The following is a 225,279-nucleotide window of genomic DNA, read 5'->3' as shown; positions in this document are numbered from 1 at the left end:
AAACGGTCGGGCACTTCTTTGCCCATCACGTTGCCTTCCTGGCCGCCATTCCCGTCGTCGCCTCGCTGGTGGGTACCACCACCTTCGGCTGGCGCTTCGGCGGCGGCGAAGCCCATGTACTGGATCTACCTACCGCCGTGGTGTTGGCGGTCATCAGTTATGCACTGATCATGGCCGCGGTGGTGGCCATGGGGCACGTGATCCATTGGCTGGCGCGGCGCTATCCGGATCGGCCCAGTGCCAATCGCTGCATTCTCTTCGCAGGCTATGTAGCCACGCCCATGTTGCTGAGCGGGCTGGTGGGCTTCTATCCACTGGTGTGGTTGTGCGCCATCGCCGGGATCGTCGGCCTGGCCTATTCGGCCTACCTGCTCTACACCGGCATCCCCTCCTTCCTCAACATCGACCAGCGGGAAGGCTTCATCATGTCCGGCTCCACCCTGGCCATCGGGGTGCTGGTGCTGGAAGTGCTGATGGCTACCACGGTGCTGATGTGGGGCTACGGTCCGGAGCTGTTCGGCTGAGGAGCGATGCCTGCAGCGAACAGTTTCGTCCGAAAGACAAGGGCCCGGGTCAGCGATTGACCCGGGCCTTCTTTTTGATCGGCTAGTGGCGGGAAAAGCCGTAGAGATCCATGGCCAGGATGCGATGGGCGATGCCGTCGTGATGGACCTGGAAGCTGCCTTGCGGATCCGCTGCACCGAGGGCGACGAAGAGCGGCAACAGGTGCTCGTCGGTAGGATGCGCCTGGCGGGCACCCGGTGCCTGGCGCCGGTAATCGAGCAAGGCCTCCAGGTCCCGCTCGCGCAGACGGCCCTGGATCCACTGCTGGAAGTCCCGCACATAGCCAGGTGACTCGTCACCGCCACGGCGGAAATCACCCAGGTTGTGGGTCAGGCTGCCGGAGCCGATCAGCAGGGTATCGGCGGGTAGCACCCGGGTCAGCGCCTGACCCAGGGCGAAATGGTACTCCGGTCCGCGCGCGGCGCTCATCGACAGGGGTACCACGGGGATCCGAGCATCGGGATAGAGATAGCGCAAAGGCACCCAGGCGCCATGGTCCAGTCCCTGCTCACCGGTTTCGGCCTCCCAGCCCTGGTCACGTAGCCCCTGAGCCAGCTGGTCGGCCAGTGCCGGAGCGCCAGGCGCAGGATAATCCAGCCGGTAGAGGGCCTCGGGAAAGCCATGGAAGTCATGGACGGTGGCCGGCCGCTTGGCGTTGCCGAATACCGGTATCCGGGTATCGAAGTGCGCCGACACCATGACGATGGCCGCCGGGGTCGGCAGGGCGTGCCCCAAGGCGCGCCAGGCCTCGCCCGCCGCGCCGGCATCGAGCGCCTCCATGGGCGAGCCGTGGGAAACGAACAAGGTGGGAAGCGACATGGTGGCGACCTCGTAGGGTGATCAGGCGTGCTTGCGGGCATCCCAGGAGAGCCGACCTGCGCCCAGCAGGGCCAGGGCAGCGGCGGTCACGGCAAGGAAGAGCGGATATTCCCAGCCGCCGTTGGGATTGGAGAAGGACCAGCCGTTGCCGAAATGGACCGTCGCGGCCGCGAACAGTTGGACGGCGGCCACTGCCGCGACCGGACGCACCCAGGCGCCCAGGATCAAGAGCACGCCCGCGCCCAGTTCGAAGAAGGTGACCGGATACGCCATCCAGCCAGGAAAGCCCACCGAGGCGAAGAAGCCCGCCGTGCCCGGCAGGGTAAACACCAGCAACTTGGTCAGGCCATGGGCAAGGAACATGGCGCCCAGGGCGAGGCGCAGCAACAGGGCGGCATAGGACGAGGTGCGGTCGGTCATGATGATTCTCAGACAGGAAGATGAGCCTATTGTCCTGTTTCCAAGCAGCGAATAAAGGCGCACCCTGGGAATGAACTGTGCACGTATTGGAAACAATCTTTGGATACGTTGAGATCCCTGCAGGCCTTCATCAAGATCGTCGAACTGGGCAGCCTGACAGCCGCGGCCGAGCGTCTGGAGCTGTCTCGCTCGGCGCTCACCAAGCACCTGGCCGCCCTGGAACGGCACTACGGCACCCGCCTGTTGCAACGTACCACCCGTACCCTGAGCCTGACCGAGGCCGGTCGTACACTCTATGAAGGGCTCGTACCGCTGCTGGGCGATCTGGACGTGCTGGAGCAGCGCCTGCAGGAGGGCCACGAGCGCCCTCGCGGACGGCTCAGGGTCAGTGCCCCCCTCACCTTTGGCGTGCGTCACCTGGCGCCCCTGGTGAGCAGCTTTCTGCATGAGTATCCGGACGTCTCCATCGACCTGGAACTGAGTGATCGGCAGGTGCGCTTGGTCGAGGAGGGTTTTGATCTGGCCGTGCGCATCGGCGAGCTGAGTGACTCCAGCCTGGTGGCACAGCCGCTGGGGGCGGTGGAACTGTTCATCTGCGCCGCGCCCACCTATCTGCAGCGCCATGGTCGCCCTGAGCATCCCGCCGAATTGCGCCAGCATCGCTGCCTGCTCTACAGCTACGCCAGCGATGGCGACGACTGGGAATTCCAGCGGGAGGGAGAGCGTTTGCAGGTCAAGGTCAGCGGGCATCTGCGTGCCAACAATGGCAGTGTCCTGCACCAGGCGGCGCTGGACGGCCACGGCATCATTCGCCAGCCGGATTTCCTGGTGAGTGCCGATTTGGCGACGGGTCGGCTGGAGCGCTTGTTCACCCCCTGGCATACCCAGGCCATCGCCATCCACGCCCTCTATCCCCATCGGCGGCTGGTACCGGCCAAGGTACGGCTGTTCATCGCCTGGCTGCAGCGACATCTGGTCACACCCGGACACCTGAAAAGAGTGCCGTAGGTCGCCGCCGAACGGTCATTGCGGGGGGCTTCGCAGCTTGCTGGGGCTTGCCTAGAATCCACGTCTGTCCCGCCGGCGCTGCCGGTTTCTGCGATGGCGTTCGTCCATGTCGACCGAGAATCCCTGCCTCAACTGTGGCGCCTGCTGCGCCCATTTCCGCGTGTCTTTCTATTGGGGCGAATGCCAGTCGGCAGGCGGCCTGGTACCCGACTACCTGACCGTCGCGGTCAGCCCCCATCTGGCGGCCATGCAGGGCACCGAGCAGAAGCCGGTACGCTGCGTGGCGCTGCTGGGCGAGGTGGGCTGCGGTACCCGCTGTACCGTCTACGAGAACCGCTCTAGCACCTGCCGCGAGTTCACCGCCGCCTGGGAGAACGGCGAAGCCAATCCCCACTGCGATGCCGCCCGCGCCGCCTATGGTCTACCACCTCTTACGCCACCGCTGCAGCCCCAGCTTTCTCCTGACCGGGTAGCCTAGGCGCTGTACCAAAACCAGCAGCGCTGGGTGATGCTTCGCTGCAAAACCCCTGGGCACCAGTGCGGTCAGGGTGGCGCCGTCGCCGTGCTCATTCACTACGCGTGAACTACGCTTGCGTAGCGTTTTCACCTCGCCTCACCCTCGCTCGCGACTTTTCGTTCAGCGCCTGGAGGAAACCAAACGGCCATCGGCGCTGCCCAAAAAGGCGACGGCTGGGCTGTGAAGCGTGGAAAATGCAGTGCGGATCAGGTTTTCACGCCCCTGGCAGATCGAATACCCTATCGTTCTTTCGCCCGCTATGCGTATCCTGTAGCGCCGAACAACAAGGCTGCTTCAACCGGCCACGTAGAGGCTCACAAAGGCTCTACGCAAGGCAAAGCTGCCGCTATACTGCCTGGCCAATACTCACACATGGAGTTTTTACATGAATAAAGCTGAGCTGATCGACGCCATTGCCGCGTCTGCCGACCTGCCCAAGGCCACCGCTGCCAAAGCCCTGGACGCCTTCACCACTGCGGTGACCGACGCCCTGAAGCAAGGCGACAGCGTCAGCCTGGTCGGTTTCGGAACTTTCGCAGTAAAAGAGCGCGCTGCTCGCGAAGGCCGCAACCCGCAGACCGGTGCCACCATCAAGATCGCCGCTGCCAAGCTGCCTGGCTTCAAGCCCGGCAAAGGCCTGAAAGACGCCGTCAGCTAAGACTGCGTTGGTCGATTCTTGTCTTCCGGGCGCTCAAGAGCGCTTCGGAAGACAGTCCTCCGCTTCACCCTCTCCCGCTCTACCCTCTCCTCGCCCTAGTGAAAGTCCCGACTCGACACCATGAGTTCGTCGAGCAGTGGACTCAGGTCGGTCAAGCGACCAGCGATCAGGTGCTGTACCCCCGCCTCGCGCTCCAGATGCCCCTCGACCTGTAGCAGCCGAGCCTGCAACAGCGGTCGTCGCTGCTGCTCGCCCACCGCGCGCCAGACCACCACATTGAGCATGCCGTGCTCGTCTTCCAGGGTCACGAAGATAACCCCGCTGGCCGTGCCGGGTCGCTGCCGTCCGCGCACCAGACCTGCTACCCGCACCAGGGCACCTGGCTCGATCTCGGCCAGTTGGCGAAAATCCCGGCAACGCCGCGCCTGGAGTTCGCCCCTGAGCAGGGACAGCGGATGCGGACCCAGGGTGGTACCCAGCATGCGATAGTCGGCGTGGAGGTCTTCGGCGACACTGGGCGCGGGCAAGACCGGGCGCTCCTCGGCGGCGCTGCCGGTTGCCTCGAACAGCGGCAGCTGGCGCTCCACACCTGCCATGGCCCAGCGCGCCTGATGGCGATCGCCGGCGAGCTTCGCCAGGGCGCCAGCCTCGGCCAGTTGCCCGCGCGCCCGGGCATCCAGCTCTGCCCGCCGGCAGAGATCCTCGACATCGCGGAAAGGCTGCGTGCCTCGCGCGGCCACCAGACGCCGGCCGACCGCTTCCGCCAGCCCCTGCACCAGTCGCAAGCCCAGACGGATCGCCGGCTGATGGCCCGCGCCCGCCTCCAGCCGGCAGTCCCAGTCGCTGGCCTGCACGGTCACGGCACGCACCTCGATGCCGTGGCGCCGGGCGTCCTGAAGGACCTGGTCGGGGCTGTAGAACCCCATGGGCCAGCTGTTGACCAGGGCACAGGCGAAGGCGGCCGGCTCATGGCACTTGAGCCAGGAGCTGGCATAGGTCAGCAGGGCGAAGCTGGCGGCATGGGATTCGGGAAAACCGTAGCTGCCAAAGCCCTTGATCTGTTCGAAGAGCCGCGCGGCGAATGCCGGGCTATAGCCGCGCTCGACCATGCGCCTGTGCAGCCGCTCGCGGTGGGGTTCGAGGCCACCATGGCGCTTCCAGGCGGCCATGGAACGCCGCAGCTGATCGGCCTCGCCTGGGGTGTATTCGGCGGCGACCATGGCGATCTGCATCACCTGCTCCTGGAACAGCGGCACCCCCAGGGTACGCTCCAGAGCCGGGCGTAGCTCGTCATGGGGATAGTCCGCCTCTTCCTCCCCATTCCGGCGGCGCAGGTAGGGATGCACCATGTCGCCCTGGATGGGGCCGGGCCGCACAATGGCCACCTCGATCACCAGGTCGTAGAGGGTCTGAGGCCTGAGGCGCGGCAGCATGGCCATCTGGGCGCGGGATTCGATCTGAAACACCCCCACCGTATCGGCACGGGAGATCATGGCGTAGGTAGGCCCATCCTCCTGGGGCAGGCTGGCCAGGGTCCAGCGCTGGTCGCGCCAGTCGGCGACCAGGTCAAAGCAGCGGCGCAGGGCGCTGAGCATGCCCAGGGCAAGGATGTCGACCTTGAGCAGGCCCACGGCATCAAGGTCGTCCTTGTCCCACTGGATCAGGGTGCGCTCGGGCATGGCGGCATTCTCGACCGGCACCAGCGTCGCCAGGGGAGCCTCAGAGATGACGAAGCCGCCGGGGTGCTGGGAGAGATGCCGGGGAAACCCGATCAGCTGACCAGCGAGGATGAGCACCCGCTGCAGCAGCGGGCTGTCCGGGTCGAAACCTGCCTCGCGCAGGCGCTGCGGGCCCGGGATCTCGTCGGTCCAGCGCCCGGCGCAGCCGGACAGGGCATCGAGCTGGTCACCCGGCAGGCCCAGGGCCTTGCCGACATCGCGCAGGGCGCCGGCGGCGTGATAGGTACTGACCACTGCGGTGAGCGCGGCTCGCTCGCGACCATAGCGGCGAAAGACGTACTGGATGACCTCTTCGCGTCGCTCGTGCTCGAAGTCGACGTCGATGTCGGGCGGCTCGTCGCGCTCGCGGGAGATGAAGCGCTCGAACAGCAGATGGCCGGTGAGCGGATTCAGCTCGGTGATCCCCAGCACGTAGCAGACCACCGAGTTGGCCGCCGAACCACGGCCCTGGCAGAGGATGTGCTGGCGGCGGGCGTAGTCGACGATGTCGTGCACGGTAAGAAAGTAGTTCTCGTAGCCCTTCTCGGCGATCAGCGTCAGTTCCAGCGCTACCTGCTGGGTGACCCTGTCTGGCGGTCCTTCCGGCCAGCGCCAGGCCAGGCCGCGACGGGTCAGTTCGGCGAGCCAGGAATGGGCCGTTTCGCCAGCGGGTACCACCTCGTGGGGGTAGTGGTAGCGCAACTCACCCAGGTCGAAGCGGCAGCGGGTGGCGATCTTCAGGGTTTCGCCGCGCAGGGCTTCAGGATAGAGCCCTTCCAACACCGCCAGCGGCCGCAGATGGCGCTCGCCATTGGGGTGCAACCGGTAACCGGCCTGGGCCACCGGCAGATGATGGCGGATGGCGGTAAGCACATCCTGCAGAGCGCGTCGCCCCCGGGTGTGCATGTGCACGTCACCGCAGGCCACCCCAGGCAGATCCAGCTGCGTACCCAGCGCCTGCAGCTGGGCGAGCCGGGCGGCATCGTCGGCCTGGCGCAGCAACTCGACGCCTATCCACAGCCGCTTGGCGAAGACCTGCTTGAGCCAGACGCCCTCCTCGACCAGGGGCTCGCCGCCCGGCAACCAGATGGCCAGCAGGCCGGGCAAGGGTTGCTGCAGATCCGCGCGACCTAGCTGGTAGCGCCCCTTGGGCGCACGGCGGCGCGCCCGGGTGATCAGGGCGCAGAGACTCGCGTAGCCCTGGAGATCCTCCACCAGCAGCACCAGGCGCAGGCCGTCGTCCAGGGTCATCTCGCTGCCGACGACGAGAGGCAGCCCGACCTGGCGCGCCGCCTGCCAGGCACGGACGATGCCGCTCAGGGTGCATTCGTCGGTGATGGCCAGCGCCCCGTAGCCCAGCGCCTTGGCCCGCTCGAACAATTCGAGGGCACTGGAGGCACCGCGCTGGAAACTGAAATTCGACAGGCAGTGCAACTCGGCATAGCCGCTCATGCGAACCAGCCCTGGATCCACCAGGGCGCCTCTTCGCCATAGCGGCGGAAGGCCCAGGCCTGGCGTCCGTCGGCCACCTCGATGCGGTAGTAGTCACGGCGCTGGTCGCCGCCGTCCCACCAGCCACTTTCGATGCGTTCGGGACCGGCCAGGACCCGTCTTGGCTGACCGTCGAGAGGGCGCGGTTCGTGCAGCAGCCAGCCCGGACGCAGGCCGGGCAAGGCGGTTTCCGGGCGCCGTTCGTGACGCCAGACCAGGGCCCGCTCGGGGCGGTGATCCGCCTGAATACCAAGGCCGAGCACCGCCTCCTCGCCCAGTCGCGCGCGCAGGCGCTCGCGCAGTACCTCCCACCCCACGGCCTGGTCCGGTCGCTCGTCGAACAGCCCGTGGCGCTCGGGTACGAAAAGCGGCAACTCCTCGCTTTCCAGACGCAGCGCCAGGACCGGCGCCACCACCTGCAGTTGTTCGAGACGGCCACGGGCGAATTCGAACAGCAGGGCGGCATCCCGCTCGGGCGCCAGCAGGCCGATGGTGAGGGTGCTGGCCGGGCCCTGGCGATGCTCCAGCCACAGGAGGAAACGCTGCACGCCGCGGTCGCGACTGGCCAGCCAGGCGGCCAGGTCGGCGGTGAGGCGGCGCAGCGGGAACAGCAGCGCCTGGTGGGACTCCACCTCGAAGTTGAGTTCCACCCGCGCCACGAAGCGATCAGGCGGCCGATAGAACTCCAGCGCCAGGCTGCGACTGCCGCACAGCAGATCCAACTGCTGCAGGAGCTCCGGCGCGAAGCGCCGGGCCAGGGCGGCCCTGGGCAAAGCCTTGAGCTGCTCCAGCCGGCGGATGCCCATGCGTACCAGTGCCTGGGCCTGTTGAGGGCTGAAACCGGCCCGCTCCACGGGCAGGCGGTCGAGCAGGTGCGGCAGATCTTCGGGGGACGCGACCAGACCATCGGCGACATTGGTCAGCATCCGCGCCGCCACCGGGTTGGGCGCCAGGGCCAGTCGATGACGAAAGCCCAGGGCCTGGAGTTCCTGTCGCAAGCGCCGCTCCAGACGCGGCCAGGGCCCCAGCAGGGGCAGGCTGGACTGCACCTCCAGCAACAGCGCCCGGGGATAGTGGCGGCTGACCTGGGAGCTGAAGCCATAACCCCAGGCCGCCAGCAACGCTTCGGCCGTCTCGATGAGCGCCGGATCGTGCTCCTGCTGCTCGAAATCGCGGGTCAGTGCCTGGGCAGCGGCCAGGGTCAGGCCGGGGCGCAGCCCCAGGGCCCGCGCAGCTGGATTGACGGCTTGCAGCAGGCGTCGGTGTGGCGGTCCGGCCAGCAGCACCAGCGGCTGCTCCGGCTGCGGATGGCGGCGCAGCACGGCATCCAGTGCCAGCTGCGGAAAGAGGATGCAGGCCCAGCGCATGGCCTGCTCAAGCGCCGCCGGCCAGGCTGAGGGAACCGGGCTGACCACCCCGGCATTTGCGGATGTGGACCCGTTCGAGAGGCGCTTTGAGTTCCAGGCGCAAGGCCGCTGGCGAAGGATTGTCCAGGGCGGCGGCTGGGCGCAGGGCAAAGGCCAGGGTACGACCGCTCTCGGCGGCGACCTGCAACCGGCGCAACTGGCGATCATCGGCCCGCTCGGGCCAGCAGAGCACCGCGCCGAAGCATCCCGAACGCAGGCACTGCTCGGCGGCCCAGAGCACCTCGGCGCCCTGGGCGCGGATCACCACCAGGGATTCCAGCACCACGCCGGCCGCCTGCCAGGCCAGGGGATAGGGTAACAGCGGCGGGCCGATCAGGGCGATGCGTTCGGCGGCCTGGCTCAGACGGGCCAGGGTCGGCCAGAGCAGGCGCAACTCACCGTGGCCAGGCCCGGCGAGCAGCAATTCGGTAAGGGCCGCTTCGGGCCACCCTGCCCCGGGCAGATGGGCATCGAGGGCCGCGACGCCGGTGGGCTGCCGGCTACGCCGGGCCTCGGGACTGGTCTGCCCCTTCCAGAGCCGCCGCTCCTCGAACAGCCGGGCCAGGCTGGCGCCGCCGCTCATGCCGCCAGACCTGCAGGGGTGTTGTCCATGGCTATGGCCTCTATATGTATATTTATACAGTATTAGAGGCGATTCGCGTCGGGGTCAAGTCGAACCGCTGTCTTGGCTGACGAAGGCGACCGTCAGATCCAGATGACCACGCCAATCAGCACCGCCAGCAGCAGCCACTGTTCGAGGTAGTAGCGGAAGCGGTTGCGCTTTTTCAGCGCCTTGCCACGCTGGCGGATACGATAGAGATGCCGGAAGGCGCGGTTGAGGCCGCCGGTTCTGTCGCTGGCGTCATTGGGCGAGGCCGCGGAGGCCAGCAGGGTGCCGCTGACCCAGCGGTTGAAGGCGCCGGCCCAGCGATAGCGCAGGGGCCGCTCGATGTCGCAGAACAGGATGATGCGATCCTGCTCGGTGGTGTTCTCGGCGTAGTGGATGAAGGTTTCGTCGAACACCACCGCCTGGCCATCGCGCCAGTGATAGCGCTGGCCGTCCACCTCGATGAAGCAGCGCGGATCGTTGGGCGTGTCCAGGCCCAGGTGATAGCGCAGGGAGCCACCGTAGGGATCGCGATGGCGCACCAGTCGCGAGCCGGGCGGCAGTTCGGCGAACATGGCGGCCTTGACCGTGCCGATACCTCGCAGCAGTTCGGTGGTCTGCGGGCACAGCTGCATGGCGGAAGGATGGCTGTCGCCGTACCACTTCAGATAGAAGCGCTTCCAGCCGCTCTTGAAGAAGGAGTTGAAGCCGGCATCGTTGTGCTCGGCGGCTTTCTTGATCTGGCCGGCGCGCAGCAGGTCCAGGGCCTCGTCGCGGATAAGCTGCCAGTTGTCCTGCAGCACCTGGAGTTCGGGAAAGCGCTCCACCGGGTGATAGGGCTGGTTGGGTACCCGCGACGTCAGGAACATGAAGGTGTTCAGCGGTGCCAGCACCGTCGAATGATCACTGAGCTGACGGAGGAAGCGATGGCGCACCCGACCGCGGAAGTGCACATACAAAACGCAGAGAAAAAAACCGCCGATAACGAACCACTTCACGCGTCGCTGTCCTGGAAAGAATGTTTCAGGATGTTATACGTTCACAGCAGACCAGGCCTAGCCTTTAAGGTCTGACGATTAGCCGCAGGCTTATTCTCGATACTGGGAGCCGTCGCGGTCATCTTGTATCCTGCAGGTGACACTTCGAGTGCCCGGAGGGCCTCATCATGCGTTCGCTGCTCTATGGCCTGCTGTTCGCTAGTGGCGTCGTGGCCGCTCAGGATGTCTACAAATGCGTGGACGCCCAGGGGCGGACGACCTATACCCAGGGCGCTTGCCCGACCAATAGTCAGATCACCACCATTCCGCTGCAGAATCTGCCCGACAGCAACGGCTTCACCCCTCCGCCCAAACCCGCCACGCCTCCGCCGGCCGCCGCGCCGCGCGAAGTCACCGTGGTACCGGCGCCGGCCTCCACCCGCCAGCGCCCGGTCGATGACATCACCGTGGTTGGTGGCTCGTCCTCTTCCTCCGGCTTTCGGCAGGAAACCCAGGTACGCGGATCAGGCATCCTCTATCAGCCGGTACCGGTCTACATCGACCGCCGTCCGCGTGACGAGAGCTGGCATATGGTGCCCCACCCTCAGGCCCAGCAGCCCCAGCCGCCGGCGCCTCCGCCGCCGCCGAACCGGGGCATCCCGATCGATCGCTAGCGCTAGCGCTTGTGCAGGAAGTTGACGACGAACTTGCGCCCTTCGGTGCGGTTCTGGCCTGTTCGAATTGATTGTTGTCGGCGACTACATTTTCCCAGCGATGTACGCGAAGTGCAGAACCCATGGAGCACGGGTGAGCGTTAGCGCCCCTAACGAATTTAACGACCTCCCTCTGCTTCACGGTGAGCCGCTACCGACCGATCTCGTGGAAGCGTTGCCAGAGCGTCACTTTGGCTGGAGCGCCTCGGCGTGGATGACGAACGCTCGTTGCATCTAGGTCAGCTCGAAGCCGAGCTGCTGGACGAAGCCCTGGTGCGCAGTCGCGGCAATGTGGCCGCCGCCGCGCGACTGCTTGGCCTGAGCCGCGCCCAGTTCGCCTATCGCCATCGACGCGCGAGACGGGATCTGGACTAGAATGACCCCTTGATACCCTCCTCTCGCCATCTCCGACGGAAGCCCTTCCCGCCGATGAGTTCCCCCGACGACACCACGCCCCTGGACCCTGCCGCCACTCCCTGGCTGGACACCGCCGTAGGCTATGCCCTGCGCCGCGCCCAGATGAAGATGTTCCAGCACCTGGTGGACAGCCTGGCGAGCTACGACCTGCGCCCTGCCCAGTTCACCGCCCTGGTGATCCTCGAACAGGAGCCAGGCCTGATGCAGGCCGACCTGGCTCGGCGCCTGGCCATTGAACCGCCGCAACTGGTCCTGCTGCTGAACAAGCTGGAACGCCAGGGCCTGGCCGCCCGGGTACGCGATACTCAGGACCGCCGCGCCTACGCCCTGCACCTCACCGACCAGGGTCGCGCCCTGGTCGGTGAACTCAAGGACCGCGCCGCCGCCAGCGACCGCGCCGCCACCGCCCAGTTGGACGATACCGAACGGGCCGAGCTGTTGCGCCTGCTGCGCAAGCTCAATGGGGAGTTGGGCTGAAGGGCTGACGGTTGATAGCGGTGTTCCGTGCTGGGCTTCGCTGCGCACAACCGCAACCTACGAAAGCCAACCTACGCTCGAATACACCCTCTCCCTCAGGGAGAGGGCTGGGGTGAGGGCCAAGCAAACCCTAGGCGCTTGTGGCTCGCTCGCGGATAATGCGGCTTCCCGCCCGCTCAGGAGACATCCAGGTTGAACACCCCTCGTCCACGCCCGGAGGTTGCTGGCGTCGCCTCCGCCGACCGCGTCCTGACCGTGCTCACCGCCTTTCGTATCGGCGATTCGGCCCTGAGCCTGGCCGAGCTCACCACCCGCACCGGGCTGATCAAGAGCACCATCATGCGCCTGCTGGTCTCGCTGGAGACCTTTGGCCTGGTCACGCGCCTCGCCGATGGCCGCTACATGCTGGCCAGCGAAGTGGTGAGGCTGAATGCCATCTACCAGGACGCCCACGACGTGGAGCGCCACATCATGCCGCGCCTGCACCAGCTGACCGAAGAGAGTGGCGAGACCGCTTCCTTCTATGTGCGCCACGGCGCCTATCGACTCTGCCAGTACCGGGTGAATTCGCCACATCGCCTGCGCCTGCACCTGCAGCCCGGCGACATGCGCCCCATGGACGAAGCGGCCAGCGCCCAGGCCCTGCAGACCTCCCATGAGGTCGCCAAGGCCGGTCTGACGCCCTACTACTCCTGTGGTGTCACCGATCCCCATGCCGCGTCCCTGGCGCTGCCGATCTATGGCGCCCAGGAGGAACTGCTCGGCGCCCTGGTCATCTCCGGCCCGGCCAATCGCCTCACCCAGGAACGCGCTCGCGCCTTGCATGGGGTACTGGGTGCCACCGCCGACGAACTGACCCGCAGCCTGGGCGGCAAGCCGCTGTACGGCTCAACGGTCAAAAACCGTACAGACTGACCGGGTTGTCACGCAGGATGGCGGTACGCGTCTGGTCATCGGGGGCCCACTCGGCCAGCAGGTCGAAGATGTGTCCGTCGTCCGGTTTGTTGTCAGCCGGCATCGTGGGGTGAGGCCAATCGCTGCCCCACAGCAGCTGCTCGGGATGGCGCCGCACCAGCTCCCGCGCCACGGCGCCGACGTCAGCATAGTCCGGCGGACCACTGCGCGATCTGATGTAGGGCCCCGACAGCTTCACCCAGGTACGGCCGCCGTCCAACAGCCGACCCAGCACGGCGAAGGCCGCCGAGTTCACCCCTTCCGGCTGGGGCACATGACCCAGGTGATCGATCACCAGTCGCGCCGGCAGGCGTTGCAGGCGGCTTTCGAGTTCCACCAGCTGGTTGCCAGGAGCGACCACCTGGACGTTCCAGCCCCATTCGTTCACCCGTGCGGCCAGGGGCTCAAGATCCGCCAGATCGGCGCCGCCATAGCTGAGATTGAAGCGGATACCGCGCACCCCGGCCTGATGCAACTTCTGCAGTTCGGCATCCGTGATGGTCCGGTCGATGACCGCCACACCCCGGGCCTGCCCTCCGCAGCGCGCCAGGCCATCGAGCAGGCAACCATTGTTGGTGCCATAGGTGGACGGCGTGACGATCACCAGGCGTTGCAGCCCCAGCAGCGCCTGCAACTGGCGGTAGTCGTCCAGAGAGGCATTGGGCGGTAACAGCTTGGCGCCGGGCGCGGCCGCGTAGCGGTCGTCGTAGAGGTGCATGTGGCAGTCGACACTGCCGACCGGAGCCTTGAGTCGAGGCGCCGTCTGGATAGTGGAGAAAGGGGTGGCGGCCTGGACGCCCAGGGCCTTGAACAGGCACAGGGCGGCACTTGCCTGGGCGCTCGCATGCAGGAAGCGCCGACGCGTGAAGATCATGCTGGAGTCCTCGTGAGGCTGCCGGCCCGAGCGGGCCGGCAGCGGTCGCCACTAGCTGGCGTTGGCGGTTGCGGCCTGGGCTTCGGCCTTGGCGCGGGCGGCCTTGCGGCCCATGACCAGCACCAGCAGGCCGCTGATGGCGCACAGGGTGGCCAGCGGCAGCACGGCCAGGGCATGGCTGTGGGTGGCGCCGTGGATGGCACCATAGACGTTGACCATCACACCGCCGCCGATCAGGTTGGCCAGGGCGCCGATGGCGGCCAGACCCGCCGCGGCGGTGGAAGACGACAACCAGCCCGAGGCGAGTGCCCAGAACGGCCCCTTCATCGAGTAGGCACCGATCAGCACCAGGCTCAACAGGATTACCGTGGCCGCCAGGGACGAGGTGAACATGCCCAGCAGGAGGCCCACGGCGATCAGCAGCATGGTGAGCGAGGTGTGCCAGCGACGTTCGCCGGTCCGATCCGAGCTGCGGCCCCAGAGGACCATCGCCACGGAGGCCAGGCCATAGGGAATGGCATTGGTGAGGCCGACCTCCAGATTGGACAGGCCAAAGGACTTGAGCAATTGCGGCGCCCAGACGCTCATGGTGCTGCCGGCCGCCGAGGCGCCCGAGTAGATCAGCGCCATTACCCAGATGTCCTTGTGCTTGAGCAGCTGCCACAGGGATATATGACCGATGCTGGTCTTGCGCCCGCGCTCCTCGGCCAGCTTGAGCGTCAGCCAGTTGCGCTGCTCATCGCTCAGCCACCTGGCCTGCTCCGGGCGATCGGTCAGCATGAACAGGCAGGCGATACCCAGCAGCACGGCGGGGATACCTTCGAGGATGAACAGCCAGTGCCAGCCGCGCATGCCCAGCCAGCCGTCCATGCTCAGCAGCAGTCCGGAAAGCGGTGAGCCGAGGAAGTTGGCGCCTGGTATCGCCACCATGAAGATAGCGACCATCCGCGCTCTATAGTTGGAGGGTAGCCAGTAGGTGAGATACAGCAGCACCCCGGGAAAGAAGCCCGCTTCCGCGGCGCCGAGCAGGAAGCGCATCACGTACAGCGAGTTGGCCCCCTGCACGAAGGCGGTACCGGCCGAAATCAGGCCCCAGGTGATCATGATCCGGGCGATCCAGATCCGCGCGCCGAAGCGTTGCAGGGCCAGGTTGCTCGGCACCTCCACCAGAAAATAGGAAAAGAAGAACAGGCTGCTGGCAAAGCCGAAGATCGCCGGGGTCAGGCCCAGGTCCTTGTTCATCTGCAGCGAGGCCATGCCGATGTTGCCACGGTCGATGATGGCGATCAGGTAACAGACGATCAGGAACGGCAGGATGCGCCAAGCGACGCGACGCATCGTTGCGCGTTCCAGTTCGCTGATCGGGGGTGTTGAGGTAGTCATGAGAGCTCTCCGTCTTATTGTTGTGGAGAAAGACGCGGCAGCCGGGCTGCAGGCTGCCGCGTCGCAGCCGGGTCTAGGCGGCCGTCAGGTGGCGGTTGACCACCGCGCGTGACTCCACCGTCTTGCCGTGCCAGCAATCGAGAATCTGCTGCACCGCCACCAGGCCGACGCGGTCGCGCGCCTCGGTGGTGTTGGCGCCGACGTGGGGCGTGGCCACCAGGTTGGCGAGTCCCCACAGGTCGCTGTCCGCCGGCGGCGGTTCGGGATGGAAGGTGTCCAGGCCGGCGCCACCGATCTGACCTTCGCGCAGCGCCGTCACCAAGGCCTGGGTATCGATCAGCTCGCCACGGGCGGTGTTGATCAGCAGGCTGCCCTGACGCATGCGGGCGAACTGAGCGGCGCTGAACAGGTGGCGGTTGGCTTCGGTCAGGGGGCAATGCAGGCTGATGACGTCGCACTCGGCCAACAGGGCGTCGAAGCTCTCTTCACGCTGCACATGATCGCGCACGGGCAGGTTCTTGAGATAGGGATCATAGACCCGGACCTGCATCCGCAGCGGTGCCACCAGATCCATCAGCACACTGCCGATGGCACCCAGCCCTACCAAGCCCAGGGTCTTGCCTGACAATTCGGTGCCGTTGGCCTGGGCCTTGTCCCAGTGCCCGGCGCGCATCCGCGCATCCAGCCAGGCGGTCTGTCGCGCCACGCTGAACATCAGGGCGAAGGCGTGTTCGGCCACCGACTGGGCATTGGCGCCCAGGGCGATGGTGACCGGAATCCCCCGGTCGGCCGCGGCCTGCAGGTCGATGGTGTCGTAGCCCACGCCGTGCTTGGCGATGATCGCCAGCCTGGCCGACGCCTCGATCAGGGCGCGGGTCAGCTTGCCCTGGCGCACGATGATGGCGTCCGGCTGCTCCTGGCGGATCAGGGCGAGCAGGTCGTCATGGGGCATGTAGGGCTCGGTCGGGATGACCTGAACGTCGTGGGCGGCGGCCAGGGCCATGGCTTCGGGAGCCAATGCCGGACCGGTGAGCAGAATCTTGCGGGTCATCGAGGTACCCCTTGTTGTTATGGACGGGCACAGCGCCTAGGGCGAGCGATCTGATTCAAAAACTATCATAATGAAACGCCATTGCAAATTTTATTGAGGAGCTCCCTAAATCGGTCGACCAAGGGACTTGAATCCACTAAAACGAAATGCAATTCTGAATTTAGCCAGCTAACACGTGGCGGCATCCGACAATCCCTACAAGAGAAATGCCCATGACCATCGGCTTCAGAGTGCTCAATGCCCAACGCAAGGTCGCGGCCGACTGGGTCGCGCGTTACCGCGACATCCCGGTAGCCAACGTCAGCGACTCCATGCACCGCATGACCGCCGGCGGCTCGCGGCTGCGCCCCATGCATCGCCAGGGCGTGTTGGCCGGCCCGGCGCTGACCGTCAAGGCGCGCCCGGGCGACAACCTCATGCTGCATTACGCCCTGGACATCGCCGAACCGGGTGACGTCATCGTGGTGGATGCCGGCGGCGATCTAAGCAACGCCCTGATCGGCGAGATGATGGTGGCCTACGCGATCAAGCGCGGCGTGGCCGGCATCGTCATCAACGGCGCCATCCGCGATGCCGCCAACATCGGCGCCGGTGACTTCCCGCTGTTCGCCGCCGGCGTCTCCCACCGTGGTCCGTACAAGGACGGCCCCGGCGAGATCAACGTGCCCATCGCCATCGACGGCATGGTCATCGAGCCGGGCGACCTGGTGATCGGCGATGACGACGGCCTGCTCTGCGTGCCCTATGACCACGTCGCCGAGGTCTATGACCGCGCCGCCGCCAAGCACGCCGCCGAAGAAAAGCAGATGCAGCAGATCGCCGAAGGCAAGAACGACCGCAGCTGGGTACTGGCGGCGCTCAAGGAAAAGGGCTGTGCCCTGCCCTAGCCCGCGCTCAGACATGAAAAAGGCAGCCAAGGGCTGCCTTTTTCATGTCTGCATCTTCCTCCAGGCTGTTCTATAACCGCACCTCACCTAAAGGATGCCTGGTGGTGCCACATCTCTCACAGCCATCAGGCCTTGGCCAAGAAAGGAAGGCGCCGCGTGGGCGCCTTCCCTGCCGCCCCCTTCAGGTCCGACCAGCGCCCTGCAATGCAGCCTCGCCCACTGGCCGTACCGGCGCCCGCCGACTCGGATCACCCAGCCAGAGCATCAGAGCGACGCCCAGCGCCAGCACCGAGGCCACCACATAGAAAGGCCCGGAGAAACTCTGGGTGGCATCCTTCACCAGGCCGATGGCGAAGGGCCCGACGAAGCCGCCCAGGTTGCCGATGGAGACGATCAGCGCCAGCCCGCCCGCCGCCGCCCTGCCGGTCAGGAAGGTGGAGGGAATGGCCCAGAAGGTCGCCTGGAAGGACAGTATGCTGGCTACCGTCACGCTGATACAGGTCATGCGCAGCAGCGGATCCGCCGAGAGTGCGGCGCCCACCAGACCAAGGGCGGCCAGCGCCAGGGCGCCCGCCACATAGGGCAGACGCTGGGCACTTCGGCTGGCCTGGCGTGCCCAGAGCGTCATGGCGACGGCACCGAGCACATAGGGAATGGTGGCCACCAGCCCCACGGTGGTGTTTTGCATGCCCAGGCTCTTGATGATCTGCGGCATCCAGATGCCGATGCCAACGGAGCCCACGATGCCACAGAAGTTGATGGCGGCCAGCATGAATACCTTGGAATTGGTGAAGGCGTGGCGCAGCGTGGAGCCATGGGTCGAGCCGATCTCGCGCTGCTCGCGTGCCAGGCGCTCGGTCAGCCAGGTGCGCTCGCGGGTCGACAACCAGCGCGCCTTGGCCGGCGTATCCACCAGCACGAAGAGACAGAGGATGCCGAGCAGCACCGCCGGCAGGGCTTCCGCCACCAGCAGGAATTGCCAGTTCCTCAGCCCCATGAAGTCATGCACGTCCAGCAGCAGCCCCGACAGCGGCGAGCCGATGATGTTGGCGGTGGGAATGCCCAGCAGGAAGGCCGCAGTGGCCTTGGCGCGCCATTTACCCGGAAACCAGTAGGTGAAGTAAAGGTAGACCCCTGGGGTAAAGCCGGCCTCGGCTACCCCCAGCAGGAAGCGCAGGATGCTGAAGCTGACCGGGCCGGTGGCGAAGGCCGTGGCCATGGAGATCAGCCCCCAGCTGATCATGATCCGCGCGATCCACACCCGCGCGCCAAAGCGCTGCAACAGCAGATTGCTCGGTACCTCGAAGAGGAAATAGCCGAAGAAGAACAGACCCGCTGCCCAGCCGAACATCGTCGCCGTAAGCCCCAGGTCCTGGTTCATGCTCAGGGCGGCGAATCCCACGTTGGTGCGATCCAGGTAGCTGACCACATAGCAGGCAAAGATGAACGGCAGGATGCGCCACAGGGCGCGCCGCAGAAGCTGCTCGCCCTCGGCATCGGTCAGCGGCGCCTGGGCGCCAGTACTCGTCTGGTTCATGGATGACCTCTCTTGTAATTGTTGTCTGGGCAAGCGCGGCCGCGCCGGTCAGAGATGGGAATACAGGGGGAGTCCGCGCACCGGGGTCTCGACGCGCAGGATGCTGCCGGTCTCGGATTCGGTGATGAACAGGCTGCGACCCTCGGGACCGCCGAAGGCCAGGTTGGTGTTGCTGATGCCGGCGCAGGAGCGCAGGCGCGCCAGGGGTTCGGCCACCGGGGAGAGTTGCCACACCGAGCCGAAGCCGGTGTGGGCGATATAGAGATTGCTCTCCTCGTCCAGCGCCAGACCGTCGGGGCCACCCAGGCCGCCATGCAGCTGGGCGAAGACACCGACCTTGCCGATCAGCGGACCGTTGCCCAGCGGAATGCGCCAGACCTGCTGGGCCCGGGTGACCGCTATCAGCAGATGGTTGAGGCGTGGATCGAAGACGATGCCGTTGGGACTGGGCACCGTGGCCAGCAGGCAACTGAGCTGGCCATCGGCGCCCAGGCGATAGACGCGTCCACTGGGATCCTGCAGACCGGTCTGGCCCTGGTCGGTGAAGTAGAGATCGCCGCTCGGCGAGAACACCAGGTCGTTGACGCCCTTGAAGCCTTCCGAGCCGGCGCTGCCCAGCACCGTCTCCACCTCGCCACGCCGTGGATCGAGTTGCAGGATGCCGCGCTTGTAGTCGGCGATGAAGATTCGCCCGTCGCGGTGGATCTTCAGCCCATTGGGCCAGCCGTCGTATTCGCAGACCAGCTCCCACTCGCCCTTGGGGTCGATGCGAAAGATGCGCCCATAGGGGATGTCGGTCACATAGAGATTGCCCTGTCGATCGAAAGAGGGCCCTTCCAGAAAGGAATCGATGGCCCTGCCCTGGCGATTGGCATCGGCCCAGGCCGTGCGCCGCGGCTGGCGATAGCGCTCGGGCAGGCGGGTGAAGACGGAGGTTTCCAGCGTCGGAGGCGCAGCGAAGAAGCTCATGCACAGAGACCTTTAGAGGCGGCACATGCCGGCTAGCGGAGGGGTTTTACCCTTGTATTTATGAAACGCTATTTCAAAATAAAGGATGAATAGCCAAATGCAAGCAGTAAAAATCCAAAATCTCAGCCAGGAATGGATTGAGTAGTCTAAAAATCAGAATGAGAGACAGGAATCGCCGTATTGAACAACCACCCCCAGATCCGATGCGCGGATGAGATGACGAAGCCCAGGTGAACGGCGGACCAGACGGAAGCGGCAGATACGGCGGGCCTCGCTGTTGGCGCCAGCCCAATTCGCAGAAGGTAGAAATGAAAACGCCTGACACCACTCAGGGTGTCAGGCGTTTCTCAAACAGGAACCGCATGGGTCGAGATATCCTTTCGGCCAAGACCGCGAGGACAGAAACAGCCGGCATTGCACCGTGTCGCCTGATCCTCTGGATTGCACCTCAGGCCCGGATCAACAGCGGCGCCGTTCCGCGATAGCAGGCCTCCAACCGTTCCGCGCGATGGGTCAGGACGCTGCGCTGGTTGAGCGAGCCCTTGTCGGTGATCTCGCCACGGTCGGCGGACGGCGGCTCCTCCTGCAGGGCGATCCATTCCAGGCGGCTGGCGTTGCCCGAGGCCTCGCGATTGAGGCGCTTGAGCCAAGCGGCGAACCAGTCCTGCACCGGCGCGCTGGCCAGCACCGTGGCGGCATCGGCGGTCTCGTCCAGCCCGGCCAGTTGCCGGCAGTCCGCCAGTCGCGGAAAGACCAGCAGTCCCAGACACTCGCGATCCGGCGCCGCCACCACCACGTCCTGCACCAGCGGCGTGCCCTCCAGTACCGCGCGGTTGCGCAAGGGACCGACGCTGACGAACACCCCGGACGACAGCTTGAAGTCCTCGGCGATGCGGCCATCGAACATCAGGCCCAGTTGCGGATTGGCAGGGTCGGCGAGCTTGAGGGCATCGCCCGAGCAGTAGAACCCCTCTTCGTCGAAGCAGGCGGCGGTCTGGCCGGCATCACGCCAGTAGCCGGGCATGATGTGCGGCCCGCGGAAGCGCCCTTCCAGCTTGCCGTCCACCGGCACCAGCTTGAGTTCGCACCCTGGCGCCGGCACCCCGACGTAGCCGGCCACCGACAGCGGGCCGGTGGTGAAGGTGCAACTGGGCGAGGCCTCGGTCATGCCCAGGCCGGCCATCATGCGGATGCGCTCGCCGCAGTGGGCCTCGGCGATGCGATCCAGGCGATCCCAGACACTTTGCGACAGCCCCGCCGCGGCAAAGAAGAACAGCCGCATGCGGGCAAAGAAGCGCTCGCGCAACTCGGCATCGCGCTCCAGGGCATTGGCCAGCTCCTCCCAGCCGCGCGGCACCGTGAGATAGGCGGTGGGTGATACCTCGCGCAGATTGCGCAGGGTTTCGCCGAAGCCCTGGGGCGTCGGCTTGCCTTCGTCGAGATAGAAGGTGCCGCCGTTGTAGAGCACGATACCCAGGTTGTGACTGCCACCAAAGGTGTGGTTCCAGGGCAGCCAGTCCACCAGCACCGGCGGCTCCTCGCCAAACACCGGAAAGGTCTGCAACAGCATCTGCTGGTTGGCGCAGAGCATGCGCTGGGTGGTGGTCACCGCCTTGGGCAGCTTGGTGGAGCCGGAAGTGAAAAGGAACTTGGCGATGCTGTCCGGGCCGGTCGCGGCGAAGGCGCGTTCGGCCGCGGCCAGTTCACCGCGAGCGAGCAGCGCCGCGAAGGCCAGGGTGATACGGCCCTGTACCTGACCGCGAGCCGCGATCACCGGTACGTCGGCCGGCAGCACGGCGTCCAGCGCCTTCTGGAAGGCCGGGCCATCGCTGACGAACACCAGTCCCGGCTGCAGCAGGCCGCAGACATGGCGCAGCTTGGCGTGATCCTGGGACAGTAGTGCATAGCCGGGCGACACCGGGCAGAAGGGAATGCCGGCGTAGAGTGCCGCCATGGCCAATTGCAGGTGTTCGGGATCGTTGCCGGAGAGGATCGCCAGCGGGCGCTCGGCGGAGAGGCCGAACTCCAGCAGCGCGGCGGCCAGCTGGCGCACCCGTTGCAGCATCTCGGCATAGGAGAATTCGCGCCAGGCACCGCCCGTGTCCCGGGCAGCGAAGAAGGTGCGGTTCGGTGCCACCTCGGCCCAGTGCAGCAGCCGGTCCAACAGTCGCGGCGGCGGTGGCGTCAGGGCTTCCTGGGAGGCCATGTAGAGCAGTCCACCCCGCTCTTCCACGGTGACGCCGGGTTGTCCCAGGGTCACCGGGCGATAGCGCAGCGGCTGATCGGCGGGCGCGCGGGTGTGCGTGACGTGACTCACCTTGAATTCTCCTCTGGGCTGGCGCCCGAAGGCGCCTCTTATTGTTGTCGCGACAGGAGCTAGGGACGGCGGACGCTGATCAGATCGGGTAGTGGCGCGGCCCCGTCTGCAGCGTCACCCAGCGCAACTGGGTGAAGTGCTCAATGGAAGCGCGCGAGCCGAAGCTGCCGTAGCCGCTCGACTTGACGCCGCCGAAGGGCATCTGCGCCTCGTCGTGTACCGTGGGGCCGTTGATGTGGCAGATGCCGCTCTCCACCCGCTGCGCCAGCGCCAGGGCACGGGCGGTGTCGCGGCTGAAGATGGCCGACGAGAGGCCGAATTCGGAATCGTTGGCCAGGCGCAGCAGGGCCTCATCGCCCTCGGCACGGATCACCACCGCCACCGGACCGAAGGACTCCTCGGCATAGAGCTGCATCTCGGCGGTGACGCCATCCAGCAGCGTCGGCTGCAGGATGCTGCCCTCCAGCTCGCCACCGCAGACCAGGCGCGCGCCCTTGCCCACGGCGTCGTCGATCATGGCCTTGATGCGGGTGCCGGCGCTGGCGTCGATCAGGGAGCCGAGGACGGAGTCGGGTGCACTCGGATCACCGGCCTTGAGGGTGCGCACCTTGGCCGCCAGGCGCTCGACGAAGGCGTCGGCGATGCGGCTGTCCACCAGCAGGCGCTCGGTGGACATGCAGATCTGCCCCTGGTTGAAGTAGGCACCGAAGGCCGCAGCAGCGACCGCGGCATCCAGATCAGCGTCCTCCAGCACCAGCAGCGGTGCCTTGCCGCCCAGCTCCAGCACGGCCGGCTTTAGGTGGCGAGCCGACAGCTCACCGACGATACGACCGACCCGGGTGGACCCGGTGAAGTTGACGCGCCGCACCGCCGGGTTGGCGATCAGCCGCTCGACGATGGCCGGGGCATCTTCCGGAGCATTGGTGACGACGTTGACCACACCGTCGCCCAGGCCGGCATCCTGCAGCACCTGGCCGATCAACCGGTGCACGCCCGGGCTCTGCTCCGAGGCCTTGAGCACCACGGTGTTGCCGCAGGCCAGCGGCATGGCCAGGGCGCGGGTGCCCAGGATCACCGGGGCATTCCAGGGGGCGATGCCCAGCACCACGCCGCAGGGCTGGCGCAGCGCCATGGCGAAGCTGCCAGGCACATCGGAGGGAATGACCTCGCCCTGGATCTGGGTGGTCATGGCCGCCGCTTCGCGCAGCATGTTGGCCGCCAGGTGGACATTGAAGCCGTACCAGTTGGCCATGGCGCCGGTCTCCCCGGCCAGGGCGACGAATTCGTCACTGCGTGCGGCCAGCCCGTCGGCCGCGGCCAGCAGCCGGCGGCGCCGCTCGCCCGGCGGTAGCGCCGCCCAGGCGGGAAAGGCGGCCTGGGCCGCGGCGACGGCGGCGTCGGCATCCTCCGGGGTGGCGGCGGCCACCGTGGAGACCACCGCGCCGGTCACCGGATGGCAACGCTGATAGCTGCGACCGTTGCCGGCCGGGCGGCTGGCGCCGCCGATGAGCAGGGATACCTCGACCATGACGCTACCTCTTGTTGTTGTACGGGTGGGCGGTGGCGATCTAGCGTTTGTAGGTCTGCAGACCGGGCTTGATGCTCTTGTCGTCGAGGAACTGCTTCATGCCCTGCTCGCGACCGCCTTCCGGATCCTGCAGACGCGACTGGTCGAGCTTGGCATAGAGGTAGTCCTCGTTCTGCTCCCAGGTCAGTTCGCGGCAGCGCTTGAAGCCGACCTTGGCGGCACGCAGCACCACCGGATTCTTGTCCAGCAGCTCACGTGCCAGGGCGGTGGTCACCTCACGCAACTGGTCACGTGGCACGCTCTGGTTGACTAGCCCCATGGCGGCGGCTTCGGGACCGCTGAAGGTCTTGCCGGTCATCACATAGTAGAGCGCGGTGCGGTGACCCACGGTGTCGGCCAGGGCCTTGCTCACCAGGTTGCCCGGAGGAATGCCCCAGTTGATCTCGGACAGGCCGAAGGTGGCCTCGTCGGCGGTGATGGCCAGGTCGCAGGCCACCAGCGGGCTGAAGCCGCCGCCAAAGCACCAGCCGTTGACCATGGCGATGGTCGGCTTGGCGTACATGCGCAGGAGCTTCCACTGCCACTGGGAGGCCTCGCGGCGAATCTTCTCCTGCAGGATTTCAGGGCCGGCATCGGTCTCGCGGAAGTATTCCTTGAGATCCATGCCCGCGGTCCAGGCATCGCCGGCACCCGTCAGCACCAGCACGCCGGCGTTGGCGTCCTGCTCCAGGGTCTCCAGCACCTCGACCATCTCGCGGTTGAGGGTGGGACTCATGGCGTTGCGTTTCTCGGGACGATTGAGCGTCACCCAGGCGATACCGTCCTCGATGTCCACTTTGACCGTCTGCCAGCGTCCGTCGTAACTGCCCATGGCGTGTGCCTCTTGTTGTTGGGTGGATATGGAGCCGAAGCTACGCCAGGGAATTAGTTAAGTCAATTAACTATTTTCGGCAAAAAGATGACCTTGCCAAAAGCGGCTAGCCCAGCGCCTCGCCCTGCCGCCAACTCACCTCCGTGGCCGTAGGTCGCTGCTCGGGACGAGTCAGCAGGAGCAGCAGACCTGCCGCCACGAACACCCCGGCAAAGACCAGATACAGGCGCAGCGGGGGCCACCCGTTGTCGAGCAGCAGCCCGGCCACCACCGGTGAGAGGATGGCGCCAAGACGGCCGATGCCGATGCCCCAGCCCACCCCGGTGGCCCTGACTTCGGCGGCATAGGCCAGCGCTGGCAGCGCATAGAGTCCGGCGACGCAGCCATTGGCGAAAAGCCCGATCAGCAGGCCCATGGCCAGGGCACCCAGGTAGGAACTGCCCATCTGGGCGAAGGCCACCAGCAGCAGCGCGGTGGTCAGCATGAAGCCACCCAGCGCGCGTGACAGCGGCAAGCGGGCGAACAGCAGGCCGACCAGGGCGGCGCCAAAGATGCCGCCTACGCTAAGCAGCACGCCACCAGCCACCCCCTGCTGCTCGGACAGCCCCAGGGTGGTCAGCAGCTTGGGCGTCCAGCTCATGATGAAATAGAAGCCGAACATGGCCAGGAAGAACAGCGTCCACACCAGCAGCGTGGTCCGCCGTAGCGCGGGCGCCAGCAGCCGGCCGACGGTACCGCCCGCCGCTCGGGCCTCGGTCCGGGGTGGCAGCGCGGCCAGTGGCGGCTGCCCCAGGCGTCGGGCCAGCCGGTTGATCCGTACCAGGGCCCCGGCCGGGCGTCGCGTGAGGAGGAAATCCAGCGACTCGGGCAGGCCGATGAGCACCAGGGGAATGGCTCCCAGGGTGATGAGGCCGCCGGCGCAGAAGACCGCGCGCCAGCCCCAGTGCGACAGCAGCCAGACCGCCAGTAGTCCTCCCAGGGTAGCGCCCAGGGCATAGCCCATGCCCTGCAGGCTGACCGCCAGGCCGCGCCAGCGGCGCGCCGAATACTCGCTGGCGATCACGTTGCTGCTGGCCAGCACCCCACCTACGCCCAGTCCGGTCAGGCCCCGCAGCAACGCCAGTTGCAGAGGTGAGCCAGCCAGCGCCGAGAGCAGCATGCCGGCGCCCGAGAGCAGCAGGCAGAACAGGATCAGGCGCCGGCGCCCCCAGTGATCGGCCAACGGCGCCAGCAACAGCGAACCGGCGGCCATCCCCACCAGACCGGCGCTGAGCAACATCCCCATCTGGGATCCGGAGAGGCCCCATTCGCGAGACACCGAGGCCGCGGTAAAGGCCATCACCAGCACGTCGAAGCCATCGATCATGTTGAGCAGGATGCAGACCAGCACCGCCAGGTACTGGAAACCGCGCATGGGGCCCTGATCGACGATCTCGCGCAGATCGCTCATCGCCCACCTCCGGCGCAGGAAGGAGAACGGAAACGGAGCACGGTGCTCCTGGCCCCAGACGAAAAGACGGCGAAGCGCTCTGACATGGCAAGCATCCTTGAATTCTTGTTGTTGGAATCACAGCTCGAAAAGGCTGGCAAAAATGGATCCAATTCACAAGGCACTAGCTGCCTCAGGCCAAACTCAAATCTGACCGTTCCTCAGGTCCCAATTAGAGGAAATGCCAAGACAATCAAAGCCATTCTGGCTTCACCGCAACGAATACAGCCGCAATTTATTGGGCGATTATCGACCAGCAACCGCTACCCCACCGGGCCTAACCGCATTGACACCCTCGGGTACCCCAATCAATTATTGGATCCAATAGACAACAACAAGAGGTTCCAATCATGTACCCGAAGAACGCCTGGTACGTCGCCTGCACCCCCGCCGAAGTCCAAGACAAGCCCCTCGGCCGGCAGATCTGCGGCGAGCCCCTGGTCTTCTATCGCGACGCCAACGGCCAGGTGGTGGCGCTGGAAGACTTCTGCCCGCACCGTGGTGCGCCGCTGTCGCTGGGCTTCGTCCGCGACGGCACCCTGGTCTGTGGCTATCACGGCCTGGAAATGGGCTGCGGCGGCAAGACCCTGGGCATGCCAGGCCAGCGGGTCGGCGTCTTTCCCGCGGTACGCCCCTATGCCGCCGTGGAGCGGCACGGCTTCATCTGGGTCTGGCCAGGTGATCAGGCCAAGGCCGATCCGGCCCTGATTCCCTATCTGGAATGGGCCGAAAGCCCCGACTGGGCCTATGGCGGCGGCCTGTATCATATCCAGTGCGACTACCGACTGATGATCGATAACCTCATGGACCTCACCCACGAGACCTACGTCCATGCCTCCAGCATCGGCCAGAAGGAGATCGACGAGGCGCCGCCAGCCACCCGCGTCGAGGGCGACGAGGTAATCACCAGCCGGCACATGGAAAACATCTCCGCCCCGCCCTTCTGGCGCATGGCCCTGCGTGGCAATGGCCTGGCCGATGACGTCCCGGTGGATCGCTGGCAGATCTGCCGCTTCACCCCGCCCAGCCACGTGATGATCGAAGTAGGCGTGGCCCATGCCGGCCATGGCGGCTACGACGCGCCGGCGGCGGTCAAGGCCGCCAGCGTGGTGGTGGACTTCATCACCCCCGAGACCGAGACCTCCATCTGGTACTTCTGGGGGATGGCACGCAACTTCAAGGCGGAGGACGCCGAACTCACCGCCAGCATCCGCGAGGGCCAGGGCAAGATCTTCGGCGAAGACCTGGAGATGCTCGAGCGCCAGCAGCAGAACCTCTTGCGCTATCCCGAACGCGGGCTGCTCAAGCTCAATATCGATGCCGGCGGCGTGCAGTCGCGGCAGATCATCGACCGCCTGCTGGCCGCCGAACAGGCCGCCACCGGCATCCCGGTCCGGCAGATCGCCTAGGAGACAGTCATGCTCGATCTGATCGTCACCGCCGTGCAACGTGAAGCCCCAACCATCCTGGCCTTCGACCTGGCCCGCGCCGACGGTGGCCCGCTGCCCGGCTTCAGCGCCGGCGCTCACCTGGAGATCACTCTGGGCGACGGCCTGGTCCGCCACTATTCGCTCTGCACCGCACCCGAGCCCGCCCCGACTCGCTATCGCATCGCGGTGCTCCTCGTCGCCGACTCCCGCGGCGGCTCCCAGGCCATGCATGAACTGGAGGTAGGTGATCGCCTGCAGGTGAACGAGCCGCGCAACCTCTTCGCGCTGGTCCCCACTGCGCGCCGCACCCAGCTGCTGGCCGGTGGTATCGGCATCACCCCGATCCTGGCCATGGCCGAGCAGCTCTATCAGCAGGGCGCGCGCTTCAGCCTGCGCTACCTGGTGCGGGATCGCGAGCACGCCGCCTTCATCCCCTGGCTCAAGGCGCGGCCCTATGCCGACCAGGTCAGGGTCCACTTCGACCAGCACGACCCGGCGCTGCGACCCAACTTCCAGCACCTGCTCGGTCCGGCGGCGCCGGACGACCACCTCTATGTCTGCGGACCAGCGGGTTTCATGGCCGCCGTGGCGGACGCCGCCCAGGCCCAGGGCTGGCAACCCGGCCAGATACACCGCGAATACTTCGCCGCCGACCCCGCCGCCCAGGGCGAGCAAAGGCCCTTCGAGGTGGAGCTGGCGCGCAGCGGACGCCGCGTGGAGGTACCGGCCGAGCGCAGCGTGGTCGAGGTGCTGGCCGACCTCGGGATCGTCCTGCCGGTCTCCTGTGGCCAGGGCCTCTGCGGCACCTGCCTGACCCCAGTGCTGGCCGGCGAACCCGAGCACCGCGACCTCTTTCTCTCCGCGGCCGAGCACGCCGCCAACGACCGCTTCACCCCCTGCTGCTCGCGCGCCAAGGGCGAGCGGTTGGTGCTGGATCTCTGACAAACCGAGCCCGCCCTACCTCCCTCTCTCCCCTTGAGAGGGGGCCGGGGTGAGGGTCCGCTCTACACCAGCACCTTCATCGCCCCCGCCTCGCCCTCTTCCCCACCAAACCACCGCGCATACCCCAGGGTCGCCTGGGCATGCTCGCGCATGATGCCCTCGGCGCGGGCGCCCTGGCCGCGCACCAGGGCGTCGAACACCGCGTGGTGCTGCAGGTGGGCGAAATTGAAGCGACGGTACTCGCGGTCGAGATCCTCGGCATCCACCGCCAGGGCGCTCACCGAGGCGAAGGGCAGGTGCTCGTGACGCCCCAGGGCCACGGCGATGGCCGGATTACCGCTGGCCGCGACGATGGCCTGGTGAAAGGCCCGATTGAGATCGTGATAGTCCTCCAGGTCCTCCAACCGCACATGCCCTTTGGCGAACAGTCGATCGCCACGGCGCAGGCAGTCTTCCAGCGTGGCGCGCGTGGCCGCATCCAGGCCGCGCTCGGCCGCCTGGCGCGCGGCCAGGCCTTCCAGCACGCCGCGCACCTCCACCGCGCCTTCCAGATCCGCGCCCGTCAGCGCGCGCACCTGATAGCCCCGAGCGCCGCTGCGCTCCAGCAAGCCCTCCTGGGCCAGGGTGCGCAGGGCCAGGCGCACCGGCATGCGTGACACGGCGAAGCGCTCGGCGGTGGGAATCTCCGCCAGCCGCTCGCCCGCCGTGAGTTCGCCGGACAGAATCATCTGCCGCAGCGCGGCCAGTACCCGCTGTCCCGGCTTGCTCATGACAGTCCCTCTCCTTCGTTGATCTCGGCCAGCAGCCACTGGCGAAAGGCCTGCAGCGACGGCAGCCCTTCGTTGCGCGGCGGATAGACTAGGTAATAGCTGCGCCGACTGACCAATGCCGGACCGCAGGCCAGCAGCTCGCCCTGGGCCAGCTCGTCCTCCACCAGTACCCGCGGCACCAGCCCGATGCCGATGCCGGCGCGCACCGCCTGGATCAGGTGCGAGGTCAGCTCGAAACTCGGCCCCGGGCGCATGGCCCGATGGGGCAGCTCATGGTGGCGGAACCATTCACCCCAGGCCTGGGGATTGTTGGCCACGCCCAGGAGCAGCTGGCCAGCCAGGGTCGCCGGCGTCGCATCCGGCAACTCGGCCAGCGTCGTCGGGCTGGCAATCACCACAAGCTGCTCGGCCTGCAGCGGATGAGCACAAAGCCCAGGCCAGTTACCGCTGCCGACGCTGATAGCCGCATCGATCTCACTGGCGGCGAAGTCCACCGCCTGGATGCGCGAATGCAGGTGCACCAGCATGCCGGGATGGGCAGCGTAGAAGTCACCCAGGCGTGGCAACAGCCACTTGGAACCAAAGGTTGGCAGCACCGCCAGGCGCAGCGTGCCCTGCCCGGAGGCGAAGGCCATGGCCTGCAGGGTGGCGCTGCGGATCTGCCCCAGGGCCAGGCCCAGCTCACGGCTATAGGCGCGACCCACGTCGGTAAGCACGATCTGCCGGCCTTCGCGGCGGAACAGCGTCAGACCCAGCAACTGTTCCAGCGCCTGCACCTGGCGCCCTACGGCACTCTGGGTCAAGGACAGCTCTTCGGCCGCCCGGGTATAGCTCTCGTGGCGCGCCGCCGCCTCGAAGGCCAGCAGCAGCGACATGGAGGGCGTCAGGCGACGGTGATTCATTCAGGATCTTCCGGCATAGGCGGCGGAATCTTCGGTTGTGGCCCCGGCGCGCTGTGGTGAGAATGCCTACTATAGCCAGAAAAGGTCGATGCCATTCCTTCGTTCGCTGAAGGAGACGGCCATCCGCCGCCAGAGAGCCCGCCTGATGAACATGATCGCCCGCCTGCCGGCCCCGGCGCCCCTCGCCGCCGCCTACACCGACTTCCTCAGCGCCCTCGCCGCCAGCGGTTTCCAGGGTGAGATCGCACCGGACCATGCCAGCCGTACGGTCATGGCCACCGACAACTCCATCTACCAGCGCCTGCCCCAGGCGGCGGTGTTTCCCAAGGACAGCGCCGACGTCCAGCGCCTGGCCCAACTGATGGGCGAGTCGCGCTTCCAGGGCGTGGTCCTCACCCCGCGCGGCGGCGGCACCGGCACCAATGGCCAGTCGCTCACCGACGGCATCGTGGTCGACCTCTCCCGCCACCTGAACCGGATCCTGGAAATCAATGCCGCAGAGGGCTGGGTACGGGTCCAGGCTGGAGTGGTCAAGGACCAGCTCAATGCCGCGCTCAGGCTCCACGGGCTGTTCTTCGCCCCGGAGTTGTCCACCTCCAACCGCGCCACCCTCGGCGGCATGATCAACACCGATGCCAGCGGCCAGGGCAGCGTGACCTACGGCAAGACCCGTAACCACGTACTGGAACTGGACGCCTACCTGATCGGTGGGGAACGCCTGCAGAGTCGCCCGGTGGACAGCGCCGAGCTGGACGCCCTTTGCGCCCGCCAGGACCGCACCGGCGCGGTTTACCGCTGCGCCCGGGACATCGCCGAGAATCAGGCCGAACTGATCGAGGCGCGCTTTCCCAAGCTCAACCGCTGCCTGACCGGCTATGACCTGGCGCACCTGGTCGAGCCGGATGGCCGGTTCAACCTCAACAGCGTGCTCTGCGGCGCCGAAGGCTCCCTGGCCTTCATCGCCGAAGCCAAGCTCAATGTCCTGCCGATTCCCAAGTACTCGGTGCTGGTCAACGTCCGCTATGGCAGCTTCATGGACGCCCTGCGCGACGCCCGCGCCCTGATCGAATTGAAACCGCTGTCCATCGAGACGGTGGATTCCAAGGTACTGCTGCTGGCCATGCAGGACATCGTCTGGCACAGCGTGGCGGAATACTTTCCCGAGGACGTGGAGCGTCCCACCCTGGGCATCAACCTGGTGGAATTCAGCGGCGACGATCCCGAGGCAGTGGACGCCCGCGTCCAGGGCTTTCTGGAGCACCTGCGCCAGGACCCCACCGTCGAGCGCCTGGGCCACACCCTGGCCATCGGGCGCAATGCCGTGACCCGCGTCTACACCATGCGCAAACGCGCGGTGGGCCTGCTGGGCAACGTCCAGGGCGAGATCCGCCCGCAACCTTTCGTCGAGGACACCGCGGTTCCACCGGAGCGCCTGGCCGACTTCATCGCCGAGTTCCGCGCCCTGCTCGACGGCCATAACCTGCAATACGGCATGTTCGGCCACGTCGACGCCGGGGTGCTGCACGTGCGCCCGGCGCTGGACCTCAAGGATCCGCGCCAGGCGGCGCTGGTGCGGCCGATCTCCGACCAGGTGGCCGCACTGACGCAGAAATACGGCGGCCTGCTCTGGGGCGAACATGGCAAGGGCGTGCGCTCGGAATATGCGCCGGCCTTCTTTGGCGATCTCTATCCCGCCCTGCAGGCGCTCAAGGGCGCCTTCGATCCGCACAACCAGCTCAACCCGGGCAAGATCGCCACGCCCCTCGCCAGCGGCGCCGAACTGCTCAAGGTCGATGGCGTGACCCTGAGAGGCGAACTGGACCGCACCCTCGACGAGCGCGTCTGGCAGAGCTACGGCACCGCCATGCACTGCAACGGCAACGGCGCCTGCTACAACTACGATCCCGACGACGCCATGTGCCCCTCGTGGAAGGCCACCCGCCAGCGCATCCACTCCCCCAAGGGCCGTGCCTCCCTGATCCGCGAATGGCTGCGCCTGCAGGGCCAGGCCGGCATCGACGTCCTGGCTCCGGCCCCGCGTGGTGCCCTGAACTGGCTCAAGGCTCTGCCGCAGCGCTGGCGCAACGGCCGCCAGACCGAGGCGGACTTCTCCCACGAGGTCTATGACGCCATGGCCGGCTGCCTAGCGTGCAAGTCCTGCGCGGGCCAGTGCCCGATCAAGGTCAATGTGCCGGAATTCCGCTCGCGCTTTCTCGAGCTCTATCACCGTCGCTACCTGCGCCCCCTGCGCGACTACCTGATAGGTTCGCTGGAATTCAGCCTGCCGGCGTTCGCCCGTGCACCCGGCCTCTACAACGCCGTCATGGGCGCCACGCCCATCCAGCGGCTGTTCGCGGAGCGCATCGGCATGGTCGACAGCCCCCTGCTCAGCCGCTTCGACCTGGCGCCGGTCATGCAGCAATGGCAGGTACAGATCGCCACCCCGGAGCGGCTGCTGGCACTGAGCGACGAAGAACGCGCCAAGACCCTCGTCCTGGTGCAGGACGCCTTCACCCGCTATTTCGAGACCCCACTCACCGCCGCCTTTCTCGAATTGGCTGCCCGTCTGGGCCAGCGGGTGTTCCTAGCGCCCTATCGCGCCAATGGCAAACCCTTGCAGGTACAAGGCTTCCTCGGTGCCTTCGAGCGCACGGCGCGGCGCAACGCGGCCCAGCTCGCCACGTTGGCCGGCTTCGGCGTCAGGCTGGTAGGCCTGGATCCGGCCATGACCCTGGTCTATCGCCAGGAATACCCCAAGGTCCCCGGCATCGCCCGGATGCCCGAGGTGCTGCTGCCCCAGGAGTGGCTGCTGCAGGTGTTGCCGAAAGAGCAGCAGGTGGTCGGTGACAAGGTCTATCGCCTGCTCGGCCATTGCACCGAAAAGACCAACGCCCCGGCCAGCGTCAGCCAATGGCAGCAGGTGTTCGAGCGCCTGGGCCTGGGCCTCAAGCCGGAAAGCACCGGATGCTGCGGCATGTCCGGCACCTACGGCCACGAGGCGCGCAATCTGGCGACCTCCAAGGTGATCTACGACCAGTCCTGGGCCCGCGCCCTGGCGGTACCGGCCGAACAGGGCGAAGCCCTAGCCACCGGCTACTCCTGCCGCAGCCAGGTCAAGCGCATCGACGACCGCCGCCTGCGCCACCCGTTGGAAGCGGTACTTGATGCAATAAGGGGCTGAGTTCGCACCTTGCCCAACCTATCGCGGCCATGAGCCGTTCCTACAAGCGCGTGACACCCTGTAGGAGCGGCCCATGGCCGCGATTAACGCGCAGCGTTTTCCACGCGCGGGTGATCAGGCCAAGGTGCAAACCCATCGACCCAAGCAATTCATATAAGGAAGGGAAAACGCGAGAAAGCACGATAGGAAAATCGCGCCCAAACGAAAAAGCGGCCACTAGGGCCGCTTTTCGATGGTTGCTGGCGTTCAGGACCAGACAACCTTTAAATGGCGCAGCGGACGGGACTCGAACCCGCGACCCCCGGCGTGACAGGCCGGTATTCTAACCGACTGAACTACCGCTGCGCATTACCTCGAGTGGTGGGTGATGACGGGATCGAACCGCCGACCCTCTGCTTGTAAGGCAGATGCTCTCCCAGCTGAGCTAATCACCCGTTTGCTCTCGAAGTGGGGCGCATTCTACGGAGGGGCTTCCCACCTGGCAACCCCTTTTTGAAAAAAATTTTCCCAGCACTTCCAAAGGCTTAGCGTTGCGCTCCGGAGCTGTCAGAGAATGCCGGCATTCCCGACGACCACCGCGATCCGGGGTTGGCCTCCAGGGCGGGCGACGCGGATAATGCGCGCTTCGTTTTTGGGAGTGACACCATGTGGTTCCGTAATCTGCTCGTCTACCGTCTCACCCAGGAAGTCGCCTTCGAGACCGAAGCCCTCGACGCCGCCCTCGCCGCCAAACCGGCGCGCCCCTGTGCCAGCCAGGAGTTGTCCACCTATGGCTTCGTCGCCCCCTTCGGCAAGGGCCCGGACCTGCCGCTGGTACACGAAAGCCAGGGCTTCTTCCTGATCGCCGCGCGCAAGGAAGAACGCATCCTGCCCAGCAGCGTGGTCAAGGAAGCCGTGCAGGAAAAGGTCGACGAGATCGAAAACCAGCAGATGCGCAAGGTCTACAAGAAGGAGAAGGAGCAGATCAAGGACGAGATCGTCCAGGCTTTCCTGCCGCGCGCCTTCATTCGTCGCCAGACCACCTATGCCGCCATCGACCCCAAGCAGGGCTGGATCCTGGTGGACGCCTCCAGCGCCAAGCGCGCCGAGGACCTGCTCTCCACCCTGCGCGATGCCCTGGGCTCGCTGCCGGTACGACCGCTGGGCGTCAAGCAGGCGCCGATGGCCACCTTCACCGACTGGGTCAAGGCCGGTGACGCCACCCACGGCCTCTATATCCTCGACGAGTGCGAACTGCGCGACGCCGGCGAAGATGGCGGCGTGGTGCGCTGCAAGGGGCAGGACCTCACCAGCGAAGAGATCCAGAACCACCTGGGCGCTGGCAAGCTGGTCACCAAGCTGGCACTGGCCTGGCAGGACAAGCTCGCCCTGCTGCTGGACGACAAGGTCACCATCAAGCGCCTGAAGTTCGAGGACCTGCTGCAGGACCAGGCCGAACAGGACGGTGGCGAAGACGCCCTCGGCCAGCAGGACGCCAGCTTCGTGCTGATGATGATGACCCTGGCGGAATTCCTGCCACAGCTGATCGAAGCCCTGGGTGGCGAAGAGCTGCCCCAGGGACTGTAAGCTTCAATCAAGGCCGGCGCAGACCGGCCTTTTTTCTGCCCTTACAAAAAGGAGTTTGCCATGCGCGCCCTGGCCGCCCTCAGCCGCTTCGTCGGCAATACCTTCGCCTTCTGGGTGCTGCTCGCCGCCCTGCTGGCGTTTTTCGCTCCCGCCGTGTTCAAGCCCCTGAGCGTCGCCATCGTGCCGCTGCTGGGGGTGATCATGTTCGGCATGGGCCTGACCCTCAAGGTCGAGGACTTCGCCGCCGTCGGTCGCCACCCCTGGCGAGTGCTGCTGGGCGTGGTGGCGCACTTCGTCATCATGCCGGGCGTGGCCTGGGCGCTGTGCCAGCTGTTCCACCTGCCGCCAGAGATCGCCGTGGGCGTCATCCTGGTCGGCTGCTGCCCCAGCGGGACGGCGTCCAACGTCATGACCTGGCTGGCCAAGGGCGACCTGGCGCTGTCGGTAGCCATCGCTGCCGTGACCACCCTGCTGGCTCCCCTGCTGACCCCGGCGCTGATCTGGCTGCTGGCCTCCACCTGGCTGCCGATCTCCTTTGGCGGCCTGTTCTGGTCGATCCTGCAAGTGGTGCTGCTGCCCATCGCCCTGGGCCTCGTCGCTCAGCGCCTGCTCGGCCGACGGGTCGGCGCGCTGGTCGAGGTGCTGCCGCTGGCGTCAGTGGTCAGCATCGTGGTGATCGTCGCCGCGGTGGTGGCCGCCAGCCAGGCGCGCATCGCCGAGTCCGGCCTGCTGATCATGGCGGTGGTGATCCTGCACAACGGCTTCGGCTTCCTGCTCGGCTATCTCACCGGCAAGTTCTGCAAGCTGCCATTGGCGCAGCGCAAGTCCCTGGCGCTAGAAGTCGGCATGCAGAATTCCGGTCTTGGCGCCGCCCTGGCCACCGCGCATTTCTCGCCACTGGCAGCGGTGCCCAGCGCCCTGTTCAGCGTCTGGCACAACATCTCAGGCGCGCTACTGGCCACCCTCTTCCGCCGCTTCAAGGACGACGACGGCCGCGCCTGAGGGCTCGCACCACACCTGCCGAAGCAGCGCCTGACAGGTGTCTTCGGTAAAGGGCTGCGGCCGGGCGATGCCGTAGCCCTGGGCATAGTCGACGCCCAGGGCGCCTAGCGCCGCGATCACCGCGTCGTTCTCGGCGAATTCGGCGATGGTCTTCTTGCCGGTGAGATGCCCCAGCTGGTTGATCGCCTCGACCATGGCGCTGTCCACCGCATCCTCCAGCAGATGGCGGACAAAGCTGCCATCGATCTTCAGGTAGTCCACCGGCAGGTGCTTGAGATAGGTGAAGGACGACATTCCGGCCCCGAAGTCGTCCAGGGAAAACCTCACCCCCAGCCCACGCAATTCGTCCATGAACTGCCGCGCCGCATCCAGATTGGCCACGGCGCTGGTTTCGGTGATCTCGAAGCAGATCCGTGCAGGCGCGATCTGCCAGCGCTGGAGCTGCTGCTTGACGAACGAGGCCAGGCCCGCTTCGCCCAGGGAATGACCCGACAGGTTGATGGCCAGGGTATCGAGCAGCCCGTTGGGCAATTCGGCGAAGCGGGCCAGCGCCGCGGCGATCACCCAGCGATCCAGGTCCGGCATCAGCCCATAGCGTTCCGCCGCCGGGATGAAGACGCCTGGTGCGATCAGCCGATCGCCCTCCTCCAGCCGCATCAGCACCTCCACATGGCGATCCGCTACGGTCTCGCTGCGCAAACCCAGGATCGGTTGGACGAACAAGCGGAATCTGTCCTCGGCCAGCGCCCGGTGCAGGCGCTGCACCCAGGCCATTTCGCCATGACGCTGGTCCAGCTCCACATCACCGGGCGCAAAGACCTGGATGCGATTGCGGCCCTTGTCCTTCGCGGCGTAGCAGGCCAGATCGGCGAGCCGCAGGGCCTCCTCCGGCGCCAGGGCATGACCACCCAGGTGCACCACGCCAATGCTCAAGCCGACGCGAAAGCCCTGCCCGGCGGCCTCGAACTGGAGAGCACCGACGCAGCAACGCAGTCGTTCGGCCACGGCCTCGGCTTCAGCCGGCGTACGGTTTTCCAGCAGAACGCCGAATTCATCGCCGCCCAGGCGCGCCAGGCAGTCGTCTTCACCCAGCTGACCACCCAGCAGCTCGCAGAGCTGGCGCAGCAGCCGATCGCCGTGGAAGTGCCCGGAGGTGTCGTTGACGATCTTGAACTGATCGAGATCGATGAACAGCAGCGACGCGCAGACCAGCTCTGGATTGGCCAGCAGGCGCTCCAGCCGGGTCTCGAACTCGCGCCTATTGAGCAGCCCGGTCAGGGCATCGTGACTCGCCTGCCAGGCCAGATCGTGCAGGAAGGCCCGCTCCCGGGTCTGGTCGTGCATCACCAGCACCACCCCGGTGCCGGCCTCGCCACGCGGCAGCGCGCTCACCGTCAGCGCCACCGGGATACGGGTCCCTTCGGTGAGTACCAGTTGATGGGCCAGGGGTTCGTCGCCGGCCCGCCAATCCTGACTCAGCAGCCGCTCGGCCAGCGGGCGCGTCGACCCCGGCTGGTCCTCGATCTGGATATCGAACAGGTGATTGACCGGTGTGCCGGCGGCCAGTTCAGGCTTGGCGAGCAGACGCGCCGCCGCCGGATTGTGATAGAGCAGCCGCCCCTGGGCATTGAGCGCCAGCACCGCATCGCCGATGGAAGCCAGGATGACCTGCATGTGCTCCTTCTCGGCCTGCAGTGCCTGCTCGGAACGCCAGCGCTGCTGCACCAGGCTGTGCATGCGCCAGATGGCCAGCAGGACCAGCAGTGCACCCACCAGCACATTGGCGATGAACAGCCCGCGCACCATCTGCCGTGACGCCAGGCCGAGGCGCTCCGAGAAGGCCACGGTCTCCGGCATCATGCGGTCGTGCAAATCCAGCAGGTGGCGCTTCAACGGGATCAGCGCCGGCCCCGGCCCCTGTAGCCTGATCAATTCGAAACTGGTCCGCGCCAGGGCCTGGAACTCGTCCATGTAGGGATCGGTGACCTGCCAGCGGGCGATCACTCCCTCGAACGGTTCGACGTGTCGGGCCAGGCGAAAAAGGGTGATGAGCCCATCGATGTCATCCGGGCTGTTGCCGGCCAGGCGCAGCAGGCGCGCGGCTTCGGCAGGACTTCCGCCGTTATCCAGTTCCGTGCGCGCCGCACGATCCAGGTCATTGACGCTGATGGAAGCCAGATAGTCCTGATAGGCCTCGAGGCGTCCTTCATCCAGGTAGGCACCCAGCGACAGCATGGCGTTGCCCAGGCTCTTGCTCCACAGGCTTTCCGCGGACACATAGGCGCGCACCGTCGACAGCAGTTGCAGGCTGAAGATGGCTACCAGCGCCTGGCAGGACAGGATGATGACGAAGGGCCAGACGACCCTGAGCGTGCGCAGCGCAGAGGAAGGTGACAATGAAGACATACAGCGATCCGCGAAAGGAGACAGGCGAACTCGTACCATTGAGCAGGCATGTCGGCCGTATTGCGGAAAACTGTTGGACAAGAAAGGACGGCCGCCGGAATAGCGGCGCCAAACAAGCGGCGCAGACCCGTTGCGTAGCGATGGTCAGCGACGAACGGTCGGCCAGACGTTGCCGCTAGTTGAAGGACGCCTCCAGTCGCGCCTTCACCTCGGGCCACTCGCGGTCGGTAATGCTGTAGATGATGGTGTCGTCCAGCCGACCGTCCGCCAAGCGCCGATGATTGCGCAAGAGCCCCTCGCGCACCGCACCCAGCTTTTCGATGGCCGCCTGGGACCGGAGATTGGTCGCTGCCGTCTTGAGCTGTACCCGTACCAACTGCCAGTGCTCGAAGGCATGGCGCAGCATCAGATACTTGATGTTGCCATTCAGGCCGCTGCCGTGTTGCTCGGCATCGAGCCAGGTCCAGCCGATCTCGGCGGCGGGCAAGGCGGGCAGGAAGTCGGCGAAGCGGGTCGTACCCACCAGCCGGTCGGCGATCCGTACGGCAAAGGGCAAGGCTCGCCCCTCGCGCTGCTCGGCCAGCGCCAGACGGTACCAGTCCGGCCGCAACGGTCCGCTCAGATAATGCAGCGCCTCGCGATTGCGCTCGGCCAGGCCGACCAGTTCGAGCACGTCGCCTTCCGCCAGCGGATCCAGGCGTAGCGCACCACGTTGCAGGGAAATGGGCTGCGCTTGGAACATGACACTCTCTCTCGCTTGAATCAGCCCGCCAACCTAACAGGGCAAACCGTCTGGCTCAACCCAATGTCGCCAGACCTGACGTCTGGCACCCCAAGGTGCGACACTTTGTCCGGGCGCGATGGGCGCCTGGATTGCCTGGAGTCGCCATGTCCCTGCCCAGCGGGCTGATCATCACCGTAACCCTCGGCTACCTCGCCATGCTGTTCGCCATCGCCTTCTATGGCGATCGCCGCCCACCGCTCAAGCCACGCCTGCGGGCCTGGGTCTACAGCCTGTCGCTGGCCGTCTATTGCACCAGCTGGACCTTTTTCGGCGCGGTCGGTCAGGCTGCCGACCAGCTCTGGTCGTTCCTGCCCATCTACCTGGGCCCCATCCTCTTCCTGCTGCTGGCCCCGCAACTGGTCAAGAAGATGGTGCTGATCAGCAAGAAGGAAAACATCACCTCCATCGCCGACTTCATCGCCTCCCGCTATGGCAAGTCCCAGACCCTGGCCATCGTCGTCGCACTCATCTGCCTGGTCGGCGTCCTCCCCTACCTGGCGCTGCAGCTCAAGGGCATCGTCATCGGCGTCAATCTGCTGACCGGCATCAATGCCGAGTCCCTGAGCACCCGCGCCCAGGACACCGCGCTGTTCGTTTCCCTGGTCCTGGCGGTGTTCGCCATTCTCTTCGGCACCCGCAACCTGGATGTCACCGAGCACCATCGCGGCATGATGCTGGCGATCGCCTTCGAATCCCTGGTCAAGCTCGCCGCCTTTATCGCCGTGGGCCTCTGGGTCACCTACGACCTGCACGACGGCTTCGCCGACCTGCTCGCCCGCTCCCAACAGGCGCCGCAGCTGCAGGAATACTGGCGGGAGACGCTGGACTGGCCGGGCCTGCTGATCCAGACCGGCGTGGCCTTCATCGCCGTGATGTGCCTGCCGCGCCAGTTCCATGTGACGGTGGTGGAAAACATCGATACCCGGGACGTCAACCTGGCGCGCTGGGTGTTTCCGCTCTACCTGGCGCTGGCCGCCCTGTTCGTCATTCCCATCGCCCTGGCCGGCCAGCTGCACCTGCCCGGCGGCGTGCTGCCCGACTCCTTCGTCATCAGCCTGCCGCTGGCCCAGGAGCGTCCCTGGCTGGCCTTGCTGGCCTTTCTAGGCGGCGCCTCGGCGGCCACCGGCATGGTGATCGTCGCCTGCGTCGCCCTCTCCACCATGATCTCCAACGACATCGTCCTGCCCTGGCTGCTCAAGCGCCGTGGGCAGGTCGAGAGTCCGCACGCGGTGTTCAGCCACTGGATGCTCACGGTGCGCCGCGCCAGCATCGTGGTCATCCTGGTGCTGGCCTATTGCAGCTATCGCCTGCTGGGCTCCAATGCCAGTCTCGCCACTATCGGCCAGATCGCCTTTGCCGCCATTGCCCAGCTCGGGCCGGCCATGGTCGGGGCGCTGTTCTGGAAGGCCGCCAATCGCCGGGGCGTCTTTGCCGGGCTCACCGCCGGCGCGCTGCTCTGGGGCTATCTGATGGTGCTGCCGGTAGTAGCCACCAGCCTGCAATGGCCGCTGGAGGCCTTTCCCGGCCTGGCCTGGTTCGAGCAGCCCGCGGGGGAGCGGACGCTACAACCGACCACGGTCGGCGCCCTGGTCTCCCTGGCCGGCAACTTCCTGCTGTTCGCCCTGGTGTCGCTGCTCTCGCGCACCCGGGTCTCGGAATACTGGCAGGCCGGGCGCTTCATCGCCCAGTACGCCCTGCCCCGGCCGCGCAATCGCGCCCTGCTGGCGGTGAAGCTGGAGGACCTGCGGCTGCTCGCCGCCCGCTTCGTGGGTGATGAGCGCGCACGCCTGAGTTTCAGCCGCTTCGCCGAGCAGAGCGGCCTCACCTACCACCCTGGCATGAACGCCAACAGCGAGTGGATCGCCCAGACCGAGCGGCTGCTGGCCGGGGTTATCGGTGCCTCCTCCGCGCGCGCCGTGGTCAAGGCCGCCATCGAAGGCCGCGACATGCAGGTCGACGACGTGGTGCGCATCGCCGACGAGGCCTCGGAGGTACTCGAATTCAACCGGGCGCTGCTGCAGGGCGCCATCGAGAACATCTCCCAGGGCATCAGCGTGGTCGACCAGTCGCTGCGCCTGGTCGCCTGGAACCAGCGTTACCTGGAGCTGTTCGACTATCCGGACGGCATGATCCAGGTCGGCCGCCCCATCGCCGAGATCATCCGCTACAACGCCCTGCGTGGCCTCTGCGGACCTGGCGACGCCGACGACCACGTGGCGCGCCGGGTGGAACGGATGCGCCAGGGCATTCCCCACACCTCGGAGCGCACCTTTCCCAACGGCCGGGTGATCGAGCTGATCGGCAGCCCCATGCCCGGCCGTGGCTTCGTGATGAGCTTTACCGACATCACCGCCTTCCGCGAGGCCGAGCGCGCCCTGCGCGAAGCCAACGAAGGCCTGGAACAGCGGGTGGAAGAACGCACCCGCGAACTCTCGCAGCTCAACCAGGCATTGGAGGAAGCCAGGGCCCACGCGGAGGCGGCCAACCAGTCCAAGAGCCGTTTCCTCACCGCGGTCAGCCATGACCTCATGCAGCCGCTGAGCGCTGCCCGACTGTTCACCGCTGCCCTCGCCCACCAGGACGGCCTCGCCCAGGAGGCCCAGGAACTGGTGCGCAACATGGACAGCGCCCTGAGATCCAGCGAAGACCTCATCGCCGACCTGCTGGACATCTCGCGCCTGGAGAACGGGCGCATCCTGGCCGCGCCGGCGCCCTTCCCCCTGGCCACCCTGTTCGAGGCCCTGGGTGTCGAATTCAAGGCCCTGGCCCAGGACCAGGGCACCAGTCTGCGCATCCGCACCAGCCAGCTGGTGGTCAACAGCGACAGCAAGCTGCTGCGCCGGGTACTGCAGAACTTCCTCACCAACGCCCTGAGATACGCCCATGGCCGCGTGCTGCTGGGAGTACGCCGCCAGGGGCAGAACGTGAGCCTGGAGGTCTGGGACAGCGGCCCCGGCATCCCGCCGGACAAGCTCGAGCTGATCTTCGAGGAGTTCAAGCGTCTGGACAGCCACCAGACCCGCGCCGAGAAAGGCCTGGGCCTGGGCCTGGCGATCGCCGATCGGCTCTGCCGGGTGCTCGGCCACGAACTCTCGGTGCGCTCCTGGCCGGGCCATGGCAGTGTCTTCAGCGTCAAGGTGCCCCTGGCGCCCGCCCTCGCCATCCAGGCGGCCACTGCCAGCGAAGCCGCCCAGCCCTTGGCGGGCGATCCGGTGCTGTGCATCGACAACGAAGACAGCATCCTGCTGGGCCTGCGCAGCCTGCTGGGCCGCTGGGGATGCCAGGTCTGGACCGCGCGCAGCCGTGAAGAATGTGCCGCCCTGCTGGATCAGGGGGTGGTGCCACGCCTGCTGATCGTCGACTACCACCTCAGTGATGCCGACACGGGTCCGGACGTCGCAGAATGGATTCGCCAGGTGCTGCGCCAGGACATTCCCGGCATCGTCATCAGTGCCGATGGCCGTCCGGAATGCCTGGCCAAGGTGCGCGAAGCGCGCCTGGATTTCCTGCCCAAACCGGTGAAGCCGGCCTCACTGCGCGCCCTGCTGAGTCGTCAGTTGGCCCTGTCCGGCTAAGCCGGACGACAGAACGGCAGACACCTGTCCAATCAGCCTGTCGTTCAGCACCGATTAAGGTTTTCAGGTCGGCTCTTCTCGGAACAATCCACAGGTTCTGTTGATAACTTTGTTGAAAACATGGTGGAAAAGAACCCTGAGCCTTGCTCTGCGGGCCCCGCAAACAACTTGCTCATTTTTTAACCAGTTTGATAAGTTCAACGTAATCAACAACTTAATTCAAAAGGGCGATTCTAGACAGGGATCTGTGGGGGCCAGAGAGGACTTGACAGGCGCTAGCACAAGTTGTGCACAACTCCCCTGGAAAAAGACCAACGGATACCTTTCCCCCGTCGCACAATTGTCAAGTATTCGTGAAACAAATTTTTTCATCCTTTCGCCTGGGCTGGTTTCCGGCCAGGCAGGCCTGGCAGAGCCAATGCCAAAGGCCCTGCGAAGGCGAAAGGCTAGCCTTGTCCTACGCCGGTCATCGGGTAGACTGCGCCTTTTGCTCAGGGCTGTCGTGGCGACGCCCACCCTGTCAAACAGGCACGGACGCGCCAGCCCTTCTGGAATAGCTCAGTCACATGAACGTCTTCATCGCGGGTCAACACGGACAACTTTCTCAGGCACTGCAAACCCTGTTGGCACCCAAGGCCCAGGTGACCGTCGTCGGCCGGGCCCAGGTGGATTTCACCCAGCTGGATGCCCTCTACCAACGCGTTCTCGCTGCCCGTCCCGACGTCATCATCAATGCTGCAGCCTATACCGCCGTGGATGCCGCCGAGAGCGATGCCCAGACCGCCACCCTGATCAACGAACGGGTTCCCCAGGTCTTTGCCCGCGCCGCCCAGCAACTGGGCGTGCCCATGGTCCACTACTCCACCGACTACGTCTTCGATGGCAGCAAGCAGGACCGGTATCGCGAGGAGGATCCCACCTGTCCGCTCAACGTCTATGGGCGCACCAAGCTGGCCGGTGAAAACGCCGTACGTGAACAGGCTGAACGTCACCTGATCCTGCGTACCAGCTGGGTCTATTCCTGGCAGGGCAACAACTTCCTGCGCACCATGGTGCGCCTGCTCAGCGAACGCGACGAACTGAATATTGTCGCCGATCAGATCGGCGCCCCCACCTGGACGCGCACCATCGCCGACGCTACCGAGCGCCTGCTGGCGTGCAGTGACCAGCAGGACCTCTGGGGCACCTATCACCTGACCGCGACCGGTACCACGTCCTGGTACGGTTTCGCCGAACAGATCGCGCAGCGGCTGCGCGAGACCGGCGAACTAAAGGCGCGCCTCAACCCCATCCCCAGCAGCTCCTACCCCACCCCGGCGCATCGACCCGCCAATTCCTGCCTGTCCACCGACAAGCTGGCGGCGGTGCTGGGGCAGACGCTGCCAGACTGGCAGCGGGCTTTCGCCCAGTGCTGGAGCGAACGCGACACTCAGGTGAGCAGCTGAAACGGGCCGTCGGTCATACTTTTGAGGTTTCCCGCAGAACTAGCCCAGCCCGCTGAAGTCAATGGCACTGACCCCGCTCACGCCAGTCAGGTACGTCATGGACAACCCCTTCCAGCTCATCGCCGCGGCTTTCGAGCACGACTTTCGGGTCAACTTTCGCATCGAACGCCTCGACGGCAGCGTCAGCCTGACGCTGTCCGACGACAATGGCGTCAAGGTAAAGCGGTTGATCAGCAAGCAGCAGCTGCACGATCAGACCCGACTCGCGCGCCTGATCGATAGCATTCGTCTGGGTATTGCCATTGATGAGGGCCATGGCGTCAGCGCTCTGCTGGCGGGCGGCAGCGGCACGGTAAACCACCTCAGCGTGGCGAATTAAGGCAGGAACAGGACCATGCAAACCACGGAAGGCATGACCAGCAGTCTCGTGCAGACCTCAGGCCCTGGGACGCTCCTCGATAACGTGGGCGCAGTTACGCCGCTCCCGTCAGTCGGCGTCTCGCTGTATCAGCTGACCTGCGCACGACTCGACGAGCAATTGGCCCCGCTCAAGGTATGGCCGACGCTGCCGGATCGCACCGGGCGCTTTTCCTTCACGCTATTGGATAGGTGTGGGCGCATCCTCTATCGCTCGCCGGCCTTGCGCCAGGCGTTGTATCGGGAAGAGGAACTGCTCAACGGTGTGATCGCCAGTGCTCGGCTGGCTGCCGTACAAGCCGGACAGGGCTTCCCGTCCTGGGGCGTGATGGACGTTGCGTGCCCCATGTACGCGCTGCCCGCGATGCAACTTCCCTGCGGAGATTGTCGTCTGTTGAAGTGCAAGAGCTAGACAATCGACCTTGGACATACCGCTAAAGGCGGCCAAGTACTTGTTTGCCATCTGTAATCTTCAGTATTCGAGACCAACGAATGCAGGGCATCCGTACTGCAAGTCTCGAGCTGAAGTCTTCTGCTGCCTATCCCTTATTCGGAATATCTCAGCATATTGGCTCCGGTGGCGCGTAGCACGGCCATGGATTGCGGTGCCAAGGCTCCGGCCCGCAACGACACGTCCTTGCGAACTTCGTCGATCACCGTTTTCAGCAGCTGGCTCTCACCGAGCTGCCGGGCGCTGACCACCCGGTTCACCCGTGCGTCATCACACTGCTGGTCCTGCACCGTCAGCACGATACTGCCGTCAGGGCGAGGCGCCGTGACCGAGCATTTATAAGTACTGAAAGCGGCAGTCAGTCTATCAATGGCGTTTTCCATTCTTCCCCCTCTTATTTGTCTATAAGTGCATGGACGATCAAATACGACGCAACTGACAGTGATAGAAACAGCAAAGTTCTAGCCCAATACTTGAATAAGACGCCCAATGGCGCTAGCACGCCGTTTTGTGAGCCAGCTCTTCTAATCGATTAATAGTGCGGAACTTTTCGAGACCCGAAATCGGTATGGTATGACCATTCGTCCGCTTTGGACCCTTCTATATGCTTTGACCCTTCTATATAGAGAAAGCACTGGAAGGGCGTGCGGCCCCACCCGTGGAACCTTTGGTCGGAGCCCTCACTCGAAAGGCCTGAAACGGATACTCATTGCCTATTCAGGAGCGCCCCATGAACGACAAAATCTCCCCCGTGCTCAAAGACGAGCTTGCCGCTGATATCGATGAGCAGGCACACCAGCAGAACACTGACCGGGTCCGTCGTCATCTGGGCGAGGCCGAGCAGGCGCTGACCGACGAATTCCACACCCTGCTGGCCGACGCCGAGCAGCTGCTCAAGCACACTGCAAGCATGGCTGGCGAGCAGGCAGATGAACTGCGCGCCAAGTTGAGCTCCAGCCTGGAGCGTTCCCGCGACGTGCTCAAGACCAAGCAGGACGACCTCTACCGCCAGGGGGTCGTCGCCAAAGAGACCACCGAGGAATACGTGGTCGACAATCCCTTCAAGGCCCTGGGCATTGCCGCTGGTGTCGGTTTCCTGATCGGCCTGCTGGCATCGCGCCGCTAAGCCTGGGGGATTGCCATGGACACCTCCTCTCCTCCACGGGAGCTGCCTGACGAGGCGCCCAAGCCTTCGGTCAAGCGCCTCGCCGGCGCGGTAGTAGGACTGCTGCAGAGCCACCTGGAATTGCTGGGTATCGAGGTACAGGAAGAGAAGGTTCGTACCTTCCAGCTGTTCCTCTTTACCGGCCTGAGCCTGATCTTTGGCCTGCTGGTGCTGGTAGGCATCTCGGCGGCGGTCATCATCGCCTTCTGGGATACCTATCGCATGACCGCGACTCTGGCGCTGTGCGGCTTCTATGCCGTGGCGCTGGCGATCTGCATCCTGCGAGCCCTTCGCCTGGTCAAGGGCGCCGCGCCTTTCCATGCCACCCTGGAAGAACTGAACCGCAACCGGGAGCGCCTACTGCCATGAACCAGCCGCTTTCCTCTGCCACCAGCCAGGCCAAGCGCAAGGAACTGGTCCGGCTGCGCATGGAGATGTATCGCCAGCAGCTCATCTACAACGCCCAACCCTTGCACAACCCCATCAGCCTTATCGGTGATCTGGTACGACCCAATCGCGACAAGGTCGCCAGCTCGGCGAAGAAGCCGCTGATGCTGGGCGCGACGGTGTTCCTGTCGTTGTTCGGCAAGCGCCTTGGCGCCGTGGGCCGCCTGGCCCGTATCGGCCTGGCGCTGTATCCCATCGTCAATCGATTGCAGAACCGGCATCGCGAACAGGCGGATCATCCGCTACCGCCACCCCGCTGATCATGGACGGCTCCCCAGGGAGCCGTTTTTTCCTCTGGCACCCTTATCGCATGGCAACGGGTCAGGTCGACATCCGCCTGCCTACCTGACGACAAGGAACCGCTCGTGACCAGTGCTCAGCCCTCTGCCTTCTTCCAACCCTTCATCGACACCGCTACCGGACGTATCGCCGGGGTCGAGGCGCTTGGCCGACTGCGCCAGGCCGACGGCAGTCACACCTCCGTCGGGCCCCTGTTTGCCGACCCGCATACCCCGACTGCAGACTTGCTGCACCTTGATCGCACGCTTCGGGAAGATGCCCTGCAGCGCTTCGCCAGCGCACCGGAAGACTGGTTTCTCAGCCTCAACCTGTCGCCACGCTGGATCGGCCAGCTGGAGAGTGGCGCCGACCTGCCCAGCCTGGTGCAGCTGGAACGCTCTGGGGTCGCGCCCAGCCGGGTCGTCTACGAGATCACTGAGGCTGCCGGCGATCTGCCGCGCCTGACCGAGGCCGTGGCCCGCTATCGGGAACGCGGCATCCGCATCGCCATCGATGATTTCGGTTCCGGCTATTCGCAACTCGATCGGGTGCTGGACCTGCAACCCGACATTCTCAAGCTGGATATGCGGCTGTTCCAGGCCGCTGCCCGGGGCGGTCCCCGCGGCGATGCGGTCAAGGCCCTGGCGCAGATGGCGGAAAAGACCGGCTGCTGGCTCATCGCCGAAGGTGTCGAAACCGAGACCGAACTGGATTTCGCGCTGGAGTGCGGCTCACGTTATGTCCAGGGTTTCCTGTTCGCCCAGGCCACCCATGAGCTGAGCGCCAGTGACCGCTACCAGGAGCGCTTCGCCGCCCTGCGCAGTCGCTTCGTCGACGGCAAGCTGGTTCAGCAGACCCAGCTGCTCGCCTTGCGCCAGCGGCTCGCCGATTTCGTCACCCGGCTGAAACCCTGGGCGGAACACGGCGGCCCCCTGAGCGCCCTGCCCGATCCCCACGCCTTTCCCGGCCTGCTGCGCATCTACCAGTGCGACCACGCCGGCACCCAGATCACCCCCAACCTGGAATGGAACGGCATGTTCTGGCGCGAGAACCGGCGTTACCTCAACCATAACTGGTCCTGGCGTCCCTACTTCTATGCACTGCTGGCCGAGGGCTGGAACGAGCGCCGGTTGGCGCTCTCGACGGTGTATCGTGATGCCACGACCAACCAGTACTGCCTGACCGCCAGCCAGTTCCTGGAAAGCGGTCAGCGCCTGCTGCTGATCGACCTGGACGCCAGCCAACTGCCGGGTTTTGCCAACTGAGGGGTGATGATCGTATGTTGCCGAGGTCAGAACGCAGAAGCGCCGAACGGTAACCGCCGGCGTCCCCTAAACGGTGATAGCTCGAGGATGGCCTTGGACTGGCAGACACTTCTTATCCGCGAACGGCTGGGCAAACCCCTGCACAGCCCGGATGAACTGGGGCGCAGCCCCTTTCACAAGGACCACGATCGCATCATCTTTTCCGGCGCTTTCCGCCGGCTGGGCCGCAAGACCCAGGTCCACCCCGTGACCAGCAACGATCATATCCACACGCGCCTGACCCATAGCCTGGAGGTCAGCTGCGTCGGCCGTTCCCTGGGCATGCGCGTGGGCGAGAGTCTCAGAGGCGACCTGCCCGAGTGGTGTGACCCGAGCGATCTCGGCATGGTGGTGCAATCTGCCTGCCTGGCCCATGACATCGGCAACCCGCCATTCGGCCATTCCGGCGAAGACGCCATTCGCTACTGGTTCACCCAGGCGGCCGGACGCGGCTGGCTGGATGACATGAGCGAAGCGGAGCGCCAGGATTTCCTGCACTTCGAAGGCAATGCCCAGGGCTTCCGGGTGCTGACCCAGCTCGAATACCACCAGTTCGACGGCGGCACCCGCCTGACCTACGCGACCCTAGGTACCTATCTCAAGTACCCCTGGACATCACGCTATGCCGCGGCGCCTGGCTACAAGAAACACAAGTTCGGCTGCTACCAGAGCGAATTGCCGTTGCTGGAACAGATCGCCGAAAAGCTCGAACTGCCTCTGCTGGGTCCCGAGCGTTGGGCACGGCATCCCCTGGTCTACCTCATGGAGGCCGCCGACGACATCTGCTACGGCCTGATCGACCTGGAAGACGGCCTGGAGATGGAGCTGCTGGACTATGCCGAGGTCGAGGCGCTGCTGCTGGGCCTGGTCGGCGACGACCTGCCCGAGACCTATCGCCAGCTGGGTCCGCGCGACTCCCGCCGGCGCAAGCTGGCGATCCTGCGCGGCAAGGCCATCGAACACCTGACCAACGCCACCGCCCGCGCCTTCGTCGAACAGCAGGACGCCCTGCTCGCCGGCACCCTGGGTGATGACCTGGTCGAGCACATGGCCGGTCCGGCCAAGCTCTGCGTGCAGCGCGCCAAGGCGCTGGCCCGGGAAAAGATCTTTCACGACAAGCGCAAGACCCTCCACGAGATCGGTGCCTACACTACCCTGGAGATCCTGCTCAACGCCTTCTGCGGCGCTGCCCTGGAACAGCATCGGGGCCGCGAGCCGTCCTTCAAGAGTCGGCGTATCCTCGACCTGCTGGGCAACAGCGCCCCGGATCCCTCCTGGACCCTGCACCAGGCCTTCATGCGGGTGATCGACTTCATCGCCGGCATGACCGACAGCTACGCCACCGCCATGGCGGCCGAGATGACCGGGCGTTCGAACCCGGTCTAAAGGAGTGCCAAGATGGCCACCGCTACCCGATCGCGCAAGGGCCCCGGCAGTCGCTGGCTGGCAGCCCAGGGCTGGAAGGCCTTTCCCTTCCAGCGCGAGGTGGCCAAGGCCATCGCCGCCGGAGAATCCGGCCTGCTGCATGCCACTACCGGTTCCGGCAAGACCTACGCGGTCTGGCTGGCGGCCCTGGATGCCTTCGTGGCGCCCAAGCCGATCACCGCCAAGGGGCTGCCCAGCAAGCGCAAGCAGGCGCCACCGCCGCTCACGGTGCTCTGGCTGACGCCCATGCGCGCGCTGGCGGCGGACACCCTGCGTGCCCTGGAGCGTCCGGTACTCGAGGATGAGCTGGAGTGGACCCTGGGCCTGCGCACCGGTGATACCGGTAGCAGCGAGCGGGCGCGACAGAATCGCCGCCTGCCGACGGCCCTGGTAACCACTCCCGAAAGTCTGTCGCTGCTGCTGTCGCGGGAGGACGCCCAGGAAGCCCTGGGTCATGTCCGCCTGGTAGTCATCGATGAATGGCACGAACTGCTTGGCAACAAGCGCGGTACCCAGACCCAACTCGCCCTGGCCCGCCTGCGCCGCTGGAACCCCGGCCTGCAGACCTGGGGCCTGTCGGCGACCCTGGGCAACCAGGCTCACGCGCTGGATGTCCTGCTGGCCGGAGAACCGGGACACCTGGTGCAGGGCCGCCAGGACAAGCGCCTGCAGGTGGATACCCTGCTGCCCCAGGGCGGAGTCGAGCGCTTCGCCTGGGCCGGGCACCTGGGCATGCGCCTGCTGCAGCAGGTGATCCGCGAACTCGAAGACAGTCCCACCACTCTGGTCTTCACCAATACCCGGGCACAGACCGAGCTCTGGTACCAGGCCCTGCTGCAGGCACGCCCGGACTGGGCCGGTCTGATCGCCCTGCACCACGGCTCCATCGAGAAGCAGGCCAGAGAATGGGTGGAGAGTGGCCTCAAGAATGGCCAGCTCAAGGCGGTGATCTGTACCTCCAGTCTCGACCTCGGCGTGGACTTCCTGCCCGTGGAGCGGGTACTGCAGATCGGCTCGCCCAAGAGCATCGCTCGCCTGCTGCAACGCGCCGGCCGTAGTGGTCACGCCCCGGGGCGCGCTTCCCGCGCGACCCTGGTGCCTACCTACAGCCTCGACCTGCTGGATGCGGCCGCCACCCGCCGCGCCATCACGGCCGGGGAGATCGAGGCCCGCGCGGCCCCAGTCAAGCCCCTCGATGTCCTGGTGCAGCACCTGGTGACCGTGGCCCTGGGGGGCGGCTTCGAACCAGGGGACCTGCTGCTGGAAATCCGTAGTGCCTGGGCCTATCGCGGCCTTAGTGACGGCGAATGGGCCTGGGCTCTCGCCTTCGTCCGCACTGGCGGCGCCTCCCTGTCGGCCTATCCGGACTATCGCCGCGCCGAGCCGGATGCCGAGGGCATCTGGCGCGTCCCCGACAAGCAGCTGGCCAAGCGACATCGCCTGGGCATAGGCACCATCGTCAGCGAGACCAGCCTCAACGTGCAATTCTGGTCCAAGGGCGGCGGTGGCAATCGCCTGGGCAACATCGAGGAAGGCTTCATCGCCCGCCTGCGCCCTGGTGATCACTTTCTCTTCGCTGGCCGTACCCTGGAACTGGTGCGGGTGGAAAACATGACGGTATACGTGCGCCGCGCCAGCGGTCGCAAGGCCGCCATCCCACGCTGGAGCGGCAGCCGCATGCCGCTTTCGGACACCCTGGCCAAGCATGTTTTGGCCCTGCTCGAAGATGCCGAGGCCCAACGTTACGAGAGTCCGGAAATGCGGTTGCTGCAGCCGCTGCTGGATGTCCAGCGGCAATGGTCGGCGCTGCCCAGCGCCCACTACCTGCTCGCCGAGACCCTGGAATCCCGCGAGGGCTCGCACCTCTTTCTCTATCCCTTCGCTGGCCGCCACGCCCATCTCGGACTGGCCAGCCTGCTCGCCTGGCGCCTGGCGCAGCGCCGCCCCTGCACCTTTTCCATCGCCGTCAACGACTATGGCCTGGAGCTGGTCTCACCCGTCAGCCTGGACTGGGAAGAGCTGCTCGATGCCAGCCTCTTCACCACCGACAACCTGATCAGTGACACCCTGGAAAGCCTCAACGCCGCCGAACTCGCCCAGCGGCGCTTTCGCGAGATCGCCCGCATCTCCGGGCTGATCTTTTCCGGCTATCCGGGCGCGCACAAGAGCAACCGCCAGCTACAGGCCAGCAGCAGCCTCTTCTATCAGGTCTTTCGTCAGTACGATCCGGATAACCTGCTGCTCGGCCAGGCTCAGACCGAGGTGCTGCGCCAGGAGCTCGACGCCGATCGGCTGCAGCAGACACTGACCCGTACCGGCGCGCTGCCCCTGCGCCTGGTGACTCTCGATCACCCCTCGCCGTTCGCCTTGCCGCTCATGGTGGAGCGCCTGCGCGAAAGCCTGAGCTCGGAAAAGCTGGCCGATCGCATCACCCGCTTGGTCGGCGACCTAGAACGCGAAGCCGGGCCGGACGAGCGAGCCCGCGCCTTCGACCCCGAATCCCTGGTGCAGCCCAGCCATGACAGCGATCTGACACCCCGTCGCGGCGCTAGTCCGCGGCGTCCTCGCGTACAGAAATCCGGTCGTCCTCGATAACGATCCGTCCCTGGCGATAGAGATGGCCGATGGCTTTCTTGAAGTTGCCCTTGCTGACGCCAAACAGCTGATGGATCAGCGCGGGCGGACTGCTGTCGCTGAGCTCCAGCACTCCACCGCGGGCTCTCGCCAGGCCAAGGATCTGCTCGGCAAGGTCGTTACCGGCGGCCGCACCCTGGGGCTGCAGGGTCAGGCTGATCTTGCCGTCCGCCCGTACCTCACGAATGAAGCCTCGCTCGCGCTGCCCCAGCCGCAGGGGCTTGAAGGCCTCGTTGCGATGCACCAGACCCCAGTGCTTGTTGTCGACGATCACCTTGTAGCCCAGGTCGGTCTGCTCGACGACCAGCAAGGGCACCGGCTGGCCGGCCTTGTAGCGTGGCGCCTCGCGATCCAGGTAGCGATCCAGCCGCGCGGTGGCGACGATCCGCCGGGTACGGGCATCCAGATGCACGTGCACCACGCAATGATCACCCACCTGCAGGGGACGCTTCTCCTCGGAATGCGGCAGCAACAGATCCTTGGGTAGCCCCCAGTCAAGGAAGATCCCGACCCGACCGACTTCCACCACGCGCAGGCTGGCGAAGCCGCCAACCTGCACTTTCGGCTTCTCGGTGGTGGCGATCAGCCGGTCCTCGCTGTCCAGGTAGAGGAACACATTGAGCCAATCACCTTCGGCACAGGGTTCGTCACGCGGGGCATAGCGACGCGGCAGCAGAACCTCGCCGTCGTTGCCCGCGTCAAGGAACAGACCGATGGGTGTATTGCGCAAAATCTGCAAGCTGTTGAAACGACCCAGCAAGGCCATGAACGGAGACTCCTGTAGAAAGCGGCCCATTTTACCGCGATCATCAGAGCCGGCGCTTGATAGCTATGCCTCACCCTTGAAACAGGTGCGCAGGATCATGGAGGGAGTCGCTGCCGGCACCGCGTTGCTCGTGTACCAGACACTGACCTAATTCCCTTCATGCCTCTCCACTGCTCGGCGCCATGCCGTGCCGTGGAAACACCCGCACGGCAACTGGCTCAAGCCTCGGCGCGAACGGTGTACCTGGCAGCTAGAGGAGGTTGAGGTCTTACAGGCGCGCCTGAACTCAGGCCGTGAGGCAGTCCTGGGCGATTGGAATCTCGATGAAGAGACCCACAGCATCAGCTTCGACACGCATGGCCGCCACTACCGTATTCAGCAGGAACGGATTGCTGGCCTGCTCGTTGGTCAGTATTCGCTGAGTCAGCTTAATCGACTGGTGGGCATGATAGACCGCTACCAATATTTCATTGAGGTTCAGGCGGCGCAGCTCGACACGGTAGCCAGCGAGCCCTTGGCTCAATGCGCGTCCTGCGCTTTCGAGTCCGTTTTTCACAGTAGTTCCTTGGACCGTTGCGGTCCGGGGGTAATGATTCGGACAAGATAATATCACCTAGCCACTACCAAAATTGAGCAGCTCATCACCCTTCCGACACCACTGGCCCAAGACCGCCCGTGCCACCGTTGAGCTTCTGTCCTCAAACGCCGAGCGGCTGCTTCGGCTTGCTGAAAAACCTATGCTCGCAGTGGAGTCGGCTCCTCGATCGGCGACCTTCTTCCGGGTACAGGATGGGGGGCACCCAGCGTCTTCATGGCATTTGAAGCGAGCGGTCGTCTCGCTCAGCCAGAGGTGCGCGCTACATCCGGACGCCGTTGTCAGCTGTTTGAGGCTCCGCGATCAGCAGCCAGGGGTACCGACCGCTAAGCTGCGCACTGTTCCGCAGATGCCCCTCGGCGAGTACCTAGATGTTCATAGGGCCCTGAAAAACCTGACAAACCTTTGGACAGGCCTCATCGATAGGCGGAGGTGAGGCCCTGCGCAGTGACTAGATCGCAACACGTTGTGCATAGAAAACGATTCAGCACGGATCGCTTCGCACAGTCTCCCCGTTCCATGCCCAGGGTCGCACCCTGCCGCCCTCTTCCACCATCAGTTCGCCGCGCCAGATGCCGCTTCGACCATGGTCGGTAAAGTCAACATCGAGCAGCTCAAAGGTCTTGTTTTGCGCAAGCCAGTCTGAGACCATCCATCGCTGTCAGGTGAGGCTGTCTCTACAAAGCGGCTCACCTGTCGAGAACCTGGAGTACATCAGGGCCAGCTTTCGCGGCATGGGTTTCTCCTCGTTTCAAAACTGTCGTCCTCGTGGACAACAACGTCATCTTATTCAAGGAGAAATCCATGTCTACTCGCCAAACTGGCACCGTCAAGTGGTTCAACGACGAGAAAGGCTTCGGCTTCATCACCCCCCAGAGCGGCCCGGACGTGTTCGTTCACTACCGTTCCATCCAGGGTAACGGCTTCAAGAGCCTGCAAGAAGGCCAGGCTGTTTCCTTCCTGGTCGTGCAAGGCCAGAAAGGCCTGCAGGCTGATGAGGTGCAGGTGATCTAATCACCCGCCTTCTCGAAAAAGCCCAACCCCGGTTGGGCTTTTTTTTGCGCGGACGTTGGCCCCTGCCAGCTTTCGCTATCGCCGCTTAGGGATGAGGTGCGTTTCATGAAGACTCTCGCTGCCCTGCTCTGCCTGCTTCTGCTCGCTGGTTGCGCCGCTTTTCCCGGTGACGAACTCTCTTCCCAGGCATTCCGCGCGCCCCTGAGCGCCCCACCACAGCGCCCCAATGTGCTGGTGGAATTCAATTTCTATCGTGGCACTGTCGAGGACGCCAAGGACGCGACGTCGATCGCCGTCGCCCGCGAAGGCCTGAAGCCCCGGCTGCGCGAGATCCTGGCAGGCTCCAGGCTGTTCAACCGCATCACCCTGGTGCCGGAACCCGGCAGACCCGATGACGCCTTGCTGCGCCTCAAGCTGTACAACAGCACCTCCTACGCCGCCGCCATCGCCAGCGGGCTGATCACCGGTGCTACCTTCTTTCTCGTCCCGGGTACCGCCAAGGACGACTATGTGCTGACCGCCGAATGGATTGCGCCCGACGGCAGCTCACCCACGCGAGTGCGAAATGCCAGTTCGGTACGTACCTGGATGGGAGTCTGGTTCCTGCCGCTGGCCGCCAGCCACCAGGCCGGGACCGCCATCGAAGAAACCTTCGCTCGCCAGGTCAGCGATGCGCTGCGCCAGCTGCAGGCCGCCGGCGTGTTCGCCGACCGCTCCTCGCCCCAGGGGAACGGCGAAACGCCTGCGCCGGTCACACCTTGACAGGTAATCACGTAGACGAGGATCCCATGGCCGAAGAAAAGCGCAAAGCCGACGAACGCGAACTGCCCAAGGACGAAAAGCCCCTGCGCACCGAGCACGCCAAGACCGACGACGGGCGCGATCCGCCTTCGCCAAACAGTCCGGACCGTACCAAGGACGCCACCGGCTACAACTGATCCCGTCCTTTCCAGAAACGACCGCTTCGGCGGTCGTTTCTTTATCCGCGCCCTGCCCCTTGGGGTTGGCTCGCCCCTCCCTCCTTACTGCATAATGCCCACACTCCGACGTCTATCGGCCCCTTTTCTCTTCAACTAGGCCGGTACCCTGCCAAGGTGTGTGTCCCGATGCGAAAGACCTTCCGATCTCTGGGCCTGCTGCTGAGCTGCTGCGCCCTGGGCTTTTCCCTGCCCGTCAGTGCCGATACCTCCTTTCTGCCGCCGCGAATCGAAAAGGCGATGCAGACCAACAAGATTCCCGGCAGCGACCTGTCGCTGGTCATGCTGCCGCTGGATGGCCCCGGCGAGAACGACTACTACAACGCCGACGTTTCGGTGAATCCGGCTTCGACCATGAAGCTGATCACCACCTACGCGGCTCTGGAACTGCTGGGTCCCACCTATCAATGGAAGACCGAGTTCTATACCGACGGCACCCTCAAGGACGGCATCCTCAACGGCAACCTCTACCTCAAGGGTGGCGGCGATCCCAAGCTGAACATGGAGCGGCTCTGGCTGCTCATGCGCGACCTGCGGGCCAATGGCGTGCTGGAAGTCACTGGTGACCTGGTGCTGGATCGAAGTCGCTTCGTGAAGCCCAACCTGCCCGCCTTCAACGACGATGGCGACGACGAGAACAAGACCTTCCTGGTCGGGCCGGACTCGCTGCTGGTCAATCTCAAGTCGGTGCGCATGGTGGTCCGCTCGGCCGATGGCCGGGTCAGCGTATCCATGGATCCGCCGCTGACCAACGTCAACATCGACAACCAGATGCGTGCCACCGGCAAGAGCGGTTGCCCGGCCTGGCCCGAAGTGCGCTTCAATCCGGTGCCTCAGGCCGATGGCAGCACCAGCCTGGTGGTCAGTGGGCAGTTGCCGGACGGCTGCAACGCCCAGAGCTATCTGTCGCTGCTCGACCACCCGGCCTATACCGCCGGCGCGGTCCGGGCCATCTGGCAGGAACTGGGTGGCAGCATCAAGGGCCGTACCCGTGAAGGCAGCGTGCCGCGCAATGCCGAGGTGCTGGCACGGGCCTTCTCACCGGATGTGGTCGAGATCATTCGCGACATCAACAAGTACAGCAACAACACCATGGCCCAGCAGCTGTTCCTATCCATAGGTGCACAATTCCGCACCTCGGCGGATGCCGACGATGGCAAGGCAGCGCTGCGGGTCATCCGCTCGTGGCTGGCGCGCAAGGGCATCAATGCCAGTCACCTGATCATGGAGAACGGCTCTGGTCTGTCACGGACCGAGCGGGTCAGTGCCCGGGAGATGGCCGAAATCCTGCGCGCGGCATGGCAGAGCCCCTATGGGCCGGAATTCATCGCTTCCCTGCCCCTGGCTGGCATGGACGGCACCCTGCGCAAGCGCATGAAGAATTCGCCGCTGACCGGCCAGGCGCACATGAAGACCGGCACCCTGAACAACGTACGAGCCCTGGCGGGCTTCGTCCGGGATGCCAACGCCCGCAGCTGGGTAGTGGTCGCCATCCTCAACAGCAGCCGTCCCTGGGGGGCCTCGTCCATCCTGGATGAGGTCGTGCTGGATCTCTATCAGCGCAGTCGCCAGGACGGCGCGGCCAACTAGCGCCCAAAACAAAACCGGAGTCCGCTCTCACGGACTCCGGTTTTGTTTACAGCACTCGGCAAGGCAGGCCGGAAAACCGACGTTACCGCGCTGCACCGACTTGGGCAAGGACTTTGTCCGATGCACCTTTGCAGGGCATTTTCAGCGCGACACCCCTTGCTAGATCATGCCCAGTAGCAGCAATACCAGCAGCACGACCAGGATGGCACCCACGATGCCGGACGGGCCGTAACCCCAGCTGCGCGAATGCGGAAACACTGGAAGTCCGCCAATGAGCAGGACCAGCAGCACCAGAACCAGGATGGTCGAGAGAGTCATCTGCCATTCTCCATGAAGGCCAAGGGTCGACCGTCGCCGTAATCGGATGATACGAAGCAACGGGCCTATTCCATGGACCTGCGCCGGTGGCGGAAAATCCCAAGGTTGTCAGGCGACCTGCAGCAACCCCTGCCAGATCTGATTTGTCGCACGAAAAAAAGCCCGGATCGTTGCCGATCCGGGCTTCGTTCTAGCGCCATGGGTGGTTAGTGGGAGACCGCACCACTGGAACCCAGACCCGTCTGGGATCTGACGAACTGCGGATAGAAGCGAGCCCGCTCCTCTTCACCAGCCGCCGACTTGTCGGTGATGGAGAAGAACCAGATACCGATGAAGGCCACGGCGATGGAGAACAGTGCCGGGTATTCATAGGGGTAGATGGGCTTGGCATGACCGAGGATGGTCACCCAGATGGTCGGGCCGAGCACCATCAGCGTCACCGCCGTGATCAGGCCGAGCCAGCCACCGATCATGGCGCCACGGGTGGTCAGGCGCTTCCAGTACATCGAGAGCAGCAGGACCGGGAAGTTGCAGCTGGCAGCGATAGAGAACGCCAGGCCCACCATGAAGGCGATGTTCTGCTTCTCGAAGAGAATCCCCAGGGCGATGGCGACGACGCCCAGGGCCACGGTGGTGATCTTGGAGACGCGGATTTCGTCCTTCTCGTTGGCCTGGCCCTTCTTGATCACGCTGGCGTAGAGGTCATGGGACACCGCCGAGGCGCCGGCCAGGGTCAGACCGGCGACCACCGCCAGGATGGTGGCGAAGGCTACCGCCGAAATGAAGCCCAGGAAGATGCTGCCACCCACGGCGTTGGCCAGGTGCACGGCCGCCATGTTGTTACCGCCCAGCAGAGCACCTGCGGCATCCTTGAAGGCCGGGTTGGTGCTGACCAGCAGGATGGCGCCAAAGCCGATGATGAAGGTCAAGATGTAGAAGTAGCCGATGAAGCCGGTAGCGTAGAACACGCTCTTGCGGGCTTCCTTGGCGTCGCTCACGGTAAAGAAGCGCATCAGGATGTGCGGTAGGCCGGCAGTACCGAACATCAGCGCCAGGCCAAGGGAGAAGGCCGAGATCGGATCCTTCACCAGACCGCCGGGGCTCATGATCGCCTCGCCTTTCGGGTGTACCGCGATGGCTTCGGCGAACAGCCGATTGAAGTCGAAGCCCACGTGTTTCATCACCATGAAGGCCATGAAGCTGGCACCGGACAGCAGCAGCACCGCCTTGATGATCTGCACCCAGGTGGTGGCCAGCATGCCGCCAAAGAGCACATAGAGCACCATCAGAATGCCCACCAGCACCACGGCGATGCTGTAGTCCAGACCGAACAGCAGCTGGATCAGCTTGCCGGCGCCGACCATCTGGGCGATCAGGTAGAGCGCGACCACCACCAGCGAACCGCAGGCGGACAGGGTGCGAATGTCCTTTTGCTTGAGGCGATAGGACGCCACATCGGCGAAGGTGTACTTGCCCAGGTTGCGCAGGCGCTCGGCGATCAGGAACAGGATGATCGGCCAGCCCACCAGGAAGCCGATGGAGTAGATCAGGCCGTCGTAGCCCGAGGTGAACACCAGCGCGGAAATACCGAGGAAGGAGGCGGCCGACATGTAGTCACCGGCAATGGCCAGGCCATTCTGGAAACCGGTGATGCGGCCACCCGCGGCGTAGTAGTCCGCAGCCGAACGGTTGCGTTTGGAAGCCCAGTAGGTAATGCCCAGGGTGGCCCCGACAAAGACCACGAACATCAGGATGGCGGAGATGTTCAGCGGCTGGCGCTGGACGGCGCCCGTAAGGGCATCGGCGGCCCAGAGCGAAGGCGACAGGGCGAGCAGCCCGCTGGCCAGGAGTAGACGTCTCATGGCTGCACCTCCCGGAGGATTTCCGCGTTGAGCCGATCGAATTCGCCATTGGCCCGGCGCACGTAGATACCCGTCAGCACGAAGGCCGAGAGAATCAGACCGACGCCCAGGGGAATGCCCCAGGTCATGGCGGTCTCCGCATGGATACGGGTACCGAGGACCTTGGGCGCGAAGGCGATCAAAAGGATGAAGGCGGCATAGAGTCCGAGCATGATGGCGGAAAGCGTCCAGGCAAAACGCCCGCGCTTGCGCACCAGTTCTTGGAAACGCGGACTGGCTTCAATCCGCCGGTAGGTGCTGTCATTCATTATTGTTGTTCCTTACAGCATGACGGGAGCGTCGAGCTCTACTCTAGGCGCGCCCGGTAAGGCTTCCAGACGACTTTAGTCGTACTGAAAAGGGCCTGCGCTCGGCCAGGCTGCGTTGGAAATTCGCCCGGAATGCTCATTTACCACTCGTAAACTCGAGCGCGAGCCCGGTCCGCTGCCTCGCGAATCCTCGCCTTGCCTGGCCCTCGGTCGGCGACTTTTCCTCCCCATTCAAGGCGCTCAGTAATCCCAGAGTCGACGCCAGCCCTGCAGCGGATGGTGGCCTTCCCCGTCAAGCACCGAGACACTCGCTGTCATGCCGGCGCTGAGGTGCATATCCGCCGGCACGTTCAGCAGCTCGATGCGCACCGGAATGCGTTGCGCCAGGCGTACCCAGTTGAACGTCGGCTCGACGTTGGCCAGCAACTGGGCATCGTTGGCCGCATTGCGATCGGTGATGCCGCTGCTGATGCTCGCCACCTTGCCCTGCAAGGGCGCGGCCTGGTTCATCAGCCTTACCCGTACCCCGTCACCGGGATGGATATGCGGGATCTTGGTTTCCTCGAAATAAGCCATCAAATAGAAGGAGCGGGTATCCACCAGCGCCATCACCGCCTGGCCGGTCTGCACATAGTTGCCCTCGGCGAACCTGAGGTTGGTGATGCGTCCTTCCCGCGGCGCCAGGACGCGACTGCGATCCAGGTTGATCTGCGCAAGGTTCACGTCACTCAGGGCTTCCTGGTACTGGCTGCGGGCGACGGCCACATTGACCTGGGCGGTCTCGCGGTCTTCGGCACTGATGGCGCTCGTACCCAACCGCTGCCGGCGGGCGGCCTCGCTTTCACGCAAGCGCAGCTGTTGCTGGCGCGTATCTGCCACCGCCTTGGCGTGGTCGAGATTGGCCTGGTAGCGCTGCTGGTCGATCTGCATGAGCAGGTCCCCTCGCTTGACCAGCTGGTTGTCGACCACTGCCAGGCGGGTTACCCAGCCGGATACGTCGGGTGCCACCACCACTACGTCGGCACGCACCCGTGCATCACGGGTCCAGGGCGTATAGAGATAGAAGTGCCAGAGCCAGGTACCAGCCAGTATCGCCAGCAGCACCACGATTAGGGTGATCGCCACACGCAGGGTCTTGTGCATCAAGGGTCGATCCTCTTGTTGTTAGGCTCAGGTGGCCAGGACAGCGACGATGCCGGCCAGCCAGAGCACGAACAGCGCGCAGCTGAACAGGGCGCTGTGCCACAGCTGGCGCCCGAGCCGGCTGCGCTGCAGCAGCCACATCGACAGGGCCGTCAGCAGCAGCGCCAGGACGCCATAGACGAACAGTGGGCCCAGGTAGACCCCGCCAATGGCCCATTCATGCAGATTCATCCGTGCCCTCCTCCGCTATCGCCTTCAGACAACAGCTGCGCCAGGTCTGCTGAAGCTGCCCGATGGCGCCGCGCGCCAGTCGATGCGGCTCGTCGTCAGGGGCCTGCTCCAGCGTCTGGCGCAGGCGATCCGCTGCCGTATCCAGGGCACCGGGCTGCAGATTGCCGAAGCCTACGGCCAACTGCTCGGTAAAGCGCGCCAGAAAGACGTCCCGCGCCTGAGCGACGTTGCCCTGCGCACCTGCCAGACAGGCCCGCAGATGCAGCAATTCGTTGCCCAGGTCCAGTGCCAGCAAGCCCTGCTCCCAGCGCCCGCGCTCGCTCGCCGACAACTGCTCGATATGTCGCGCCAGGAGTAGCAGGCGATCCGCCATGCGCCCGCCGAACCAGGTCTCGGCATTGGCCAGGGGCACCGAGGCCAGTCGCTGCAGATCGTAGGTGGTGGCTTCGAGGATGCGGCGGCTTGTCCGTCGCGGCGTACGCAGGCTGATCAGGCGGAACACCAGCACGGCGAAGCCCACGCCGATCAAGAGGCTCTGCAGCTGGTTGAGCAAGACGCCCATCTCCACGTGGCCCTGGTTGCTCGGCGACACCAGCACCAGCAGGTGGATGGCGAAGGCCGTTGCCGTCCCCACCACGCTGGGCGGACCGGCCATGCCCAGGGCGGCGAAGAACAGTGGCACGCCCAATACCAGGCATAAGAGCGGATAGCCGGTGATCTGCGGCAGCAACACCTGGCTGATGAGGATGGCGACCGGCGCCGCATAGAGAATGCCGCGCAGGAAACCGAGCCCTATGGTGGCGGCATTGTCGCGGTTGGCGAACAGGCTGCAGATGACACCGGCCATGAGCATGGCACCGGGTGCCGACGGCCAGGCACTGGCCAGCCAGAACACCCCGACGCCCAGCAGCGCACAGGCACTGCGCAGGCCATAGAGCAGCGCCGTCTGCAGGTCGCGATGGCGGGCCAGGGCCGAGGGTGCCACGGCACTGAGCTGCGCGGTATGGACGCTATCCAGGGCGCGACCGGCCTGCTGGATCTTGTCCAGCAGGATGGCAAAGCGGGCGAGCAGGTAGCGCTGGTCGTTGTCCAGCGATGTGGTGGTACCAGCTGCCGCCCTCAGACGCTGCAGGAGGGCCTCCAGCACCTCAGCCTGGGGGTCGGCCAGGGCCACGAGCATTTCGTCGCGCCAGGGCTGCAGGACGGCGCGCTGGGCCTCCCCCAGGCCCCGCCACTGGCGCATGGCGCCGCGGGCGGTGCGCAACAGGCTGAGCAGATCCCGTGAAAGCAGACGTAATGCCCTGGCGCGCTGCCGACCACGCTGCCCTTCGAACCACGCATGGTCGCGCTGGGCATCCACCGCTACCACCTGGCCGAGCATGGCTAGCAGGCCCTGGGTGGCATCCTGGGCCTCGGCGAGCTCCGCCCGCGCGGCGGCCACGCCCTGCTCCCAGGTACGCCGCGCCTGGGCGGCCAGATTCTGCTCCACGCGCTGTGGCAAGATCAGGGCGCTCACCGCCGAGGCCACCACGATACCCAGGCAGATCTCGGTACAGCGGGCTACCGCCTGATCGAACACCGTCAGCGGATGGGCGATGGCGGGCAGACCGATGATGGCGACCGTATAGCCGGCCAGCACGAAGCCATAGGAGAAGTGGTTGCGCAACAGGGTCGAGGCCGCCGTGCACAGCGCCATCCAGCCCGCCAGGGCCAGCAGGAACAGCCAGGGCGTCTGGGCGAAGAAGGCCATGAGCACCACCGCCATGCAGGTACCCGCCATGGTACCCAGCAGGCGGAACAGTCCCTTGGCCAACACCATACCCGACAGCGGCTGGGAGACGATCATCACCGTCATGCAGGCCCAGACCGGTTGTTCGAGGCTGAAGCGAAAGGCCAGCCAGAGCGCCAGGGCGGCGGCGAACAGGGTCTTGCCGGCGAAGACCAGCGCCGCGGGCGAAGGTGCGAGAAAGACCGTCCAGGGTAGGCGCACGGTGACTCTTGGATTGCAGGGGATCCAGCATAGGCCGCACGGCCCAGGCGAAGTTCCGGTCAGTGCCCAGACGAAAAAAAGGCGACCCTAGGTCGCCTGAAGTGCCTTGCGTGCTCGAGTGACGACGCTCCGTCGTCACCACCCCTTGCAGCCTATACAGGTTGCAGCAGGCGTTCTTGATCGAGATCAAGACTGGCCGGGTTTTGCCCAGCCATGCCCAGCAAGCCGTCGATAAGCGTGCAATCGGATTCGCGGCGCACCTGGGCGAACAGCGCTGCGGCCTCGGGGTAGCTGCGCGTCAGCATGCCCAGCCACTGCTTGAGTCGTCCGGGCGCATAGCGTGGCGCCAGCTTGCGTTGCGCCATCAACCAGAAGCGCTGCACCAGGGGCAGGATCTCCGCCCAACTCTGGGGGGTGGCCTCTTCACCGCGCACGGACGCGGCGATCTGCAGCGCCAGATCGGGCCGGGAGACCAGGCCTCGGCCCAGCATCACCGACGCCTGCCCGCTGACGCTGCGGCAGCGCCAGTAATCGTCCAGGGTCCAGATCTCGCCATTGGCCAGTACCGGCACGGCGACTCGATCGGCCACCCGTGCCACCCATTCCCAATGTGCGGGCGGGCGATAGCCTTCCACCTTGGTCCGCGCATGGACCACCAGTTGCGACGCGCCACCGGCTGCCAGGGCCTCGGCACAGGCCAGGGCACTGTTCGGGCTGTCGTAGCCCAGACGCATCTTGGCGGTGACCGGAATGGCCGCCGGAACGGCCTGGCGGACGCTCTCGACGATCCGGTTCAGCAGCTCCGGCTCCTTGAGCAGCACCGCGCCGCCACGGGACTTGTTCACGGTCTTGGCCGGGCAGCCGAAATTGAGGTCGATCACCGGTGCGCCCAGGGTGCAGGCGAAGGCTGCATTGTCGGCCAGGCAGGCTGGATCCGAGCCCAGCAGTTGCACCCGCATGGGGGTACCCGAAGGTGTCCGCGCGCCCTGCCCCAGCTCCGGAGCCAGCTTGGCGAAGGCCGCTGCCGGCAGCAGGCGATCACAGACGCGAATGAATTCGCTCACGCACCAGTCGAGCCCGCCGACCTCGGTCAGCAATTCGCGCAGGATGTCGTCGACGAGGCCCTCCATGGGCGCCAGGGCGATCTCCATGCTCAGACGTCCTCGTTGGGCAGCGCCTGGCCATAGCCGGCCAGGAACTCGGGCGGCATGCGCTTGGGCTTGCCGGAGGACAGCTCGATGCAGACGAAGGTCGTCCGGGCGCGCAACAGGGTCACGCCATCCGCCGGGCGCTGCAGCTGAAACTGGCGGGTCATGCGCAGGCGGCGATCCCAGTCCACCAGCCAGGTGCCCAGCATCAGTTCGTCGTCCTGGTAACCACTGCTGAGGTAGTCGATCTCGTGGCGCACCACGGCCATGGCACGGTCCAGGCGCTGGAAGGTGGCGAGATCCAGGCCCAGTGCAGCCGAGTGCTGCCAGGCACACTGTTCGAGCCAGCTCACGTAGACGGCATTGTTGGCATGGCCCAGGCCATCGATGTGCTCGGCACCGATGCGCAGCGGCAGGAGATGGGGAGTCGGTCGGTCCCACTGCATGATGCGACCCTCTCGCGGGCGATATCCGAAAAAACACTGACCGGGCCGGTGGCAGCCGCGGCGTGATGGATGGCCGCGGATATTCGCATGAATCCGCAGGCAATAAAAAAGGGCCTGCATCGCTGCAGGCCCTTCTTCATGTTTGGCGCACTCGGGAGGATTCGAACCTCCGACCGCTCGGTTCGTAGCCGAGTACTCTATCCAGCTGAGCTACGAGTGCGTTTCGGTGAGTTTAGCCAGAACACCGCTGGTACTGCTGAAGCCAGAGGCTTCGTCGATTTGGCGCACTCGGGAGGATTCGAACCTCCGACCGCTCGGTTCGTAGCCGAGTACTCTATCCAGCTGAGCTACGAGTGCGTTGAAGCTGCGTATTCTAGCTTCCGTTTCTGACGTGTCAAGCAAATTTGCTTGTTTATCAGGTACTTACCATTTGGCCAGTACAGCGGAGCCAGTTTGAAGCAAATGGCGGTGAGGGAGGGATTCGAACCCTCGACACCCTTTTGAGGTGTACTCCCTTAGCAGGGGAGCGCCTTCGGCCACTCGGCCACCTCACCGCAACGGGGCGAAACTATATCGAAGGTTTGCCCGTTTGCAAAGAGAAAAATTCAAAAAAAATCAGTGGTTTGGTTCTTGGTCCTTTTCCTTCTGGATGCGCTGGTAGATTTCCTCGCGATGAACCGCGACTTCCTTGGGTGCATTGACGCCGATACGGACCTGGTTGCCCTTGACCCCCAGCACCGTCACAGTGACTTCGTCACCCACCATCAGGGTCTCACCAACCCGACGAGTCAAAATAAGCATTCCATTCTCCTTGAGCGTTTAACCCAGTCTGCACGTAAAAGCCGAAACGATCCCTGAATGGACCTTCTAGTCGCTATTGACCTCTGTCCATGCAAGTAAAGTTCCGCAGACCGGGGCGATAGATGAGGCCCCTGTGGCAGGGACCTCGCTTGCAGGGTCACTCCACGCCGCGTGCGGGGGCGTCGAGTTCGAAAGCGGTGTGCAGCGCGCGGACGGCCAGCTCCAGGTATTTCTCCTCGATGACCACCGAGACCTTGATCTCGGAGGTGGAGATCATCTGGATGTTGATGCTCTCCTTGGCCAGGGCTTCGAACATCTGGCTGGCTACCCCGGCATGGGATCTCATGCCGACGCCGACGATGGAGACCTTGGCGATCTTGATGTCGCCCACGGACTCACGGGCACCGATCTCGACACCGGTGCGCTTGAGGATCTCCAGGGCCGCCTGGTAGTCGTTGCGGTGCACGGTGAAGGTGAAGTCGGTGGTGTTATCGTGCGCGACGTTCTGCACGATCATGTCGACTTCGATGTTGGCCGCGCTGATCGGGCCGAGGATCTTGAAGGCCACTCCGGGGGTATCCGGCACACCGCGAATGGTCAGCTTGGCTTCGTCACGGTTGAAGGCGATGCCGGAGATGATCGGCTGTTCCATGGATTCCTCTTCATCAAGGGTAATGAGGGTGCCCGGACCCTCCTGAAAGCTGTGCAACACGCGCAGCGGCACGTTGTATTTGCCGGCGAATTCCACCGAGCGGATCTGCAGCACCTTGGAGCCGAGGCTGGCCATTTCCAGCATTTCCTCGAAGGTGATCTTGTCCAGCCGCTGGGCCTGGGGCACCACGCGCGGATCGGTGGTGTAGACGCCGTCGACGTCGGTGTAGATCTGGCATTCGTCGGCCTTCAGCGCGGCCGCCAGGGCCACGCCCGTGGTGTCGGAGCCACCACGGCCCAGGGTGGTGATGTTGCCCTGCTCGTCGACGCCCTGGAAGCCGGCTACGACCACGACCTTGCGTGCCTTGAGGTCGGCGCGGATGCGGGCATCGTCGATCTGCTGGATACGTGCCTTGGTGTGCGCGCTGTCGGTAAGGATGCGCACCTGGCTGCCCGTGTAGGAGACCGCCTGGACGCCGCGCTTGAGCAGCGCCATGGTCAGCAGACCGATGGTGACCTGCTCACCCGTGGAAACCATGACATCCAGCTCGCGCGGATCGGGTTGCTCCATGATCTGCTTGGCGAGGCCGATCAAACGGTTGGTCTCGCCGCTCATGGCCGACACCACCACGACGATCTGGTCACCTGCTTCGTGGAAGCGTTTCACCTTGTCGGCGACCTGCTCGATACGCTCCACCGTACCCACCGAGGTACCGCCGAATTTCTGTACGATCAATGCCATTGCTTGCTGCCCGTCCGCAGAAAAATCTGATTCATGTTGTTGAGGGAGGAAGCGGGCCGCCCTCCCCGGCGACCCGAGCCCGTTCATAATCTGCTGCGCGCCGGCCAAACGGCGTTGGAATTGCTTTCGGAATGCTCATTTACCATTCGTAAACTCGAACGCGAGTCCGATCCGCTTCCTCAAGCACTTCCGCCTTGTTTGGCTCTAGCTCGCGAGATTATGGCTCCTATAGGCTTTCCTCGGCGTACTGACCGGCACAGGCCAGGGCCGCTTCGAGCTGGCTGGCATCGGTGCCGCCGCCCTGGGCCATGTCCGGACGACCACCACCCTTGCCCCCGACCACGGCCGCGGCGCGCTTCATCAGCTCGCCAGCCTTGAGCTTGGCGGTCAGGTCAGCGGTGACGCCGGCCACCAGCACCACCTTGCCGTCGGCTTCGCCGCCCAGCAGGATCATGCCGCTGCCCAGCTTGTTCTTGAGCTGATCGACCAGCGCCAGCAGCGCCTTGCCGTCGAGGCCATCCAGGCGTGCGGTCAGGACCTTGGCGCCCTTGACGTCCTGCGCCTGGTCTACCAGGTCGCCGGCCGAAGCACTGGCGGCCTTGGCCTTGAGCTGCTCGATTTCCTTCTCCAGCTGGCGATTGCGCTCGACCAGCGCGGCCAGCTTGTCCAGCACATTGTCGCGGCTGCCCTTGAGCAGGCTGGCGGCTTCGCGCAGCTGTTCCTCGGCGCCGTTGAGATAGGCCAGGGCCGCGGTGCCGGTGATGGCTTCCACGCGGCGCACGCCGGAGGCCACGCCGCCTTCGCTGACCAGCTTGAGCAGGCCGATGTCGCCGGTCTGGGCGACGTGGGTACCACCACACAGCTCGACGGAGAATTCACCGCCCATGCCGACCACGCGCACCACATCGCCATATTTTTCGCCGAACAGCGCCATGGCGCCGCGGGCCTTGGCCTCGTCGATGGCCATGACCTCGGTGGTCACAGCGCTGTTCTTGCGGATCTCTTCGTTGACGATGGTCTCGATGCGCTTGAGCTCCTCGGGCTTGATGGCCTCGAAGTGGCTGAAGTCGAATCTCAGGCGCTGGTCGTTGACCAGGGAGCCCTTCTGGTGGACGTGATCGCCCAGCACCTGGCGCAGCGCGGCGTGCAGCAGGTGGGTACCGGAGTGGTTCAGGGCGATGCCCTGGCGGCGGCTGGCGTCGACCTGGGCCATGAGCGCGGTGCCGACGTTGAGGCTACCCTTGGTCACCACGCCATGGTGCAGGAAGGCACCCTGGGTCTTGGTGGTGTCGCGTACGGCAAAGCCGACGCCGGCGCTTTCCAGGGTACCGGTATCACCGACCTGGCCACCGGATTCACCGTAGAACGGCGTCTGGTCGAGGATGACCACGCCCTCCTCGCCTTCGGCCAGGCTATCGACCGGCTGACCGGCACGGTAGAGGGCGACGATGGTGCCCGAGGCGCTGGTGGTGTCGTAGCCCAGGAAGCGGGTTTCGCCCTCGACCTTGACCAGGCTGTTGTAGTCCACGCCAAAGGCGCTGGCGGAACGAGCCCGCTCGCGCTGGGCCTCCATCTCGCGTTCGAAGCCGGCCTCGTCGAGGTTCAGGTTGCGCTCGCGGGCGATGTCGTTGGTCAGGTCGACCGGGAAGCCGTAGGTGTCATAGAGCTTGAACACCACGTCGCCGGGGATGGTGTCGCCTTGAAGCTGCGCCAGATCCTGCTCGAGGATCTTCAGGCCCTGCTCCAGGGTCTTGGCGAACTGTTCTTCCTCGGTGCGCAGCACGCGCTCGATGTGCGCCTGCTGCTGGACCAGTTCGGGATAGGCCTGCCCCATCTCGGCCACCAGGGCGGCGACGATCTTGTGGAAGAAGGTGCCCTTGGCGCCCAGCTTGTTGCCGTGGCGGCAGGCGCGGCGAATGATGCGACGCAGCACGTAGCCGCGGCCTTCATTGGACGGCAGCACGCCGTCGGCGATGAGGAAGCTGCAGGAGCGGATGTGGTCAGCCACCACCTTGAGCGACGGAGCCTCGTCGTTGGCGCAGCCGATGGCCTCGGCCGAAGCCGCCAGCAGATTCTGGAACAGGTCGATCTCGTAGTTCGAATGCACGTGCTGCAGCACGGCGCTCACTCGCTCCAGGCCCATGCCGGTGTCGACGCTGGGCGCCGGTAGCGGATGCAGGACGCCGTCGGCGGTGCGATTGAACTGCATGAAGACGTTGTTCCAGATCTCGATGTAGCGATCACCGTCTTCTTCCGGCGAACCGGGCGGGCCGCCCCAGATCTCGGGGCCATGGTCGAAGAAGATCTCGGTGCAGGGACCGCAGGGACCGGTGTCGCCCATGGTCCAGAAGTTATCCGAGGCATAGGGCGCGCCCTTGTTGTCGCCGATGCGCACCATCTGCGCCGCCGGCACCCCGACTTCCTTGGTCCAGATGTCGTAGGCCTCGTCATCGGTGGCGTAGACCGTGACCCAGAGCTTTTCCCGGGGCAGACCCAGCCACTGCGGCGAGGTGAGGAATTCCCAGGCGAAGGTGATGGCGTCGCGCTTGAAGTAGTCGCCGAAGCTGAAGTTGCCCAGCATCTCGAAGAAGGTGTGGTGACGCGCCGTGTAGCCGACGTTCTCCAGGTCGTTGTGCTTGCCGCCCGCGCGCACGCACTTCTGGCTGGTGGCGGCGCGGGTGTAGCTGCGCTTTTCCATGCCGAGGAAGCAGTCCTTGAACTGGTTCATCCCGGCGTTGGTGAACAGCAGGGTCGGATCGTTCGCGGGGATCAGCGAACTGGAGGCGACCCGGGTGTGCCCCTTCTCTTCGAAGAAGCGGAGGAAGGCTTCACGGATTTCGGCGCTTTTCATATTCATTCCAGACAATGGGCTTTTCGACGCGCGTGACGGGCATCCGACTGGATCGCAGACGAGACGAACGGAGCGGGCGCCGCAGACGCGGCACGTGCGGAAAACGGACACGCATGCCTGGGAGTATATCGACGCCTGCGCCCCGGTGTCGCCCCGGTTGCGCAGGAAAAACGTCGTCGGAAGACTTAGCGGCGGCGGTAGGCGGCGAAAGCGGCGACGGCCGCCTCGATATCGGCGGCGCTGACGTCCAGATGGGTGACCAGCCGCAGGCGTGGAGCCGGACTGATGCGGATGCTGCGCTCGGCGAGGAAGGCCTGCAGGGCGGGTGCTTCGTTACCCATGGCGAGGTAGACCATGTTGGTCTGCACCGGCTCCACCTGGTAGCCGAGTTCGGCCAGGGCAGTGCCGAGCTGGGCGGCATGGGCGTGGTCTTCGGCCAGACGCTCGACCTGGTGATCGAGGGCATGCAGCCCCGCCGCAGCCAGAATGCCGGCCTGGCGCATACCGCCACCGACCACCTTGCGCCAGCGACGCGCCTTGGCGATCAGGGCAGCATCGCCGCAGAGCACCGAACCCACCGGCGCACCGAGGCCCTTGGACAGGCAGATCGACACCGAATCGAAATGCTGGCTGATCTCGCGCACCGGTACGCCCAGCTTGACCGCGGCGTTGTACAGCCGCGCGCCGTCCAGGTGCAGGGCCAAGCCGTGCTCCTGGGTGAAGGCCCTTGCCGCCGCCAGATAGGCCAGCGGCAGGACCTTGCCGTGCATGGTGTTCTCCAGCGCCAGCAATCGCGTGCGGGCGAAGTGGAAGTCATCGGCCTTGATGTAGCTGCGCACCAGGTCGAGGTCCAGGCTGCCGTCGGCCGCCATCTCGATGGGCTGCGGCTGGATGGAGCCGAGCACCGCGGCGCCCCCGCCTTCGTACTTGTAGGTGTGGGCCTGCTGGCCGACGAGGTATTCGTCGCCCCGCTCGCAGTGCGCCAGCAGGCCGAGCAGATTGCTCATGGTGCCGCTGGGCACGAAGAGTCCGGCCTCCAGGCCGAGATCGCCCGCCAGACGCTGCTCCAGCCGGGTGACAGTCGGGTCTTCGCCATAGACGTCATCGCCGAGTTCGGCGTCCAGCATCGCCTGGCGCATGGCCGGCGTGGGCTGGGTGACGGTATCGCTGCGCAGATCGATCATAAAGGCCGCTCCTTATGCCGGGACCACGATGAGCCCGGCCCGCAGGCCGACGGCGACCTTGGGGTTGGGGAAGATGATGCGCGCCTCGGCCTCGTCGACGATCCAGCGCTCGCTGCCATCCTCGGCCAGCAGCGAACCCTGGCGCAGCGGTGAGAAGTTGGCCACGTCGTCGGCCAGATGCAGCTGGAAGCGCGGACTGGACTTGTACACCTGGCGCGCGACCCGGAATCTCAGCAGCGAGGAATCCGGCGGCGGCAGTTCGGCTTCACGGCCTTCGATCAGGGCTTCGAGCAGCAGCCGCAGGCGGCTCAGGTCGAGTTCGCTGTTCTCGCCGAAGGGACGGGCCTGGCCCAGCTCCAGGGTCAGGGCTTCGGCCTGGCATTCGGCGTAGGTGTAGGCGCTGAAGGTGATACCGGGTTTGTCATAGAGCAGCACGGCTTCGATGCCGGCGGCTTCCAGGCGCTGCAACTCGGCTTCCGAATGCTCGCGCCCGGCACTCCAGGGATAGAGGGCGAAGCGCGGCAGCGCCGAGGCGCGCAGCGCGGTGTGCAGGTCGTAGTGCAGTCGGGCCCGATCAGGCTTGCTGAAGAACTGCGCGGAAAGGCGCTCGAGATCGTTGGCACGTTGGGCCTCGGAGCCTTCGGCCTGGGCATGGCGACCGTTGAACAAGCGATTCAGATCCTGCTCGACATAGCGGGTGCCGCGGCGCATAGCATCGGGATTGCCGAACATGCACAGCATTCGGCAGGCAGGACGCAGGGCTCCGCTGGCGATGCCGCCGAGCAACTCGTCGAGCAGCTCCATGGGCGCCGTCTCGTTGCCATGGATACCCGCCGAGAGCAGCAGGTCCAGGTGGTTGTCGCGCGCCACCGGCGGAGTGACTTCCAGCACGCCTTCGGTCAGCCAGTGGAGACGGGTGCCGTCGGCAGTCAGTTGAATCTTCTCGGTCGGCTCGCGGCCGGCCAGGGTCAGGTCCAGCAGGCGGCCAAGCGCCAACCGATAACGTTCAGATGCAGCCATGCTCTACTCCGCTGAGCGACGTGTCGGAGCTAGATACTCAATGATCGTGGCCGCAACCGCAATCGGCGTCATGCACATGATTCTCATCGCCTTCGTCGGCGAAGGTTTCCAGGGCGATGGACAGCCCCAGGGCATTGAGGGCCTGGGGCCGCAGCACCAGGACCGGGGTCTGTTCTTCGTCGTCCTGGGAGTCGGCGAAGATGTTGAGACCGCCGCTGCCGTCGGCTTCCAGCCAGAGGTCGCGGCCGGCCAGGCGGATGGCCAGGCGCTGGACTTGCAGCGTCTGCTGCTCGTCGGCGGTAGGTTCGAGGATGAGATCGAGACGGTCGCTCATGGAAACTCCGGGCGTCAGGGCAATTGAAAGGGATAGACCGAGCCGAGGCCCAGCAACTGGGTCAGCTCGTCGAGGGCGGTGCGGACCTCGCCCAGCAGTTGGGGATCGGCGAGATCCGCGGGCGCCAGGCGGTCGCGGTAGTGGCGATCCACCCAATCGAGCAGTTGGGTATGCAGCGTCGGCGTGAAGCGCACCCCTGGATTCACCGCCGCCAGTTCGTCGGGCTTGAGGGCCACCCGCAACCGCAGGCAGGCAGGTCCGCCGCCGTTCTGCATGCTTTGCTTGAGGTCGAACACCTTGACCTCGCCCAGGGGCCCCGCGCTATTGACCTGAGCCTGCAGGTAGTCCCACACCGCCGGATTCTGCCGGCACTCATCGGGTACCACCAGCAGCGCGCCCTGCCCCGGCCGATCCAGCAACTGGCTGTTGAACAGGTAGGAACGCACGGCGTCGCCGACGCTGATCTCACTGCGGCGCACGCAGAGGCGCTGCAGCTGGCCGCCGCGCCTGGCGAGCTTGCCTTGCAGTTCATCCAGCACGCGGTCGCTGTCGAGAAAGGCGTCTTCGTGATGGAACAGCACCTGGGCGTTGCCCACCGAGATGACGTCGTTGTGGAAGACGCCCTGGTCCACCACCGCCGGATTCTGTTGGGCGAACACCACGCCCTCCTCGCTCAGCCCGTGCAGCCGGGCGATGGCCTGGGAGGCTTCCAGGGTCTGGCGCGCCGGATAGCGATGGGGCTCGGGATAGCGCGGATCGAAGGCGCTACGGCCAAAGACGAAGAACTCCACGCCCGGGGCGCCGTGGTCGTGGCTGAAGCGGGTGTGGTTGGCCGCGCCCTCGTCGCCGAACTGGGCCACCGACGGCAGCGGCGCATGGTGCTGGAAATGCGCGGGATCGCGAAACATCGCCTGGAGGATGCGCGCCGTGGTGGTCGGTTCGAGGCTGCGGTGAAATTTGCAGGCCAGGTTGGCCGGGGTGAAATGCACCCGGCCATCATGGGTGTCGGCGCTCGGGCTGACGGTGGCGGCGTTGGCGGTCCACATGGCCGAGGCGGAGCTGGCGGACAGCAGCAGCGGCAAGGCTTCGCGCGCGGCGCTTTCCAGCACCTGGGCATCACTGCCGGCGAAGCCCAGGCGGCGCAAGGAGGCGATGTCGGGCCGCTCGTGGGGCGCGAGGACCCCCTGCTCGAAACCCAGCTCCATCAGCGCCTGCATCTTGGCCAGGCCCTGACGCGCCGCCTCGCGCGGATTCGAACACTGCTGCTTGCTGGCCTGGGAGGCCACGTTGCCATAGGACAGGCCCGCATAGTTGTGGGTCGGACCGACCAGGCCGTCGAAATTGACCTCCCGAGCAGCGAGAGCGAGGTGACTCATAGGTGTAATCCTGGGGGCAATTGGGCAGGCAGGCTCAGGGCGTCGCTCTCCAGCGAGGCGACCGGGAAGGCGCAGTAATCCGCGGCGTAGTAGGCGCTGGGACGATGATTGCCGGAGGCGCCGACGCCGCCGAAGGGCGCCGCGCTGGCCGCCCCGGTCAGGGGACGATTCCAGTTGACGATGCCGGCGCGCACGCCCTGCCAGAACCGTTCGTAGGTGGCCGGATCGTCGGCCAGCAACCCGGCCGCGAGGCCGAAGCGGGTGGCGTTGGCCAGCGCCAGGGCATGGTCGAAGTCCGTATAGCGCTGGACCTGCAGCAGCGGACCGAAGACTTCCTCGTCGGGCAATTCAGAGATCCCCGAGACATCGAGGATGCCCGGGGTAAGCAGCGCACGCGTCGCATCCGGCTGACGCATCTCCAGCAGCGCGCGGCCACCCTGCGCCAGGCGCTGGGCCTGAGTCCGCAGCAGGGTCTGGGCAGCGGCGAGGGAGATGACGGTGCCCATGAAAGGCGCTGGATCGGCGTCGAAGCGGCCGGTACTGAGACCCGCGCTGACGCTTGCCAGACGCGCCAGCAGCGCATCGCCCCAGTCACCCTGGGGCACGAGCAGGCGACGGGCACAGGTGCAGCGCTGCCCGGCGGAAAGGAAGGCCGATTGAATGATGGTCACCACGGCGGCGTCCAGATCGGCCACCGGCGCCACCACCAGCGGATTGTTACCGCCCATCTCCAGGGCCAGCAGCCGCTGCGGACGGTCCGCATTGAGGCGGTGCAGGGCCGCGCCCGTGGCGCTGGAACCGGTGAAGAGGATACCGTCCAGACCGGGATGCGCGGCCAGGGCCTCACCCGTGGCACGCCCTCCTTGAATCAGATTGAGCACGCCCGCTGGCAGCCCGGCGGCGATCCAGCAATCCAGGGTCAGGGCAGCGAAGCGCGGCGTCAGCTCGCTAGGCTTGAACACCAGCGTATTGCCGGCCAGCAGCGCCGGCACGATATGCCCATTGGGCAGATGGCCGGGAAAGTTGTAGGGGCCAAAGACCGCCAGGACGCCATGGGGACGATGGCGCGTCACGCTGCGGGCATCGGCTACCGTCGCCGCACGTTCGCCGCTACGCGCGGCTTCCGCCTGGGCGGAGATGGCCACCTTGGCGATCATGCTGCCGATCTCGGTATCGGCTTCCCACAGGGGTTTGCCGGTCTCCTCGGCCAGGGCGCGCCCCAGGGTTGCACGGCGAGCCTGCAGCACCTGGGCAAAGGCCTGCAGGATGGCCAGACGAGCGGCCGGCCCGCGGCTTTCCCAGGTCGGAAAGGCCTCGCGCGCGGCGGCAATGGCCTGATCGACGTCGTCCGCGTCCGCCGCCGCGCCCTGCCAGAGCGGGATGCCGTCATAGGGATCGACGGAGCTGAATACCTCGCCCCGCCCGGGGCGCCATTGACCAGCGATATAGAGGCTATCCATGACGTCTCCTCAAGGCATCAGGCGCACGGCGCGCACCTGGGCGCCGGCCATCAGCCGCAGCTCGCGGGCGGTGGCCAGGTCGACCACCAGGGTGCCGGCCGCCAGGCGAGCACGGGCGCTGGTGATGCGGCAGTCCTGACATTTGCGGTTGTGGATCAGATAGACCTCAGCGTCATCGCCAGGCGTACCCACCGCCAGCACCAGGCGCTGGCTGTCACGGATCGCCCGCACCTTGGCGGTTTCCGCCTCCAGGGTCGGGCCAGCGTCGAAGATGTCGACGTAGCCCTGGTAGTTGAAGCCCTCGGCCTCCAGCAGCCGACGAGCCGCCTCGGTGTCCGGGTGCACCCGCCCGATCACCTGACGCGCCTCTTGCGACAGGAAGCAGGTGTACAGCGGAAAGCGCGGCATGAGTTCGGCGATGAAGCCGCGGTTGCCGATGCCGGTGAGATAGTCCGCCTGGGAGAATTCCATCTTGAAGAAATGCCGGCCCAGGCCCTCCCAGAACGGCGACTGGCCGTTACCGTCGGACATGCCGCGCAATTCGGCGATGATGCGCTCGGCGAACAGCTCGCGGAATTCGGCGATGAACAGGAAGCGCGACTTGGACAGCAGCCGCCCGGCGGCCCCACCACGGCGATCGGCGCGCAGGAACAGCGAGCAGAGCTCGGAGCTGCCGGTCATGTCGTTGGCCAGGAACAGCGTGGGAATCTGCCGGTGGATGTCCAGTTCACGCGAGGCGCTCACCGTCAGGCCGACCCGGTAGTTGTACCAGGGCTCGCGCAGCCCCAGGGCGGCGGCGATCCCGGCGATGCCGATGACCTCACCCTCGTCTTCCAGGGCAAAGAGATAGTCGGCATCGGCAGGCTGCGCCTGCTGCAGGAAACTGCGTTCGGCGTTTTCCACCCGCTGAGCCAGGCGTTCTTCACTGGCGGGCAGCGTGGTGAGACCGGCACCGGCCGCTTGCGCCAGTTGCAGCAGCGCGGGCACATCGGCACGGGTAACGGGACGGACGATCATCGGACCTCCAAAGACGCTAGGGTCGGCTACAGCGCTACCAGACGAACCCGGTCGCCTTCGGCGATCTCCAGGGTGGCGATCTGCTCGGGGGAAAGGACGACGGACTCACCGGGAGCCCAGCGCAGTGGCGTGGCCAGCGCCCGGAAATTCTCCAGGCCATCGTTGGCGATCAGGAACCAGGGCGCGTCCTCGGGCGCCACTGCACCCTCGCTCACCGGTGCGAGACGGCTCTCGGCGATGGACCGGATGGCCGTGGTGCGGGCGTGCAAGGTCGGGCCGCCATCGAAGATGTCGATGTAGTTGTCGGTCTCGAAGCCTTCGCGACTGAGAATGTCGAAGGTGATCTGCGCGCGCGGGTGCACCTGGCCCATGGCTTCCTGAGCACTGTCGGGCAGCAGGGGCACATAGAGCGGATAGGTCGGCATCAACTCGGCGAGAAAGGTGCGGCTCCTCTGTCCGGACAGCCGCTCGGCGGTGGTGTAGTCCAGGTCGAAGAAGTTGCGCCCTACCCCGTTCCAGAACGGCGATTCTCCGTCATCGTCCGCCAGGCCGACGATCTCCACCACCACCGTCTCGGCGAAACGCGCCGGGTGGGCGGCCATGAACAGCAGCCGGGCACGGGAGTTGAGTTCGGCGTGGGGGGTGTCGAGTAGCGGGCGCTGGACGTAGAAGCTGCTCAGCACGCTGTTGCCGGTCAGGTCGTGACAGAGCGACAGCACATGCACCTTGTTGTGGATCTTCAGCTCGCGCGAGGCATGGATGAAGGTCTCGTTGCGAAAGCTGTAGAAGGGTTCGGAGAAGCCCGCAGAGGCGACGATGGCCGAACAGCCCAGCAGCTCGCCGCTGGTGGTGTCTTCGAGCACGAAGAAATAGCTCTCCTCGCCATGGAAGCCCACCTCGGCCGCCAGCGACGACTCCGAGGTGCGGATCTTGTCGCGCAACCGTTCGGGGTTGTCGGGCAGCGAGGTGACGCCAACCGGGCTATCCGCGGCGAGCCGCTGGACCAGGGGCAGATCCGCCGCGCGCGCAGGGCGCATTACCAGCATGAGAACTCCTTGTGTACGGATCCATCCCTGGATGCCAGCGGTACGCGTCCCGCGTCCGGAGATTAGCCTTGGGTGAGGCGCGCCAGGGCGCGATCCAGGCGGGCCAGGCCTTCGTCGATGTCCGCCTCGGGGATGATCAGGCTTGGTGCCATGCGCAGCACGTCCGGGCCGGCCTGGAGGATCATCAGGCCTTCCTCGTTGGCGGCGGTGACGATGTCCTTGGCACGCCCCTTCCAGCTGTCGTTGAGCACCGCGCCGATCAGCAGACCCAGGCCGCGAACCTGCTCGAACAGGCTATAGCGGGCGTTGAGCTGCTCCAGGCCGGCGAAAAAGCGCTGATGGCGAGCGGCGACACCGGCCAGGGTTTCCGGCGTGGCGACGATGTCCAGCAGCGCGGCGCCGACGGCGCAGCCCAGCGGATTGCCGCCGTAGGTGCTGCCATGCACGCCCGCGCTGAAATGCTGGGCGACCTTGTCGGTGGTCAGCATGGCCGCCAGCGGGAAGCCACCGCCGATGCTCTTGGCGGTGGTGAGGATGTCCGGCACCACGCCATAGTGCTGGTAGGCATAGAGATGACCGCTACGACCGACGCCGCTCTGCACCTCGTCGAAGATCAGCAGCGCGCCCTGGGCGTCGCACAGGCGGCGGGCGCCTTCGAGGTAGGCCTGGTCGGCCGGCAGCACGCCGCCCTCGCCCTGGATGGGTTCGAGGATGACGGCGCAGGTCTTGTCCGACACCACGGCTTCGAGAGCGGCCAGGTCGTTGAAGGGCACATGGCGGATGCCTTCGATCTTGGGACCGAAACCATCGGAATACTTGGGCTGGCCACCAACGCTGACGGTGAACAGGGTACGGCCATGAAAGCTGTTGGTGGCGGCGACGATCTCGTAGCGGCTGCCGCCGCTGACGTCATGGCCATAGCGACGGGCCAGCTTGCAGGCCGCCTCGTTGGCTTCGGCGCCGGAGTTGGCAAAGAACACCCGGTCGGCGAAGGTGTGATCCACCAGCTTGCGCGCCAGACGCAGGGCGGGCTCGTTGGTGTAGATATTGGAGACGTGCCAGAGCTTGCCGGCCTGCTCGGTCAGGGCGTTGATCAGCGCCGGATGGCCGTGGCCCAGGGCGCTGACGGCGATGCCGCCGGCGAAATCCACGTACTCGCGATCAGCCTGGTCCCAGACGCGGGAGCCCTCTCCTCGCACCGGAATGAACGCGGCAGGGGCGTAGGTCGGGACCATCACCTCATCGAAGGCGGCGCGTTGCACGTTGGGTTGAGAAGCGGACATCGGGGTTTCTCCTGCCGATCACGGCGGTGACTGAGGGGGATTGTAGGACGACCTCCGGGCGCGGCATTGCGCCCAGGCGACAACTATTTACGGGCGAAAACGCAAACGGGTGTCCGATTCGCAGTCTAGCGATTCGGACACCCGCTCTGGAAGGGCATGGACGTACCCGAAGGCACGTCAGGCCGATTAGTTGGGCGCGACGCGGCTGGTGCCGTTCACGGTCAGGATGCGAACCCGCTCGCCGACGCGGAAGATCTCGCCTTTGTTGACCGCCTGCACATAGGCACGCGAGCCGCCGTCGTCTTCCTTCACGGTGATCTCGACGCCATTGGCCTTGGTGAAGCCCTCTTCGGTGGCCGAGCCCAGCAGGCCGCCGGCGACCGCACCGATGATGGCGGTCACGAAACTGCCACGACCGCCGCCGATGGCACTGCCGCCAATGCCGCCTACCACGGCGCCAGCACCGGCACCGATGGGCGACTTGGTGCCTTCGATGGTGACCGGGCGCAGCGCGGTGATGGTACCGGTACGGACGGTCTGTACCTGCCTGGCCTCATCGCGCGAATAGACGTCGCCGGACTGATCGGATGCGCAGCCTGCCAGTAGGGCGACGGCGGTCAGGGAAGCGGCGAGTTGTAGGACTCTGTTCATGAGGCAACTCCAAAGGCAGATGAAAGACAGGGGGCCGCAGTGGGCGGACCTCAGGATACGGATCGCTATTATCCTTGACCCAGGGCATCCGGGGAGGTTTCCGGCGACTGTAACGACGGTACCTTGCGAACGCCTTAAGAATGACCAGCAAAACGGCTGCGCGTCCATCCCGGCAGGCCTGGGCAATGCTCGGAATCCCTGAGTACCGCTGGTACCGCTGGTACCGCGGCGTCGCGTATCCGCTTGCTGCCCGTTCGCGAGGCTACCGTCCTACGGTGCCAGTCGCTGGCGCTGCCACCCGTCTTCGGTGCGCTGGTAGTCCAGGCGATCATGCAGGCGACTGGAGCGCCCCTGCCAGAATTCGATGCGCTGCGGCTTGAGGCGATAACCACCCCAGAACGGCGGGCGACTGGGTTCACCGTCGACGAACCGCTGCTGCACCTCGGTCAAGCGCTGCTCCAGCTCATAGCGCTTGGCGATGACCTGGCTCTGCGGCGAAGCCCAGGCGCCGAGGCGACTGCCCAGCGGGCGGACCCGGTAGTAGGCATCGGACTCCTCGGCGGAGACCTGCTCCACCAGCCCCTCGATCCGCACCTGACGCTCCAGCGCCGGCCAGAAGAAGGTCATGGCCGCCCGCGGCTGAGCCGCCAGTTGCTGGCCCTTGGCGCTGTCGTAGTTGGTATAGAAGACAAAGCCCTGGGCATCGACGCCCTTGAGCAGCAACACGCGGCAATGGGGTTGCCCTTCGCCATCGACGGTGGCGAGCCAGCAGGCATTGGCTTCGACGGGCGGCTGCTCGGTGCGCACCGCCTCTTCGAACCACTGCCCGAAGAGGGCATAGGGATCAGCGGGTGCCTGGGCTTCGGTCAGGCCGTCGCGGGTGTAGTCGCGACGCATATCGGCGAGGGACGGTGACATGGAGGTCTCCTGCTAGGTCGGTATCGACCTAGCTTAACCAAGTCCCGCCCCGCTCGCCTGCTTCAGGACAAGCTTTGCCGACCTAGCGGGTAGCCAGGGACTGCAGGCTGGCCAGCACGGTCGCGCGCGGCTGGATGAGCACCTCGACCCGGCGATTGACGGCGCGGCCGGCGGCGGTGGTGTTGTCGGCACGCGGGTGGGCCGCAGCCAGGCCACGCACGATGAGGCGATTGCCGGTGTAGCCGCTGAGACGGAAGATCGCCGCCACGGCCTGGGCCCGCTGCAGGCTGATCTTGTCGTTGAGCGCGGCAGTGCCAGTGCTGTCGCTGAAGCCGAGTACGATGACGGCGCTATCTTGGTCAACGCTCACCGACTTGGCCGAGCGGGACAGCGGGCCGAGCATCACCGGCAGCAGCATCTCCGCGCGATCCGGGTTGAAGGAGCTGTCGACCGGTGCCACCAGCACCAGGGCATCGTCACGACGTTCGATCTTGACGTTGCTGCCGGCCACGGCGACGCGCAGCTTCTGCTCGTGATCGTCCAGCCAGGCCTTGCTGACCTTGACGGGTACTGGCTTGAGGGCCTCGGCCTTGGCCATCGGCTTGGCCTCTTCGCTACCGAAGGGCCACCACCAGTGACCACCCTTCTCTCCCGCAGCGGCCTGCTCCGGCTTGGCCGCCGGCACCTTGGCCGCAACCTTGACCTCGGCCTTGGGCTCGGCGGCCTTGGCGACCGGCTTCACCGGCTCGGCGGGCTTTTCGCTGCCGCCGAAGGGCCACCACCAGTGCGCGCCACTGGCGGCAGTGCTGGCCTGGGCATTGCCCGGCTTGGCAGGCGCGGCGGCCTGGTCGCCCTGGCCCTGGAAGGAACTGCAGGCGGACACGCCCATGCAGAGAATGAGGGTGGTGGATTTGATCAGCTTCATGCAAAGTTTCCCATCGGCAAGCCGGAGGACAGAGTGAATCCAACGTCCCGGCCAGAGCCGGCGGCGCGAGTGAACTTAAAGTAGTTTCGAGATTGTGGCCGCAAACCTACGCGGGGCAAAGCGGTGGAGTCACGAAATTTACCTGTATGCCGACCAATGGCAGGATTGCCAGGCCTCCATCGGCTACCGGCGCCTTGCCGTCGGCTGGCCATCCCACGCACGTCACGACCGCCGACTGCCAGGCGCAGGTCGTCCACAGTCGCTCACGGCTGAGCTGATTTCTGCACGAGATCAGGATTTGACGGCAGGTGCGAAGGGCTAGCGCACGATCCCTGGCGGCAGCCGCTGCCTGGTTACAGAGGTGGGGAAACCGGTGCCACAGGCACCGGTCTTGCGGGAGGCAATGCCTGGGGCGCCGTCACTGCGCCTTCGACAGTTCCACCAGCATCCGCGTGAGCAGATAGATGCGCGGCGTGACGCTGTCCAGCTCGACATACTCCTCGGGGGTATGCAGCTTGCCACCGACGATGCCGAAACCGTCCAGGGTGGGAACCCCGGCGCCCGCCGCGATGCTGGCATCCGCCGCGCCGCCGCTGCCTTCGACGGTCAGGGTACGACCCAGCTCACCGTAGATGCCCTGGGCCATGGCCAGGAGCTTGTCGCTTGCCGGAGTCTGAGGCATCGGCGGCAGGCCGCGCTCCAGGCGGGTGGTCACTTCAGTGTCGGCGACCTGCTTGGTGGCGGCGATCCGTGCCAGGTCCCGCTCGACCCGGTCGAATTCCTCCGGCAAGGCAGCGCGCACGTCAGCCTTGGCGATGGCGTGGTCAGGAATCACGTTGATGCGCTCACCGGCATTGATCACGGTGAAGTTGACGGAGGTCTTCTTCTCCGCGTCGCCCAGGTTGCCCAGCTGCAATACCTGGTGCGCCACCTCGGTGGCGGCGTTGCGTCCCAATTCCGGGGCGACCCCCGCGTGGGACGACCTGCCCTTGACCTCCACCACAGCGGTGGCGCTGCCCTTGCGCCATACCACCAGGCCATCGGCCGGACGCCCCGGCTCCAGGTTCAGCGTCACGTCATGCTGCTTGGCGGTCTTGGCAATCAGGTCGGTGGCGGCCTGAGAGCCGGTTTCCTCGCTGGCATCCAGCAGCAGGGTGATCTGCCCATAGTCCTTGAAGTCGAGGCTCTTGAGGATGTCCAGGGCCGCCAGGGCGACCACGATGCCGCCCTTGTCATCGGACACACCCGGGCCATAGGCACGCTTTTCGTCGGTACGGTATGGCCGGGCCTTGGCCGTGCCTTCCTTGAATACGGTATCCATGTGCGCCAGCAAGAGGATCTTGGCCTTGCCGGTACCCTTGAAGGTCGCCACCAGATGCTGGCTCTTGTCCGGCGCGGTGTTGGGCACCTGTTGCACGGCGGCGCCGAGCTTTTTCAGTTCGGTGGTCAAGAGGGTGCCGACTTCGGTCAGCCCGGGCTCATACCCGGAGCCCGAATCGATGTTTACCAGTCGCTCCAGCAAGGTGAGGGTCGGTGCCTTGGCCTGCTCTGCCGCGGACTGGATGCGTTCGTCGAGGGCGGCGCTGGCAGGCAAGGCGATACAGCAGGTAAGAACGGCGGCGAGGGTGGTGCGGAAGAACGGAGCGGACATCGGGCATTCCTTGTTGGTATTGTTGGATTAGTCAGACAACTGTAGTCGGGACCGCGACCCAGGGGAAATCCGCGTGGCGCTTCGTCTCGTCAGCACGTACGAAGAGAGCCAACGCCCCCTTGTCGATAGCGCTAATTGAGTTCCCTGAACGCCAGGGTGATGATGGCGGGATCAATCGTCGGCGAAGGTCCGCTTCGCGGCAGGGCTGCCAGGCCAGCAGGAGGCTTGTTCATGGACGGATTCATCGATGTCGCGACGCTCAAGGACCTGGCCGTAAGGGCCGCAGCCATCACGCAGGACTGCCGCTGCGTGCAGCGGGATCTGGCGGGGTGGACTGCCTGGCCGGTGGGCTACCGGGAAACGGACTTCGCGCAGATCGGCACCCTGGCGCGTCATGCGCCCGAGGAGTCGATCATCGAGGAATATCACCCAGGCGCCACCCACTACTGGTCGAATGACGCGCCCATCGCTCCCCGGTTCTATCCCTACAACCAGAGCACGGTATGGCAGTGTCTTGGCTGCCAACGCCTCTACCTGCGCCATAACGATGACGGCGCCTACCATGTGGCACCGCGAATCCGTCTGTTGCAGAACGCCTTGATCGTCGATGCCGCGCACGCCAACGACGGTCGTGAAGCCAGGGCGACGTAAATCCGCTCGCCCCCCAGCGTCCAGGGCCGCTTTCCCGCCCGAGCGATCGCTCTAGATCACGGCGTTTGGATTCTCTTGTCGTTACCTGAGGCGCAAACAGGGAATTAAGCCCACAATAGGCGCCGCGCATCCCGCGTGCGGGTGTGCGCCCATCAACGGTAACAGGCCTGGTCCCAGCAATACGATGCCAACTACAACTCGAACGGGCGTGGCGTGGTTCGTCGACGGCGCCTATGCACTGAGCGCCTGGAACGGCTCTGTATCCGGCGCCAAATTCGACTATCTAAAACTACGTCTTTTCATCGAGCAGGATGCGGGCGAACCCATAGGTGACGCCTACTACTTCAACTGCGATAGCGACCCACCCACCATCGCCCAGACCGGCTTCAACAAGTTCCTGAGCTCGGCCCCGCCCAAGGGCGCCGGCCTGAGGGTCAAGCTCTACTGGCTGCAAACCAAGGCTCACGAATGGCCTGCGTCCGTGGGTGGCGGGCCGATCCTGCATCCGGTAACGGGCGAGCAGTACACGACCAAGAGCCAGAAGGGGGTCGATGTCGGCCTCGCGTTCAACCTGATGCGCTCCCATGCGAAACGCGGCTGGAAAAAGCTCTACCTGGTGGCCGGCGATGGCGACTTCCATGAGGTCGTCCAGTACCTGGTGGAAAACGAGGGCGTCGAAGTCACGGTGATCGGCGCGCACTTTTCCATCAGTGGCGAAATCGCGCCCTACGTCCGGGTGATTGAATTCCGCGATATCGAGGCGGCCATCGCCCGCTAGCCGACTGCCCTAGAGGCACTCCCCTACCGCGCGCGCCAGGGCCTGGGCGCGCGGATCCATAAGCACATAGGGGCCGAGGGTATTGGTGACGAAGCCGAAGGCCACCTCGCGCTCCGGGTCGGCGAAGCCGGTCGAACCGCCCGCCCCCGGATGGCCGAAGGCCTGAGGCCCAAGGCCATAGGTGGCGTTGGCCTGGTCCGGTTGATCAAGCATGAAGCCCAGGCCGAAGCGGGTCGGCGTCAAGAGCGTACGGTCTTCGCCCTGACTGTGCTCGCGCAGGGCCTCGCTCAGGGTTTCCCACTCCAGCAGATCGCCGGCCAGCAGACCGGCATAGAAGCCCGACAGGCTGCGTGCATGGCCATGGCCGTTGGCGGCCGGCTGCTCGAAGCGGCGCCACTCGGCCTTGTTGGTGCTGGTGAGCACGCCGGATGGATTGCCGAAGGCCAGGGTCGGCAAGGCGCCCGGATCGCTCATGGTAGTCTTGAGCAGACGCTGCGCGGCGGCATCACCCAGCACCCCCTTGCCGCGTACGATATGGGCGACGCGCTCGTCTTCACTCGCCGGCAGACCGATATGAAAATCCAGATCGAGACGCTGGGCAGTGCGGGCCATGATGGCCTCACCCGGCCCGCGCCCATCGGCGCGGCGGATCAGTTCACCCAGCAGCCAGCCAAAGGTGATGGGGGCATAACCATGGGCCGTGCCGGGCGTCCACCAGGGTGCCTCGGCGGCGACCGCGGCGGTCATGGTGTCCCAGTCGTACAGGGCGTCACCCGCCAGGCGTTCGCGCAAGGCGGAGACGCCGGAGCGGTGGCTGAGCAATTGCCGCAGGGTGATGTCGGCCTTGCCGGCCGCAGCGAATGCCGGCCAGCGTTCGGCGACCGGGGCATCGAGGGCCAGCTTGCCCTCCTCCACCAACTGCAACGCCGCCACCGTGGTGAAGGCCTTGGTGCAGGAGAACAGATTGAGCAGGGTGTCGGTGTGCCACGGCGTCTGGCCGTCCTTGTCCGCCATCCCGCCCCAGAGATCCAGCACCGTTTCACCGCCGACCTGGACGCACAGCGCCGCGCCGCGGGTCTGGCCGGCGGCCAACAACTCGGCGAAGGCCTCGCGGACGGATTCGAATCTCAGGTCGTGATAGCCGTGAACGGTCATGGGTCTTCCTTACTGGTGATGCTCTGGCGCCGTGGTCAGACGGTCCGCTGATACGGCCATTGCCAAAGGTCGCGGTAGGTCGGGTTGAGCGCAGCGAAGCCCAACAGCTGTTGCCTCGGCGCCGGATCTGTTGGGCTTCGACGATGGAGCCGTCTCAGCCCAACCTACGAATTGGCGTAACCCTGGCCGCCATTTACTGAATCTCCCGCCGAAACGGCGGTAGCGCATTGAGGATGGCCTTGCCGTAGCGCTGGGTCACCAGGCGGCGATCCAGCAGCGAGATGGTGCCACTGTCCTGCTCGGTACGCAGCAACCGGCCGCAGGCCTGGATCAGGCGCAGGGAGGCGTCGGGCACGGCGATCTCCATGAACGGATTGCCACCGCGCGCCTCGATCCACTCGGCCAGGGCGGCTTCCACCGGATCGTCCGGCACGGCGAACGGAATCTTGGCGATGACCACGTGCTCGCAGTAGGCACCGGGCAGGTCGACCCCTTCCGCAAAGCTGGCCAGACCGAACAGCACGCTGGCCTCGCCGTCATCGACGCGCTTCTTGTGCTTGTTGAGGGTCTCCTGCTTGGACAGGTTGCCCTGGATCAGTACCCGCTTGCGCCAGTCCCGCTCCAGGCCGTCGAAGACGTCCTGCATCTGCCGCCGCGAGGAAAACAGCACCAGGGCGCCACGGGCACCTTCGAGCATGGCTGGCAATTCGCGGACGATGGCGGCGGTGTGCTCGGCGGCATTGCGCGGATCCGCCTTCAGATCCGGCACCCGCAGCACCCCGGCTTCGGCGTGGCGGAACGGGCTGGGGACCACGGCGGTGGCCGCCGAGCGCGGCAGGCCGGATCTCATGCGGAAGCGGTCGAAGGTGCCGAGCGCGGTCAGGGTCGCGGAGGTCACCAGGGCGCCGAAGGCCACGTTCCATAGATGGCGACGCAGCATCTCGGCAGCCAGGATGGGGCTGGCGTTGACCTCGATGTCGTAGAGCGATCCCGTTTCGGCCAGGGTCATCCAGCGCGCCATGGGCGGGCTGTCTTCCGGGTCTTCGCAGGTGAAGGCCGTCCACAGCTCCCAGTTGCCCTGGGCGCGGGCCAGCAGGCTGCCAAACAGCGGATACCACTCCTCGGCCTGGTAGCTGGCGAGGCCAATGCTGGATTCGCCATCCATGGCCTGCTTGAGCATCTCGGTCAGGCGGGTGAACAAATCGGTGAGCTTGGCGAAGCCTTTCTTGAGCTCGATGCCCATTTCCCGCAGGTCTTCGGGGATCACCCCGCCGACGAATCTGTGCCGCGGCCGTTCCCGGCCTTCCATGTCCTCGCCGGCGCGGAAATCGGCCAGGGCCTCGCAGGCGGTGAACATGAACTGCTGCTGGGTCTTGATCTCCCGTGCCAGCTCCGGCACCTGCTCCACCAGCCGGCCGAGATCGCCGGGCAAGGGGTGTTGGGCGAGGAGCTTGGTGAGATTCTTGGCGATCTGCTCCAGCCACTCGGCGGTGGATCTCAGCCGGGTGAAATGGGCGAAGTGACCGATGGCCTTGTCCGGCAGGTGGTGGCCTTCGTCGAACACATAGAGGGTGTCGCGCGGATCGGGCAGGATGGCGCCGCCACCCAGCGCCAGGTCGGCCAGCACCAGGTCATGGTTGGTGACGATGACATCGACCTTGGTCATGCCCTCACGCGCCCGGTAGAAGGCGCACTGCTGGAAATTCGGGCAGTGGCGATTGGTGCACTGGCTGTGGTCGGTGGTGATGCGCGACCACTGCACGTCTTCGATGGCTTCCGGCCAACTGTCGCGGTCACCATCCCAGCGATTGCCGGCCAGGCGCTCGATCATCTTGCCGAACAGCTCGTTGGACGACTCGTCCACATCGATCTTGAAGCCGTCCTCGGCGAAGAGCTGGGCCGTGGCGTTCTGTGCCTGCCCTTCCTGCAGCAGCATGTCCAGCTTGGACAGGCAAAGATAGCGCCCGCGGCCCTTTGCCAGGGCGAAGCTGAAGGACAGCCCGCTGTTGCGCAGGATGTCCGGCAGGTCCTTGTGCACGATCTGCTCCTGCAACGCCACCGTCGCCGTGGCGATCACCAGACGCTTGCCGGCAGCCTTGGCCGCGGGGATGGCGGCCAGGGCATAGGCCACGGTCTTGCCGGTACCCGTGCCCGCCTCCACCGCCACCACGGCCGGCTCACCTTCGCGGTGGCCCTCCCCGTCCTGGGTGATGGCGCCCAGGCCCTTGGCGGTTTCCGCGATCATCAGGCGCTGGCCATAGCGTGGCTTGAGCGACTTGGCTTCGAGGAAACGCGTGTAGGCGCCCTGGATCTGGGTCTTGAGTTCGGTGCTGAGCATGCCTGGTTCCGGGCGATGGCAAAGCAGCGCCACGTCCGGCGGACGAGCGCTGTATGCATCTACAGTAATGGATCTTGGGCGCTATGATAACGCGCCTGTCGTCAGGATGCGCCCAACGTTGTGGTCGCAGGCCGATCAGGCGCTCGGCAGCTGTGGGGGCAGGCGATGAAAGGCGCCAAAGATCAACAGGCTCACGCGGTCGAGCCAGGGGTGGCGACGCAGACGCAAGGCACGACGGCTGGCGAAGACTTCACCCAGGTGCAGCAGCAGCAGGGCCAGGGCGACCAGCGCGAGCAATTCGGGGAAGGGACGAGCGAGAGGCAGAGCGAGGGCGGCGGCTGCGGCGAGCCAGAACAGCAGAAGAAGAACTTTGCCGGTAAGGGACAGGGTTTTCATGGATTCCAGCAGGAGGACGAGATGGATCGGACCATAACGCCTATCGCCGGAAAAAGTAAAGGCGGCGGACCTCGGTCCGCCGCCCCTGCATCACTCGCGGTCGATCTGGATTTCGACGCGACGGTTGGTGGCACGGCCTTCAGCGGTCTCGTTGGTCGCGATCGGCTGACGCTCGCCCATGCCCTTCACGGACACGACGCTGGCCGCCGGCACACCGGCCTGGATCAGGTAGTTGCTGACCGACTTGGCACGACGCTCGGACAGACGCTGGTTGTAGGCGTCGGTACCCTTGCTGTCGGTGTGACCGGTGATCGACAGACGGGTGCTGGCGGCTTCGCCGCGCAGACGGCCGGCGATACCATCGAGCTGGGCACGGTCCTGCGGACTGACTTCAGCGGAGTCGAAGGCGAAGTGCAGGTCACGCGCGGTGATCACTTCCTGCTTGGGCAGCGGTGCCGGCGCAGGGGCCGGCGCGGGCGCCGGAGCCGGAGCGGGCTCCATGCGAGCGACCTGCTCGTTACCCTTGCCATGCACCCAGCAATAGGCGCCAGCGGTGGTGCCGATACCCAGGGCCGCCATGCCGGCGACGTTACCGCTCTGAGTAGCACCTGCCGCGCCGCCGACCAGCGCGCCTACCGCAGCGCACACCGGCCAATCGGATTTCTGTACGCCGCCCGCGCAACCGGCCAGCACGGTGCTTGCCAGGATGAGGGGTAAAGCTGTCCTTGCGATGCTCTTGCTCATGAAGGGTCTCCTATAGACCTGGTGCCGCGAGTTAGGCTCGTCTTTCGTTGTATTGCGCTGTCAGACTAATGGTGGCGTACACATCTTGACAACGCTGGTTGCTTAGTCAATCGCGATTTGATTAGGGTTCCCTTAATGGCAAAGATATTCTCGTCTCGTACCCCGCAAGAGGCTCTGGCAAGCTTGCTCGAGCACCATCGACCCACGCGCCTGCTGTGCGTGGCACGCGAACCCCTGCCGGCGCTGCAAGCCTATGTGGACGCTCACCCCCAATGCCAGCTGCTGCACGCCTCGGCACCGCACGAGGACCCTACGCTGCTGGCCGAACGCTACGATCTGGTGATCGTCGCCGACTGCCTCGAACACCTGCCATTGCGCCAGGGCCGCGAATTGCTCGGCGGTCTGCGCAACTTCAACACCTCGCGGCTGGCCGTGCTGGTGGACCTGGCCGCCAGCGACTGGCAGGCGACGGATTTCTACGCCCTCGCCCTGCAGGCCAGCGAACGCTTCGCCCGCGAAGGCCAGGTGGTCACCCTGTTCAGCTATGATCTGCACGACTACAAGCAGGTCCCGGACTGGCTCAATGCCCGGTTCTGGGCCAATCCGCAGAATTTCGGCAAGTACTGGTGGTGAGATGCAATCCATGGCCCCCTGCCCCTGTGGCTCGGACCGCCCGCTCGGCGACTGTTGCGGTCCGTTCCATGAAGGCCTTCCGGCGCCTGATGCCGAACGGCTGATGCGCTCGCGCTACAGCGCCTACGTGCTGGGGCTGATCGACTACCTGGTAGCCACCACGGCGCCCGCGCAGCAGCAACAGCTGGACCGGGAGGCCCTGACGGCCTGGAGCCTGGGCAGTCGCTGGCAGGGTTTGCAGGTGCTGGAGCATCGCCCCGAGCCAGGCGATGCGCAGCATGCCCGGGTCAGCTTCGTCGCACGCTGGGAGGATGGGCGCGGGGCCCATCGTCATGAAGAGCGCTCGGGCTTCGTCCAGCGCGAGGGCCGCTGGTACTTTCTCGACCCGACCGTGCGTCCCCTGCCGGGTCGCAATGATGCCTGCCTGTGCGGCAGTGGTGCCAAGTTCAAGAAGTGCTGTGCCGGTTTCCTGTAGACCGACTAGGGCTCTTCCCGGGCAAGCGTGAGGTGATCTGTGTCCGGAACCGCCACGGGTAGCGCCGCGGATGCCGGAGCCAGATCGCTACCCACTGGGGCCAGACTCAGGTGCGAGAGGTCAACCTGCGGGGGTGCCGCCGGCGCGTTGTGATCCTGGAGATCGGCGCCCACCGGCGCCAGCCCGAAATCCGGCGCCTGGACATCGACGAAGGCGGCCATCACCGCATCCCGAGGCGCCACGGACAGCGACCCGCGCTCGGCGGAGGATGGCGAGGACAGGGGTACAGGTGCCGGTGCTGGCTCTGCCCGGGTCTCGGTTGGCGCCGCCGCCGGCTCGACCGGCTCGGCCATGGGCGCGACCTCGACCAGCGCCCCGGCCTGGGCCAGGGTGGCGCGATAGCGCTCGGCCGTCGCCGCATCCAGGCGATTCTTGATGATCATGCGGCGACCGGAGAAAAGCACGGCGATGCGCTGTTCATCCGCCTGAAACAGTCGCATCAGATTCTGCCGGGTCTGCTGCGCATCGGCGCCGGCGATCAGCTCGCCGTGGAAGGCGATTTCATAGAGAACGGCGGACATGACGACCTCCTCGGTCACGGCAAGGGATGCAGGATGCAACGTCACGTCGGGCCGGTCCAGTCTGCGTGGTCGACTGGCCCCGCCGTTTTTTTGTTAGCCTGTGCCAAGCGGCCCCGACTTGTGCAGCAATCGGTGCTTGTTAAACTGCGCAGAAAACGGGAGTGCCGCATGCTTCGCCAGGCCTTGTTCATCACCCTGCTCGGCGTCTTGCTGAGCAGCCTTGGCGGTTGTACCTACATCGGGCACAACTACGAAGAACCCCAGGTCGAGCTGACCGGTGTCGAGCTGATCCGCGCCCGGCTCTGGAGCCAAGACTTCGTGCTGCACTTCCGCGTCCAGAACCCCAACGACAGCACCCTGCCCGTACGCAGCCTGGCCTATACGGTCTACCTGAACGACCTGCTGCTGTCCCAGGGCGTCACCAACCTGCACTCGTCGGTGCCAGCCAATGGTCGGCGCAGCTTCTCCGTACCGGTACAGACCAACCTGTGGCGCTACGTGAAGGACGTCGGTCGCATGCTGGAGAACCCCAACGAGCCGATCAACTACCGCCTGCGCGGCCGGGTGAAGACCGGCTGGCTGTTCGGCCGCAGTGTCCATTTTTCTCGCCAGGGGCAGTTCGTGCCTGGCGCCTACATCCCGGAGTTATGAGATGAACCAGCACGTCCACGGTCCCGATTGCAATCACGACCATGACCACGATCACGGCCATGCCCATCATGTGCACGGCCCGCACTGCAACCATGGCCATGCCCAGGAGCCGGTGCGCAATCCGCTGAAGGAAGTGGGTCGCAACGATCCCTGCCCCTGCGGCAGCGAGAAGAAATTCAAGAAGTGCCACGGCGCCTGAGCACTTCCAGGTAGGTTGGGCTGAGCGCAGCGAAGCCCAACAGCCTAGGCTGACCCTGCCATGTTGGGCTTCGACGATAGAGCCGTCTTAGCCCAACCTACGCCCCCCGGTAGGTTGGGCTGAGCACATCGAAGCCCAACGGTGCCCAGGCTGACCCCATCCCGTTGGGCTTCGACGGTGGAGCCGCCTCAACCCAACCTACGATTCGCGACCCTGGCGCGTTACCAAGGCTGTCCACCGCGTTGCGACTCCAGCCGCCGGATGAATTCCTCCAGGACCAGTGCATAGAGATCATCCTTGAGCACCAGGTCCTCCACCCCACAATCGATGTTGGGGTTGTCGTTCACCTCGATCACCGCCAGCTTGTCGCCCGCCTGTTTCAGGTCCACGCCATAGAGACCGTCGCCAATCAGGTTGGCAGTGCGTACCGCCAGTTCGACCACGGCGTGGGGCGCGTCCTGCACCGCCAGGGTACGGAAATCGCCGCTGACCTCGGTGGCGCTGGCGCTGTGGTCGTAGATCTGCCAGTGGCCCTTGGACATGAAGTACTGGCAGGCAAAGATCGGCTCCTGGTTGAGCACGCCGATGCGCCAGTCGTATTCGGTGTAAAAGAATTCCTGGGCCAGCAGTAGCACCGAGCGCTCGAACAATTCGGCACTGGCCTTGCGCAGCTGCGCCGGGTCCTCGACCTTGATGACACCCCGGGAAAAGGAGCCATCGGGGATTTTCAGCACCAGCGGAAAGCCCAGGCGCTCGCCGAGCCCTTCGAGCTGGCCGGGGTTGTCCTTGTAGAGGATCTCGGTGGCGGGCATGTCCAGCTTGTGAGCGCGCAGGAGGTCGGCCAGATAGACCTTGTTGGTGCATCTGAGGATCGAGCGCGGATCGTCCATCACGACCAGGCCCTCGCTTTCGGCTTTCTTGGCGAAGCGATAGGTATGGTGATCGATGGCGGTGGTCTCGCGAATGAACAGGGCGTCGAATTCACCCAGTCGTGCATAGTCCTTCTTTTCGATCAGCTCCACGTCCATGCCCAGGTGCTTGCCGACGCGCACGAAGTTCTTCAGCGCCTTGGCATCGGAAGGCGGAAAGGCTTCCTTGGGGTCATGCAGGATGGCGAGGTCGAATCGGTACTTCTCGCGGCGGCCGGGCTTTAGCCAGACGCGGCGACTGAAGCCGTCGAGGGCGTTGGCGAAGTGATCTTCCTGCTGTTCGTGCAGCTTGTGGATGCTGCCCAGCTTGAGTCCGCCGATGTGCCAACCGGCGCGGTCGCGGCGAAATTCCACCAGCAGCAGCGGACAGGGAAAGGCCTCGAAGACCTGGCGCGCCAAATCCTGCAAGGGGGCGATGTCGGTATTGCCAAAATAGAGCGTGAGGGTGAAGCCATCGGCGCTGCCATAGGGATGGCCGGCCAGCGCCTTGGTCAGTAGCTTGTCCAGGTCCTCCAGGGCCAGGCCATAGAGCGACTTGCGCGCCAACTCGCTGATGGTGCGCACGGAGGGGATGACCTTGTGCCCGCGGGCTTCGGCGAGGAGCGAGCAGTAGTAGCCGTGGCCGAGGTACTTCTGGCTGCGGCAGAGGTTGATGACCTGGACCCGCTTGCCATTGTCCTGTTCGTTGGACTGCTCCAGGTATTCCTGGGCGGTGATGACGTCTTCGCTGGGATAGTAGGACGACCAGTCTTCCTTGCGTTCCACGACGATATACAGCTTGCTCACTGGACCTCCTCGATGCGGGGCGTGGTGGCGGCGGAAACCCGGATGCCGCCAGACCACTCCAACTGTTGTAACGCGGGCGCTATTAACCGTTGCTTAACCATGCCAGGCTGCCCGCTCTGCTCCAGGAGAATCCTTCGCGATGAGTTTCATGCTCAGGCCCGCCGGGCTGGACGATCTGGCGGCACTGGTCGATCTGGAAGCCCGCTGCTTCAGCTATGACCGCCTTTCCCGGCGCAATTTCCACTGGATGCTCACCCGGGCGAACGCCGTGCTCATCCTGGCGGAAAACGACCGCCAGGTGGCCGGCTACGCTCTGGTGCTGTTTCACCAGAACACCTCGCTGGCGCGTCTCTACTCCATCGCCGTCGATCCGGCGGCCCGTGGCCATCGTCTGGGTCAGCGCCTGCTCGACGCCGCCGAAGACGAGGCGGTGGAGCGCGACTGCGCCTATCTGCGCCTGGAAGTACGACCGGACAACGCCGCCGCCATCGCCCTTTATGAGCGCAATGGCTATCTGCCCTTCGCCACGGTGGAGGACTACTACGAAGACCACAGCCAGGCGCTGCGCTTCGAAAAGCGTATCCGCCAGCCACGCGAAGGCCAGGCGCGCCCGGTGCCCTTCTATCGCCAGACCACCGACTTCACCTGTGGCCCGTCCTGCCTGCTGATGGCCATGGGCGCGCTGCAGTCGGGCCGGCCATTGGAGCGGCGCGAGGAACTGCGGCTGTGGCGTGAAGCCACGACCATCTACATGACCGCGGGCCATGGTGGTTGCGGCCCCCATGGCCTGGCCCTGGCCGCCCAGCGACGCGGCTTCCGCGTGACCTTGCAGGTCAACACCCGGGGCCCGCTGTTTCTCGACGGGGTCCGCAGCGAAGAGAAGAAGGAAGTCATGCGCCTGGTGCATGAAGACTTCAGCGCCGAGGTCAAGCAGTCGCCCATCGAGCGTCTCTACCGTACCCGCCTGGACGTGGCTGGCTGGGTCGCCGAAGGCGCCTTTCCCCTGGTGCTGATCAGCTCCTTCCGGCTGACCAAGGCCAAGGGACCGCATTGGGTGCTGGTCACCGACTGCGACGAGGACTTCGTCTACCTGCACGATCCCGATGTCGACCACAGCCAGCACCGGCGGGAGCTGGACTGCCAGCACATCCCCGTGTCCCACGCCGAGTTCGACAAGATGAGTCGCTTCGGCCGCGGCAAGCTGCGCGCCGCAGTGGTGCTGCGGCCCGCCTGAGACGGGGTTGCGCCACGCGGCGAACAGGGCCAGGATCAGGACCAACGTGAGCGATGGGTCGCCCCATGAGTCAGTCCCTGCGCAAGAGCAATCCCTCCTACGAGTTGATGGAGGACCTGAGCGGTCACTCGGTGATCTACCGGGAGCATGGCTTTCCCTGTCCGCTGGTGCGCTGGCATTTCCACAAGGAATACGAGCTGCACCTGATCGTGGCCAGTTCAGGCACGGCCTTCATCGGCGACTACATCGGCAACTTCTATCCGGGCAGCCTGTTTCTGACCGGCCCCCACCTGCCACACAACTGGATCAGCCGAATCGCCGAGGGCGAGGTGGTGGCCAAGCGCGACATGCTGGTCAACTTCACCAACGAGACGGTGGACAACGCCACGGCGGTGTTTCCCGAGTTGAGCGGTCTGGCCCCCCTGCTGGAGCGGGCGCGCTACGGTATCGAATTCCACGATTCGCAGTTGATCGCCCGTGCCGAGGTGTTACTGCAACAGATCGCCGACAGTGGCGGTGCGACCCGCCTCGGTCATTTCCTGGTGCTGATGGAGGCGCTGGCCACCTCGGAGCGCTATCAGCTGCTCTCCGGCAGCGTCGAGCCGGCCACTGCCAGCGAACAGGCGGTGGATCGCACCAACCGTGCCCTTAACTTCATCTTCGATCACTACCAGCGCGACTTCACCCAGGAAGAAGTAGCCGAGCACCTGGGCATGACACCGACCTATTTTTCGCGCTTCTTCCGCCAGGCCACCGGTCGTACCTTCGTCGAATTCGTCAACAGCCTGCGCATCAGCAAGGCCTGCGAGATGCTCTCCCACAGCCGCATGCCGGTCACCGACATCTGCTTCGAGGCGGGCTTCAACAACATCTCCAACTTCAACCGCCGCTTCCACCAGCTCAAGGGCATGACCCCGCGCCAGTACCGTAGCCTTACCGTGCAGCGACTGACCGAACAGAACGCCTGATCGCCTGCCATACGCTGGCAGGCGGCGTCTGCATGGATCGCTGATCTACCGTGTCTGCCTGCGCTGCTGGACCTGGTCTGTTGCCCGCTTGAGACCATTGACAGACCAAGTGCAAAGTTCGGTTATGATCGAACTACCAATCCGTGCCGACAGAGGACAGTGCCACCATGACCGATCCCTACACTCCCCCACGCGTCTGGACCCCCACCACCTCCGGCGGCAACTTCGCCAGCATCAACCGTCCCATTGCCGGCCCGACCCATGACCAGGAACTGCCGGTCGGCGAGCACCCCTTCCAGCTGTATTCCCTGGGCACGCCCAATGGGATGAAGGTGACGATCCTGCTGGAAGAACTGCTGGCGCTCGGGCATACCGACGCCGAGTACGACGCCTGGCTGATCCGTATCAGCGAGGGCGATCAGTTTTCCAGCGGCTTCGTGGAGATCAATCCCAACTCCAAGATCCCGGCCCTGGTGGATCGTCGGGGTGCCGAGCCGCTGCGCGTCTTCGAATCCGGCGCCATCCTGCTGTATCTCGCCGACAGCTTTGGCGCTTTCATCCCGAAGGATCACGCCGGTCGCACCGAGACGCTGAACTGGCTGTTCTGGCAGATGGGCTCCGCGCCCTTCCTGGGCGGTGGCTTCGGGCATTTCTATGCCTATGCGCCGGAAAAGCTCGAATACCCCATCAACCGCTACGCCATGGAAGCCAAGCGCCAACTCGATGTGCTCGACCGTCTGCTGGCCGAGCGCAGCTATGTGGCTGGCGAGGAATACGGCATCGCCGACATCGCCATCTGGAGCTGGTACGGCAACCTGGTGCTGGGCCAGTTGTACAACGCCGCGGAATTCCTTGCCGTACAGGACTACACCCACGTCCAGCGCTGGGCGCAGGCCATCGCCGCCCGGCCGGCGGTGCAGCGTGGTCGCCGGGTCAATCGCACCTGGGGTGAGGCCGGCGAGCAAGTGGCCGAGCGCCATTCGGCCAGCGACCTGGACTGATCCCACCGGAGGGTGCATCAGGTGTCTGCTGCCCCCTAGCGGCTCCAGTCCGCCGTGGCGGATCCGAGTCGCGTCGCGGGGCGCCGCCACTGCAGCTCGACCCCGCCAATCCGGAGCGGCGCTCGCAAGCGCAACGCCGATCCCCAGGCGGTAGGTTCCTGTTCCTTGCGGTAATCCCCTTCCTCCGGCCCGTGGTAAGCGGGACCGCCGCACGCGCCCGGTCGCTCGGTCAGCAGCCAGGCGGTGCGCGCCAGTGACAGGCGCGCCGTCAACGCGCGCCCCTCCCGCTGACGCCGCGCCAGTCCCCGAATGGCCGCGGCGGCCATCAGATAGCCAGTGGCATGGTCGAGCGCCTGAACCGGCAGGGGTACCGGCTGCTCCGCCTGCCGCCACTCACTGCCGGCCGCCGCGATGCCACAAGACATCTGCACCAGGCTGTCGTAGCCCCGCCGGAGCTTCCAGGGACCGCTCCAGCCATAGGCGCAGAGGGACACATCGATCAGGCCGGGATTGAGGGCACGTCGCGCCGCAGCTCCGTAACCCAGCCGTTCCAGCGCATCGGCGCGATAGCCATGAACCAGGATGTCCGCCTCGGCCAGCAGCGCCGCGAAGCGCTGGCGATCGGCAGGTTGCCTGAGATCGAGCCGTGCGCAGCGCTTGCCGAGGGTGACTTCGGGCGCCTGGGCCGGCTCGTCCCAGTCGGGCGGATCGATCCGTAGCACCTCGGCGCCCAGTCCAGCCAGCAATCGCGTGGCGATGGGCCCGGCGAGGATCCGTGTCAGGTCGAGGACCCGAATGCCCTGCAAGGGACGCTGCGGATCCGGCTGCCAATCCAGCGCTGTATCGGCAGCCGTCCATTCCTGAGCGATCAGGGGGTCGGCGCGGACGGCTTGCCCCTGCGGATGCGCCTGCCAATCGGCCTGGGTGCGGAGCTTGGCCGCGCAGCCACCTGCCGCGACGATGGCCGTTTCCAGGGCTTCGCCAGGCCAACCGGCCATGGCCCGCGCGACGGCGTCATGGCTGTTGGTGCAACCCAGCACGGCGAGGGCGCGCTCCCGGTGATGAGGCGCGTTGGCGTGCAACCGCAGCCAGCCGTCACGGGTGCGGTAGTCACCGGTGACCGGGTCCCAGACGCCCGGCAATTCCCAGCCCAGGGGGCGCAAGGTTGTCTTGAACCAGGCCGCGGCGAGATGACGATCCACCTCTACCGGGACCGCAGGTCCTCTCTCGGCCAGCAGGTCGGCGGTGGCCAATCCGGCGACACCGATCACCGCCGTGGCCAGGTCGCTGACCGGAAAGCAGGAGGCGAGACTGCCGCTACCCTGAACCTGCAGGGCTGACGCCAGGGAGGCAGGCAGTTCGAGGGCGGCGACGAGTTCGCCGAGCAGGGAGTCGAGAATGGCAGCTGTGCCGGATGGGCTGATCAAGGGAGGTTCTCCAAAGCCGCAGGCGTTATTGCCACAGTAGCCGTGCCTGCGCGAGCAGGACACTGGTTTTCGCCCGCCTACCGTCCGGCCCGCCACGGGGACAAAGCATCAGGCACCAGGGTCTTTTCTTCATCTTTCACCAGACCTTATCGGGAGACCCCATGACCGGAAGACAGCTGCTCATCGCCGGCGCCAGCGGCATCATCGGCCAAGCCGTGCTGGAGGCCTTCGCCAAGGCCGGCTGGTCCATCACCACCGTTGGCCGCTCGAAACAGGGCCCAAGCCGCTTTCCCCATCTGACCGCCGACCTGCTGGACCGGGATAGCCTGGCAGCGGCCAAGGCCGACCTGGCCGGCGTGACCCATCTCTTCTACAGCGCCCTCAAGCCGAACCCCGATCCAGGCGTGGAGGCGGACGAAAACGCCGCCATGCTGGAGAACCTGGTGGGCGCGGTGCGTAGCGCCGGAGCGCCCCTGGACCGCATCACCTTCGTCCAGGGCGGCAAGATCTACGGCGCTCACCTGGGGGTCTACAAGACGCCGGCCCGCGAGGACGACAGTCGTCACTTCCCGCCCAACCTCTACTTCCGCCATGAAGACTTCGTCCGCAGTCTCGAAGCTGATGGCATTCGCTGGACGGCGCTGAGGCCCGACATCGTCATCGGCCATTCGCTGGGATCGGCCATGAATCTGGGCAACCTCATCGGCCTCTATGGCGCGCTCTGTCGCGAGACCGGCACGGCCATGCAGTTTCCCGGAACGGAGCAGGCCTACCGCGGCGCCCTGGTCAACGTCACCGCCGCGCCGCTCTTGGGCGAGGCGGCGGTCTGGGCAGCGGAAGAAGAGCGCGACGGCGCCTACAATCTCACCAATGGCGACGTCTTCCGCTGGAGTCACGTCTGGCCGAAGCTGGCCAACTGGTTTGGCCTGGACGTGGGCGAGCCGCAACCTATCTCCCTGGCCCAGCGCCTGACCGCACTGAACCCGGTCTGGCAGGCGCTGGCACAACGCGAAGGACTGGCCGAGGCCGATCCCGAACGGATCGCACCCGGCGCCTTTGGCGATTTCATCTTCCGTGTCGAGAAGGACGCTATCTTCGACGTGACCAAGGCGCGGCAAGCGGGCTTTGGGCAGATGATCCTGAGGTCCGACGAGGTCTTGCTCGCGCATCTGGAGGACATGCGCAGGCGACGGCTGATTCCCTGAGGCGTCCCGCGCCGTCCTGAATCCTGGAAAACGCCCGGGACAGCGCGCGGTCACAACCTGATCGCTTCGCTCAATTCGGTTGGAGTTTCATGATGTACGCAGACACGCTCAGCTGGGGTCATGGCCCCCGCACCTTCGAAGTCTTTCTCGAGCCTACCTGTCCCTTCTCGGTCAAGGCCTTCAACAAGCTCGACGACCTGCTGGCCCAGGCCGGCCCTGACCGGATCACCCTGAAGATCCGCCTGCAATCCCAGCCCTGGCACCTGTTCTCCGGGGTGGTGGTGCGCTGCGTCCTGGCCGCCGATACCCTGGAAGGTGGCAAGGAAAGTGCCAAGGCGGTCTTGGCGGCGGTGGCCGCCCACCGCGAGGAGTTCGAGTTCAAGGATCACGCCACCGGGCCCAACCGTGAGGCCACACCCAACGACATCATCGCGCGCCTGGAGCGTTACAGCGGCCTGGCCCTGGCCGACGCCTTCGCCAAGCCGGACCTGCAGCACGCCATCAAGTGGCACTGCAAGTACGCCCGGCAGAACGGCATCCATGTCTCGCCGACCTTCATGATCGATGGCCTGGTGCAGCCGGACATGAGCAGCGGCGATTCGGTCGCGGACTGGATCGCCAGGCTGGATTGAACACCGGGGCTCAGGGCGGAGAGGAGGTGTAGCCTCGTCCCTGACGCTATGCTCGGCGATGTTCCTCCGACCCGAGACAGACTCCCATGACCTTTCCTGCTGGAGCTCTACCCTGGAAGCTCTAAGTGTCTATCTCGGGCTGGCCGCCCTCGCCTTTGGCGCGGCCACCCTGCTGCCCCTGCAGTCGGAAGCGGCCCTGGCCGGGCTGCTGCTCACCGAGCGCTATGCCACGGCGCTCCTGCTGCTGGCCGCGACGCTGGGCAATGTCGCGGGTTCGACGCTGAACTGGTGGCTGGGCACCCACCTCGAACGCTTTCGCCAGCGCCGCTGGTTTCCGGTGTCGCCGCAACGCCTTGCCCGCATCCAGGCGGCCTATCAGCGCTGGGGCTGGTGGTCGCTGCTGCTCAGCTGGACGCCCGTGATCGGCGATCCCCTCACCCTGGTGGCCGGGGTGATGCGCGAACCGCTGTGGCGCTTTCTGCTGGTGGTGACCCTGGCCAAGGCCACGCGCTATGTGGTGGTCTGGGGTCTCACCCTCGGTTGGCGCTGACTGCGGACTGGCCGCTCTGAAATTTCGACAGAATGTCGTGGCGCCGGAGGGCTTGCCGTAGACCTGCGTAAGCGAAGCCCAGTGGAGAACAGCCGCATCAGCCCATGCACCTTAAGTAAGGTATGAAGTCTGATGACTTTCAACAGCCTTCAGGAGCAGCTTTACATGAGCGACAACATCCGAGACAAGGTCGTCGTCATTACGGGGGCCAGCAGCGGCCTGGGTGAGGCCACCGCGCGTATGCTGGCCCAACACGGCGCGCACCTGGTGCTGGGCGCGCGCCGACTTGAACGTCTGGAAGCTCTGGCAACCGATCTGCGGGCCACGGGCGCCCAGGTCGAGGTCAAGGCCACCGACGTGACCCGGGCCGAGCAGGTCCAGGCCCTGGTCGATCTGGCGTTGGAGCACCATGGTCGTGTCGACGTCATGCTCAACAACGCCGGGCTGATGCCGCATTCGCCACTGGACCGGCGGCGTCTGGAAGACTGGGACCAGATGATCGACGTCAACATCAAGGGCGTGCTCTATGGCATCGCCGCGGTACTGCCGACCATGCAAACGCAGAAGAGCGGCCACATCATCAACGTCGCCTCGGTTGCCGGCCATAAGGTCCGCGCCGGCAGCACCGTCTATTCGGCCACCAAGCATGCCGTACGGATCATCTCCGAAGGCTTGCGCCAGGAGGTCAAGCCCTATGGCCTGCGCACCACCATCCTTTCCCCCGGCGCAGTTGCCACGGAGTTACCCGACTCCATCACCGAAGCAGACGTCGCCGAAAACGTTCGCAAGCTCTATGAGCTCGCCATTCCCGCCGACGCCTTTGCCCGGGCAGTCATCTACGCCTTGAGCCAACCGGACGACGTGGATATCAACGAAATCCTCTTCCGCCCGACGCGGCAGGAATACTGAAGCTTCGTCGTCAACCGGCCTGACGGGTCCGCTGACCCAGCCAGGCCGCCTCCACGGACGCCAGATCGGCGCGCGGGATGAGTTGCGCAGGAATGCGGCTGCAGCGAGACAGGTTGAAGACCTGCCGGCCGTCGGCGGTCATGACGTCCTGCATGACCTTGAGGCCGGGCAAGATACGGTTGTGCAGATGCTCGTCCAGACCGCAGGGCGATCTCGGGTCAGTGCTGCCTTCGTAGAAGCGTGGGGCCTGGGCATTGAGATCGACACCGGCCAGATAAATCTCGCTGAAACCCAGGTGATAGGCTAATTGAAGGGCGATAAAGGCGACGGTCCGTACATCGAAGATGCCGTAGTCCATGTCCCGACTGAAACCGATGTCGCGTGCCCGGCGACTGAGCAGCGTATGGACACGTTGCGCCTGGGCACGCTCAGCGCCGAGGTAGTGCTCCAGTCGGGTACTGGGCGCCCGCTTGAGCCCATGCGCCTTGCCATGCAACCCGGCTGACAACTCATCGATGGCCTCCGGCCACAATGCCAGGTGCTGGGCGCGTTCGAGGCCCTGCGCATAGAGTTCGGGCTGCTGGGCGGCAAAACTCAGATCACTACAGACATAGAACAACGGCTTGATGGCGCTCTTCGTCAATTTGGCAATGGCGCCGTTCATGGTAATGACTGGCACATCACGCCAGGCTTCCAGGCGGAGTTCCCCCGCCGACGGCCCCGACGCCAGCAAGAGCACCGGACCCTGCTGGCTGCCTCGCAGCGAAGCGAAGTCCTGGCTCATCGCCATGATCCGTTTACGGCCAGGCACATGACTAGCCAGGGTAATAAAGGAAGATCTTGATCTAGCGGCATAGGCACCGGCTCCTGGTCAAAAACACGGCGAACGCCATCAGTCAGACAGTATCAACGACATCGACTGGAGAAATAACGGGAGGCAAAAACGATTAACGCGATGACGATGGGCTTCTTCTCTTGCCAGGCGCTGTTTCACTGCTCCCGCTTCACGCGAATCTTGGCCAGCAGGAAAGGGCCTATGACTACGTCAGCGCTATTACAGGCTAGACAGATACATCCCCGTAATGCGCCGCATAGAGGTCGTTGACCGCGTGAACGCGTATTGCCGAAAAGAACGCCCAAACCTGCAAACAGCTGGATCGCAGGTGGATTACCTCCTTGGCATCATCTCGTTTGATGGCGGCGTTTTAAACGACGAGAGGTGTGGCCGGAAAAGCCATCACCTTTCGTTCAAGACACCACGAAGGGATCGACCAGCAGGAGTCGTCCCCCCGGCCAGCCGAGAGGTTGTGCCCATCTAAGCGGAGCTCGGCAAGCTGACCAGGGGGATGCCCTTCCATCACGTCACTGGCTAGGCCTCACCTATCCCAGCGGTAGCTCCGGCAAGGCACCTCACCCCTCAACTGATCTAGGAACCTCGATAGGTACTGAAGCCGTAGGGACTCAGCAGCAGCGGGATATGGTAGTGCTGCTCCGGTTGGGTGACGTCGAATACCACGGGGATTTCCGGGAAGAAGGCACTACGGCCCTGCTGGCGATAGTAGTCCCCGGTCTTGAAGACCACGCGGTATTCACCCTTCTCGAAGGTCCGCTCCTTGGGGAACAGCGCCGGCACCCGACCCTGGTCGTTGGTGACCTCTTCCGCCAGCGGCTGCCAGCCCTGCCCTACCTGGCGTTCCAGGGTCACGTGCACCCCGGCCGACGGCTTGCCGTCCTCCAGGTTGAGCACATGGACGCTCAGGGGATTGGGCGCGGCGACGGCAAGGCCGGACAGGGCCAGGCCAGACAACAGAACGAACGTCTTCATGAAGATCTCCTTCAAGGATGGGAGGTGAGGTTGAGGTGTTCAGCGGCGGCCAGTGCACAACGTTCGTCCGCCCCGCCACCGCCGGCACCGGCGATACCCAGGGCGCCGACCAACTGGTCGCCCTCATAGAGGGGGATGCCGCCGCCCAATAGCAGCAACTCGGGCAAGGTGACGAGGTTGGCAGCGTCCGGGTTCTGCCGGGCGCGCTCGGCTAGCGCCTGGGACGGGGTGCGCGTGGACAGGGCGGTGAAGGCCTTGCGGCGAGCCGCCTCGGCGTTATGCGGCCCGACGCGGGTATCGCGCTGCAGGAGGATCAATTGGCCGCTGCGGTCGAGCACCGCGAGCGCGGCGCTGCAGGGTGCGGCTTGCGCCAGTCGATGTGCGGCGTCCAGGTCGAGATCGGGGTGCTGCGGCAGGGCTGCCTGCGCCTGACCGAGCAGAGTAGCGCCCAGCAGCGCAACGGTTAGGGAAGAAAGTAAGCGCGACATGATTCGAGGTCCAGAAGATGACCTCGCCAAATTATCCTGATCGCTCGGTCAGGAAGGGGTACTACAGGATGACAATTTTGTCAGTTTGATCAAGTAGATAACTGTATGTACAACGCCGCATTGTCTCGTGGCCCGATCAAAAACAGGTGCCTAGGCACAAACAGTTGCATCGCGCTCACACAATGAGACTTGCGACTGCTTGCGCTCCCGCTCTGCATTGGGCAGAACCATCAGGCCGCGGTTATACCGCTTTGTCCCGGCAGTGCTCTCGGTTAAGCAGTACGTACACCACGTCAGCTGGGTGGCTTTGCTCTTTAGAGAGAAGAGTCCGAAAGTCTCGGTGACAATGGTGCACCGGATCGGCCAGGTTTTGACGGTGGGTGATGCCGGCTATTTCTGGGTATCCCTACCCGGGATCGCCATCGACATAATCTCAACGAGCTTGCTGCGCTCTTGATCGCGAAAACATCCCTGAGTGCACCTGCACGGCAAAGCGCTTTGGAACAAATTGACGACCGACTACGGCACGGCAAAAAACTGTCTGTGGCACTGCCCGACAACACCCGACGCGAATGCAACGGCGGCGTTCTCAGACCGGCAGCAGGTATTCACGGCAGAGCGCATGTTTTGCCGCGCCCCCGGTATTAGACGCTTGTCGATCGTATGCCGAAAGCGAACACGGCCTTTTACCTGTCGATTTGCATCGAGCGCCCGGCTCCCAGAACCGCGTCAGTCGACAGTAGCCGTCTCGACCCTGATCTGCGCCACTGCCCTGAAGGGTTCCAACTGCGTCTCTTGCGCTTGGGAATCGGTGATAAGCGTCCATTCCCGTTCAAGAGGTGTCCAATGTTGCTGGCGGGCTCGACCGAGTTTGTCGGCGTCGGCGAGAACGAACACTTGGGCGGCGCGTTTGATGATGCACTCCTTCAGGTAGGCCTGTTGGTCGCTGGCCTCGCAGAGGCCAAATTCGGCCACCACACCGTCCGCTCCTAGGAACGCCTTGTCCACGCTCAAGCGGCTGAGGGTCAGCTCCGCCAGCGGACCGAGTGTGCTCATGCTCGAGCCGCGTAGATCGCCGCCGATCAGGGTCAGGCGAACGCCCGGTGCGTTGGCCAGGGGTGTCACCGCGAGCAGATTGTTGGTGACCACGTGCAGGTTCTGCCGCGCACACAGGTGCAACGCCAGCGCCGCGCAGGTGGTGCCGCCGTCTAGCAATAGCGTGTCACCGTCTTCCACGTGCCTGGCCGCGGCCCTGGCGATGGCGTCTTTCTGATCCCGCTGGCTGGCCTTGCGCTCTTCCAGCGAAGCTTCCGGCTCGTGCATGCCGAGCAGCGCAGTCGCGCCGCCGTGGGTGCGCACCAGATGCCGTTGCTTGGCGAGCATAGCCAGGTCCCGGCGCACGGTGGCTTCCGACACGCCGAGAGCTGCGCTGAGTTGCTCGACGTGGGTGTCTCGGGCGCGCACCAGCTCGAGGATGGCGCGATGACGGTCGGCGGCTTTCATAGACGGCCTTGTGACGAAAGGGCCGACAATCTTACACAAGGGTGACGCAAGCCCTCATCCTCGACGCGTGGCCAGCTCAGTACCCTGGCGCAGTGCTTCAAGCAGGCTACGTTCGTCAGCGATGCCCTTGCCGGCAATGTCGAAGGCCGTGCCGTGGTCCACCGAGGTGCGGATCACGTCCAGGCCTACGGTAACGTTCACTCCTGCTTCCAGACCCAGGACCTTGACCGGGCCATGCCCCTGGTCGTGATACATGGCCACCACCAGGTCAAAATCCCCACGGCCGGCGCGGAAGAACAGCGTGTCGGCCGGCAGCGGGCCGGTCACGTCCAGGCCCTGCGTCTGCAGCAGCTTTATGGCCGGGATGATCTTTTCCTCCTCCTCGCCGTAGCCGAACAGGCCGTTTTCACCCGCGTGCGGGTTGATACCACACACCCCGATGCGCGGCCGGCTGATGCCCGCCTTGATTAGGGTGGCATTGCCGCGTTCGATGGTGCGCTGGACCAGACCAGGCTCGATCTTGCGAATTGCGTCGATGATGCCCATGTGCGTAGTGACGTGGATTACCCGCAGCTGAGGCGCCACCAGCATCATCGACACTTCGTCAACCTGAGTCAGGTGGGCAAGCATTTCGGTGTGCCCCGGATACTTGTGGCCGCCGGCATGCAGCGCCTCTTTGTTTAGCGGGGCGGTACAGATGGCGTCGATCTGGCCGGCTTCGGCCATCTGCACCGCCCTGGCAATGTATTGATAGGCGGCGTCACCTGCGATGGGCGACAACTGTCCGAAGGGCAGGTCCGCAGGGATCAGTGCCAAGTCGATACAGTCGATGATGCCCGGCTCGTAGCGCGCTTCGCCGGCATCCTGGATGCGACGCACCTTGGCGCTGCCCTTGACGATCTCGTTGGCCTGCTCCAAGCGCTGCGCATCGCCGATCACCAGTGGGCGGCACTGCTGATACACCACCTCGTGGGCGAGGCTCTTGACGATGATTTCCGGGCCTACCCCGGTCGCATCGCCCATGGTGATGCCGATGACGGGTAGATAATTACTCATGATGGGTACCTTGTAGCGCAGGATTTAAGATAGGACCCGCAGCGTCATGCGCGGGCTCGAGAGCGTTGTGCATATGTAGCCAGGCGGCGTACAGCGCGTGATCCGTACCGAACGCACCGGCCTTGGTCACCACACCGGGATGGTGCCCGTCGCGGGTGGAAATTGGGTGCCCGAACGCGACACCTGCTTCGATTTCACAGAGCAGCTGGAGGCTGCCAATGCCGACAGCCCCCAACATGGCCCGCGCGGTTTCGCCGCCCGTTGCGACCAGGCCGCCGACATAGACAAACTGCTGCTTCACGAGCTGCGCGAGCGAAGTAGAAAGCTGCGCGCCCTCGGCAGGATTGAAGGTCTCATCACGGCCAATACGGACCAGCAAGTCGTTGCCACCACCAAGCATCTGGCCGATACGAGCTTCCCACTCGGCCCAGTCCGCGTGTGAAGGGCCTTGGCGCAATACCGCCGGCGGCACCGTCAACTCGGTAACGCCAGCGCGATCCTTAAGCATCGCGCACTGGCGTTCGGACACGCTGGACAGGCTGCCCACCAGCACCAACGTAGGCGCATACTTTTTCCGCGTAGTGGTAGGCATCGGCGATGGCGTACCAAGCAATTCAGGTAGCGCAGCCATTTCCCGAGCCAGGCCGCCCGACCCCACCCAGAACAGCGGTTCCGACAACTGGGCCGTTACCCGAGCCAGGATACGCAGATCCTCGCTGCTCTCAGCGTCAACAATCAGCGCATCGGCCAGCCCGCCCGCCGTGCCCGCGATAACGCGGACCAGCGCCGCCGCGTCACCGCGCAGCGTCTCCAGCGGCAGCCTGGCCACGCGAAGGCCGACTTCCTCGAGCAGCGTGGAGATATCCGCGCAACGGCCGGCATGCTCGAGTTGCCAGGTGTCCGTGCTCTCGAGCGAGTGACCGTTGACCCACACCTTGCCTTCCAGTGTGGTTCGCCCTGTGGCCGGAAAAGCGGGCGCAATGATTGCCAGACCCGCGTCCAGCTTCAAGGCGGCAACTTCCGCCGCCCAGTTACCACGCAGGGTGGAGTCGATCTTCTTGTACAGGCGCTGCCCTGGTCGGCGCAGGGTCTGCCACGCTTTGAGAGTGCGTTCACCTGCTTGTGCTGGTAGGAGCCGACGAGTGTCGGTATCGATGGCCACCACTGTCGCATCCCCTGTATCGTGGGACGGATCCAAGGCCACGACCGTGCTCTGACCGGCGCCCGCGAAGGCAATGGCACAATCCGCCGCACCTGAAAGATCATCAGCGATAATCAATAACTTCATCGAATGACCTCCCGCCGTGTGTCCGAACTGTCACTCACGTTCGCGCCCTCCGCTGCCGCACCGTGACGCGTCTGATAACGTTTGGCGACCGACGCGGTGAGAATCGGTGACAGCACGGCGGTCACTACTACACAGGCAGCCACCAACAAGGTGGCGGAATTGGCCGCCTCGGTATAGATCGGGTTGGCCGCCGCTACCAGCGCAGGCACCGCCGCCGCATTGCCTGCGGTATTCGCCGCCGCCACCCCTGCAACGCCAGTACCTCCCGACGCGCGGTCCGCGAAGTACAGAGGGATACCCGTGAGCACCACCACCGCCACGCCCAGGCCGATGCCCAGTAAGCCGGCCTGCCACACCTTGTGCAGGTCCAGGCTCGCCCCCAGTGCCAAGGCGAAGAAAGGGATCATCACTGGTACGGCCTTGGCCAGGAACTCGCGCATTTCACGGTCGAGATTGCCCAGCAGCATACCGAGCAGCAGCGGCAGGATCGCGCCCACCAGCGTCGGCCAAGGAAAGGCCGCTAGCCCGGCAACGCCCAGGGTGACCATGGTTAGGAACGGGCCCGACTCCAGCGACATCACCGAATAGGCCCCCACATCTTCGGAGCGCCCGTACTGCCCCATGAGCGCCATGTACAGACCGCCGTTGGTATCGTTCATCGCTGCTACCACAGCCAGAGTGGAGAGCCCGGCAAACACCCCTGAACTGATCGGCTGCTCGCCCAGGAACTGGCCCATGATCACGCCAATTACGATCGCAGTCCCGACCTTGGTGCCAAACAGCACCCCGCCCTTCTTGAGCAGGTAAGGCGTTGCCTTGATATCGATGCTTGCGCCCATGCACACATAAAACACTGCCAGGATCGGCAGCGACCCGGTGAACAACGCGTTGGTGAACGAACCGAAGAACTTCGGCATGTCCGGCAGGAAGGTAGCGACGAGCGAGCCGATCAACAACGGCACGATCATCATGCCACCGGGTACACGTTCGATACTGCGCTTGATTGGAATCTGGGCCACGAGAGAGCTCCTTATTTTTATAGGTGCCACAGTGATGGGGATGGGGATGGGGATGGGGATGGGGTGGATGTGAAGCCTACTGAGCGAAATGATCAAGTTCATGACTGATTCGCGCAAAATCAGCATACGAGAGATAAAATAAATGCGCAAATCAAACAGTATTTTGATCGATTTGAGCAGGATGGACGCCAGTAGCGATCAGCGAATGGCCTGCGTCAGCACACAGCACGCGCGGCAGGCAGGGACACCGATGTAGACCTGCTTGGCATCACTCGAATGCCAAGCGCGCCAAGCGGGAAGACTTGGCTACCGGGATGGGAAAATTGATCGACGGGTGCTGCTAGAGATGTCCGACCATTGTGGGCCGGCATATTTCGCGGGACTGATGATCCAGCAGCCAACCGAAGTGTCCGTGTTTGCCGACTCGACCATCGCCAGCAGCACAGGACGCCGCTCAAGACGGACTGGACGCTGATTACCGATGCCACGGCGACCGAGTTCCTGGCCCCGCTTAGTCAGCAGAGTCTGGTCCGCGTGGAGGTGGTGTCCTGAGTGCTAACGCGCTGATGTTGATTTACGCAGGACCCGTGAGCAGAGGGGTCAGGAGAAAACATTACGCTCGCGGTGCATACGTTCTACACCCATACCAGCGCGGTCTGGATGCATACCATACGCCGCGTCGTCATCTTCAAAAGCCGATTGCCAGGTCCGAGCAAGCGCTTGGGCGGAGCGCCTAAAGGCGCCTGCAGTTGATACGGTGATGGTCCGGTATCAGGTGAAACCGTCGACAAGGACATACGAGCGGTCCGTCGACGACCTGCTCGCGCTGCTGGCCTCGAGCTGCAACGATCCAGCTACTCACCCCTGCTCCGCTTCAAAGCTAAGCGCTGGCGGCCGGCGATGAAAACCTCCCGTCAGCCAAGCCAGATAGAGTCCACCGAGCATCAGCCAGCTACAGCCAAGCATGATTGCCAGGCGGTCTAGGCTGATCATCAGCCACAGCGTCGCCAGCAGGCCGAGAAGCGGACACAGCAGGTAGAGCACCAGTTGTAGGGGACCACGTTTCTGCGGCTGGCGTGCGAAGTGAACGATCACTGAGAGGTTCACGAGGCTGAACGCTAGAAAGGCGCCGAAATTAATGAATGAGGTCGACGTGGCGACGTCAAGCTTGAGTGCCAGCAGCGCTACCACCGCGCAGACAAGGATAGCGCCCACCGGCGTACCGAACCGCGGACTCAGGGTGCCCAGTAGCGCACGAGGCAGGACGCCGTCGCGGCCCATGGCGAACATCAGGCGCGAGGCGCTGGCCTGCGCTGACAAGCCCGAGGTGAACTGACCGACGATCAACCCGATCAGGAAGACCGACACGAACAGATCACCGCCGATATTGCGGGCGATCTCATAGGCCGCCGCATCGCTGCTCTCGAATAGGGTGGAGGGATGTGCAAGTTGCACGAAATAGGCGGTGATCACGAAGATCAGTCCACCGATCAGGGTGATCAGCAGGATTGCCCTGGGAATGGTGCGCTGGGGGTCTCGGGTTTCCTCGGTCAGGGTGCTGACCGCATCGAAGCCCAGGAAGGAGTAGCAGGCTACCGCCGCGCCCGCCATCACCAGGGACAGGTTCACGCCCTCGCCCAGGAACGGCTGCAGCGACAGCAGCGGCTTGCTGGCGTCGCCCACCACGTAATGCACGCACAGCGCCACGAAGGCCAGCAGGACCAGAAACTGCACCAGCATCAAGATGCTGTTGATGCCCTTGGCCAGGTGTAGGCCTACTACATTGATCACGCTGGTGACCAGGATGAAGATGAGCACCCAAAGCGCCTGCGGCAATTGCGGGAACGCCGAATGAAGGTAGGCCGCGCCGATCAGCCAAATCGCCATCGGCAGGAACAGATAGTCGAGCAACACCGCCCAACCGGCGATGAACCCGAGATGATCGCTGATGCTGTGACGTACATAGCTATAGGCCGATCCGGCTACCGGAAACAGCTTGGCCATGCGCGCATAGCTCAGTGCGGTGAAGAACATCGCCACCGCAGCGGCCAGGTAGGCCGCTGATACCGCGCCATGGGTAATCTCGGCCAGGATGCCGAAGGTGCCGAGGACGATGATCGGCGTCATGTAGGCGATGCCGAACAGCACCACCGCTCCCAGAGACAGGGATCGTTGCAGACGAGCCATTACTGGTTACTCCCATTTTATACGTTGTTATGGCAGGACCGAAGTCGGCAAAAGCGCGCGGCAAGGCCGCAACGGGCGCGTCTGTGGCGCCCTTCAGAAGGAAAGGTCAGGGGATCAGTAACTCACGCACACCATTGGCATGGTCGATGCGCGTACCTGGCAGCGCTATGCGCCGCTCTTCTAGGTAGCGGTAATCACGGCGGGCCTCGGCCAGGCGATGAAAGTCCAGGTCGATGGTCTGTGCGCACGGCTCGCGACCGGCTTCCAGCAGCAGGCTGCCGTTGGGGTCGACCGCCGCGCTGCCGCCGGCGAATACCAGGCCGTCGTCCCCTGCGCCGACGCGGTTGGCCATGACCGCGTAGGCCTGGTTTTCCATCGCCCGTGCCATGATCGCGGTTCGGTGCGTCGGCCCGTAGGGATCCATGTTGCCGTTGGTGACGATCAGCAGCTCAGCGCCGAGCTCACCCAGGGCACGGGCGCTCTCGGGAAATTCGATGTCGAAACACACCAGCAGGCCGACCCGCACGCCATCGAGCAGCGCGGTGCCGTAGCGATCGCCCGGCGCGAACACACCGCGATCCGACGCCCACAGGTGCGTCTTGCGGTAGGTCAGCACGATGTCCTGCCCGTCCATCAACACGGTGGTGTTATAGAACGTACCGTCGTCGTCCTCGGCAAAACCGATGGCAACCGCCACGCCACGCGCAGCCGCTGCCTTGCCGATGGCGGTCAGACTCGGGCCATTCAAAGGCTCAGCCAGGGCCGCAACGTTTTCTGGCGTCGGAAAACCCGTCAGGTAGGTCTCGGGAAACACCAACAGGCGAGTGCCCGTCCTGCACGCCGCGATGGCTTGCAGGGCCTGGGCGAGATTATGGGCCGTATCACCATCACGACCGGTGAGCTGAGCGAGTTCAACTTGCATGACGGGGCTCCGTTCTTGCTGTTGCATCACGTGGGGGGCAAACACAGAATGCGGACACCCCACCTTTCGGAGTCGAGTATGGCGGCGGAGTCACACAGGCGGAATTACGCACGCGGGGTAACCCCATAGGGGTACACAGATGACCATGACCTTGCACGACATCGCCTTCCATCAGACCGTGGCCGAACTCATCGAAGCGCTCGACCGCCCGCATTTCTGGCGTGCCATGGCCCGCGCGCTGGAGCAGTACGTACACCATGACAGTTGGGTGGCACTGATCTTCAGCGAGGGACGCCCGCAGGTGCTGGCCGAAAGTCCCGGCGACGACGGTGCACCGGACCGGCTCTTTCAGGACTACCTGCACGGCCTGTACCTGCTCGATCCCTTCTACATCGCCAGTCGGGAGAGCCCGCGTGAAGGTCTGGTGCGCCTGAGCGAAATCGCCCCGGACTGTTTTGAACAAACGGACTACTACCAGCGCTACTTCAGCCTCAACGTGGTCGCTGACGAGGTCCAGTTCAATGTGGTCCTCCCCGAGGCTCGTACCCTGTGTCTCTCACTGGGTTCACGGCAACGCTTCCGACCTGAGCAGATCGCCCTGCTCACCCTGGTAGCGCCTTGGGTCATGGCACTGGCGCGCCAGCGCCTGGGCTACGAGCCGGAGCCCAGTGAGCCGACAGCCGCTCCCCCCTGGCAGGAGCGCCTCGAGCGGATGGCGCGCCAGGTCGAAACGGCGCTGACCGGCCGCGAGCTGGAAGTCGCGCGCCTGGTGCTCAGCGGTTACTCCAGCAAGGAGGTGGCGCGCAAACTGGCCATCTCGGCCGAGACCGTGAAGGTGCACCGTAAGCACGTCTACAGCAAGCTGGGCATCAAGTCGCAATCGGAACTGTTCGCCGTATTCCTGCAGGCTCAGCGCGACTGACGCCACAGATTTCCACCGCGCAGTGCAATGAAGCAAGCAACCTGGTTCAGCATGCTCATAAGGGACCCCTGTATGCGTGATGGGTTGATCAACTGGCGGTGACATTTATGCCGCCATCGGTCATGACCATCTATTCGCTCCCTCGGAAAGGTATCGACGCAAGCAACTTCGCAAGCGACCTTCCGGACCTTTCCGATGACATCGAGCTGCGCTTTTCAGTACTAAAGGACCTACTCGATCAGCTTGACGCGTGCACCCTGGAAACAGATTCGCTTCGCGCCACGATTATCAAGATGACTGCGCAAGATCTGTTGGATGAGATGGTCATCATCCATCGCCGCGGCAAAAGCATTACGAACGCGTCCGCACTGGGCATATGAGCAGTCCAAGCCCGCAGAGTGGCTCAATACCGCTACTAGCTTTCTTTGGCGTACTGCTCAGACCGCGCTTTGATGTCGTCGAGCACACGCGACACCCTGACAGGCATGTTGAGCATCTTGCGAAGCGTCGCAATGTGGTTTTCAGCAACCTCGGGCGTTGAGCGCTTTGCGGGGGCTACTCGATGTGCCGGGCGGGGACGATGGTCCATGCCGGGGTCTCTGTTCGTCACGGTCTGCACTGCCGGCCTGCCCCTGAGTGCATAAGGCCGGAAACCTCCCGACTGCACGCGTCTGATCAAGCCAAAGGCATAGGCCACCACGTTGCGTACCCCGCCGCTACGGTGTCTGGCGTCAAGCTCTGCCAACACCTGCTGACGCTGCTCCAAGGACAATTCATCAAGTGCCGTCAGCAGCTCCTGCAACTGCTCCTCATCAATTCCCGCGAGACAGGATGGAAGCGGAGCACTGCCCTTTGTGTTTTCCAGCTCTGAAGGATACGTACGTACTTTATACGTATTACTACTGTACGTACTGTATTGGCCAATTGGTTTGTCGTGGACTTCGTTGGTCTGTGGCAGACCGGTTTGGCCTAAGCCGGACTCCGCAGATACCGCCTCAGAAATAGAGCACATAAAGTCACCTGGGTCCGGAGCGCAATTATTATCTGCATCGTCGCTGCGCTGCCCTTGATCGAACGCCTGATTGAGATGCTGCGCAATCCGCTGGATCGGATGGCCTGTCTCGTGAAGGCACGCCTGCCATAGGCCGGCAAGCGTGTGGTCGGCATTGCATGCCTGATCAAACGCCAAGGCACGCTCATGCACCTGGTAGCGCTCGCTCATCACCTTGCCCGTCATAGGGTCACGCTGCACACCGATCAGAGTGATCCAACCCGTCAGGCGCAGTACTTTCAGAACACGTCGCGCCGTCTCATAGCCCGCCCGTTGTCCTAACGGCGTGGTAGTGAGATAGCGTCGTAGCTGGCTCAGACTCGTAAGCGAACTGACTCCATCCGGGCCGCTAAGCATGCGCAAGACGTGCCAGCCGTTGCGCTCCAAGGGCGTCAGCCGCGGATCTACCAGCAGCGCGGTTGGCGTCGTGACCCAGTCAGTCGACGCGTAGCGCTCGTGTGCGGAATAGCTTGCCATTTCCTCTCCCCTACCAAGGCCTTTCGGCTGCCAGGCGAGTCTCTTTTGTACCAACTGGTCTGTCCCGGATAAATCCGATTTGGCCTGTTACCATATTTCTGTTGCATACCGAATGGTCTGCTGCAGACCAAAAGCCGATGAGTCATAGGTGGAGAGAGCAATCCTGGAGTCACGTCTGAAATGACCGTGGGATATCTTCCGGGGCCGGAAGCGGGATACCTGTTTGGAGGGCGTGTCCAACGAGTGGTCGCGCCCCATGGGCAAGTCGCTTAGGGGTACCGATTTGCGATCATTGCTGGTAGCGCCACAGACGCTTGTAACCGGTTTCGGTTAGCATTTGAGAACGGCAGATTTGCCTGTTCATGGTCAATCGCATGGCCGGGCGTGACAACTCGATGAACAAGGGCACAGTAGACTAATCGCCCACACCCAATGCTAAGCATTTGGCTGCGTGCATTTATGGCGGGCCGTGCGGGGCAGGTTTCGGCCTGGCCGATTCCCTTGGTTCTCGGTTGTCACCTCGTACGGTCCGCCTCCATACCGCGTGACAACGGTGGTTCCGGCTCCTTAACCGAACAAAGGAGCAGCATGAATGCACCGTTTTTCTTTTAAGCCCGAGCTCCGCCTCGGCTGTATTGACTCGCCGGAGTAATTTGAACTTAGGCGGTATCGATCTGTTTTGGCTGGTAAATAATTTTAGGTCAACTTGTTTGGAATACCAGCTGGAACGCTGCGTGGCCTAGATTCCGGTGGGCGGTGCTTTTTGAGAACCGTCCCCGAAACGAATCGGGGCCGAATCTATCAAGCAAATGGTTGCACTGTTGATCGTTGCCCCTGTGTTCTCCGGTACAGGGACTCCTAGCAAACAATACCGTCAATGATTGCTGTGTTGGCTAAGCCGACTCTCGAAGTATTGCGCCGTCTCTTTGTCGGTGCAGTACAGATAGCAACCCTTCATCCCGCGTGTCATCAGTGTTCGGTACGTATTTTTGATGATCAGGTCTGTTTCACTTTTCGCGAGGATGGGTTGCTCTTTCATCATTTTTTTCCAACCGCGAATCGATTTATCATGCTTGTCGCGCTTATCCGGGGATGTCACTACCTGACCGTCACGTACGACCAGATCTGGCCCGATAATCACCCCAACAGCGGCTTCTTTTTTGCTCAACCAAGGCCAGCAATAGCCGGCGACCACACGAGCTTTGTTTCCTTGGTTTTTTTCATTGATCGCTTCATGCATCGCCTGAGGTGAGTCGAACACCTTAAATTCGTACTCTTGAGTCTCAAGCGTCGGATTTGCCGTCGAGCGAATGCCCAGCGTGTCATCCAGCCATGCCAGGTAACCGTTAGAACCACTGCAGCGAAACTGCGAAGACAACTCGTACTCTTCCACCACAGCACCCTTGGCTTTTGCAAAGGCGCGTATCGCCTGCTTACTGCCGATATCGCTCAAGGTTACACGCTGGTCTTCATCAATGAAGAAAATTGAGCATTTCGCTGACTCAATCAGCTCCTTGATCTGGTTCTCTCCAAGGTTTCCGTAAAGCCCGCTTTTCTCATTCAGCCGATGAGCTTCGTCCACGATAAGCGCATCGAATGTGTTGGCCTCAGTGTCGATGAATGCCCCAGAGCCTGAAAAGAAATTCGAGAAATGGCTGCGCTTAATGGTGCCAACCAGTTTGCTTTCGTAGACCTTACGTGGGGCTGCATTCTTAGAGACGTATTTGCTCATCAGCTTCAATTCGGTGAGCTTCACCAGCAGATTGATAGCAAGAACAGTTTTCCCGGTGCCAGGTCCACCTTCGATGATCATCACCTTGGGTGTTTGGTCCGAGGCCTCGCTTGCCGCAGCCAGCGCCGATTCAAAGATTGCTTTCTGATCGTCAATCAATACGAACTCGGGTTTGCCTTTCATCAACCCGTCCAAGGCTTCAGCTAGCGCCTTGGACGGGCGAATTTTCCCTTCGGACAACTCGTAAAGGACCTCTTTGTTGTCGCCATAAGTTATATGCTTTTTCAGAAAGCCTCGAAGTTTACTGAGCTCTTCCGGACCTTTCAGGAACAACGGAGCCTTGCTGATATGGGGCTCGTAGTGAGCTGAATCTATGATGCCGTCGCTGACATAGTTATGGAGGTAGGCGCAAGGATGGATTTCGATGCTTTTGTCATACACCGCCTCGTTAAAACCTTCCAACAGCGCCGCATATGACCATACCTGATAGGACGGGTGAATGGTCTCAACGAGGCTGCCACCCAATGCCGTTCTGACGATGGCATCCTTAGCAGTGGCGTTGGCCTTGCTCCATTGCTTCAGCTCGATCAGCACGGCTTTTTTTGCTTGGCTCTCGTCGCGACCGGTGAGTAGAAAGTCGATTCGCTTCGATGACTGTGGAATGTGCAATTCAATGGCCAGGCCTACATCGCTTGGCAGATCCTCATCTCTCAGGACCTTGGCCATGTACGTTAGGGACCCTTGCCATGACCTGATTTCCGAGGTGCCAACGTTCTTACCGGTAGCATCCTTGTAATGTCTGAGTATCACCTCCTCAATGTCATCGTTATCGTTGTCTTTAAGAAATTGCTGTTTGGTCGCAGCGTATACGATCACGGGTTGTCCTTAGGTGCGTGTTGGTCAAAGTCGGTCGTACTTTTTGCTGTTGCTTCTAGCTTTATCCACAGGGTACTTCTGGCCATTCGAGGCGAGTTTCTGCGTTACGGCCTCGTTGAGGTCAATGCCGAGTACGCTGCTCAGGCGAACCAGGTACATCAATACATCCGCCAGTTCGTCCTTCACGGCTTGGCCTATTTCGGGATCTGTTGCTGCGGAGATCGAGTCGGCGTCGCTCATCCATTGGAAAATCTCGCATAGCTCGCCTACCTCGCCAGTGAGAGCCAGGATGAGATTTTTGGGGGAGTGGAATTGCTGCCAGTCGCGATCATCTGCGAAGCGCTTGAGGGATGCGGCAAGGTTCACGACCTCAACGAGTGGTGCGAATGAGCTATCTGAGTCAGTCACAGGCCTATCCCTTGGTGGGCTAACGTCTATAGGAGGTCCAGAGCTAGATTGTAAGATCTTTCGCTGTTAGCGCAGCCTTTATGTGAATTTTTCTAGCAAGCTACAGGTCAGCCGATTGACTCATCGATCAGGACAACCGCCATGGTAGCCGAACAGGGTGAGATCTGATTTCGCTATGAATCTAGGCGTTTGAGACGATGCGGAAGCTATGCCTTGATATCGATTGAGACCGTGTAATCAGGAGGCCGAGGAGGCTTATAAAGCCGAAAGCCTTGAGATTACTTTATAGGATATTGCATATGGAAGTATTAGCAGGCATTTACAAACCTACCAGCTAAAAATATAAATTCGGTCGATATCTTTGCATTATAGAAGTGTTAACCATTACTTGACACTTGCCCCGATCGCTATTTTAAAACTCGTTCTCTCAGGATCACTATCTTTGAGCTAGACACGCTCACCAGACACAACTGACACTTTAGGGAGGCATGACACCGATTACCGGATAACTTAACTGATAGCGCTGACGAAACGAACGATGTCCTGCTTGAAACCGCTAATGCCGCCTAAATTTCGGACAAAAATTCCAGTAGCCAAGCAGATCTACGTGGTTGAGCAGACAGAAGAGGAGCATCTGGAGCTACTTGCGCAAGGACCTGGAGGCAATAAGTCGAGTTAGCTCTGCTTGGCGTCGAGCGGGTGACCTTTATGCATCCGCTTGGTAATAAGCAGGACAGATTCGAGCAGCAGTCCCTGTTTCGCCCAACGATAATGATGTACTGCCGCAATATCGTTGATCTGCTGGAAAAAACTTGATCAGGTTCGCCGGTGCCTAGGCCAAGCGCAACGCGCCAACCACGTCTTGGTAACGCTGCGTTACCCTAGGTTGCTAGGACGCGCTCCGAAGCGGTAAATTTGCATTGTCATGGTCAATCCCATGACTAGGTGTAGCAACCTGAAGCGTTCGAGGCGCGGTAGCGCCATAGTCAGGGAGTCGTACGTGCGCGTATTGGCTTCATGATTCTATGGCGGGCCGTGTAGGGCAGGCTTTTGCCTGGCCGGTTCCCTCGGACGCCGGTTTGCTACCCCTGCACGGTCCGCCTCCCTTACCGTGTAGCAACGGCGGGTGGCGGCTCCTTAATCGTCTGAGGAGCAGTTAAAATGCCTGTATCTCCTTTTAAGCCCGAGCTCCGCCTCGGCGCTATCTGCTCGCCATATACCTCTACCACGGAGGTGTGTCATGGCTGAGAAGAAGTCCTCTGTGGTCCCCTTCCCCAGCAAGCCAATCGCGCTTAACCAAATGGATCTTTCCACTCGGTCTATCGAAGCCGATGCGGATCTTCGTGCCTCGATGCTAGGTGACCTGCTAGTTCAGCTGGCAGAGCGCGACTCCGGTCCTTCTGACGAGCTGCGGCTAAAGGTTGCCTGCAACATCGCTCAGGAATTGCTAGACGAGATGGTCACGCTGTATCGCCGGGCAATCTCTAGTTCGCGGTGCGCCAACGCTCAAGCGACTACCGTCGATTAGAAGCGGTGGCTGGGATGGTCTAGCAACCATCCCAGCCTTCTAAAGCGTCACACTTCCCGCTACATACGCCTTACATCGAGCACCTGTCGCAACAGTCTCCATGGGTCTGTAGCCAAATCGGCTCTGCCTCAAAAGCAGTGCTTTACCGGCGTTTCTTGATATAGGCGCAGTGTCTCAGCTACAGGGCGCTGATGCGGCCGCCTTCACTCCGCCGCTGCGACGATGGCGATCTCGACCAGCAATTCCGGCGCCGCCAGCTTGGACTCAACTGTAGCACGTGCAGGTGCCTCCCCTTCCGGTGTCCAGGCGTCCCACACCTCGTTCATACCGGCGAAGTTGGCCTGGATGTCCGACAGCCACACCTGGGCGCTTAGAATGCGCGTCTTGTCCAGGCCGACCTTGGCCAGGTAGTCGTCGATCTTCTGCAGCACCTGCGCGGTCTGCCCCTTGATGTCCTGGGTGCGATCATTGGCCGTCTGGCCGCCGACGAAGGTGATGCCGCCCTTGTACTGGACGACCCGGCTCATACGCTGGTTGGTTTCGATACGGGTAATGGGTTGCATATAGGCTCCTTTACTGGCCTGGGGGTTGAGGAATCTCTGTGGAAGCGATCAATGGCAAAGGCTGCGAGATCAATGGGTGACGACTCGCCCAGCACCAGCTGCGCGACGCGCTGGCCGGTGCCGAGGCTCATCTGGAAACCGCTGCCGCAGTAACCGAACGAGTAGGTCAGGCCACTCGCGCGACTGCTGTTCGAGATGACGGGCAGATCGTCCTCGGTAAAGGCTTCGATACCGGACCAGGCGCGGTTGATGCCCAGATGCCTGAGGTGCGGAAAGAGGTCCGTCACAGTCTGGGCGCTGGTCACGAGACGGGTGATATCGACTTCCCCATGACGGGCGTCGAAATCCAGGTCACCGATCAATTTGCCCCCGATGACCACCGTGCCGTTGTCGAATTGCTTGAAGGACAGGGCGCGGCCGGTGGCGCCGAGCACCTGCTTGCAGAAGGGCGCTACTCGATGGGTCACCATCAGCATCAGCCCTTGCGGATAACTGGGTACGGGCTCACCCATCTCCCCTGCCAGGCGCCCTGCCCAGGCGCCGGCCGTCACCACCAGCTGGTCCGCCTCGAATCGTCCTCTGTGTGTCTCCACTTGCCAGCGCGGGCCTCGCTGGATGATGGATAGCGCAGGCGTCTGTTCATGGAGCACCACGCTCAGGCGCTCCGCTGCCTGCCGGACCGCCGTCACCACGCGATAGGGGGTGGCGTAACCATCGCCCGCCACCCAGATGCCACCCACCACATGGGGCGCGACCGTCGGCAGGAGTTCGAAGACTTCCTCTCGATCGATGAGCACCTCATGGGTGAAACCCATCGCTTCGAGTTCGGCGACGCGTGCCTGACACTGCTGGAGCTCTTCGTCATTTTCGGCCAGTTTCAGCTGACCACTCGCGACGAAACTCGCATCGGTTCCCAACAGCTCCGGCAGGTTGTGCCAGAGGGTCCGAGACGCCAGCGCCAGGGGGATTTCGGCCAGGTGCCGGCCGAGCGTCCGCACTCCCCCGGCGTTCACGCCGGAGGCATGCCGTCCGGCATAGTCGGCTTCGAGCACGATTACCCGCACGCCGCGCTGCGCGAGATGCCAGGCCGTGCTCAACCCATGCAGCCCGGCGCCAATGACGATCACGTCCGCCGTCAGGTCAGCCACTCGCCAGTTCTCCCAGGGTGATGGGTTTGATAGGGGGACGAATGCGGTAGTAACCCACTTCGTCGGGCGTGAGCCCCCGCGACTTGGCGATGATCTCGGTGACGGTCAAGCCGCACATGCGTCCCTGGCAGGGACCCATGCCGCAGCGACCGAAGGATTTCGCCTGATTGGGCCCGCTGCAGCCGAGCTCGACGAAGCGGCGGACATCGCCTGCCGTTACCTCTTCGCAGCGGCAGATGGTGACGTTGTCACGTACAGGAATGCGGTTCTCCTCGCGGGGGCGATACAGGGCATCGAGGAAGGGACGAATGAGCAGGTTGCGCTCCAGCTCGGCACGCAAGGGCGCGGCCTGGGCATCGCGCTGGGCCGGGGTGATCTGGCCCAGAGTACGCGCCAGCCCCAGCGCCGAGAGTTGCCCTTGCAGCGCGGCCGCCTGAGCCCCGCCGATACCCGCGCCGTCGCCCGCTACAGAGATGAAAGGTACGTCGAGCGCGCCCCACTGATCGGTTTCCGGCACGAAGCACAGCTGCGCATCATCCCAGCGATGCTGGGCCCGGAGCGCCTGGGTGAACTGGATATTCGGCACCACGCCCTGATGCAGCAGCACGGTGTCGGCCGACACCCGTTGTGCCTTCCCGTCGACGACGAAGCTGAGCGCCTTCGCCTGCTCTTCCCCCTCGACCTGTAGTTGCTCGGCGCCGGTGTAGTGCGGGACCTCCCCTTTGCGCAGGGCGCGCAACAGCGAGACGCCCTTGCGCAGATAGGGCCAGGCTCTGAGCGCCGCCAGCAAATGGCCACGGGCGCGCCAGTAATCCTCACGGCGGCTGGTGTCCACCAGGGCCGCAATGGGTATGCCCGCCCGCAGGTATTGCCAGCCGAGCAGGTACAGCAGCGGTCCGCACCCGGCCAGCACCACCGGTCCCTGTGGACCGATACCGGCGGTCTTGAGCAGGATCTGCGCCGCCCCGGCCGTCATTACCCCGGGCAGGGTCCAACCCGGGATGGGAAAGGGCCGTTCCATGGCACCGGTCGCAAGGAGTACGGCCTTGGCGGCGAAGGAGCGCACCCTGCCATCCTTGAGGTAATGCACTTGGCGCTCGCGGGTGATCTGCCAGACGGAAGCCCCCGTTTCGTGGCGCACGTTCGCACCCTTCATCGCGTCCGCCAGGCGGGCGCCCGCCGCATAATCCTCACCGAGCAGCTCGCGCCGCGCCGGCGTGGCGTTGCCGATGCCTCTATAGATCTGTCCGCCCACCGCGGCCTGCTCGTCCAGCAGCACGACAGAAAGGCCAAGATCAGCCAGGGTTCGCGCACCAGCCATGCCAGCAGGGCCTGCCCCGATGACGACGACGTCTATAGGTTCGAGATTCATGGCTGCACCTCCATCACCACGGGTTCGGCAGCGGTGAAGGGCAGCTCGCGGGCGCCCTGCTGCGAACGGATACGCATGCCGTCGGCTGCCTCGATCAGGCAACTCTGGCGACTCGGCACCCCATCGATCTCGACCAGGCATTCGAAGCACACACCCATCATGCAATAGGGCGCGCGTGCTTCGCCGCCGACGGGCGAGGTGCGGAACTGCCGTACGCCGGCCAGCAGCAAGGCGGCGGCAACCGTAAGACCGCTCGGCACCTGGAAGGCCTGGTCGTCGAAGCTCAGGGTGATGAGACGGCCGCCTTCGGCGTCCACGCGGCGAAACAAGGAATCAGTGGGCATGGGAAAACACCTCCCCCGTGAGAAAACGTTCGCCAGCGAACACCGCCAGCTCTTCCGGTTGATCCCCGCCCCGCACCCAAGGCGCGATCCGGGTCGCGTGCGCCGCGGCCAGGGTCACGCCGCTGTGGCAGGTGACGACGAAGGCCCCGGGATGCGACGCGGACTCTTGATAGATCGGATAACCATCCGGGCTCATGACGCGCAGGGCGCCCCAGGCGCGCACCAGGCGCACGTCAGCCAGCAGCGGGAAGGTGTTGACGCCACGCTGGGCGATCCGGGCGAGCACGTCGGTGGTGGTGAGGTCATTGAAGCCGACCTCCTCCATCGAGTCGCCGAGCTGCACGCTGCCTTCGTCGGTCTGGCGCACATTGATGGTCGGGTAATTCAGGAAGGGGCGAACCCGCTCACTGACCAATACCTGCCCACGATTTGGCGCAACCGGGGCATGCAATCCGACCTGCTCCCCCAGCAGCCGATTGCCCAGGCCCGCCGCCAGCACCAGGCGTGGCGCGGTGAAGCGTCGCTTGGAGGTGACCACGGTGAATTCGCCCGGCGCGGAATCGATCCGCTCGACCGGCATCCGCCCCAATACCGTCGCCCCGTGGTGCTGCGCTCCCGCATGCAAGGCCCGCAGGAGCTTGAGCGGATTTACGTGGCCATCCATGGGCGTGTAGCTCGCCCCGACGACCTTCGGACCGATGCCAGGCAAGCGTGCCCGCAGATCCGCCTGATCCAGCATTTCGAAGGGATAGTCGCCTAGACCGGCTTGCATACCTGCCAGTCGCGCCTGCCGCTCCGCCAGCTCCTGATCGGAAAAGCACATGTGAAAGCCGCCAGGCTGTTTCAGCCGGACATCGACGTCCGTCTCCTTCAGCAGGTCCTCGGCCAGCCCGGCCCAGGCCAGCGCCGAAGAACGCGTCCAGCGGGAATATTCGAGGCGATCGAAGCCTTTGCCCTGCACCCAGACCAGACCGAAGTTGCCCCGCGAGGCACGGAAGGCGTCGTCGCCCTGGTCGAGCACCAGCGTCTTGGTGCCGGCTTTCGCCAGGCCGTATGCGACCGCCATGCCGACCAGCCCGCCGCCAACCACGATGACCTCAGCCGAGGGGGATACGCTGCTGTCGTTCATTGCTTCTCTCCGATCAACACCCGATCAAGGCCGACGAGACGATCGAGCAGCAACATCACCGCCAGGGTGCCCAGGATCAGCACCGTGGAGGCCGCCGTGATCAGGGGATCGATGGTCTGGGAGATCTGGTTGTACATGGCGACCGGCAAGGTCGTAGTTCCAGGTGTGGCGACGAAGACCGTCATGGTCAACTCGTCGAAGCTCTGGATGAAGGCGAGCAGCCAGCCGCCGACCACGCCGGTGCGGATCCGCGGCAGGATCACCCGCCAGAAGGTCTGCAGCCGATTGGCGCCCAGGGACAGCGCGGCGTGTTCCGCATCGCGCTCCAGGCCGATGGTGGATGCCAGCGTCAGCCGCAAGGCATAGGGCAGCACGACGATGACGTGGGTGATGCTCAGCGCCCACAGCGAGCCGCCCACCTGGGCAAGGGAAAAGAAGCGCAGGAAGGCGATCCCCAGCACCACCGAGGGAATCATCAGCGGCGACATCAGGAAGCCCGTGATCGCCCCGCGTCCGGGAAAGTCGTAGCGACTGATCGCCAGCGCCGCGGGGACCGCGAGCAAGGTCGCGACCGTCGCCGACACCAGGCCCAACTTGAGCGACAGCCAGAAGGCATCGACCATTTCCTGGTTGGCCCACAGCGCCTCAAACCAGCGCAGCGACAGGCCACCGGAAGGCAATGAAATGAAGCCTTCGCCGGTAAAGGACACCGCCATCACCACCACCAGCGGCGCGACGATGAAGGCGATGAAAAGCGCATGAAAGGCAAGGGAGAAGAAACCGTTCCGGTACATGGCGATCACTCGAAGACGTGTTTGAAACGGCGCTCGGCCAACCGGCTGCAACCCACCACGATCACCAGGTTGGCGATTAGCAGCAGCACCGCGATAGCGGCGCCCAGCGGCCAGCTCAGCGAACCCAGGAATTCGTCGTAGGCCGCCGTCGCCACCACCTTGAGGCGACGTCCGCCGATGATCGCGGGGGTGGCGAAGGCCGAGGCCGCCAGGGCGAAGACGATGATCGAGCCCGAGAGGATTCCCGGCACGATCTGCGGCAGCACCACCCGCCTGAAGGTCGTCATCCGCGAAGCGCCCAGCGACAGGCCGGCCTGCTCCACCTGCAGATCGAGCTTTTGCAGGCTGGCCCAGACGGCGATCACCATGAAGGGCACCAGCACATGGGTCAGCGCCAGCACGACCCCGAACTGGGTGAACATCATGCGGATCGGAAAATCGATGACGCCCAGCGCCTGCAACGCCTGGTTGATCAGCCCGTTGTTGCCCAGCAGGATGGCCCACCCCAGGGTGCGCACCACGACCGAGATGAGCAGTGGTCCGAGCACCACCAGCAGGAACAGTGACCTCCAGGGTGCCCGCATGCGAGCGATGATGAGCGTCTCCGGTACGCCGATCAGGACCGAGCAGACGGTGACGGCGAGCGCCATCCCACCCGTACGCAAGAAGATCTCGTGGAAATAGTCGTCGCCGAACACCTCCAGGTAGTTGGCGAGCGAGTACACGGGAATCACCCCCTTGGTGTCGCTGAACAGGTTCAACGACAGCATGGCCGTGAGCACCAGCGGCGCCGCCAGCAGGGTCAGGAATACGAGAAGCGCAGGGCCGGTCAGCAGCCAGGGGGCGCTGCCAACGCGCTCGGCATCATAGGTGGCCATGGGACACCTCCCGGCCGAGCAGGCGCAGGTCGTCGTCCAGCCAGGTCAGGCCCACCTCCTCCCCTTCCAGCGGCGGCGGCGCGCCGAGGTTCGGCTGCGTCAGGTTCACCGGCCCCAGGGGGCTCTCGACACCAATCAGCCAGAGGTTGCCCAGGAACACCCGCATGCGCACCGTGCCGCGCAACCGGGCTTCGGCAGGATCGGCCAGGCGGATCTTTTCCGGCCGCAGGTATACGTTTACATCGCCGTCGAACTGATGCCCCTCATGAGGGACGTGCAGCATCAGGCCATCGACCTTGACCTCGTAGCAGCGTGGCTTGCGGTTGTGGACGGCCCCGGGGAAGGCATTGGTCTTGCCCAGGAAGCTTGAGGCGAAGGGCGACTGGGGCCGCTCGTAGGTCTCGAACGGCGAACCGATCTGCACGATGCGCCCGCCGTGCATCACCGCGATGCGATCGCTCATGGTCATCGCTTCAACCTGGTCGTGGGTGACCAGGATGGTGGTGATACCGAGGTCACGCTGGATGGCACGCAACTCGATATGCATGTCCTCGCGCAACTTGGCGTCGAGGTTCGACATCGGCTCGTCCAGCAACAACAGGTCCGGGCGGATCGCCAGGGCACGCGCGATGGCCACCCGCTGACGCTGCCCGCCGGACAGGGCCTTGGGATAGCGTTCGCCCAGGCCCTGCAGCCGAACCATATCGAGCGCCGACTTCACCCGCTCCGCCCTGTCGCTGCGCGGAACACCGCGCATCTCCAGGCCGAAGCTGACGTTCTCGGCCACGGTCATGTGGGGGAACAGCGCATAGCTCTGGAACACCATCCCCAGCCCACGCTTCTCCGGGCGAACATGGGTGATGTCACGCCCGTCCAGCACGATACGTCCGGCGGAGGGCTGCACGAAGCCGGCAACGCTCTGCAGGGTCGTGGTCTTGCCGCACCCCGAAGGGCCGAGCAGGGAAAGAAATTCGCCTTTCTCCACGGCCAGGTCGAGTCCGGCGATGGCGGTGAAGTCACCATAGGTTTTGACGAGGCCGTCGAGGATCAGGAAAGCCATGGGCATGCCTCCGGCGATCACGAAGGCGTGATCGCTGTTCGTCCAAGGGAGGTGGGAGCGACCGATTCCTAGGGAAAACCAGCCACTCGATCAGTGAGCAGGTCGAGCCGGACGATGACGTGAGGACTTGGCGCTGCAGCGAGCGGAGGAGTAGCCCGAGGGGCCAGTCCTCTCCATCCGCAATCCCGATGTCATGTCATCGCCGTCTGGCCGGTACGCCCGCTATCGCTCGATGGTCCTGTTCCAGCGCGTCGTCCACTCGGAACGCTTCTGGTTGATGGTGTCCCAATCGACCTTGAGGAGACTGTCGACCTTTTCCTGACCATAGGGCATACGGGCAGCCAGTGCTGGGGGCAGCTCCACAGTGCGGTTCACCGGCGCGAAGCCGTTACTTTCGGACTGGATCTTCTGGATTTCCGGCGACAGCACGTACTGAATGAATTGCTGGGAGAGTTCGGACTGCGCATTGGGCGTGACGGAGCAGGCGGCCACCTGGAGGGCTACGGCCCCCTCCTTCGGATAGATGAACTTGAGCGGAAAGCTGGTGTTCTGCAGCGCTACCGCCCGGCCACTGCCGTACACCGCCATGACCACATCGCCGTTCTGCATCATCCCGTCCATCTCGCCCGGCGCACTGACCCAGGCCAGCACGTTGGGCGCGATCTTCTTCTCGAACACCGCGAAGCCCGGATCGATGTCTTTCTCGCCGCCGCCATTCAGCCGCGCCATCTCGATCAGTGAATGCAGGCCGTAGGTATTGGTGATCGGCGGCATGCCCAGCAGTTGCCGATATTTCGGATCCTCAAGATCGGTCCAGGACGTCGGGGCCGCCCACCCGCGCTTCTTGAAGGCTTCTTCGTTGTAGCCGATCCCGGTGGCGACCATACCTACCGCAGTCGCCTCGGGACTCAGACGCGCCAGGGGGTACAAGTCCTGGTAGACAGGCGCGTCCGTGAGCTTTTCGCAGAACCCCAGCTGCAGCGCCTGGTACATGGGGCCGTCGTCCATCATGGCGACATTGATCTGTTGCCGCCCTTTCTGCGCCTGCAGCTTGGCCAGCGTCTCAGTCGAGTTACCCGATACATACACGACCTTGACCCCATGCGCTTTCTCGAAGGCGGGAATGACGCGGGTCTTGTACATCTGCTCGGTGGAACCGCCGACGCCGGCGACGTACAGCGTGGTTTCAGCGTGAGCGGGAAGCGTCATGCCAGCGCCCGCTGCGGCCAACAGCAGCGCGGACAAACCCTGACGCAAGGAGATGGATGAGGTACGGACGAGATACGGACTGGTCACGGGCAATGCTCCCTTTTTTGCGTTGCGGCAGATCGAGAACGTCGTGAGGACACGACCGGAAGATCTAGGCATCCGCCTCCGAGGACATCGCGGTAACCGCCATTCGGAAACGCTTTCTTTTTATGGGGCCATTTGGCTTGTGACCGAGTATTGTCAGCCTGAACCCATAGGGTCAAATACTAAGGTACGGGTTAAGTATTCATATTTGATATGGAGAGCTCTGTTGAATCTCAGACAGATCGAAGCCTTCCGCAGCGTGATGCGTCTAGGCTCCATGACCGCGGCCGCCGAAGCCCTGCACACCTCGCAGCCCAACGTCAGCCGACTGATCGCCCAGCTGGAGCTGAGTACCGGACTCAAACTGTTCGAACGCGCGGGGGTTCGGCTGATACCCACAAAGGAAGGCAGTGCTTTCTTCCAAGAAGTGGAACGGGCCTACGTAGGGCTGGACAGCCTGCGTCAGTCAGCCAAGAACATCCGCAACCTGGGTACCGGGCGACTGCGTATCGCGGCGGTACCCTCGACCGGCCTCACGCTCATCCCCCACGTCATCAAAGACTTCGTCGCGACCCGCCCAGAGCTGACTGTCTCCCTGCACATGAACGCCTCCCCCACCGTGGTGCAGTGGGTACAGTCGCAATTCTGCGATTTGGGTGTCGTGGTCCAGCCCAGCGACGCCGGCCCTCTAGAAACGCTGCTGATCACCCGGCTCCGCGCCGTCTGCGTCCTGCCGCCAGGCCATCGACTGGCTTCAAAGGAAGTCATCAGGGCGCAGGATCTCCACGGCGAGAACTTCGTCTCTCTCTGCCATGGCGATGGCACCCGCGAGCAGATGGACAAGGTCTTCGAGCAGGCCGGTGTCGAACGCAAGCTCGCCGTGGAAGGCCAATACAGCTCCATCACCTGCGAGATGGTCGCCGCCGGCATGGGCGCCGCCCTCATGAGTCCGAACGTTGCCCAGGATTTTCTGCACAAGGGCATCACCATCCACCGCTTCGAGCCTGAGCTGTTGTTTCCCGTGTACGTCGTCGCGCCTGCGGGATCGGGCCAGACGCCGCTAGCGACGGACTTCATTCAGGCGCTGAAGAAGCATTATGCAACTCACTTCCCACACTAAGAGTTCATTTCCACGCCCTTCTTCCCGCCCGAGGAAAGCTTCTCCAGCTAGCTTTTGTTGCAAGCAGGATCATCACCGAGAGCAATAGGGTTGTTTTAACGAAACTCGTCTCGATTCTTCAAGAATGGTCAGCAGGCGATGGGCTATTCATTCGGTTAACCCAATGCGAAAGACCTGCCGCATGCTTGAGTGCGACGTCCAGACTGAGGGATGACCGCTTCCACTGCCTTCCCGCTCAGCCCAGATAGCTGAGCCCTCAACGGCTAGACGCTTAGGCTGTACAGCAGCACGCTCTTATGGGGCAGAGCTCAACTACAAGGGCACAAAAATTTACGCATCAAAATCTAGTTGGTTTCGAGCGTCTGGATTTTTAGTCGAGGCGAAGAGGGATGACACTCCTGTTTCGAACATCGAAGCACTGCAACGACCTAAGCTGCGTAGCATAGATGCTCCAGAAGATGTCCGGCCTCTCCTTCGCAGGCACTGGTCAGCTCAACGATTGTCATAACCTGTGCACACATACGAGGAGACCACATGGCTATCAATGCAGAACTCAAAGCTGAAATCTTGCGCCGCCTGTATCACTCGCATCCAGCAGGCCTGGGTAGTGAAATTCTCGATAACCATCACGGTGAAGATGCCGTTATGGACGTTCTTCAGGACCTGCAAGAGCATGGGCTGATTCATAAGGGCAACGTCCACGTCGACGCTCAAGGCGATCGCTCTTTGGTGCTACCGATAAAGCTCACCTCTGCTGGAGCAGATGCCGCTAAGGACGCTGAATGACATTAGGAGGCCCAGTATTAACGCTGGGCCTTCCTATTTCTATTAGCTAGTCCAAAGCAGCGGCTGGCCCGGAAGCAGGTTGGATTACGCTTTTGGCAGTGATCGAAGGAGCGCATCTCGAACAGGGCGCTCAAGATCGAATAAGCCGCCACAGGCGATAACGAGAACAGCTGCGCAGGTAATGCCGAGCTCTACTGAGCTGGATGTCTCTATACGTCGTTACCAGTGAGCAGGCGGGGTGGAAGACTCAGTAAGGTAGGTATGCCTATAACCAGCAATACTCTTGCAGCAACCCGGTCGAAAGCTACCAGGAACCCTACCCCAGCGAATCGCCAGCTGATTTTGATTTAGCTCCAGAAACGAAAAAGGCCCAAGCCACTAAGTGCTTGAGCCTCATCGTTAATTTGGTCGGGACGGAGTGATTCGAACACTCGACCCCTTGCACCCCATGCAAGTGCGCTACCAGGCTGCGCTACGCCCCGACTATGTTCCTCTAGGGAACGGCGTGCATCTTACTGCAACGCTTTGATTAATGGAAGCTTTTTTTCACTTCTTCAGTACGACGAGGACTTCTTCGAGTTCGCTGATCATCTGGCGGATGAGCTGGTGGTACTGCGAACCCTCGTCACGGGTCTCGTCGCCCTGGGTGAGGCGCTGGCGCGCCCCCCCGATGGTGAAGCCTTCGTTGTACAGTAGGGAGCGGATCTGGCGGATCATCAGCACGTCGTGGCGCTGGTAGTAGCGCCGGTTGCCGCGGCGCTTCACCGGGTTCAGCTGGGGAAATTCCTGCTCCCAGTAGCGCAGCACGTGCGGTTTGACCAAGCAGAGGTCGCTCACCTCACCGATGGTGAAGTAGCGCTTGCCCGGTATGACCGGCAGTTCGTCGTTATGACTTGGTTCCAGCATAGGCCTCGACCCTGGCTTTCAGTTTCTGCCCGGGGCGGAAGGTCACCACACGGCGTGCCGTGATGGGTATCTCCTCCCCTGTCTTGGGATTGCGTCCGGGGCGCTGGCGCTTGTCGCGCAGGTCGAAGTTGCCGAAACCGGACAACTTGACCTGCTCGTTGCTTTCGAGCGCATGACGAATTTCTTCGAAGAACAGCTCGACCAATTCCTTGGCTTCACGTTTGTTCAGACCGAGTTCTTCAAACAGACGTTCGGCCATCTCAGCTTTCGTCAGGGCCCCCATGCGCTATTTCCTTAAGGTGGCGTTGAACCTTCTTTCCAGAGAAACGAGGATTTTCTGCGTCGTTTCGTTGACTTCTTCATCGGTTAATGTGCGCGATGGATGTTGCAAGGTCAAGCCGATGGCGACGCTTTTTCTATGTGGATCAATACCTTTGCCTTGGTAGACGTCGAACAGACGCAGCTCCTTGAGGCCTTCTCCGGCGTTTTCGCGGATGTCGGCCAGGAGGTCGCCCGCGGCTACCGTTTCGTCCACCACCAGCGCCAGGTCACGCCGCACTTCGGGGAAGCGCGACAGCTCGCCAAAGCGCGGCAGGCTGCCAGTGGTCAGTGCATCAAGCGCCAGCTCGAAGAGGAACACCGGACGATCCACGTCCAGTTCGCGCGCCACTTCCGGATGCAGGGCGCCCAGGTAGCCGACCGGCTGCCCTGCCCTTTCGATCAGCGCGGTCTGCCCCGGGTGCAACGCCGGATGCTCGCCTGCGACGAAGCGGAAGTCAGAACCCGCACCAGACTGGGCCAGCAGCGCCTCGACATCGGCCTTGACGTCGAAGAAGTCCACCGCCTCGCGACCGGACGACCAGTTCTCCGGCAAACGCGAACCGCAGACCGCACCGGCCAGGACGTTTTCCTGCACCAGGCCTTCCAGCTGACCAACGAATCTCAGACCCGACTCGAACAGCCGGACGCGGTCCTGCTGACGGTTGAGGTTGTACTGCACGGCCTTGACCAGACCCGGCCACAGCGACGAACGCATGGCGGCCATGTCGGTGGAGATGGGGTTGGCCAACATCACCGGCTGGGCCTCGGGGGCGAACAGAAGGAACGTCTTTTCGTCGATGAAGCTGTAGGTGATGGCTTCCTGGTAACCGCGAGCCACCAGCAGGCGACGCAGCTGGCTCAGCTCGCCCTTGCTCTCGGGCAGGGGCTGCGGCGCCAGGCGCGCCTGCGGGAAGCGGATCGGCAGCTGGTTGTAGCCATAGAGACGCGCCAGCTCTTCGATCAGATCCACTTCGATACTGATGTCGAAACGGTGGCTGGGCACACCTACCTGCCAGCGACCGGCTTCCAGGCGGGCCACGGCCAGACCCAGACCACTGAGCAGACGCTCGACCTGGGCGTCATCCAGGGTCAGACCCAGGACGCGCTCGATGCGCTCGGCGCGCAGCAGGATCGGCTCAACCTGCGGCAGGTGCTCGGCGCTGACCGCCTCGATCACCGGGCCCGGCTCGCCGCCGACGATGTCCAGCAGCAAGCGGGTCGCGCGCTCCATGGCCTTGCGCGCCAGCTCGAAGTCCACGCCCCGCTCGAAGCGGTGGGAGGAATCGGTGTGCAAGCCGTAGGAACGGGCCTTGCCGGCCACGGCGATGGTGTCAAAGAAGGCGCTTTCCAGGAACAGATCACGAGTACCGGCAGCAACACCGCTGTGCTCGCCCCCCATGACGCCGGCGATGGCCAGGGCGCGTTCGTGGTCGGCGATCACCAGGGTGTCGTTGCGCAGTTCGATGTCCTGGCCATCCAGCAGCACCAGGCGTTCGCCGGCATGAGCCAGGCGCACGCGGATGCCGCCCTTGATCTGGTCCAGATCGAAGGCATGCATGGGCTGACCCAGTTCGAGCATCACGTAGTTGGTGACGTCGACGGCGGCGTCGATGCTGCGCACGCCACTGCGGCGCAGACGCTCGACCATCCAGTCCGGCGTGGGACGGGACAGGTCGACGTTCTTGACCACGCGACCCAGGTAGCGCGGGCAGGCCTGGGGCGTCAGCACCTCGACCGGACGGGTCTCCTGGTGCGTAGCCGCTACGGCCTCGACTTGCAGCGGCTCGACGTGAGCGTTATAGAGAGCGCCCACTTCCCGTGCCAGACCGGCGATTGACAGGCAGTCACCGCGGTTCGGGGTCAGGTCGACGTCGATGATGGCGTCGTCCAGCTGCAGGTAGCTGCGGATATTCTCGCCCACCGGCGCGCCGGCCGGCAGCTCCAACAGCCCGCTGTTGTCGTCGCTGATCTGCAATTCGCTGGCCGAGCAGAGCATGCCGTGGGATTCCACGCCGCGCAGCTTGGCTTTCTTGATGGTGAAGTCACCGGGCAGCGTGGCGCCGACGGTGGCGAAAGGCACCTTGAGGCCTGCGCGCACATTGGGCGCACCACAGACCACCTGGAAGGATTCCTGACCGTTGCTGACCTGGCAGACGTTGAGCTTGTCGGCATCGGGATGGCGCTCGACGGAAACCACCTCGCCGACGATGACGCCCTGGAAGCGACCGGCCGCCGCTTCGACGCCGTCCACTTCCAGGCCGGCCATGGACAGCCGGGCAACCAGATCCTCGTGCGTAGCCGCAGGGTTCACCCAGCTACGCAGCCATTGTTCACTGAATTTCATAGGACTCCCGTCTGGCAGCTAGCGGAATTGCGCCAGGAAGCGCAGATCGTTGTCGAAGAAGAGGCGCAGGTCGTTGACCCCGTAGCGCAGCATGGCCAGGCGCTCGGCGCCCATGCCAAAGGCGAAGCCCTGGTACTTCTCCGGATCGATACCGGCCATGCGCAGGACATTGGGGTGGACCATGCCGCAGCCCAGCACCTCGAGCCAGCGCGAAGCCGGTTCGCCATCGCGGCTCGGGCGGCGAATGTCGACCTCGGCAGACGGCTCGGTGAAGGGGAAGTAGGAGGGACGGAAGCGGACTTCCAGCTCTTCCTCGAAGAATTCGCGCAGGAAGGTCACCAGGGTGCTCTTGAGGTCGGCGAAGCTGACCTCTTCATCGATCACCAGGCCTTCGACCTGATGGAACATCGGCGAGTGGGTCTGATCGCTATCGCAACGGTACACGCGACCTGGGCAGATGATGCGAATCGGCGGCTGCTGGCTCTCCATGGTGCGGATCTGCACCGGCGAGGTGTGGGTGCGCAGCAGCATGTTGGCGTTGAAGTAGAAGGTATCGTGCATCGCCCGCGCCGGGTGGTGGCCAGGGATGTTGAGCGCCTCGAAGTTATGGTAGTCGTCTTCGATCTCGGGACCGGTGGCAACGCCATAGCCGATGTTGGCGAACAGGCGCTCGATACGTTCCAGGGTACGGGTGACCGGATGCAGGCCGCCAGAGGCCTGACCACGACCGGGCAGGGTCACGTCGATGCGTTCCGCAGCGAGGCGAGCGGCCAGGGCGGCCTGCTCCAGCGTCGCCTTGCGGCTGTTGATTGCGTCCTGGACACGTTCCTTGGCGGCGTTGATCAGGGCGCCAGCCTGGGGACGCTCCTCCGCCGTGAGGTGGCCCAGGGTCTTCATGATCTGGGTCAGTTCACCCTTCTTGCCCAGGTAGTTGACCCGGAGCTGTTCCAGGGCATTGGTGTCTTCGGTGAGCCGCACGGCCTCCAGGGCTTGGGAGACCAGCGCATCCAGGTTTTCCATCTAGGGACTCCAGATACAAAATAGGGGAAGAGCTATGAGGCTCTTCCCCTATTGATAACGTTGCTTCGCGCCAGAGGCGCGAGATTGCCGGGGGGCTTAAGCCAGCGAAGCTTTAGCTTTCTCGACAATCGCAGCAAACGCCGCTTTTTCGTTCACGGCCAGATCGGCCAGTACCTTACGGTCGATCTCGATGGCCGCTTTCTTCAGGCCGGCGATCAGACGGCTGTAGGACAGACCGTTGATACGAGCACCAGCGTTGATACGAGCGATCCACAGAGCGCGGAACTGACGCTTCTTCTGACGGCGGTCACGGTAGGCGTATTGGCCTGCCTTGATTACCGCTTGCTTAGCGACGCGGAAGACGCGCGAACGGGCACCGTAGTAGCCTTTTGCGAGCTTCAGGATTTTCTTGTGACGGCGACGAGCGATAACGCCACGCTTAACACGAGCCATGAGTAACTTCCTCTAAATTCTTGACCAGGATTAACGAAGGCGCAGCATGCGCTCGACCTTTTGGACGTCGGATGCATGCATCAGCGACGTACCGCGCAGCTGACGCTTACGCTTGGTGGTCATCTTGGTCAGGATGTGGCTCTTGAAGGCGTGCTTGTGCTTGATGCCGCCAGCAGTCTTCTTGAAGCGCTTCGCAGCGCCGCTTTTGGTTTTCATCTTTGGCATGTTCGGATACTCCGCATTGAGTGATTACGCATAACCGCAAGGCCTGCCAGTGCCCTGGTGGTTACTTTTTCTTCTTGGGGGCGATGACCATGATGAGTTGGCGTCCTTCCATCTTAGGATGCTGCTCAACGGTGCCGTGTTCGACGAGGTCAGCTTCGACCCGCTTCAACAGCTCCATGCCCAGCTCCTGGTGGGCCATCTCCCGGCCGCGAAATCTCAACGAGATCTTGGCCTTGTCCCCCTCGGTTAGGAAACGTACCAGGTTGCGTAGTTTTACCTGGTAATCCCCTTCTTCCGTCCCTGGACGAAACTTGATTTCTTTGACCTGAGCCTGCTTCTGGTTCTTCTTCGCCGCCGCGACTTGCTTCTTCTTCTCGAAGACGTGCTTGCCGTAGTCCATGATCCGGCAAACCGGAGGGAGGGCGTCGGCGGTGATTTCCACCAGATCCAGCTTGGCTTCTTCGGCAGCCTGCAGGGCCTCCTGAATGGAGACGATGCCTACTTGCTGTCCATCGGCGCCAATAAGGCGAACTTCCCGGGCGGTGATATTTTCGTTGATCGGTGCCCGGGGGGCTGCTCGCTTGTCTTGTCTCATGTCACGCTGCTTGATAGTGATTACTCCGAATCTTGCCGGCCACGCCGGGAAACCGCTTGCGTGAGCAGCTCGCGGAAACGCTCAACGGGCATGGAGCCCAGGTCGACGCCTTCGCGGGTACGCACGGCAACGGATCGTGTCTCAACCTCCCGGTCTCCAATGACGAGGAGATAGGGAACCTTGAGCAAAGTATGCTCGCGGATTTTAAAGCCGATCTTCTCGTTTCTCAAGTCGGCTTTGGCCCGGAAGCCCTCAGCGTTCAATTCGCCGACGACCTGCTGGGCAAAATCCGCCTGTTTGTCGGTGATATTGAGCACCACCGCCTGGGTCGGGGCGAGCCACGCCGGGAACAGACCGGCATAGTGCTCGATGAGCATGCCGATGAAACGCTCGAAGGAACCGAGGATGGCGCGGTGCAGCATCACTGGACGCTGACGGCTGTTGTCCTCGGAGATGTAGCTGGCATCGAGACGCTCCGGGAGGTTCGGATCGTATTGCAGGGTACCACACTGCCATTGACGACCCAGGCAGTCCTTGAGGGTGAATTCGATCTTCGGCCCGTAGAAGGCGCCCTCGCCCGGCTGGTATTCCCAGTCCAGACCCGAGGCATCCAGCGCATCGGCCAGGGCCTTCTCGGCGCGATCCCACAGCTCTTCGGAACCGACGCGCTTGGCCGGCCGGGTGGAGAGCTTCATGATCACGTCGGTGAAACCGAAGTCGGCATAGACCTGCAGGGTCAGCTTGATGAAGTTGTCGGCTTCCTGCTTGACCTGTTCCTCGGTACAGAAGATGTGGGCGTCATCCTGGGTGAAGCCGCGCACGCGCATGATGCCGTGCAAGGCACCGGACGGCTCATTGCGGTGGCAGGCACCGAACTCGGCCAGGCGCAGCGGCAAGTCGCGGTAGGACTTCAGCCCTTGATTGAACACCTGCACGTGGCAGGGGCAATTCATCGGCTTGATCGCAAAGTCACGACTTTCCGAGGCAGTGGTGAACATGCCTTCGGCGTAGTTGGACCAGTGACCCGAGCGCTCCCAGAGGATGCGATCAACCACCTGGGGCGTCTTGATCTCCTGGTAGCCGTGCTCGCGCTGAACCTTGCGCATGTACTGCTCGAGTACCTGGTAGACGGTCCAGCCATTGGCGTGCCAGAACACCATGCCGGGTGCTTCTTCCTGCAGGTGGAAGAGGTCGAGTTGCTTGCCGATGCGGCGATGGTCGCGCTTCTCGGCTTCCTCGATACGCTGGATATAGGCCGCCAGCTGCTTCTTGTCCGCCCAGGCGGTGCCATAGATACGTTGCAGCTGCTCGTTCTTGGCATCGCCACGCCAGTAGGCACCGGACAGCTTGGTCAGCTTGAAGGCCTTGAGGAAGCGGGTGTTGGGCACGTGCGGGCCACGGCACATGTCGACGTATTCCTCGTGGTAGTACAGGCCCATGGCCTGCTCCTCGGGCATGTCGTCGATCAGGCGCAGCTTGTACTCCTCACCCCGGGCCTTGAACACCTCGATGACCTCGGCGCGCGGCGTCATCTTCTTGATGACGTCGTAGTCCTTGTCGATCAGCTCGCGCATCCGCGTCTCGATGGCCGACAGGTCGTCGAGGGTGAAGGGACGCTCGAAGGCGATGTCGTAGTAGAAGCCTTCGTCGATCACCGGGCCAATGACCATCCTGGCGGTCGGGAACAGCTGCTTGACCGCATGCCCCACCAGGTGGGCACAGGAATGGCGGATGATCTCCAGGCCGTCCTCGTCCTTGGCGGTGATGATCTGCAGGTTGGCATCCTGCTCGATGAGATCGCTGGCATCGCGCAGCTGACCGTCGACGCGACCGGCGATAGTGGCCTTGGCAAGACCGGCACCAATGGACTGGGCGACTTCGGCTACGGTGACGGGCTTGTCGAATGGACGTTGGCTACCGTCGGGGAGAGTAATGACAGGCATGGCGCCTCCTCAACTCAGTGGTGACCCATACCAAGGGCCACATGGTGGGATTGGCCAGTAAGCAGCCGCACCGCTGGAAATCCCGCCGCACAGTGGCAGGGCCGCAAGGCATTCCGGGCGACGCGAAAGGATCACTGGAAAGTTTGGGACGGAAATCCTTTCAGAAACTGAGACCTGGCGCAACCTCGCCAGGGACTGTCGTCTGCTTAACGGGCCGCGTCGGGGTACTTCTTGAGGAACTGCTTCTGCATTTCCTGGCAGTTTTCCATCAGCGCCTGACGATCGGCCGGCGAGGTTTCCGGCGCATTGGCCCGCGCCAGGCACTGGTCGATGGCCTGCTGCTCGTTGGCGCGGCTGACCGGCGTCGCATTGTGGCGATAGACGTAGATGATGGAGCCGAAGACCACGACCGCGAACAGGATCGACAGCAAGATCAACCCGAGACAGCCACCCTTGCCGATCTGCCGCCCTTCACCACCTTGAGTCATCACCTGCTCCTCGCTGCACCGGCCCCCTTCTCGCCTCTGGCGAATCGTCTGGCGGCCCAAGAAAAATCGTCAGCCAGTCTACGTTAAAAGCCGGACCGTCACGACCGAGGCAAGAGGTCACAGCTTGACCAGGACACCACCGGTCAGGCGCTCTATAAAAGAGCCACTTGAAGACCGAAATTTCCTACGCTCCGAATGAAGGTCCTTCTTCCATCAAACATGGCCTTGATTGAGCGCGCGCAAAAAAGTACTCACGCCCGCTCAAATAGTTGAAAGCCCTGCAGTACGACGTTGTTCAGCCCTCATTCAAGAAGCACGCCGCCGCTATTAATCCAATGTTAAGCGATTCGGCGGAATATCGATTCCAGGCACTACAGAACTTGGTTCTGGTACCTGAGCGATAGCCTTACTTCAATTGCATATCCGCTGGAGGCAGCAAATGAACGTCAAGAATAAACTGGCAAAAAGCATGCTGGTCGTCGCCATCGTAGCCGCCTGCTCGTCTGCGGCCTTCGCGGCCACTCAAGCGCCCTCGCCGAGCGAATTGGGCAGCTTTCAGGCCCTGTCCACCCAGGGCCAAAGAGCCTTCACCGACATCTCCGCTGCGCGCGTGGAACTGTTCCAAGGTCACACCACGAAAGCCGTGGGCCATGTCAAGGATGCCCAGCAGGCACTCAAACTTGCGCAGTCGGATAATACTGCACTCAAAAGAGCCGCAAGTGACTTGAAGGTCAAGGACAATCAGGGCAAAGCCGATACCAGCACCACCGTAACGTCCTGGCTGCCGATATGGGGTGATACCGTGGTGCAAGACAGTTATATGGCCAACCCACAGAAAATGAAGGCAGTCGCCGACGCCAATAGCAAACTCAAACACGGGGACGCCAAGGGCGCTGCGGAAACCCTGCGACTGGCCGGCGTGGATATCGACACCACCATCGCCTTGGCACCACTCAAGCAAACCATCACCGACGTCGATCAGGCGGCCAAGCAGCTGGCCAGTGACAAGTTCTATGAAGCCAACCTGACGCTCAAGCAAGCTCAGGATGAGGTGCGCTACGCGTCGACGGCCATGGACTTCACGGCGAACAAGCACGGACTGCAACCGGCCGGCTCCTTCACCGAGACCGTCACCCCAAGCAGCTGATGGCCCGACCTGGGCAAACAGGGCGATCGCAAGGTCGCCCCGTTAAACGACCCGATGCCCAGCAAGTCCGCATCGATCACAGCGTGCAGCATGGGCAAACACAAAAAGGGCGACCTCTGGGATCGCCCTTTTCCATTCACCATCGATGCGGATTTTTTTGCCAGGCCTGACTGCACCCAACCATACCCCTTCTGCAAAAACCGCCTCAGAGAGCCCTGTCCTCAGCCGCCGACGCCCAAAACCTGACAGTGCCCAGACATAGGCCGTCGCTGCAGGAGAAGCCGTCGGTTTGCTACTGCACCTGAGCCTGTCGCCATACTGAAGCTCCGCTCCGCCCACAGATTCGCACAGGCCTTCACCTCCCCTCCCCCTAGGCAGAGCTACCAGGTCCTGCCTATGCCTCGACGCCAGCGCGCTCGAATCAGGCATGGCCGTCCAGCTCTGCGCATAGAGCCACAACATGCACGATTGTGCGCATTCTTGCTTAATGATGCATGATCAGCTAACACTGGTATGAAGTGTTATCACCTCTACTGCCACCTTTTTCCGGAGTCTCTCCAATGCAACACGTGCAACTCGCCGCCCAACAGCCTTCGGGAGCGATCGAGCAATGGGCGACCCGAGCGGGCTTCCTCATTGCGGGTTCTGCCATGGCCGCGTGGGCACCCTTGGTGCCCGTTGCCAAGGCAAGGATCGGCGCCGATGACTCAACGCTTGGCCTTCTGCTGCTTTGCCTGGGCCTGGGCTCCATTGTCGCGATGCCTATCGTCGGCATCCTCGCCAGCCGCTTTGGGTGCCGCGCGGTGATCGCGACCAGCTCGGTGGCACTCGCCCTGGTGCTGCCCCTGCTTGCCATCGCCGATTCGATTTTCGGCATGGCGATAGCCCTGGCCTTGTTCGGGGCAAGCGTTGGCGCCCTGGACGTCGCCATCAACATTCAGGCCGTGATGGTCGAAAAGGACAGCGGTCGCAACATGATGTCCGGCTTCCACGGCCTGTTCAGTGTCGGCGGGATTGTCGGCGCCGGCGGCATGAGCGTTCTGCTGGGGGCTGGAACGCAACCGCTGGTTGCGACCCTGGTGTTCAGCGCGCTGCTGATCGTTCTACTCGCGGCTTCAATCAAGGGTCTGCTGCCCTACGGCAATCATGACGCCGGGCATACCCCGCTGTTTACGCTGCCGCGCGGGATCGTCGCCTTCATCGGCTTGCTCTGTTTTCTGATTTTTCTCGGCGAAGGCGCGATCCTGGACTGGAGCGCCCTGTTCCTGATCGATGCGCATGACGTCGACCCGGCACAGGCCGGCTTCGGTTACACGGTATTCGCGCTGGCGATGACCATTGGCCGCCTGACCGGCGACTGGATCGTGAAGACGCTGGGCGGCCTGAAAGTGGTCGTAGGCGGCGGTCTACTCGCCGCGGCAGGCTTCCTGATGGCGGTCCTGGCACCCACCCAGCCCTTTGCCTTCGCCGGCTTTCTACTGGTTGGCCTTGGGGCTTCCAACATCGTCCCCGTGCTTTTCAGTGCCGCCGGAAGGCAGACCCGGATGCCCGCAAGCCACGCCATTGCAGCGATCACCACCATCGGCTACGCCGGTATTCTCATCGGTCCGGCCACGATCGGCTTCATCGCGCAGCACTGGAGCCTGAGTGCAGCGCTGCTGCTGGTGGGCGGCGGGATGGCGTTCGTTGCCCTCACGTGGCCAATGACCGCCCGGCAGCAAGACGCCTAGCGCTTCGCCTGCCTGGGGGGGCAAAGACCCTGGCCCAGCAGCACGCCGCTGGAATGACTCAGGTCATGAAGAATCGCCAGCGGCTTGCCGCGAAGGCCTGGCGGCCACTCTCGGATAGCGGGCGACGGCGGAATGGCCGAGCCGCGCTATTGGCCTGGCGCCGGTCACTGCCCCACCGTCCCCGTGGCCCGGGCAACAGGCGCCTGGCTCATGACCCTTCTCCGGCGGAACACGCCGATCACTCAGGCGCCATGCCGATCCGGATGTGATTCGCCAGAATCAGGGCGGATACGGCGAACTGGTCATCGAGCCCCAGTCACCAGGACGGATCTGAAGCGCTGACCGCTGGCGCTTTCCCCAACCCATACCCAAACGAAAAAAGGCGACCCTTTCGGATCGCCTTTTTTCTTACCCGCCAGCAGTGCGGGTTTTGTTTGGTAGGCACGATTGGATTCGAACCAACGACCCCCACCATGTCAAGGTGGTGCTCTAACCAACTGAGCTACGTGCCTGCTGTGGGTGCGCATTCTACAGCGCGGGAGATGAGCGTCAAGCCCTTTTTCCCGCTAAACACCTGAAAACGTGAAATATTTTTTTAGACCTAGGCAAGACGCCGTGCCGGACGCCGCGGATAGAGCAGGATCGAAAGCCAAAGCGCCAGGGTTTCCACCGTCACGGCCAGCACCAGGCCCAGCCCTACCCCCCAGCCGATGGCCTCAGGCGTGAGCACTACCTGATAACGGTACTGCCGCAGGGTTTCGTCACGCAGCTCCGGATTGGGTCGAACCAGGATATGCCAGGCTCGCTGATACCAGGGGCCTTGCAGCGCCTGCCATTCTTCGTTGAAGAGCGCATTGCGCCGCATCAGGACGGCGAGGCTGTCGGCATCGCTGCGAAAAACCGGATCCTCACTGGCCTGATAGTGGGCCAGCAGGCCGTCGAGACTGCCCTCGAAATATTGCTGCGCGGTCCGCCGGAAGCCGCCCAGGGCCTGATCGGACTCCAGGCGATGGGCGTCCACGCGCTGCTCGTAATCAAGCATGAAGCCGGGAATCTGCACCCCCACCAGCAAGGCCAGGGTGAACAACAGCAGACGAATATAACTACGCAGCATCGCGGGGAGGCTTCCTGTTCAAACGCGGCCTTGGGTGACGATCTCGCCATTCCACCAGAGATGCCACTCCCCTGGTTGGTGCAGGGTCCAGACCTCATCGCAGGTCAGGGGTTCGGTGGCCATGATGGTGACGACATCATCCGGCGTGGTTTCGGCCTTGAAGTCGATGTGGACTTCCGCATCACGCAACTGGGCCGGACCGAAGGGGGCGCGGCGGGTGATATGGGCCAGCTTGGTGGTGCAGAAGCTGAACAGCCAGTCGCCGTCGCTGAGCAGACAGTTGAAGACACCCTTCTTGCGAAAGCCGTCGCAGGCATTCACCAGCTGCGGCAGCAGCATCTCGACCGGCACCGGTTCGGGAAAGCGCTCGCGGACCTGATCCAGCAGGCTGCAAAAGGCCGCTTCACTGTCGGTATCGCCCACCGGGCGATAGAAGCGCGGCTCGGGATGGAAATCCTGCAGCTGGCCATTGTGGGCGAAGCTCCAGTAGCGCCCGCCCAGTTCGCGCACGAAGGGGTGGGTATTGGCCAGATTGACCGCGCCCACGTTGGCGTGACGGATATGGCCGATCACCGTATGGCTCTTGATCGGATAGCCCTGGACCAGCTTGGCCACCTCGGAATCGGCGCCCGGCAGCGCATCCTTGAACAGGTGCAGGCCCCTCCCCTCGTAGAAGGCGACGCCCCAGCCGTCCCGGTGCGGGCCGGTACGGCCGCCACGCTGCATCAGACCCTGGAGACTGAAGACCAGATCCGTGGGCACGTTGGCACTCATGCCCAGCAATTCGCACATGTCCGTCCCTCCGGGTGGCTGCCTGATTCAACGGCGACTGCAGCCGCTGCCCTTCGCGGTCATGCTGCAGGGGTGACGCCGAGTGCGCAAGCCTGGATTACAGACGCGGTTCCACGCGCTCGCTGCGGCCTCGGGGTTCGCGGCGCTCAGCAGGCGCTGCCGGGTCGCGCAGGGCCGCCGGCGATTCGGGCTGAGGACCATCCGCCGGCGCTTCCGCAGCGACCGGGGCGGAGCGCGGATGCGAGCGGCGGTAGAGCCAGCGGCACAGGACGAAGATCAGGTAGAGCACCACACCGATGGTGCCCGCGGCGGCCAGGTTGGCGACCGCCGACCAGGCGCTGTTGCCGACCTTGAACACCAGATCCAGCACCGTCACCGCGATTGCTGGCGCGTAGAGACCATGCTCGGCATCCACCATCGCGGGCGTCACCAGCAGCACGGCCACCACCAGGCGCAGGGGTTCACGCAGCCAGCGCCAGAGCCAGCCGGTGGCCTTGAAAGACACCACCAACAACAGCAGCGCGGCGATGGCGTAGACGGCCCAGGCGATCAGGTACTCTTGCTCGGTCATTGCGATCCATGGCGATAGCGGAAAGGAGAAGCCTATGATAGCGGTTTTGCCCCGCCCGCGTGTCTTTGCGCGGCGCCCAAGGAGCTCGCATGACCCAAGCCCCCACCGCCCGCCGCGCCCCTGGCGACGACCCCTACGTCTGGCTGGAAAGCCGTGACGCCCCCGAGGTGCTGGCTCACCTGGAGGCCGAGAACGCCTACCTGGAAGCCCAGCTGGCACCCGAGGCCGCCCTGCGCGAGCAGCTGTTCGAGGAGATCCGCGCGCGCATTCGCGAGACGGATCTGTCCCTACCCGTCCCCCGCGGCGACTATCTCTACTATCAGCGTACCCAGGCCGGTGACGAATACGGTCGCAACTATCGCTGCCGCCGCCCGGCCGATGGCGACCTGACGCCTGATCCCGCGACCGAGGAATTGCTGTTCGACGGCAATGCCATCGCCGACGGCGGCTTTCTCTCCGTCGGCCGCTTCACCATCAGCCCGGACCAGACCCGACTCGCCTACAGTCTGGACCAGGTCGGCGATGAGACCTATCGACTCTATGTGAAGGAGCTGGCCACCGGCGCGGTGACCGAACTGCCCTTCGAGGAATGCGATGGCAGCCTGACCTGGGCCAATGACAGCCGCACCCTGTTCTTTGGCGAGCGCGATGAATCCCGTCGCCCCCACAAGCTCTATCGCTACCACCTGGGCGATGCCGAACCGCAACTGGTCTTCCACGAGACCGACGGCCGCTTCTTCCTGGGATGCTATCGCTCGAGCTCGGAACGCAAGCTGTTGCTGCTGTCCCACAGCAAGACCACCAGCGAGGCCTGGGTACTGGACGCGGATCGGCCGGATGAAGTCTTCGTCTGCCTGGCACCGCGCGAAGAAGGCCATGAGTATTTCCCTGATCATGGCGTCGACGGCTGGTATGTGCGCAGCAACCAGGACGGCATCAACTTCGCGCTCTATCAGGCCGCCGAAGAGAGCCCGACGCGGTCGCATTGGCAACTGCTCGTGCCCCACGACCCTGAGGTGATGCTGGAGGATGCCAGCCTCGGCGCCCAGGCGCTGGTGCTGAGCCTGCGTACGGCAGGATTGCCGATTCTGGAAGTTCGTCCCTACGGCCAGGCGCCCTATCGGGTCGACCTGCCGGACGAGGTCTACAGCCTCGGTGCCATGGACGTGCTGGAATTCAACAGCCCGGTCATGCGCCTGCGCTACGAGGCGCTCAATCGCCCGGCGGAAGTCCGCGAGCTGGATCTCGCCAGCGGCGCCCAGCGGGTACTCAAGCAGGTCCCGGTGGAAGGCCCCTTCGACGCCGATGCCTATGAAAGCCGCCGCCTTTGGGCCACCGCCGCCGATGGCACGCGCATCCCCATCAGCCTGGTTGGTCGTCGCGATCTGCCACAGAGCGCCCCGTTGTACCTCTATGGCTATGGCGCCTATGGCCACAGCCTCGACCCCTGGTTCTCCCACGCGCGCCTAAGTCTGCTGGATCGCGGCGTGCGCTTCGCCATCGCCCATGTCCGCGGTGGTGGCGAGCTGGGCGAGGCCTGGTATCGCAGCGGCAAGCTGGAACACAAGCAGAACACCTTCGACGATTTCATCGCCTGCACCGAGCATCTGCTCGATCAGGGCCTGACGACGCCGCAACAGGTGGTCATCAGCGGCGGCAGCGCGGGCGGCCTGCTGATCGGCGCGGTGCTCAACCAGCGTCCCGAGCTCTACGCTGGCGCCATCGCCGAGGTGCCCTTCGTCGATGTACTCAACACCATGCTCAAGCCGGATCTACCGCTGACCGTGACCGAATACGACGAATGGGGCGATCCGAACGAACCGGAGGTGCGCGACCGCATCGCCAGCTATGCCCCCTATGAAAACGTGAAGGCCCAGGCCTATCCAGCCATTCTGGCGGTGGCGGGTTATCACGACACCCGGGTGCAATATTGGGAAGCCGCCAAGTGGGTAGCGCGGCTGCGCGAACTGCGCACCAACCAGGCGCCGCTACTGCTGCTCAAGACCGAATTCGGCGCCGGCCACGGGGGCATGAGTGGCCGTTACCAGGCCTTGCGCGACGTGGCCCTGGAATACGCCTTCGTCTTCCGGGTACTGGGCCTGACCGGCTAGGGAACGGCGGGGGCTCTGGGCAGGTCTTTTCCACAGCTAAAGGAGAATCTGCCATGCACCTAGATGCCCCCACTCCCCCTCTCGCTCCTCCGCCTCGCGACGCCGCCGCCATAAAAGGCGTGGAACGCCTGGCCTCCGTGGCCGGCGGTGGCCTGCTGCTCAGCCGCGGCCTGGCGCGTGGCGGCCTGCTTGGCTTGCTCACGGGCGCCACCGGTGCCTGGCTGCTGAATCGTGGCCTGCGTGGCCATTGCTCGATTCGGCGCACCCTAACCAAGGTTCGTTTCGAACGTGACGTTCGTCGCTCGCTGGCATGGCGTTCGGCTGCCTCCCAGACTCGGCGGGTGGTGATCGCCCGGCCGCGCGATGAGCTCTATCAGTTCTGGCGCGACTTCTCCAACCTGCCGATCTTCATGCGTCATATCGAGCGCGTGGACGTGCTCAACGACCGTTATTCGCACTGGGTGGTCAAGGCACCCATGGGCCGCTTCGAGTGGGACGCCGAAGTCACCGACGACGTCCCGGGCCGGCTGATCGGCTGGCGCTCCTGCGGATATGCCGGTCTGAACAACCTGGGTTGGGTCAGCTTCGAAGATGTACCGGGCGGCACCGAGGTGACGGCCGTCATGGCCTACGAACCGCCAGCCGGTCGCCTGGGCCACCTGTTCGCTCGCCTGCTGCGCCGCGACCCCGGTACCCGCATCGCTCAGGATCTGGCGGAGCTCAAGGTGCTACTGGAGCGGGCCCATGCGGTCGGCGACCGCTACGGGGCTATCGAGCGCACCTCGCACATGGAGTCGCCGCTGGGCTGACCTCCGGCTGTACCGCGGCGTCTCGTCCGGGACGCCGCTACCTTCCTTCAGGCCATTCAGCCCCGATTGGCTTATCTCGTAGCGACCCCTGAATCCGCTTTGCGACACCTCGGTGACAACCGGCGTGCGACCTCTTGCGACGCCTGGAAAAGCGATGTTAGCTTTCGAACAACGGAGCTTTTAATGACAGCTAGATAACATTGCGGATCCACACCTTGACCAAGCCGCTGTTCTTCCAGGCCCTCGAAGGCGCCTTCGCCGACCTTACGCCCACCGGCAAACGCGTCGCGGGCTACCTGTTGGCCAATCCGGAGAAACTCCCCTTCGAGACCGCCGACAGCATCGCCCAGCGCACCAACACCACCGGCATTTCCGTGGGCCGGCTGCTGCGCTCGTTGGGCTATCGCAACCTCGACGACGTCAAGCAGAGCCTGAGAGACGAAGGCCTGGAAGCCTGGCGCATCACCGATCGCTTCAGTGCCTTTCGCCAGCAGAGTGGACGCAGCGACGCCCTGGACCGCTCCCTGGCCGCCGAGCTCGCCGCCATCGAAGACGTCTACCAGTTGGCCCGCGGACCGGTGTTCGAACAGGTGGTCCGGCAGCTGACCGGCGCGGACGCGGTGTTCATCGCCGGTATCCAGACCACCCGCGGGGTACTCGGCAGTTTTCACAGCCTGCTGGAATACATCCGGCCCAAGGCCTTCTATGTCGATGGCCTGTCGGGCACCTACGCCGACATCTTCAACAGCGGCTTCGCCCAGCCCTACCTGGTGGTGGCCGACTTTCGCGCCTATTCCAGCGTGACCCGCAAGCTCTGCGAGAGCGCTCGCGATGCCAGGCTGCCCATGGCGCTGATCACCGACTACCACTGCCCCTGGGCGCGGGATTACCCCACCGACCTGCTGCAACTGCGCCTGGAAGTCGACCAGTTCTGGGACTCCCTGGCACCGCTGGCCTGCCTGCTGAACCTGCTGGTGTCGGCGGTGGCGGATCGCTCGGGCGATGCCCTGGAACAGCGTCTGGCCAGCAACCGCGCCCTGCAGCAGCGCTTCGGGCAATTCGAATGAGCCCTGGCCCTCTTCTTCACCCTAAGGAAGCATTCCGTACCGTGAACCATCCAGAACTCGTCGAGATCGACGCCGACCACTACGGCGTAGCCATCCATTTGGTCTATGCGACCGCCGACAACCTGGCCGGCAAGGTGCTCTACCAGGACGCCCACTGCCTGCTGCACCGGGATGCCGCCGGCCGCCTGCACCGCGCCAGCGCGCTGGCGCAACAGGCCGGTCTGCGTCTGCAGGTGCTGGATGCCTACCGCCCGCCCTATGCCCAGCAACTGCTGTGGCGGGTGCTGCCCGACGCCCAGTACGTGAGCGATCCGGCGCAGGGTTCCCACCACAGCCGCGGCGTGGCCGTGGACGTGACCCTGCTCGACGAGGCCGGTGAACCGCTGGACATGGGTACCGGCTTCGACGACATGCGCGAGCTGTCGCATCTGTTCAATCCGGCGCTGCCCGCCGCCGCCCAGCGCAACCGCCTGCTGCTGCTGGGCATCATGCAGAGCGCCGGCTTCACCTTCATCCCCAGCGAGTGGTGGCACTTCGAACTGCCCGACGCCCGTCGTTATGCGCTGATCGACTACCACCATCTCGGCCAGGAGGAGCTCGCCGCCCTGCTGAACTGATCCTGCCGGCGACCGGGTCATTCGAATCCGGCGCCGCGAGCCCTTCGCTCGACCGCCTTGCCCACTGCCGAAACACCCATAAACCCAAACAATCCGAGGTACCGGCATGTTCTCGTCTTCGCGCACCCACGTTTCATCGGCGTCCCGCGTGCTCGCCCTGGTTTCCCTGCTGGGCCTCGGCGCCTGGCAACCGGCCAGCGCCGCCACCGCGACCGACACCCTAGTCATCGGCAAGCCTGCGGATCTGCAGACCGTCGATCCGGGCGTGACCTTCGACAACAACGACTGGACCGTGACCTATCCGGCCTACCAGCGCCTGATGCGCTACAAGGTGGAAGACGGCAAGGGCAGCACCGATGTCGAGGGCGACCTGGCCAGCGGCTGGACCGTCTCCCCCGACAACCTGGTGTGGACCTTCACCCTGAAGCCCGGCAACAAGTTCGACGATAGCAGCGAGGTCACCGCCGAGGCGGTCAAGTTCTCCGTCGAGCGTCTGATGAAGCTCAAGCAGGGCCCGTCCAGCATCTTCCCGGCGGACATGACGGTGACCGTGGTGGATCCGCAGACGATCAGATTCACCCTGCAGAAGCCCTTCGCGCCCTTCCTCTTCGCCCTGGCCCACGATGGCGCCAGCGTGATCAACCCCAAGGTGGCCAGCACCCACGGCAAGGACGTGGACGCCTGGCTGGCCGGCCACACCGCCGGCTCCGGCGCCTATCGCCTGGCCGCCTGGCAGAAGGGCCAGTCGCTGACCCTGGAGCCCAACCCGCACTACGCCGGCCAGGCGCCCACGCTCAAGCAGGTGGTGATCCGCATCATCGCCGAGCCATCGGTACGGCGCCTGCAACTGGAACAGGGCGACCTGGACATCATCGAGGACCTGCCCGAAGACCAGGTCAAGGCCCTGGCGCAGAAGTCCGGCTTCGTCACCACCGCCTACCCCTCGCTGCGGGTGACCTACCTCTACCTCAACAACAGGCGCGCGCCCCTGAACGACGTCAACGCGCGCAAGGCGGTGGTCGACTCCCTCGACTACCAGGGCATCGTCGAAGGCATCGCCACGGGCAAGGCCAAGCTCATGAACGGCCCGATCCCGGACGGCATGTGGGGCCATGATCCAAGCCTGCCAATGCCCAGGCAGGACTTGGAAGCCGCCCAGGCCGCCCTGGGCAAGGCGCCCAAGGTCCGGGAGCTGCAATTTCTCTACTCGGACAAGGATCCGGCCTGGGAACCCATCGGCTTGACCCTGCAGGCGGGCCTGGGCACCCTGGGCGTCAACCTGAAGATGGAGAAGCTGGCCAACGCCACCTTCCGCGAACGCCTGGGCAAGGGCGACTTCGACGTCGCCATCGGCAACTGGAGTCCGGACTTCGCCGACCCCTACATGTTCATGAACTTCTGGTTCGACAGCACCAATGCGGGACTGGCGGGCAACCGTGCCTTCTACAGCAATCCCAAGGTGGACCAGTTGCTGCGCGACGCCGCCAGCGTCAGCGACGTGGCTCAGCGCAAGGCGCTGTACCAGGAAGCCCAGAAGATCGTGGTGGGCGACGCCGCCTACGCCTACCTCTACCAGAAGGCCTACACGGTGCCGATGCGCGCCGCGGTCAAGGGGTACGTGTTCAACCCCATGCTCGAACAGGTCTTCGATTTCGCTGCGATGTCCAAGTAAGGGCGACGGGTGCCGGCGCGCTCCGGCACCCGCCTCGCGAGGTATGCCATGGCCTTCTTCAATCTGCTGCGCAAGCAGCTGACCGATATCCTCATCGTGGTGATCGGGGTGTCCCTGATCACCTTCGTTATCTCCCACCTGATCCCCGGCGATCCGGCACGACTGATCGCCGGCGAGCGTGCCAGCGATGAAATCGTCGCCGGCATCCGTCAGCAGCTGGGCCTGGACCTGCCGCTCTACCAGCAATACTTCCGCTACATGGGGGACCTGCTGCAGGGCGACCTGGGCCAGTCGATCCGCACCCATCGCCCGGTGCTGGAAGACCTGCAGCTGTTCTTTCCCGCCACCCTGGAGCTGGCCCTGGCCGCGCTGTTGCTGTCGATCCTCATTGGCGTGCCCCTGGGCGTGCTCTCGGCGGTCTACAACAACCGCTGGATCGATCACATCAGCCGTACCCTGGCGGTGGCCGGCATCTCCACCCCGGCCTTCTGGCTGGGCCTGGGGCTGATCGTGCTGTTCTACGGGCACCTCGGCTGGCTGCCCGGCGGCGGGCGCCTGGACCAGGGGCTGACGCCACCGCCAGCGGTGACCGGCTTCTATCTGATCGATACCCTGCTGGCGGGCGATCTCACCGGCTTCGTCAGCGCGGCCAGGCACCTGTTACTGCCGGCGGTGACCCTGGCCTTCGTCAACCTGGGCGTCATCACCCGGCAGATCCGCGGCGCCATGCTCGAACAGCTGGGCGAGGACTATATCCGCACCGCCCGCGCCTATGGCCTGTCGCAGACCACCGTAGTGCTGCGCCATGCGCTGCCCAATGCGCTGATTCCCTCCATCACGGTGATCGGCCTGGCGCTGGGCGACCTGCTCTATGGCGCGGTGCTCACCGAGACCGTGTTCGCCTGGCCGGGCATGGGCGCCTATGTGGTCAAGTCGATCCAGGCGCTGGATTTCCCGGCGGTCATGGGCTTCGCCATCGTGGTGTCCTTCATCTACGTCCTGCTCAACCGCTTCATCGACCTGCTCTACCGGCTGGTCGATCCCCGCATCGGCAAGGTGAACTAGCATGACGACCCTGACCGCTGTGCGCCCCCCCTGGCGCGAGCAGACCGCCTGGCTGGCCTGGCGCATCCGCCGCAATCCGCTGATGCTCACGGGGCTGGTGATCACCCTGCTGGTGCTGCTGTGCATGGTCGCCGCGCCCTGGCTCGCGCCCTACCAGCCCAACGCGCTGAAACTCACCGCCCGCCTGCAGGCACCCAGCGCCCTGCACTGGTTCGGCACCGATGAGGTGGGTCGCGACCTGCTCAGCCGGGTGATCTACGGCAGCCGCCAGTCGGTGGGCGTCGGCCTGTTCGTGGCCTTTGCCGCCTGCGCCATCGGCGGCCTGCTCGGCTGCCTGTCGGGCATCGTCGGCGGCGCCTTCGATCGGCTGATGATGCGCCTGATGGACATCATCCTCTCGGTGCCTTCGCTGGTGCTGATCATGGCCCTGGCCGCCGCCCTCGGGCCGAGTCTGTTCAACGCCATGCTGGCCATCACCCTGGTGCGCATCCCCTTCTATGTGCGCCTGGCGCGCGGCCAGACCCTGAGCATCCGCCAGCTGGCCTATGTCCAGGCAGCACGCACCTTTGGCGCCGGCAAATGGCACCTGGTGCATTGGCACGTGGCCCGCAACGCCATGCCGCCGCTGCTGGTGCAATTCAGCCTGGACATCGGCAACGCCATCCTCATGGCCTCGGCGCTGGGCTTCATCGGTCTGGGCGCCCAGCCGCCCACCGCGGAATGGGGCGTGATGGTCGCCAGCGGCCGCAATTTCATCCTCGACCAGTGGTGGTACTCGACCTTCCCGGGTCTGGCGATCCTGGTCACCGCCATCGGTTTCAACCTGCTGGGCGATGGCATCCGCGATCTGCTCGATCCTCGCCAAAAGGGCAAATGACATGGGCCAGCCCGTTCTGCACATCGACCAGCTGAATCTGGAATTCCCCGGCTTTCGCAGCAGCGCCAAGGCGCTCAACGGCGTCAGCCTGAGTGTGGCCCCCGGCGAGATCGTCGGCGTGGTGGGCGAGTCCGGCTCGGGCAAGTCGGTCACCGCGATGCTCACCCTCGGCCTGTTGCCACCCGGCAGCTACCGGGTCACTGGTGGCAGCGTCAACCTGGTGGGCCACGACATGCTCGCCTTGAGCGAGCGCCAGCTGATGGAGGTCCGCGGCCGCGAGGCGGCGATGATCTTCCAGGAGCCGATGACCGCGCTCAATCCGACGCGGCGCATCGGTCGCCAGCTGCTGGACGTGATTCGCCGCCATACCGCGCTGGATGCCGCCCAGGCTCGCGCCAAGGCAATCGAGTTGCTCAAGGACATGCATATCGCCGATCCCGAGCAGATCCTCGAACGCTATCCCTTCGAGCTGTCCGGCGGCATGCGCCAGCGCATCATGATCGCCCTGGCTTTCTCCTGCGATCCGCAGCTGCTGATCGCCGATGAGCCGACCACCGCGCTGGACGTCACGGTACAGCGCCAGGTGCTGCTCCTGCTGCGCGAAAAGGCACGGGCCCGGGGCACCGCCATCCTGCTGATCACCCATGACATGGCGCTGGTCGCGCAATTCTGCGACCGCGTCTATGTGATGTACGCCGGCGGCATCGTCGAACAGGGGGCTACCGCGGCAGTCATGCAGGCACCCCGGCATCCCTATACCCAGGGCCTGATGGCCTGCCTGCCGGAAAAGGCGGTGCCGGGCAGCGACCTGGCCAGCATCCCCGGCCAGGTGCCCAACCTGGCCCAGCTGCCTGGCGGCTGCAGCTTCAAGGATCGTTGCACCCGGCGCCATGAGCGCTGCGAGACGCGCCCCGCGCTGCTGCCGACGGACACCCCCGATCACCTGAGCGCCTGCTGGCTGCAGGCGGAGGACGCCCCGGCATGAACACCCTTTTTCCGCCCGCCGTACCGCTGCTGGAACTCAGCGGCGTCGAGGTGCGTTATCCGGTGGGCCGCGACTGGCTCGGCCGCACCAAGGGCCAGGCCCATGCCCTCAACGGCATCGACCTGCGACTCTTTTCCGGCGAGACCCTAGGCGTGCTAGGTGAATCCGGCTGCGGCAAGAGCACCCTGGCCCAGGTCCTGATGGGGCTGGTGGAGCCGGTGAGCGGCACCCTCACCGGCACCGCCCGTGGCGAGCGCAATATCCAAATCGTCTTCCAGGACCCGCAGTCCTCGCTGGATCCGCGCCTGCCGGTGTGGAAGCTGATCACCGAGCCGCTGGTGGTACGGGGTCGCAGCTCCTCTGTCGAATTGCCTGCCCTCGCCGAGCGCCTGGCGGTGCAGGTCGGTATCCGTCCCGAATACCTGGATCGCTACCCGCACCAGTTCTCCGGAGGCCAGCGCCAGCGCATCGCCATCGCCCGGGCGCTGTCGTCGGACCCGGACGTCATCATTCTCGACGAACCCACCTCGGCTCTGGACATCTCGGTGCAGGCCCAGATCCTCAACCTGCTGGCCCAGCTGCAACGCGATCGCGGCCTGACCTTCGTGCTGATCTCCCACAACGTCTCGGTGGTGCGCCACCTGGCCGATCGCGTGGCGGTGATGTACCTGGGGCAGATCGTCGAGCTGGGTGCGGCGGCAGAGGTGCTGGAGCAGCCCAGCCACCCCTATACCCGGCTGTTGCTGGAGGCGGTGCCGCGGCTGGACCAGCCGCTCACGGGCAATGCCGCGGCGCAGCGCACCGAGTTGCCGGGCAACCGGGTGCTGCCGACGGGCTGTTTCTTTCGGGATCGCTGTCCGCAGGCGGGCGCCGGGTGCGAGCGACCTCAAGCACTGCTGCCAGGCACGTTGGCGGAGGTACGCTGCCATCGAGCGGCGGACCTGGCCGTACCGCTGCGGGCCAGCCCTGCGGTGGTCTGAAGCCGTTATCAGCCCGCGCGGAAGATCAGATAGTCTTCCCAGTCGTCTTCGGCGACCTGGGTCTCGCTGAGCATGCGGCCGGACTGGGAGATGCCGGCCTTGTGCACCGCCTCGGGATCGTCGCAGACCAGCGGATGCCATTCGGGCAGGTCCTTGCCTTCGGCCACCAGGCGATAGCCACAGCTCGGTGGTAGCCAGGCGAATTGGTCGGCCTGGGCCGGAGTGAGCTGGATGCAGTCGGGCACGAAGCGGGTACGCTCGGCATAGCGACTGCACTGGCAGGTCTTGAGATCCAGCAGCTTGCAGGCGATACGCGTGTAATAGACGGCGCCGTCGTCTTCATCTTCCAGTTTCTGCAGACAGCACAGGCCACAGCCGTCGCACAGCGACTCCCATTCCTGGGCATCGAGCTGATCGAGGGTCTTGCGCTTCCAGAACGGCTGGGTGATGGCGGCCATGGCGGATTGTCGGGCAAAGGAAAGGCCGCGCAGTCTAGTGCCGCACGCCCCAGGCGCCAAGCACCGTTCGCGCCCTTGTCGGCTCCATCGGGTCGGATTACCGTGCCGGATCTTCTTTCCTGCGTGTGATGAGCCCATGACCAACAGCAGCCGTACTCCACAGTACCCCGTCGACCCGCAGTTCGTGCAGCGCTGGTCGCCCCGCGCCTTCGAACCCATAGCCATCGAGGAAGAGACCCTGCTCGGCTTCATCGAAGCCGCACGCTGGGCACCTTCGGCCTTCAATGCCCAGCCCTGGCGCTTCCTCTATGCGCGGCGCGACGACGCCCACTGGGAGCTGTTCCTGTCGCTGATCAGCGAGTTCAACCGCTCCTGGGCGCAGCATGCCTCGGCCCTGGTGATCATCCTGTCGAAGACCACCTTGCTGCGCGCCAGCAGTGGCGAGGAAGTGCCCTTCCCCAGCCACAGCTTCGACGCCGGGGCCGCCTGGGCCTACCTGGCGCTGCAGGCGACCAATGCCGGCTGGCACGTGCACGGCATGGCAGGCATCGATCGCGAGGGGATTCAGCGTGAGTTGCGGGTGCCGGCGCCGTTCAAGGTCGAGCTGGCGGTGGCCATCGGCAAGCTGGGCGACAAGGCCAGCCTGTCGGAACAACTGCAGGCCCGTGAGCTACCCAGCCCGCGACTGAAGGTCGAGGAGCTGGCAGTGGCCGGCCCCTATACCTTCGGTTGAAGGGCGAGATCGACGGCGCCGCGCAGGGGCTGCCCCTGTTGCAGGCGCTGGAGGTTGTCCAGCAATAGCCGGATGGCCGCTGCCGGCGGCGTGGGCCCGGCGACATGGGCGGTGAGTTGCAGGTTCGGTACCTGCCAGAAGGGATGGTCCTGCGGCAGCGGCTCCTGGCGGAACACGTCCAGCACCGCCCCGGCCAGGTGACCGCCTTGCAGCGCGGCGATCAGAGCGGCATCCACCACGCTGGTGCCGCGTCCGGCATTGATGAACAGGGCGCCTGCGGGCAAGGCGGCGAAGAAGGCCGCATCATAGATATCCCGGGTGCTGGCGCTGTCCGGCAGCAGGTTGAGGACGAAGTCTGCCTCCCTCGCCGCCTGGCGCAGCTCCGCCAACGTCACGACCTGGGCAAAGCCGGGCACGGCGCGGGGGCTGCGCGCCACGCCGGTGATCGTCATGCCGAAGGGGGCGAACAACCGCGCCATGTCCTGCCCGATGTCACCGGCCCCTACCAGCAGCAAACGTCGCCCAGCCAAGGTGCCCGGCGTGCGGGTATCCCAGCGTTGCTCACGCTGGCTGAGCTGGCGTGCAATGACCTGACGCTCATGCTGCAGCAGATAGGTCAGGACGTATTCGCCAATGCTCTGGCCGAACAACCCCACGGCGCGAGTGAAGCGATAGTCGCAAGGCAGATCCGCTGCCAGCAGCGGCGCATAGCCGGCCCAGGTGGATTGCAGCCAGGTCGGTTTGGCGCCCTCGCGCAGCAGCGCTGCTGCGCGATCCGGCTGGCCGAACCAGTAGCCCCCTGCTGCCGCCAGACGAAGAGCCTCGGCCGGGTCCGCCGGCACCCGTAGTTCCAGGTCCGGCGCCAATTGGCGCCAGGCCTGCACATAGGCTGAAGGCTCGTCTTCCAGGAGCAGGACGGCGGTCATAGCGGATCGTTGAGACGCAGCAGTTCTTCGGGCAGGTGCTCGATGTAGTCGTCGCGCTCCAGCTCCGGCGGTGGCATCTGCAGGTGATAGCCCTGCTTGTCGATGTTCTCGAGGACCTTGGCGACGTCTTCCCGCGCCAGCGTGCGCTCCGGGGTCAGCACGAACTCGAAGGCCAGCGCTGGGGGGCCGAAGGCGGTGAGCAGGCCCTCGGGGACGCGGGTCAGACCCTTAAGCTTGTCGACATAGAGGTACATTTCCGGCTTGCGCGGGCTTCGGTAGATAGAGCACAACAGCTTCATGGGGTGTCTTCCAGGGGCGCGGTGCGCTGCGCCTGCAGGTGATCGAGAAGGGCCTGGCCAAAGCGCTCGCGACGCCAGCCGCGGAGATTCTCCGGGAGTTGGTAGTCGCCATCGGGCCAGCCGGTGCGCAGCAGGGCTTCGAGCACCTTCTTGCGCAGCATGAGTTCCGGTGCCATGCCCAGGGACTCGGCATCGCGTTCGCCGATGGCGCGCAGGGCCTTGAGCAGCGGCGATGCCTCGTGGGGCAAGGGCTCGGACTGCAGCGCCGGCCATTGGTCGGCTGGGGTAGCCACGCCTTCGTCGATCAGCGCCAGCAAGGTATCGCCATCCTGGCGCACGGTGCGCGGGTGCATGTCGTCGATGCGCGCCAGCGCCTGCTTGTCGTCGGGCTGGAAACGCGCCAGCGGCCAGAGCGAGCGTTCACGCAGGACATGGTTGCGCGGCTGGTCGCGCTCTCGGGCGGTCACCTCGCGCCAGTGGCAGAGCACCCGCAGCACCGCCAGTTGCTGGCGCGACAGGCGCCAGGCCAGCTTGACGTCGCGGTAGGCTTCCCAGGGATCGCTGATACGCCGCAGATTGGCCACCAGTTCAGCGCCATCTTCCAGTAGCCAGGTGCGCCGCTGGTCATCCAGACGTGCGTTCAGGTAGTGGTAGACGTCGACCAGATAGGTCACGTCGGCTGCCGCGTAGCGCTCCTGCAGCGGGGTCAGGGGACGTTGCAGCCAGTCCGAGCGCGTCTCGTCCTTGGGTATGTCGATCTTGAGCACTTCGGCGACCAGCCGCGAATAACCCATGGAATGGGCCAGACCCAGATAGGCAGCCGCCAGTTGGGTGTCGTACAGCGGCTGCGGCAGGCTGCCGGTCAAACGCAGCAACACTTCCAGGTCTTCGCTGCAAGCGTGCAGCACCTTCACGACGGAAGCGTCTTCCAGCAAGGCTGAGAAAGGGGTCCAGTCGCCAATGCAAAGCGGATCGACCAGGTAGGCCTGTTCGCCGTCGCCGATCTGAATCAGGCCGGCCTTGGGATAGAAGGTGTCGACCCGCATGAATTCGGTATCGAGGGCGATGAAGGGCAAGGTCTGGCACCGCTGACAGAGGGTGGCCAGCGCCGCATCGTCGCGGATCCAGTGAGGGGCAGAAGTCAAGGGCGCACTCCGAACAGATGAGCCGACAGTATAAGCCACCCGAGCCTGTTCTTCGGTGCCCGTCGGCGGTATGTCCATCGCTGGGGAACAGGGCATTCAGCGGCTTTCCAGGCGGGTTCGTCGGATGAACGCCTGATGACCACCCCGAACCAAACGTGACCGAATAGTTTTTTTTGTATTCACGGGCGAGGCCTGCTAAAAGCAGAGTGTGCGCAGGTACTCACTCGGACTTGGGAATCCGCGGGGGTAGCGCTTCTCGCCTTTCAATGGAGCTGCAAGAGCATGAAAACAATAAAACTGACCCTGCTTGCATTGGCCGTTTCGAGCGCTTCCGGCTATGCCCTGGCGAACGGTCTGGCTATCAACGAACAAAGTGTCAGCGGTATGGGTACCTCCTTCGCCGGACGCTCTTCCTCCGCGCAGGACGCCTCCACCATCTATGGCAACCCGGCCGGCATGTCACGCCTGGGCCGCGAGGTGTCCCTGGGTGGCGCCTACATTCACGCCAAGGTCGACATCAGTGATGTCAACGCCCGTTATGCCAACGGCCAGCAGGTGCCTGGCAGCAACGACGGCGACATGGTGCCTAATTCGGTGGTGCCCTTCGGCTACTTCGTGACCCCCGTAGACGATCGCCTGCATTTCGGCCTGGGCATGTACGTGCCCTATGCGCTGATCAGCAACTATGAGCACGCCTTCCAGGGCCGCTATCAGGGCCAGGCGAGCAAGGTGGAAGTCATCACCATCCAGCCGACCATCAGCTACAAGATCACCGACAAGGTCTCCATCGGCTTCGGTCCGACCATTAACCGTCTTGAAGGCAAGCTCAACAGCAACCTGAACGCTGGTGCGTTTGGCGGCGGCGATGCCCAGGTCAAGATCAAGGGTGACGATACCGCCTACGGCTTCAACGTCGGCGTGCTGGCCGACCTCACCGATGACCTGACGTTCGGTCTGGCCTACCATTCCAAGGTCAGCTACAAGCTCAAGGGCCACACCGAGGTCACCGACGCCGCCAGTGCGAATCCTACCTTTAACGCCATCTTGGGACGGCTCAACGGCAAGTACGACGCCAACCTCAACATCACCCTCCCGGAAAGCAGCGACGCCTCCTTCACCTATCGCCTGAACAACGACTGGACTCTGTACGCTGGGGCGACCTGGACCCGCTGGAGCCGGCTGGACGCCATTACCGTCGAGAACGAGGGCACTCCCACCCTGCCAGTACTAGGCAATCGCCTAGGCGAGATTACCGAAGAGTTCAACTGGAAAGACACCTGGTCCTACGCTTTGGGTGCCTCCTATCAATTGAATCCCCAGTGGGTACTGCGCGCTGGTATGGCCATCGATCCCTCGCCGGTGGACAACGCCGACCGCAACGTGCGCGTCCCGGTGGGTGATCGCAAGACCTTCTCCCTGGGCGCTGGCTGGTCCCCGACCAAGGAAATGACCATCGATGTGGCCTATGCGTACCTGTGGGAAGACAACGTCAAGGTCAACCGCGCGCCTGATGCCCTGCGCGGTGGCTACAATGCCAAGTACGACAACAGCGCCCACGGCCTGGGCGCCCAGCTGACCTACCGTTTCTAAGCGTCAGGGTTCGCTACCGAAGCCGCCGCAAGGCGGCTTCGTGCTTTCTGGGGTATTGACGACCATCTCTGGGACGGGGAGATCCTTCGCCTAGGCCCTGAGCTCCCAGTAACCTTGCTCCTGCTCGGCGTACCAGTGCTGGAAGTCTTCCAGTGACAGAGCCCCAGCTACCAACTGGCCCTGGATCTGGTCGCAGCCCAGCTCGGTGAGCACCTGCAGCGCCTGGTAGGTTTCCACCCCTTCCGCCACCACGCGCAGGCCGCGTAGCTGTCCAAGCTGGACCAGCAGGCGAATCACCTCCTGATCACCCGGCAACTGGCAGTGCTCGATGAACTGCCGGTCGATCTTCAGCTCGTCGATGGGAAAGCTGCTCAGGCAGGCCAGCGAGGAATGACCGGCACCGAAATCGTCCAGCGACAGTTCGAAGCCCATCGCCTTGAGCTGGCGCAGGCAGTCGAGCACCTGTACCGGATTGCTCATGGCCCGGGACTCGGTAATCTCCAGGCAGAAGCCGGCGGCTACGGCACCCGTCTCGTCCAGCAGCCGGCCGATGCGGGCGATGAAGGCCGGGTGCTCGAGGTCCAGCAGCGACAGATTGACGTTGAGTTTGAGGGCACCCAGCTGCCGCTCGCGCTGCAGGCGCATGCAACGTTCCAGCACCCAGAGCGTGATGTCGCAGATCTTGCGGCTCTGTTCGGCGATGCCGACGAAGGCGTCCGGCTTGAGCAGGCCCAACTCCGGATGTTGCCAGCGGATCAGGACTTCGGCGCCCTCGACCCGGCCATCCGGCAGCGCGATCTTGGGTTGCAGATAGAGCCGCAACTGATCGTGATCCACGGCGAGGTCCAGGGCATCGAGCATGGCAATGCCGAGCTGGCGCTGGCGCTCCTGGTCCGGATCATGGAAGGCGAAGGGCAGCTGCCGCCGGCGCGCATCCTGCAGGGCGGTCTCGGCGTTGGCCAGCAAGGCTTCGGCGCTGGTGCCGTGCTCGGGGTAGCAGGCGATGCCGAAGGTGATGCGCAGGGATATTCGCTGATTGCCACTGACGAAGGGCTTCTCCACCAGGTTGCGCAGCGACAGCAGCGCCGCCTCCGCCGAAGCGCCATCGAACCAGGGCAGCAGCAACACGAAGGTGTCGGCACCGATCCGCGCTACGCCGTTTTCTTCCGGCGCCGCGACCCTTAGCCGGCGCGCCAGATGACGCAGGATCTTGTCGCCGCCCTCCTGGCCGAGCAGTTCGTTGATGTTGCGGAAGTTCGCCACGTCCAGCAGCAAGACGGCGAAACGCCCAGCCGCGGCGCGTTCGATACGCTGGCGAATTTCCAGGACCAACCGCACCTGGTTGGGCAGGCGGGTAAGCATGTCGCGAAAGGCCAGTTGGCTGATGCGTCGCTCGCGCGCGGCCAGGGCGGCGCCCATCTGGTTCATGGCACGGCCCAGCCGGCCGACCGGATCGCGCCCTTCCTTGAGGCCCAATTGATAGTCGCCGTCGGCGATGCGCTCGGTGGCCTGCCCGAGGCGGGCAAGATAGCGATTGAGCGCACCGGCCAGTATCCGACTGACCAGAGCCCCCAGGGCAAAGATGATTGCGCCTATCAGCAGCGAATCCAGTAGAGCCGACTGCTCTGCTGCTGCTATTCCTTCCATGAACATGTCCGCCCCTATGACGACTGCTTGCCCGTCCTGCCCGGGAATGGCCAGGAACAGAGAACGGAAACTGCCAAAATTATCCTGGTATTCCGCGAAACGAGGTTGATGATCGGCAAACACGGCTCCGAGTTCCGGCGGTGCCTGATCGTAGAGCTGGCGATAGTCGCCAAAGTAGCCAACGCGGATTTCCTCCTCGTTGGCCGAATCCATGATGAAGCGAAAATTCGAACCTTCCTTGACGAAGGCATAGAGCGACGCCAGCCCGGCCTTGCGGGCATAGCGATCCAGGTTGATCAAGGTGCGTTGGTAGCGTGCGGAATCCGCCTTGGCCGGGTCCTGCAGCTGTGCCAGATAGTCTTCGCCCAGGATTTCAGGCAGTGCCAGGGCGGCGCTCATCAGCCGATAATCGATGCTCTGGCTGCTGGCATCCCGAGCCTGACGATAGCTGTGCAGGGTGAACAGCAGGGTGCCGACGGCATCGACCAGGATGAACGCCAGAAAGAAGGTGGCGAACAGACTACGCGGCTTGAGACGGAGCCGTGAGGCCGGAGCGATCTCCTCGGGCGAAGCGGTGCGTTGAGGCGCATCAGGCATGGGAGCTCCTTGTCCAGCTGACGACGACTCCCCCTTGGATCCGCACGTGCCGAGGTGGCTTCGCTGGGCGAGATACCACGGCACTTCATAATGGTTTAACCCGGGCCGTTCAAGGACGGAGGTCGCAAAACCCAGGCTGTCTCACGCTTGCGCACATTTTTCAGCGCAACGTTAGCGCCAGTGCCACCAGCACCCCGGTTTCAGTGATTTCGAGAAGCGCGCCTGCCGTGTCGCCGGTAGTACCGCCCAGGCGCTGACGCAGCGCCCGGCGCGCCAGCAAGGCGATGCCAGCGGTCACCAGCAGCGCCACGAAGCCCTGGGGCAGCAAGGCCAGACCCGCAGCGCCAAGCAGCAGCACCCTGTTGAGCAGCTTCCGTGGCAGATGGCGACTGAGCATGTCGCCCAACCCGCCCGGACGCACATAGGCCGTGGTCAACAGCAACCAAGGCAGCGCCAGGCGACCGGCCAGAGGCGCCAGCCACAGGCACGCCAGCGAGTCCGGCAAGAGCACGACCAGGGCGCTCCATTTGAGCAGCAGGGTCAGCAGCAGCGCCAGCACGCCCATGGGGCCGCAGGCCGGATCCTTCATGATGGCCAGCGTCCGCTCGCGGTCGCCATAGCCACCGACCCAGGCATCGAGGGTGTCGGCCAGGCCATCCAGATGCAGCCCGCCCGTCACCATCACCCAGCCGGCCAGCACCAGCGCCGCCTGGAGTAAGACGCCGCCCCCGGCGCCCAGCCAGGCGATCAGACTCAGCACAGCGCCGACTAGCAGGCCGACTGCCGGATACCAGAGCACCGAACGGCCAACGGCCTCGGGTGCGGGCATGCCCGGTAGCCGGACCGGCAGGCGGGTGAGGAACTGCACGGCGATCAACCAGGACAGCGGCATCAGTCTTGCTCCAGTGCCAGCGACTGCAGGGTCGCGTAGGGTGCCTCGACCTGCAGTAGATCCTTGGGCGGGAAACCACGCTGGCGCGCCAACAGCAGGCGGATGACGCCGCCGTGGGTGACGATCAGGCTGCGTTGCGCCTGCAGTCGCGGACGCCAGCGCGCCACCGCCCCCAGCACCCGCTCGGCGAAGGCGGCCACGGGCTCGCCCTCGGGCGGGGTATAGGCATAGGGATCGGCCCAGAACAGCCCCAGGGCCTCGGCCTGGTCCTGCATCAGCTCGGCCGCACTGCGGCCTTCCCAGGCGCCGAAATCCAGTTCGCGCAGATCGGGCTCCAGCAGCAGCTCGGCACCCTGCTCCGCTGCCAGCCATTCGGCGAAGCGTGCGCAGCGCTGCTGCGGCGAACTCAGGATCAGGGCGAAAGGCGGCTGCGCGGCGACGGCGGCGCGCAGTTGCGTCCACCCCTGTTCCGACAGCGGCGGATCGAGGCGGCCGCGAAAGCCTTCGGGACCCTCGGTGGCGCCATGGCGCAGCAGCCAGCAATCAGTCATGGGCGCGACTGGAAACGCTGGCTTCGGCGAAGGTGGCCATCTCTCTGTGCAGGCGACAGGACAGCTGCAGCAGCGGGACCGCCAGGGCCGCGCCGCTGCCCTCGCCCAGGCGCAGGCCCAGGTCCAGCAGCGGCTCGCCACCCAGGGCCAGCAGTACGGCGGCATGGCCGGGCTCGGCGCCGCAATGGGCGAACAGCAGCCAGTCGCGGGTATCGGGCTGCAGGTGCTGGGCACAGAGCGCAGCGACCGAGCAGATGAAGCCATCCACCAGGGTCGGCAGGCCCTGCTGGGCGCAGGCCAGATAGGCGCCGGTCAAGGCGGCCAACTCGAAACCGCCCAGCCGGCGCAGCAGTTCGTAGGGATCCTGCAAGGCATCGCCATGACGCAACAACGCACGCTGGATGACTGCCACCTTGCGCGCCACGCCATCGGCGTCCAGCCCGGTACCGGGCCCGGCGAGGGCCAGCGGCGAGGTGTCCAGGAGCACGCTGGCCAGGGCGCTGGCGGCGGTGGTGTTGCCGATGCCCATCTCGCCGCCAATGAAGAGGTCGGCGCCGCCGGCACAGGCCCGCAACACGGCGTCGCGTCCGGCCTGCAGCGCCGCCTGGCACTGGTCATGGGTCATGGCTGGCGTCAGGGTGAAATTGGCGGTGCCGCGTCCCAGGGGTAGATCGATCACCCCGGGCAGCGGCTCCAGGGGGGTGACGGTGCCCAGGTTGATGACTTCCAGGGCGGCGTCGAGTTGCCGGGCGAGCACGCTGATGGCGGCGCCCCCGCGCACGAAGTTGCGCACCATCTCGGCGGTCACGGACTGCGGATAGACCGAGACGCCCTCCTCCACGACCCCGTGGTCACCGGCGAAGACGGCGATGGCGGTGCGCTGCAGCAGAGGGCGCGGCGTGCCCTGCAGGGCCGCCAGCTGAATGGCCAGCACCTCCAGATCGCCAAGCGAGCCGCTCGGCTTGGTCAAGACCATCTGCCGCTGGCGCGCGGCTTCGGCGGCAGCGGTATCGGGTTGGCGGCAGGGTCCTTGCCACCAGGGCATGCTCATAACGGGGTTCCTTTGAGGATCAGGGGGAGACCGGCCACGCTCAGCACCACGCGATCGCAGCGGGTGGCCAGGGCCTGGTGCAGTTCGCCAGCGGCATCGACATAACGCCGTGTCAGCTCGCCCAGGGGGACGATGCCCAGACCGGTCTCGTTACTGACGAAAATAAGCCGGCCAGGCAGCTGGGGGATGACGTCGAGCAGTTGCGCGCAGGCCTGCTCCAGACGCCGAGGATCGTCGAGCAGCAGCAGGTTGGTCAGCCAGAGGGTCAGGCAGTCCACCAGCAGACACTGCTCTGGCGCGGCCAGCGCCTGCAGGCGTTCGCTCAGCGTCAGGGGCTCTTCCACCAGCGCCCAGTGTGCGGGCCGGCGCGCCGCGTGGCGTTCGATGCGGCGCGCCAGTTCGGCATCGCTGCCCCCGGCGGTAGCGATATAGGTGACTGCCAGTCCGCATTCGGCAGCCAGGCGCTCGGCCAGGGCGCTCTTGCCGGAGCGAGCGCCGCCAAGAATGAGTTCGCGCATCTAGAGCTCGCAGAGGGCGCGCAGGCGCCCGGTGTCCAAATGGTGTTCGACGAGGTCGGCCAGGCGCTCCAGATCGCGTTCGCGCAGGGCGTGGTAGTCCAGCTGCTGCGGCTCGGCCAGACCCGCCCAGCGCAACAGCGCGACACTGGCAGCGGGCGACTCGAACAGGCCGTGCAGGTAGGTACCCAGCACCTGGCCGTCTGCGCTGAGACTGCCATCGACGCGACCATCCTCGAAGCGCAGCACCGGATGCTCCAGCGCCGCTCCCCGGCTGACGCCGGCATGAATCTCATAGCCAGCGACCTCGGCGTCGCCCTCGCACAGCCAGCCGCGCACGTTGCGCAGCTGCTTCTCCGCGGCCAGTTCGGTGGTCATGGCCAGGAGTCCAAGGCCCAGGCTGTCACCCGGGGCGCCCTCCAGGCCTAGCGGATCGGCGACTCGCTCGCCCAGCATCTGGAAGCCGCCGCAGATGCCCAGCACACGCCCGCCATAGCGCAGGTGACGGGCAATGGCCGTGTCCCAGCCCTGGGCACGCAGGAACGTCAGATCGCTGCGCACGCTCTTGGAGCCGCCCAGGATGATCAGATCCGCCGCGGGCAGGGCCTCGCCCTGCCGAACGAACAGCAGTTCCACCTGGGGATGCAGGCGCAGGGGATCGAAATCGGTGTGATTGCTCAGCCGTGGCATCACCGGCACCGCCACCCGCAAGCGGGGACCCTGCTTGGCGACCTGGCCGGTGGCCAGGCGATCCTCGGCTTCCAGGTGCAGGTCATGCAGATAGGGCAGCACGCCAAGCACCGGTTTGCCGGTGCGGGCTTCGAGCCAGTCCAGCCCGGGTTGCAGCAGGGCCAGGTCGCCGCGGAAGCGGTTGATGATGAAGCCTGCGACGCGTGCCTGCTCGCTGGGTTCGAGCAGGTCCAGGGTGCCGACCAGATGGGCGAAGACACCGCCGCGATCGATGTCCGCCACCAGCAGCACCGGGCAGTCCACTGCCTCGGCGAAGCCCATGTTGGCGATGTCGCCCTGGCGCAGGTTGATCTCGGCCGGCGAGCCGGCGCCTTCCACCAGCACCACCTCGAAGCGCTCGGCCAGCCGGGCATGGGAGGCCAGTACCGCTTCGCGCGCCACGGGCTTGTAGGCGTGATAGGCCTTGGCGTCCATGCTGGTGACGGCGCGGCCATGGATGATCACCTGGGCGCCGACGTCGGTATTGGGCTTGAGCAGCACGGGATTCATGTCGGTATGGGGCGCCAGACCACAGGCCTGGGCCTGGACCGCCTGGGCCCGGCCGATCTCGCCACCGTCGGCGGTCACCGCGCTGTTGAGCGCCATGTTCTGCGGTTTGAAGGGTACTACCCCTACACCCTGGCGATAGAGCCAGCGGCACAGGGCGGCCACCAGGGTGCTCTTGCCGGCGTCGGACGTGGTGCCCTGCACCATCAGCGTACTCATAGGGGACTCCGGTAGTTGGCCAACCCCTGGTCCAGGCGCTGCCAGCCGGATTCGTCGCCCGGCAGGCCGAATCTCAGGGCGCCAAGGTCGGGGAACAAGCGGGTAAAGATGGCCTGGCGCGCCAGGTGCTCGTGCAGGGCCGTGGCATCCGGGCGCTGCAGCAGCTGAAACAGGGCGCAGCCACCGCTAGGGTCGAGGGCGTGCCCGGCGAGCACCGCCGCCAGGCGCTCGCCGGCTTGCCGAAGCGCCTCACGCTGGCGCTCATGAGCCGTCTGGTCGACCAGCAGCTGCCGCGCAAGATGACGACTGGGCCCGTTGACCGTCCAGGGACCGAGATGCTCATCGAGCAGCGAAAGCAGGTCCGGCGCGGCAAGCACGAAGCCCAGGCGCATGCCGGCCAGCCCGAAGAACTTGCCAAAGGAGCGCAGCACGATCAGCCCGGGCAGATCGCTGAAGGGCGCGAGACTCGCACCCGGCGTCGGGTCCATGAAGGCTTCGTCCACCACCAGCCAGCCGCCCCGCCTTTCGAGGCGGGCATGCCAGTCCAGCAGCCGCGCAGGTGAGAGGCGCTGCCCGGTAGGGTTGTTGGGATTGACCACCACCAGTACGTCCACTTGGTCGAGCCCGGTCGCGATCTGCTCCTCGCTCCACGCCAGCACCTCGTGGCCAGCGCGACGCCAGGCCAGGGCATGCTCGGCATAACAGGGCGCCAGCACCCCGACTCGCGAAGGCGCGCACAGGACGGGCAGCGCCTGGATGGCAGCCTGGGAACCAGCCACCGGCAACAGCGCGGACGCACGATAGTAGCTGCAGGCGGCGTCCACCAGGCCGTCATCGGGCTCAGGCAGGCGCGCCCAGGCACTGGCGGGAATCTCGGGCAATGGCCAGCGCCAAGGAGCCAGTCCGGTAGACAGGTCCAGCCAGTCGGCCAGGGGGATATCATAGGTGCGCGCCGCGCGCCGCAGTCGACCGCCGTGCTCAAGCAAGCAGCAGTCCTCCCAGGGCGATCAGCAAGGTCCACAGCCAGGCACCGCGTCGTACCAACTGGAGGGCACGGGTGATGGCCAGGAAGGTAGGGGCCGGACCGCGACCCAACAACGGACGCTCGTGCCATTCGCCGTGGTAGCGGGCGGCGCCGCCCAGGCTCACCCCCAGGGCACCGGCGCCGGCGGCCATCACCGGGCCGGCGTTGGGGCTGTCCCACAGCGGCGCCTGGGAGCGCCAGCTTTCGATGGCGCTCCAGAAGCGGCCAAGACCGGCATAGGTCAGGGCGACCAGACGCGCGGGAATATAGTTGAGGACATCGTCCAGGCGCGCCGCGGCCCAGCCGAAGCGCTCCAGACGCGGGGTACGGTAGCCCCACATGGCGTCCAGGGTATTGGCTAGGCGATAGAGCACCACGCCCGGCGCGCCGAGCAGGGCGAACCAGAACAACGCGGCGAAGACGGCGTCGCTGCCATTCTCCAGCACGGATTCGGTGGCAGCGCGGGCCACAGCGGTTTCGTCCAGCTCGTCTGTCTCCCGACTGACGAGGTAGCCGACCCGGCGCCGCGCCTCAGGCAGGTTGTTGCGTTGCAGGGCACGTGCCACCGGCTCGGCGTGCTCGCCCAGGCTGCGCAGTCCCACCGCCAGATACAGTGCCAGAGGCTGGATGATCCAGGCCAGCCAGCCGATCTGGCAGAGCAAGGCGGTGAGCAGCACCCAGGGCAGCACGGCCAGGCTCCAGGCCATCACCCCATGACTGCGCCAGCCACGGCCACCGGGGTTGAAGCGCGCTTCGAGGCTGTCGGCGTAGCGGCCGAACAGCACCAGGGGATGGGCCCGCCGGGGTTCGCCGAGCAGCAGGTCGAGCAGCATGCCGCCGACGACCGCGAAGGCCAGCATCATGGCTTCTGGCCCCAACGATTCTCGAAGACCAGTTCTTCCAGCGGGCGACCCTGACGCCAGCCCTCCTCCTCCAGCATGGGTCGCGGATAGAAGGCTTCCACCGGCCCCAGGCAGAGGATGGCCGCTGGCTGGGACCCCTCGGGCATCTCCAGCAGGGTGCGCACCGCTTCCGGGTCGAACAGCGAGACCCAACCCATGCCCAGGCCTTCGCAACGCGCGGCCAGCCAGAGATTCTGGATGGCGCAGGAGAGCGAGGCCAGGTCCATCTCCGGCAGGGTACGGCGGCCGAAGATATGGGCTTCGCGCCCGTCCATCAGGGCAGCGACCAGCACCTCGGCGCAGTCGAGAATGCCCTGCACCTTGAGCTTCATGAAGTCATCGCTGCGCTCGCCGAGGGCTTCGGCGGTGGCGCAGCGCTCTTCCTCCACCAGCTCGTGCAGGCGCTGGCGCAAGACCAGATCGCTGATGCGCAGAAAGCGCCAGGGCTGCATCAGCCCGACGCTGGGGGCCTGGTGGGCGGCGCCCAGCAGGCGGGCCAGTTGTTCGGGGGGCACCTCGCCACCGCAGAAATGGCGCATGTCGCGGCGCTCGGCGATGGCTCGGTAGACGGCGGCTTGTTCGGCAGGGGTATAGGGTGTCGTGGTCACGGCTTGAACATCGCGGCGGCCGCGGCGGGTGCCGACGGCATGTAGAAGTGAATATAGCTGGCGGTGAGGCGACCGTCTCGATAGACCGCCTCGGCCACCGCCTTGCCATTGGGGCACAGACCCCGCGCCCAGGGCGCCTCGGGCGACTCCAGCGCGGAATGATGATAGGTGTGGCCGCGCAAGGTGCCCTGCGCGAACTCCACCGATTGCAGAGCCAGGGCGGTCAGCCGGGCCTGCATCCGTGCGCTGCCCGGCAAGAGACCGAGCATGGCGGCGGACTCACCGGCCTTGTCGGTCAGCTCCTGGAGCAGATAGAGCATGCCACCGCACTCGGCAAGGATCGGCTTGCCGGCGGCGTGGTGGGCGCGAATGGCGGCGCGCATGCCAAGGTTGTTGGACAGCGCCTGCAGGTGCAGCTCGGGATAGCCGCCCGGTAGATAGAGGCTGTCCACCTCCGGCAGCGTCGAGTCGGCGAGCACGGAAAAGAATTGCAGCTCGGCGCCCAGGGCGCGCAGCAAGTCCAGGTTGGCCTGGTAGAGAAACGCCAGGGCCGCATCGCGGGCCACGCCAATGCGCACCCCGGCCAGCAGCGGTTCGACCGGCGTCGGCTCCGGCGCGGCGAAGGCCACTGGCGGCGGCAATTCGATGTCGGAGCTGGCGGCCAGGGCATCGGCCGCCATGTCCAAACGGCGATCCAGGTCGGTGACCTCGTCGGCCTGGATCAGCCCCAGGTGGCGACTGGGCAGCTCGATGCCGGCGTCTCTTGGCAGGCTGCCAAAGAAGGTCATGCCCGCCGGCAGGCTGCCGCGGATCAGCTGCGTCTGCCGCGGGCTGCCACTGCGATTGGCCAGCACACCGGCGAACGGCAGGCCCGGCCGATAGTGGGCCAGGCCATAGGCCAGGGCACCAAAGGTCTGCGCCAGGCCCGCGGCGTCGATCACCCCCAGTACCGGTACGCCGAAGCGCTCGGCCAGGTCCGCCGCCGACGGCTGCCCGTCGAACAGCCCCATGACGCCTTCGATGAGGATGAGGTCCGCCTCCGCCGCCGCTTCCCACAACAGGCGCCGACTCTCGGCCTCGCCGATCATCCACAGATCGAGCTGGTAGACCGGGGCGCCACTGGCACGGGCGAGGATCATCGGATCGAGAAAATCCGGGCCGCACTTGAACACCCGCACCCGCCGCCCCCGGCGTGCATGCAACCGGGCCAGGGCGGCGGTGACGCTGGTCTTGCCCTGACCGGAGGCCGGGGCGGCGATCAGCAGCGCCGGGCAGTGCCGCGGTTCGCCTACCATTCGATGCCCTGCTGGGCGCGGACGCCGGCCTGGAAGGCATGCTTGACCAGACTCATGTCGGTCACGGTGTCGGCGGCTTCGATCAGGGCGGGCGGCGCGCCGCGGCCAGTCACCACCACATGCTGGTGCGCCGGACGCCCGGCGAGATCGGCCAGCACCTGGTCGACCTCCAGATAGCCATGCTTGAAGGCGATGTTGAGTTCGTCCAGCAGCACCAGGCCGATGGCCGGATCGCGCAAGAGCTCCACTGCCACCGCCCAGGCCGCGGCCGCCGACTGCAGGTCGCGGGCACGATCCTGGGTGTCCCAGGTGAAGCCCTCGCCCATGACGTGGTAACGCACCTCGTCGGGGAAGCGCCTGAAGAAGAGTTGCTCGCCGGTGTCGCGGCGGCCCTTGATGAATTGCACCACGCCGACCTGCATGCCGTGGCCGAGGGCGCGTGCCGCCATGCCGAAGGCGGAGCTGCTCTTGCCCTTGCCGATGCCGGTGTGCACCAGCAGCAGGCCGCGTTCGTCCTGGGCGTCGGCGATCCGGGCGTCGATCACCGCCTTCTTGCGCACCATGCGCGCGCGATGGCGCTCGTCGCGCTCGGGGCTGTTCGAATCAGGGGTGTCGGTCATGGCGGTTCTCCGGGTGCGGGCGCGACGGAGAAACGGGCAGAGACGCCGCCCGCGCAAGGCAGGTGGCGACGCCGCACGACGCCCTCCGCATCGCCGAGATGAACGCAAGCGTGGCCGGTCTCCGGGCTGGTGAGTCGATACCCTCGGGCACCCGCTGCGCCCCTTCCCGGCCGGGGCCAGTGGGTCTCGCGCAGCTGCTACTCAACTACCGTTGCGGGGGCAGCGCCGGCTCGACCGGCTTCCCTGTTTCACCCCGACTCAAACGGGGCACCACGTGCAAGGGCGCAGGGTACGGACTACCCGAGAGAGCGTCAATCGATCGCGCGGGCCGAACTCGGCGCCCGGCGGCCGGGTCCACCCTTAGCACCCCACCGCCAGGAGATAGCCATGACCGAATCCTCCCTCGCTGCCTGCATCAAGGCCTGCCTCGACTGCGCGGCCGCGTGCGAAACCTGCGCCAGCGCCTGTCTGGGTGAAGCCAATCTGGACATGATGCGCGATTGCGTCCGCCTGGATCGTGACTGCGCCGACGCCTGCCGGCTGGCCGCCACCTTCATGCAGCGCGGCAGCGATCGCCTGGCCGAAGCCTGTGCCCTCTGCGTGGCGACCTGCCGCGCCTGCGCCGCCGAATGCGGCAAGCACAAGGCCGACCACTGCCAGGCTTGCGCCCAGGCCTGTGAAGCCTGCGCCGCTGCCTGCGCAGCCATGGCCGCCTGAGCCCCTTACCGCGTTGATACCCGCCCGATCCGGTCCGGCCGCTGACGCAGCGCCGGATGCAGGGCGGTGCCCAGGCCCGGTGCGGTTGGCGGTAGCAGCCAGCCCTGCTCCAGTACCGGTAGCTCGGTGACCAGCTCACGATAGAAGCCCGCCAGATAGGCTCGCACCACTTCCTGAAAGATGGCATTGGCTGAGGCCAACCCCAGATGCAGCGAGGCCATCAGCACCACCGGTCCGGTGCAATCGTGCGGGGCGATGGGCTTCTGATAGGCCTCGGCCAAGGTGGCGATCTTGCGTGCCTCGCTCAGCCCACCGCACCAGGACAGGTCCACCATCACATAGTCCAGCGCATCGGCCGCCAGCAGATCGCGGAAGGCACCGCGCATCGCCAGGGTCTCGCTGCCGCAGACCGGAATGCCCGCCAGTCGCCGGAAATCCGCCAACCCCTGAACGTGATCCATCTTGATCGGATCTTCCGCCCAGAAGATGTTGTAGTCCTTGAGTGCTCGGGCGATCTGCAGGGCGCAGGTTGGATTCCACAAGGAATGGAATTCGCACATCACCTCGATGCCATCGCCGACCGCCTCCCTGATACGCGCAAAGGGCTCCAGACCCTGGCGCAAGTCGGTGCTGGACAGATACTGGCCGCCACTGGCCAGGGCGAAGGCGTCGAAGGGCCAGATCTTCATGGCGGCAAACCCTTCGTCCATCAGGCTCTGGGCCAGTTCGCCCGGGTTTTCCACCGCCGCCACCTGATCGTCGTAGCGACCGGCCACGCGGGCCTCGCCCTTGGCGATCAGCCGGCGCTGCTCACCACCGGTATTGAAGTTGGGACTGGCGCAGGTGTTGTAGGCGCGCATCCGCTCGTGGACCTGGCCACCCAGCAGCTGATGGATCGGCACGCCCATAGCCTGGCCGAACAGGTCCCAGAGGGCGATGTCCAGCGCCGAAGCCGCTCGGGTTTCCACGCCGCTGCCGTTGAAGCCCAGATAGCCACGCAGCAGTGCCCGGCTGTGGGCTTCGATCTGCAGGGGATCGCGACCCAACAGCAGCGGCGCGCAAAGCGAGTGGATCTGCGCCTCCACCGCTTCGGCGCCGCGAAAGGTCTCACCGAGACCGACCAGGCCGCTGTCGGTGTGAATCTCCACCCAGAGCAGATTGGGCAGTTGCGTGAGCCTGGTGGTTTCGATGCGAGTGATGCGCATGGCGCCTCCTCTAGCGAGGTCCGTGGACCTGATTGAGCAGCGTTTCGCCCCGACGCAGGCGTTCGATGTTGGCGGCGATGAAGGCATAGCGGCGCGCGAACAGCCCGTGGGTCCAACCCGAGACATGCGGCGTGCAGACGGCATTGGGCAGTTCTTCGAAGCGATGCCGTGCGGGTGCCACGAGATCGCCTTCGCCACTGGGGTAGCGGTACCAGACGTCCAGGTAGGCCTTGGCGATGCGCCGGTCGGCGAGCGCATGATAGAGGGCGTCTTCTTCCACCACCGCCGCCCGTGCCAGGTTCAGCAGCACGGCCTCCGGCCGCATGGCGGCGAACTGGGCAGCGCCGAAACAGCCCCGGGTGGTCTCGTCCAGCGGACAGGCCAGCACTACGTAATCAGCCAGGCCAAGGGCCTCGTTCAGCGCCTCGGGCGCAAGGGCAGCATCGGCCCCGGCGGGCACCCGGCCGTCGCGGGCACTACGGGTGATGGCCAGGATGCGCATGCCGAAGGCCCGCGCCCGCTGCGCCACTGCCTGACCGATCCTGCCAAAACCCAGGATCGCCAGGGTCCTGCCTTGCAGCTCACCGCGCGGCTGGCGCCCCAGATAGGCATGGGTCCAGCGCTCGCTGGCGAAGGCCGCCTGGGCCTCACCCAGGCGCACCTCATGATCCAGCAGGCAGGCCAGGGCGTATTCGGCCATGGGAATCTCGTGCTCGAAGACGTTGCAGACGCGACAGTCCGCTGCCAGCACTCCGAAATCGATGCCATCGAGGCCAGCGCCAGGTACCTGCAGCAGCCGTACCCTGGGCGCCCGCGTTGAACGCTGCAGACGCATGGCGACCAGGACATCGGCGCCCTCGATTCGCTCGTCCCAGGCGGCTGATTCATGGGCTTCCCGCGGCAAGGTAATAAAGGTGGCCGGGCCGGCCAGGTCCCTGGCAAGCGCCTCCTGGTGCGTGGCGGCTTCACCAATCATCACGATCTTCATCCGGCTCCTCCCCTGCTGAGCAAAAATGGTACCGCTACCATTTCAATCACCCTAGCGCTCAGGAAGTCGTCTGACAACCGCCATCTGTCCTTAGGCGCTACCGCGCTCGATCCACTCGACACCCAGGTCGCGCTGTGGCTCTCCATCACTACCCGCCAGACGGGCCAACAACAATTCCGCTGCCGTGTGCCCCAAGGCCGTGGCATCCACCCGTATCGTGGTCAAGGCAGGCAGGGTATGGGCCGCGAAGGCCATGTCGCCGAAACCGATCACCGCCACGTCGCCGGGCACCGCCAGCCCCTGCGCCAGGGCCTCGGTCAGCACGCCATGGGCCAGGGTGTCGGAGGTGCAGACCACCAGCAGCGGCCGCACCTTGGTTTGGGCGAGCAGCTGGCACAGGGCCTGACGCCCCTGCTCCAGGCTGGGCAGGCCGGTGAATAGCGCCGGCGCCGTCTCGGCGATGCCGAGGGTGGCCAGGGCCCGACTCAGGGCCAGACGTCGCCGGGTACCGCGGGGGTCGTCCACCGCCACCTGGGCGACCTGGGCATAACCGCCAGCGTTAGCCCGCTCGGCCAGCAGCGCCCCCACTGCCTCATGGTCAAACCCCACCCCCTGATCGATGGGCTCCGCGCTGAGATCCCAGGTCTCCACCACCGGCACGCCCGCCGCCTGGAGCCGGGCACGGCTGGCCGGCGTGTGATCAACGCCGGTCAGGATCAGGCCATCCGGCCGTCGACTGAGAATGGTCGCCAGCAGCGCCTCTTCCTGCTCGGGATCGTGGCCAGTGACGCCCAGCAACACCTGATACCCGGCCTGAGCCAGTCGCTCGGCCACCGCCTGGTAGCTGTCGGCGAACAGCGGATTGGTCAGCATGGGCACCAGCACCGCCACCAATCGACTGCGATTGGAGGCCAAGGCCCCAGCCACCAGGTTGGGCATGTAGCCGCTTGCTGCTATGGCGGCCAGTACCCGCTCACGGGTGGCCGCCTTGACGCTTGCGGGCGCGTTCACCACCCGCGAGACGGTGATCGGCGCGACGCCGGCCAGGCTGGCCACGTCGCGGATGGTCACGCTACCGGAGCGGCTTCTCGTCTTGCCCGTCACCCTTCCACCCCTGCGCGCTCTGGTCGCAGCCAAAACCGTCATGCTAACCGTCCCTCCCGGCGGTCACCATTGGCATTACCGACCAACGCCAGGGATAATGCCTGCCCTTTCATCGATATCCAGGCCTTCGCCATGACCGATACCAACCAAGATCCCCGTTTGAGCCGCATGAAGCGTCGCCTGCGCAAGAAGCAGTACCTGGGCGAGTTCCAGGAGCTGGCCTTCGAAATCAAGGTGAGCTTCAAGAACGAACTCAGCGAAGACGATCTGGACACCTTCCTGGGTGACTTCATCGACTACGTCGAAGAGCGCAAGCTGGACTACATCGGCGGTTTCGACAACGCCTGGGTCGAAGGCACCATCATGGCCAACAAGCGCTACACCTCGCCCACCGAGGAAGACCGTACCGCCCTGCTGGACTGGCTCAAGGCCCGCGCCGAAGTCGGCGAAGCCAACGCCTCCGACCTGCATGACGCCTGGCACCACGACGGCGAAGTCTAAAAGAGGGTTCAAGGCTGCTGCGCGTGGCTCGCAGGCCTTGGACTAGCCTTTAGACAGCATTGCTGGATAGCTTGGCGCCCGTTGCGGTCGTAAAGGGGAATCCGTTGGAAACCAGGTCCTCATGACGACCCTTCTGCAAATCTCCGATACTCACTTCGGCACCGAGCAACCTGCCGTGGTCGCGGCCCTGGAAGCCCATGTCCGCGAACACGGCGCCGATGTCCTCATCCTCTCGGGGGACATCACCCAGCGCGCCCGGCGCGAGCAATTCGCCGCCGCCAAGGTGTTCGTCGAACGCCTGGAAAGCTACGGCATCCCACGCACCTTGGTGATCCCGGGCAACCACGACCTGCCGCTGTACAACTTCTTCGCCCGTTTCCTGATGCCCTATGGCAACTATCGCCGCCATTTCGGGCAGGATCTGGAGCCCAGTTTCGAGAACGACGAGCTGCTGCTGGTGGGCCTCAACACCACCGCTCCGCAGCGCCACAAGGACGGTGCGGTGAGCATCGCGCAGATCGAGCGCGTGGCCGAGCGCCTGCGCCGCGCCGGGCCGGACAAGCTGCGCATCGTCATCGCCCATCAGCCCTTTGGCGCCCTCGAACTCAGCGACCTGAGCAACCTGCAGCATAACGCCGACCACGCCCTCGCCACCTGGGCCGATGCCGGATTGGACCTGGTGATGGGTGGCCACATCCACCTGCCCTATGTGCTGCCGCTGAGCCGGCAATACCCCACCCTGCCCCGCGAGGTCTGGATCGTCCAGGCCGGCACCGCCCTCTCCTCTCGGGTGCGCGGCACCTCGCCCAATTCCTTCAATCGCCTGCTGGTCGGTGAAGGCGCCGACAAGACCGTCGAGGTGGAGCGCTGGGACTTCCAGGGCGATCGCTTCGTCGTGGGTGAACGCCACGACCTGCGCTGGCAGGCCGCTCAGGACGCCCTGGCGGAGACCTGAGGTCGGCAGCCGGGGCGCCAATGCGCGCTCCTGCGCACTTCCGGCAACGGAAATTGATTCAAGCTGTTGAAACGGCTGGCAGACTCGGGGCGCCGCGTAGTCTTAGGACTTTCCGGCAAGAGTGGCCCTCATGGAATCTCTCACGCAATCGCTGCTTGGCTTCATCGAAACCCATCAGGCTTGGGCGCCGCTAATCGTCGGCCTGCTCGCCTTTGGCGAATCCCTGGTGCTGCTGGGCGTCTTCATTCCGGCTACGGCACTGATGCTGGTGGTCGGCGGCCTGGCTGGCTCAGGGGTCCTCTCGCCAGTACCGCTGGTGCTGGCCGCCATCGTTGGCGCGATCCTTGGCGACATCTGCTCCTACATCATCGGCCGTTGGCTCGGGCCCAGCATCGTCCACCGGCCGCCCTTCCGCCGCTATCGCAAGCAGGTAGCCAAGACCCGGCTGTTCTTCCGCCGCTACGGCTTCTTCGCGGTTTTCGGCGGCCGCTTCCTGACCATGATCCGCAACACCGTGCCCCTGGTGGCCGGGATGATGGCCATGAACCAGCTGCGCTTTCAGTCGGCCAACGTGCTGTCCGCCATCGTCTGGGCGCCCTTGATGATGAGCCCGGGTTACCTGGCCGCCAAGGGCGCCCACCAATTCAGCTTTGCCGGCAACGAGCCCCTGTGGATCGGCGCCGCGGTAGTGGCCCTGCTGGGCGCCGGTGGCGTGCTGTTTCTCAAGCAGCGCCTGAAACGCGCCTAACCGCGAGCGGCCAGCGCGGCGCGCAGGCGCTCGCGGTTCAAGGGCACCTCGCGCAGGCGCAGACCGGTCGCCGCGGCGACGGCATTGGCGATGGCCGCGGGGATGGCGGCAGTGGTGGCCTCCCCGGCACCCACCGCCGGCTCCTCTGGCCGATCGATCAGCTCCAGTTCCAGCTCGGGCAACTCATCGAAGGTCAGCGGCGGATAGGCGCCCCACTCCAGGCTCGTCACCCCCTGGTGATCAAAGCGGACCGCCTGCTTGAGGGTCCGGGCGATGCCTTGCACCACGCAGCCCTCCAGTTGATTGCGCAAGCCGTCCGGGTTGACGATCAGACCGCAATCATGGGCCACCACCACCCGAGTGACCCGTATACCCGTGGCCTCGCTCACCGCCACCTCGACCACCGCGGCCACATAGGCGTTCTCGTTTTCGTAGCGCAGGAAGGCCAGACCCTGACCTTTCGCAGGGGCACCGTCCCAGGCCTTTTCCTGCAGGACCGGCGGTTGCCACCCGGCCTTGGCGCTAGCGGCCTGTAGCACCGCCCGCGCCCGCGGGTCCTGCAGATAGCGCAGGCGGAATTCCAGCGGATCGACCCCGGCCCCCAAGGCCAACTCATCCATGAAGGATTCATTGGCGAAGGTATTGCCGACCGCCCCGAGGGCACGCAAGGCCGACGGTCGCAGCGGCGAATCGCTGGCTTCCAGCCAGTGCGTGGATACCTGGACATTGATCACGTCGTAATCCAGCGGGGCGTTGCGATCGCCACCGCCCCGCCCGCCCTTGAGCGGCAGGTTGTAGGCCAGCTGTCCGGCGAGCAGCGCCGCCCTGCCAGTCTGGTCATTGGGGCGGGTCAGGTGGGTAGGCGTCCAGTTGGCGAAGCGCCAGGCGAGCAGGTCGCCCGCGGTGCTCAGACCACCGGCCAGGCGCATCAGCATGGCTGGCCCCTTGGGATTCCAGCCGTGCTCGTCAGCGCGACTCCATTGCACCCGCACCGGTCGACCACTCAACTTGGACAGCAGCGCCGCGTCGGCAGCCGCATCATCGGCGCCGTTGTGGCCATAGCAGCCGGAGGCCTGCTGATAGATCACATGGATGCTTTCCTCCGGCAGTCCTAGCAGATCCGCCAAGGCCGCCCGTAGCTGGTAGACACCCTGGGTGCCACTCCAGACCGTGGCACCATCCGCGCGGACCTCGGCCACCGCGCAGGAGGGGCCGATGGAATCATGATTCTGATAGGGCCAGCGGTACTCGGCATCGAGCCGCTGCGCGGCGTTCGCCAACTCCTGCTCGACATCACCCGCCTCCTGCTGCACCTCGGGCGGACCGGCCTTGGCTTCCAGGTGCGCATAGAGCTCGCCCGGCAGCGGCATGTCCGGCACCAGACTCCAGTCCACCCGCAGTGCCGCAGCCCCCTGTCGCGCCAGCCATGGCTGCGCCGCCAAAACCACGACGAAGGCGCCCTCGTACACCAGTTGAGCACCGGCAGGCAGCGCACTGGCATCAATGCCGCGAATGCTCACCCCCGCCAGCCGCGCCGAGCCGGTGCAGGGCGGTCGCACCACGCAACCGTGCAGCATGCCGGGCAGGCGCAAGTCATGGACATAATCGAAGCTCCCGAACAGCTTGGCGGGAATGTCCTCGCGCGGCACCGAAGTACCGACCAGGCGGTAATCCTTGACGGCCCGGGTCCGTACGGCCTGGTTGACCAGCCGCCCCAGAGGTCGCCCGCCGACCAGCTCGCCATAGCTGACATAGCGTCCAGTGGGATCACCGCGATACACCACACGGCCATCCACCGTATCCACCACCGCCAGATCCAGACCTAGCCGCCGCGATCCTTCGAGGAACAGGAATTGCCGCGCACTGGCAGCGGCCTTGCGCAACTGGGCGCCACCCACCTGCAGGCTCTTGCTACCCGCAGTGATGCCCTGGTCCGGGGTCAGCCGGGTATCCCCCTGGATCAATCGGGTGGCGGTGAAGGCCACACAGAGCTCCTCGGCCACGATCTGGCGCAGCGCCGTACTGACCCCAGTCCCCAGCTCCACCTTGCCGCTGTAGACAGTGACCTGGCCCTCGGCATCCACCGCCAGCCAGGCATCCAGTTGCCGCTGATCGAGGGTCTTGGCCAGGGCGGCACTATCGGCGGGGGCGGGCAGCACCTGGGCAGCGACCGGTCGCTGCAGGCTGAAGCCCAGCAGCAGCACCGCGCCGCCGCCGAGAAAGGCGCGTCGCGACAGCGTCATGCCGGGGCCTGCTTGTCACGCAAGAGCATCGCCGCCCGCTTGACCGCGCGCAGGATGCGGTAGTGGGTGCCGCAGCCACAGAGGTTGGCCGCCAGCGCCTGGCGGATCTGCGCATCGCTCGGATCAGGCACTCGTTCCAGCAGCGCCTGGGCGGTCATCACCATGCCCGGGATGCAATAGCCGCACTGGGCTGCCTGTTCTTCGATAAAGGCCCGCTGCAACGCATGGGGCGCCTCAGGGGTACCCAAGCCCTCCAGCGTCAGCAGCTCACGACCAACGAAGGACGTCGCGGGTAGCAGACAGGCGCGGACGGGCTTGCCATCCGCCAGCACGGTGCAGGCACCGCATTCACCCAGGCCACAGCCGAATTTCGGTCCCTTCAGACCCAGCTCGTCGCGCAGGGCGTCCAGCAGAGGCATGCGTGGATCGACGTCGAGTTGCCGGGTCTCGCCGTTGACCTTGAGTTCGATGGCCGCCACCGCTATTTCTCTCCTTCGCGCGCGGCCGCCACGTCCGCGGGACGGATATCGGCGGCATGGCCACCGAAACGGCGGCCGATGTAAGTGGCCAGATCGGCAAGCTGCTGGTCGCTGAGCAGATCGCGATAGGCTGGCATGAAGGCATGCTCGGTGCGGCCCTGACGGTCGAGCCCGTCGAGCAGCACGCGTACGAGGTTGGTCCCGGCCGGATCGCGTACCGCCGAATAGTTGCTGAAGGAACGCGGATAGGGTCCAGCCGGACCGCGATCATCCGGCGCATGGCAACTGGCGCAGGCCGACTGCAACAGGGCTGCGCTTTCCGCCTCGCCCGCCGTGAGAGGTCCGCCTTCCCCGGGCGGCTGCACCTCGGCGCGCGCGGGGACCGCTCCTGGCTGGGCAGGCAAGGTCCGCAGATAGGCGATCAGGGCAGCGAGATCGGCGTCGTCCAGATGGCGGGTACCGCCGCTCACCACCTCGGCCATGGGCCCCGCCGCCACGGCCTCCCCACGCTGATGCCCTTCACGCAGATAACGGGCGAGCTTGGCATCGCTCCAGCCGCCGAGACCGCGGCGGTCCGGGGTGAGATTCCAGGCCGTCCAGCCCTGCTGGGTCGCCCCGGCATAGGCCCGACCGCTATCGAGCCCCTGGCTCCAGGATCGCGGGGTATGGCATTCCTGGCAGTGCCCCACGGCCTCGGCCAGGTAGGCGCCCCGCGCCAGCCGGGCATCGGCCACTGCGGGAAGCGGGCCTGGGGTGAAGTTCAGCCACTTCCAGCCACGGATCAGCGCACGCTGGTCATAGGGGAAGCGCAGGGCATTGGCTGGCGGCGCATAGGGCACCGGCCGCTGGATCCGCAGGAAGGCGAAGATAGCAGCGACGTCTTCGTCGCTCAGGCGAGTAAAGGCGGTATAGGGAAAGGCGGGATAGAGCTGCTCGCCTTCACGGCCGAGACCGTCGTGCAGCGCGCGGCGGAACTGATCCGTCGTCCAGTCGCCCAGCCCCTGCTGGCGATCCGGGGTGATGTTGCTCGAATAGAGGCGGCCGAAGGGCGTATCGAAGGCGACACCGCCGGCGAAGGGTGCGCCATCCGGGCGGGTATGGCAGCCCTGGCAGTTACCCAGGCGAGTCAGATATTCGCCCCGCGTCAGGGTCACCTCATCCGCCTGGGTCAAAGCAGCGGAAGACAAAAGCAGGATCCCCGCCAGGCTTGGCAGGGCGAAGGATCTCATCGACGCTCCTCGTGAGGTCGAACCGGACTGGCCGATTTCGCCGTGGCTTTTGCCTCATCCTAATCGCAGCGGCGCGCTACCGTGGCACGCGACCCCTGAGCTGAGAGACAGCCAACAGTTTTGACCAGGGCGCCCTCGGCGGCCTTTACATTTCCGGCGGTAGTCGTCCCTCCCTCAACAAACCGCGACCCAGGCCTTTCACCCTCCCCTCGCCGTTGATCACTTGCGTTTTGCGCCACTCAGGACAGTAAGGAGAACTCCCAAACGCCGCTATTTATAGGGGTGGTATTATCTAACGCTTGGGCACGAAGCCATCGGGCTTGGCCGCCAGCCAGTCGACGAATTGGCGAATGCGCGCATCGCTGAGGAGCAGCTCGCGACTGTTGTACTCCATCGCCAAGGTCTTTTCGTCGAAGGTCTGGTGGATATGGTTGTGGCAGGGTCGGCAGACCCAGAGGGTGGCGGTGATCCGGCTGACGCGGTCGAATTTCTTGCGCACGTAGCCCTTGTCGTGCAGCGAACGAGGAATCAGGTGGTGACGGGTGAGCGGTGCCGCCCGACCGCACAGCTCGCAGCGAGCCGGCTGGGGCGGCAGACGTATCGCCTGGGGCATGATGGGCTCCGCACGGGCTGGATGCCTATTCGAGCGGCCCAGGCGAAGCGGGGTTCAATAGCCGCCGGCGAGACTCGGCGTGAACAGGACCCGCTTGGCCTGCAGGTAGCTTTTCTGCCAATAGGGCTTGGCCAGACTGTCCAGGCGTACGGTACCGCCGGTGCGCGGCGCATGCACGAAACGCCCTTCCCCGACATAGATGCCGGCATGGCTTACCTGGCGACCGCCCGCGGTGGCGAAGAAGATCAAGTCGCCAGGCTGCAGGGCATTGCGTGCCACATTGGGCGAACCCAGGGTGATCATTTCCCGGGTCGAGCGTGGCAGGGTGACGCCGGCCGCGTCGCGATAGACATAGCCAATCAGGCCACTGCAGTCGAAACCGCCAGCCGGTGTATTACCACCATAGCGATAAGGCGTTCCCACCAGCCCGATAGCGCGAAAGAGCACATCGTTGGCCGCCTGGGCCTGGCTTTCCAGCATGGGACGAGAGGCGACCGGGGCTACCGGTGCGGGTGCCTGGGGCGGTCTGCCGGCACAGGCGGCCAGCAGCACGAAGGCGCAATACAATCCGAGGCGAGCCGCATGCGGCATTGGGAACATCCTTAGTTATCCATTGATCGCCGCCGGCCTGCCACGCAGCACCGGCGGGTCCTCGAAGCGCACCGGCGACAATCGCAGCGATACGCTTCAGCGCAATACGCGCTTGCCTTCCAGGAAACTCACCTTCCAGTACTGGTCGTCCAGGCTGTCCACTCGCACCCCGCCGCTCCGGCGACTGGAGGAATGGATGAACTTGCCTTCGCCCATGTAGATACCGGTGTGACTGACCCGACCACGGCCGTTGCTATTGAACAGCAACAGATCGCCGGGTTCCAGATCGTTCTTGCTCACCACCGGCACTTCGAGATCGATGATCTCGCGGGTAGAGCGCGGCAGGTTCATGCCGGCCCGCTCGCGGAACACGTAATTGACGAAGCCGCTGCAATCGAAACCAGTCAAGCTGCTGCCGCCACGGCGATAGGGCGTCCCTACCAGCTGGGTCGCGCGGTCGAGGATCTGGTCTGCCAGATTGGGTAGCGCCTGACGCGGGCCCACTTCGTGATCCCAGTCGAGCTGCTGCGGTGAGCGGGTATGGGGGAAGACCGGACGCTGCGGACCTGCCTCGCTCTCCACGGCCGTCGAGCCGTTGGCAGCACTGCTCAGGCTATGCAGCGAGGCAATCTGGAAGGTGTGGGAGGAGCTGGACTGATCCTGGGCGACCGCGGCGTCGGGGCTTTGCGGTGCACTTGCGCAGGCGGCGAGCAGACAGACAAAAGACAGAGGCACGAGGGGTGCGAGGCGGTTCCTTGGCATGGGCACGACCGTGACGTTTTTTCAAAGTTTCGCCACCTTGCCGACCTGGATCACAGATAGCAAGTTTTTTTAGCCGCTGATGTGACTCAAAAGCGGAGGAAGGACGTCTACGGCCCTTTTTTTGAGCTGAATGGTCGCCAGACCGCTCAACGACGAACGGTCCGGGTTGATCTCGATGAGATCGCCACCCTGCGCCAGGGTCTGGCCGATCGGCGCCTGGATATAACCAAAGGCAGCCGTGGTGCCGACGGCGATCACCAGATCGAAACCCTCCGCCACTGCAGCCTGCAGACGTTGCAGCTCGGTGACCGGCAGAGCCTCCTCGAACAGCACCACCGGTGGCCGCAGGATGCCACCGCAGCCAAGGCAACGCGGTGGCAACGGACCTGCGAGGCAGGCCTGGGCATCCGCCACCGCCTGCCCACAGCTCATGCAGGCCAGCGGCTCCAGCTGCCCATGAATCTCGATCAGCCGCGCCAGCGGAAACCCCGATTGCCGATGAAAGCCATCGATGTTCTGGGTCAGCACCCAGCTGCCGGGACAACGCCGACCGAAGCTGGCGATCGCCTGGTGCGCCGCATTGGGCACGGCCGCGGCGCAGGCTCGTCCGAGCTGGGCAAGATAGCGCCAGCAGACGTCGGGACGCTGCCGCAACATGCTGCCCGACAGCGCCGCCTCGATGGGGACGCCCTCGTCGGTGAGGCCGTTGTACAGGCCACCCAGACCGCGATAGGTCGGCAGTCCGGAATCGGCGGACAGCCCTGCCCCGGTAATGAACAGCACCCGCTCGGCCCTTTCGAGCAGGCCTTGAGCGCGCGCCAGGGCATCACTCAATGATTCACCGTCAGAGCCAGCATCACCGACAGCTGGCAGAGCGGCCGTCCGCTCTGTTCCTGCCAGAGATTGAAGGCCTCTTGCATCTTCTGGCGGTCACGCTTGGCGGTGGGTGCCTTGTCGAGGATGTTCTGCGCCTTGAGCGCCGTCACCACGTCGTCGGTCGCCAGGAAGGTGTCCTTGCCGGCCATGCGCAGGAAACGCTGTGCCGACAGACCACCCAGCTGGTTGCCCCGCTTGGTCAGCAGCTCCCACAGACCGACGATGTCCTGGCCTGGCCACTCGGCCAGCAGTTGACCGAAGCTGCCGTGGCTACGCTGAAAATCGAGCACCATCTGGGCGTTGATCGGCACGCTGCGCAGCTTGCCCAGGTGGCGGATCAGCCGCGCATCCTGCATCAGCCGCTCCAGACGCTCACCGCCCATGAGCACCACCTTCTCCGGATCGAAGCCGAAGAACACCTCCTCGAAGGCGGGCCACTTGGCATCCACCAGGCTGTGCTTGAGCCCGGCGCGAAAGATGCGGCGGGTCAACAGCGACAGATAGCGGTCATCGCCCACGGACCTCAGGGTCGCGGCGTCCACCGGTTGCGGCAGCCGCGCCTCCAGGGCCGCGCGGGAACCGCAGCGGTTGAGCGCGTATTCGAGCAGCCAGGTGTAATCCCGCATCAGAGATTCATCACCTGGACGAAGCGCGGCGTCGCGCTGTCATCGATCTTGAGGCTGGCGAAATCGAACAACTCGCGATCGGCCAGTTGCGACGGCACGACGTTCTGCAGGGCGCGGAACATGATCTCGGTACGTCCCGGCGTCTTGCGCTCCCACTCCAGCAGCATCTCCTTGACCACCTTGCGCTGCAGGTTTTCCTGGGAGCCGCAGAGGTTGCAGGGAATGATGGGGAATTCGCGCAGGACGGCGTAGGCCTCGATGTCCTTCTCGTTGCAATAGGCCAGCGGGCGAATCACCACGTTGCGCCCGTCGTCGGCGCGCAGCTTGGGGGGCATGGCCTTGAGGGTGCCGCCATGGAACAAATTGAGAAAGAAGGTTTCTACCATGTCATCGCGATGATGGCCGAGCGCCATCTTCGTCGCACTGATCTCATCGGCGAAGGTGTAGAGAATGCCCCGCCGCAGGCGCGAGCACAGCGAGCAAGTGGTCTTGCCCTCGGGGATCTTTTCCTTCACCACGGAATAGGTATCACGTTCCAGAACGTGGTACTCGACCCCCAGCTCCGCCAGATACTGAGGTAAAACGTGTTCAGGAAAGCCCGGCTGTTTCTGGTCGAGGTTGACCGCCACGATCTCGAAACGAATCGGGGCGACCTTCTGTAGATAGAGCAGCATGTCGAGCAGGGTGTAGCTGTCCTTGCCGCCGGACAGGCAGACCATGACCTTGTCGCCGTCCTCGATCATGTTGTAGTCGGCGATGGCTTCGCCGGTAAGACGGCGCAGGCGTTTCTGCAGCTTGTTCTGGTTGACCGAAAGGGTGCCCATGGATGAATCCGCGAAAGGAAAAAACGAAAGGCCGGCATTTTACGCGCAAAGCGGCCGGCGCCCTACCCCGAACGTCAGTCCGGAGCGACCGACAGCCATGAGCGATACCCAGGAGCTCATGAAGGCGCTGCACCAGGAATTGCTCAGGGCCCAGACCAGCCTGTCGGAGTACGAGTTGCTGCAGGCCCTGCGCCGGGCAGGCTCGCCGCTGATCCCACCCCGTCCGGTGACCGACAACTATCAACTCTTCCGCCTGCACTTTCGCGTCTTCAACGCCCTCTACCAGTTGCGCGACCAATTGCGTGCGGAGCAACGCGCCGAACTCATCATCAGTGCCCTGCGCATAGAGCTGCGCCCCTATCTGCGCGCCCGCGCCGGGCTGGTCGTGGCCGACCCCTTGCGTGCCTATTACCTGGATCTCACCCAGCTGGAGACCACCACGCCCGAAGACGTGGCGAATCTGCTCAATCACTTCTGGGCGCTGGTCAACGGCGAATCGGAGCTGCTGGAAGCCCTGCGTCTGCTGGGCCTGGATCGCTCGGCCGACTATGGCCAGATCCGCCGCCGCTATCGCCAGCTCGCCAGCCGTCATCACCCCGATCACGGCGGCAGCACCGGCCGGCTGCAGGCCATCAATGCGGCCATGGATACGCTACGGCGGCACTACGGCCACCAGCCGACCGCGGACGCTAGGGCACAGGCACGAGCTTCGGCATAATTGTCCGGCGCTCCAGAGGTTGCCCATGTCTGAACAACTCAAAGACCGGGTCGAAGACTGCTATCGACAGGCCGAGGCCTTTTTCAAACGCCGATTTCCCCGCCCCGAGGTCAGCCTGGCCCTGCGTGGCCAGCGGGCCGGCGTCGCTCATCTCACCGAGAATCGGCTGAGATTCAACGGGCAGCTCTATCAGGAAAACCGCGGCCATTTTCTCGAACAGACTGTCGCCCATGAGGTGGCGCACCTGGTGGCGCATCAACTGTTTGGCGGTGGCATCAGGCCTCACGGCGAGGAGTGGCAGCTGATCATGCGCGGCGTCTATGGGCTGCCGCCGGATCGCTGCCATACCTATGAGCTGCCACAGCGAGCCCGGACGCTCTATCTGTATCGCTGCAGCTGCCCGGATGGTCGTTTCGAGTTCACTGCCCAGCGTCACGCGCTGGTGCGCAAGGGGCGACGCTATCTGTGCCGGCGCTGCCGGACACCGCTGGACTTCACCGACGAAGTCATCCGCGGCTGATCCTGCCGGGCCCGGTCAGGGCACCGGCAGGTGTTGGCAAGCACTCAGCCCTGGGCGAAGACTTCCGCGAACAGGTTGTGCATTGCCAGGAAGGCACGCTTGGCGACCACCGGGTGGTACTGCTGCTTGCCCGGATTGTTGGCTTCGGGATCGGTGAAGGAATGCACCGCGCCGCCATAGCTCAGCAACTGCCAATCCACCTGGGCGGCATCCATTTCCTGGCGGAAACCGGTGAGCTGCTCGTCTGGCACCATCGGATCCGAGGCACCGTGCAACACCAGCACCGGACCGGTGATACGAGCCGCATCGGCCGGCGCAGGCGTATCGAGATTGGCGTGGAAGGTCACCACCGCGCTCAGCGGGGCGCCATCGCGCGCCAGCTCCAGGGCGGCGCAGCCGCCGAAGCAGAAGCCGATGGCCGCGATCTGATGGACGTCCACCGCCGCTGTCTCCGCCTGGGCAACCAGCGCCGCATAGGCCGCCTGCATGCGCTGGCGCAGCAGGGCGCGATCGCCACGGATCGGCGTCATGGCTGCCAGGGCCTCGTCGGCATTTTGCGGCCGGACGTTACGCCCATAGAAGTCCACCACCAGGTAGGCCAGACCGTCGGCCTCAGCGAGTTCTTTGGCCTGCTCCACGGCACCGTGGGACACCCCCATCCAGTTCGGCGCGAACAGCACGCCAGGTCGAGTGGGATTACCACTGGTGGCGTAGACCAGCTGGCTCTCGAACGGCTGGCCATCGATTTCGTAGGCAACGGGTTTTACAGTGACATCGACCATGGGGTCCTCCAAAGGGTGGATAGAAAGAAGCCCGCCGAGGCGGGCTTCTCTATCTTTAAGCGGACAATTCCACCAGCAATTTGTTTAACCGGCGGACATAGGCGGCGGGATCCTTGAGGCTATCGCCCGCGGCCAGCGCAGCCTGATCGAACAGGATGTGCGACAGGTCGGCGAAACGATCCTCGTCGGGCTCGCCATCGAGTTTCTCGATCAGCGGGTGCTGCGGATTGATCTCGAAGATCGGCTTGGAATCAGGCGCCTTCTGGCCGCTGGCTTCCAGAATCCGGCGCATCTGCAGACCCAGATCCTGCTCACCGATAGCGAGGATCGCCGGCGAGTCGGTCAGGCGATGGGAAACGCGGACTTCGCTGACTTGAGCATCCAGGGCCTGCTTGAGGCGTTCCACCAGGCCTTCCTTGGTCTTGGCGACCTCTTCCTGGGCTTGCTTGTCTTCTTCGCTGTCCAGCTTGCCGAGGTCCAGATCGCCACGGGCGACATCGACGAAGTGCTTGCCGTCGAATTCGGTGAGGTAGCTCATCAGCCACTCGTCGATGCGATCGGTCAGCAGCAGCACCTCGACACCCTTCTTGCGGAAGACTTCCAGGTGCGGGCTGTTCTTGATCTGGGCATGGCTCTCGCCAGTCAGGTAGTAGATCTTGTCCTGACCTTCCTTCATGCGGCCAATGTAGTCGGCCAGGGAAACGTTCTGAGCGTCGTCGCCGTTGTGAGTCGAGGCGAAGCGCAGCAGGCCGGCGATCTTCTCGCGGTTGGCGAAGTCTTCCGCCGGACCTTCCTTGAGCACCTGGCCGAAGTGCCCCCAGAACGACTGGTATTTTTCCGGCTCGCTCTTGGCCAGCTTCTCCAGCATGTCCAGCACCCGCTTGGTCAGGGCCGACTTCATGGAGTCGATCACCGGATCCTTCTGCAGGATCTCGCGGGAAACGTTCAGCGACAGGTCGTTGGAGTCCACCACACCCTTGATGAATCTCAGGTACAGCGGCAGGAACTGGTCGGCCTGATCCATGATGAAGACGCGCTGCACATAGAGCTTGAGGCCCTTGGGCGCTTCGCGCTGGTAGAGATCGAAGGGGGCACGGGCCGGCACATACAGCAGCGAGGTGTATTCGAGCTTGCCCTCGACCTTGTTGTGGCTCCAGGTCAGCGGGTTTTCGAAGTCATGGCCGACGTGCTTGTAGAACTCCTGGTAGTCCTCGTCCTTGAGTTCGGTACGCGGACGGGTCCAGAGCGCGCTGGCACGGTTGACGGTCTCCCACTCGGCTTCGGCCGACTGTTCTTCCTCGCTCTCCTGCTGTTCCCTGGGCAACTCGATGGGCAGACCGATGTGATCGGAGTACTTCTTGACCACGTTGCGCAGGCGCCAGCCATCGGCGAATTCCAGCTCCTCGGGCTTGAGGTGCAGCACGATACGAGTACCGCGCTCGGGCTTGTCGATGGTCGCGACCTCGAACTCCCCTTCCCCCTTGGACGACCAGTGCACGCCCTCCGCGGCGGGTTGGCCGGCACGACGGGTATAGACATCGACCTGGTCGGCGACGATGAAGGCCGAATAGAAGCCCACACCGAATTGACCGATGAGGTTGGAATCCTTCTTCTGGTCGCCGCTGAGATTCTTCAGGAAATCGGCGGTGCCGGACTTGGCGATGGTGCCAAGGTGGGCGATGACCTCTTCACGGCTCATGCCGATGCCATTGTCTTCGAGGGTGACCGTGCCGGCCTCCTTGTCGAAGCTCAGGCGAATCTTCAGCGTATCCCCGCCTTCGAGCAGATCGGGCTTGGACAAAGCCTCGAATCTGAGCTTGTCGGCCGCGTCGGAGGCGTTGGAAATCAATTCGCGCAGGAAGATTTCCTTGTTGGAATACAGCGAGTGAATCATCAGGTGAAGCAGCTGCTTCACTTCGGTCTGGAAGCCTAGGGTTTCCTTTTGAGTCTCCACACTCATGCTACGAACTCCGCTATCGATAGGTACGCGCCAGATGCCTGGCGATGTGGCGGAGATGGGGGCGACGCGCAACATTTCAACCTTTCCGGTTCCGGTTCGCGATACAGGTAGGAATTTGGGCGATGCCTGAGATAGACGCGGAACTTAACTTTTAACGGTGCGCTCGAACGGCTGTCGTGTAGTTCATAAGGAGAAAACACATGAAAAAGCCCTTCGCCATCGCCCTGCTCTTCACTGCCGCCTTCGGCCTCGCCGCCTGTGACAAGCCTTCCGAAAACAAGGCTCAGGATGCTGCCAAGACCGAACAGAAAGCTCAGGAAAACCTGAACAAAGCCGCCGAGCAGAGCAACAAAGCTGCCGAGCAGCGCAACGAAGCCGCCAATGAGGCTGCCAAAGAGCAAACCAACGGCGAAGCCACCTCGGTCAGCCCGGCCACCGGTACCGCCAACGGCAACGCGCCGGCTACCCAGCCCAAGCCGTAAGCTGATCGGTTATGAAAAAAGCCCGCTGATGCGGGCTTTTTTGTGGACGACTGATTCAGGAGTGCGAGGGATCTGGCTCGGCCTCGCTCTCTGTCGCCCGACCTCCGCGACGCAGGCTTTCCAGCGCCAGGGCAACGAGGCCCACCACCACAGCCGGCAACAGCCAGCCCAGGCCCGAGTCGGCCAGTGGCAGCCACTGCACGGCATCCCCCAGATAGGGTACCGTCAGGTGGGCGGTCTGCAAGCCATCAAGAATGCCGAACGCCAGCGCCACCAGCAGCACCGGCCCGACGATGCGACCGGGCGCCGCCCAGCGAGCGGTGAAGAAGCTCAGGACCACCAGGGCGATACAGGGCGGATAGATGGCGGTGAGAATGGGCACCGAGATCTGGATCAGCTGGGTCAGGCCGAGGTTGGACACCAGCAGCGAGAAGGCTGCCAGCAGGACCACCAGGCTGCGATAGCTGAAGGGCAGGAACTCACTGAAGAACTCCGCGCAGGCGCAGGTCAGACCCACTGCCGTGACCAGGCAGGCCAAGGTAATGAGCACCGCGAGGAAGTCGCTGCCGACACTGCCGAAGGTGTGCTGCACATAGGCATGCAGCACCTCGGCGCCATTGCTGGCATGGGGTACCAGCGCCCCGCTGCCGGCCCCGAGCTGGAACAGGCTCAGATAGACCAGCACCAATCCAACCCCTGCGATCAGGCCGGCGATGATGGTATAGCGCGTCAGTAACTCGGGGGCGGTCACGCCCCGAGCACGAATGGCGTTGACGATGACGATGCCGAACACCAGGGCGCCCAGGGTATCCATGGTCAGATAGCCGTTGACGAAGCCTTGGGACAGCGCCCGCGAGGCGTAGTCGGGCGCCGCCGTGGCAGGACCACCCGCTGGCCAGAACAGCGCCGCGCCGCCCAGCACCGCCAGGGCGAGGATCTTCAGCGGACCGAGAAAGCGGCCCACGGTGTCGAGCAGCCGCCCCGGATAGAGGGAGACCAGCAGCACCACCAGGAAATAGGCCAGGCTGTAGAGGAACAGCGGGATCGGTCCGTTACCCAGCAGGGGCCCGACGCCCACCTCGAAAGAGACCGTGGCAGTGCGAGGGGTGGCGAACAGCGGCCCTACCGAAAGGTAGCAGACGATGGCGAGCGCCCGGGCAGCCGTCTGGCCCAGCGGCCTGCTCAGGGCATCCATGCCGCCACCGACGCGCGCCAGGGCGATCAGGGTCAGCACCGGCAGCCCGACCGCGGTCAGCAGAAAGCCCAGGGCGGCGCTCCAGACGTGCTCGCCAGCCTGCAGGCCGACGATCGGGGGAAAGATGATGTTGCCCGCGCCGACGAACAGCGCGAACGTCATGAATCCGAGGGCCAGGACGTCCCGGCTTTGCAAAGCTTTCATGGAAGGCAGTACCAGCAATGAGGAAAACGAGGCAGCCCACCCTCTTGGGAGCAGGTCTTGGAGGGGCCACGAGGTGGCCGATGGAGCGGAAGGTTGCCATCCTAACGAATTACCGGCGAAAAGGCAGCCGGCAGGTGATGAGGCGTCATGAACGCGCCCATGAAAAAGGCCGCCCGAGGGCGGCCTTTTCTACAGTCAGTCAGGCTCAGGCCTTCTTGACTTCCCAACCGGTCAGCTCGGCCAGGGCCTTGCCGATGTCAGCCAGGGAACGCACGGTCTTCACACCAGCGTCCTGCAGGGCAGCGAACTTCTCGTCCGCAGTGCCCTTGCCGCCGGAGATGATGGCGCCAGCATGGCCCATGCGCTTGCCGGGCGGTGCGGTGACACCGGCGATGTAGGACACCACCGGCTTGGTCACGTTGGCCTTGATGTAGGCCGCGGCTTCTTCTTCAGCGCTGCCGCCGATCTCGCCGATCATGACGATGGCTTCGGTCTGCGGATCTTCCTGGAACAGCTTCAGGATATCGATGAAGTTCGAGCCCGGGATGGGGTCGCCGCCGATGCCCACGCAGGTGGACTGGCCGAAGCCGGCGTCGGTGGTCTGCTTCACGGCTTCATAGGTCAGGGTGCCGGAACGCGACACGATACCGACCTTGCCTGGCAGGTGAATGTGACCGGGCATGATGCCGATCTTGCACTCGCCGGGGGTGATGACGCCGGGGCAGTTCGGGCCGATCAGGCGTACGCCCAGTTCGTCGCACTTCACCTTGGCATCCAGCATGTCGAGGGTGGGGATACCCTCGGTGATGCAGACGATCAGCTTGATGCCGCCGAAGGCCGCTTCCAGGATGGAGTCCTTGCAGAAGGGAGCCGGAACGTAGATTACCGAGGCGTCAGCGCCGGTAGCTTCCACGGCTTCCTTGACGGTGTTGAACACCGGCAGACCCAGGTGGGTGGAGCCGCCCTTGCCGGGAGTCACGCCGCCGACCATCTGGGTGCCGTAGGCGATGGCCTGTTCGGAGTGGAAGGTACCCTGGCTGCCGGTGAAGCCCTGGCAGATGACCTTGGTGTCTTTATTGATCAGGACGCTCATTACTTACCCTCCGCGGCCTTGACGACCTGCTGGGCAGCGTCGGTCAGGCTGGTTGCCGCGATGATGTTCAGGCCGCTTTCGGCCAGGACCTTGGCACCGAGTTCGGCGTTGTTGCCTTCGAGGCGAACCACGACCGGCACCTTCACACCGACTTCCTTCACGGCACCGATGATGCCTTCGGCGATCATGTCGCAGCGCACGATGCCGCCGAAGATGTTCACCAGAACGGCTTTCACGTTGCTGTCGGACAGGATGATCTTGAAGGCTTCGGTCACGCGCTCTTTGGTCGCGCCGCCGCCAACGTCCAGGAAGTTGGCCGGCTTGCCGCCGTGCAGGTTGACGATGTCCATGGTACCCATGGCCAGACCGGCACCGTTGACCATGCAGCCGATGCTGCCTTCCAGGGCTACGTAGTTCAGTTCCCACTTCTGCGCATGGGCTTCACGGGCGTCGTCCTGCGACGGGTCGTGGAAAGCACGCAGCTTGGGCTGACGGTAGATGGCGTTGCTGTCGATGTTGATCTTGGCATCCAGGCAGTGCAGGTTGCCGTCCTTCTTGATCACCAGCGGGTTCACTTCCAGCAGGGCCAGGTCGTAGTCCTGGAACAGCTTGGCCAGACCGACGAAGATCTGGGTGAACTGCTTGATCTGGTCACCTTTCAGGCCCAGCTGGAAAGCCAGGTCGCGACCCTGGTAAGGCTGAGCGCCTACCAGCGGATCGATGGTGGCCTTGAGAATCTTCTCCGGAGTGTCGTGAGCGACCTTCTCGATGTCCACGCCACCTTCGGTGGACGCCATGAACACAATGCGGCGGCTGGAGCGATCGACGACGGCGCCCAGATAGAGCTCCTTGTCGATGTCGGTGCAGGATTCAACCAGGATCTTGCTGACCGGCTGACCGTTGGCGTCGGTCTGGTAGGTCACCAGACGTTGGCCCAGCCACTTGGCGGCGAATTCCTTGGCTTCTTCCTTGCTCTTGACCAGCTTCACACCGCCAGCCTTACCACGGCCACCGGCATGTACCTGGGCCTTGACGACCCACTCGTCGCCGCCGATACGGCCGCAAGCCTCGTAGGCCTCCTGGGGGGTGTCGACAGCGTAGCCTTTGGAAACGGGCAGGCCGTATTCAGCGAACAGCTGCTTACCCTGATACTCGTGGAGATTCATGCTTGTCTACCGTCTTCGTTGGGTATTGCGCATTCGACGCTGTGCGTTCTCCGAGCCGTCCTCTGGACGGTCGCGGGCACCGCGCCACCTGTGACCCCTGCCTCGCAAGGGTCCGAGGTGCCTTCCTGCGGTGGAGCCCGGAGGCTCCACGGCGGTCGGCGACCCCGTGGTTCCGTAAATCTCTTACCGCTTCTTGCGATTCACTGCGTGGATCGCATGACCATTCACCGCCAGGGCTGCTTCGTGCAGTGCCTCAGACAGCGTCGGGTGCGAGAACACCATCATGCCCAGGTCTTCGGCACTGGTGCCGAATTCCATGGCGATGGCGCCCTGCTGCACCAGTTCCGCCGCGCTCGGGCCGACCACATGGACGCCCAGGACGCGATCGGTCTTGGCATCGGCCACGACCTTGACGAAGCCGGCGGTGTCGTTGGCCGCCAGGGCACGACCGCTGACCGCGAAGGGGAAGGTACCGACGTTGACTTCGACGCCTTCGGCCTTCAGCGCCTGCTCGGTCTTGCCGACCCACGCGATTTCCGGGTGGGTGTAGATCACCGAGGGCACCAGGTCGTAGTTCATCTGAGCCTTGTGACCGGCAATACGCTCGGCGACCATCACGCCCTCTTCCGAGGCCTTGTGGGCCAGCATCAGACCACGCACGCAGTCACCGATGGCGAACACGCCCGGAACGCTGGTGGCGCAGTAGTCATCGACGTAGATGTAGCCACGCTCGTCGCTTTCCACGCCGCTGTCGGACGCCAGCAGGTCGGTGGTGACCGGACGACGGCCCACGGCAACGATGAGGCGATCGAAGGTGATCTGCTTCTCTTCACCGGCTTCGGTGTAGTTGACGGTGACTTCTTCGCCGTTGACCTGGGAGCCGGTCACACGAGCACCCATGCGGATGTTCAGACCCTGCTTGGAAAGGATCTTGTAGGCCTCCTTGGACACCTGCTCATCGGCGGCGACCAGGAACTTGTCCAGGGCTTCCAGCACGGTGACTTCGGCACCCAGGCGAGCCCAGACCGAACCCAGCTCCAGGCCGATGACGCCGGCACCGATCACGCCCAGACGCTTGGGCACGCTCTGGAATTCCAGGGCGCCGGTGGAATCGACGATGACCTTCTGGTCCACCGGAGCTGGCGGGATGTCGATGGGACGCGAGCCGGACGCCAGGATGACGTTCTCGGCCTCGACCACCTGGACGTTGCCGTCCAGGCCAGTGACTTCGACCTTCTTGCCGGACAGCAGCTTGCCGTTGCCTTCCAGCAGAGTCACGCCGTTGGCCTTGAACAGGGTGGCCACGCCGCCGGTGAGGTTCTTCACGATCTGGTCCTTGCGGCCGATCATGGTGGGCACGTCGATGGTGACGTTGGGCGCATCGATCCCGTGGACCTTAAAGCCCTCGTGGGCCTCGTGGTACTTGTAGGAGCTGTCCAGCAGCGCCTTGGAAGGAATGCAACCCACGTTCAGGCAGGTACCGCCCAGGGCGACCTTGCCTTCCTTGCCCTTGTAGCGCTCGACACAGGCCGTCTTCAGACCGAGCTGCGCGGCACGGATGGCGGCCACGTAGCCACCAGGGCCGGCGCCGATCACCACTACGTCGAATTTGTCGCTCATACACTAATCCCCTTGGAGCAGCTTCAGGCAGGAAAACTTGAAGCGGTGCGTGGCCCCTGCCCCGCACCGCGAGAGCCGGATCAGATGTCCAGCAGCAGACGAGCCGGGTCTTCCAGCAGGTCCTTCATGGTGACCAGGAAGGTCACGGCTTCTTTGCCATCGATCAGGCGATGGTCGTAGGACAGCGCAAGATACATCATCGGCAGGATCACCACCTGGCCGTTCACCGCCATCGGGCGTTCCTGGATCTTGTGCATGCCCAGGATCGCGGTCTGTGGCGGGTTGACGATGGGAGTGGACAGCAGCGAACCGAAGACACCACCGTTGGAGATGGTGAAGGTGCCGCCCTGCATGTCTTCCAGGGTCAGCTTGCCGGCCTTGGCCTTCTTGCCGAAGTCGGCGATGGTGCCTTCCACTTCCGCCAGGCTCATGAACTCGGCGTTGCGCAGCACCGGCACTACCAGGCCACGGTCACTGGACACGGCCACGCCGATGTCCTGATAGCCGTGGTAGACGATGTCGTTGCCGTCGATGGAGGCGTTGACGCCCGGCTGGCGCTTGAGCGCCTCGGTGGCCGCCTTGACGAAGAAGGACATGAAGCCCAGGCGTACGCCATTGTGCTTCTTCTCGAACATGTCCTTGTACTTGGAGCGCAGGTCCATGATCGGCTTCATGTTAACCTCGTTGAAGGTCGTCAGCATGGCCATGCTGGACTGGGCTTCAACCAGGCGCTCGGCGACCTTGGCGCGCAGGCGGGTCATGGGTACACGCTTCTCGGTGCGATCGCCAGCAGCGGTCACCACCGGAGCGGCGGCGGCAGCGGGCTTGGCAGCCGGAGCAGCGGCGCCGGACTTCTTGGCCTCGACAGCGGCGACGGCGTCTTCCTTGGTGATGCGACCACCCTTGCCGGTGCCGACCAGGGTAGCCGGGTCGATGCCGTTTTCTTCGGCGATCTTGCGTGCGGCGGGAGCGAGGATCGGATCCTCTTCACCACCGGCAGCCGGCGCGGCAGCCGGAGCACTGGCGGCGGCCGGCTGGGCAGCCGGCGCGGCGGCGGCAGTGGCGCCCTCTTCCACGCGAGCGATAACTTCTTCGCTCAGCACGGTGTCGCCTTCGTTCTTCAGGACTTCGGCCAGGACGCCATCGACCGGTGCCACGACTTCCAGCACGACCTTGTCGGTCTCGATGTCGACCAGCAGTTCGTCACGCTTGACCGCTTCGCCCGGCTTCTTGTGCCAGGTGGCGACGGTGCCGTCAGCGACCGATTCCGGGAAGGTAGGGGCTTTGATCTCGATAGCCATTCTATGAATTTCCTTAGTGATCTTTAGTAGTCGCGTGGCGAATCAAACGGAGAAAGCATCGTGCAGCAGTTTTTCCTGCTGCTCGGCGTGCATGGAGGCATAGCCGCAGGCCGGCGCAGCGGACGCATCGCGACCGGCGTATTCCAGACCCAGGCCCTGCTTGTAACCGGACACGGCGCGACGCATGTGATGCTGGCTGCAGTACCAGGCACCCTGGTTCATCGGCTCTTCCTGGCACCAGACCACGCGCTCGAGGTTCGGGTAGCCAGCCAGTACCTCGGCCAGGTCCTCTTCCGGGAACGGATAGAGTTGCTCCAGGCGAACGATGGCAATGTCCTGGCGGTTTTCGCTGCGGCGCTTTTCCAGCAGGTCGTAGTAGACCTTGCCGCTGCACAGAACCAGGCGCTTCACCTGCTGGGCATCGATCTGATCCAGTTCGTTGATCACGGTCTGGAAGGAGCCATGGGCCAGGTCTTCCAGGGTCGAGATGGCCAGCTTGTGGCGCAGCAGCGACTTGGGCGTGAGCACTACCAGCGGCTTGCGCAGCGGGCGGATCACCTGACGACGCAGCAGGTGGTAGATCTGCGCCGGCGTGGTCGGTACGCAGACCTGGATGTTCTGCTCGGCGCACAGCTGCAGGTAACGCTCCAGACGAGCCGACGAGTGCTCCGGACCCTGGCCTTCGTAGCCATGGGGCAGCAGCATGGTCAGGCCGCAGAGACGACCCCACTTGATCTCGCCGCTGGTGATGAACTGGTCGATGACGACCTGGGCACCGTTGGCGAAGTCACCGAACTGGGCTTCCCAGACCACCAGCGCGTTGGGCGTGGTGGTGGCGTAGCCGTATTCGAAGCCCAGCACCGCTTCCTCGGACAGGAAGGAGTCGTAGATCTCGAACGACGGCTGGTCTTCGGCCAGGTGCTGCAGGGGCACGTAGGGCACGGCGTCCTTCTGGTTGTGCAGCACCGCATGGCGGTGCGAGAAGGTGCCACGGCCGACGTCCTGACCGGTGATGCGGATCGGATGGCCTTCGTGCAGCAGGGTGGCGTAGGCCATGGTCTCGGCGAAACCCCAATTCAGGGCCAGGCCGCCGGCAGTCATCTTCTGGCGATCTTCGAGGATCTTGCCTACCTGACGCTGGACTACGACGCCTTCCGGAATCTGCAGCAGCTTGTTGGCCAGTTCCTGCAGGGTCTTGAGATCGAAGCCGGTGTCGTGCCGCGCGGTCCAGGCATGGCCGAGGTAGGGTTTCCAGTCTACGAACAGGTCGCGATTGGGTTCCTTGACCAGGCTGGCCACCACGTGACGACCCTCGTCGAGGGCGCCCCGATAGGCTTCGAACTGCGCCTGGACCTGCTCGGCAGTGACGACGCCGGCCTGGGTCAGGGCATCCGCATAGAGATCGCGGGTGGTGCGCTGCTTGGCGATCTGCTGGTACATCAGCGGCTGGGTGCCGCTCGGCTCGTCGGCCTCGTTGTGGCCGCGACGGCGGTAGCACACCAGGTCGATGACGATGTCACGCTTGAACTGCATGCGGTAGTCGACCGCCAGCTGGGTGACAAACAGCACCGCTTCGGGATCGTCGCCGTTCACATGGAAGATCGGCGCCTGGATCATCTTGGCGACGTCGGTGGCGTACTCGGTCGAGCGCGCATCTTCCTGGCGGTTGGTGGTGAAACCGACCTGGTTGTTGATGACGAGGTGCAGGGTGCCGCCGGTCTTGTAGGCCCGGGTCTGCGACATCTGGAAGGTTTCCATGACCACGCCCTGGCCAGCGAAGGCGGCGTCGCCGTGGATGGCAACGGGCACGACCTTGTCGCCGGAGCGATCGCCGCGGCGATCCTGGCGGGCACGCACCGAACCCTCCACCACCGGAGAGACGATCTCCAGGTGCGAGGGGTTGAACGCCAGCGCCAGGTGGACTTCGCCGCCCTGGGTCATGACGTTGGAGGAGAAACCCTGGTGGTACTTGACGTCACCGGAGCCCAGCTCGACCAGCTTCTTGCCTTCGAATTCGTCGAACAGATCGCGCGGGTTCTTGCCCAAGGTGTTGACCAGCACGTTCAGACGGCCACGGTGGGCCATGCCGATCACCAGTTCCTTGACCCCATAGGAACCGGAACGCTGGATGATCTCGTCGATCAGCGGAATCAGGCTCTCGCCCCCTTCCAGGCCGAAACGCTTGGTGCCTGGGTACTTGGTGCCCAGGTACTTTTCCAGGCCCTCGGCGGCGGTCAGACGCTCCAGCAGGTGGGTGCGGACTTCCGGGGAATATTGCGGGCGGCCACGGACGCTTTCCAGGCGCTGCAGGAACCAGCGGCGCTCTTCGGAATCGACGATGTGCATGAACTCTGCACCGACCGTGCGGCAATATGTCTCTTGCAGCGCATCCCTGATTTCGCGGAGAGTTGCTTCCTCTTTGCCGATGAACAATTCACCGGTGCGGAAGGTGGTATCCAGATCGGCGTCGGTCAACCCATAGTGGTTGAGCAGCAGATCGGCAGGTGGCTGACGCTTCCACAGACCCAGGGGGTCGAGCTGAGCAGCCTGATGGCCCTGCAGACGGAACGCCTGGATCAGCCGCAGGACTTCAACCTGCTTCTTCTCGTGTTCGGAACTGACGGTACCGGCCGAGACCGGTTGAGCTCGCCGCTGGTTCTTGCCCAACAGCACGAAATGGTCGCGGATCGCGGAGTGCGCAACGTCCGGCGAATTGCCAGTGACAGCGGGCAGCTTCTGGAAGTAGGTGCGCCACTCTTCCGGCACAGCGTTGGCATCGTGCAGAAACAGCTCATAGAGCTCTTCCACATAAGCAGCATTACCGCCGGACAGGTGAGCGCTGTCCCACAGTTGCTGCATCTGACTTTCGTGCATCTAGTTCACCCCTTCGGCAGAGATAGCATCAGCCGATGACCAGTCTCGATGCGAGACCTGGTCTCTCTACGGCTGCGCCAATGCCCGGATGCTGTTCCGGGTATCCCTGAATGGACATTGGTTGAATCAAGCTATCGAGGTCGTTAACGAACCCGCCCGGCACAACTGGCCGGGCGGGACGTGGATCAGGTACCGCTCTGCAGCAGCATCGCCCGCACATGGCCGATGGCCTTGGTCGGGTTCAGCCCCTTGGGACAGACCGCCACACAGTTCATGATCGAGCGGCAGCGGAACACACTGAACGGATCGTCCATGGCCGCCAGGCGCTCTTCGGTCTTGGTGTCACGACTGTCGGCCAGGAAGCGATAGGCCTGCAGCAGTGCAGCGGGGCCGAGGAACTTGTCGGGGTTCCACCAGAAGGACGGGCAGGACGTCGAGCAGCAGGCGCACAGGATGCACTCGTACAGACCGTCGATCTTCTCACGGTCTTCCGGGCTCTGCAGGCGTTCGATGGCTGGTGCCGGGGTCTCGTTCTGCAGGAACGGCTTCACCTTCTCGTATTGCTTGTAGAAGATGCTCATGTCGACGACCAGGTCACGAATGACCGGCAGGCCGGGCAGCGGACGCACGATCAGCTTGTCGTTCTTGACCACGGCCGACAGCGGCGTGATGCACGCCAGGCCGTTCTTGCCGTTAATGTTCATGCCGTCGGAGCCGCACACGCCTTCGCGGCAGGAACGACGGTAGGAGAAGCCTTCATCCTGCTCTTTGATCAGAGCCAGGACGTCCAACACCATGAGATCCTTCCCACCGGTATCGACCTGGAACTCCTGCATGGACGGCAGGCCGTCCTGATCCGGGTTGTAACGATATACGCTGACTTTCAACATGGTGGTCACCTTTAGTAAGTCCGAACCTTGGGTTCGAACATCGGTACGGTCTTCGGCGCGAAGTTGACGTCACGCTTACTGACCCGTTTTTCACCGGGGAAATAGAGGGTGTGGCACAGCCAGTTCTCGTCGTCACGCTCTTCGAAGTCTTCACGGGCGTGAGCACCACGGGATTCCTTGCGATTCTCGGCGGCGATGGCGGTTGCTTCGGCCACTTCGAGCAGGTTCTGCAGCTCGAGCGCTTCGATGCGGGCGGTGTTGAAGCCCTGACTCTTGTCGTTGATCTTGACCTTGGCGATGCGCTCGCGCAGGTCGGCCAGCTCGGCGATGCCCTTCTGCATGTACTCGCCGGTGCGGAACACCCCGAAGTAGTTCTGCATGCAGGTCTGCAGTTGCTTGCGCAGGGTAGCGACGTCGTCACCGGTGGTGCGCTCGTTGACGCCGGACAGGCGCTGCAACGAGGCTTCCAGATCGCTTTCCGAGGCACCGCGGTGCTCGATACCTTCCTTGAGTGCCTTCTCCAGGTGCAGACCAGCTGCACGACCGAAGACCACCAAGTCCAGCAGCGAATTGCCGCCCAGCCGGTTCGCACCGTGCACAGATACGCAGGCCACTTCGCCTACTGCGAACAGACCTTCGATGATCCTGTCGTTGCCGTTGGCGTCTTGAGTGATGGCCTGACCATGGATGTTGGTGGCGATGCCGCCCATCATATAGTGGCATGTAGGGATCACGGGTACCGGTGCGACGACCGGGTCGACATGGGCGAAGGTCTTGGACAGTTCGCAGATGCCGGGCAGACGACTGTGCAGGACGTCTTCACCCAGGTGGTCCAGCTTCAGCAGCACATGGTCGCCATCCGGGCCACAACCGTTGCCGGCCAGCACTTCCTTCACCATGGAGCGGGCGACCACGTCGCGACCGGCCAGATCCTTGGCGTTGGGTGCATAGCGCTCCATGAAGCGCTCGCCGTGCTTGTTGATCAGGTAACCACCCTCACCGCGGCAACCTTCGGTGACCAGTACCCCGGCGCCGGCGATGCCGGTCGGGTGGAACTGCCACATTTCGATATCCTGCACCGGCACGCCGGCTCGCAGCGCCATGCCGACACCGTCGCCAGTGTTGATCAGGGCGTTGGTGGTGGAGGCGTAGATACGACCCGCACCGCCGGTGGCCAGCACAGTGGCCTTGGCCTTGACGTAGACGGTCTCGCCGGTTTCGATGGCGATGGCAATGACACCGACCACGACGCCGTCCTGGTTCTTCACCAAGTCCACGGCGTACCACTCGTTCAGGAATACCGTATTGTTCTTCAGGTTGCCCTGATAGAGGGTGTGCAGCAGGGCATGACCGGTACGGTCGGCCGCGGCGCAGGTACGAGCCGCCTGGCCGCCCTTGCCGTAGTCCTTGGACTGGCCGCCGAAGGGACGCTGATAGATACGACCCTGCTCGGTACGGGAGAACGGCAGACCCATGTGTTCCAGCTCGAAGACCGCTTCCGGGCCTACGGAGCACATGTACTCGATGGCGTCCTGATCACCGATGTAGTCCGACCCCTTGACGGTGTCGTACATGTGCCAGCGCCAGTCATCGTTCGGATCGGACGAGGCGATGGCGCAGGTAATGCCACCCTGGGCAGATACGGTGTGGGACCGGGTCGGGAAAACCTTGGTGATGACGGCGGTCTTGTGGCCGGATTGGGCCAGTTGCAGAGCAGCGCGCATACCAGCGCCGCCGCCACCTACGATGATGGCATCAAACGAAATATGACGAATTGTGGACATTGATCAAACACCCCAGAAGATCTGCACGCCCCAGACGAAGAACGCGAACATCGCGAACCCGCATACCGCCTGGAACAGGAAACGCACGGCGGTAGCACCTTTGCCGATGGCCATGGTGGTCAGGTAATCAGTGGAAATGGTCCACATACCGACCCAGGCATGCACACAGATGGACACCAGCGCCAGCAGGCTGAAGATACGCATCAGGGTGTTGGAGAACAGCCCGTGCCACTGCTCGAAGGTGAGCCCTGGGTGAAGGATCAGGAAGCCGATCAGAAAGAGGAAGTAGACCGCGAGGACGACTGCCGAGACCCGTTGAGCCATCCAGTCGTAGAGACCGGAACGCGAAAGATTGGTGACGTTGGTTACCATACCCAAACCCCTGCCAGAATGATCAGAACTGCGGAAATGACCAGCACTAGCTGTGCACCCAGCTTGCCGCCCTGCAGGGTTTCACCGGCGCCCCCATCCATGATCAAGTGCCGAATGCCGGCGACCAGATGGTAGAGCAACGCGGACAGCAGACCCCAAATCACGAGCTTGACCAGCGGATAGGCCAGAAAAGCTTTCACCTGGCCGAAGCCTTCCTCGCTACCCAGCGACAGGTGCAGCCCATAGAGCATGACTGCGATGCCGAGGAACAGGATGACGCCAGAGATACGGTGAAGAATCGAGGTATAAGCTGTGATAGGTAGTTTGATGGTCCTGAGATCTAGGTTTACAGGTCGTTTGCTATTCACGGCTTCTTTCACACTGAGGGCCCAATTGCGGTCGGGCTAGTTATAGGAGATTCCACATCTGCTACACGCTTCTGTAGGGAAGCGTCGACCGCTCGGCATCAGCTCGCCGACCCGGTACGGTCGGGCGAGAATTATAGACAGTTAGCCTACTCATGACAAACGTCGATACCCGATCCCGACGTCGCCAGCTGATATTCAGAAGCCTGCGTGTTAATGTCTTTTCGCCGCACAATCTGGCCAGAAACACCCTCTAGGCCGATATTTTCGTAAATTGACTTTCAAATTTATCCCTCTATAGTGGGCGAGGCCCTGAGTGGAGGGTTTATTGATGATTTCAAAGCAAAATAAGGAGGCCTAATGGCTGACAAGAAAGCGCAGTTGATCATCTCGGGAGCGGATCCGGTTGACCTGCCCGTTATGTCCGGCACCCTTGGCCCGGACGTGATCGATGTTCGCAACCTCACCTCCACTGGTGTGTTCACCTTTGACCCGGGCTTCATGTCCACTGCCTCGTGCGAATCCAAGATCACCTATATCGATGGTGACAAAGGCATTCTGCTGCACCGCGGCTACCCTATCGAGCAACTGGCGGAGAAATCCGACTACCTTGAGACCTGTTACCTGCTGCTCAAGGGTGAATTGCCGAACGCGCAAGAGAAAGTGCAGTTCGTCGATACCATCAAGAACCACACCATGGTTCACGAGCAACTGAAGAACTTCTTCAACGGCTTCCGTCGCGATGCGCACCCCATGGCCATCATGTGCGGCGTGGTTGGCGCCCTGTCAGCCTTCTACCATGACTCCCTGGACATCACCGATCCCCAGCACCGCGAAATTTCGGCGATGCGCCTGATCGCCAAGATGCCGACCCTGGCTGCCATGGTGCACAAGTACTCCATGGGCCAACCGATGCTGTATCCCCGCAACAACCTGGGATATGCGGAAAACTTCCTGCACATGATGTTCAATACGCCATGTGAGGAAAAGCCGATCAGCCCGGTACTGGCGCGCGCCATGGATCGCATCTTCATCCTGCACGCGGATCACGAGCAGAACGCCTCCACCTCCACCGTCCGCCTGGCCGGCTCCTCCGGCGCCAATCCTTTCGCCTGCATCGCCGCAGGCATCGCCGCCCTCTGGGGTCCGGCACATGGTGGCGCGAACGAAGCCGTTTTGAAAATGCTGGACGAGATTGGCGATGTGTCCAACATCGACAAGTTCGTCGCCAAGGCCAAGGACAAGAACGATCCGTTCAAGCTGATGGGCTTCGGCCATCGCGTGTACAAGAACTTCGATCCGCGCGCTACGGTGATGAAGCAGACCTGCGACGAAGTCCTGGCCGAGCTGGGCATCAACGATCCGCAGCTGGAACTGGCCATGCGCCTGGAAGAACTGGCGCGCAAAGACCCCTACTTCGTCGAGCGCAATCTCTACCCGAACGTGGACTTCTATTCCGGCATCATCCTCAAGGCGATCGGCATTCCGACCAGCATGTTCACCGTGATCTTCGCCATGGCGCGGACCGTCGGCTGGATCTCGCACTGGCAGGAAATGCTGTCCGGCCCCTACAAGATCGGCCGGCCGCGTCAGCTGTACACCGGCGTGACCCAGCGTGACATTCCGGACGATCGCGGCTGATCGATTCGTGATGAAGAACCCCGCCCCGGCGGGGTTTTTTATTGCCTGACAACTTCAAGACCTCAACGACAGACACAAAAAAGCCCGCACAAGGCGGGCTTCTTTGTGTCTGGATCAGGCTAATTACTTGGCCTGAGCTTCGACTTCAGCTTCTACGCGACGGTTGACGGCGCGACCGGCTTCGGTAGCGTTGTCAGCAACCGGGCGGGACTCACCGTAACCAACAGCGTTCACGCGGCCACCCTGCACGCCGTACTGGTTGACCAGCACGTTACGCACGGCGTTGGCACGACGCTCGGACAGCTTCTGGTTGTAGGCGTCAGTGCCGACGGAGTCGGTGTGGCCTTCAACAGTGGTCGAGGTCTGCGGGTACTGCTGCATGAAATCAGCCAGGTTCTTGATGTCGGCGTAGCTGTTGGGCTTGACCACGGCCTTGTCGAAATCGAATTTCACGTCCAGCTCGACGCGAACGGTTTCAGCAGCAGCCGGGCAGCCGGTAGCGTCAACGGTGACGTTGGCCGGGGTGTTCGGGCACTTGTCGACGTTGTCGCAAACGCCATCGTTGTCGGAATCGGTGCAGACGTCAGCAACGGGGGCCGGAGCCGGAGCCGGAGCGACTTCTTTCTTGGTGGAACCACCGAAGTTCAGACCAACACCTACAGCAGCGCTCCACTCGGTGTCGCCGTAGTCGATGTTGTAGTTAGCTTGTACGCCGGTACGGGCATACAGGTTCTCGGTGAAGTAGTACTTCAGGCCGGCGCCCAGGTTGGCGTAGGTGGAATGATCACGGCCACCTTCGTTGACGTCGCGGTTGCTGATGGACTGGTGAGCGAAGCCACCGGACACGTACGGACGCAGGCCTACACCGGGCTGACCGAAGTGGTAGTAAGCGTCCAGAGCGGCCAGGCTGCCCTTGATGTTCTTGTGGCCCAGGTCGTGGTCGCCACGGGCGTTGTGGTACTCACCGTAGGACAACGCCAGCTCAACGTCGTCGGTCAGGAAGTAGCCAACGGAACCGCCGTACAGGTCGGCGTTGGTCATGTTGCGCTGGCTGTCGGTGAACAGACGGCTGCCGAACAGCTCAGTCTCGACGGCGCCTTGACCTTGTGCCAGGGCGCTCAGCGAGGCGCTTGCCAGCAGGGAGCCGATTACGACGCCCAAGGTGCTCTTCAGTTTCATCCTTTGTATCCCCATTTTAGTGGTACTAATTCCGGCAATCTCCGGAGGCTTCGACAACAAGTTTTCGTGAAGTTCAAAAACTTACGGCAGACTCATCCAGTCAGCCCTCAACTTCAGCTGCGAACTTGTCACGCAGTTTGTCGAGTGCCCGCTTGTATCGCATCTTAGTGGCGCTGAGGCCCATGTGCATGATGTCGGCGATCTCCTGGAACTCCAGCTCTGCGACGAAGCGCAGCACCAGGATCTCCCGATCGACCTGACCCACATGAACCAGCCAGCGATCCATTCCTCCCTTTTCTTCCAGCTTCGGCGCCCGCTCCTCCGATGCTTCCTCCATCGGATCCAGACTTAATGCCTCCACCAGACGCCGCTTGCGGCGCTCCTTGCGGTACTGGGTGATGCACTCATTGTAGGTGATGCTGTACAGCCAGGTCTTGAATTTCGATTTCCCCTCGAAATTCTTCAAACCGTAAAGCACCTTCAGCATGATCTCCTGGCAGACATCGTCTGCGTCCCGGTCGTTCCCCAGATAACGGGCACAGACATTGAACAGGGTGCGCTGGTAACGGCGCATCAGTTCCTCGTAGGCTCGCGTCACGTGGAAGAGTTCACCATGCGCGCGCTGGACCAGCTCTTCATCGCTGAGCGTGGTCGGGTCGTAGGCATGAGGGGCAGGCTTGTTCAAGACGGAGATAGCTACCAAAAAGTGGCGGGCATGATAGCCATCTCCGCAGCGCCTGTCAGCGGCTGCGCACCTGAGCCTCCAGCAATAGACGGTTCGGAACGGAAACGATATCGCCCTCTTCGGTCAGGATGAGCGTCTTTGCGGTGCCGATTTCCTCGATCTCGCCTTCGACGTCTGCCAGGGTCACCCACTGGCCGACTTCGTAGAGTTCGCGCACATAGATACCGGCCAGGATCTGCGATACCAACCCCCGGCTACCCAGGCCCAATGCCAGGGCCGCGGCCAGGGCGAAGGCGGTCAGCACGATGGCGATGACCAGGTTCAGCAGCTCGGTCTTGATCTCCAGCTGACCGACAGCGACCGAGATCGAAATGATGATGACCAGCCCCTGGGCGAGTCGGCCCAGGCCCGCGGCATAGTCCAGGCCGACGCTCTCGGCCGCGCCGTGGACCAGACCACTGACCAGTTGCGCCAGCAGAACCCCGACGATGAGTACCAGGGCGGCGCCAAAGATCTTGGGTACGTAGAGCGCCATGACGTCCAGCGTCGACGAGACACGCTGCAGCCCCAGGGATTCGGCGGCCGATACCAGGAAGACCAGTAGCACGAACCAGTAGACGATCCGGCCGATCAGGGTGGTGACCGGCATGCGGATACCGATCTTGGCCAGCTGCTTGGTGACCCCGGCGCCAGCGAGGACGCGATCCAGGCCGAGCTTGGCGAGCACCTTCGACAGCACCGTGTCGAGAATCTTGGCGACGGCGAATCCGGCCAGGATCACCACCAGAGCGCCGAAGACATTGGGAATGAAGCCGGCCACCTTGCTCCACAGGGTAGTCATGGCGGACAGCAGACTCTGGGTCCAGATATCGAATTCCATCTACTTCAAGATCTCCGGGGATGATTCGGCAGCACGCCGGGTACGACGCGACCGCGGCTTCAGATGAGGGGCGCCGTTGCCCAACGCCAGCAGCAGGGCCGCCATCCAGTGCCGCCCGATCAGATCGAACAGCGCGCCTGCGCCGACTTGACGGTTGGCGGTCTTGAGGACGCGATGCAGGCGTGCCTGGTCATCGCCCTCCTCGTCCCGCGCCTCGGCCGGAGTATTGAGGAGCGCCTTGAGGGACGCTTCGAAAGGATCGTGCATGGACACCTCGCTGGTCGTTTCCTCTTGACGCAGCGAGGTGCGGACGGGTCACAGCCAGCGCAGTCGGCGAAACAGCCAGACCTGGAAGACGGCCACCGCGGTGATCAGCAGACAGGCGATCAGGAAGCCAAAGGGTGACGAGGAGCCGGGCAGCCCGCCCATGTTCATCCCGAGCAGGCCGGTGATGAAGCTGATGGGCAGGAAGAAGCCGGTAATGATCGCCAGCAGATAGAGGGTGCGATTGGTTCTTTCGGTAGTCGCCCGCTGCTCGGCGTCCTGCAGCAGCGCGACCCGCTCGCGCATGACTTCGAGCTCTTCGAGATTGCGCACCAGGCTGTTGTGCAACTCGCTCCAGTAGCCCTGGCTGGCCGTCTCGACGAACCAGGCCGGCTTGCCACGTGCCAGGTCCGCATAGATGTCGCGCTGCGGCGCCAGATAGCGCCGCAGCCCAGTGGCGCGACGCCTGAGGGTGAGCACCTGGGCATGATCGGGCAGGCTGTTCTCGTCCTGATCGACCTGCTCCTCGAGGCCATCGAGCTGGTCGGACAGCCCACGCACCAGGTCATCGACCCGACTGGTCATGTAGCTGGCGAGATAGAGCACCAGGTCTTCGGCGCTCTGGGCACCAATACCGGCCTCCAGGTCTTCCTGAACTTCGGCGGCAGCCTTCATCGGCCTCATGCGCAGGGAGATCACCCGGCGTTTGTCGACGAATACCCGCAACGAGACCATGTCTTCGGGAACCGCACCGGGGTTGAGATTCACCCCACGCAGGAAGAGCAGCAGGCTGTCGTTGGGCTGAGTGACCAGTCGCGGCCGAGTGGCTTCTTCGAGCAGCAGATCGCAAGCGAATTCGCTCAGGCCACTGGACTGGCGCAGCCAGGCCTGGGCCTCGGGGACGCTGCGGTCCCAGTGCAGCCACAGCACCTCGCTGGGGCCCGGCTCGACCTCCGCCAGCTCCCGCCGGCTCAGTCGTCGTCCGCCACCACGGCCATCGAGGAGATAGCCATAGATGAGGCCCTGTTCCACATCACTGTCGTACTGCTGCATCTACCTTCTCGTGCAGGGATCGCGACCGGCTGGATCGGCGATCCGGTGAGCGCCGCCCTGCGTTGATCGCCAGGACCGCGCTCGGGAAAATGGGTGGCTTAATCCCTGACCTGGATGGCCCCGCCCTCACGGGCGAGGCCATCTCCGCATCAGGCGTTGCCTTCGGCCAGGAAGAACCAGGTGTCGAGGACGGAGTCGGGGTTGAGGGAGACGCTCTCGATCCCCTGCTCCATCAGCCACTTGGCCAGGTCCGGGTGATCCGAGGGACCCTGACCGCAGATGCCGATGTACTTGCCGGCACGGTTGCACGCGGCAATGGCATTGGCCAGCAGCTTCTTCACCGCCGGATTACGCTCGTCGAACAGGTGGGCGATGATCCCGGAGTCGCGATCCAGCCCCAGGGTCAGCTGGGTCAGGTCGTTGGAACCGATGGAGAAGCCATCGAAGTGCTCGAGGAACTCGTCCGCCAGCAGGGCATTGGAGGGCAGCTCGCACATCATGATCACGCGCAGGTCGTTCTCGCCACGCTTGAGGCCGTTCTCGCCAAGCAGCTCTACCACGCGCGCCGCCTCGTCCAGGGTCCGCACGAAGGGCACCATGAGCTCGACGTTGGTCAGGCCCATCTCCTCGCGCACCTTCTTCATGGCGCGGCATTCCAGCTCGAAGCAATCGCGGAAGTTTTCGCTGATGTAGCGGGAGGCGCCGCGGAAGCCCAGCATGGGGTTCTCTTCCTCGGGCTCGTAGAGCTTGCCGCCGATGAGGTTGGCGTATTCGTTGGACTTGAAGTCCGACAGGCGCACGATGACCTTTTTCGGCCAGAAGGCCGCGGCCAGGGTGGACACCCCTTCCACCAGCTTCTCGACATAGAAGCCAACCGGATCGCCATAGCCGGCGATGCGCTTGTCGACACTCTCCTTTACCTCGAAGGGCAGGCTGTCGTAGTTGAGCAGCGCCTTGGGGTGCACGCCGATCATGCGGTTGATGATGAATTCGAGGCGCGCCAGGCCCACGCCGGCATTGGGCAGCTGGGCGAAATCGAAGGCGCGATCGGGGTTGCCGACGTTCATCATGATCTTGAACGGCAACTCGGGCATGGCCTCCACCGAGCTCTGGCGGATGTCGAAGCCCAGTTCGCCTTCGTAGATCAGGCCGGTATCACCCTCGGCGCACGAGACGGTAACGGTCTGACCGTCCTTGAGCAGGCTGGTGGCATTGCCGCAGCCCACCACGGCCGGGATGCCCAGCTCGCGGGCGATGATGGCGGCGTGGCAGGTACGGCCGCCACGGTTGGTGACGATGGCGCTGGCACGCTTCATCACCGGTTCCCAGTCGGGATCGGTCATGTCGGACACCAGCACGTCGCCAGGCTGGACGCGATCCATCTCGCTGACGTCGCGGATGATCTTGACCTTGCCCGCGCCGATACGCTGGCCGATGGACCGGCCCTCGACCAGCACCTGGCCTTTTTCCTTGAGCAGGTAGCGCTCCATGACGGTGGCGCTGGCCCGGCTCTTCACCGTTTCCGGGCGGGCCTGAACGATATAGAGCTTGCCGTCGTCGCCGTCCTTGGCCCACTCGATGTCCATGGGACGACCGTAGTGGCGCTCGATGATCAGCGCCTGCTTGGACAGCTCCGTGACCTCGGCATCGGTGATGGAGAAGCGCGCGCGATCCGCGGGCTCGACGTCGACGGTGCGCACGGAGCGACCGGCCTTGGCTTCATCGCCATAGACCATCTTGATGGCCTTGCTGCCCAGGTTGCGTCTCAGGATGGCCGGGCGACCGGCTTCCAGGGTGGGCTTGTGCACATAGAATTCGTCCGGGTTCACCGCGCCTTGCACCACGGTCTCGCCCAGGCCATAGGCGGCGGTGACGAAGACCGCATCGCGGAAGCCGGATTCGGTATCCAGGGTGAAGAGCACGCCGGCGGCGCCGGTTTCGGAGCGCACCATGCGCTGCACGCCAGCGGACAGGGCGACCAGCTTGTGGTCGAAGCCCTGGTGCACGCGGTAGGCGATGGCGCGATCATTGAAGAGCGAGGCGAAGACTTCCTTGGCCGCGCGAATGACGTTGTCGACACCGCGGATGTTGAGGAAGGTTTCCTGCTGGCCGGCGAAGGAGGCATCCGGCAGGTCTTCGGCGGTCGCCGAAGAGCGCACGGCGACCGCCAGATTGGGATTGCCCTCGGAAATCCGGGCGAAGGCCGTGCGGATCTCCGCATCCAGACGCTCCGGGAAAGGCGCGTCCATGACCCACTGGCGAATCTGCGCGCCAGTCTTGGCCAGGGCGACGACGTCATCGACATCCAGGGCATCGAGGGCGGCGTGGATGCGCTCGTTCAGGCCGCTCTGCTCGAGGAAATCGCGGTAGGCCTGGGCCGTGGTGGCGAACCCGCCTGGAACGGACACGCCCGCGCCAGCCAGGTTGGCGATCATCTCGCCGAGGGATGCGTTCTTGCCGCCCACGCGCTCGACGTCGTGCACGCCAAGCTGCTCCAGTGAAATTACATACTCGTCCAAGGTCTTCTCTCCATCTTGTGTCTTTGTGGGAAAGCAGTACGCCTCGGCGCTCGCCCCATGGACAGTGGACGACGGTAGGTTACAGTGCAGCGATCCCTGCCCCGTACGCCACCAGGACGTCCTTCCATGCAACGAACCGCCTTTTTCATCTCCGATGGCACCGGCATCACCGCCGAAACCCTCGGTCAGAGCCTCCTGGCCCAGTTCGGGGACATCACCTTCAGGAAGGTCACCCGCCCCTACGTGGATACGTTGGACAAGGCCAGGGCGATGGTACAGCAGATCAATGCCGCCGCCGTTCAGGACGGTGCGCGGCCCATCATCTTCGATACCATCGTCAACCGTGACATCCGGGCCATTCTGGACCAGTCAAACGGGTTCATGATCGACATCTTCTCCACCTTTTTATCCCCACTCGAACGGGAACTTTCCGCCGAATCTTCGTATTCGGTAGGGAAGTCACATTCGATCATGCACAATAGTCACTACATGGAGCGGATCGAGGCCGTCAATTTCGCACTCGAAAACGACGACGGCGCCCGTACGACCCACTATGCGCAGGCCGATTTGATCCTGGTGGGGGTCTCGCGCTGCGGCAAGACGCCGACCTGCCTCTATATGGCACTGCAATATGGCATCCGCGCGGCCAACTATCCGTTGACCGAGGAAGACATGGAGCGCCTGCAATTGCCCGCCTCGCTCAAGACCTATCGCGACAAGCTGTTCGGGCTGACCATCGACGCGGAACGGCTGGCGGCGATCAGGCACGAGCGGCGCCCGAACAGCCGCTATGCGAGCTTCGCCCAGTGCGAATTCGAACTGCGCGAGGTAGAAAGTCTGTTCCGCCGCGAGAACATCTCCTTCATCAACACCACGCATTTTTCCGTGGAGGAAATCTCGGCGAAGATTCTGGTGGAGAAAGGCGTGGAAAGACGGTTTAAATAGCCCACCAGCCCTCCTCTTCCGCGCCTTCTCGGCGTCTCAGGCGACCGCCATGAACCTCGTCGATGCCCTGCTGTTCTTTCCGGTCGCCCTGCTCATCGCCCTGACGCCAGGCCCCAACAACTTCTGCTCCCTGAGCAACGGCATCCGCCATGGCGCGGTGACGGCTGGCCTGGCGGCGCTGGGTCGCGACGTGGCCTTCGTGATCTTCCTGGTGATCTCGGCGGTAGGCCTGGGGGCCATGCTGCTGGCCTCGGAGATGGCCTTTACCGTCATCAAGTGGGTCGGCGCCCTCTACCTGCTCTACCTGGGCGTGAAGAGCTGGCGCAGCCGGGCCTTCGAGGGCCTGGATCTGACCGAGACCAGTACGGCGCAGCCGCGCGCACTGCATCGGCTGATGCTGCAGGAATTCCTCATCGGCATCAGCAACCCCAAGGCGATCCTGCTGTTCGCAGCGGTCTTTCCGCAGTTCATCGATCCCAACCAGCCAACGACGCAGCAATTCATCTACCTCGGCGGCACCCACCTGTTCGCCGAAATGGTCGCGGCCTTCATCTATGGTCTGTTTGGCCGGCAGATCCGCCGCTTCATCCGCGGCTCCCGCGGCGTACGCCGGCTCAACCAAGCTACCGGAGCCTTTTTCGCCGGCGCGGGCGGCCTGCTGCTGACCGCTCACCGCTAGCCCTGCCGTAGCGATCCGCTCAGGATGAAGCCAAACCCGACTGAGCCGCGCCCAGCTTCGCCAGCGCCGCTTCTATCGCTGACCAGGATCTTTCCGCGCTGGTTGCCGGCTTGACCCTGGCGGCCTCCCGGGCGGCCCTGACCAGGCGCAGGAACTCATTGTTCGTTGCGGCTGCCCGACCCGAGTCGGCCTCGCTCGAACTGACGGCAGGCGACAGCCAGAGACGATCCTGCAGGCGTTCGCCCGCCTGACGCGCGAACTGCAACCGCCGCTCTTGCGCACCAGGTTCGGAATCGCCAGTCAGCCCCAGCGAAAGTGTTTTGTAGGCAGGTAGGCGATCGAGCAGACCTTGTTGCGCCTGGGTCGTACGCGGCCAGTCGACATGCAGTCCATCCACCGGGAGACCCGCGGCCAGACCAAGGTTGTCGGTCAGCTCCCCATCACATACGGCAAGCAGCTTCTTCAATGGCTCGCGCTGCAGCAGGTTGTAGGCTCGTTCGAAGGCCGTGCGCCAGGTTAGTGGCAATTCCCGGCCAAGCAGAGGCTCGTCGATCTGAATCCATTCCACGCCCTGTTCGGCCAGCCTCGCGAAGATCTGGCCATAGACGGGCAGTAGCGACTCCAGCAGGTCGAGACGCTCGAAGGCAGAATCGAGAGAGCGGCCTAGCCACAGATAGGTCAAGGGACCCAGGATCACTGGCTTGACCGCCAACCCGAGCGCTCGGGCTTCGGCAACCTCGTCGAACAGATACTCCCAGTTGAGGACGAAGGATTGCTCGCGAGTGAACTCGGGAATTCGATAGCAACGCTCGCCATCGAACCAGCGGCCGTCTTCCGTTGCAGCCTGAGAGGTAGCGGGCGAGGCTGCGCCTACCAGATAGGAATGGGCCAGCACTCGATCAGCCCAGCCAAAGTCACCCACGGCGAGTAGCTCGCTACCCGCGGCCTGCTGGGCACGCCACGCCTGCTGACGCTGCTGGCGTCCACGCACGAACAGGGCTGCGCGACGGGTGTCATCGAGGAGCGCCATCGTCGCCAAGGACGCATCGCCGTGTTGCTCGATCTGCGAAAAACCCTGGGAATGAATCCTGACCATTGCACACCTCCACCTGACAAGGCAGAGATTGTCCTACCCAGGCGCGCATGAAACAAACTCAGGTTTCTTGTGGCGAACTCAAGTTTTCCTCATACACCCTTAGGTGCCAGGTTTGAAACGCGCCATGCTGCAGACGTCGACGAATACCCCATCGCGTAGCGCATAGCGGCGCAAGAGACCTTCCTCTTCGAAACCCAGCTTGCGATACAACGCCAGCGCAGGCGCGTTGTCGCTGAAAACGGTCAACTCCACGCGCTGCAGATTCATCCAGTTGTCGGCGAGATCGAGCAGGGCCGTCAGCAGTTGAGTGCCTATGCCCTGCCCCTGGCAATCCCGGGCCACCCCCATGCCGAGGGCACCACAGTGCTGGCGGCGAATGCGCTGCTGCTGTTCGAGACTAGCACTGCCCACCACCCGCCCCTGCTGCAGGGCGACCAGCGCGACCCGTCCCTCGCGCTCGGCAGTCTGACGCTGCCGCCACTGCTCGGCGCTCTGATAGGGCAATTGCAGCACCTGCCGCGCCACGGCCGGATCGCCATAGAGGGCGGCCAGGCCCTCGGCGTGACGATCGGCATAGCGTTCCAGGTGTACGGTAGAGCTGGACATGGGCGGCACTCCTTCGCAGACGTCCGTAGCTTCGCCCAGGTCCGGGGGACTGGACAAGGGCGAAGCGTGAGCCTGCTAACGGAGTCGCGGGATCAGAGGGTCCACTTCAGGCTGAGCATGACGTTACGGGGATCGCCATAGGTGCCACTTCCGGTACCCGTCGGGATGCCCTGCCAGTATTTCTCGTCGAAGATGTTGTTGAAGTTGACCCGGCCATCCCAGTGCTCGTTGAAGCGGTAGCCGGCCATCAGACCCACCAGGGCATAGCTATCCTGCTTGGCCTCGCCGGTGCCAACGCGCTCGAAGGTCTCGCTCTGAGCCTGCAGATCGGCACCGATACGCCAGTTGCTCAGGCTACCCGTGAGTTGGTAGCTGGTGACGGCCTTGAACAGGTGCTTGGGCTGCTCGGGCGCGAAGCGGCGATCCTCGTAGGTGACATCCTTGGTGTATTGGCTAAGTACCAGGGTATAGGCTGCAGACGCCTGCCAGTTTGGCGTCAGTTGGCCGGAGATTTCCGCGTCGATACCGCGACTGCGGACCTCGCCCGCAGCGCTGTAACAGCTCTGCGCGGGGTAGCCAGGGCAGAAGGTGGCCTGATTGGCTGGCAGGTAGGCACGATTCTCCTGGATGGTGTCGAACAGCGCCATGGAGGCATTCAGCGCGCCATCGAAATAAGCACCCTTGAGACCGATCTCGTAGCTTTTGCCAGTCATGGGCTCCAGAACCGAACCCCCGGAGTTCTGCTCGCTTTGTGGCTTGAAGATCTCGGTATAGCTGGCATAGACCGAATAGGTGTCGTTTAGGTCGTAGATGATGCCGGCATAGGGCGTGACTTCGCGGGTGGCCTTGTAGTCGTTGTCGCTGTAAAGGTTGTCGAAGTCATACCAGCTGACTCGTCCCCCGACGATGACGTGCAGCGGGTCCACCGGATTGAAGCGCGCTGCCGCATACACCGCCTCTTCGGTGGTGGTGTTCTTGCTGGCATAGGGTGTCAGGCTGTCCTTGGCCGGCTTGGGGATGCTGCTGGGGCGGAAGTTGTAGATGTCCACCGGAGTAGCACCGGAATAGCCGCCACGCTGATAGAACTTATCCTGCCGCCGACTGATCCCGGCCATCAGTTCGTGCTCGCGACCCAGAAACTGGAAGGGCCCGCTCACCGAAGCATCAAGGTTGAGCTGATCGGAATCGGTGCGATAGGCGCCCGAAGCGGTACCAAAGTCACTCACCGAACTGTAGCTAAAGTCCGCGGCCGTGGACGTCAGGTAGTTGGAGTAGGTATCGGAATTCGCCCAGACCTGCTGCGCCGCCAGCTTGGCCTTCCAGCCGTTGTCGAAGGTGTGGGTGATGTCGGAGAACAGGGTGTAGTTGTCCTGATCCCAGTAGGCCCAATCACCGCTCAGGAAAGTAGAGCGCGACAGGTGCAGGTCCTCGCCATTGGGGCCGCTGGGCAGGCTGCCCCAGTCGGAGGTCTTGTCCTCACGCTGCTTGGACGCGCCGATGGTCCAGGTAGTGGAGTCGCTGAGATCCGCTTCGAGGACGCCATAGAAGGTCTGGCGCTTGCGCTCGCGCACGTCCTGGAAGCTGTGGCCGTCCTCGTAGGCAGCCACGGCGCGACCGCGCAGGGTGCCGGCTTCGTTGAGCTTGTTGGAGGCGTCGACCTCGGTACGGTAACGGTCCCAGCTGCCGGCGCTGGTGGTGACGCTGACCTGGGGGAAGGCGGTCGGGCGCTTGCGCACCAGGTTCAGGGTGGCCGAAGGATCGCCGGCGCCGGTCATCAGGCCGGTGGCGCCGCGGACCACCTCGACACGGTCGTAGATGGACAGATCGGCCGAGGACAGACTGTCGAGGGTGAAGGTCCCGGCCGTGGTGGGCAGGCCGTCGTACATGACGTTGTCGATGCGGAAGCCGCGGGAGAGGAATTCCTGGCGGTCGCCGCCGAACTTGCGCAGCGTTACGCCCGGGGCGTATCTGACCACATCATTGAGATCGGTCATGCCCTGGTCTTCCATGCGCTGCCGGGTGATGACGCTCACCGACTGGGGCGTCTCCCGGATCGACAGGGGCAGGCCGGTGGAGGTGCTCATGGCGCCGGTGGTGTAGGAGCGTGTCCCTTCGGTGGTCGTCCGGCCCGTCAGGGAGCCATCGTCCGCGCTGATGGTGGTGGCCTCCAGCGCCACGCTGCCGGCCGCCGCCTGGGTGGCCACCGGGGCGACGGTCGCGACCTTGCCGGTGACCGAAGCGGCCAGGCCGCTACCCGCCAGCAGGCGCTGCAGGGCGACATCCGGCTCTATCCGTCCCGACAGCGCCGGCGCGCGCTTGCCTACCAGGGCCGTGGCATCGTAGTTCACCTGAAGACCACTGGCGCGCGCGAAGCTCTGCAAAGCATCGGCCAGCGGCTGCGCCGGCTGGGACAGCGCCACAGGGGCGGCCTGGGCGAGGGTCGCTACGCCCAGGGACACGGAAAGCGCGAGAAGGCGGAGGGAGAAGAGCTGCATGTCGTTGGTCGTCCTCTAGAGAAACACCGACCCGTCCGTACCCCACGTAAGGACTCGCTGGAGGCTTTCCAGGGACCGGTATCCAGTGCCGTCTTGCGCGGCGGGACGCAGGCTATGCAACCTGGAAGCATCTGTAAATGCAAATTAATATCATAAGCGAACGCAAATCCATGCCTTTCATGGAGCAACCGCTCAAGCACAGCCCTTTCGAGCCCTTGGCCTTCCATCGCCTGCCGATAAGTAATTTCAAGAGAATGTTTCGTCAGGTGTAACAGGTGCCCAATGTCAGCAGAGCTCGGTATCTGGAAGGATCGCATTGCTCCAGATTGGAGGACGCGACAGGGCGGGCGGGGCTATCAAGGTGCAGTTGGATCCCACCATCCGTTCCGGACTGACATGGGCCATGCCTCCTTGTCGCGCCCTATCCCCAGACCAGGCGCTTTGAACCTCCGGCGCCTTCGTCGTGAAAGCGCTGGGCGATGGCCAGGATCTGCGGTTCGATGGCCAGAAAGGCATCCAGCACTTCGGGATCGAAGGTGGTGCCACGCATCTCACGCATCATCCGCAGCGACTCCTCATGGCTGAAGGGCTCCTTGTAGCAGCGGCGGCTGATCAGGGCGTCGTAGATATCCGCTACCGCCATGATCCGCCCCGCCAAGGGGATGGTGGTGCCGGCCAGTCCATTGGGATAGCCGCTGCCATCCCATTTCTCATGATGGGTGCTGGCGATCTCGGCGGCCAAGGCGAGGAAGTTGTCCTCCTCCAGGTGGCTCGCGGTGTTGAGGATGATCTGGCGCCCGAATTCGGCATGCCGCTGCATCACCTGCATTTCTTCCGGCGTCAAGCGACCAGGCTTGAGCAGGATGGCGTCCGGCACGCCGACCTTGCCGATGTCGTGCAGGGGTGCGGACAGGAACAGCAGCTGGATGTAATCCGGTGTGAGCAGCTCTGGTGCCTGACCGGTGCGCCGCATGTGCTCGGCGATGGCGCGGACATAGTGCTGGGTACGCTTGATATGGGCCCCGGTTTCAGGATCCCGGGTCTCGGCCACCGCCGCCATGGACTCGATGGTGATCTGACGCGAACGTTCCAGTTGCCGCCGCCAACGCTCCTCATGACGCCGTGCCAGGATGCTGCGGGTCACCAGCGCCAGGCCCGACAGCACCAGCACCAGCAGCAAGGGCGCCGCCAAGGGCACGAAGATGCTGAGACGCACGAACAACCAGGCGCTGAGCAGTTGCGGAACCGCGATCAAGGCCACCGCCAGCAGGAGGAACAGGCGCTGACTGCGGTTGAAGAAAAAGCCTACGGACAACAGCAGGCCGCTCGCCAGACACAACAGCAACTGCAGCACACCGGCGAATTGCGGAACCCGCACCAGGGCCTCGTCCAGCAGATCCTGGGCCAGGGCCGCCTGCAGCCTTACGCCGGAAAAGATCTTGCCCAACGCCGTGGTATGCAGGTCATTGAAACCCGCAGCCGTGACGCCGACGAACACCACCTTGCCCTTGAGCATGGCGGGCGCCACCGCCCCTTGCAGCACGGCCAGTGCCGAGACCTCCGGATAGTGCTGGGCACCGGCATGTAGACGCAACAGCGCCCGACCCTCGCGGTCGAGCGGCAGCCGGTGATCGCCCAGGCGCAGCGTCGGGCCGGCGAGTCCGTCTTCGATCACCCCCTGGGTAAGCCCCAGGGCGCGCATGCTGGCTGCGAGCGCCAGACTGGGATGCACGATGCCCTGATGACTCAGCAACAGGGGCACCCGCCGCAGGATACCGTCGCTGTCCCGCTGGCTATTGATGAAGCCGCTGAAGCGCGTCTGGTCGGCGATGGGAGCGACGCTGCTCAGGGCCCCACTCGCCTCGGGCAGCCTGAGCGCGTCCAGCGCGCCCGTGAAGCCAACGCCCGGCCGCAAGCCGCTCAGCTGAGGCGTTGGCAGGCCGAGAAAGAAGAAGCGCGCACCGACGGCGCCCGTCTGGCCCATGACATAGCCGAGATAGCCGTCGTTGTCCTGCAACTCCGGCGGAACCCCGGAGAAATTCAGTTCCACGCCGAAGTCGTTCTCGAAGCTCCGCTGCAGCGCCTTGAGCGATGTCCGATCCGGCTCGCTGAACAGCACATCGACGGCGATGGCCGCCGGCTGCGCCTCGGCGATGCGGGAGAGCAACTCCGCTACCCGGTAGCGTGGCCAGGGCCACTGCCCCAGCGCGGCAAGGCTGGCCTCATCGATGCTGACTACCTGGACGGCCTTGGCGTCTTCATCGTCGGCCGAAAACCGGCTGAGCTGATCGTAGAGGATACGATCGAGGTACTGCAGCGGCGCCAGTTGCAGCAAGGCGCCCAGACCGAAGGCCAGCGATAGTCCCAGGCTGACCAGGAACATCCAGGGCGCTCGACGCCGCAGCGCGGTAGTGACAGCTTTCATGCGCCAGACTCTAGAGAATCAGGATTTCGGCGCGTCGGTTGCGCGGTTCGGATTTGCCGGCGCGCGCCGGTACCAGGGGAACCGTGTCGCCAAAGAACTCGACATTGACGCGCAGCTTGGGATCGAGCCGTTGCAGCAGACCGGCGACTTTACGCGCACGCTGGGCCGAGAGATCGAGGTTGTAGGACGGTGCACCCGAACCATCCGCATGGCCGAATACCGAGATTTCGGTCGGCAGCCGTTCGCGCGCAGTCTCCAGCACCTGAGGCAGGAGCGCCTTGGATTGGGGAGTGAGCTCCATGCTGTCGGAAAGGAAGTTGAGCACGAAGGTCTTGGGTGGCGAAGGCTGGGCCGCCAGGATCTGCTGATTCTGCTGCGTGAAGGTCGGCTGATCCACTAGCTGGGAAGCGGTAGGCGCTTGACCGGGCCGGGCCACGGTGACCTCGGCAAAGCCCTGGTCGATGGCCTGCCGGCCGGCAGAACTGGTGACCGAAACGGCGCCGACATGGCCGTCCTCATCGGGCATCAGTACCACACGGGTCTGGGGTGGACTGGCGCAGCCAGCCAGGAACAACAGGGCGCACAGCAGCAGGCTCGACAGCGCGCGACCGGAGGTCAGGCAAGCGCGGCCGCCCCTCATTGCGCCTGCACCAGAAAACGGGTGCCCCGCACGCCGATGGTGGCGGACGGCGTTTCGATCTTCACCGAGCCAGGCGAGACCTTGCCGATCTTGCCGGAAGAGTAGATCGCCGAGCCCTTGTTCAAATAGACCGAAAAGCCGTAGCGGCTGCTCTTGGGTTCGAACAGATAGTCACGCAACTGCACGTCCGCACCGCTGCCCAGGGTCAGCAGGGTACCGTCGAGAAAGACGATGGCTGCGGTGGACTCCGGACCCGTCTGCAGCCGATCGGCCACCTGCAACGTGGTACCGGCCTGGGCCTCCAGAATGGTCGCCTGGCGCAGTACCTTGACGCTGCCCGCGACACTCTTGATCAGGGCCACATGGCTGTCATCGGCAGCGGCCCAAGGAGATCCCAGCAGCTGCAAGCCAAGCAGGCCCAGGGCGAATATTATTTTTTTCATCATTTCCCGGTCCGTGGATGAGAGACCTAGTGTGGTAGCTGCGCACGATCAGAGGCTGGCGAGCCAGTTCAAATCGCCAGGCACGCAGTGGAGTTCAATCTAGAGTCGTGAACTCAATCACCTTCTACCAGATAAACAAGCCAGGCGGCACCGCAAGCAGGGCAAGTGGCACTTGGCTATCACTCATCGCTCAAGGTGTAGCGGGACGAACGACCACGGCAGCGGTCTAGTGACCATCGTTTCCAGGTCATCCTTCATGCACATCATTCTGGTCCGTCACGGCAAACCCGATCTTTCCAGCAAAGCCCACTGCACACCGCGAGAAATGAAGGACTGGGTGGCGCGCTACCAAAAGGCGCCGGTACCCGCGGGCCAGGAACCCGAGGAGACGCGGCGGCTGGCGCAAGCGGCGGGCTACGTGGTCAGCAGCCCTTCGAGCCGCTGCATACGCTCCCTTGAATACCTGATGGGACGAACCGGGAGTCCGGTGGACGACGTCTACGCCGAAGCTCATCTGCCGTATCTGGAAGTGGATACGCCGCGGCTGCCGGTCAAGGCCTGGCGCCTGCTGTTCAGGTCGGCCTGGTTCCTGGGCTTCGCCGCCCACACCGAATCCATCCGCCGCTCGTCAGTACGGGCCGCCCAGGCGGCCGACCGCCTGATCGACCTGGCCGAACGCCACGGCTCGGTACTGCTGCTGGGGCATGGCATCATGAACGTGCTGATCGCCTGGCAATTACGCAAGCGCGGCTGGCGCGGCCCCCTGCATCTGCTGCTCAAGGACTACTGGAAGCCGAGCCTCTATCGCAAGGGAGACCGCTGACACCGGGCGAACCGCGGCATGGCTGCGCGCGAATGGGAAACACACGGCCTCGCTCAGCCATCCAGCGACGGGCCCACCAGCGCGGCGAGCTGGTCATAGACGCCGGGCGCGGCCACCAGCAGCGGGTTGCCATTGACCAGACCGTCGTTGCGCAGAAAGGCGTTGTGACGGCCGCCGGCTTCCTGGATCAGTACCAGGCCCGCCAGGCAGTCCCAGCCATGGATCAGGGTTTCGTAGTAGCCAATCAGGCGACCGGCCGCGACATAGGCGGTCATCAGCGCGCCGGACCCATTGCGAAAGAACTGCCCGCCTTCGGCCAGCAACCCGGTCACGAAGGGCAGGAAATGCTCCTTGCCGCGTCTGTGCGTCGTACCCAGGCCGGTCAGCCCCTGACGCACCGCCGTAGCCGAGTGGACGCGCAACGGCTGGCCGTTGACGAAGGCACCATGGCCGCGCAGGCCATGGAAGAGTTCGTCGTGGTTCGGGTCCATGATGGCACCGAGCAGTGGTTCACCCTGGTGCATCAGGCCGATGGACACACACCAGTTGTGCAGCCCATTGAGAAAGGGTGCGGTGCCGTCGATGGGGTCGATGACCCAGAGGTAGGCCGCGGCCAGATCGGTGGCGCCGCCCTCTTCACCCAGCAGGCCATCCTCCGGGAAACGCTCGCTCAGCCGCTGGCGGATGAGGTCCTCCAGCGTTTTGTCGGCAATGCTGACCACATCCTGCAGGTCATCGCCCTTGTGATCCACCTGCAGCGCACCACGCTGGCGATAGAACTCGAGCCCGACCTGGGCCGCTTCCCGGGCGATGTCCTGAACGGCGCGGTAGCGTTCGGCGATGGCGGGATCGATGCTGGTCATGGGATTTTCCTGTGGCAAGGTAAGGGCGTCAGGGTGCCAGCTCGGGCAGCGGAAAAGAATACTATCGAGCCTTCCGCACACCGTCTCGCGCCAGGATGACCGGTTCCAGGCGCGATGACGCCGCCTCAATATCAGCAGGCCAGCGGACAGTGCCAAAGGTAGGACTAGTAGCCATGGTCATTGGCATGTCATCTCGCTGTTGCAGGCTGTCGGGTAATGGCAGTCGATACGGTGAAATGTGCAAGCGGACCGCACCAAATCCGCTGGCCGCCGTCAGAACATTCAAGCGCTCGATGTACCGGGAGGACGCCATGACCGCACACACTTCGCCATTCCACGGCAATGGTCAGCTGCAACAGTTGCGGCGACTGATCCCCAGGCAACATTTCGAAGGTCTGGAGCGACATCTGGAACTGTTGTCGACCGAATTCCCGCTGTTCGATCACCCGCCTCTGGTCATCCACTGCACGATCGCCGAGACCCTGGAAAACCTCGGTATCCGGGCGTTCCAGTGGCAAGGCATCTGCGACATGCCCCAGCGCATGGCGCTGGGTAGTGCGCTGATGGGCGAAGGTTTCATGGCTCAATCCAGTACGCCCGAATACACCCTCTATCTCAACGCCCGGGGTGAAAAGGTCCTGCTGCGTCAGGAAACGTCGGCTAGCCAGACGCTGGTCAGTCTGGTGTCGGATTGTCCGCCGCTATTCAGCTACCTGGCCGCCAAACACAGTGAAGCGGTACCCGTGACCTGAAGCGATCTCCAGCGCGCCGCCAGTGACGTGAACCACTGGCGACTCCGATGGCGAACGTGATCACATTTGCGCATTAACGTCTAACTAATGGGGAACCAAATCGGCGTTGGAATGGTAGATTCGCGCTTCGGATCTACCAGGAGACCCAAGGAATGGGACGTCGTATTCTGGCCAGCTTCATCGCTACCTTTGCCGCCCTCAATGCTGGGGCTGCCTCCCTCCCCGCCATGCCGCCGCTCAAGCTGGCAGATCTCACTCTCGAAAGCTCGTCCGTCCCAGCCACTGCCCTGCCTGCTGGTACCCAGGCGCGGACGCGAGATAGCCGGCAACCTGCCGACAGCGCACGTTGGTTGAACGAACGCCAGCCGCTGGTCCGAGAGCAACGCTGGGTGTTCTAGGCCATTCGATTGAGCCCGACGGACGGTTTCTATTTCGTATGCTTTTTATTCCCAGCAAGGGAATGAATAGCTATTTTCCAGGTCCGTCTGGTTCTACGGGCAACTCATTCGTCTGCCCTTTTGACCTGCATGCGGAGCCGTCATGAAACGCCTGTCCTTTCTCTTGTTCGCCGCGCTGACGGCATGCAGTTCTGCGCCCGTCTCTCCGCCGCCAGATCCGTCGCTGTTCGGTGGTCACACCCAGGACCAGCTCAAGCAAAGCTTCGGCTCGCCGCAACGGGTTGCCCAGCTGGATCACCTGGTGGTCTACGAATACCGCAATCTGCGCGCGCCAGGTAGTACGACCCCTGTCTACTCCTTTCTCCTCGAAAACGAGCGGGTGATCGAATCTACCCCGGGAACCTTGCAGCTCTATCGCGAGGACGGCATCACCAAGGTGCGAGCGGAAAGCCTCTAGCTAGACCGCGCAAGTCCGGAACGGAGCAAAGAACCGCCTCGAATCGACATGCAAAAAAGTACAGCTTTTGGTGTCTTCCAGCATTTGTTTCCCGGGCGGCAACGGGCTGTAATCCATCCGTGGCTTCCGCTGCAAGGGCCGTCATAGCGGGCTGCGTGGTGGGTTACAACAACAAGAACAGCGTCTGCTGCAGTGGCACAGAACGCGGAGTGCAAGATGAAAACAACACCAAAAGCGCTTTTATTGTCCGCTGTCACCCTCTCTGCCGGCATGGCGTTCTCGCTGTCTCTTCAAGCCGCCGAGACGGTTACCATCGCCACCGTCAACAACAGCGACATGATCCGCATGCAGCGGCTGTCGAAGACCTTCGAAGAACAGCATCCCGACATCAAGCTCAACTGGGTCGTCCTCGAAGAAAACGTCCTGCGTCAGCGCCTGACCACCGATATCGCCACCCAGGGTGGTCAATTCGATGTGCTCACCATCGGCATGTACGAAACCGGTCTCTGGGGCGCCCAGAACTGGTTGGAGCCGATGAAGGATCTGCCCGCCAACTACGACCTGGAAGACCTCTTCCCGTCGGTTCGCGAAGGCCTGTCGGTCAAGGGCACCCTCTATGCCCTGCCCTTCTACGCCGAAAGCTCCATCACCTACTACCGCAAGGATCTGTTCCAGCAGGCCGGCCTTACCATGCCCGAGCAGCCGACCTGGACCCAGATCGCCGAATTCGCCGGCAAGCTGAACAAGCCGGACAAGGACCAGTATGGCCTCTGCCTGAGAGGCAAGGCTGGCTGGGGTGAGAACATGGCCCTGATCACCACCATGGCCAACGCCTTTGGCGCTCGCTGGTTCGATGAAAAGTGGCAGCCGGAATTCACCGGTCCGGAGTGGACCGCGGCCGCCAACTACTATGTCGACAACATGAAGAAGTACGGCCCGCCCGGGGCGTCCAGTAACGGCTTCAACGAAAACCTGGCGCTGTTCAACAGCGGCAAGTGCGCCATCTGGGTCGATGCCAGCGTCGCCGGCTCCTTCACCATGGACAAGAGCCAGAGCAAGGTAGCGGACAGCGTCGGCTTCGCCGCCTCGCCGCGCGAGGTCACCGACAAGGGTTCGTCCTGGCTGTACGCCTGGTCGCTGGGTATCCCGGCCACCTCCAAGCACAAGGACGCGGCCAAGACCTTCGTGACCTGGGCCACCTCCAAGGATTACGGCAAGCTGGTCGCGGACAAGGACGGTATCGCCAACGTGCCACCGGGTACCCGCAAGTCCACCTACAGCGAGGCCTACCTGGCAGCGGCGCCTTTCGCCAAGGTCTCCTTGGACATGCTGCAACACGCCGACCCGGCCCATCCCTCGGCCAAGCCGGTGCCCTATGTCGGCATCCAGTACGTGACCATTCCCGAGTTCCAGGCCATCGGCACCTCGGTCGGCAAGCTGTTCGCCGCAGCCCTGACTGGGCAGATGCCGGTGCAGCAGGCCCTGCAGGCGGCCCAGCAGTCCACCGCCCGGGAAATGAAGCGCGCCGGTTATCCCAAGTAGCGCTGGATACCGGGGTCCGCATTCAGCGGACCCCGGCCTAGCGGCTTTTCCTGCCTGATCCGTCGCTGGCGTCGCGAGACGCCAGGGATTCGTCACGGCCTCCTGCCTTGCGGAGCATCGCCATGCAGACCTCCACGCTCAAGACGCCCGCCGTCGATACCCCCACCGCTCCAGCCCGTCGTCAACGCCGCCGTGCCGGTCCCGGCTGGTTCCTGATCAGTCCGTCGGTGGCCCTGCTGCTGGTGTGGATGCTGGTGCCCCTGGGCATGACCATCTGGTTCTCGCTGATCCGCTACAACCTGCTCTATCCGGGCGAGCACGCCTTCGTCGGACTGGAGAACTTCGAATACTTCGTCACCGATGCCGGCTTCTGGCCCGGCATGACCAACACCCTGCTGCTGGTGGGCAGCGTGCTGCTGATCAGCGTGGTCTTCGGCGTGCTGATCTCGGCGCTGCTGGAGGCCAGCGAGTTCTTCGGACGCGGCATCGTCCGGGTCCTGCTGATCTCGCCCTTCTTCATCATGCCCACGGTCAGCGCCCTGATCTGGAAGAACCTGATCTTCCATCCGGTCTCCGGCATTCTCGCGGCGATCTGGAAGCTGTTCGGGGCCACCCCGGTGGACTGGCTGGCCACTCACCCACTGCTGTCGATCATCCTGATCGTCTCCTGGCAGTGGCTGCCCTTCGCCATTCTCATCCTGATGACCGCCATGCAGTCGCTGGACCAGGAACAGAAGGAAGCGGCCCGCCTCGACGGTGCCGGTCCGGTCGCCATCTTCTGGCACCTGACCCTGCCGCACCTGGCCCGGCCGATCGCCGTGGTGGTGATGATCGAGACCATCTTCCTGCTGTCGGTGTTCGCCGAGATCTACACCACCACTAGCGGCGGCCCGGGCTTCGCCTCCACCAACCTGGCCTACCTGATCTACAACCAGGCCCTGCTGCAGTTCGACGTTGGCCTGGCTTCCGCCGGCGGCCTGATCGCCGTGCTCATCGCCAACATCGCCGCCATCATCCTGGTGCGGATGCTTGGCAAGAACCTGACCCAACAGTGAGGACCCCGACATGCTGACGCTCAAGCAATCCCGGCGCCTGCAGAGCCTGCTGCTGGGCCTGCTCGCCTGGCTGGTGGCACTGGTGCTGTTCTTCCCGATCTTCTGGATGGTGCTGACCAGCTTCAAGACCGAGATCGACGCCTTCGCCACGCCGCCGCAGTTCTTCTTCATGCCCACGCTGGAGAACTACCTGACCATCCAGGCACGCAGCGACTACTTCCACTTCGCGCTGAATTCGGTGGTGATCTCCTTTGGCGCCACCCTGCTGAGTCTGTTGCTGGCGCTGCCGGCGGCCTATTCCATGGCTTTCCACGAGACCAAGAACACCCAGCGCCTGCTCCTGTGGATGCTCTCTACCAAGATGCTGCCGGCGGTCGGGGTACTGGTACCCATCTACCTGTTGGCCAAGCAGTTCGAGCTGCTCGACAGCCGGCTGTTGCTGATCGCCATCTACACCCTGATCAACCTGCCGATCGTGGTCTGGATGGTCTATACCTACTTCAAGGACATACCCAAGGACATCCTCGAGGCGGCACGCCTGGATGGCGCCACCACCTACCAGGAAATCGTCCGGGTGCTGCTGCCGATCAGCAAGGGCGGCATCGCCTCCACCATGCTGCTGTCGCTGATCCTGTGCTGGAACGAGGCCTTCTGGTCGCTCAACCTGACCTCGTCCAATGCCGCGCCGCTGACCGCCCTGATCGCCTCCTACTCCAGTCCCCAGGGGCTGTTCTGGGCCAAGCTGTCCGCCGTCTCGACGCTGGCCTGCGCCCCCATCCTGATCTTCGGCTGGATCAGCCAGAAACAACTGGTGCGCGGCCTGTCCTTCGGCGCCGTGAAATGAGCCGTCGCTGCGCTACTGCGCCTGCCGATCCGGCGTCGGAAGCTCGCTCGAAATGCTCATTTACCCGCGTAAACTGCGCTTTCTCGCGACCTTCCTCCTTGTCTCGCCTTCGCTCGCGACGCGCGGCGACGGCTCAAATAACAAGAGGATTCCTGTCATGGCCAATCTGAAAATCCGCAGCCTGCGCAAGGGCTTCGACTCGCTGGAAATCATCAAGGGTGTGGACCTGGACATCAACGACCGCGAATTCGTGGTCTTCGTCGGGCCCTCGGGTTGCGGCAAGTCCACCCTGCTGCGCCTCATCGCCGGGCTGGAAGAGGTCACCAGCGGTACCCTGGAGCTGGACGGGCGCGACATCACCGAGGTCTCGCCGGCCAAGCGCGACCTGGCGATGGTGTTCCAGACCTATGCCCTCTATCCGCACATGAGCGTACGCAAGAATCTCTCCTTCGCCCTGGACCTGGCCAAGGTCGACAAGCAGGAAGTGGAGCGCAAGGTCAGCGACGCGGCGCGCATCCTCGAACTGACGCCTCTGCTGGAGCGCAAGCCGCGCCAGCTCTCCGGCGGTCAGCGCCAGCGGGTGGCCATCGGCCGCGCCATCGTCCGCCAGCCGAAGATCTTCCTGTTCGACGAGCCGCTGTCCAACCTGGACGCCGCCTTGCGCGTGCAGATGCGCCTGGAATTGGCACGGCTGCATCAGGAGCTGCAGGCCACCATGATCTACGTGACCCACGACCAGGTGGAGGCCATGACCCTCGCCACCAAGGTGGTGGTACTCAATGGCGGGCGGGTCGAGCAGGTCGGCTCGCCGCTGGAGCTCTATCACCATCCGGCCAATCTCTTCGTCGCCGGCTTTCTCGGCACGCCGAAGATGGCCTTTCTCAAGGGCCAGGTGGTGACCACCGATGCTCAGGGCGTCGAGGTGGCGCTGGCCGCGGGACCGCGCATGCGACTGCCACGCCAGGGCGCCGGGCTCGCGGTC

Annotated in this window: 213 protein-coding genes, 7 tRNA genes, 1 pseudogene and 1 riboswitch (2 of these 222 cut by a window edge); of the genes and pseudogenes, 77 read left to right on the top strand and 144 right to left on the bottom strand. The window is 64.3% G+C overall.

Annotated elements, in window-relative coordinates; genetic code table 11:
* A protein-coding gene (locus ACUCV0_RS03125; protein ID WP_007159047.1) for a Yip1 family protein crosses the window boundary here: on the top strand, positions 1–524 show its 3' portion. It extends 70 nt beyond the left edge of the window; the window shows 524 of its 594 coding nt (coding positions 71–594); its start codon lies beyond the left edge, outside the window; it ends in the stop codon at positions 522–524.
* A gap of 82 nt (positions 525–606) precedes the next feature.
* Here ACUCV0_RS03125 and ACUCV0_RS03120 read toward each other — a convergent pair whose 3' ends face one another.
* Entirely contained in the window at positions 607–1,383 is a 777-nt protein-coding gene (locus ACUCV0_RS03120; protein WP_454252794.1) for a DODA-type extradiol aromatic ring-opening family dioxygenase, read from the bottom strand.
* A gap of 21 nt (positions 1,384–1,404) precedes the next feature.
* On the bottom strand, positions 1,405–1,803 hold the full coding sequence (locus tag ACUCV0_RS03115) for a DoxX family protein (RefSeq protein ID WP_482211975.1): 399 nt from the start codon (positions 1,801–1,803) through the stop codon (positions 1,405–1,407).
* Positions 1,804–1,902: 99 nt separating this feature from the next.
* Here ACUCV0_RS03115 and ACUCV0_RS03110 point away from each other — a divergent pair, with 99 nt between their 5' ends.
* The 3 genes from ACUCV0_RS03110 (at position 1,903) to ACUCV0_RS03100 (ending at position 3,986) form a co-directional block, all read left to right on the top strand.
* Positions 1,903–2,811, top strand: coding sequence for a LysR family transcriptional regulator (locus ACUCV0_RS03110; RefSeq protein WP_482211974.1), 909 nt, complete (start codon positions 1,903–1,905; stop codon positions 2,809–2,811).
* Between the two features lie 106 nt (positions 2,812–2,917).
* Positions 2,918–3,289, top strand: a complete 372-nt coding sequence (locus ACUCV0_RS03105) for a YkgJ family cysteine cluster protein (protein WP_059314338.1) — start codon at positions 2,918–2,920, stop codon at positions 3,287–3,289.
* A 424-nt stretch (positions 3,290–3,713) separates the two neighbouring features.
* Complete coding sequence (locus ACUCV0_RS03100; protein WP_007159052.1) at positions 3,714–3,986, top strand: HU family DNA-binding protein; 273 nt, start codon at positions 3,714–3,716, stop codon at positions 3,984–3,986.
* A gap of 95 nt (positions 3,987–4,081) precedes the next feature.
* On the opposite strand, the gene ACUCV0_RS03095 is transcribed toward ACUCV0_RS03100, so the two are convergent.
* The 4 genes from ACUCV0_RS03095 to lpxO form a co-directional block, all read right to left on the bottom strand.
* Positions 4,082–7,156 carry an error-prone DNA polymerase gene (locus ACUCV0_RS03095; protein WP_482211973.1) on the bottom strand — a complete coding sequence of 1,025 codons (3,075 nt, stop codon included), beginning with the start codon at positions 7,154–7,156 and terminating at the stop codon, positions 4,082–4,084.
* Positions 7,153–8,562 carry a Y-family DNA polymerase gene (locus ACUCV0_RS03090; RefSeq protein WP_482211972.1) on the bottom strand — a complete coding sequence of 470 codons (1,410 nt, stop codon included), beginning with the start codon at positions 8,560–8,562 and terminating at the stop codon, positions 7,153–7,155. Before ACUCV0_RS03090 ends, ACUCV0_RS03095 begins: the two co-directional genes overlap by 4 nt.
* Before the next feature lie 7 nt (positions 8,563–8,569).
* Entirely contained in the window at positions 8,570–9,184 is a 615-nt protein-coding gene (gene imuA, locus ACUCV0_RS03085; RefSeq protein WP_454252791.1) for a translesion DNA synthesis-associated protein ImuA, read from the bottom strand.
* A gap of 122 nt (positions 9,185–9,306) precedes the next feature.
* The gene (lpxO, locus tag ACUCV0_RS03080; RefSeq protein ID WP_482211971.1) at positions 9,307–10,206 is read right to left on the bottom strand and encodes a lipid A hydroxylase LpxO; all 900 of its coding nucleotides are present in this window, start codon (positions 10,204–10,206) and stop codon (positions 9,307–9,309) included.
* A gap of 167 nt (positions 10,207–10,373) precedes the next feature.
* Here lpxO and ACUCV0_RS03075 point away from each other — a divergent pair, with 167 nt between their 5' ends.
* The 4 genes from ACUCV0_RS03075 to ACUCV0_RS03060 all read left to right on the top strand — a co-directional run bounded on the left by ACUCV0_RS03075 (position 10,374) and on the right by ACUCV0_RS03060 (position 12,707).
* Positions 10,374–10,859: a DUF4124 domain-containing protein gene (locus ACUCV0_RS03075; RefSeq protein ID WP_482211970.1), complete on the top strand. Its 486-nt coding sequence runs from the start codon at positions 10,374–10,376 to the stop codon at positions 10,857–10,859.
* A 249-nt stretch (positions 10,860–11,108) separates the two neighbouring features.
* A complete protein-coding gene (locus ACUCV0_RS03070) occupies positions 11,109–11,273 on the top strand; it encodes a helix-turn-helix domain-containing protein (RefSeq protein ID WP_082696301.1) in 165 nt (54 codons plus the stop codon).
* A gap of 54 nt (positions 11,274–11,327) precedes the next feature.
* On the top strand, positions 11,328–11,792 hold the full coding sequence (locus ACUCV0_RS03065) for a MarR family winged helix-turn-helix transcriptional regulator (protein ID WP_434776251.1): 465 nt from the start codon (positions 11,328–11,330) through the stop codon (positions 11,790–11,792).
* 192 nt (positions 11,793–11,984) lie between these two features.
* Entirely contained in the window at positions 11,985–12,707 is a 723-nt protein-coding gene (locus ACUCV0_RS03060; RefSeq protein WP_059314331.1) for an IclR family transcriptional regulator, read from the top strand.
* Here the strand turns inward: ACUCV0_RS03060 and ACUCV0_RS03055 are convergent.
* The 3 genes from ACUCV0_RS03055 to ACUCV0_RS03045 form a co-directional block, all read right to left on the bottom strand.
* Positions 12,688–13,620, bottom strand: coding sequence for an amidohydrolase family protein (locus tag ACUCV0_RS03055; protein WP_482211969.1), 933 nt, complete (start codon positions 13,618–13,620; stop codon positions 12,688–12,690). The genes ACUCV0_RS03060 and ACUCV0_RS03055 overlap by 20 nt on opposite strands.
* 51 nt (positions 13,621–13,671) lie before the next feature.
* Positions 13,672–15,003, bottom strand: coding sequence for an MFS transporter (locus ACUCV0_RS03050; RefSeq protein WP_482211968.1), 1,332 nt, complete (start codon positions 15,001–15,003; stop codon positions 13,672–13,674).
* 73 nt (positions 15,004–15,076) lie between these two features.
* Positions 15,077–16,054: a hydroxyacid dehydrogenase gene (locus tag ACUCV0_RS03045; protein WP_482211967.1), complete on the bottom strand. Its 978-nt coding sequence runs from the start codon at positions 16,052–16,054 to the stop codon at positions 15,077–15,079.
* Positions 16,055–16,266: 212 nt separating this feature from the next.
* On the opposite strand from ACUCV0_RS03045, the gene ACUCV0_RS03040 reads away from it, so the two are divergent.
* Complete coding sequence (locus tag ACUCV0_RS03040) at positions 16,267–16,941, top strand: RraA family protein (protein WP_313649221.1); 675 nt, start codon at positions 16,267–16,269, stop codon at positions 16,939–16,941.
* Between the two features lie 181 nt (positions 16,942–17,122).
* Here ACUCV0_RS03040 and ACUCV0_RS03035 read toward each other — a convergent pair whose 3' ends face one another.
* The 6 genes from ACUCV0_RS03035 to ACUCV0_RS03010 all read right to left on the bottom strand — a co-directional run bounded on the left by ACUCV0_RS03035 (position 17,123) and on the right by ACUCV0_RS03010 (position 25,613).
* A complete protein-coding gene (locus tag ACUCV0_RS03035) occupies positions 17,123–18,478 on the bottom strand; it encodes an MFS transporter (protein ID WP_482211966.1) in 1,356 nt (451 codons plus the stop codon).
* Between the two features lie 48 nt (positions 18,479–18,526).
* On the bottom strand, positions 18,527–19,447 hold the full coding sequence (locus ACUCV0_RS03030; RefSeq protein ID WP_482211965.1) for an SMP-30/gluconolactonase/LRE family protein: 921 nt from the start codon (positions 19,445–19,447) through the stop codon (positions 18,527–18,529).
* A gap of 448 nt (positions 19,448–19,895) precedes the next feature.
* On the bottom strand, positions 19,896–21,764 hold the full coding sequence (locus ACUCV0_RS03025; RefSeq protein ID WP_482211964.1) for a feruloyl-CoA synthase: 1,869 nt from the start codon (positions 21,762–21,764) through the stop codon (positions 19,896–19,898).
* A 79-nt stretch (positions 21,765–21,843) separates the two neighbouring features.
* On the bottom strand, positions 21,844–23,292 hold the full coding sequence (locus tag ACUCV0_RS03020; RefSeq protein WP_434776233.1) for an aldehyde dehydrogenase: 1,449 nt from the start codon (positions 23,290–23,292) through the stop codon (positions 21,844–21,846).
* A 40-nt stretch (positions 23,293–23,332) separates the two neighbouring features.
* Complete coding sequence (locus ACUCV0_RS03015) at positions 23,333–24,163, bottom strand: p-hydroxycinnamoyl CoA hydratase/lyase (protein ID WP_059314322.1); 831 nt, start codon at positions 24,161–24,163, stop codon at positions 23,333–23,335.
* A gap of 106 nt (positions 24,164–24,269) precedes the next feature.
* Complete coding sequence (locus tag ACUCV0_RS03010) at positions 24,270–25,613, bottom strand: MFS transporter (protein WP_482211963.1); 1,344 nt, start codon at positions 25,611–25,613, stop codon at positions 24,270–24,272.
* Positions 25,614–26,002: 389 nt separating this feature from the next.
* Here ACUCV0_RS03010 and ACUCV0_RS03005 point away from each other — a divergent pair, with 389 nt between their 5' ends.
* Together ACUCV0_RS03005 and ACUCV0_RS03000 are read left to right on the top strand one after the other, a co-directional pair.
* A complete protein-coding gene (locus ACUCV0_RS03005) occupies positions 26,003–27,061 on the top strand; it encodes an aromatic ring-hydroxylating dioxygenase subunit alpha (protein WP_482211962.1) in 1,059 nt (352 codons plus the stop codon).
* Between the two features lie 9 nt (positions 27,062–27,070).
* A complete protein-coding gene (locus ACUCV0_RS03000) occupies positions 27,071–28,024 on the top strand; it encodes a PDR/VanB family oxidoreductase (RefSeq protein WP_482211961.1) in 954 nt (317 codons plus the stop codon).
* 62 nt (positions 28,025–28,086) lie between these two features.
* Here ACUCV0_RS03000 and ACUCV0_RS02995 read toward each other — a convergent pair whose 3' ends face one another.
* Together ACUCV0_RS02995 and ACUCV0_RS02990 are read right to left on the bottom strand one after the other, a co-directional pair.
* Positions 28,087–28,794 carry a GntR family transcriptional regulator gene (locus ACUCV0_RS02995; RefSeq protein ID WP_184291127.1) on the bottom strand — a complete coding sequence of 236 codons (708 nt, stop codon included), beginning with the start codon at positions 28,792–28,794 and terminating at the stop codon, positions 28,087–28,089.
* Complete coding sequence (locus tag ACUCV0_RS02990) at positions 28,791–29,696, bottom strand: LysR substrate-binding domain-containing protein (protein WP_184291129.1); 906 nt, start codon at positions 29,694–29,696, stop codon at positions 28,791–28,793. Before ACUCV0_RS02990 ends, ACUCV0_RS02995 begins: the two co-directional genes overlap by 4 nt.
* Positions 29,697–29,847: 151 nt before the next feature.
* Between ACUCV0_RS02990 and ydiJ the strand changes: the two genes are divergently transcribed.
* Positions 29,848–32,877: a D-2-hydroxyglutarate dehydrogenase YdiJ gene (ydiJ, locus tag ACUCV0_RS02985; protein ID WP_482212249.1), complete on the top strand. Its 3,030-nt coding sequence runs from the start codon at positions 29,848–29,850 to the stop codon at positions 32,875–32,877.
* Between the two features lie 268 nt (positions 32,878–33,145).
* Here the strand turns inward: ydiJ and ACUCV0_RS02980 are convergent.
* Both ACUCV0_RS02980 and ACUCV0_RS02975 read right to left on the bottom strand, forming a co-directional pair.
* Positions 33,146–33,222, bottom strand: a tRNA-Asp gene (locus tag ACUCV0_RS02980).
* A gap of 13 nt (positions 33,223–33,235) precedes the next feature.
* Positions 33,236–33,311: transfer RNA gene (locus tag ACUCV0_RS02975), tRNA-Val, on the bottom strand.
* A 211-nt stretch (positions 33,312–33,522) separates the two neighbouring features.
* On the opposite strand from ACUCV0_RS02975, the gene rdgC reads away from it, so the two are divergent.
* Together rdgC and ACUCV0_RS02965 are read left to right on the top strand one after the other, a co-directional pair.
* A complete protein-coding gene (rdgC, locus tag ACUCV0_RS02970) occupies positions 33,523–34,443 on the top strand; it encodes a recombination-associated protein RdgC (protein ID WP_059314316.1) in 921 nt (306 codons plus the stop codon).
* A gap of 60 nt (positions 34,444–34,503) precedes the next feature.
* Complete coding sequence (locus tag ACUCV0_RS02965) at positions 34,504–35,445, top strand: bile acid:sodium symporter family protein (protein WP_454252780.1); 942 nt, start codon at positions 34,504–34,506, stop codon at positions 35,443–35,445.
* On the opposite strand, the gene ACUCV0_RS02960 is transcribed toward ACUCV0_RS02965, so the two are convergent.
* Both ACUCV0_RS02960 and ACUCV0_RS02955 read right to left on the bottom strand, forming a co-directional pair.
* Positions 35,395–37,851 carry a putative bifunctional diguanylate cyclase/phosphodiesterase gene (locus ACUCV0_RS02960; RefSeq protein WP_059314314.1) on the bottom strand — a complete coding sequence of 819 codons (2,457 nt, stop codon included), beginning with the start codon at positions 37,849–37,851 and terminating at the stop codon, positions 35,395–35,397. The two genes, ACUCV0_RS02965 and ACUCV0_RS02960, sit on opposite strands and share 51 nt — an antisense overlap.
* 175 nt (positions 37,852–38,026) lie before the next feature.
* Complete coding sequence (locus tag ACUCV0_RS02955; RefSeq protein ID WP_271654407.1) at positions 38,027–38,593, bottom strand: GNAT family N-acetyltransferase; 567 nt, start codon at positions 38,591–38,593, stop codon at positions 38,027–38,029.
* A gap of 146 nt (positions 38,594–38,739) precedes the next feature.
* Between ACUCV0_RS02955 and ACUCV0_RS02950 the strand changes: the two genes are divergently transcribed.
* The 4 genes from ACUCV0_RS02950 (at position 38,740) to ACUCV0_RS02935 (ending at position 44,484) form a co-directional block, all read left to right on the top strand.
* Positions 38,740–42,210, top strand: coding sequence for a hybrid sensor histidine kinase/response regulator (locus ACUCV0_RS02950; protein ID WP_271654406.1), 3,471 nt, complete (start codon positions 38,740–38,742; stop codon positions 42,208–42,210).
* A gap of 566 nt (positions 42,211–42,776) precedes the next feature.
* Positions 42,777–43,655, top strand: a complete 879-nt coding sequence (gene rfbD / locus ACUCV0_RS02945; protein WP_059314311.1) for a dTDP-4-dehydrorhamnose reductase — start codon at positions 42,777–42,779, stop codon at positions 43,653–43,655.
* 97 nt (positions 43,656–43,752) lie between these two features.
* Positions 43,753–44,034 carry a DUF3509 domain-containing protein gene (locus ACUCV0_RS02940; RefSeq protein WP_059314310.1) on the top strand — a complete coding sequence of 94 codons (282 nt, stop codon included), beginning with the start codon at positions 43,753–43,755 and terminating at the stop codon, positions 44,032–44,034.
* A 15-nt stretch (positions 44,035–44,049) separates the two neighbouring features.
* Positions 44,050–44,484: a hypothetical protein gene (locus tag ACUCV0_RS02935; RefSeq protein ID WP_323148922.1), complete on the top strand. Its 435-nt coding sequence runs from the start codon at positions 44,050–44,052 to the stop codon at positions 44,482–44,484.
* Positions 44,485–44,618: 134 nt separating this feature from the next.
* Here ACUCV0_RS02935 and ACUCV0_RS02930 read toward each other — a convergent pair whose 3' ends face one another.
* The gene (locus ACUCV0_RS02930; RefSeq protein WP_007159080.1) at positions 44,619–44,906 is read right to left on the bottom strand and encodes a DUF3509 domain-containing protein; all 288 of its coding nucleotides are present in this window, start codon (positions 44,904–44,906) and stop codon (positions 44,619–44,621) included.
* A 347-nt stretch (positions 44,907–45,253) separates the two neighbouring features.
* Here ACUCV0_RS02930 and ACUCV0_RS02925 point away from each other — a divergent pair, with 347 nt between their 5' ends.
* From ACUCV0_RS02925 to ACUCV0_RS02900, 6 genes are all read left to right on the top strand, one after another.
* Positions 45,254–45,649 carry an ElaB/YgaM/YqjD family protein gene (locus ACUCV0_RS02925; protein ID WP_313649011.1) on the top strand — a complete coding sequence of 132 codons (396 nt, stop codon included), beginning with the start codon at positions 45,254–45,256 and terminating at the stop codon, positions 45,647–45,649.
* A 15-nt stretch (positions 45,650–45,664) separates the two neighbouring features.
* A complete protein-coding gene (locus ACUCV0_RS02920; protein ID WP_059314307.1) occupies positions 45,665–46,057 on the top strand; it encodes a phage holin family protein in 393 nt (130 codons plus the stop codon).
* Positions 46,054–46,395: a hypothetical protein gene (locus tag ACUCV0_RS02915; RefSeq protein ID WP_059314306.1), complete on the top strand. Its 342-nt coding sequence runs from the start codon at positions 46,054–46,056 to the stop codon at positions 46,393–46,395. The genes ACUCV0_RS02920 and ACUCV0_RS02915 overlap by 4 nt, the downstream gene beginning before the upstream one ends.
* Before the next feature lie 105 nt (positions 46,396–46,500).
* Positions 46,501–47,679: an EAL domain-containing protein gene (locus ACUCV0_RS02910; protein WP_482211960.1), complete on the top strand. Its 1,179-nt coding sequence runs from the start codon at positions 46,501–46,503 to the stop codon at positions 47,677–47,679.
* A 93-nt stretch (positions 47,680–47,772) separates the two neighbouring features.
* Positions 47,773–49,104, top strand: a complete 1,332-nt coding sequence (locus ACUCV0_RS02905; RefSeq protein ID WP_059316845.1) for a deoxyguanosinetriphosphate triphosphohydrolase — start codon at positions 47,773–47,775, stop codon at positions 49,102–49,104.
* Between the two features lie 12 nt (positions 49,105–49,116).
* Complete coding sequence (locus ACUCV0_RS02900; RefSeq protein WP_482211959.1) at positions 49,117–51,738, top strand: ligase-associated DNA damage response DEXH box helicase; 2,622 nt, start codon at positions 49,117–49,119, stop codon at positions 51,736–51,738.
* Here the strand turns inward: ACUCV0_RS02900 and ACUCV0_RS02895 are convergent.
* Both ACUCV0_RS02895 and ACUCV0_RS02890 read right to left on the bottom strand, forming a co-directional pair.
* Positions 51,692–52,543 carry a CvfB family protein gene (locus tag ACUCV0_RS02895; protein WP_271654400.1) on the bottom strand — a complete coding sequence of 284 codons (852 nt, stop codon included), beginning with the start codon at positions 52,541–52,543 and terminating at the stop codon, positions 51,692–51,694. The two genes, ACUCV0_RS02900 and ACUCV0_RS02895, sit on opposite strands and share 47 nt — an antisense overlap.
* Before the next feature lie 286 nt (positions 52,544–52,829).
* Positions 52,830–53,099 (bottom strand): hypothetical protein, encoded by a 270-nt coding sequence (locus ACUCV0_RS02890; protein WP_237140581.1) that lies wholly within the window; start codon positions 53,097–53,099, stop codon positions 52,830–52,832.
* 843 nt (positions 53,100–53,942) lie between these two features.
* Here ACUCV0_RS02890 and ACUCV0_RS02885 point away from each other — a divergent pair.
* The 4 genes from ACUCV0_RS02885 (at position 53,943) to dacB (ending at position 56,719) form a co-directional block, all read left to right on the top strand.
* Complete coding sequence (locus ACUCV0_RS02885) at positions 53,943–54,152, top strand: cold-shock protein (protein ID WP_007159089.1); 210 nt, start codon at positions 53,943–53,945, stop codon at positions 54,150–54,152.
* 105 nt (positions 54,153–54,257) lie between these two features.
* Complete coding sequence (locus ACUCV0_RS02880; RefSeq protein WP_482211958.1) at positions 54,258–54,914, top strand: hypothetical protein; 657 nt, start codon at positions 54,258–54,260, stop codon at positions 54,912–54,914.
* Between the two features lie 26 nt (positions 54,915–54,940).
* Positions 54,941–55,090, top strand: a complete 150-nt coding sequence (locus ACUCV0_RS02875) for a hypothetical protein (protein ID WP_017639713.1) — start codon at positions 54,941–54,943, stop codon at positions 55,088–55,090.
* Between the two features lie 168 nt (positions 55,091–55,258).
* Positions 55,259–56,719: a D-alanyl-D-alanine carboxypeptidase/D-alanyl-D-alanine endopeptidase gene (dacB, locus tag ACUCV0_RS02870; protein WP_271654398.1), complete on the top strand. Its 1,461-nt coding sequence runs from the start codon at positions 55,259–55,261 to the stop codon at positions 56,717–56,719.
* 159 nt (positions 56,720–56,878) lie between these two features.
* Here dacB and ACUCV0_RS02865 read toward each other — a convergent pair whose 3' ends face one another.
* From ACUCV0_RS02865 to ACUCV0_RS02740, 26 genes are all read right to left on the bottom strand, one after another.
* A complete protein-coding gene (locus tag ACUCV0_RS02865; protein ID WP_007159093.1) occupies positions 56,879–57,037 on the bottom strand; it encodes a DUF3309 family protein in 159 nt (52 codons plus the stop codon).
* A 206-nt stretch (positions 57,038–57,243) separates the two neighbouring features.
* A complete protein-coding gene (locus tag ACUCV0_RS02860; RefSeq protein WP_271654397.1) occupies positions 57,244–58,899 on the bottom strand; it encodes a cation acetate symporter in 1,656 nt (551 codons plus the stop codon).
* On the bottom strand, positions 58,896–59,207 hold the full coding sequence (locus ACUCV0_RS02855; protein WP_059314298.1) for a DUF485 domain-containing protein: 312 nt from the start codon (positions 59,205–59,207) through the stop codon (positions 58,896–58,898). Before ACUCV0_RS02855 ends, ACUCV0_RS02860 begins: the two co-directional genes overlap by 4 nt.
* 240 nt (positions 59,208–59,447) lie before the next feature.
* On the bottom strand, positions 59,448–60,350 hold the full coding sequence (locus ACUCV0_RS02850; RefSeq protein WP_482211957.1) for an efflux RND transporter periplasmic adaptor subunit: 903 nt from the start codon (positions 60,348–60,350) through the stop codon (positions 59,448–59,450).
* A gap of 27 nt (positions 60,351–60,377) precedes the next feature.
* Entirely contained in the window at positions 60,378–60,581 is a 204-nt protein-coding gene (locus ACUCV0_RS02845; protein ID WP_482211956.1) for a DUF1656 domain-containing protein, read from the bottom strand.
* On the bottom strand, positions 60,568–62,571 hold the full coding sequence (locus tag ACUCV0_RS02840) for an FUSC family protein (protein WP_482211955.1): 2,004 nt from the start codon (positions 62,569–62,571) through the stop codon (positions 60,568–60,570). The genes ACUCV0_RS02845 and ACUCV0_RS02840 overlap by 14 nt, the downstream gene beginning before the upstream one ends.
* Positions 62,572–62,723: 152 nt before the next feature.
* Complete coding sequence (locus ACUCV0_RS02835; protein WP_482211954.1) at positions 62,724–63,722, bottom strand: tRNA dihydrouridine synthase; 999 nt, start codon at positions 63,720–63,722, stop codon at positions 62,724–62,726.
* A 2-nt stretch (positions 63,723–63,724) separates the two neighbouring features.
* Positions 63,725–64,165, bottom strand: coding sequence for an acyl-CoA thioesterase (locus tag ACUCV0_RS02830; protein WP_068385500.1), 441 nt, complete (start codon positions 64,163–64,165; stop codon positions 63,725–63,727).
* A 143-nt stretch (positions 64,166–64,308) separates the two neighbouring features.
* A tRNA-Arg gene (locus tag ACUCV0_RS02825) sits at positions 64,309–64,385 on the bottom strand.
* 60 nt (positions 64,386–64,445) lie between these two features.
* Positions 64,446–64,522: transfer RNA gene (locus ACUCV0_RS02820), tRNA-Arg, on the bottom strand.
* Positions 64,523–64,628: 106 nt separating this feature from the next.
* Positions 64,629–64,719 (bottom strand) — tRNA-Ser (locus tag ACUCV0_RS02815).
* Between the two features lie 61 nt (positions 64,720–64,780).
* Complete coding sequence (gene csrA, locus ACUCV0_RS02810; protein ID WP_007159101.1) at positions 64,781–64,966, bottom strand: carbon storage regulator CsrA; 186 nt, start codon at positions 64,964–64,966, stop codon at positions 64,781–64,783.
* A 157-nt stretch (positions 64,967–65,123) separates the two neighbouring features.
* Entirely contained in the window at positions 65,124–66,359 is a 1,236-nt protein-coding gene (locus ACUCV0_RS02805; protein WP_059314292.1) for an aspartate kinase, read from the bottom strand.
* A 226-nt stretch (positions 66,360–66,585) separates the two neighbouring features.
* Positions 66,586–69,210, bottom strand: coding sequence for an alanine--tRNA ligase (gene alaS / locus ACUCV0_RS02800; protein WP_482211953.1), 2,625 nt, complete (start codon positions 69,208–69,210; stop codon positions 66,586–66,588).
* A 185-nt stretch (positions 69,211–69,395) separates the two neighbouring features.
* A complete protein-coding gene (gene ltaE / locus ACUCV0_RS02795) occupies positions 69,396–70,394 on the bottom strand; it encodes a low-specificity L-threonine aldolase (protein ID WP_482211952.1) in 999 nt (332 codons plus the stop codon).
* A 12-nt stretch (positions 70,395–70,406) separates the two neighbouring features.
* Positions 70,407–71,414 carry a succinylglutamate desuccinylase gene (astE, locus tag ACUCV0_RS02790; protein WP_482211951.1) on the bottom strand — a complete coding sequence of 336 codons (1,008 nt, stop codon included), beginning with the start codon at positions 71,412–71,414 and terminating at the stop codon, positions 70,407–70,409.
* A gap of 37 nt (positions 71,415–71,451) precedes the next feature.
* A complete protein-coding gene (locus ACUCV0_RS02785; protein WP_059314289.1) occupies positions 71,452–71,748 on the bottom strand; it encodes a hypothetical protein in 297 nt (98 codons plus the stop codon).
* 14 nt (positions 71,749–71,762) lie between these two features.
* A complete protein-coding gene (astB, locus tag ACUCV0_RS02780; RefSeq protein ID WP_482211950.1) occupies positions 71,763–73,124 on the bottom strand; it encodes an N-succinylarginine dihydrolase in 1,362 nt (453 codons plus the stop codon).
* A complete protein-coding gene (gene astD / locus ACUCV0_RS02775) occupies positions 73,121–74,584 on the bottom strand; it encodes a succinylglutamate-semialdehyde dehydrogenase (protein ID WP_482211949.1) in 1,464 nt (487 codons plus the stop codon). Before astD ends, astB begins: the two co-directional genes overlap by 4 nt.
* Before the next feature lie 9 nt (positions 74,585–74,593).
* Complete coding sequence (gene astA, locus ACUCV0_RS02770; protein WP_059314286.1) at positions 74,594–75,601, bottom strand: arginine N-succinyltransferase; 1,008 nt, start codon at positions 75,599–75,601, stop codon at positions 74,594–74,596.
* 26 nt (positions 75,602–75,627) lie between these two features.
* Positions 75,628–76,647 (bottom strand): arginine/ornithine succinyltransferase subunit alpha, encoded by a 1,020-nt coding sequence (gene aruF / locus ACUCV0_RS02765; RefSeq protein WP_059314285.1) that lies wholly within the window; start codon positions 76,645–76,647, stop codon positions 75,628–75,630.
* Positions 76,648–76,709: 62 nt separating this feature from the next.
* On the bottom strand, positions 76,710–77,930 hold the full coding sequence (locus ACUCV0_RS02760) for an aspartate aminotransferase family protein (protein WP_482211948.1): 1,221 nt from the start codon (positions 77,928–77,930) through the stop codon (positions 76,710–76,712).
* A gap of 186 nt (positions 77,931–78,116) precedes the next feature.
* Positions 78,117–78,581, bottom strand: coding sequence for an outer membrane lipoprotein (locus ACUCV0_RS02755; RefSeq protein WP_017639693.1), 465 nt, complete (start codon positions 78,579–78,581; stop codon positions 78,117–78,119).
* A gap of 270 nt (positions 78,582–78,851) precedes the next feature.
* The gene (gene pdxH / locus ACUCV0_RS02750; RefSeq protein WP_482211947.1) at positions 78,852–79,499 is read right to left on the bottom strand and encodes a pyridoxamine 5'-phosphate oxidase; all 648 of its coding nucleotides are present in this window, start codon (positions 79,497–79,499) and stop codon (positions 78,852–78,854) included.
* Positions 79,500–79,581: 82 nt separating this feature from the next.
* On the bottom strand, positions 79,582–80,424 hold the full coding sequence (locus ACUCV0_RS02745; protein WP_482211946.1) for an OmpA family protein: 843 nt from the start codon (positions 80,422–80,424) through the stop codon (positions 79,582–79,584).
* A 418-nt stretch (positions 80,425–80,842) separates the two neighbouring features.
* The gene (locus tag ACUCV0_RS02740; protein ID WP_482211945.1) at positions 80,843–82,075 is read right to left on the bottom strand and encodes a glutamate carboxypeptidase; all 1,233 of its coding nucleotides are present in this window, start codon (positions 82,073–82,075) and stop codon (positions 80,843–80,845) included.
* 231 nt (positions 82,076–82,306) lie between these two features.
* Here ACUCV0_RS02740 and ACUCV0_RS02735 point away from each other — a divergent pair, with 231 nt between their 5' ends.
* The gene (locus ACUCV0_RS02735) at positions 82,307–82,726 is read left to right on the top strand and encodes a hypothetical protein (RefSeq protein ID WP_271654383.1); all 420 of its coding nucleotides are present in this window, start codon (positions 82,307–82,309) and stop codon (positions 82,724–82,726) included.
* A 208-nt stretch (positions 82,727–82,934) separates the two neighbouring features.
* Entirely contained in the window at positions 82,935–83,504 is a 570-nt protein-coding gene (locus ACUCV0_RS02730) for an NYN domain-containing protein (RefSeq protein WP_174523131.1), read from the top strand.
* Positions 83,505–83,513: 9 nt separating this feature from the next.
* On the opposite strand, the gene ACUCV0_RS02725 is transcribed toward ACUCV0_RS02730, so the two are convergent.
* From ACUCV0_RS02725 to ACUCV0_RS02710, 4 genes are all read right to left on the bottom strand, one after another.
* Complete coding sequence (locus tag ACUCV0_RS02725; protein ID WP_482211944.1) at positions 83,514–84,659, bottom strand: serine hydrolase domain-containing protein; 1,146 nt, start codon at positions 84,657–84,659, stop codon at positions 83,514–83,516.
* Between the two features lie 193 nt (positions 84,660–84,852).
* A complete protein-coding gene (gene dinG / locus ACUCV0_RS02720; protein ID WP_059314278.1) occupies positions 84,853–86,997 on the bottom strand; it encodes an ATP-dependent DNA helicase DinG in 2,145 nt (714 codons plus the stop codon).
* A gap of 135 nt (positions 86,998–87,132) precedes the next feature.
* The gene (locus tag ACUCV0_RS02715; RefSeq protein WP_059314277.1) at positions 87,133–87,393 is read right to left on the bottom strand and encodes a DUF1145 domain-containing protein; all 261 of its coding nucleotides are present in this window, start codon (positions 87,391–87,393) and stop codon (positions 87,133–87,135) included.
* 90 nt (positions 87,394–87,483) lie between these two features.
* Positions 87,484–88,137 carry a PA1041 family peptidoglycan-binding anchor lipoprotein gene (locus ACUCV0_RS02710; protein WP_026083574.1) on the bottom strand — a complete coding sequence of 218 codons (654 nt, stop codon included), beginning with the start codon at positions 88,135–88,137 and terminating at the stop codon, positions 87,484–87,486.
* A 135-nt stretch (positions 88,138–88,272) separates the two neighbouring features.
* Here ACUCV0_RS02710 and ACUCV0_RS02705 point away from each other — a divergent pair, with 135 nt between their 5' ends.
* Positions 88,273–88,770 (top strand): DUF6231 family protein, encoded by a 498-nt coding sequence (locus ACUCV0_RS02705; protein ID WP_059314276.1) that lies wholly within the window; start codon positions 88,273–88,275, stop codon positions 88,768–88,770.
* Between the two features lies 1 nt (position 88,771).
* On the top strand, positions 88,772–89,245 hold the full coding sequence (locus ACUCV0_RS02700; RefSeq protein ID WP_482211943.1) for a YchJ family protein: 474 nt from the start codon (positions 88,772–88,774) through the stop codon (positions 89,243–89,245).
* A gap of 5 nt (positions 89,246–89,250) precedes the next feature.
* Here ACUCV0_RS02700 and ACUCV0_RS02695 read toward each other — a convergent pair whose 3' ends face one another.
* Positions 89,251–89,826: a hypothetical protein gene (locus ACUCV0_RS02695; RefSeq protein WP_482211942.1), complete on the bottom strand. Its 576-nt coding sequence runs from the start codon at positions 89,824–89,826 to the stop codon at positions 89,251–89,253.
* 168 nt (positions 89,827–89,994) lie between these two features.
* Between ACUCV0_RS02695 and ACUCV0_RS02690 the strand changes: the two genes are divergently transcribed.
* A complete protein-coding gene (locus tag ACUCV0_RS02690) occupies positions 89,995–90,477 on the top strand; it encodes an LEA/WHy family protein (protein WP_059314273.1) in 483 nt (160 codons plus the stop codon).
* A gap of 1 nt (position 90,478) precedes the next feature.
* On the top strand, positions 90,479–90,676 hold the full coding sequence (locus ACUCV0_RS02685; protein ID WP_058762382.1) for an SEC-C metal-binding domain-containing protein: 198 nt from the start codon (positions 90,479–90,481) through the stop codon (positions 90,674–90,676).
* Between the two features lie 221 nt (positions 90,677–90,897).
* Here ACUCV0_RS02685 and ACUCV0_RS02680 read toward each other — a convergent pair whose 3' ends face one another.
* Entirely contained in the window at positions 90,898–92,391 is a 1,494-nt protein-coding gene (locus ACUCV0_RS02680) for a RimK family ATP-grasp domain-containing protein (RefSeq protein ID WP_059314272.1), read from the bottom strand.
* 139 nt (positions 92,392–92,530) lie between these two features.
* Here ACUCV0_RS02680 and ACUCV0_RS02675 point away from each other — a divergent pair, with 139 nt between their 5' ends.
* From ACUCV0_RS02675 to yghU, 3 genes are all read left to right on the top strand, one after another.
* The gene (locus tag ACUCV0_RS02675) at positions 92,531–93,625 is read left to right on the top strand and encodes a GNAT family N-acetyltransferase/peptidase C39 family protein (protein WP_482211941.1); all 1,095 of its coding nucleotides are present in this window, start codon (positions 92,531–92,533) and stop codon (positions 93,623–93,625) included.
* Between the two features lie 65 nt (positions 93,626–93,690).
* Positions 93,691–94,593 carry an AraC family transcriptional regulator gene (locus ACUCV0_RS02670; protein WP_059314270.1) on the top strand — a complete coding sequence of 301 codons (903 nt, stop codon included), beginning with the start codon at positions 93,691–93,693 and terminating at the stop codon, positions 94,591–94,593.
* Between the two features lie 167 nt (positions 94,594–94,760).
* On the top strand, positions 94,761–95,594 hold the full coding sequence (gene yghU / locus ACUCV0_RS02665; protein WP_059314269.1) for a glutathione-dependent disulfide-bond oxidoreductase: 834 nt from the start codon (positions 94,761–94,763) through the stop codon (positions 95,592–95,594).
* A 35-nt stretch (positions 95,595–95,629) separates the two neighbouring features.
* On the opposite strand, the gene ACUCV0_RS02660 is transcribed toward yghU, so the two are convergent.
* Positions 95,630–97,021, bottom strand: a complete 1,392-nt coding sequence (locus ACUCV0_RS02660; protein WP_482211940.1) for a CoA transferase — start codon at positions 97,019–97,021, stop codon at positions 95,630–95,632.
* 161 nt (positions 97,022–97,182) lie between these two features.
* On the opposite strand from ACUCV0_RS02660, the gene ACUCV0_RS02655 reads away from it, so the two are divergent.
* From ACUCV0_RS02655 to ACUCV0_RS02640, 4 genes are all read left to right on the top strand, one after another.
* Positions 97,183–98,226 (top strand): SDR family oxidoreductase, encoded by a 1,044-nt coding sequence (locus ACUCV0_RS02655; protein ID WP_482211939.1) that lies wholly within the window; start codon positions 97,183–97,185, stop codon positions 98,224–98,226.
* A gap of 92 nt (positions 98,227–98,318) precedes the next feature.
* Entirely contained in the window at positions 98,319–98,858 is a 540-nt protein-coding gene (locus ACUCV0_RS02650) for a DsbA family protein (protein ID WP_482212248.1), read from the top strand.
* 112 nt (positions 98,859–98,970) lie between these two features.
* Positions 98,971–99,408, top strand: coding sequence for a YqaA family protein (locus ACUCV0_RS02645; RefSeq protein WP_482212247.1), 438 nt, complete (start codon positions 98,971–98,973; stop codon positions 99,406–99,408).
* Positions 99,409–99,573: 165 nt separating this feature from the next.
* Positions 99,574–100,317 carry an SDR family oxidoreductase gene (locus ACUCV0_RS02640; RefSeq protein WP_482211938.1) on the top strand — a complete coding sequence of 248 codons (744 nt, stop codon included), beginning with the start codon at positions 99,574–99,576 and terminating at the stop codon, positions 100,315–100,317.
* A gap of 10 nt (positions 100,318–100,327) precedes the next feature.
* Here ACUCV0_RS02640 and ACUCV0_RS02635 read toward each other — a convergent pair whose 3' ends face one another.
* The 9 genes from ACUCV0_RS02635 to ACUCV0_RS02595 all read right to left on the bottom strand — a co-directional run bounded on the left by ACUCV0_RS02635 (position 100,328) and on the right by ACUCV0_RS02595 (position 110,605).
* Positions 100,328–101,101 carry a lipopolysaccharide biosynthesis protein gene (locus ACUCV0_RS02635; protein WP_482211937.1) on the bottom strand — a complete coding sequence of 258 codons (774 nt, stop codon included), beginning with the start codon at positions 101,099–101,101 and terminating at the stop codon, positions 100,328–100,330.
* A 642-nt stretch (positions 101,102–101,743) separates the two neighbouring features.
* Complete coding sequence (gene uraH / locus ACUCV0_RS02630) at positions 101,744–102,142, bottom strand: hydroxyisourate hydrolase (protein ID WP_271654374.1); 399 nt, start codon at positions 102,140–102,142, stop codon at positions 101,744–101,746.
* 11 nt (positions 102,143–102,153) lie between these two features.
* Complete coding sequence (locus tag ACUCV0_RS02625) at positions 102,154–102,630, bottom strand: GlcG/HbpS family heme-binding protein (RefSeq protein ID WP_271654373.1); 477 nt, start codon at positions 102,628–102,630, stop codon at positions 102,154–102,156.
* A gap of 729 nt (positions 102,631–103,359) precedes the next feature.
* Positions 103,360–104,133, bottom strand: coding sequence for a DeoR/GlpR family DNA-binding transcription regulator (locus ACUCV0_RS02620; protein WP_059314260.1), 774 nt, complete (start codon positions 104,131–104,133; stop codon positions 103,360–103,362).
* Positions 104,134–104,187: 54 nt separating this feature from the next.
* On the bottom strand, positions 104,188–105,189 hold the full coding sequence (gene pdxA / locus ACUCV0_RS02615; RefSeq protein ID WP_059314259.1) for a 4-hydroxythreonine-4-phosphate dehydrogenase PdxA: 1,002 nt from the start codon (positions 105,187–105,189) through the stop codon (positions 104,188–104,190).
* Positions 105,182–106,477: a four-carbon acid sugar kinase family protein gene (locus ACUCV0_RS02610; protein WP_482211936.1), complete on the bottom strand. Its 1,296-nt coding sequence runs from the start codon at positions 106,475–106,477 to the stop codon at positions 105,182–105,184. Before ACUCV0_RS02610 ends, pdxA begins: the two co-directional genes overlap by 8 nt.
* On the bottom strand, positions 106,474–107,496 hold the full coding sequence (locus ACUCV0_RS02605; protein ID WP_059314257.1) for a 2-keto-3-deoxygluconate permease: 1,023 nt from the start codon (positions 107,494–107,496) through the stop codon (positions 106,474–106,476). Before ACUCV0_RS02605 ends, ACUCV0_RS02610 begins: the two co-directional genes overlap by 4 nt.
* 858 nt (positions 107,497–108,354) lie before the next feature.
* Positions 108,355–109,683 carry an APC family permease gene (locus ACUCV0_RS02600; protein ID WP_482211935.1) on the bottom strand — a complete coding sequence of 443 codons (1,329 nt, stop codon included), beginning with the start codon at positions 109,681–109,683 and terminating at the stop codon, positions 108,355–108,357.
* Positions 109,684–109,789: 106 nt separating this feature from the next.
* Positions 109,790–110,605 (bottom strand): carbon-nitrogen hydrolase family protein, encoded by an 816-nt coding sequence (locus ACUCV0_RS02595; RefSeq protein WP_482211934.1) that lies wholly within the window; start codon positions 110,603–110,605, stop codon positions 109,790–109,792.
* A 139-nt stretch (positions 110,606–110,744) separates the two neighbouring features.
* Between ACUCV0_RS02595 and ACUCV0_RS02590 the strand changes: the two genes are divergently transcribed.
* A complete protein-coding gene (locus tag ACUCV0_RS02590; protein WP_482211933.1) occupies positions 110,745–111,527 on the top strand; it encodes a helix-turn-helix transcriptional regulator in 783 nt (260 codons plus the stop codon).
* 122 nt (positions 111,528–111,649) lie between these two features.
* Positions 111,650–111,907, top strand: a complete 258-nt coding sequence (locus ACUCV0_RS02585) for a hypothetical protein (protein ID WP_482211932.1) — start codon at positions 111,650–111,652, stop codon at positions 111,905–111,907.
* A gap of 35 nt (positions 111,908–111,942) precedes the next feature.
* Here the strand turns inward: ACUCV0_RS02585 and ACUCV0_RS02580 are convergent, their stop codons facing one another.
* The 3 genes from ACUCV0_RS02580 to ACUCV0_RS02570 all read right to left on the bottom strand — a co-directional run bounded on the left by ACUCV0_RS02580 (position 111,943) and on the right by ACUCV0_RS02570 (position 116,071).
* Positions 111,943–113,055, bottom strand: coding sequence for an STY4528 family pathogenicity island replication protein (locus ACUCV0_RS02580; RefSeq protein WP_482211931.1), 1,113 nt, complete (start codon positions 113,053–113,055; stop codon positions 111,943–111,945).
* 874 nt (positions 113,056–113,929) lie between these two features.
* Complete coding sequence (locus ACUCV0_RS02575) at positions 113,930–115,663, bottom strand: DNA/RNA helicase domain-containing protein (protein WP_482211930.1); 1,734 nt, start codon at positions 115,661–115,663, stop codon at positions 113,930–113,932.
* Between the two features lie 24 nt (positions 115,664–115,687).
* Complete coding sequence (locus tag ACUCV0_RS02570) at positions 115,688–116,071, bottom strand: nucleotide pyrophosphohydrolase (protein ID WP_482211929.1); 384 nt, start codon at positions 116,069–116,071, stop codon at positions 115,688–115,690.
* Positions 116,072–117,311: 1,240 nt separating this feature from the next.
* On the opposite strand from ACUCV0_RS02570, the gene ACUCV0_RS02565 reads away from it, so the two are divergent.
* Positions 117,312–117,599, top strand: coding sequence for a hypothetical protein (locus ACUCV0_RS02565; RefSeq protein WP_482211928.1), 288 nt, complete (start codon positions 117,312–117,314; stop codon positions 117,597–117,599).
* A gap of 203 nt (positions 117,600–117,802) precedes the next feature.
* Here the strand turns inward: ACUCV0_RS02565 and ACUCV0_RS02560 are convergent, their stop codons facing one another.
* The 9 genes from ACUCV0_RS02560 to ACUCV0_RS02520 form a co-directional block, all read right to left on the bottom strand.
* A complete protein-coding gene (locus tag ACUCV0_RS02560; protein WP_482211927.1) occupies positions 117,803–118,162 on the bottom strand; it encodes a RidA family protein in 360 nt (119 codons plus the stop codon).
* Positions 118,123–119,310: an NAD(P)/FAD-dependent oxidoreductase gene (locus ACUCV0_RS02555; RefSeq protein ID WP_482211926.1), complete on the bottom strand. Its 1,188-nt coding sequence runs from the start codon at positions 119,308–119,310 to the stop codon at positions 118,123–118,125. The genes ACUCV0_RS02560 and ACUCV0_RS02555 overlap by 40 nt, the downstream gene beginning before the upstream one ends.
* A complete protein-coding gene (locus ACUCV0_RS02550; RefSeq protein ID WP_482211925.1) occupies positions 119,303–120,682 on the bottom strand; it encodes an FAD/NAD(P)-dependent oxidoreductase in 1,380 nt (459 codons plus the stop codon). Before ACUCV0_RS02550 ends, ACUCV0_RS02555 begins: the two co-directional genes overlap by 8 nt.
* Positions 120,679–121,026 carry a (2Fe-2S)-binding protein gene (locus ACUCV0_RS02545; RefSeq protein ID WP_482211924.1) on the bottom strand — a complete coding sequence of 116 codons (348 nt, stop codon included), beginning with the start codon at positions 121,024–121,026 and terminating at the stop codon, positions 120,679–120,681. The genes ACUCV0_RS02550 and ACUCV0_RS02545 overlap by 4 nt, the downstream gene beginning before the upstream one ends.
* The gene (locus ACUCV0_RS02540) at positions 121,016–122,155 is read right to left on the bottom strand and encodes an NAD(P)/FAD-dependent oxidoreductase (RefSeq protein WP_482211923.1); all 1,140 of its coding nucleotides are present in this window, start codon (positions 122,153–122,155) and stop codon (positions 121,016–121,018) included. The genes ACUCV0_RS02545 and ACUCV0_RS02540 overlap by 11 nt, the downstream gene beginning before the upstream one ends.
* Positions 122,152–122,949, bottom strand: a complete 798-nt coding sequence (locus ACUCV0_RS02535; protein WP_208694612.1) for an ABC transporter permease — start codon at positions 122,947–122,949, stop codon at positions 122,152–122,154. Before ACUCV0_RS02535 ends, ACUCV0_RS02540 begins: the two co-directional genes overlap by 4 nt.
* A gap of 5 nt (positions 122,950–122,954) precedes the next feature.
* Complete coding sequence (locus tag ACUCV0_RS02530) at positions 122,955–123,827, bottom strand: ABC transporter permease (RefSeq protein ID WP_482211922.1); 873 nt, start codon at positions 123,825–123,827, stop codon at positions 122,955–122,957.
* Positions 123,814–124,887: an ABC transporter ATP-binding protein gene (locus tag ACUCV0_RS02525; protein WP_482211921.1), complete on the bottom strand. Its 1,074-nt coding sequence runs from the start codon at positions 124,885–124,887 to the stop codon at positions 123,814–123,816. The genes ACUCV0_RS02530 and ACUCV0_RS02525 overlap by 14 nt, the downstream gene beginning before the upstream one ends.
* Positions 124,888–125,109: 222 nt before the next feature.
* The gene (locus ACUCV0_RS02520; RefSeq protein WP_482211920.1) at positions 125,110–126,183 is read right to left on the bottom strand and encodes an ABC transporter substrate-binding protein; all 1,074 of its coding nucleotides are present in this window, start codon (positions 126,181–126,183) and stop codon (positions 125,110–125,112) included.
* Positions 126,184–126,406: 223 nt separating this feature from the next.
* Here ACUCV0_RS02520 and ACUCV0_RS02515 point away from each other — a divergent pair, with 223 nt between their 5' ends.
* Both ACUCV0_RS02515 and ACUCV0_RS02510 read left to right on the top strand, forming a co-directional pair.
* Positions 126,407–127,300: a LysR substrate-binding domain-containing protein gene (locus ACUCV0_RS02515; RefSeq protein ID WP_482211919.1), complete on the top strand. Its 894-nt coding sequence runs from the start codon at positions 126,407–126,409 to the stop codon at positions 127,298–127,300.
* A gap of 534 nt (positions 127,301–127,834) precedes the next feature.
* The gene (locus ACUCV0_RS02510) at positions 127,835–128,086 is read left to right on the top strand and encodes a hypothetical protein (RefSeq protein ID WP_082696299.1); all 252 of its coding nucleotides are present in this window, start codon (positions 127,835–127,837) and stop codon (positions 128,084–128,086) included.
* A gap of 405 nt (positions 128,087–128,491) precedes the next feature.
* Here the strand turns inward: ACUCV0_RS02510 and ACUCV0_RS02505 are convergent.
* From ACUCV0_RS02505 to ACUCV0_RS02460, 10 genes are all read right to left on the bottom strand, one after another.
* Positions 128,492–128,568: transfer RNA gene (locus ACUCV0_RS02505), tRNA-Pro, on the bottom strand.
* A gap of 64 nt (positions 128,569–128,632) precedes the next feature.
* Entirely contained in the window at positions 128,633–128,992 is a 360-nt protein-coding gene (locus ACUCV0_RS02500; protein WP_007159195.1) for a MerR family transcriptional regulator, read from the bottom strand.
* A complete protein-coding gene (gene ihfA, locus ACUCV0_RS02495) occupies positions 128,973–129,275 on the bottom strand; it encodes an integration host factor subunit alpha (protein WP_007159196.1) in 303 nt (100 codons plus the stop codon). Before ihfA ends, ACUCV0_RS02500 begins: the two co-directional genes overlap by 20 nt.
* A 3-nt stretch (positions 129,276–129,278) precedes the next feature.
* Positions 129,279–131,657, bottom strand: a complete 2,379-nt coding sequence (gene pheT / locus ACUCV0_RS02490) for a phenylalanine--tRNA ligase subunit beta (protein WP_482211918.1) — start codon at positions 131,655–131,657, stop codon at positions 129,279–129,281.
* Between the two features lie 18 nt (positions 131,658–131,675).
* The gene (gene pheS / locus ACUCV0_RS02485) at positions 131,676–132,677 is read right to left on the bottom strand and encodes a phenylalanine--tRNA ligase subunit alpha (protein ID WP_007159198.1); all 1,002 of its coding nucleotides are present in this window, start codon (positions 132,675–132,677) and stop codon (positions 131,676–131,678) included.
* A 96-nt stretch (positions 132,678–132,773) separates the two neighbouring features.
* A complete protein-coding gene (gene rplT, locus ACUCV0_RS02480; protein WP_007159199.1) occupies positions 132,774–133,130 on the bottom strand; it encodes a 50S ribosomal protein L20 in 357 nt (118 codons plus the stop codon).
* Positions 133,131–133,160: 30 nt separating this feature from the next.
* The gene (gene rpmI / locus ACUCV0_RS02475) at positions 133,161–133,355 is read right to left on the bottom strand and encodes a 50S ribosomal protein L35 (protein ID WP_059227088.1); all 195 of its coding nucleotides are present in this window, start codon (positions 133,353–133,355) and stop codon (positions 133,161–133,163) included.
* A gap of 61 nt (positions 133,356–133,416) precedes the next feature.
* Positions 133,417–133,950 (bottom strand): translation initiation factor IF-3, encoded by a 534-nt coding sequence (gene infC, locus ACUCV0_RS02470; protein ID WP_059314243.1) that lies wholly within the window; start codon positions 133,948–133,950, stop codon positions 133,417–133,419.
* Positions 133,951–133,970: 20 nt separating this feature from the next.
* The gene (gene thrS, locus ACUCV0_RS02465) at positions 133,971–135,893 is read right to left on the bottom strand and encodes a threonine--tRNA ligase (RefSeq protein WP_482211917.1); all 1,923 of its coding nucleotides are present in this window, start codon (positions 135,891–135,893) and stop codon (positions 133,971–133,973) included.
* A 206-nt stretch (positions 135,894–136,099) separates the two neighbouring features.
* The gene (locus ACUCV0_RS02460) at positions 136,100–136,381 is read right to left on the bottom strand and encodes a hypothetical protein (protein ID WP_059314241.1); all 282 of its coding nucleotides are present in this window, start codon (positions 136,379–136,381) and stop codon (positions 136,100–136,102) included.
* 439 nt (positions 136,382–136,820) lie between these two features.
* On the opposite strand from ACUCV0_RS02460, the gene ACUCV0_RS02455 reads away from it, so the two are divergent.
* The gene (locus ACUCV0_RS02455) at positions 136,821–137,528 is read left to right on the top strand and encodes a YfdX family protein (RefSeq protein WP_482211916.1); all 708 of its coding nucleotides are present in this window, start codon (positions 136,821–136,823) and stop codon (positions 137,526–137,528) included.
* Between the two features lie 560 nt (positions 137,529–138,088).
* Positions 138,089–139,258 carry an MFS transporter gene (locus ACUCV0_RS02450; protein WP_482211915.1) on the top strand — a complete coding sequence of 390 codons (1,170 nt, stop codon included), beginning with the start codon at positions 138,089–138,091 and terminating at the stop codon, positions 139,256–139,258.
* 435 nt (positions 139,259–139,693) lie between these two features.
* On the opposite strand, the gene ACUCV0_RS02445 is transcribed toward ACUCV0_RS02450, so the two are convergent.
* The 4 genes from ACUCV0_RS02445 to ACUCV0_RS02430 all read right to left on the bottom strand — a co-directional run bounded on the left by ACUCV0_RS02445 (position 139,694) and on the right by ACUCV0_RS02430 (position 141,735).
* Positions 139,694–139,770, bottom strand: a tRNA-Val gene (locus tag ACUCV0_RS02445).
* Positions 139,771–139,859: 89 nt separating this feature from the next.
* Positions 139,860–140,372, bottom strand: a complete 513-nt coding sequence (locus ACUCV0_RS02440; protein WP_313649279.1) for a DUF2937 family protein — start codon at positions 140,370–140,372, stop codon at positions 139,860–139,862.
* An 18-nt stretch (positions 140,373–140,390) separates the two neighbouring features.
* Positions 140,391–141,164 (bottom strand): class II glutamine amidotransferase, encoded by a 774-nt coding sequence (locus ACUCV0_RS02435; RefSeq protein WP_059314237.1) that lies wholly within the window; start codon positions 141,162–141,164, stop codon positions 140,391–140,393.
* Between the two features lie 97 nt (positions 141,165–141,261).
* Positions 141,262–141,735 (bottom strand): MFS transporter, encoded by a 474-nt coding sequence (locus ACUCV0_RS02430; protein ID WP_313649280.1) that lies wholly within the window; start codon positions 141,733–141,735, stop codon positions 141,262–141,264.
* A gap of 89 nt (positions 141,736–141,824) precedes the next feature.
* Between ACUCV0_RS02430 and ACUCV0_RS02425 the strand changes: the two genes are divergently transcribed.
* The 9 genes from ACUCV0_RS02425 to ACUCV0_RS02385 all read left to right on the top strand — a co-directional run bounded on the left by ACUCV0_RS02425 (position 141,825) and on the right by ACUCV0_RS02385 (position 151,918).
* Positions 141,825–143,846, top strand: coding sequence for a S9 family peptidase (locus ACUCV0_RS02425; RefSeq protein WP_482211914.1), 2,022 nt, complete (start codon positions 141,825–141,827; stop codon positions 143,844–143,846).
* A 53-nt stretch (positions 143,847–143,899) separates the two neighbouring features.
* Positions 143,900–144,655, top strand: a complete 756-nt coding sequence (locus ACUCV0_RS02420) for an SRPBCC family protein (RefSeq protein ID WP_059314234.1) — start codon at positions 143,900–143,902, stop codon at positions 144,653–144,655.
* 215 nt (positions 144,656–144,870) lie between these two features.
* Entirely contained in the window at positions 144,871–145,722 is an 852-nt protein-coding gene (locus ACUCV0_RS02415) for a MurR/RpiR family transcriptional regulator (protein ID WP_482211913.1), read from the top strand.
* A gap of 41 nt (positions 145,723–145,763) precedes the next feature.
* On the top strand, positions 145,764–146,339 hold the full coding sequence (gene ddpX, locus ACUCV0_RS02410) for a D-alanyl-D-alanine dipeptidase (RefSeq protein ID WP_313649283.1): 576 nt from the start codon (positions 145,764–145,766) through the stop codon (positions 146,337–146,339).
* A 106-nt stretch (positions 146,340–146,445) separates the two neighbouring features.
* Positions 146,446–148,011: an ABC transporter substrate-binding protein gene (locus tag ACUCV0_RS02405; RefSeq protein WP_482211912.1), complete on the top strand. Its 1,566-nt coding sequence runs from the start codon at positions 146,446–146,448 to the stop codon at positions 148,009–148,011.
* 48 nt (positions 148,012–148,059) lie between these two features.
* Positions 148,060–149,076 (top strand): ABC transporter permease, encoded by a 1,017-nt coding sequence (locus ACUCV0_RS02400; RefSeq protein WP_434776167.1) that lies wholly within the window; start codon positions 148,060–148,062, stop codon positions 149,074–149,076.
* A 1-nt stretch (position 149,077) separates the two neighbouring features.
* Positions 149,078–149,953 (top strand): D,D-dipeptide ABC transporter permease, encoded by an 876-nt coding sequence (ddpC, locus tag ACUCV0_RS02395; protein WP_482211911.1) that lies wholly within the window; start codon positions 149,078–149,080, stop codon positions 149,951–149,953.
* A gap of 1 nt (position 149,954) precedes the next feature.
* Entirely contained in the window at positions 149,955–150,938 is a 984-nt protein-coding gene (locus ACUCV0_RS02390; protein ID WP_482211910.1) for an ABC transporter ATP-binding protein, read from the top strand.
* A complete protein-coding gene (locus ACUCV0_RS02385; RefSeq protein ID WP_482211909.1) occupies positions 150,935–151,918 on the top strand; it encodes an oligopeptide/dipeptide ABC transporter ATP-binding protein in 984 nt (327 codons plus the stop codon). The genes ACUCV0_RS02390 and ACUCV0_RS02385 overlap by 4 nt, the downstream gene beginning before the upstream one ends.
* An 8-nt stretch (positions 151,919–151,926) precedes the next feature.
* Here the strand turns inward: ACUCV0_RS02385 and ACUCV0_RS02380 are convergent, their stop codons facing one another.
* Positions 151,927–152,376 (bottom strand): YcgN family cysteine cluster protein, encoded by a 450-nt coding sequence (locus ACUCV0_RS02380; protein ID WP_059314233.1) that lies wholly within the window; start codon positions 152,374–152,376, stop codon positions 151,927–151,929.
* Between the two features lie 136 nt (positions 152,377–152,512).
* Here ACUCV0_RS02380 and ACUCV0_RS02375 point away from each other — a divergent pair, with 136 nt between their 5' ends.
* Complete coding sequence (locus ACUCV0_RS02375; RefSeq protein ID WP_482211908.1) at positions 152,513–153,109, top strand: nitroreductase family protein; 597 nt, start codon at positions 152,513–152,515, stop codon at positions 153,107–153,109.
* Here the strand turns inward: ACUCV0_RS02375 and ACUCV0_RS02370 are convergent.
* From ACUCV0_RS02370 to rnd, 3 genes are read right to left on the bottom strand one after another with little or no spacing between them, the layout of a single operon-like run.
* Positions 153,094–154,035: a D-2-hydroxyacid dehydrogenase gene (locus ACUCV0_RS02370; RefSeq protein WP_482211907.1), complete on the bottom strand. Its 942-nt coding sequence runs from the start codon at positions 154,033–154,035 to the stop codon at positions 153,094–153,096. The two genes, ACUCV0_RS02375 and ACUCV0_RS02370, sit on opposite strands and share 16 nt — an antisense overlap.
* Positions 154,032–154,334, bottom strand: a complete 303-nt coding sequence (locus tag ACUCV0_RS02365) for a YcgL domain-containing protein (protein ID WP_271654350.1) — start codon at positions 154,332–154,334, stop codon at positions 154,032–154,034. Before ACUCV0_RS02365 ends, ACUCV0_RS02370 begins: the two co-directional genes overlap by 4 nt.
* Positions 154,331–155,479: a ribonuclease D gene (gene rnd / locus ACUCV0_RS02360; protein WP_482211906.1), complete on the bottom strand. Its 1,149-nt coding sequence runs from the start codon at positions 155,477–155,479 to the stop codon at positions 154,331–154,333. The genes ACUCV0_RS02365 and rnd overlap by 4 nt, the downstream gene beginning before the upstream one ends.
* Before the next feature lie 282 nt (positions 155,480–155,761).
* Here rnd and ACUCV0_RS02355 point away from each other — a divergent pair, with 282 nt between their 5' ends.
* The gene (locus ACUCV0_RS02355) at positions 155,762–157,069 is read left to right on the top strand and encodes an OmpP1/FadL family transporter (protein WP_323148261.1); all 1,308 of its coding nucleotides are present in this window, start codon (positions 155,762–155,764) and stop codon (positions 157,067–157,069) included.
* Between the two features lie 90 nt (positions 157,070–157,159).
* Here ACUCV0_RS02355 and ACUCV0_RS02350 read toward each other — a convergent pair whose 3' ends face one another.
* From ACUCV0_RS02350 to cobO, 11 genes are all read right to left on the bottom strand, one after another.
* On the bottom strand, positions 157,160–159,313 hold the full coding sequence (locus tag ACUCV0_RS02350; protein ID WP_482211905.1) for a putative bifunctional diguanylate cyclase/phosphodiesterase: 2,154 nt from the start codon (positions 159,311–159,313) through the stop codon (positions 157,160–157,162).
* A 160-nt stretch (positions 159,314–159,473) separates the two neighbouring features.
* The gene (locus ACUCV0_RS02345; protein WP_482211904.1) at positions 159,474–160,205 is read right to left on the bottom strand and encodes an adenosylcobinamide-GDP ribazoletransferase; all 732 of its coding nucleotides are present in this window, start codon (positions 160,203–160,205) and stop codon (positions 159,474–159,476) included.
* Positions 160,205–160,756, bottom strand: coding sequence for a histidine phosphatase family protein (locus ACUCV0_RS02340; protein ID WP_323148258.1), 552 nt, complete (start codon positions 160,754–160,756; stop codon positions 160,205–160,207). The genes ACUCV0_RS02345 and ACUCV0_RS02340 overlap by 1 nt, the downstream gene beginning before the upstream one ends.
* Positions 160,749–161,807 carry a nicotinate-nucleotide--dimethylbenzimidazole phosphoribosyltransferase gene (gene cobT, locus ACUCV0_RS02335; RefSeq protein ID WP_482211903.1) on the bottom strand — a complete coding sequence of 353 codons (1,059 nt, stop codon included), beginning with the start codon at positions 161,805–161,807 and terminating at the stop codon, positions 160,749–160,751. Before cobT ends, ACUCV0_RS02340 begins: the two co-directional genes overlap by 8 nt.
* Positions 161,804–162,325, bottom strand: a complete 522-nt coding sequence (gene cobU, locus ACUCV0_RS02330) for a bifunctional adenosylcobinamide kinase/adenosylcobinamide-phosphate guanylyltransferase (RefSeq protein ID WP_482211902.1) — start codon at positions 162,323–162,325, stop codon at positions 161,804–161,806. The genes cobT and cobU overlap by 4 nt, the downstream gene beginning before the upstream one ends.
* Positions 162,326–163,777 carry a cobyric acid synthase gene (locus tag ACUCV0_RS02325; protein WP_482211901.1) on the bottom strand — a complete coding sequence of 484 codons (1,452 nt, stop codon included), beginning with the start codon at positions 163,775–163,777 and terminating at the stop codon, positions 162,326–162,328.
* Positions 163,774–164,763 carry a threonine-phosphate decarboxylase CobD gene (gene cobD / locus ACUCV0_RS02320; protein WP_482211900.1) on the bottom strand — a complete coding sequence of 330 codons (990 nt, stop codon included), beginning with the start codon at positions 164,761–164,763 and terminating at the stop codon, positions 163,774–163,776. Before cobD ends, ACUCV0_RS02325 begins: the two co-directional genes overlap by 4 nt.
* Positions 164,756–165,664: an adenosylcobinamide-phosphate synthase CbiB gene (cbiB, locus tag ACUCV0_RS02315; RefSeq protein ID WP_482211899.1), complete on the bottom strand. Its 909-nt coding sequence runs from the start codon at positions 165,662–165,664 to the stop codon at positions 164,756–164,758. The genes cobD and cbiB overlap by 8 nt, the downstream gene beginning before the upstream one ends.
* Positions 165,661–166,311 (bottom strand): 5,6-dimethylbenzimidazole synthase, encoded by a 651-nt coding sequence (gene bluB / locus ACUCV0_RS02310; RefSeq protein WP_434776155.1) that lies wholly within the window; start codon positions 166,309–166,311, stop codon positions 165,661–165,663. Before bluB ends, cbiB begins: the two co-directional genes overlap by 4 nt.
* Positions 166,308–167,606 carry a cobyrinic acid a,c-diamide synthase CobB gene (locus ACUCV0_RS02305; protein WP_482211898.1) on the bottom strand — a complete coding sequence of 433 codons (1,299 nt, stop codon included), beginning with the start codon at positions 167,604–167,606 and terminating at the stop codon, positions 166,308–166,310. Before ACUCV0_RS02305 ends, bluB begins: the two co-directional genes overlap by 4 nt.
* Positions 167,600–168,226, bottom strand: coding sequence for a cob(I)yrinic acid a,c-diamide adenosyltransferase (gene cobO / locus ACUCV0_RS02300; protein ID WP_059314217.1), 627 nt, complete (start codon positions 168,224–168,226; stop codon positions 167,600–167,602). The genes ACUCV0_RS02305 and cobO overlap by 7 nt, the downstream gene beginning before the upstream one ends.
* Positions 168,227–168,321: 95 nt before the next feature.
* A riboswitch (cobalamin riboswitch) is annotated at positions 168,322–168,516 on the bottom strand.
* A gap of 97 nt (positions 168,517–168,613) precedes the next feature.
* Between cobO and ACUCV0_RS02295 the strand changes: the two genes are divergently transcribed.
* On the top strand, positions 168,614–168,943 hold the full coding sequence (locus ACUCV0_RS02295) for a four-helix bundle copper-binding protein (protein ID WP_482211897.1): 330 nt from the start codon (positions 168,614–168,616) through the stop codon (positions 168,941–168,943).
* 5 nt (positions 168,944–168,948) lie between these two features.
* Here the strand turns inward: ACUCV0_RS02295 and ACUCV0_RS02290 are convergent, their stop codons facing one another.
* The 3 genes from ACUCV0_RS02290 to ACUCV0_RS02280 form a co-directional block, all read right to left on the bottom strand.
* Positions 168,949–170,148 carry a mandelate racemase/muconate lactonizing enzyme family protein gene (locus ACUCV0_RS02290; protein WP_414205257.1) on the bottom strand — a complete coding sequence of 400 codons (1,200 nt, stop codon included), beginning with the start codon at positions 170,146–170,148 and terminating at the stop codon, positions 168,949–168,951.
* Positions 170,149–170,158: 10 nt separating this feature from the next.
* Positions 170,159–171,136 carry a 2-hydroxyacid dehydrogenase gene (locus tag ACUCV0_RS02285; protein ID WP_482211896.1) on the bottom strand — a complete coding sequence of 326 codons (978 nt, stop codon included), beginning with the start codon at positions 171,134–171,136 and terminating at the stop codon, positions 170,159–170,161.
* 90 nt (positions 171,137–171,226) lie between these two features.
* Entirely contained in the window at positions 171,227–172,282 is a 1,056-nt protein-coding gene (locus ACUCV0_RS02280; RefSeq protein WP_482211895.1) for a LacI family DNA-binding transcriptional regulator, read from the bottom strand.
* 90 nt (positions 172,283–172,372) lie between these two features.
* On the opposite strand from ACUCV0_RS02280, the gene ACUCV0_RS02275 reads away from it, so the two are divergent.
* From ACUCV0_RS02275 to ACUCV0_RS02265, 3 genes are all read left to right on the top strand, one after another.
* Positions 172,373–172,741, top strand: a complete 369-nt coding sequence (locus ACUCV0_RS02275) for a YggL 50S ribosome-binding family protein (protein ID WP_044342397.1) — start codon at positions 172,373–172,375, stop codon at positions 172,739–172,741.
* Between the two features lie 121 nt (positions 172,742–172,862).
* A complete protein-coding gene (locus tag ACUCV0_RS02270) occupies positions 172,863–173,696 on the top strand; it encodes a metallophosphoesterase family protein (RefSeq protein ID WP_482211894.1) in 834 nt (277 codons plus the stop codon).
* Positions 173,697–173,826: 130 nt separating this feature from the next.
* Positions 173,827–174,444: a DedA family protein gene (locus ACUCV0_RS02265; protein ID WP_482211893.1), complete on the top strand. Its 618-nt coding sequence runs from the start codon at positions 173,827–173,829 to the stop codon at positions 174,442–174,444.
* Here the strand turns inward: ACUCV0_RS02265 and ACUCV0_RS02260 are convergent.
* The 9 genes from ACUCV0_RS02260 to ttcA form a co-directional block, all read right to left on the bottom strand.
* On the bottom strand, positions 174,441–176,687 hold the full coding sequence (locus ACUCV0_RS02260) for a xanthine dehydrogenase family protein molybdopterin-binding subunit (protein ID WP_482211892.1): 2,247 nt from the start codon (positions 176,685–176,687) through the stop codon (positions 174,441–174,443). The two genes, ACUCV0_RS02265 and ACUCV0_RS02260, sit on opposite strands and share 4 nt — an antisense overlap.
* Complete coding sequence (locus ACUCV0_RS02255; protein ID WP_482211891.1) at positions 176,684–177,166, bottom strand: (2Fe-2S)-binding protein; 483 nt, start codon at positions 177,164–177,166, stop codon at positions 176,684–176,686. Before ACUCV0_RS02255 ends, ACUCV0_RS02260 begins: the two co-directional genes overlap by 4 nt.
* 2 nt (positions 177,167–177,168) lie before the next feature.
* The gene (locus tag ACUCV0_RS02250; protein WP_482211890.1) at positions 177,169–178,395 is read right to left on the bottom strand and encodes a c-type cytochrome; all 1,227 of its coding nucleotides are present in this window, start codon (positions 178,393–178,395) and stop codon (positions 177,169–177,171) included.
* Positions 178,396–178,687: 292 nt separating this feature from the next.
* Positions 178,688–179,008 (bottom strand): hypothetical protein, encoded by a 321-nt coding sequence (locus tag ACUCV0_RS02245; protein ID WP_482211889.1) that lies wholly within the window; start codon positions 179,006–179,008, stop codon positions 178,688–178,690.
* Positions 179,009–179,062: 54 nt separating this feature from the next.
* Positions 179,063–179,599, bottom strand: coding sequence for a C40 family peptidase (locus ACUCV0_RS02240; protein WP_059314206.1), 537 nt, complete (start codon positions 179,597–179,599; stop codon positions 179,063–179,065).
* Positions 179,600–179,695: 96 nt separating this feature from the next.
* Positions 179,696–180,334 (bottom strand): C40 family peptidase, encoded by a 639-nt coding sequence (locus tag ACUCV0_RS02235; RefSeq protein WP_420480500.1) that lies wholly within the window; start codon positions 180,332–180,334, stop codon positions 179,696–179,698.
* A gap of 96 nt (positions 180,335–180,430) precedes the next feature.
* A complete protein-coding gene (locus tag ACUCV0_RS02230) occupies positions 180,431–181,195 on the bottom strand; it encodes an NAD-dependent protein deacylase (protein ID WP_313648405.1) in 765 nt (254 codons plus the stop codon).
* On the bottom strand, positions 181,192–181,863 hold the full coding sequence (locus ACUCV0_RS02225) for a DNA-3-methyladenine glycosylase I (RefSeq protein WP_059314203.1): 672 nt from the start codon (positions 181,861–181,863) through the stop codon (positions 181,192–181,194). Before ACUCV0_RS02225 ends, ACUCV0_RS02230 begins: the two co-directional genes overlap by 4 nt.
* Positions 181,863–182,687, bottom strand: coding sequence for a tRNA 2-thiocytidine(32) synthetase TtcA (gene ttcA / locus ACUCV0_RS02220; protein WP_482211888.1), 825 nt, complete (start codon positions 182,685–182,687; stop codon positions 181,863–181,865). The genes ACUCV0_RS02225 and ttcA overlap by 1 nt, the downstream gene beginning before the upstream one ends.
* 97 nt (positions 182,688–182,784) lie before the next feature.
* Here ttcA and ACUCV0_RS02215 point away from each other — a divergent pair, with 97 nt between their 5' ends.
* Together ACUCV0_RS02215 and ACUCV0_RS02210 are read left to right on the top strand one after the other, a co-directional pair.
* On the top strand, positions 182,785–183,405 hold the full coding sequence (locus ACUCV0_RS02215) for a DNA-J related domain-containing protein (RefSeq protein ID WP_059314201.1): 621 nt from the start codon (positions 182,785–182,787) through the stop codon (positions 183,403–183,405).
* Positions 183,406–183,430: 25 nt separating this feature from the next.
* The gene (locus ACUCV0_RS02210; protein ID WP_271654328.1) at positions 183,431–183,925 is read left to right on the top strand and encodes a SprT family zinc-dependent metalloprotease; all 495 of its coding nucleotides are present in this window, start codon (positions 183,431–183,433) and stop codon (positions 183,923–183,925) included.
* Positions 183,926–183,969: 44 nt separating this feature from the next.
* Here the strand turns inward: ACUCV0_RS02210 and ACUCV0_RS02205 are convergent, their stop codons facing one another.
* The gene (locus ACUCV0_RS02205) at positions 183,970–184,707 is read right to left on the bottom strand and encodes a dienelactone hydrolase family protein (protein ID WP_482211887.1); all 738 of its coding nucleotides are present in this window, start codon (positions 184,705–184,707) and stop codon (positions 183,970–183,972) included.
* Positions 184,708–184,762: 55 nt separating this feature from the next.
* Positions 184,763–186,667 carry a molecular chaperone HtpG gene (gene htpG / locus ACUCV0_RS02200; protein WP_313648401.1) on the bottom strand — a complete coding sequence of 635 codons (1,905 nt, stop codon included), beginning with the start codon at positions 186,665–186,667 and terminating at the stop codon, positions 184,763–184,765.
* Between the two features lie 200 nt (positions 186,668–186,867).
* On the opposite strand from htpG, the gene ACUCV0_RS02195 reads away from it, so the two are divergent.
* Positions 186,868–187,149 (top strand): hypothetical protein, encoded by a 282-nt coding sequence (locus ACUCV0_RS02195; RefSeq protein WP_059314197.1) that lies wholly within the window; start codon positions 186,868–186,870, stop codon positions 187,147–187,149.
* A gap of 130 nt (positions 187,150–187,279) precedes the next feature.
* Here ACUCV0_RS02195 and brnQ read toward each other — a convergent pair.
* The 10 genes and pseudogenes from brnQ to sdhC all read right to left on the bottom strand — a co-directional run.
* A pseudogene (brnQ, locus tag ACUCV0_RS02190) lies at positions 187,280–188,548 on the bottom strand (branched-chain amino acid transport system II carrier protein); the annotation flags it as partial.
* A 205-nt stretch (positions 188,549–188,753) separates the two neighbouring features.
* The gene (sucD, locus tag ACUCV0_RS02185) at positions 188,754–189,641 is read right to left on the bottom strand and encodes a succinate--CoA ligase subunit alpha (RefSeq protein ID WP_027602680.1); all 888 of its coding nucleotides are present in this window, start codon (positions 189,639–189,641) and stop codon (positions 188,754–188,756) included.
* Positions 189,641–190,807, bottom strand: coding sequence for an ADP-forming succinate--CoA ligase subunit beta (sucC, locus tag ACUCV0_RS02180; RefSeq protein ID WP_007159249.1), 1,167 nt, complete (start codon positions 190,805–190,807; stop codon positions 189,641–189,643). Before sucC ends, sucD begins: the two co-directional genes overlap by 1 nt.
* A gap of 183 nt (positions 190,808–190,990) precedes the next feature.
* Positions 190,991–192,427, bottom strand: coding sequence for a dihydrolipoyl dehydrogenase (gene lpdA / locus ACUCV0_RS02175; protein ID WP_059314196.1), 1,437 nt, complete (start codon positions 192,425–192,427; stop codon positions 190,991–190,993).
* An 80-nt stretch (positions 192,428–192,507) separates the two neighbouring features.
* Entirely contained in the window at positions 192,508–193,728 is a 1,221-nt protein-coding gene (gene odhB / locus ACUCV0_RS02170; RefSeq protein WP_059314195.1) for a 2-oxoglutarate dehydrogenase complex dihydrolipoyllysine-residue succinyltransferase, read from the bottom strand.
* 42 nt (positions 193,729–193,770) lie between these two features.
* Positions 193,771–196,602 carry a 2-oxoglutarate dehydrogenase E1 component gene (locus tag ACUCV0_RS02165; protein WP_482211886.1) on the bottom strand — a complete coding sequence of 944 codons (2,832 nt, stop codon included), beginning with the start codon at positions 196,600–196,602 and terminating at the stop codon, positions 193,771–193,773.
* A 185-nt stretch (positions 196,603–196,787) separates the two neighbouring features.
* Complete coding sequence (locus tag ACUCV0_RS02160; protein ID WP_434776144.1) at positions 196,788–197,492, bottom strand: succinate dehydrogenase iron-sulfur subunit; 705 nt, start codon at positions 197,490–197,492, stop codon at positions 196,788–196,790.
* An 11-nt stretch (positions 197,493–197,503) separates the two neighbouring features.
* The gene (gene sdhA / locus ACUCV0_RS02155; RefSeq protein WP_059314193.1) at positions 197,504–199,276 is read right to left on the bottom strand and encodes a succinate dehydrogenase flavoprotein subunit; all 1,773 of its coding nucleotides are present in this window, start codon (positions 199,274–199,276) and stop codon (positions 197,504–197,506) included.
* Between the two features lie 3 nt (positions 199,277–199,279).
* Positions 199,280–199,648, bottom strand: a complete 369-nt coding sequence (sdhD, locus tag ACUCV0_RS02150) for a succinate dehydrogenase, hydrophobic membrane anchor protein (RefSeq protein ID WP_059314192.1) — start codon at positions 199,646–199,648, stop codon at positions 199,280–199,282.
* Positions 199,642–200,028, bottom strand: coding sequence for a succinate dehydrogenase, cytochrome b556 subunit (gene sdhC, locus ACUCV0_RS02145; RefSeq protein WP_167348559.1), 387 nt, complete (start codon positions 200,026–200,028; stop codon positions 199,642–199,644). The genes sdhD and sdhC overlap by 7 nt, the downstream gene beginning before the upstream one ends.
* A gap of 345 nt (positions 200,029–200,373) precedes the next feature.
* On the opposite strand from sdhC, the gene gltA reads away from it, so the two are divergent.
* On the top strand, positions 200,374–201,654 hold the full coding sequence (gene gltA / locus ACUCV0_RS02140) for a citrate synthase (RefSeq protein ID WP_059314191.1): 1,281 nt from the start codon (positions 200,374–200,376) through the stop codon (positions 201,652–201,654).
* A 123-nt stretch (positions 201,655–201,777) separates the two neighbouring features.
* Here the strand turns inward: gltA and ACUCV0_RS02135 are convergent, their stop codons facing one another.
* The 6 genes from ACUCV0_RS02135 to ppsA form a co-directional block, all read right to left on the bottom strand.
* On the bottom strand, positions 201,778–202,833 hold the full coding sequence (locus ACUCV0_RS02135) for an OmpA family protein (protein WP_059314190.1): 1,056 nt from the start codon (positions 202,831–202,833) through the stop codon (positions 201,778–201,780).
* Positions 202,834–202,933: 100 nt separating this feature from the next.
* Complete coding sequence (sigX, locus tag ACUCV0_RS02130) at positions 202,934–203,518, bottom strand: RNA polymerase sigma factor SigX (protein ID WP_007159259.1); 585 nt, start codon at positions 203,516–203,518, stop codon at positions 202,934–202,936.
* Positions 203,519–203,573: 55 nt separating this feature from the next.
* Positions 203,574–204,398 (bottom strand): mechanosensitive ion channel family protein, encoded by an 825-nt coding sequence (locus ACUCV0_RS02125; RefSeq protein ID WP_271654323.1) that lies wholly within the window; start codon positions 204,396–204,398, stop codon positions 203,574–203,576.
* Positions 204,399–204,665: a CrfX protein gene (locus tag ACUCV0_RS02120; protein WP_323148236.1), complete on the bottom strand. Its 267-nt coding sequence runs from the start codon at positions 204,663–204,665 to the stop codon at positions 204,399–204,401.
* A gap of 48 nt (positions 204,666–204,713) precedes the next feature.
* Positions 204,714–205,715 carry a zinc transporter ZntB gene (locus tag ACUCV0_RS02115; RefSeq protein WP_313648398.1) on the bottom strand — a complete coding sequence of 334 codons (1,002 nt, stop codon included), beginning with the start codon at positions 205,713–205,715 and terminating at the stop codon, positions 204,714–204,716.
* Positions 205,716–205,864: 149 nt separating this feature from the next.
* Complete coding sequence (gene ppsA, locus ACUCV0_RS02110; RefSeq protein ID WP_271654322.1) at positions 205,865–208,234, bottom strand: phosphoenolpyruvate synthase; 2,370 nt, start codon at positions 208,232–208,234, stop codon at positions 205,865–205,867.
* Between the two features lie 126 nt (positions 208,235–208,360).
* Here ppsA and ppsR point away from each other — a divergent pair, with 126 nt between their 5' ends.
* Together ppsR and ACUCV0_RS02100 are read left to right on the top strand one after the other, a co-directional pair.
* Positions 208,361–209,179 (top strand): posphoenolpyruvate synthetase regulatory kinase/phosphorylase PpsR, encoded by an 819-nt coding sequence (gene ppsR / locus ACUCV0_RS02105; RefSeq protein WP_058767088.1) that lies wholly within the window; start codon positions 208,361–208,363, stop codon positions 209,177–209,179.
* A 49-nt stretch (positions 209,180–209,228) separates the two neighbouring features.
* On the top strand, positions 209,229–209,858 hold the full coding sequence (locus ACUCV0_RS02100) for a LysE family translocator (protein WP_323148234.1): 630 nt from the start codon (positions 209,229–209,231) through the stop codon (positions 209,856–209,858).
* A 19-nt stretch (positions 209,859–209,877) separates the two neighbouring features.
* Here the strand turns inward: ACUCV0_RS02100 and ACUCV0_RS02095 are convergent, their stop codons facing one another.
* The 6 genes from ACUCV0_RS02095 to ACUCV0_RS02070 form a co-directional block, all read right to left on the bottom strand.
* The gene (locus ACUCV0_RS02095) at positions 209,878–210,954 is read right to left on the bottom strand and encodes a hypothetical protein (protein WP_482211885.1); all 1,077 of its coding nucleotides are present in this window, start codon (positions 210,952–210,954) and stop codon (positions 209,878–209,880) included.
* Between the two features lie 99 nt (positions 210,955–211,053).
* Entirely contained in the window at positions 211,054–211,560 is a 507-nt protein-coding gene (locus tag ACUCV0_RS02090; protein WP_059314183.1) for a GNAT family N-acetyltransferase, read from the bottom strand.
* A gap of 92 nt (positions 211,561–211,652) precedes the next feature.
* A complete protein-coding gene (locus ACUCV0_RS02085) occupies positions 211,653–214,055 on the bottom strand; it encodes a TonB-dependent siderophore receptor (RefSeq protein ID WP_482211884.1) in 2,403 nt (800 codons plus the stop codon).
* A gap of 421 nt (positions 214,056–214,476) precedes the next feature.
* Positions 214,477–216,480: a CHASE2 domain-containing protein gene (locus tag ACUCV0_RS02080; protein WP_482211883.1), complete on the bottom strand. Its 2,004-nt coding sequence runs from the start codon at positions 216,478–216,480 to the stop codon at positions 214,477–214,479.
* 10 nt (positions 216,481–216,490) lie between these two features.
* A complete protein-coding gene (locus ACUCV0_RS02075; protein ID WP_482211882.1) occupies positions 216,491–217,120 on the bottom strand; it encodes an OmpA family protein in 630 nt (209 codons plus the stop codon).
* Entirely contained in the window at positions 217,117–217,563 is a 447-nt protein-coding gene (locus tag ACUCV0_RS02070; RefSeq protein ID WP_059316842.1) for a FecR family protein, read from the bottom strand. The genes ACUCV0_RS02075 and ACUCV0_RS02070 overlap by 4 nt, the downstream gene beginning before the upstream one ends.
* 256 nt (positions 217,564–217,819) lie before the next feature.
* Here ACUCV0_RS02070 and ACUCV0_RS02065 point away from each other — a divergent pair, with 256 nt between their 5' ends.
* Positions 217,820–218,386, top strand: coding sequence for a histidine phosphatase family protein (locus ACUCV0_RS02065; RefSeq protein WP_482211881.1), 567 nt, complete (start codon positions 217,820–217,822; stop codon positions 218,384–218,386).
* Positions 218,387–218,439: 53 nt separating this feature from the next.
* Here the strand turns inward: ACUCV0_RS02065 and ACUCV0_RS02060 are convergent, their stop codons facing one another.
* The gene (locus tag ACUCV0_RS02060; protein WP_454252691.1) at positions 218,440–219,249 is read right to left on the bottom strand and encodes an inositol monophosphatase family protein; all 810 of its coding nucleotides are present in this window, start codon (positions 219,247–219,249) and stop codon (positions 218,440–218,442) included.
* A gap of 311 nt (positions 219,250–219,560) precedes the next feature.
* On the opposite strand from ACUCV0_RS02060, the gene ACUCV0_RS02055 reads away from it, so the two are divergent.
* From ACUCV0_RS02055 to ACUCV0_RS02025, 7 genes are all read left to right on the top strand, one after another.
* Complete coding sequence (locus tag ACUCV0_RS02055; protein WP_482211880.1) at positions 219,561–220,001, top strand: hypothetical protein; 441 nt, start codon at positions 219,561–219,563, stop codon at positions 219,999–220,001.
* A 152-nt stretch (positions 220,002–220,153) separates the two neighbouring features.
* Positions 220,154–220,399: a hypothetical protein gene (locus ACUCV0_RS02050; RefSeq protein ID WP_059314176.1), complete on the top strand. Its 246-nt coding sequence runs from the start codon at positions 220,154–220,156 to the stop codon at positions 220,397–220,399.
* A gap of 142 nt (positions 220,400–220,541) precedes the next feature.
* The gene (locus ACUCV0_RS02045; protein WP_059314175.1) at positions 220,542–220,856 is read left to right on the top strand and encodes a hypothetical protein; all 315 of its coding nucleotides are present in this window, start codon (positions 220,542–220,544) and stop codon (positions 220,854–220,856) included.
* A 270-nt stretch (positions 220,857–221,126) separates the two neighbouring features.
* Positions 221,127–222,398, top strand: a complete 1,272-nt coding sequence (locus tag ACUCV0_RS02040) for an ABC transporter substrate-binding protein (RefSeq protein WP_423815078.1) — start codon at positions 221,127–221,129, stop codon at positions 222,396–222,398.
* A 122-nt stretch (positions 222,399–222,520) separates the two neighbouring features.
* Positions 222,521–223,453, top strand: coding sequence for a carbohydrate ABC transporter permease (locus tag ACUCV0_RS02035; protein WP_271654311.1), 933 nt, complete (start codon positions 222,521–222,523; stop codon positions 223,451–223,453).
* Between the two features lie 10 nt (positions 223,454–223,463).
* Positions 223,464–224,297: a carbohydrate ABC transporter permease gene (locus tag ACUCV0_RS02030; protein WP_059314172.1), complete on the top strand. Its 834-nt coding sequence runs from the start codon at positions 223,464–223,466 to the stop codon at positions 224,295–224,297.
* A 157-nt stretch (positions 224,298–224,454) separates the two neighbouring features.
* Positions 224,455–225,279, top strand: partial view of an ABC transporter ATP-binding protein gene (locus ACUCV0_RS02025; RefSeq protein WP_482211879.1) — the 5' portion only. 273 nt of this gene lie beyond the right edge of the window; only the first 825 of its 1,098 coding nucleotides appear in the window; it begins with the start codon at positions 224,455–224,457; the stop codon falls past the right edge of the window.

The organism is Pseudomonas sp. VMV1, from assembly GCF_056790235.1.
The sequence above is the reverse complement of the archived record's forward strand: the minus strand, read 5'-3'. Positions and strand labels throughout refer to the sequence as shown.

Coding starts and splice junctions, on each gene's coding strand:
- ACUCV0_RS03120 (WP_454252794.1), bottom strand. CDS start 1,383: ATGTCGCTTCCCACCTTGTTCGTTTCCCACGGCTCGCCCATGGAGGCG.
- ACUCV0_RS03115 (WP_482211975.1), bottom strand. CDS start 1,803: ATGACCGACCGCACCTCGTCCTATGCCGCCCTGTTGCTGCGCCTCGCC.
- ACUCV0_RS03105 (WP_059314338.1), top strand. CDS start 2,918: ATGTCGACCGAGAATCCCTGCCTCAACTGTGGCGCCTGCTGCGCCCAT.
- ACUCV0_RS03100 (WP_007159052.1), top strand. CDS start 3,714: ATGAATAAAGCTGAGCTGATCGACGCCATTGCCGCGTCTGCCGACCTG.
- ACUCV0_RS03095 (WP_482211973.1), bottom strand. CDS start 7,156: ATGAGCGGCTATGCCGAGTTGCACTGCCTGTCGAATTTCAGTTTCCAG.
- ACUCV0_RS03090 (WP_482211972.1), bottom strand. CDS start 8,562: ATGCGCTGGGCCTGCATCCTCTTTCCGCAGCTGGCACTGGATGCCGTG.
- imuA (WP_454252791.1), bottom strand. CDS start 9,184: ATGAGCGGCGGCGCCAGCCTGGCCCGGCTGTTCGAGGAGCGGCGGCTC.
- ACUCV0_RS03075 (WP_482211970.1), top strand. CDS start 10,374: ATGCGTTCGCTGCTCTATGGCCTGCTGTTCGCTAGTGGCGTCGTGGCC.
- ACUCV0_RS03065 (WP_434776251.1), top strand. CDS start 11,328: ATGAGTTCCCCCGACGACACCACGCCCCTGGACCCTGCCGCCACTCCC.
- ACUCV0_RS03055 (WP_482211969.1), bottom strand. CDS start 13,620: ATGATCTTCACGCGTCGGCGCTTCCTGCATGCGAGCGCCCAGGCAAGT.
- ACUCV0_RS03050 (WP_482211968.1), bottom strand. CDS start 15,003: ATGACTACCTCAACACCCCCGATCAGCGAACTGGAACGCGCAACGATG.
- ACUCV0_RS03045 (WP_482211967.1), bottom strand. CDS start 16,054: ATGACCCGCAAGATTCTGCTCACCGGTCCGGCATTGGCTCCCGAAGCC.
- ACUCV0_RS03040 (WP_313649221.1), top strand. CDS start 16,267: ATGACCATCGGCTTCAGAGTGCTCAATGCCCAACGCAAGGTCGCGGCC.
- ACUCV0_RS03035 (WP_482211966.1), bottom strand. CDS start 18,478: ATGAACCAGACGAGTACTGGCGCCCAGGCGCCGCTGACCGATGCCGAG.
- ACUCV0_RS03030 (WP_482211965.1), bottom strand. CDS start 19,447: ATGAGCTTCTTCGCTGCGCCTCCGACGCTGGAAACCTCCGTCTTCACC.
- ACUCV0_RS03020 (WP_434776233.1), bottom strand. CDS start 23,292: ATGGTCGAGGTATCCCTGCTCATCGGCGGCGCCAGCCGCCCGGCCGGC.
- ACUCV0_RS03015 (WP_059314322.1), bottom strand. CDS start 24,163: ATGGGCAGTTACGACGGACGCTGGCAGACGGTCAAAGTGGACATCGAG.
- ACUCV0_RS03010 (WP_482211963.1), bottom strand. CDS start 25,613: ATGAGCGATCTGCGCGAGATCGTCGATCAGGGCCCCATGCGCGGTTTC.
- ACUCV0_RS03005 (WP_482211962.1), top strand. CDS start 26,003: ATGTACCCGAAGAACGCCTGGTACGTCGCCTGCACCCCCGCCGAAGTC.
- ACUCV0_RS03000 (WP_482211961.1), top strand. CDS start 27,071: ATGCTCGATCTGATCGTCACCGCCGTGCAACGTGAAGCCCCAACCATC.
- ACUCV0_RS02995 (WP_184291127.1), bottom strand. CDS start 28,794: ATGAGCAAGCCGGGACAGCGGGTACTGGCCGCGCTGCGGCAGATGATT.
- ACUCV0_RS02990 (WP_184291129.1), bottom strand. CDS start 29,696: ATGAATCACCGTCGCCTGACGCCCTCCATGTCGCTGCTGCTGGCCTTC.
- ydiJ (WP_482212249.1), top strand. CDS start 29,848: ATGATCGCCCGCCTGCCGGCCCCGGCGCCCCTCGCCGCCGCCTACACC.
- rdgC (WP_059314316.1), top strand. CDS start 33,523: ATGTGGTTCCGTAATCTGCTCGTCTACCGTCTCACCCAGGAAGTCGCC.
- ACUCV0_RS02965 (WP_454252780.1), top strand. CDS start 34,504: ATGCGCGCCCTGGCCGCCCTCAGCCGCTTCGTCGGCAATACCTTCGCC.
- ACUCV0_RS02960 (WP_059314314.1), bottom strand. CDS start 37,851: ATGTCTTCATTGTCACCTTCCTCTGCGCTGCGCACGCTCAGGGTCGTC.
- ACUCV0_RS02955 (WP_271654407.1), bottom strand. CDS start 38,593: ATGTTCCAAGCGCAGCCCATTTCCCTGCAACGTGGTGCGCTACGCCTG.
- ACUCV0_RS02950 (WP_271654406.1), top strand. CDS start 38,740: ATGTCCCTGCCCAGCGGGCTGATCATCACCGTAACCCTCGGCTACCTC.
- rfbD (WP_059314311.1), top strand. CDS start 42,777: ATGAACGTCTTCATCGCGGGTCAACACGGACAACTTTCTCAGGCACTG.
- ACUCV0_RS02940 (WP_059314310.1), top strand. CDS start 43,753: ATGGACAACCCCTTCCAGCTCATCGCCGCGGCTTTCGAGCACGACTTT.
- ACUCV0_RS02935 (WP_323148922.1), top strand. CDS start 44,050: ATGCAAACCACGGAAGGCATGACCAGCAGTCTCGTGCAGACCTCAGGC.
- ACUCV0_RS02930 (WP_007159080.1), bottom strand. CDS start 44,906: ATGGAAAACGCCATTGATAGACTGACTGCCGCTTTCAGTACTTATAAA.
- ACUCV0_RS02925 (WP_313649011.1), top strand. CDS start 45,254: ATGAACGACAAAATCTCCCCCGTGCTCAAAGACGAGCTTGCCGCTGAT.
- ACUCV0_RS02920 (WP_059314307.1), top strand. CDS start 45,665: ATGGACACCTCCTCTCCTCCACGGGAGCTGCCTGACGAGGCGCCCAAG.
- ACUCV0_RS02915 (WP_059314306.1), top strand. CDS start 46,054: ATGAACCAGCCGCTTTCCTCTGCCACCAGCCAGGCCAAGCGCAAGGAA.
- ACUCV0_RS02900 (WP_482211959.1), top strand. CDS start 49,117: ATGGCCACCGCTACCCGATCGCGCAAGGGCCCCGGCAGTCGCTGGCTG.
- ACUCV0_RS02895 (WP_271654400.1), bottom strand. CDS start 52,543: ATGGCCTTGCTGGGTCGTTTCAACAGCTTGCAGATTTTGCGCAATACA.
- ACUCV0_RS02885 (WP_007159089.1), top strand. CDS start 53,943: ATGTCTACTCGCCAAACTGGCACCGTCAAGTGGTTCAACGACGAGAAA.
- ACUCV0_RS02880 (WP_482211958.1), top strand. CDS start 54,258: ATGAAGACTCTCGCTGCCCTGCTCTGCCTGCTTCTGCTCGCTGGTTGC.
- ACUCV0_RS02875 (WP_017639713.1), top strand. CDS start 54,941: ATGGCCGAAGAAAAGCGCAAAGCCGACGAACGCGAACTGCCCAAGGAC.
- dacB (WP_271654398.1), top strand. CDS start 55,259: ATGCGAAAGACCTTCCGATCTCTGGGCCTGCTGCTGAGCTGCTGCGCC.
- ACUCV0_RS02865 (WP_007159093.1), bottom strand. CDS start 57,037: ATGACTCTCTCGACCATCCTGGTTCTGGTGCTGCTGGTCCTGCTCATT.
- ACUCV0_RS02860 (WP_271654397.1), bottom strand. CDS start 58,899: ATGAGACGTCTACTCCTGGCCAGCGGGCTGCTCGCCCTGTCGCCTTCG.
- ACUCV0_RS02855 (WP_059314298.1), bottom strand. CDS start 59,207: ATGAATGACAGCACCTACCGGCGGATTGAAGCCAGTCCGCGTTTCCAA.
- ACUCV0_RS02850 (WP_482211957.1), bottom strand. CDS start 60,350: ATGCACAAGACCCTGCGTGTGGCGATCACCCTAATCGTGGTGCTGCTG.
- ACUCV0_RS02845 (WP_482211956.1), bottom strand. CDS start 60,581: ATGAATCTGCATGAATGGGCCATTGGCGGGGTCTACCTGGGCCCACTG.
- ACUCV0_RS02835 (WP_482211954.1), bottom strand. CDS start 63,722: ATGGAGATCGCCCTGGCGCCCATGGAGGGCCTCGTCGACGACATCCTG.
- ACUCV0_RS02830 (WP_068385500.1), bottom strand. CDS start 64,165: ATGCAGTGGGACCGACCGACTCCCCATCTCCTGCCGCTGCGCATCGGT.
- csrA (WP_007159101.1), bottom strand. CDS start 64,966: ATGCTTATTTTGACTCGTCGGGTTGGTGAGACCCTGATGGTGGGTGAC.
- ACUCV0_RS02805 (WP_059314292.1), bottom strand. CDS start 66,359: ATGGCATTGATCGTACAGAAATTCGGCGGTACCTCGGTGGGTACGGTG.
- alaS (WP_482211953.1), bottom strand. CDS start 69,210: ATGAAAAGCGCCGAAATCCGTGAAGCCTTCCTCCGCTTCTTCGAAGAG.
- ltaE (WP_482211952.1), bottom strand. CDS start 70,394: ATGATCGATCTGCGCAGCGATACCGTCACCCAGCCCACGCCGGCCATG.
- astE (WP_482211951.1), bottom strand. CDS start 71,414: ATGGCTGCATCTGAACGTTATCGGTTGGCGCTTGGCCGCCTGCTGGAC.
- ACUCV0_RS02785 (WP_059314289.1), bottom strand. CDS start 71,748: ATGAGCGACCGTCTCGATCTCATCCTCGAACCTACCGCCGACGAGCAG.
- astB (WP_482211950.1), bottom strand. CDS start 73,124: ATGAGTCACCTCGCTCTCGCTGCTCGGGAGGTCAATTTCGACGGCCTG.
- astD (WP_482211949.1), bottom strand. CDS start 74,584: ATGGATAGCCTCTATATCGCTGGTCAATGGCGCCCCGGGCGGGGCGAG.
- astA (WP_059314286.1), bottom strand. CDS start 75,601: ATGATCGTCCGTCCCGTTACCCGTGCCGATGTGCCCGCGCTGCTGCAA.
- aruF (WP_059314285.1), bottom strand. CDS start 76,647: ATGCTGGTAATGCGCCCTGCGCGCGCGGCGGATCTGCCCCTGGTCCAG.
- ACUCV0_RS02760 (WP_482211948.1), bottom strand. CDS start 77,930: ATGTCCGCTTCTCAACCCAACGTGCAACGCGCCGCCTTCGATGAGGTG.
- ACUCV0_RS02755 (WP_017639693.1), bottom strand. CDS start 78,581: ATGAACAGAGTCCTACAACTCGCCGCTTCCCTGACCGCCGTCGCCCTA.
- pdxH (WP_482211947.1), bottom strand. CDS start 79,499: ATGTCACCGTCCCTCGCCGATATGCGTCGCGACTACACCCGCGACGGC.
- ACUCV0_RS02745 (WP_482211946.1), bottom strand. CDS start 80,424: ATGAAGCTGATCAAATCCACCACCCTCATTCTCTGCATGGGCGTGTCC.
- ACUCV0_RS02740 (WP_482211945.1), bottom strand. CDS start 82,075: ATGTCCGCTCCGTTCTTCCGCACCACCCTCGCCGCCGTTCTTACCTGC.
- ACUCV0_RS02735 (WP_271654383.1), top strand. CDS start 82,307: ATGGACGGATTCATCGATGTCGCGACGCTCAAGGACCTGGCCGTAAGG.
- ACUCV0_RS02725 (WP_482211944.1), bottom strand. CDS start 84,659: ATGACCGTTCACGGCTATCACGACCTGAGATTCGAATCCGTCCGCGAG.
- dinG (WP_059314278.1), bottom strand. CDS start 86,997: ATGCTCAGCACCGAACTCAAGACCCAGATCCAGGGCGCCTACACGCGT.
- ACUCV0_RS02715 (WP_059314277.1), bottom strand. CDS start 87,393: ATGAAAACCCTGTCCCTTACCGGCAAAGTTCTTCTTCTGCTGTTCTGG.
- ACUCV0_RS02710 (WP_026083574.1), bottom strand. CDS start 88,137: ATGAGCAAGAGCATCGCAAGGACAGCTTTACCCCTCATCCTGGCAAGC.
- ACUCV0_RS02705 (WP_059314276.1), top strand. CDS start 88,273: ATGGCAAAGATATTCTCGTCTCGTACCCCGCAAGAGGCTCTGGCAAGC.
- ACUCV0_RS02700 (WP_482211943.1), top strand. CDS start 88,772: ATGCAATCCATGGCCCCCTGCCCCTGTGGCTCGGACCGCCCGCTCGGC.
- ACUCV0_RS02695 (WP_482211942.1), bottom strand. CDS start 89,826: ATGTCCGCCGTTCTCTATGAAATCGCCTTCCACGGCGAGCTGATCGCC.
- ACUCV0_RS02690 (WP_059314273.1), top strand. CDS start 89,995: ATGCTTCGCCAGGCCTTGTTCATCACCCTGCTCGGCGTCTTGCTGAGC.
- ACUCV0_RS02685 (WP_058762382.1), top strand. CDS start 90,479: ATGAACCAGCACGTCCACGGTCCCGATTGCAATCACGACCATGACCAC.
- ACUCV0_RS02675 (WP_482211941.1), top strand. CDS start 92,531: ATGAGTTTCATGCTCAGGCCCGCCGGGCTGGACGATCTGGCGGCACTG.
- ACUCV0_RS02670 (WP_059314270.1), top strand. CDS start 93,691: ATGAGTCAGTCCCTGCGCAAGAGCAATCCCTCCTACGAGTTGATGGAG.
- yghU (WP_059314269.1), top strand. CDS start 94,761: ATGACCGATCCCTACACTCCCCCACGCGTCTGGACCCCCACCACCTCC.
- ACUCV0_RS02655 (WP_482211939.1), top strand. CDS start 97,183: ATGACCGGAAGACAGCTGCTCATCGCCGGCGCCAGCGGCATCATCGGC.
- ACUCV0_RS02650 (WP_482212248.1), top strand. CDS start 98,319: ATGTACGCAGACACGCTCAGCTGGGGTCATGGCCCCCGCACCTTCGAA.
- ACUCV0_RS02640 (WP_482211938.1), top strand. CDS start 99,574: ATGAGCGACAACATCCGAGACAAGGTCGTCGTCATTACGGGGGCCAGC.
- ACUCV0_RS02635 (WP_482211937.1), bottom strand. CDS start 101,101: ATGAGCCAGGACTTCGCTTCGCTGCGAGGCAGCCAGCAGGGTCCGGTG.
- uraH (WP_271654374.1), bottom strand. CDS start 102,142: ATGAAGACGTTCGTTCTGTTGTCTGGCCTGGCCCTGTCCGGCCTTGCC.
- ACUCV0_RS02625 (WP_271654373.1), bottom strand. CDS start 102,630: ATGTCGCGCTTACTTTCTTCCCTAACCGTTGCGCTGCTGGGCGCTACT.
- ACUCV0_RS02620 (WP_059314260.1), bottom strand. CDS start 104,133: ATGAAAGCCGCCGACCGTCATCGCGCCATCCTCGAGCTGGTGCGCGCC.
- pdxA (WP_059314259.1), bottom strand. CDS start 105,189: ATGAGTAATTATCTACCCGTCATCGGCATCACCATGGGCGATGCGACC.
- ACUCV0_RS02610 (WP_482211936.1), bottom strand. CDS start 106,477: ATGAAGTTATTGATTATCGCTGATGATCTTTCAGGTGCGGCGGATTGT.
- ACUCV0_RS02600 (WP_482211935.1), bottom strand. CDS start 109,683: ATGGCTCGTCTGCAACGATCCCTGTCTCTGGGAGCGGTGGTGCTGTTC.
- ACUCV0_RS02595 (WP_482211934.1), bottom strand. CDS start 110,605: ATGCAAGTTGAACTCGCTCAGCTCACCGGTCGTGATGGTGATACGGCC.
- ACUCV0_RS02590 (WP_482211933.1), top strand. CDS start 110,745: ATGACCATGACCTTGCACGACATCGCCTTCCATCAGACCGTGGCCGAA.
- ACUCV0_RS02585 (WP_482211932.1), top strand. CDS start 111,650: ATGACCATCTATTCGCTCCCTCGGAAAGGTATCGACGCAAGCAACTTC.
- ACUCV0_RS02580 (WP_482211931.1), bottom strand. CDS start 113,055: ATGGCAAGCTATTCCGCACACGAGCGCTACGCGTCGACTGACTGGGTC.
- ACUCV0_RS02565 (WP_482211928.1), top strand. CDS start 117,312: ATGGCTGAGAAGAAGTCCTCTGTGGTCCCCTTCCCCAGCAAGCCAATC.
- ACUCV0_RS02560 (WP_482211927.1), bottom strand. CDS start 118,162: ATGCAACCCATTACCCGTATCGAAACCAACCAGCGTATGAGCCGGGTC.
- ACUCV0_RS02550 (WP_482211925.1), bottom strand. CDS start 120,682: ATGAATCTCGAACCTATAGACGTCGTCGTCATCGGGGCAGGCCCTGCT.
- ACUCV0_RS02545 (WP_482211924.1), bottom strand. CDS start 121,026: ATGCCCACTGATTCCTTGTTTCGCCGCGTGGACGCCGAAGGCGGCCGT.
- ACUCV0_RS02540 (WP_482211923.1), bottom strand. CDS start 122,155: ATGAACGACAGCAGCGTATCCCCCTCGGCTGAGGTCATCGTGGTTGGC.
- ACUCV0_RS02535 (WP_208694612.1), bottom strand. CDS start 122,949: ATGTACCGGAACGGTTTCTTCTCCCTTGCCTTTCATGCGCTTTTCATC.
- ACUCV0_RS02530 (WP_482211922.1), bottom strand. CDS start 123,827: ATGGCCACCTATGATGCCGAGCGCGTTGGCAGCGCCCCCTGGCTGCTG.
- ACUCV0_RS02525 (WP_482211921.1), bottom strand. CDS start 124,887: ATGGCTTTCCTGATCCTCGACGGCCTCGTCAAAACCTATGGTGACTTC.
- ACUCV0_RS02510 (WP_082696299.1), top strand. CDS start 127,835: ATGGCTATCAATGCAGAACTCAAAGCTGAAATCTTGCGCCGCCTGTAT.
- ACUCV0_RS02500 (WP_007159195.1), bottom strand. CDS start 128,992: ATGCTGGAACCAAGTCATAACGACGAACTGCCGGTCATACCGGGCAAG.
- ihfA (WP_007159196.1), bottom strand. CDS start 129,275: ATGGGGGCCCTGACGAAAGCTGAGATGGCCGAACGTCTGTTTGAAGAA.
- pheT (WP_482211918.1), bottom strand. CDS start 131,657: ATGAAATTCAGTGAACAATGGCTGCGTAGCTGGGTGAACCCTGCGGCT.
- pheS (WP_007159198.1), bottom strand. CDS start 132,677: ATGGAAAACCTGGATGCGCTGGTCTCCCAAGCCCTGGAGGCCGTGCGG.
- rplT (WP_007159199.1), bottom strand. CDS start 133,130: ATGGCTCGTGTTAAGCGTGGCGTTATCGCTCGTCGCCGTCACAAGAAA.
- rpmI (WP_059227088.1), bottom strand. CDS start 133,355: ATGCCAAAGATGAAAACCAAAAGCGGCGCTGCGAAGCGCTTCAAGAAG.
- infC (WP_059314243.1), bottom strand. CDS start 133,950: ATGAGACAAGACAAGCGAGCAGCCCCCCGGGCACCGATCAACGAAAAT.
- thrS (WP_482211917.1), bottom strand. CDS start 135,893: ATGCCTGTCATTACTCTCCCCGACGGTAGCCAACGTCCATTCGACAAG.
- ACUCV0_RS02460 (WP_059314241.1), bottom strand. CDS start 136,381: ATGACTCAAGGTGGTGAAGGGCGGCAGATCGGCAAGGGTGGCTGTCTC.
- ACUCV0_RS02455 (WP_482211916.1), top strand. CDS start 136,821: ATGAACGTCAAGAATAAACTGGCAAAAAGCATGCTGGTCGTCGCCATC.
- ACUCV0_RS02450 (WP_482211915.1), top strand. CDS start 138,089: ATGCAACACGTGCAACTCGCCGCCCAACAGCCTTCGGGAGCGATCGAG.
- ACUCV0_RS02440 (WP_313649279.1), bottom strand. CDS start 140,372: ATGCTGCGTAGTTATATTCGTCTGCTGTTGTTCACCCTGGCCTTGCTG.
- ACUCV0_RS02435 (WP_059314237.1), bottom strand. CDS start 141,164: ATGTGCGAATTGCTGGGCATGAGTGCCAACGTGCCCACGGATCTGGTC.
- ACUCV0_RS02430 (WP_313649280.1), bottom strand. CDS start 141,735: ATGACCGAGCAAGAGTACCTGATCGCCTGGGCCGTCTACGCCATCGCC.
- ACUCV0_RS02425 (WP_482211914.1), top strand. CDS start 141,825: ATGACCCAAGCCCCCACCGCCCGCCGCGCCCCTGGCGACGACCCCTAC.
- ACUCV0_RS02420 (WP_059314234.1), top strand. CDS start 143,900: ATGCACCTAGATGCCCCCACTCCCCCTCTCGCTCCTCCGCCTCGCGAC.
- ACUCV0_RS02405 (WP_482211912.1), top strand. CDS start 146,446: ATGTTCTCGTCTTCGCGCACCCACGTTTCATCGGCGTCCCGCGTGCTC.
- ACUCV0_RS02400 (WP_434776167.1), top strand. CDS start 148,060: ATGGCCTTCTTCAATCTGCTGCGCAAGCAGCTGACCGATATCCTCATC.
- ddpC (WP_482211911.1), top strand. CDS start 149,078: ATGACGACCCTGACCGCTGTGCGCCCCCCCTGGCGCGAGCAGACCGCC.
- ACUCV0_RS02390 (WP_482211910.1), top strand. CDS start 149,955: ATGGGCCAGCCCGTTCTGCACATCGACCAGCTGAATCTGGAATTCCCC.
- ACUCV0_RS02385 (WP_482211909.1), top strand. CDS start 150,935: ATGAACACCCTTTTTCCGCCCGCCGTACCGCTGCTGGAACTCAGCGGC.
- ACUCV0_RS02380 (WP_059314233.1), bottom strand. CDS start 152,376: ATGGCCGCCATCACCCAGCCGTTCTGGAAGCGCAAGACCCTCGATCAG.
- ACUCV0_RS02375 (WP_482211908.1), top strand. CDS start 152,513: ATGACCAACAGCAGCCGTACTCCACAGTACCCCGTCGACCCGCAGTTC.
- ACUCV0_RS02370 (WP_482211907.1), bottom strand. CDS start 154,035: ATGACCGCCGTCCTGCTCCTGGAAGACGAGCCTTCAGCCTATGTGCAG.
- ACUCV0_RS02365 (WP_271654350.1), bottom strand. CDS start 154,334: ATGAAGCTGTTGTGCTCTATCTACCGAAGCCCGCGCAAGCCGGAAATG.
- ACUCV0_RS02355 (WP_323148261.1), top strand. CDS start 155,762: ATGAAAACAATAAAACTGACCCTGCTTGCATTGGCCGTTTCGAGCGCT.
- ACUCV0_RS02350 (WP_482211905.1), bottom strand. CDS start 159,313: ATGCCTGATGCGCCTCAACGCACCGCTTCGCCCGAGGAGATCGCTCCG.
- ACUCV0_RS02345 (WP_482211904.1), bottom strand. CDS start 160,205: ATGCCGCTGTCCTGGTTGATCGCCGTGCAGTTCCTCACCCGCCTGCCG.
- ACUCV0_RS02340 (WP_323148258.1), bottom strand. CDS start 160,756: ATGACTGATTGCTGGCTGCTGCGCCATGGCGCCACCGAGGGTCCCGAA.
- cobT (WP_482211903.1), bottom strand. CDS start 161,807: ATGAGCATGCCCTGGTGGCAAGGACCCTGCCGCCAACCCGATACCGCT.
- cobU (WP_482211902.1), bottom strand. CDS start 162,325: ATGCGCGAACTCATTCTTGGCGGCGCTCGCTCCGGCAAGAGCGCCCTG.
- ACUCV0_RS02325 (WP_482211901.1), bottom strand. CDS start 163,777: ATGAGTACGCTGATGGTGCAGGGCACCACGTCCGACGCCGGCAAGAGC.
- cbiB (WP_482211899.1), bottom strand. CDS start 165,664: ATGATGCTGGCCTTCGCGGTCGTCGGCGGCATGCTGCTCGACCTGCTG.
- ACUCV0_RS02305 (WP_482211898.1), bottom strand. CDS start 167,606: ATGGTAGGCGAACCGCGGCACTGCCCGGCGCTGCTGATCGCCGCCCCG.
- cobO (WP_059314217.1), bottom strand. CDS start 168,226: ATGACCGACACCCCTGATTCGAACAGCCCCGAGCGCGACGAGCGCCAT.
- ACUCV0_RS02295 (WP_482211897.1), top strand. CDS start 168,614: ATGACCGAATCCTCCCTCGCTGCCTGCATCAAGGCCTGCCTCGACTGC.
- ACUCV0_RS02290 (WP_414205257.1), bottom strand. CDS start 170,148: ATGCGCATCACTCGCATCGAAACCACCAGGCTCACGCAACTGCCCAAT.
- ACUCV0_RS02285 (WP_482211896.1), bottom strand. CDS start 171,136: ATGAAGATCGTGATGATTGGTGAAGCCGCCACGCACCAGGAGGCGCTT.
- ACUCV0_RS02280 (WP_482211895.1), bottom strand. CDS start 172,282: ATGACGGTTTTGGCTGCGACCAGAGCGCGCAGGGGTGGAAGGGTGACG.
- ACUCV0_RS02275 (WP_044342397.1), top strand. CDS start 172,373: ATGACCGATACCAACCAAGATCCCCGTTTGAGCCGCATGAAGCGTCGC.
- ACUCV0_RS02270 (WP_482211894.1), top strand. CDS start 172,863: ATGACGACCCTTCTGCAAATCTCCGATACTCACTTCGGCACCGAGCAA.
- ACUCV0_RS02265 (WP_482211893.1), top strand. CDS start 173,827: ATGGAATCTCTCACGCAATCGCTGCTTGGCTTCATCGAAACCCATCAG.
- ACUCV0_RS02260 (WP_482211892.1), bottom strand. CDS start 176,687: ATGACGCTGTCGCGACGCGCCTTTCTCGGCGGCGGCGCGGTGCTGCTG.
- ACUCV0_RS02250 (WP_482211890.1), bottom strand. CDS start 178,395: ATGAGATCCTTCGCCCTGCCAAGCCTGGCGGGGATCCTGCTTTTGTCT.
- ACUCV0_RS02245 (WP_482211889.1), bottom strand. CDS start 179,008: ATGCCCCAGGCGATACGTCTGCCGCCCCAGCCGGCTCGCTGCGAGCTG.
- ACUCV0_RS02240 (WP_059314206.1), bottom strand. CDS start 179,599: ATGCCGCATGCGGCTCGCCTCGGATTGTATTGCGCCTTCGTGCTGCTG.
- ACUCV0_RS02225 (WP_059314203.1), bottom strand. CDS start 181,863: ATGCGGGATTACACCTGGCTGCTCGAATACGCGCTCAACCGCTGCGGT.
- ttcA (WP_482211888.1), bottom strand. CDS start 182,687: ATGGGCACCCTTTCGGTCAACCAGAACAAGCTGCAGAAACGCCTGCGC.
- ACUCV0_RS02215 (WP_059314201.1), top strand. CDS start 182,785: ATGAGCGATACCCAGGAGCTCATGAAGGCGCTGCACCAGGAATTGCTC.
- ACUCV0_RS02210 (WP_271654328.1), top strand. CDS start 183,431: ATGTCTGAACAACTCAAAGACCGGGTCGAAGACTGCTATCGACAGGCC.
- ACUCV0_RS02205 (WP_482211887.1), bottom strand. CDS start 184,707: ATGGTCGATGTCACTGTAAAACCCGTTGCCTACGAAATCGATGGCCAG.
- htpG (WP_313648401.1), bottom strand. CDS start 186,667: ATGAGTGTGGAGACTCAAAAGGAAACCCTAGGCTTCCAGACCGAAGTG.
- ACUCV0_RS02195 (WP_059314197.1), top strand. CDS start 186,868: ATGAAAAAGCCCTTCGCCATCGCCCTGCTCTTCACTGCCGCCTTCGGC.
- sucD (WP_027602680.1), bottom strand. CDS start 189,641: ATGAGCGTCCTGATCAATAAAGACACCAAGGTCATCTGCCAGGGCTTC.
- sucC (WP_007159249.1), bottom strand. CDS start 190,807: ATGAATCTCCACGAGTATCAGGGTAAGCAGCTGTTCGCTGAATACGGC.
- lpdA (WP_059314196.1), bottom strand. CDS start 192,427: ATGAGCGACAAATTCGACGTAGTGGTGATCGGCGCCGGCCCTGGTGGC.
- odhB (WP_059314195.1), bottom strand. CDS start 193,728: ATGGCTATCGAGATCAAAGCCCCTACCTTCCCGGAATCGGTCGCTGAC.
- ACUCV0_RS02165 (WP_482211886.1), bottom strand. CDS start 196,602: ATGCACGAAAGTCAGATGCAGCAACTGTGGGACAGCGCTCACCTGTCC.
- ACUCV0_RS02160 (WP_434776144.1), bottom strand. CDS start 197,492: ATGTTGAAAGTCAGCGTATATCGTTACAACCCGGATCAGGACGGCCTG.
- sdhA (WP_059314193.1), bottom strand. CDS start 199,276: ATGTCCACAATTCGTCATATTTCGTTTGATGCCATCATCGTAGGTGGC.
- sdhD (WP_059314192.1), bottom strand. CDS start 199,648: ATGGTAACCAACGTCACCAATCTTTCGCGTTCCGGTCTCTACGACTGG.
- gltA (WP_059314191.1), top strand. CDS start 200,374: ATGGCTGACAAGAAAGCGCAGTTGATCATCTCGGGAGCGGATCCGGTT.
- ACUCV0_RS02135 (WP_059314190.1), bottom strand. CDS start 202,833: ATGAAACTGAAGAGCACCTTGGGCGTCGTAATCGGCTCCCTGCTGGCA.
- ACUCV0_RS02125 (WP_271654323.1), bottom strand. CDS start 204,398: ATGGAATTCGATATCTGGACCCAGAGTCTGCTGTCCGCCATGACTACC.
- ACUCV0_RS02120 (WP_323148236.1), bottom strand. CDS start 204,665: ATGCACGATCCTTTCGAAGCGTCCCTCAAGGCGCTCCTCAATACTCCG.
- ACUCV0_RS02115 (WP_313648398.1), bottom strand. CDS start 205,715: ATGCAGCAGTACGACAGTGATGTGGAACAGGGCCTCATCTATGGCTAT.
- ppsR (WP_058767088.1), top strand. CDS start 208,361: ATGCAACGAACCGCCTTTTTCATCTCCGATGGCACCGGCATCACCGCC.
- ACUCV0_RS02100 (WP_323148234.1), top strand. CDS start 209,229: ATGAACCTCGTCGATGCCCTGCTGTTCTTTCCGGTCGCCCTGCTCATC.
- ACUCV0_RS02095 (WP_482211885.1), bottom strand. CDS start 210,954: ATGGTCAGGATTCATTCCCAGGGTTTTTCGCAGATCGAGCAACACGGC.
- ACUCV0_RS02090 (WP_059314183.1), bottom strand. CDS start 211,560: ATGTCCAGCTCTACCGTACACCTGGAACGCTATGCCGATCGTCACGCC.
- ACUCV0_RS02085 (WP_482211884.1), bottom strand. CDS start 214,055: ATGCAGCTCTTCTCCCTCCGCCTTCTCGCGCTTTCCGTGTCCCTGGGC.
- ACUCV0_RS02080 (WP_482211883.1), bottom strand. CDS start 216,480: ATGAAAGCTGTCACTACCGCGCTGCGGCGTCGAGCGCCCTGGATGTTC.
- ACUCV0_RS02075 (WP_482211882.1), bottom strand. CDS start 217,120: ATGAGGGGCGGCCGCGCTTGCCTGACCTCCGGTCGCGCGCTGTCGAGC.
- ACUCV0_RS02070 (WP_059316842.1), bottom strand. CDS start 217,563: ATGAAAAAAATAATATTCGCCCTGGGCCTGCTTGGCTTGCAGCTGCTG.
- ACUCV0_RS02065 (WP_482211881.1), top strand. CDS start 217,820: ATGCACATCATTCTGGTCCGTCACGGCAAACCCGATCTTTCCAGCAAA.
- ACUCV0_RS02060 (WP_454252691.1), bottom strand. CDS start 219,249: ATGACCAGCATCGATCCCGCCATCGCCGAACGCTACCGCGCCGTTCAG.
- ACUCV0_RS02055 (WP_482211880.1), top strand. CDS start 219,561: ATGACCGCACACACTTCGCCATTCCACGGCAATGGTCAGCTGCAACAG.
- ACUCV0_RS02050 (WP_059314176.1), top strand. CDS start 220,154: ATGGGACGTCGTATTCTGGCCAGCTTCATCGCTACCTTTGCCGCCCTC.
- ACUCV0_RS02045 (WP_059314175.1), top strand. CDS start 220,542: ATGAAACGCCTGTCCTTTCTCTTGTTCGCCGCGCTGACGGCATGCAGT.
- ACUCV0_RS02040 (WP_423815078.1), top strand. CDS start 221,127: ATGGCGTTCTCGCTGTCTCTTCAAGCCGCCGAGACGGTTACCATCGCC.
- ACUCV0_RS02035 (WP_271654311.1), top strand. CDS start 222,521: ATGCAGACCTCCACGCTCAAGACGCCCGCCGTCGATACCCCCACCGCT.
- ACUCV0_RS02030 (WP_059314172.1), top strand. CDS start 223,464: ATGCTGACGCTCAAGCAATCCCGGCGCCTGCAGAGCCTGCTGCTGGGC.